This window comes from Haloarcula japonica DSM 6131 (genome assembly GCF_000336635.1).
GTDB classification, from domain to species: domain Archaea; phylum Halobacteriota; class Halobacteria; order Halobacteriales; family Haloarculaceae; genus Haloarcula; species Haloarcula japonica.
On sequence record NZ_AOLY01000042.1, the window covers coordinates 217,479 to 391,358 of the forward strand.

149 protein-coding genes and 2 pseudogenes (1 of these 151 cut by a window edge) are annotated in these 173,880 nt (G+C 60.4%); 81 read left to right on the forward strand and 70 right to left on the reverse strand.

From position 1 onward, the window contains the following. A protein-coding gene (locus C444_RS19050; protein ID WP_004594716.1) for an ABC transporter substrate-binding protein crosses the window boundary here: on the reverse strand, positions 1–431 show its start. Its footprint begins 619 nt before the window's first position; only the first 431 of its 1,050 coding nucleotides appear in the window; its start codon is at positions 429–431; the stop codon falls past the left edge of the window. A 495-nt stretch (positions 432–926) separates the two neighbouring features. Here C444_RS19050 and C444_RS19055 point away from each other — a divergent pair, with 495 nt between their 5' ends. The 3 genes from C444_RS19055 to C444_RS19065 all read left to right on the forward strand — a co-directional run bounded on the left by C444_RS19055 (position 927) and on the right by C444_RS19065 (position 5,712). Next, the gene (locus C444_RS19055; RefSeq protein ID WP_004594717.1) at positions 927–1,400 is read left to right on the forward strand and encodes an Lrp/AsnC family transcriptional regulator; all 474 of its coding nucleotides are present in this window, start codon (positions 927–929) and stop codon (positions 1,398–1,400) included. Between the two features lie 429 nt (positions 1,401–1,829). After that, complete coding sequence (locus C444_RS19060; protein ID WP_004594718.1) at positions 1,830–3,317, forward strand: proton-conducting transporter transmembrane domain-containing protein; 1,488 nt, start codon at positions 1,830–1,832, stop codon at positions 3,315–3,317. Continuing rightward, positions 3,307–5,712: a DUF2309 domain-containing protein gene (locus tag C444_RS19065; protein WP_004594719.1), complete on the forward strand. Its 2,406-nt coding sequence runs from the start codon at positions 3,307–3,309 to the stop codon at positions 5,710–5,712. Before C444_RS19060 ends, C444_RS19065 begins: the two co-directional genes overlap by 11 nt. Positions 5,713–6,001: 289 nt before the next feature. Here C444_RS19065 and C444_RS19070 read toward each other — a convergent pair whose 3' ends face one another. The 3 genes from C444_RS19070 to dgoD form a co-directional block, all read right to left on the reverse strand. Continuing rightward, positions 6,002–7,030, reverse strand: coding sequence for an LLM class flavin-dependent oxidoreductase (locus C444_RS19070; protein ID WP_004594720.1), 1,029 nt, complete (start codon positions 7,028–7,030; stop codon positions 6,002–6,004). A 422-nt stretch (positions 7,031–7,452) separates the two neighbouring features. After that, the gene (locus C444_RS19075) at positions 7,453–8,484 is read right to left on the reverse strand and encodes an NAD(P)-dependent alcohol dehydrogenase (protein ID WP_004594721.1); all 1,032 of its coding nucleotides are present in this window, start codon (positions 8,482–8,484) and stop codon (positions 7,453–7,455) included. 69 nt (positions 8,485–8,553) lie between these two features. Continuing rightward, positions 8,554–9,705, reverse strand: coding sequence for a galactonate dehydratase (dgoD, locus tag C444_RS19080; RefSeq protein WP_004594722.1), 1,152 nt, complete (start codon positions 9,703–9,705; stop codon positions 8,554–8,556). 120 nt (positions 9,706–9,825) lie between these two features. On the opposite strand from dgoD, the gene C444_RS19085 reads away from it, so the two are divergent. Beyond that, complete coding sequence (locus C444_RS19085; protein WP_049909627.1) at positions 9,826–10,599, forward strand: SDR family NAD(P)-dependent oxidoreductase; 774 nt, start codon at positions 9,826–9,828, stop codon at positions 10,597–10,599. A gap of 5 nt (positions 10,600–10,604) precedes the next feature. Here the strand turns inward: C444_RS19085 and C444_RS19090 are convergent, their stop codons facing one another. The 6 genes from C444_RS19090 to C444_RS19115 form a co-directional block, all read right to left on the reverse strand. Beyond that, positions 10,605–12,080: a rhamnulokinase gene (locus C444_RS19090; RefSeq protein ID WP_004594724.1), complete on the reverse strand. Its 1,476-nt coding sequence runs from the start codon at positions 12,078–12,080 to the stop codon at positions 10,605–10,607. A 26-nt stretch (positions 12,081–12,106) separates the two neighbouring features. Further along, a complete protein-coding gene (locus C444_RS19095) occupies positions 12,107–12,760 on the reverse strand; it encodes a class II aldolase/adducin family protein (RefSeq protein ID WP_004594725.1) in 654 nt (217 codons plus the stop codon). Positions 12,761–12,822: 62 nt separating this feature from the next. Beyond that, a complete protein-coding gene (locus C444_RS19100) occupies positions 12,823–13,983 on the reverse strand; it encodes an ABC transporter ATP-binding protein (protein WP_004594726.1) in 1,161 nt (386 codons plus the stop codon). An 85-nt stretch (positions 13,984–14,068) separates the two neighbouring features. After that, positions 14,069–14,947 (reverse strand): carbohydrate ABC transporter permease, encoded by an 879-nt coding sequence (locus C444_RS19105; RefSeq protein ID WP_004594727.1) that lies wholly within the window; start codon positions 14,945–14,947, stop codon positions 14,069–14,071. Further along, positions 14,947–15,879, reverse strand: a complete 933-nt coding sequence (locus C444_RS19110; RefSeq protein ID WP_004594728.1) for a carbohydrate ABC transporter permease — start codon at positions 15,877–15,879, stop codon at positions 14,947–14,949. Before C444_RS19110 ends, C444_RS19105 begins: the two co-directional genes overlap by 1 nt. Positions 15,880–15,916: 37 nt before the next feature. Further along, positions 15,917–17,350 (reverse strand): ABC transporter substrate-binding protein, encoded by a 1,434-nt coding sequence (locus C444_RS19115; protein ID WP_004594729.1) that lies wholly within the window; start codon positions 17,348–17,350, stop codon positions 15,917–15,919. Positions 17,351–17,693: 343 nt separating this feature from the next. Here C444_RS19115 and C444_RS19120 point away from each other — a divergent pair, with 343 nt between their 5' ends. From C444_RS19120 to C444_RS19130, 3 genes are all read left to right on the forward strand, one after another. Beyond that, positions 17,694–18,728 (forward strand): galactitol-1-phosphate 5-dehydrogenase, encoded by a 1,035-nt coding sequence (locus C444_RS19120; RefSeq protein ID WP_004594730.1) that lies wholly within the window; start codon positions 17,694–17,696, stop codon positions 18,726–18,728. Continuing rightward, positions 18,725–19,528 carry a class I fructose-bisphosphate aldolase gene (locus C444_RS19125; RefSeq protein ID WP_004594731.1) on the forward strand — a complete coding sequence of 268 codons (804 nt, stop codon included), beginning with the start codon at positions 18,725–18,727 and terminating at the stop codon, positions 19,526–19,528. The genes C444_RS19120 and C444_RS19125 overlap by 4 nt, the downstream gene beginning before the upstream one ends. Before the next feature lie 212 nt (positions 19,529–19,740). Beyond that, entirely contained in the window at positions 19,741–20,508 is a 768-nt protein-coding gene (locus C444_RS19130; protein WP_004594732.1) for an IclR family transcriptional regulator, read from the forward strand. A gap of 603 nt (positions 20,509–21,111) precedes the next feature. On the opposite strand, the gene C444_RS19135 is transcribed toward C444_RS19130, so the two are convergent. Further along, positions 21,112–22,116, reverse strand: a complete 1,005-nt coding sequence (locus C444_RS19135; protein ID WP_004594733.1) for a HEAT repeat domain-containing protein — start codon at positions 22,114–22,116, stop codon at positions 21,112–21,114. Positions 22,117–22,511: 395 nt separating this feature from the next. On the opposite strand from C444_RS19135, the gene C444_RS21915 reads away from it, so the two are divergent. Next, a complete protein-coding gene (locus C444_RS21915; RefSeq protein WP_152420834.1) occupies positions 22,512–22,721 on the forward strand; it encodes a hypothetical protein in 210 nt (69 codons plus the stop codon). Between the two features lie 595 nt (positions 22,722–23,316). Here C444_RS21915 and C444_RS19140 read toward each other — a convergent pair. After that, positions 23,317–24,246 carry an NAD-dependent epimerase/dehydratase family protein gene (locus tag C444_RS19140; RefSeq protein WP_049909628.1) on the reverse strand — a complete coding sequence of 310 codons (930 nt, stop codon included), beginning with the start codon at positions 24,244–24,246 and terminating at the stop codon, positions 23,317–23,319. Positions 24,247–24,596: 350 nt separating this feature from the next. Between C444_RS19140 and C444_RS19145 the strand changes: the two genes are divergently transcribed. The 5 genes from C444_RS19145 to C444_RS19165 all read left to right on the forward strand — a co-directional run bounded on the left by C444_RS19145 (position 24,597) and on the right by C444_RS19165 (position 30,610). Beyond that, a complete protein-coding gene (locus tag C444_RS19145; protein WP_004594735.1) occupies positions 24,597–25,916 on the forward strand; it encodes a glycosyltransferase family 2 protein in 1,320 nt (439 codons plus the stop codon). 217 nt (positions 25,917–26,133) lie between these two features. Next, the gene (locus tag C444_RS19150; RefSeq protein WP_004594736.1) at positions 26,134–27,414 is read left to right on the forward strand and encodes a nucleotide sugar dehydrogenase; all 1,281 of its coding nucleotides are present in this window, start codon (positions 26,134–26,136) and stop codon (positions 27,412–27,414) included. 152 nt (positions 27,415–27,566) lie between these two features. Continuing rightward, positions 27,567–28,682, forward strand: a complete 1,116-nt coding sequence (gene wecB, locus C444_RS19155) for a non-hydrolyzing UDP-N-acetylglucosamine 2-epimerase (protein ID WP_004594738.1) — start codon at positions 27,567–27,569, stop codon at positions 28,680–28,682. Between the two features lie 96 nt (positions 28,683–28,778). Then, on the forward strand, positions 28,779–29,753 hold the full coding sequence (locus C444_RS19160; protein WP_004594740.1) for a DUF1616 domain-containing protein: 975 nt from the start codon (positions 28,779–28,781) through the stop codon (positions 29,751–29,753). Positions 29,754–29,941: 188 nt separating this feature from the next. Next, entirely contained in the window at positions 29,942–30,610 is a 669-nt protein-coding gene (locus tag C444_RS19165; protein WP_004594746.1) for a class I SAM-dependent methyltransferase, read from the forward strand. Positions 30,611–30,665: 55 nt separating this feature from the next. Here C444_RS19165 and C444_RS19170 read toward each other — a convergent pair whose 3' ends face one another. Further along, complete coding sequence (locus C444_RS19170) at positions 30,666–30,959, reverse strand: hypothetical protein (RefSeq protein WP_239641341.1); 294 nt, start codon at positions 30,957–30,959, stop codon at positions 30,666–30,668. Between the two features lie 264 nt (positions 30,960–31,223). Between C444_RS19170 and C444_RS19175 the strand changes: the two genes are divergently transcribed. Together C444_RS19175 and C444_RS19180 are read left to right on the forward strand one after the other, a co-directional pair. After that, positions 31,224–32,189 (forward strand): glycosyltransferase family 2 protein, encoded by a 966-nt coding sequence (locus C444_RS19175; protein WP_004594748.1) that lies wholly within the window; start codon positions 31,224–31,226, stop codon positions 32,187–32,189. Positions 32,190–32,413: 224 nt separating this feature from the next. Beyond that, a complete protein-coding gene (locus C444_RS19180; protein ID WP_004594749.1) occupies positions 32,414–33,634 on the forward strand; it encodes a glycosyltransferase in 1,221 nt (406 codons plus the stop codon). Here C444_RS19180 and C444_RS19185 read toward each other — a convergent pair. Next, a complete protein-coding gene (locus tag C444_RS19185; protein ID WP_004594750.1) occupies positions 33,631–34,848 on the reverse strand; it encodes a glycosyltransferase family 4 protein in 1,218 nt (405 codons plus the stop codon). The genes C444_RS19180 and C444_RS19185 overlap by 4 nt on opposite strands. A 222-nt stretch (positions 34,849–35,070) precedes the next feature. Here C444_RS19185 and C444_RS19190 point away from each other — a divergent pair, with 222 nt between their 5' ends. The 3 genes from C444_RS19190 to C444_RS19200 all read left to right on the forward strand — a co-directional run bounded on the left by C444_RS19190 (position 35,071) and on the right by C444_RS19200 (position 41,417). After that, entirely contained in the window at positions 35,071–36,063 is a 993-nt protein-coding gene (locus C444_RS19190) for an alkaline phosphatase family protein (protein ID WP_049909629.1), read from the forward strand. Positions 36,064–36,479: 416 nt separating this feature from the next. Beyond that, positions 36,480–39,344 carry an Ig-like domain-containing protein gene (locus tag C444_RS19195; RefSeq protein ID WP_004594752.1) on the forward strand — a complete coding sequence of 955 codons (2,865 nt, stop codon included), beginning with the start codon at positions 36,480–36,482 and terminating at the stop codon, positions 39,342–39,344. A gap of 267 nt (positions 39,345–39,611) precedes the next feature. Next, complete coding sequence (locus C444_RS19200; RefSeq protein WP_004594753.1) at positions 39,612–41,417, forward strand: hypothetical protein; 1,806 nt, start codon at positions 39,612–39,614, stop codon at positions 41,415–41,417. A gap of 150 nt (positions 41,418–41,567) precedes the next feature. Here C444_RS19200 and C444_RS19205 read toward each other — a convergent pair whose 3' ends face one another. Then, positions 41,568–43,079 (reverse strand): hypothetical protein, encoded by a 1,512-nt coding sequence (locus tag C444_RS19205; protein WP_004594754.1) that lies wholly within the window; start codon positions 43,077–43,079, stop codon positions 41,568–41,570. Between the two features lie 390 nt (positions 43,080–43,469). Continuing rightward, positions 43,470–43,691 (reverse strand): hypothetical protein, encoded by a 222-nt coding sequence (locus C444_RS19210; protein ID WP_004594755.1) that lies wholly within the window; start codon positions 43,689–43,691, stop codon positions 43,470–43,472. 469 nt (positions 43,692–44,160) lie between these two features. Here C444_RS19210 and C444_RS19215 point away from each other — a divergent pair, with 469 nt between their 5' ends. Continuing rightward, the gene (locus tag C444_RS19215) at positions 44,161–45,411 is read left to right on the forward strand and encodes a glycosyltransferase family 4 protein (RefSeq protein WP_004594756.1); all 1,251 of its coding nucleotides are present in this window, start codon (positions 44,161–44,163) and stop codon (positions 45,409–45,411) included. Further along, positions 45,404–47,275: an alginate lyase family protein gene (locus C444_RS19220; RefSeq protein WP_049909631.1), complete on the forward strand. Its 1,872-nt coding sequence runs from the start codon at positions 45,404–45,406 to the stop codon at positions 47,273–47,275. The genes C444_RS19215 and C444_RS19220 overlap by 8 nt, the downstream gene beginning before the upstream one ends. A 98-nt stretch (positions 47,276–47,373) precedes the next feature. Here C444_RS19220 and C444_RS19225 read toward each other — a convergent pair whose 3' ends face one another. From C444_RS19225 to C444_RS19245, 5 genes are read right to left on the reverse strand one after another with little or no spacing between them, the layout of a single operon-like run. After that, the gene (locus C444_RS19225) at positions 47,374–47,805 is read right to left on the reverse strand and encodes a PTS fructose transporter subunit IIB (protein ID WP_004594758.1); all 432 of its coding nucleotides are present in this window, start codon (positions 47,803–47,805) and stop codon (positions 47,374–47,376) included. Further along, positions 47,802–49,487, reverse strand: a complete 1,686-nt coding sequence (gene ptsP, locus C444_RS19230) for a phosphoenolpyruvate--protein phosphotransferase (protein ID WP_004594759.1) — start codon at positions 49,485–49,487, stop codon at positions 47,802–47,804. The genes C444_RS19225 and ptsP overlap by 4 nt, the downstream gene beginning before the upstream one ends. After that, positions 49,480–49,767, reverse strand: a complete 288-nt coding sequence (locus C444_RS19235; protein ID WP_004594761.1) for an HPr family phosphocarrier protein — start codon at positions 49,765–49,767, stop codon at positions 49,480–49,482. Before C444_RS19235 ends, ptsP begins: the two co-directional genes overlap by 8 nt. Further along, positions 49,764–50,240 (reverse strand): PTS sugar transporter subunit IIA, encoded by a 477-nt coding sequence (locus C444_RS19240; protein WP_004594762.1) that lies wholly within the window; start codon positions 50,238–50,240, stop codon positions 49,764–49,766. Before C444_RS19240 ends, C444_RS19235 begins: the two co-directional genes overlap by 4 nt. A gap of 14 nt (positions 50,241–50,254) precedes the next feature. Further along, positions 50,255–51,406 carry a PTS fructose transporter subunit IIC gene (locus C444_RS19245; RefSeq protein ID WP_004594763.1) on the reverse strand — a complete coding sequence of 384 codons (1,152 nt, stop codon included), beginning with the start codon at positions 51,404–51,406 and terminating at the stop codon, positions 50,255–50,257. Positions 51,407–51,638: 232 nt separating this feature from the next. Between C444_RS19245 and C444_RS19250 the strand changes: the two genes are divergently transcribed. After that, complete coding sequence (locus tag C444_RS19250) at positions 51,639–53,597, forward strand: archaea-specific SMC-related protein (RefSeq protein WP_004594764.1); 1,959 nt, start codon at positions 51,639–51,641, stop codon at positions 53,595–53,597. Positions 53,598–53,638: 41 nt separating this feature from the next. Here the strand turns inward: C444_RS19250 and rdfA are convergent, their stop codons facing one another. Beyond that, a complete protein-coding gene (rdfA, locus tag C444_RS19255; RefSeq protein WP_004594765.1) occupies positions 53,639–54,235 on the reverse strand; it encodes a rod-determining factor RdfA in 597 nt (198 codons plus the stop codon). A gap of 480 nt (positions 54,236–54,715) precedes the next feature. Between rdfA and C444_RS19260 the strand changes: the two genes are divergently transcribed. From C444_RS19260 to C444_RS19285, 6 genes are all read left to right on the forward strand, one after another. Continuing rightward, positions 54,716–55,234, forward strand: a complete 519-nt coding sequence (locus C444_RS19260; protein ID WP_049909632.1) for a hypothetical protein — start codon at positions 54,716–54,718, stop codon at positions 55,232–55,234. Continuing rightward, complete coding sequence (locus tag C444_RS19265; protein ID WP_004594767.1) at positions 55,231–56,538, forward strand: hypothetical protein; 1,308 nt, start codon at positions 55,231–55,233, stop codon at positions 56,536–56,538. Before C444_RS19260 ends, C444_RS19265 begins: the two co-directional genes overlap by 4 nt. A 213-nt stretch (positions 56,539–56,751) precedes the next feature. Beyond that, positions 56,752–57,384, forward strand: coding sequence for a GTP cyclohydrolase I (gene folE / locus C444_RS19270; RefSeq protein WP_004594768.1), 633 nt, complete (start codon positions 56,752–56,754; stop codon positions 57,382–57,384). A 387-nt stretch (positions 57,385–57,771) separates the two neighbouring features. Next, positions 57,772–60,306: a GcvT family protein gene (locus C444_RS19275; RefSeq protein ID WP_004594769.1), complete on the forward strand. Its 2,535-nt coding sequence runs from the start codon at positions 57,772–57,774 to the stop codon at positions 60,304–60,306. A gap of 43 nt (positions 60,307–60,349) precedes the next feature. Then, positions 60,350–61,123 carry an electron transfer flavoprotein subunit beta/FixA family protein gene (locus tag C444_RS19280; protein WP_049909633.1) on the forward strand — a complete coding sequence of 258 codons (774 nt, stop codon included), beginning with the start codon at positions 60,350–60,352 and terminating at the stop codon, positions 61,121–61,123. 2 nt (positions 61,124–61,125) lie between these two features. Further along, entirely contained in the window at positions 61,126–62,094 is a 969-nt protein-coding gene (locus C444_RS19285) for an electron transfer flavoprotein subunit alpha/FixB family protein (RefSeq protein ID WP_004594771.1), read from the forward strand. A 114-nt stretch (positions 62,095–62,208) separates the two neighbouring features. Here the strand turns inward: C444_RS19285 and C444_RS22820 are convergent, their stop codons facing one another. Beyond that, on the reverse strand, positions 62,209–62,382 hold the full coding sequence (locus tag C444_RS22820; protein WP_239641342.1) for a cupin domain-containing protein: 174 nt from the start codon (positions 62,380–62,382) through the stop codon (positions 62,209–62,211). Between the two features lie 137 nt (positions 62,383–62,519). On the opposite strand from C444_RS22820, the gene C444_RS19295 reads away from it, so the two are divergent. Then, positions 62,520–63,113: a cyclodeaminase/cyclohydrolase family protein gene (locus C444_RS19295; protein WP_004594773.1), complete on the forward strand. Its 594-nt coding sequence runs from the start codon at positions 62,520–62,522 to the stop codon at positions 63,111–63,113. An 85-nt stretch (positions 63,114–63,198) separates the two neighbouring features. On the opposite strand, the gene C444_RS19300 is transcribed toward C444_RS19295, so the two are convergent. Next, positions 63,199–64,944 carry a formate--tetrahydrofolate ligase gene (locus C444_RS19300; protein WP_004594774.1) on the reverse strand — a complete coding sequence of 582 codons (1,746 nt, stop codon included), beginning with the start codon at positions 64,942–64,944 and terminating at the stop codon, positions 63,199–63,201. 281 nt (positions 64,945–65,225) lie between these two features. Here C444_RS19300 and folP point away from each other — a divergent pair, with 281 nt between their 5' ends. Together folP and C444_RS19310 are read left to right on the forward strand one after the other, a co-directional pair. After that, the gene (gene folP, locus C444_RS19305) at positions 65,226–67,616 is read left to right on the forward strand and encodes a dihydropteroate synthase (RefSeq protein ID WP_004594775.1); all 2,391 of its coding nucleotides are present in this window, start codon (positions 65,226–65,228) and stop codon (positions 67,614–67,616) included. Positions 67,617–67,641: 25 nt separating this feature from the next. Beyond that, positions 67,642–67,875, forward strand: a complete 234-nt coding sequence (locus C444_RS19310; protein ID WP_004594776.1) for a hypothetical protein — start codon at positions 67,642–67,644, stop codon at positions 67,873–67,875. A 116-nt stretch (positions 67,876–67,991) separates the two neighbouring features. Here the strand turns inward: C444_RS19310 and C444_RS19315 are convergent, their stop codons facing one another. Further along, complete coding sequence (locus tag C444_RS19315) at positions 67,992–68,423, reverse strand: hypothetical protein (RefSeq protein WP_004594777.1); 432 nt, start codon at positions 68,421–68,423, stop codon at positions 67,992–67,994. A gap of 106 nt (positions 68,424–68,529) precedes the next feature. On the opposite strand from C444_RS19315, the gene C444_RS19320 reads away from it, so the two are divergent. Next, positions 68,530–69,126, forward strand: a complete 597-nt coding sequence (locus C444_RS19320) for a hypothetical protein (protein WP_004594778.1) — start codon at positions 68,530–68,532, stop codon at positions 69,124–69,126. A gap of 78 nt (positions 69,127–69,204) precedes the next feature. On the opposite strand, the gene C444_RS19325 is transcribed toward C444_RS19320, so the two are convergent. Beyond that, positions 69,205–70,965, reverse strand: a complete 1,761-nt coding sequence (locus tag C444_RS19325) for a BCCT family transporter (RefSeq protein WP_004594779.1) — start codon at positions 70,963–70,965, stop codon at positions 69,205–69,207. A 412-nt stretch (positions 70,966–71,377) separates the two neighbouring features. Between C444_RS19325 and C444_RS22480 the strand changes: the two genes are divergently transcribed. Beyond that, positions 71,378–71,539, forward strand: a complete 162-nt coding sequence (locus C444_RS22480) for a hypothetical protein (protein WP_167320816.1) — start codon at positions 71,378–71,380, stop codon at positions 71,537–71,539. A gap of 6 nt (positions 71,540–71,545) precedes the next feature. Here C444_RS22480 and C444_RS19330 read toward each other — a convergent pair whose 3' ends face one another. Continuing rightward, positions 71,546–71,989: a universal stress protein gene (locus C444_RS19330; RefSeq protein ID WP_004594781.1), complete on the reverse strand. Its 444-nt coding sequence runs from the start codon at positions 71,987–71,989 to the stop codon at positions 71,546–71,548. Between the two features lie 219 nt (positions 71,990–72,208). Continuing rightward, positions 72,209–72,652 (reverse strand): GlcG/HbpS family heme-binding protein, encoded by a 444-nt coding sequence (locus tag C444_RS19335; RefSeq protein ID WP_004594782.1) that lies wholly within the window; start codon positions 72,650–72,652, stop codon positions 72,209–72,211. A 121-nt stretch (positions 72,653–72,773) separates the two neighbouring features. On the opposite strand from C444_RS19335, the pseudogene C444_RS22825 reads away from it, so the two are divergent. Continuing rightward, positions 72,774–72,963 (forward strand): annotated as a pseudogene (locus tag C444_RS22825) (IS6 family transposase); the annotation flags it as partial. 62 nt (positions 72,964–73,025) lie between these two features. Here the strand turns inward: C444_RS22825 and ilvA are convergent. The 5 genes from ilvA to C444_RS19360 form a co-directional block, all read right to left on the reverse strand. Then, a complete protein-coding gene (gene ilvA, locus C444_RS19340; protein WP_004594783.1) occupies positions 73,026–74,273 on the reverse strand; it encodes a threonine ammonia-lyase in 1,248 nt (415 codons plus the stop codon). A 56-nt stretch (positions 74,274–74,329) separates the two neighbouring features. Further along, positions 74,330–76,882 (reverse strand): GcvT family protein, encoded by a 2,553-nt coding sequence (locus C444_RS19345; protein ID WP_004594784.1) that lies wholly within the window; start codon positions 76,880–76,882, stop codon positions 74,330–74,332. A gap of 294 nt (positions 76,883–77,176) precedes the next feature. After that, entirely contained in the window at positions 77,177–77,557 is a 381-nt protein-coding gene (locus C444_RS19350; protein WP_004594785.1) for a hypothetical protein, read from the reverse strand. Then, a complete protein-coding gene (locus C444_RS19355) occupies positions 77,554–78,693 on the reverse strand; it encodes an SRPBCC family protein (protein WP_049909634.1) in 1,140 nt (379 codons plus the stop codon). The genes C444_RS19350 and C444_RS19355 overlap by 4 nt, the downstream gene beginning before the upstream one ends. A 147-nt stretch (positions 78,694–78,840) precedes the next feature. Further along, positions 78,841–81,414: a GcvT family protein gene (locus tag C444_RS19360; protein ID WP_004594787.1), complete on the reverse strand. Its 2,574-nt coding sequence runs from the start codon at positions 81,412–81,414 to the stop codon at positions 78,841–78,843. Between the two features lie 369 nt (positions 81,415–81,783). Here C444_RS19360 and C444_RS19365 point away from each other — a divergent pair, with 369 nt between their 5' ends. The 3 genes from C444_RS19365 to C444_RS19375 all read left to right on the forward strand — a co-directional run bounded on the left by C444_RS19365 (position 81,784) and on the right by C444_RS19375 (position 85,005). Further along, positions 81,784–82,740 carry a succinylglutamate desuccinylase/aspartoacylase family protein gene (locus tag C444_RS19365; protein ID WP_004594788.1) on the forward strand — a complete coding sequence of 319 codons (957 nt, stop codon included), beginning with the start codon at positions 81,784–81,786 and terminating at the stop codon, positions 82,738–82,740. Between the two features lie 138 nt (positions 82,741–82,878). Continuing rightward, positions 82,879–84,066, forward strand: coding sequence for a hypothetical protein (locus tag C444_RS19370; protein ID WP_004594789.1), 1,188 nt, complete (start codon positions 82,879–82,881; stop codon positions 84,064–84,066). 78 nt (positions 84,067–84,144) lie between these two features. After that, positions 84,145–85,005 (forward strand): methylenetetrahydrofolate reductase, encoded by an 861-nt coding sequence (locus C444_RS19375; RefSeq protein WP_004594790.1) that lies wholly within the window; start codon positions 84,145–84,147, stop codon positions 85,003–85,005. A gap of 292 nt (positions 85,006–85,297) precedes the next feature. Here the strand turns inward: C444_RS19375 and C444_RS19380 are convergent, their stop codons facing one another. Both C444_RS19380 and C444_RS19385 read right to left on the reverse strand, forming a co-directional pair. Continuing rightward, on the reverse strand, positions 85,298–86,674 hold the full coding sequence (locus tag C444_RS19380; RefSeq protein ID WP_004594791.1) for an aminomethyltransferase family protein: 1,377 nt from the start codon (positions 86,672–86,674) through the stop codon (positions 85,298–85,300). Positions 86,675–86,911: 237 nt separating this feature from the next. Continuing rightward, entirely contained in the window at positions 86,912–87,409 is a 498-nt protein-coding gene (locus tag C444_RS19385; RefSeq protein WP_004594792.1) for a dihydrofolate reductase, read from the reverse strand. Between the two features lie 249 nt (positions 87,410–87,658). Between C444_RS19385 and C444_RS19390 the strand changes: the two genes are divergently transcribed. Further along, positions 87,659–87,934 carry a hypothetical protein gene (locus C444_RS19390; RefSeq protein WP_004594793.1) on the forward strand — a complete coding sequence of 92 codons (276 nt, stop codon included), beginning with the start codon at positions 87,659–87,661 and terminating at the stop codon, positions 87,932–87,934. Between the two features lie 173 nt (positions 87,935–88,107). On the opposite strand, the gene C444_RS19395 is transcribed toward C444_RS19390, so the two are convergent. The 4 genes from C444_RS19395 to C444_RS19410 form a co-directional block, all read right to left on the reverse strand. Further along, a complete protein-coding gene (locus C444_RS19395; protein ID WP_004594794.1) occupies positions 88,108–88,761 on the reverse strand; it encodes a helix-turn-helix domain-containing protein in 654 nt (217 codons plus the stop codon). Positions 88,762–89,394: 633 nt separating this feature from the next. Then, positions 89,395–90,495 carry a carbon-nitrogen hydrolase family protein gene (locus tag C444_RS19400; RefSeq protein WP_004594797.1) on the reverse strand — a complete coding sequence of 367 codons (1,101 nt, stop codon included), beginning with the start codon at positions 90,493–90,495 and terminating at the stop codon, positions 89,395–89,397. Between the two features lie 99 nt (positions 90,496–90,594). Continuing rightward, positions 90,595–91,830 (reverse strand): MFS transporter, encoded by a 1,236-nt coding sequence (locus C444_RS19405; protein ID WP_004594799.1) that lies wholly within the window; start codon positions 91,828–91,830, stop codon positions 90,595–90,597. Positions 91,831–92,394: 564 nt separating this feature from the next. Beyond that, complete coding sequence (locus tag C444_RS19410) at positions 92,395–93,177, reverse strand: IclR family transcriptional regulator (RefSeq protein WP_004594800.1); 783 nt, start codon at positions 93,175–93,177, stop codon at positions 92,395–92,397. A 528-nt stretch (positions 93,178–93,705) separates the two neighbouring features. Between C444_RS19410 and C444_RS19415 the strand changes: the two genes are divergently transcribed. The 12 genes from C444_RS19415 (at position 93,706) to C444_RS19470 (ending at position 106,073) form a co-directional block, all read left to right on the forward strand. Continuing rightward, the gene (locus C444_RS19415) at positions 93,706–94,803 is read left to right on the forward strand and encodes a sn-glycerol-3-phosphate ABC transporter ATP-binding protein UgpC (RefSeq protein WP_049909654.1); all 1,098 of its coding nucleotides are present in this window, start codon (positions 93,706–93,708) and stop codon (positions 94,801–94,803) included. Position 94,804: 1 nt separating this feature from the next. Then, positions 94,805–95,605, forward strand: coding sequence for a creatininase family protein (locus C444_RS19420; protein ID WP_004594802.1), 801 nt, complete (start codon positions 94,805–94,807; stop codon positions 95,603–95,605). A gap of 55 nt (positions 95,606–95,660) precedes the next feature. Next, positions 95,661–97,019, forward strand: coding sequence for an ABC transporter substrate-binding protein (locus C444_RS19425; RefSeq protein WP_049909655.1), 1,359 nt, complete (start codon positions 95,661–95,663; stop codon positions 97,017–97,019). A 9-nt stretch (positions 97,020–97,028) separates the two neighbouring features. Then, entirely contained in the window at positions 97,029–97,967 is a 939-nt protein-coding gene (locus C444_RS19430) for a carbohydrate ABC transporter permease (protein WP_004594804.1), read from the forward strand. Beyond that, a complete protein-coding gene (locus tag C444_RS19435; protein WP_004594805.1) occupies positions 97,964–98,809 on the forward strand; it encodes a carbohydrate ABC transporter permease in 846 nt (281 codons plus the stop codon). The genes C444_RS19430 and C444_RS19435 overlap by 4 nt, the downstream gene beginning before the upstream one ends. A 40-nt stretch (positions 98,810–98,849) precedes the next feature. Next, positions 98,850–99,998, forward strand: a complete 1,149-nt coding sequence (locus tag C444_RS19440) for a hypothetical protein (RefSeq protein ID WP_004594806.1) — start codon at positions 98,850–98,852, stop codon at positions 99,996–99,998. 127 nt (positions 99,999–100,125) lie between these two features. After that, positions 100,126–101,295, forward strand: a complete 1,170-nt coding sequence (locus tag C444_RS19445) for a mandelate racemase/muconate lactonizing enzyme family protein (protein ID WP_049909635.1) — start codon at positions 100,126–100,128, stop codon at positions 101,293–101,295. Positions 101,296–101,344: 49 nt separating this feature from the next. After that, positions 101,345–102,187, forward strand: a complete 843-nt coding sequence (locus tag C444_RS19450; RefSeq protein WP_004594808.1) for an SDR family NAD(P)-dependent oxidoreductase — start codon at positions 101,345–101,347, stop codon at positions 102,185–102,187. Positions 102,188–102,197: 10 nt separating this feature from the next. After that, on the forward strand, positions 102,198–102,572 hold the full coding sequence (locus tag C444_RS19455) for a Rid family detoxifying hydrolase (protein WP_004594809.1): 375 nt from the start codon (positions 102,198–102,200) through the stop codon (positions 102,570–102,572). A 1-nt stretch (position 102,573) separates the two neighbouring features. Next, positions 102,574–103,212 carry an HAD family hydrolase gene (locus C444_RS19460; protein ID WP_004594810.1) on the forward strand — a complete coding sequence of 213 codons (639 nt, stop codon included), beginning with the start codon at positions 102,574–102,576 and terminating at the stop codon, positions 103,210–103,212. A gap of 319 nt (positions 103,213–103,531) precedes the next feature. Continuing rightward, complete coding sequence (locus C444_RS19465; RefSeq protein ID WP_080509731.1) at positions 103,532–104,464, forward strand: DMT family transporter; 933 nt, start codon at positions 103,532–103,534, stop codon at positions 104,462–104,464. Positions 104,465–104,768: 304 nt separating this feature from the next. Further along, positions 104,769–106,073 carry a dicarboxylate/amino acid:cation symporter gene (locus tag C444_RS19470; protein WP_004594812.1) on the forward strand — a complete coding sequence of 435 codons (1,305 nt, stop codon included), beginning with the start codon at positions 104,769–104,771 and terminating at the stop codon, positions 106,071–106,073. Between the two features lie 195 nt (positions 106,074–106,268). Here the strand turns inward: C444_RS19470 and epsC are convergent, their stop codons facing one another. After that, positions 106,269–107,132: a serine O-acetyltransferase EpsC gene (epsC, locus tag C444_RS19475; RefSeq protein ID WP_004594813.1), complete on the reverse strand. Its 864-nt coding sequence runs from the start codon at positions 107,130–107,132 to the stop codon at positions 106,269–106,271. A gap of 151 nt (positions 107,133–107,283) precedes the next feature. Here epsC and C444_RS19480 point away from each other — a divergent pair, with 151 nt between their 5' ends. Further along, the gene (locus C444_RS19480; RefSeq protein ID WP_004594814.1) at positions 107,284–107,484 is read left to right on the forward strand and encodes a hypothetical protein; all 201 of its coding nucleotides are present in this window, start codon (positions 107,284–107,286) and stop codon (positions 107,482–107,484) included. A 42-nt stretch (positions 107,485–107,526) separates the two neighbouring features. Here C444_RS19480 and C444_RS19485 read toward each other — a convergent pair whose 3' ends face one another. Beyond that, a complete protein-coding gene (locus tag C444_RS19485; RefSeq protein WP_004594815.1) occupies positions 107,527–108,420 on the reverse strand; it encodes a bifunctional methylenetetrahydrofolate dehydrogenase/methenyltetrahydrofolate cyclohydrolase in 894 nt (297 codons plus the stop codon). Positions 108,421–108,737: 317 nt separating this feature from the next. On the opposite strand from C444_RS19485, the gene C444_RS19490 reads away from it, so the two are divergent. Both C444_RS19490 and C444_RS19495 read left to right on the forward strand, forming a co-directional pair. Continuing rightward, positions 108,738–110,246, forward strand: coding sequence for an anthranilate synthase component I family protein (locus C444_RS19490; RefSeq protein WP_049909656.1), 1,509 nt, complete (start codon positions 108,738–108,740; stop codon positions 110,244–110,246). Next, positions 110,246–110,818: an anthranilate synthase component II gene (locus tag C444_RS19495; RefSeq protein ID WP_004594817.1), complete on the forward strand. Its 573-nt coding sequence runs from the start codon at positions 110,246–110,248 to the stop codon at positions 110,816–110,818. Before C444_RS19490 ends, C444_RS19495 begins: the two co-directional genes overlap by 1 nt. Before the next feature lie 20 nt (positions 110,819–110,838). On the opposite strand, the gene C444_RS19500 is transcribed toward C444_RS19495, so the two are convergent. Together C444_RS19500 and C444_RS19505 are read right to left on the reverse strand one after the other, a co-directional pair. Continuing rightward, a complete protein-coding gene (locus tag C444_RS19500) occupies positions 110,839–112,695 on the reverse strand; it encodes a BCCT family transporter (protein WP_004594818.1) in 1,857 nt (618 codons plus the stop codon). Positions 112,696–112,797: 102 nt separating this feature from the next. Next, the gene (locus C444_RS19505; RefSeq protein WP_004594819.1) at positions 112,798–114,045 is read right to left on the reverse strand and encodes an NAD-binding protein; all 1,248 of its coding nucleotides are present in this window, start codon (positions 114,043–114,045) and stop codon (positions 112,798–112,800) included. A gap of 172 nt (positions 114,046–114,217) precedes the next feature. Between C444_RS19505 and C444_RS19510 the strand changes: the two genes are divergently transcribed. Next, positions 114,218–114,628: an EamA family transporter gene (locus C444_RS19510; protein ID WP_004594820.1), complete on the forward strand. Its 411-nt coding sequence runs from the start codon at positions 114,218–114,220 to the stop codon at positions 114,626–114,628. Positions 114,629–114,718: 90 nt separating this feature from the next. Beyond that, positions 114,719–115,099: a Rid family detoxifying hydrolase gene (locus C444_RS19515; protein WP_004594821.1), complete on the forward strand. Its 381-nt coding sequence runs from the start codon at positions 114,719–114,721 to the stop codon at positions 115,097–115,099. A gap of 21 nt (positions 115,100–115,120) precedes the next feature. Here C444_RS19515 and C444_RS19520 read toward each other — a convergent pair whose 3' ends face one another. Then, positions 115,121–115,390, reverse strand: coding sequence for a hypothetical protein (locus C444_RS19520; protein WP_049909636.1), 270 nt, complete (start codon positions 115,388–115,390; stop codon positions 115,121–115,123). 178 nt (positions 115,391–115,568) lie between these two features. On the opposite strand from C444_RS19520, the gene C444_RS19525 reads away from it, so the two are divergent. Next, positions 115,569–117,092, forward strand: a complete 1,524-nt coding sequence (locus C444_RS19525) for an NADH-ubiquinone oxidoreductase-F iron-sulfur binding region domain-containing protein (protein WP_004594823.1) — start codon at positions 115,569–115,571, stop codon at positions 117,090–117,092. Next, positions 117,089–120,400 carry a formate dehydrogenase subunit alpha gene (gene fdhF / locus C444_RS19530; protein ID WP_004594824.1) on the forward strand — a complete coding sequence of 1,104 codons (3,312 nt, stop codon included), beginning with the start codon at positions 117,089–117,091 and terminating at the stop codon, positions 120,398–120,400. Before C444_RS19525 ends, fdhF begins: the two co-directional genes overlap by 4 nt. Before the next feature lie 239 nt (positions 120,401–120,639). Here fdhF and C444_RS19535 read toward each other — a convergent pair whose 3' ends face one another. Further along, positions 120,640–121,371 carry a creatininase family protein gene (locus C444_RS19535; RefSeq protein WP_004594825.1) on the reverse strand — a complete coding sequence of 244 codons (732 nt, stop codon included), beginning with the start codon at positions 121,369–121,371 and terminating at the stop codon, positions 120,640–120,642. Positions 121,372–121,480: 109 nt separating this feature from the next. Between C444_RS19535 and C444_RS19540 the strand changes: the two genes are divergently transcribed. Further along, on the forward strand, positions 121,481–122,608 hold the full coding sequence (locus tag C444_RS19540) for a CobW family GTP-binding protein (RefSeq protein WP_004594826.1): 1,128 nt from the start codon (positions 121,481–121,483) through the stop codon (positions 122,606–122,608). A gap of 16 nt (positions 122,609–122,624) precedes the next feature. On the opposite strand, the gene C444_RS22485 is transcribed toward C444_RS19540, so the two are convergent. The 3 genes from C444_RS22485 to C444_RS19550 all read right to left on the reverse strand — a co-directional run bounded on the left by C444_RS22485 (position 122,625) and on the right by C444_RS19550 (position 125,016). Then, positions 122,625–122,786 (reverse strand): hypothetical protein, encoded by a 162-nt coding sequence (locus C444_RS22485; RefSeq protein ID WP_004594827.1) that lies wholly within the window; start codon positions 122,784–122,786, stop codon positions 122,625–122,627. A gap of 61 nt (positions 122,787–122,847) precedes the next feature. Further along, entirely contained in the window at positions 122,848–124,005 is a 1,158-nt protein-coding gene (locus tag C444_RS19545; RefSeq protein WP_004594828.1) for a glutathione-independent formaldehyde dehydrogenase, read from the reverse strand. Positions 124,006–124,164: 159 nt separating this feature from the next. After that, on the reverse strand, positions 124,165–125,016 hold the full coding sequence (locus C444_RS19550) for a CPBP family glutamic-type intramembrane protease (protein ID WP_004594829.1): 852 nt from the start codon (positions 125,014–125,016) through the stop codon (positions 124,165–124,167). Between the two features lie 558 nt (positions 125,017–125,574). Between C444_RS19550 and C444_RS19555 the strand changes: the two genes are divergently transcribed. Together C444_RS19555 and C444_RS19560 are read left to right on the forward strand one after the other, a co-directional pair. Next, complete coding sequence (locus C444_RS19555) at positions 125,575–126,873, forward strand: S8 family serine peptidase (RefSeq protein ID WP_004594830.1); 1,299 nt, start codon at positions 125,575–125,577, stop codon at positions 126,871–126,873. Between the two features lie 64 nt (positions 126,874–126,937). Beyond that, positions 126,938–127,549: an ArsR/SmtB family transcription factor gene (locus C444_RS19560; RefSeq protein WP_004594831.1), complete on the forward strand. Its 612-nt coding sequence runs from the start codon at positions 126,938–126,940 to the stop codon at positions 127,547–127,549. Between the two features lie 194 nt (positions 127,550–127,743). On the opposite strand, the gene C444_RS19565 is transcribed toward C444_RS19560, so the two are convergent. After that, on the reverse strand, positions 127,744–129,105 hold the full coding sequence (locus C444_RS19565; protein ID WP_152420835.1) for a DUF7827 domain-containing protein: 1,362 nt from the start codon (positions 129,103–129,105) through the stop codon (positions 127,744–127,746). Positions 129,106–129,453: 348 nt separating this feature from the next. Here C444_RS19565 and C444_RS19570 point away from each other — a divergent pair, with 348 nt between their 5' ends. Beyond that, entirely contained in the window at positions 129,454–129,732 is a 279-nt protein-coding gene (locus C444_RS19570) for a PRC-barrel domain-containing protein (protein ID WP_004594833.1), read from the forward strand. Between the two features lie 887 nt (positions 129,733–130,619). On the opposite strand, the gene C444_RS19575 is transcribed toward C444_RS19570, so the two are convergent. After that, entirely contained in the window at positions 130,620–131,495 is an 876-nt protein-coding gene (locus C444_RS19575; RefSeq protein WP_004594834.1) for a hypothetical protein, read from the reverse strand. A gap of 128 nt (positions 131,496–131,623) precedes the next feature. On the opposite strand from C444_RS19575, the gene C444_RS19580 reads away from it, so the two are divergent. Continuing rightward, positions 131,624–132,091 (forward strand): metal-dependent transcriptional regulator, encoded by a 468-nt coding sequence (locus C444_RS19580; RefSeq protein WP_004594835.1) that lies wholly within the window; start codon positions 131,624–131,626, stop codon positions 132,089–132,091. Positions 132,092–132,212: 121 nt separating this feature from the next. On the opposite strand, the gene C444_RS19585 is transcribed toward C444_RS19580, so the two are convergent. Together C444_RS19585 and C444_RS19590 are read right to left on the reverse strand one after the other, a co-directional pair. Next, positions 132,213–132,821 (reverse strand): class I SAM-dependent methyltransferase, encoded by a 609-nt coding sequence (locus C444_RS19585; protein ID WP_004594836.1) that lies wholly within the window; start codon positions 132,819–132,821, stop codon positions 132,213–132,215. Next, positions 132,818–133,330, reverse strand: a complete 513-nt coding sequence (locus C444_RS19590) for a molybdopterin-dependent oxidoreductase (protein ID WP_004594837.1) — start codon at positions 133,328–133,330, stop codon at positions 132,818–132,820. Before C444_RS19590 ends, C444_RS19585 begins: the two co-directional genes overlap by 4 nt. Before the next feature lie 304 nt (positions 133,331–133,634). On the opposite strand from C444_RS19590, the gene C444_RS19595 reads away from it, so the two are divergent. The 3 genes from C444_RS19595 to C444_RS19605 all read left to right on the forward strand — a co-directional run bounded on the left by C444_RS19595 (position 133,635) and on the right by C444_RS19605 (position 135,943). Further along, positions 133,635–134,699 (forward strand): DUF2249 domain-containing protein, encoded by a 1,065-nt coding sequence (locus C444_RS19595; protein WP_004594838.1) that lies wholly within the window; start codon positions 133,635–133,637, stop codon positions 134,697–134,699. A 67-nt stretch (positions 134,700–134,766) separates the two neighbouring features. Continuing rightward, entirely contained in the window at positions 134,767–135,477 is a 711-nt protein-coding gene (ric, locus tag C444_RS19600) for an iron-sulfur cluster repair di-iron protein (protein WP_004594839.1), read from the forward strand. Between the two features lie 205 nt (positions 135,478–135,682). Then, positions 135,683–135,943: a hypothetical protein gene (locus C444_RS19605; protein ID WP_004594840.1), complete on the forward strand. Its 261-nt coding sequence runs from the start codon at positions 135,683–135,685 to the stop codon at positions 135,941–135,943. A gap of 67 nt (positions 135,944–136,010) precedes the next feature. Here the strand turns inward: C444_RS19605 and C444_RS19610 are convergent, their stop codons facing one another. Next, positions 136,011–136,601, reverse strand: coding sequence for a TetR/AcrR family transcriptional regulator (locus C444_RS19610; RefSeq protein ID WP_004594841.1), 591 nt, complete (start codon positions 136,599–136,601; stop codon positions 136,011–136,013). Between the two features lie 178 nt (positions 136,602–136,779). Here C444_RS19610 and C444_RS19615 point away from each other — a divergent pair, with 178 nt between their 5' ends. From C444_RS19615 to C444_RS19625, 3 genes are all read left to right on the forward strand, one after another. Then, a complete protein-coding gene (locus C444_RS19615) occupies positions 136,780–137,379 on the forward strand; it encodes a TetR/AcrR family transcriptional regulator (protein WP_004594842.1) in 600 nt (199 codons plus the stop codon). Continuing rightward, positions 137,379–138,848, forward strand: a complete 1,470-nt coding sequence (locus tag C444_RS19620; RefSeq protein WP_004594843.1) for an MATE family efflux transporter — start codon at positions 137,379–137,381, stop codon at positions 138,846–138,848. The genes C444_RS19615 and C444_RS19620 overlap by 1 nt, the downstream gene beginning before the upstream one ends. 76 nt (positions 138,849–138,924) lie before the next feature. Continuing rightward, the gene (locus C444_RS19625) at positions 138,925–139,608 is read left to right on the forward strand and encodes a class I SAM-dependent methyltransferase (RefSeq protein ID WP_004594844.1); all 684 of its coding nucleotides are present in this window, start codon (positions 138,925–138,927) and stop codon (positions 139,606–139,608) included. Here C444_RS19625 and C444_RS19630 read toward each other — a convergent pair. From C444_RS19630 to C444_RS19640, 3 genes are all read right to left on the reverse strand, one after another. Further along, on the reverse strand, positions 139,605–140,276 hold the full coding sequence (locus tag C444_RS19630; RefSeq protein WP_004594845.1) for an AIM24 family protein: 672 nt from the start codon (positions 140,274–140,276) through the stop codon (positions 139,605–139,607). The genes C444_RS19625 and C444_RS19630 overlap by 4 nt on opposite strands. Before the next feature lie 153 nt (positions 140,277–140,429). Next, positions 140,430–142,883: a polyphosphate kinase 1 gene (gene ppk1 / locus C444_RS19635; RefSeq protein ID WP_004594847.1), complete on the reverse strand. Its 2,454-nt coding sequence runs from the start codon at positions 142,881–142,883 to the stop codon at positions 140,430–140,432. A 4-nt stretch (positions 142,884–142,887) separates the two neighbouring features. Then, positions 142,888–143,598: a metallophosphoesterase family protein gene (locus C444_RS19640; protein WP_004594849.1), complete on the reverse strand. Its 711-nt coding sequence runs from the start codon at positions 143,596–143,598 to the stop codon at positions 142,888–142,890. A gap of 179 nt (positions 143,599–143,777) precedes the next feature. Between C444_RS19640 and C444_RS19645 the strand changes: the two genes are divergently transcribed. Then, complete coding sequence (locus tag C444_RS19645) at positions 143,778–144,416, forward strand: DUF3267 domain-containing protein (protein ID WP_049909637.1); 639 nt, start codon at positions 143,778–143,780, stop codon at positions 144,414–144,416. 110 nt (positions 144,417–144,526) lie between these two features. Here C444_RS19645 and C444_RS19650 read toward each other — a convergent pair whose 3' ends face one another. Both C444_RS19650 and C444_RS19655 read right to left on the reverse strand, forming a co-directional pair. Beyond that, positions 144,527–144,772, reverse strand: a complete 246-nt coding sequence (locus C444_RS19650; protein ID WP_004594851.1) for a hypothetical protein — start codon at positions 144,770–144,772, stop codon at positions 144,527–144,529. A 110-nt stretch (positions 144,773–144,882) separates the two neighbouring features. Beyond that, on the reverse strand, positions 144,883–145,728 hold the full coding sequence (locus tag C444_RS19655) for a DUF726 domain-containing protein (protein ID WP_004594852.1): 846 nt from the start codon (positions 145,726–145,728) through the stop codon (positions 144,883–144,885). 134 nt (positions 145,729–145,862) lie between these two features. Between C444_RS19655 and C444_RS19660 the strand changes: the two genes are divergently transcribed. Next, a complete protein-coding gene (locus C444_RS19660; RefSeq protein WP_004594853.1) occupies positions 145,863–146,465 on the forward strand; it encodes a class I SAM-dependent methyltransferase in 603 nt (200 codons plus the stop codon). Between the two features lie 249 nt (positions 146,466–146,714). Beyond that, positions 146,715–148,061 carry an FAD-dependent oxidoreductase gene (locus C444_RS19665; protein ID WP_049909638.1) on the forward strand — a complete coding sequence of 449 codons (1,347 nt, stop codon included), beginning with the start codon at positions 146,715–146,717 and terminating at the stop codon, positions 148,059–148,061. Between the two features lie 131 nt (positions 148,062–148,192). On the opposite strand, the gene C444_RS19670 is transcribed toward C444_RS19665, so the two are convergent. Continuing rightward, positions 148,193–149,899, reverse strand: a complete 1,707-nt coding sequence (locus tag C444_RS19670) for a cbb3-type cytochrome c oxidase subunit I (protein ID WP_004594855.1) — start codon at positions 149,897–149,899, stop codon at positions 148,193–148,195. A 315-nt stretch (positions 149,900–150,214) separates the two neighbouring features. Between C444_RS19670 and C444_RS19675 the strand changes: the two genes are divergently transcribed. Continuing rightward, on the forward strand, positions 150,215–150,586 hold the full coding sequence (locus C444_RS19675) for a cupin domain-containing protein (RefSeq protein WP_004594856.1): 372 nt from the start codon (positions 150,215–150,217) through the stop codon (positions 150,584–150,586). A gap of 44 nt (positions 150,587–150,630) precedes the next feature. On the opposite strand, the gene C444_RS19680 is transcribed toward C444_RS19675, so the two are convergent. The 5 genes from C444_RS19680 to C444_RS19700 form a co-directional block, all read right to left on the reverse strand. Beyond that, complete coding sequence (locus tag C444_RS19680; protein WP_004594857.1) at positions 150,631–150,936, reverse strand: hypothetical protein; 306 nt, start codon at positions 150,934–150,936, stop codon at positions 150,631–150,633. A gap of 58 nt (positions 150,937–150,994) precedes the next feature. Next, positions 150,995–151,918 carry an LLM class oxidoreductase gene (locus tag C444_RS19685; RefSeq protein ID WP_004594858.1) on the reverse strand — a complete coding sequence of 308 codons (924 nt, stop codon included), beginning with the start codon at positions 151,916–151,918 and terminating at the stop codon, positions 150,995–150,997. Between the two features lie 178 nt (positions 151,919–152,096). After that, positions 152,097–153,095 carry a DMT family transporter gene (locus C444_RS19690; protein ID WP_004594859.1) on the reverse strand — a complete coding sequence of 333 codons (999 nt, stop codon included), beginning with the start codon at positions 153,093–153,095 and terminating at the stop codon, positions 152,097–152,099. A 146-nt stretch (positions 153,096–153,241) separates the two neighbouring features. Beyond that, on the reverse strand, positions 153,242–154,033 hold the full coding sequence (locus C444_RS19695) for an aldo/keto reductase (protein ID WP_004594860.1): 792 nt from the start codon (positions 154,031–154,033) through the stop codon (positions 153,242–153,244). A 156-nt stretch (positions 154,034–154,189) separates the two neighbouring features. Next, positions 154,190–154,810, reverse strand: a complete 621-nt coding sequence (locus C444_RS19700; RefSeq protein WP_004594861.1) for a hypothetical protein — start codon at positions 154,808–154,810, stop codon at positions 154,190–154,192. Positions 154,811–154,910: 100 nt separating this feature from the next. Here C444_RS19700 and C444_RS19705 point away from each other — a divergent pair, with 100 nt between their 5' ends. The 8 genes from C444_RS19705 (at position 154,911) to C444_RS19740 (ending at position 162,986) form a co-directional block, all read left to right on the forward strand. Beyond that, the gene (locus C444_RS19705; protein WP_004594862.1) at positions 154,911–155,585 is read left to right on the forward strand and encodes a class I SAM-dependent methyltransferase; all 675 of its coding nucleotides are present in this window, start codon (positions 154,911–154,913) and stop codon (positions 155,583–155,585) included. Positions 155,586–155,668: 83 nt separating this feature from the next. Further along, on the forward strand, positions 155,669–156,493 hold the full coding sequence (locus tag C444_RS19710; protein ID WP_004594863.1) for a M48 family metallopeptidase: 825 nt from the start codon (positions 155,669–155,671) through the stop codon (positions 156,491–156,493). 70 nt (positions 156,494–156,563) lie between these two features. Continuing rightward, positions 156,564–157,427 (forward strand): SMP-30/gluconolactonase/LRE family protein, encoded by an 864-nt coding sequence (locus C444_RS19715; RefSeq protein ID WP_004594864.1) that lies wholly within the window; start codon positions 156,564–156,566, stop codon positions 157,425–157,427. Between the two features lie 117 nt (positions 157,428–157,544). After that, positions 157,545–158,549, forward strand: coding sequence for an alcohol dehydrogenase (locus tag C444_RS19720; RefSeq protein ID WP_004594865.1), 1,005 nt, complete (start codon positions 157,545–157,547; stop codon positions 158,547–158,549). A 124-nt stretch (positions 158,550–158,673) separates the two neighbouring features. Next, positions 158,674–160,008 (forward strand): metallophosphoesterase, encoded by a 1,335-nt coding sequence (locus tag C444_RS19725; RefSeq protein ID WP_004594866.1) that lies wholly within the window; start codon positions 158,674–158,676, stop codon positions 160,006–160,008. Between the two features lie 211 nt (positions 160,009–160,219). Then, positions 160,220–160,789, forward strand: a complete 570-nt coding sequence (locus C444_RS19730; protein WP_004594867.1) for a helix-turn-helix domain-containing protein — start codon at positions 160,220–160,222, stop codon at positions 160,787–160,789. Between the two features lie 8 nt (positions 160,790–160,797). Then, complete coding sequence (locus C444_RS19735) at positions 160,798–162,552, forward strand: Nramp family divalent metal transporter (protein WP_004594868.1); 1,755 nt, start codon at positions 160,798–160,800, stop codon at positions 162,550–162,552. Continuing rightward, positions 162,540–162,986, forward strand: a complete 447-nt coding sequence (locus C444_RS19740; RefSeq protein ID WP_004594869.1) for a hypothetical protein — start codon at positions 162,540–162,542, stop codon at positions 162,984–162,986. The genes C444_RS19735 and C444_RS19740 overlap by 13 nt, the downstream gene beginning before the upstream one ends. Positions 162,987–163,015: 29 nt before the next feature. Here the strand turns inward: C444_RS19740 and C444_RS19745 are convergent, their stop codons facing one another. Both C444_RS19745 and C444_RS19750 read right to left on the reverse strand, forming a co-directional pair. Continuing rightward, complete coding sequence (locus C444_RS19745) at positions 163,016–166,060, reverse strand: FAD-binding and (Fe-S)-binding domain-containing protein (RefSeq protein ID WP_004594870.1); 3,045 nt, start codon at positions 166,058–166,060, stop codon at positions 163,016–163,018. 42 nt (positions 166,061–166,102) lie between these two features. Beyond that, on the reverse strand, positions 166,103–167,881 hold the full coding sequence (locus tag C444_RS19750; protein ID WP_004594871.1) for an L-lactate permease: 1,779 nt from the start codon (positions 167,879–167,881) through the stop codon (positions 166,103–166,105). Between the two features lie 673 nt (positions 167,882–168,554). On the opposite strand from C444_RS19750, the gene C444_RS19755 reads away from it, so the two are divergent. After that, on the forward strand, positions 168,555–169,295 hold the full coding sequence (locus C444_RS19755) for a ThuA domain-containing protein (RefSeq protein WP_049909658.1): 741 nt from the start codon (positions 168,555–168,557) through the stop codon (positions 169,293–169,295). Positions 169,296–169,374: 79 nt separating this feature from the next. On the opposite strand, the gene C444_RS19760 is transcribed toward C444_RS19755, so the two are convergent. Both C444_RS19760 and C444_RS19765 read right to left on the reverse strand, forming a co-directional pair. Beyond that, on the reverse strand, positions 169,375–169,944 hold the full coding sequence (locus C444_RS19760) for a hypothetical protein (RefSeq protein WP_049909640.1): 570 nt from the start codon (positions 169,942–169,944) through the stop codon (positions 169,375–169,377). Between the two features lie 218 nt (positions 169,945–170,162). Further along, positions 170,163–170,741 (reverse strand): NAD(P)/FAD-dependent oxidoreductase, encoded by a 579-nt coding sequence (locus tag C444_RS19765; protein ID WP_004594874.1) that lies wholly within the window; start codon positions 170,739–170,741, stop codon positions 170,163–170,165. Positions 170,742–170,852: 111 nt separating this feature from the next. Between C444_RS19765 and C444_RS19770 the strand changes: the two genes are divergently transcribed. Continuing rightward, the gene (locus C444_RS19770) at positions 170,853–171,893 is read left to right on the forward strand and encodes a zinc-dependent alcohol dehydrogenase family protein (RefSeq protein WP_004594875.1); all 1,041 of its coding nucleotides are present in this window, start codon (positions 170,853–170,855) and stop codon (positions 171,891–171,893) included. A 459-nt stretch (positions 171,894–172,352) separates the two neighbouring features. Here the strand turns inward: C444_RS19770 and C444_RS19775 are convergent, their stop codons facing one another. Together C444_RS19775 and C444_RS21505 are read right to left on the reverse strand one after the other, a co-directional pair. Further along, positions 172,353–173,558, reverse strand: coding sequence for an ABC transporter substrate-binding protein (locus tag C444_RS19775; RefSeq protein WP_004594876.1), 1,206 nt, complete (start codon positions 173,556–173,558; stop codon positions 172,353–172,355). Positions 173,559–173,692: 134 nt separating this feature from the next. Next, positions 173,693–173,880 (reverse strand): annotated as a pseudogene (locus C444_RS21505) (hypothetical protein); the annotation flags it as partial.

Genomic DNA, 173,880 nt, shown 5'->3' on the forward strand with positions numbered 1-173,880 from the left:
TTCCCGAAGATTTCCCAGAGCGTATAGTATTCGTACGCATCGGCCCAGCCTGACGGCGGGTCCTGCTGCGTGCCGCTGAGCGTGTTCCCGAACCACGGGCCAACGTTCGAGCGTATCTCTTGGAGGCTACTGTCGTCCCATCTCTCGGCTGTGGCAACCTTCGCTGGGTCCGCTATATGAACGTCGCTGTCGAGTTCGTACAGTTTCTCCTTTGACGGTGGCCACGAAGAGTACAGCCCGTCCCAGTCGACTGAGACCCCCTCGAGTCGGTGGAGGAACTTCTGATACAACGATCGGTGGTATTCGGGCGCGTGCATCGCGTTGATCGCATCTCCTCGACCGAGTGCGACCAGCATGTCCACGTGGTGACCCAGTATCGTGAACACGTCCTGGGGTACTGATTCGAACTCGACAGTTCCCACGGGCGACATTGTAACAGCGTATCCGTCGCCAGCCGCTGTCGGTTCAGCCTTTGAGGCTGACTGGCTTCCTGTCCCCGTCTGAACCGGGTCTGGTTCTGAACCGGACTGGTCTACACAGCCCGCTAGCAAGCCGCCACCCACCACCACGCCGCTATACTTCACGTAGTCACGTCTTGTCGGGGCCTCGCAGTTCGTGTCATCTCTCGACATAAATATTAGGCCAGCCTAAAAATATATAACTGCTTCGGAATTTAGGCGCACCTGAAAACCAACTCTTGTACAGATTTCGGCCGGTTATCTCAATTGCTGGTCGCTTGCTCAGCTTTCATCGCAGACCTACTCATGGACAAAACGACCTCCGTGCCGTCCTCTCGAATCGGCTCTGAGTCAACGATTGATAGCCGTGTCAAGAGCGACCGCCCCATTCTCGCCATAGGAACAGCCACAACAGCGGTATCGGGGGAACGTACAACAGTAAAGTGTCCTTACTGTGGACACACTAGTATGGCTGACGAGGAAATCGACGACGTGGACAGGGCAATTCTGTACGCATTACAGGAGGATGCTCGAAACATGTCGTCCGGGGACATCGCAGAACGAACCGATACGTCCGACAGCACCGTCCGGAAGCGCATTAACCATCTCGAGTCCAGCGAAATCGTCAAAGGCTACAGCGCTGATGTCGACTATCAGCAGGCGGGCTATCCGCTCCGGATGCTGCTCTACTGCACTGCATCGATCCCCGAGCGAGGCGATTTAATCCCCGAAATCCTCGATATAGACGGTGTGGTATCGGTTCAGGAACTGGTCACCGGCGAGGAAAACCTCCTCGTGACGGCCGTCGGCGAATCGGATAGCGATATCACCCCTGTCGCGCAGGCACTTCTCGATATGGGCTTGACGGTGGCCGACGAAGTACTCGTCCGAAGCCACGAGACGACGCCCTTCGGTAAGTTTGATTCCGGAAACGAGAGTTAGCTGAGGACGGGACTGCTGTCGCAGGGCCGTCTCTCGGACGACTGCGTGCCCAGGGACTACACGGCCAGCCAAGTCGTCGAAGTGACTGCCTCAGTTTCCATATCGGTCTGATTTTCGAGTGGCTTCATCGAACGGGTTGGTAATATCACCCCTGCTCACCACGTGACTACTCTCTGATTAGACCACTGTGTGTACGCGTGATCAGGGACTCGCCGTCGATGGATTTTGCCGATAGGGGCCTCGAAGCCCCGCGAAAACACTTTGAAGGTAAGTTCCGACTGATCGTCGCTGAAAAACATAATGTTCTATAATCTACTATTTTAGGAACAAATTGGTAGTATAGAAGGATTTAATAACCAGTCCGTTCGCACTAGGGATGAAGACAACCAGAACCGATCAATCACAGTCTGTGATCGGTCACGAACAACGATGTCAGGACACAACTCATCAAGGACGGTCGGATCACTCCCGGACACGACGGCTGACTCGTCGCTCGTGCCCGTCGCACTCACATGGCTCGTGTGGTCGATGTTTGCCGCGAGCATTGCTGTGCTTGCTGTCCGGGTCCGAACCGGGTTCGTCTGGGAGATACCCGGCGCGGTCGCCATTGATGGGCTGACCGTTCTGATGTGGGTGGTCGTCACCTTCTTCAGCGGTATCGTTCACAGCTACTCGCGCCGCTATCTGGCGGGCAGTCGCCTCAAAACACCCTTTTTCGCCACCGTGTTCGGCTTCACCGTGATCGTGATGGGGCTGGTGGCGGCTAACCACCTCGCCCTGTTCGGGGCGTTGTGGCTCGCAATGGGACTGCTGATGGCGAAACTCATCGGTATCGTCAGTGGCTGGGATCAGGCACAGGCTGCTGCCACGGTCGCCCGCAAGTACTTCATCGCCAGTAGCACGCTTCTCGGCGTCGCGCTGACAGCACTGTGGTGGGCGACCGGTGCGACTACGGTCTCCGGACTTACGACTGCTTCCGACTCACTCGGTGGCCCGGTGTGGCTGGTCGCCGCAGGCGCACTCGTGCTCGCAGCGATGATTCAGTCCGCCCTGATTCCGTTCCACGGCTGGCTCCTCTCCTCGATGACCGCACCGACGCCTGCCTCAGCCCTGATGCACGCCGGGTTTGTCAACGCGGGCGGCATTCTGTTGACTCGTTTCGCGCCGGTCATCTCCGTCGACCCCGTGCTCATGCTCGCAATCGTCGGCGTCGGTGGTGCTAGCGCCATCGGCGGGAAACTCCTGAAATCGGTTCAGACTGACATCAAGGGCAAACTCGGCTGTTCGACGGTCGGACAGATGGGATTCATGATCATGCAGGCCGGCCTCGGCTTCTTCGGGGCTGCTATCACCCACCTCATCCTGCACGGTTTCTACAAGGCTTACCAGTTCCTCAGTGCTGGCGGACAGGTCGAACACACTACCCCGAGCGAAGGGACGCCACACACCATCGGAATGACGACGAGCATCGTTGGCGGCGTCATCACACTGCTGACCGGGCTCGCCGGCGGCGCGGTGTTTACAGTGCTGACAGGGAAGGGAACGCATGTCGACAGCGGGCTCCTGTTGACCTTCTTCGTGGTATTCACGACGCTCCATGCGGCCCGCAACGCCGTCCAGCACACTTCGCTTCCGCCGGCGGCCCGTTACGGGGCTGTCCCGGTAGTCTTCTTCCCGGCCATCGTCATCTACGCCGCAGTCTACACGGGCGTCTCGGGGCTCATGCCCGTCAGCCCAGCAACGACCGAACTGACGCTGCTCCACGGCATAATCGCCGTCTTCTTCGTCGGCATCTACATCGGCATCGAGACCGGGATCCACGAGCGTAGCCAGCGCCTCTACGTGGCGCTGCTTAACGCCGGCCAGCCGTCGGCCGACACTATGCTGACCACGACGGAGGACTACAATGAGTACTGAATCCGCCATCCACGACAGCATCGACACCGCAGCGACCACCGTCGGCTCCCTCTGGCCCATCCACTCGTTCGTGACGGCAAACCCCCTCGCTGGGTTCGAGAACCAGCCGTTCGGTGAGGCGGTCACACAGGCAGCCGATCTGCTGGGTGGCCGTGGCTACCCTAGCGCCGAGACGTTCCGTGCAGCGCTAGAGCGCGGCCAGATAGACCCGGAGATTCTCGACGCGGAACTCTCCGAGGCCGGCTACGAGGATGACCCAGAGATACTGCTCGACCACATGGCCAACACGGCCGATGCAACGGACAGTGATTCCGATACCGCCACCGACCGCGTCGATCAGGTCCTGACGAAATGGCTATCGGCGTTCCTCGACGAGGGGAGCGCCCACTGGTCGATGCCGAACCGCGAAGCAGGGTTCTACACCGCCTTCCGCGGCGTGGCCGAACACGACGGCGATATCCCCGACGAGGGGATCATTACCGATCTGCCGGAGACGCCCAGCGAGACCATCGAAACAGTGCTTGCGCCGCACCCGGAGAGCCAGTGGGTGCCCATCTTCGAGGAGCAACTGGCTGCCCTGCCGGGCTGGACGGGACTCATCAAGCAGCGCGCCGATGACGAGGGTGCGTGGCAGTCGGCGTACCCGATTTCGCTGGCGGGGTACCTCGCGGCGCGTCTGGCCCTGCTAGATGCCGTCGATGCTGCTATCGCTCCCTCGAACACCAGCATCGATCCGGACCCGACCGCCGAACTCGCCGGGGCGTTCCTGCGCGCCTGGGAGGCGAGCTACCGCGGTGACCTCGTCGAGACCGTCTCGGTGGAGAGCCAATCGCTCGCAGACAGCGACACGTCGGGCCGCCCGGACGCCCAGATGGTCTTCTGTATCGACACCCGCTCGGAGATCATCCGCCGCCATATCGAGGCCACGGGCGACTACGAAACCCACGGCTACGCTGGTTTCTTCGGGGTTCCGATGGAGTACCAGGGCTACGACACCGACGTGTCAGTCGACGCCTGCCCGCCGATTCTCGACCCCCAGCACCACGTCACCGACGTTCCGACCGACGACGACACCCGAGAGAGCCACGACCGCTTATCTGGTATCCGTGAAACCGCCGACGAAATTATCGAGACGCTGGAGGCCAACGCCGCCACGGCCTACGGCTTCGTCGAGACTGCCGGGAGCGGGTACGGCCTCGCCCTCGCGGCCCGTACGCTTGTCCCCGGACGCGTGCAGGAACTGTTGGATGTGGCCGACGACTCGGTGCCCGATGAACACGAGTTCTGTGAGCCGCTCGTTCACCATCAACACACCTACACCGGTGATTTGCCGGTGGGGCTGACTACCGATGAGAAAGTCGAGTACGCCGCCACCGCGTTCGACCTGATGGGCTGGGAGACGTTCAGTCGCCTCGTCGTCTTCACCGGGCACGCCAGCGAGACGACGAACAATCCCTACGATTCGAGTCTTGACTGTGGTGCCTGCGCCGGCAACCCCGGCGGCCCGAACGCCCGCGTGCTGGCGGCGATCTGCAATGACACCGAAGTCCGATCCGCGCTCCGCGACCGCGGCTTCGAAATCCCCGAAGACACCGTTTTCCTCGCCGGCGAACACAACACGACGACCGACGAAGTGGAACTGTACGACAGCGATGTGCCCGAGAGCCACACTGACGACCTCGAACAGTTGCGCGCCGATCTCGCCACCGCCCGCGAGAACGCGGCCGCTGAGCGTGCCGAGTCGATGAGGAGCGACGCATCGTCGGGGGTCAACGAGACGGAGCGCCGCGCCGCCGACTGGGCTGAGACCCGCCCCGAGTGGGGCCTAGCCGGCAACGCCGGTTTCGTCATCGGCCCCCGCGAACTGACGAGCGGTGTCGACCTCGACGGTCGCGCCTTCCTCCACTCGTATGACTGGTCGGCCGATCCCGACGGTGAGGCGCTGGAGGCGATACTCACCGGCCCAATGGTCGTCACCCAGTGGATCAACACACAGTACTACTTCTCGACGGTCGATAACGCCGTCTACGGGAGCGGCTCAAAAGTGACCCACAACCCCGTCGGCAACGTCGGCGTTTATCAGGGCAACGGCGGCGACCTGATGACCGGCCTCCCGCTACAGTCGCTGATGGCTGCCGACGACGACCCGTACCACCAGCCGCTCCGCCTCTCGACGGTCATCCACGCGCCCGTCGACTGCGTCAACGACGTCCTGGCTGACCACGCGGAACTAACGGATCTGCTCGACAACAACTGGCTCTCTCTGACAGTTGTCGACCCTACGCAGGACCACCGTGCCTTCGAGTACGAGCATGATTTGGAGTGGTCGCCTGCGTCTGAATTATCCGAAACCGACCTCGCGGACCCGACCGCTCCTGCGGTCTCTGACGACTAAGCCGGTCCGACCAGGCGGTATCCGGAGCCGCTCTCGGCCGGTAGCTCTTCCGAAGAACCGCTATTACTGCCGATTTGGATCCATATAATTGGAGGCAAAAAGAGAAGCCCCTCATTCGAAAGACATTATATTCGAGAATATATCTGGATTGGGCATATATACAGCTGCGTATGGCAGATAAAACACTAAAACCCAAGAAATCTCCTTCGAGTGGGATTTTTCTTGTACAACGTGGATATCGGCAACTGAAAAACAGCGATCCGTTCTCGTTCTTCTCCTGTAGAAGGGGCTAGCGCGGTGTGAGGCCAACACCGTCTGCGAGCAACTCATGGGAGCGGAGCGCGTCAGCGTGGTCGCCGACGACGTGCTGGATCATCACCTCGTCGACTCCGACGCGATCAGACAGCTGTTCGAGAAGGGCATCGAGTGTCTCCGGACTGCCGGAGATGGCTCGTGGCCACTCACCGGCATCCAGCGTGGCAGGCGTCGGTTCGGGCACCGCTCCGAGTTCGTCGATCGCTTCCTCGACAGATGGAGTCGTGCCAACGACCCCTCGCTCCATCCGCTTGAACGACGCTTCGGCCACGGCGCGGAGCCGCGCCGCTTCCGCGTCGGTCTCGGCACAGACCGCGTTCACCGCGACCATTCCCTGTGGCTCGTCGACGCTGCCGGCCAACTGCGAGGATTCGAAGTGGTTCCGGTACTCCTCAAACGAATGGGTGGCCAACTCCGGTCGAATGAACGCGGCGAAACAGTAGCGCAGGCCGAGTTCGCCGGCCAGCGCGGCGCTCGACGGACTTGATCCGAGGACCCACGGCACAGGTGTGTCCGCATCTGAACGAGGGATTTCGAGATCACTGTACGCGTGTCCGTCCGGGTAGCCGTCGTAGAGGTGCGAAACGACGGCTTCGATTTTTTCGGCGTGGTCTTCGTCGGGGTTCCGGACACGGCGGTCTGTCCCGAGTGCTCGGTCGACGGCTGGAGAGCCGTTGGCTCGTCCAAGCCCTGCGTCGATGCGTCCCGGAGCGAGCGCGTCGAGAGAGCCGAACAGTTCCGCGACTTTGAACGGGCTGTAGTGGTTGAGGAGGACCGCCCCCGATCCGAGCCGGATCGAGTCGGTTTCGGCGGCGAGGTTGCCGAGCAGTACCTCGGGTGTTGTTCCGGCGAGCTTGTCCCCCATCCCGTGGTGTTCCGCTACCCAGAACCGGGAATAGCCGAGGCGTTCGGCCTGCTGGGCTGCGTCGACGGTGTTCGCATACGCGTCAGTCGCAGTTCCATCATTCGGGACCGGAGAGAGATCAACGATTGAGAGGTCCATATCCGCTCACAACCGTTGCGGGGTATAATCGTTCGGCTACTAACAGTGTGTGGGTATCTCACTCGGGCATGCCACTTTGATGGACCGTCCTATCTAGGCATACTAAATATACAAAAACCAATATTTTTGAGAAAACCTACGTTAGACAGAATACTTCATTTCGCTTTAATTGTTATGTTGATACTGAGTGTCGCTCGGAGAGTGTCTACTTCAGGCCCTGCTGATCATCCAGAATCCCAAATTGATGGGATTCAAACGTCTTCAACCCACACTTTCATACAATACACCACCTCATCGATTACTTCAGAGGTGTGCCAGGGTCGTTCGTACAACGGGTTGATAGAATTACTACCAAGATCCAGTAATATTTATTTGGGTATCATACCGGGATCTTCACGATAATTTTCCCAATGCAGTGTCGGTTACGAATCAAGTGATATCATCCCCTTGACCGCAGTCGGCTCCATCGCTCGGCGGAACGCATCGTCAATGTCTTCGAGTTCGGATTCAAAGTCGACTATACCCTCGACGTCGACTTCACCGTCGGCCAACAGGTCGACAGCCGCGTCGTAGGTGTTCTTGTACCGGAACGAGCCGTGGACGTCGATTTCGTTGTCGATGAGCTCCAGCACGTCGAGGGGGACCTCCGCTTCGCTTGCCAAGCCGACGAGTACGACCGTCCCGCCCCGACGGACCACGTCGAGTGTCGACTGTATCGACGGCTCCGCGCCGGAGGCTTCGACGACCACGTCGGCACCGACGCCGTCCGTGTATTCGGCGACCGACGCGTTGAGGTCCCTCTCGGTGACGTTAACTGTCAGGTCTGCGCCCCGTTCGTCGGCGAAGTCCAGCTTTTCCTCTACAACGTCGGTCAGAATTACGTCAGTCGCACCGGCGGCCCGTGCGGCCTCCATCACCATCAGCCCGATCGGCCCCGCTCCGGTTATCAGCACCGTATCACCGGTTCCGACATCGCCGCGGCGACAGGCGTGGATGCCGACGGAAAGCGGTTCGCACAGCGCCCCTTCGGTGGTGGAGACGGACTCCGGGAGCGTGTAGGCGAAGTCGGCCGGCCACGAGACGTACTCCGCGAATGCGCCGTCGTGTGGCGGCGTCGCCATGAACCGGACCCCTTCACAGAGGTGGTAGTCGCCGCGCTTACAGTGGGCACACCGGCGGCAGGGAACACCGGGTTCGAGCGCGACGCGGTCACCCGGTTCGTGGTCGGTAACGTTCTCGCCGACTTCGACGACTTCACCGGCGCTCTCGTGGCCGAGGATCAGCGGGTCCTCGACGACGTAATCGCCGATACGACCGTGTTCGTAATAGTGGACGTCTGAGCCACAGATCCCGACGTCACGGACGGCGACGAGTACCTCGTCCGGCCCGGGAGACGGTCTGGGACGGTCCTGCAGTTCGAACTCAGTCGGCTCTAGGAGTACAGCCGTTCGCATACGTGTGGGCACGTGACATAACCATAAAAATACACAGGGTGGGTCGTCACGGGCTGGTACTACGCCAGGTCACCACTCCGCGACGCTCCCGTCCTCGTGGTGCCAGACGGGGTTGTACCAGTTGACCTGTGTCTGTGCCTGTTCGCGGATGTGGGCCTCGTCGATTTCGATACCGAGTCCGGGGCCTGTCGGTCGCTTGACGTACCCGTCCTCGAAGCGGAACGTCTCCGGATTCTCCAGGACTTTGAGCCGTTGGCTCGTCGTCGGAGCGTGCAGGTCGAGGTCCTGTTCGTGCATTACGACGTTCTGTGCGCAAAAGCCGACCTGCAGACTCGCGGCGAACGCGATGGGACCGAGCGGGCAGTGGGGAACGACGGCCACGTCGAACGCCTCCGCCATCGATGCGATCTTTCGCATCTCGCTGATGCCGCCGACGTGGGTCACGTCGGGCTGAATTATCGACACCCCGTCGTCGACGAGGAGTTGTTTGAAGTCGTAGCGCGAATAGAACCGTTCGCCAGTGGCTATCGGCACGGTCGTCCGCTCGGCGATGTCGGCAAATGACTCGTCCTGTTCGGGGAGCAGCGGCTGGTCGATGAACATCAGATCGAATTGTTCGAGACGCTGGACGAGGTCGGCGGCCATCGGTTTGGAAACGCGGCCGTGGAAGTCGACGCCGACGAAGGCATCGTCACCGACGGCGTCCCGGATTGCCGCCACGCGTTCGACCGCATGGTCGACGGCGTTGGGCGTCTCAATGGGTCGGAACTCTCTGGCGAAGTTGAATTTGAACGCTCTGTACCCCCGTTCACGGTCTTCTTTCGCGGCTGCGGCCACGTCTTCGGGATCGTCGCCACCGAGCCACTGGTACACCAGCAGCTTATCCCGGACGTGACCGCCGAGCAGCTCGTGCACCGGGGCGCCGTAGTGTCGCCCCTTGATGTCCCAGAGCGCGTGGTCGATGCCGGCCAGTGCGCTCATGAGTATCGGTCCGCCGCGGAAGTAGCCGCTCTGATAGAGCTTCCGCCAGTGGTACTCAGTCCGGAGCGGGTCGGCCCCGAGAAGGTATGCCTCGATGAGCTCGGTGACGGCGGCTCGAACTGTCTCCAATCGACCCTGCACGATGGGCTCGCCCCAGCCGACGATCCCCTCGTCGGTCTCTAGCTTCAGGAGCAACCACCGCGGCGGCACGGCGAACAGTTCGAAGTCGGTGATTTGCATGGCTATGCTATCTGCGAGGGAGTACTTGTAATGACTGGCTGCCGGGGCTGGGTCACCGGGGGCCGTGACAGAGAGAGGCGTACATTTATGCTGGAGGCTGTCGGAGACCCAAGCGTACGCATGAGTGTACTTGACAGTTTCTCCCTCGACGGAGAGACAGCTATCGTCACCGGTGCGGCGCAGGGCCTCGGCAAACAGATGGCGACCGGTCTCACGGAGATGGGTGCCGACGTCGCTATCGCGGACGTGAACGGGGAGAAGGCAGCACAGACGGCCTCGGAACTGGACGGCGAGACGGACGTCATCGCGACTGAGGTCGACGTGACGGACGAAGCCTCGGTCGAGGCGATGGTCGAGGACGTGACCGACCGCCTGGGGCCGATTGACGTCCTGGTCAACAACGCCGGCATCGTCGAGAACTCCCCCGCGGAGGAGACGAGCATCGAGTCTTGGCGGCGGGTCGTGTCGGTCAACCTCGACGGCGTCTTCCTCTGTGCCAAACACGTCGGCCAACAGATGCTCGACCGCGGTGAGGGACGCATCGTGAACATCTCGTCGATGTCGGGGTTCGACGTGAACGTCCCGCAGAAACAGGCCAGCTACAACACGACAAAAGCCGGCGTCAGGATGCTGACCCAGTCACTGGCCGTCGAATGGGGCGATCAGGGGGTCCGCGTCAACGCTATCGCGCCCGGCTACATGCGGACCGAACTCGTCGACGAGGTGCTCGAAGAGAGCCCGGAGATGGAGGAGACGTGGCTGGAGAACACGCCGATGGGTCGTCTCGGTCGGCCTGAGGAACTGAAAGAACTCGTCGTCTACCTCGCGTCGGACGCGTCGTCGTACATGACGGGGTCGACCGTCGTGATGGACGGCGGCTACACCTCGCGGTGAGGGAATCAGGCTTCGGACGACGAGGCGTCGGTCAGTGCGGCCAACCGATCTTTTGCGTCTGCCCACTCACCACCAGCCTGTGGCTCGTATGTAGTCGTCTCGAAGGCCGATTCGACCAACTGCCGCCCGGTTTCGATGTCAGAGACCGTTCCGGTGGCGACGGCCTGCGTGAGAACGTTGCCGACAGCTGTCGCCTCGACCGGGCCAGTCGACACTGGCCGGTTTGTGGCGTCCGCGAGTAACTGACAGAACAGTTCGTTTCGGACGCCCCCGCCGCCGAGAACGATACGCGACGGAGAGTCCTCGACGACTGCCGCGAGCGCGTCGAGTTCCAGTGCGGTCTTCGCCGCCAGGCTGTCGAGGAGACAGCGGACGATACCGCCCTGGCCCGTCGGGAGCGGTTGGTCCGTTCGGCGACAGTAGTCCCGAATCTGGTCGGGCATCGGCTCGTCGATGCCGAAACTGTCGGCATCGGTATCGACGAGTGCGGTCCGCGGTTGGGCTTTCTCGGCAGCCGACAGGAGCGTCTCGTAATCAACCGGCTGACCTGCATCGCGCCACGCTTCGCGGCACTCCTCCAGCAGAAAGAACCCGTTGATGTTCTTCAGGAGCCGGACGGACCCGTCCACGCCGAGTTCGTTCGAGACGGCCTGTTCGAAGGCGGCGTCCGTCCGTACCGGCTCGTCGCGCTCGACGCCGAGGACGAACCACGAGCCCGTGTTGAGGAACGCGGCGTCTTCGACCAGCGGGAGCCCGGCGACGGCCGACGCCGTGTCGTGGCTCGCCGGCGTCACTATCTCCGGCGTCGAAGACAGCCCTGAGACCACGCCGTCGTCGACAGCCCCGATGGACTGCCCGGGTTCGGACAGGTCCGGGAGGAGGCCCGTCGGAACCGACAGCTCGTCGAGCAGGTCGGTGGCCCAGGCTCGCCGTTCGGGGTCGACCATCTGCGTGGTCGACGCTATCGTTACCTCGCCCGCCGGGCGGCCGCCCAACTTCGCGGAGAGGAGCTGAGGCATCATGAGCAGCCCGTCGCTCGCGTCGAGGAGGTCGGGCTCGCGCTCGGCGATGGTGTGAAGCTGCCACAGCGTGTTCGGCGTGTTCCAGTTCGTGATGCCGGTCGCGTCGAACAGCCGCCGCTTCCCGACAGCCTCGAAGACTTGCTCGCGCGTGGCCGTCGAATCGGGGTCTCTGTAGGAGACCGGATCACGGAGCAGTTCGCCGTCGGCCAGGAGCCCGAAATCGAGCCCCCACGTGTCGATACCGACCGTATCGAGGCCGTCGGCGTAGTCGTCGGCGGCCAGGATTCCATCTCCGATGTGGTCGACCAGCGCGTCGACGTCCCAGACGTAGCGACCGTCCCGTTCGACCGGTCGGTTATCGAACCGATGGACTTCACGCACGTCGAACGACGACTGTGTCACCTCGCCGAGGAACACCGTCCCGCCGCTCGCGCCGATGTCGATAGCGACGTGGTTCATGGGTCAGGTAGGACAGACACGGGTGGTCACTGCCCGTAGCTGTCGAGCTTGTCGGCCAGCCGGTCTATCTCCTCGTCCGGGAGGATCTCCGGTTCGCCGATAGCCCTGGCCTGATGATGGATGCGCGCGCAGTACTCGACCATCAGCGCGACCGTGTAGGCGTCGTCCAGCGACTCGTCGGCCGTCAACACGCCGTGGTTGCGCAACAGCGTGGCGTTGAACGACTCGCCCAGCGCGTCGACGGCGGCTTCGCCGAGTTCCTCCGTCGCGTGTGTCCGGTATTCGGCGACGGGCACCTCCGTCCCGGTGAACGAGAGGAGGTAATGCGAAGCTGGGATCGACTCGCCGAGCGAGGCGAACGTCGTCGCATAGGGAGAGTGGGTGTGGACGACGCCGCCGACTCCCGGACGCTCGCGGTAGACGGCCAGGTGCATCGGCAGCTCCGTCGATGGCTCGGCGTCGCCCTCGACGACAGTCCCGTCCGTGTGCACGACCGGAACGTCCTCGGGTTCGATCTCCCCGTAGGGGATTCCCGACGGGCTGATCGCGATGTGGTTCTCGTCGAGTCGGGCACTGAGGTTCCCGCCGGTGCCCGTGGTCAGATCGTCTTCGAGCAGGCTCAGGCCGTACTCGCAGATAGCGTTACGCGTCTCGTAGTGTGAAATGTCTTGGTCTGTCATCTGTCGTGGATAGTGAATCGGTAGGTAGCTGTGGTAGTGGGAGGACAGCGAACGGCCTGTCGTCACTCGGCGGGCTTCATCTGCTCTTCGAGCGCCATTTCGGCATCTTCACCGAGTTGGCGCTGGTGGATCGTTTCGCCGCTGGCGGGATCGAACAGGTGGACGTCTTCGTCGGGGATCTCCACGTAGACGTGTTGCCCTTCGCTGATCGGGCGCTGCCCGTCCGTCTCCACGATGAACGTCTGGTCGTGGCTTTGAGACCGCGCCTGCAGATAGACGTAGGAGATGCTCCCCATCGGTTCCACGACGTCGACGACGGCCTCGAACTCGTGGCCCGAGTTCGCCCGGTCGTGGAGCGTCATGTCCTCCGGCCGGATACCGAGGACGAGGTCGTTTCGAGTGCCGACAGCGGACTGCATCTGCTCGGTCAGGTCGAAATCGAAGCCGTCCGCGCGGAGCGTCCCGCCCTCGACCGCGCCCTCGAAGAAGTTCATCGACGGCGAGCCGAGGAAGCCGGCGACGAACTGGTTGGCCGGGCGGTAGAAACACTCCAGTGGCGTGCCGACCTGCTGGAGTTCCCCGTAGTTGAGAACGACGAGCCGGTCGCCCATCGTCATCGCCTCCGTCTGATCGTGGGTGACGTACAGCGTCGTCACGTCCAGGTCGTTCTGGAGCCGGTTGATCTCCGTCCGCATCTCAGCCCGGAGCTTCGCGTCCAGGTTCGACAGCGGCTCGTCCATCAGGAAGACGTTCGGGTCCCGGACGATGGCCCGACCGAGCGCGACGCGCTGTTGCTGCCCGCCGGAGAGTTCACCGGGCTTGTCGTCCAACAGCATGTCGATGTCCATCATCTCGGCGGCGGACGTAACGGCTTCCTCGATCTCCCCGGAAGACATGTCGGTGGACATCTTCAGCCCGAAGGACATGTTCTCCTCGACGGTCATGTTGGGGTACAGCGCGTAGTTCTGGAACACCATTGCGATGTCCCGCGCGCGCGGACCGAGCTGGTTGACTACCTGCTCGCCGATGCGGATGTCGCCCTCGGTTTGCGTTTCCAGTCCCGCGACGATGCGCATGAGCGTCGACTTCCCGCTCCCGGACGGACCGACGAAGACGATGAACTCGCCGTCGCGGATGTCCAGGGAGACGTCGTCGACCGCAACTATCGATTCATCTCCGTCTCCGAACCGTTTCGTAACGTCGTCGATTGTGATACGAGCCATTAGCGTGCCTCCGTGTCGCGGCTACTTATTCCCGCCGCGGGGGTGTAGTCAGCGAGCGATACCTGTCGTGGCGATACCACAGCGTTCATTCCTTGATCACCACGCCGAAGCTGAGTCCAGCAGCGAGGTACTTGTTGACCGCGATGAGGAAGACGACGACCGGAATGATCATCGCCGTCGATGCGGCCGCGAGCATTCCCCACTCGATGGAGCGAGAGCCGATGAACGAGTAGACGAACAGCGTCACCGGCACGGCCTCGAAGCTCGTCAGCACGAGCCCGAACAGCAGCTCGATCCACGCGAAGATGAAGCTGATGATGGCGACCGAGAAGATGCCGGGCTTGGCCGCCGGCAGGACGACCTTTCTGAAGCCCTGGAACTGGGTCGCACCGTCGACGCGTGCGGCCTCCTCCAGCGTCTCGGGGATGCCGTCGAAGAACGCTTTCATTACCCAGACGACGAGCGAGAGGTTGATGCTCACGTACATCAGAACCATCCCGATTCGCGTGTCGAACAGGTTGAGCTCCCGGAAGATGATAAAGAACGGGAGCACGACGGCAATCGGCGGGAGCATCCGTGAGGAGAGTATCCACACGAGCACGTCCCGCTCCATGGGGATGTCGTACCGCGAGAGGACGTACGCCGCGGGGACGCCGATCAACAGCACGAGGACGACCGATGCTGACACCATGATGAGGCTGTTGGCAAAGGCCCCGACGAACCCGGAGTTCTGGAGCAACTGGATGTAGTTGTACACCGTCGGCAGGAAGATCCAGTCCGGCGGGAGCGAGTTCGCTGTTCCGGGCGGTTTCAGCGACATCGAGGCGAGCCAGTACAGCGGGAACAGCACGATGAACGACCACGTCAGCAGGATGGTGTGTCGAACGGCCGTGACGAGTTTCTCGCGCGTGTCCTTGTCGAGTCGCTGTGACGCAGTCGCGGAGTCGCCGTCTGTCGTCGCCATCAGTCCCACACCCCCTCGAAGCCGACCTTCGCAATGATGACGTTACACAGTGCAACGACGAGGACGAGGTAGACGATGGCGATCGCTGCGGCCACGGTGATCTGGTTGTTGATGAACATCTGTTCGTAGATATTGATGCTCACGAGCTGGGTCGCCGTCCCCGGCCCGCCGCCAGTGAGCCCGTACACCACGCCGAACGTCCGGAACAGGTCGATCAACCGGATGAGGGTCGCGACGAACACGACCGGCTTCATGTAGGGGATGATGACGTGGACGTATCGCCGCCACATCGGGGCTCCGTCGACGCGGGACGCCTCGATGAGCGTCTTCGGCACCGACGAGAGGCCGGCGTAGAAGATGATGAACATGAACGGCGTCCAGTTCCACGCATCCAGGAGAATGACCGTCAGCAGCGGCACCTCAGAGAGGAAATTCGGCGCTGCGAACGGCGTTCCGGTGTTTATGACGTATGGAATAATGCCGATCTCGCTGTTCAGCATGATCCGGCCGATGGTCGCGAGCGAGACGGGCGCGACGGCCATCGGAATGATGAACAGCACCCGATAGAACGACTTCGTCCGGTCGGAACCGACGCCGGCGACGAGCGCGGCTAGGACGAACCCAAGGACGGTTTCGAGGAGCAGCGCGCTGACGACGACAGTAATCGTAATGACGAACGAGTGGATCGCGCCGCCGCGGGTAAAGGCCGTCTCGAAGTTAGACAGCCCGACGAAATCGGCTGCGAATACATCGAGTGTCGGCTCCGCGATCAGGCTGAGATACAGGTCGTAGGCACCGGGGAAGAAGGTGATCATCACCATCACCGCCACCATCGGTGCCATGAACCAGTACGGGAGGTAGTCGTTCCACAGGTCCCGGAGCCTGGCGAAGGTCGATTTGGATGTCGTTTCCGTTTGCGTTGGTGTACTCATTGGTGGGGTAGTGTTGTGGCTTAGATAGGACTGGGGGTTAGTTGCTGTAGATGTCCTCGGCTATCGATGCCGCCTGCGTCATCGCTTCTTCGGCGGACTTCTGGCCGGCGATGGCGCGCTGCAGTTCCTCGGAGTACCGCTGGCCCCATTCGGGGTACTTCCGGTCGAACGGGTCCGGTGCTGCTTCCTGCAGGGATTCGAGCGTGACCTGTGCGAAGTTCTCGCCGACGCGGGAGCGGAACTCGTCGTTCTCCCAGACGGACTGCCGGACGGAGAACGCGGCGTCGCCCTCGACGTGCATCCAGGTGTTGGTCGGCTGCGAGGACGCCCACACCATGAACAGGAACGCCTGCTCGGAGTTCTGTGCGTTCTTCGACGTGGAGATCTGCCAGTTGAACGCGTTGGGCGAGAACTGGCCGTCGGCCGGACTGGGTACCTTCGCGATGCCGACCTTGTCCGCAACGGAGGAGTCAGAGCCGGTGAGACCGGGCCAGAACAGGTTCGCGTCGGAGACGATGTGTCCGGCGCGTCCTTCCTGCATCGTCGAGAGCACGTCCGACCAGGTCTGGGTCGAGGCCCCTTCGGGACCGTAGTCCTGCAGCAGGCTGACGTACCACTCAGCGGCGTTGATGACGCCGTCTGAATCGAGGCCGGAATCGTCCGGGAAGCTGTCCCAGAGCTCCATGCCGTTCTGGCGCAGGAACGTGTTCAGGATGTAGATGTTCATCCCGTAACCCTTGTCCCCACGGCCGACGGTGCCGACGACGTCGGACTCGTTCTCGTGGATGGTCTTCGCGTTCTGGCGGAACTCTTCGAGCGTCTCGGCGACCTCCAGCCCGTGTTTCTCGTACAGGTCCTTGCGGTAGAACTGCGTCTGGACTTCGACGGTAATCGGCATCCCGGTCCACGTGTCGCTGTAACCGCCACCGTGGGCCTGCCACCGCGAGGCCTCGAAGAGGTCGTCGGTGTTGTACCAGTCTTCGTCGAAGAGGCTGTCGTCCTCGAAGAACGGGTCGAGCGGCTGGATCCAGCCTTCCTCGCGGAACTGGTTGACGACCTGGTCCATGTAGAAGACGTCGAACTGTCCGGCACCGGTACTGACGTCCGTTTGGCGCTTGGTCCGGAACTGCTGTTCGGGCAGGACGTTCCAGACGACGTCGATTCCGGTCAGTTCCTCGAAGACTGGGACTGCCGGCTTGATGGCCGAAACCCAGGGGTGCTGGACGGCCCCGATATTGATCGAGGATCCCTCGAACTGTCGCCAGTCGATATCGGCGTTCTCGTATTCGCTGAGCGGAATCGCGAGCTCACCGTCGCTTCCGTCAGTGCTGGTTCCGCCATCGCTACCATCACTTGAGCCGTCACTTCCGCTTCCATCCGAGCCATCGCCACCTCTTGTACAGCCGGCGAGACCGCTGAGTAGTCCGACACCTGTCGCTTTCAGAAACGTCCGCCTGTTGGAATTGGTCATGCCAGTTTGCCTCGTCACTACCGAATTACCGATGCATAATAAAGGTAATCATCTGTAAGGTAGAATACTCATCTCACTGGGTGAGATACGACGGTAGACAGAACGGAGACGCTTCTAGCCACGAATTTACCCGTCGCCCGATTACGGGAAACCGTAGCAAGATTTTAATACGCGGTCCGAAAATATCGATGGTACGGATCGTGGCCGAGCCCGCTGTGCGTCCAGATCAGATGGACCAGTGACAACGGGTACGGCCCAAAGCACCCATGACCCGACCCACACCAACTCACGACCGAGGTACTGCTGTAGTGACGACTGTGACCCGACCGTCGGAGGACGACTGATGCGCGCCAGTACGTTGACCGATATCGGCGAAATCACCGTCGAGGAACGGGACCGACCGGACCCGGCTGCTGACGAAGTCCTCGTCCAGGTCGGTGCCTGCAGCGTCTGCATGACCGATTATCACATGTACCACGGCACCTTCGCCGCGGAAACGCCACTGGTACTGGGTCACGAAGGCGCGGGGACCGTCGCGGAAGTCGGCGAGGACGTCGACACGTTCGCGGTCGGCGACCGCGTCGCGATCAATCCCACCGTGCCCTGCAACGCCTGTTCGTATTGCAAGAAGGGGGAAACGCATCTCTGTGAGAACAACACGAGCATCGGCGGTGCCGGCGACACCATCCTCGATGGGGCCTTCGCCGAGTACGTTCGCGTCCCGGCCATCAACGTCGAAGACATCGGCGATATGTCCTTCGAGCGTGCCGCCCTCGCCGAACCGCTCGCCTGCTGTATCCACGGCGTCGAAGAAGCTAACATCAAACCCGGCGACAGCGTCGGGATCATCGGTGCCGGCCCGATCGGCCTGTTGCTCCTCCAGGCGTTCCGCAACGCGGGTGCTGCTCCCATCGTCGTCTCCGAACTCGACGACGAACGGCGCGAACTTGCGGCCGACCTGGGTGCGGACGCGGTCGTCGATCCCAACGAGGCGGACCCGGAGCAAGCGATCCCCGAAGCGGCCGGCGGACCTGTCGACGTCGGCGCCGAGGCCATCGGGCTCGTCCCGACAATCAAGCAGGCCAACGCTGTGACCGCGCCCGGCGGCTCGACGCTCATCTTCGGCGTCCCCGACCAGGAGGCGACGATGGAAGTCAGTCCGTTCGATGTTTTCTTCGACGAGGTCGACTACCGCGGTTCGTTCTCCCTGACGACTGAGGACTTCGAGCGAGCGATAACACTACTCAGGCACGAACGCATCGACGCAGAGACGCTCATCACCGAACGTATCGGGCTTGATGACCTCCCGACAGCGTTTGAACGGATGGGCAACGCTGAGGGGCTGAAGAAAGTAGTCGTTCCAGGGGACTCCGAGTGAGCGAGTACGACCTCCTCGATACCGCGTCCGGAAACGCGGTCGTCGTTGCGCTTGACCACGGTATCGGTATGGGCGCAATCAACGGGTTCGAAGACCCTCAGATCACACTTGACGCGGTGCTTGCAGGCAAACCAGACGGCGTGCTCGTCGGACCGTACTTCGCCGAGCAATTCGCCGACACGCTTGCCGCTTCGTCGACAGAGGTCCTCGTGACTGCGGATTTCGTGTCACCCTCGAGTCGGCCCGGCGAAGATACCGGCCCCTGGGTGCAACAGCACGCGTTTGACACCGACCGGCTGCTGGCGTGTGACCCCGTTGGCGTCAAGTCGGTACTCGCCTTCGGCCGGCAGGATAGCCAGTCGTTCGAGCGGAACGTCAACTACATCACGGAGATCACCGAGTCCCTGCGGGGCACCGGCGTCCCACACATGGTGGAGACCGTCATGTGGGGGAACGACGTTCCCGACCGCTTCGAAACAGACACCGAGTACGTCGCAAACGTCTGTCGGATCGGTTGGGAACTCGGTGCCGACATTCTCAAATCACCGTACACGGGAGACCGAGACTCGTTCGAGCCTATTGTCGAGAACGCGCCGGTCCCAGTGATGATTCTCGGCGGTCCGTCGCCGGGACCCGTCGGCACGATGCTTGCGGACGTTGCCGGTGCGATGGCGGCCGGGGCCCGCGGTCTCGTGATGGGACGTAGCGTCTGGCAAACCCAGGACCCAGCCGCCGTCGTGACCGCGCTCCGCCGAATCGTCCACGACTCTGTTGCACCTGAAGTGGCCTGGCCGCCCTGAAGCGGACGTTTTCTACACGTTGGTGAGTTAGCTACGAGCTGGACACATCCGTTCTGTAAAGCAGAACGAGTAAATTTCGGTATTTAGACGTCGTAGCAATCCTGTCCAAGCTAATAAATAATGTAGGATTCAATGTGATATTGGCTCACATGGTTGTGGCTGTTCTGCTCTAGTGAACAGACTTTTTACAGCACGGGTTGAAATGACATCCAATGACTGACGAACCACAGTATGCGGTCGAAGCGACCCAAACGTCCGTCGCTATCCTCGAAGCGCTTGTTGACGCGACGGGGCCCGTCGGCGTGACAGAGCTTGCTAATACCGTCGGGGTGTCCAAAAGCGTCGCCCACAATCATCTCTCGACGTTACGTGCGGCCGGATACGTGGTCAAGCGCGCAGAGAAGTATGAGGCATCGCTCCGCCCGTTGTCTCTCGGTGAGCGAACGCGTGACAACCTCAGTTTCTATCAGGCAGCGAAACAGCAATTGGACAATCTCGCGGCGGCGACAGGGGAGACAACGACGCTGTTCGTCCTCGAAGAAACGGCCGGCGTCCCGGTGTCGATCTCCGAACCTACGGACGGCTGGTCAGTCCCGTTCCATGCGGGCGAACGGTTGCCACTCCACGTCAATGCCATGGGAAAGGCATTGCTGGCGTCGCTTCCGAGTGACCGCGTCGACTCGATTCTCGATGAGACAGAGCTTATTGCGCCGACCGACGCAACCATCGTAGATCAGGACGAACTCACCGAGGAACTGCGCCGAATCCGCGACGACGGCATAGCGTTCTGCAGAGGAGAACAGTACGAAGGGATTATCGGTGTCGCCGCCCCGCTCTCTGACGTCAGTGGCAATCGGGTCGCTGCACTGGGGATCGCTGGCCCTGTTGAACGCCTAAACGGCCGATATCTCAGGGAGGACATCACCGGGCAAGTCCTCAGCACGACAAAATCCATTCAAGTGACTCTTACATCGAATTAATGGGTCCTGGAATAACAGACGTACCACTGTTATTCTATTCTGTCGGTGGCCGCCATCGAAGTGGACAACCGTCCTCACTGCCAGGCCGCTACCGGCGACGCCTGATCTTCATGCGTTGAAGAGATCCCTCGCGGTCACCCCGGCATCAGAGGTAATCTCGCGAGGATCGTGGTTACTTTATTCCTCCCCTGCACTGAGTGTGAGATTAAGCACCATCGTGTGAGTGATACTGCTGTCAATCACGTGTGTTCTCTATGGCAGAACATACAGCAGATGTGAATAGCAAGGTGCTATATGGGGACAGCCGAACCGGCTACAACAGCGGCTATTGATCTCTTACCTCGCCCATCATCAAATATAAAACTATGATGTTTTAAACTCTAAACATATACATCATATTCGTTTATAGAAATGCTAGATATACACCTGTTTCATTCGAGGCGGTGTGTCCCACCGGCAACGTCCGATTTCCCACAGAAGTAGATGGATCTGATGCGTACTGGTACGAGACGACGTAGCACCAGATATCTACTGCAGCCGTGGCCCTGCCAGAGACGGGGATATGTGGTTTCTGTGAGAACTGCAGGAAAACCGACTGGATCCTCATAATGGGGTGCCACAGCCTGGGCACAGCGGGGGATCGGATTCGGGGAGCGAAAGCCCGCAGTGTGGGCACCCGCCATCGGCTTCCGGCATCCGGATTTCCGAGACAATGTCGGCTGTCTGCGTGCGGATTGCATCTCTCTCGGCTATTCCTGTGAAGTCGTCAGCAGATTCCGTCCCGCGATATTGACAGAGAGCGAACTGGGCTCGCTCTGCAACAAACTTCTCGTCCGCAGCGAGTCTTTCGAGTTGTGCTTGCGGGAACGCTTCCATGCTATCAGTGCCGGCAAGCAAACCCAGCGCTTCGGCCGCCCGCCCACGGACGTATCTGCTTTCGTTTTCGAGACACGAGACGAGTGCTTCCCTGGCGTCTGTAAGCTGTTCGGGGCACGTAGAGCCGATAACGACGAGAGCTGTGCTCAGGTGATATCGGACCAGTTCGCTGTCGGCTCGAAGATGTTCGGCGAGCGAGTCGACCTGATAGCGGAGTCTGTCCGGACTACCCAGGGCGACGTGGGCCAGAGCCTTCGCCAATTTCTCTGTTACTTCTGGTTTGTCGAACTCCAGGCCAATGCGCAAGTCTGCCACGACCTCAGGCGAAACGACGGCATCGGGATGGTCGACGGCGACGTAGCCCAGCGCCTCCGCACACCGGGCGCGAACGTAGTAGAACTCCGACTCATCCGCCAGTCGCTCGGCAAGCGTCGGGGCAGCCGGAACCACGCTGTCCGGCACACTCTCGCTGACCGTGACGAACAATTTCGCTGTCGTGAGCCGTGTTGGTCGCTCGCTGTTCTGCAAAAACTCGGTGAGCGATGTCAGTACGCCGTCGAACAGTTCCGGCCGGTCGTCGGCAGCCGCTTTGAGTGAGCGTAAGCACGTCTGTTGATCAGCCGCTCCGGCCGTCGAAAGCCGCTCAAGTGCTGTCAGTGCGTCAGCTTCCTCTCCTTGTTCGAGCAATGTTACAATCTCTGAATCCGGAGGTGCACCGGGTTGGTCGTCCATCGGTCCGTTGTCGGCGTTTCTCAGAGGACCCACAAAACCCCTTGCCTCCCGGGTATTGCTCGACCCGACGACAACCACACACCGTTGAAGCCGCTATACCGCGATTGAGACACTATATGGTACTGTATCTGTGATGGATACATCTATCTGTGAGCTATCTCGTTAGAGAGTAACGATATTTGGATATAATGAGGTGGCGGATGTATAACCACTGGTAGTGATCAAACACATCAAGCGTATCTTGATACGTAGTCGTCAACGGTTTCGAGAATATCGGTAGCCGCCGCAACGTTCCGGTCTGCGGTAATGGATGGTCCCCGACCGAACTCCGGACGGTTTCGGTGTCGATAGCCCGCTCGACGACGCCGTGGCCACCGCCGAGGCAGTCGCCGAGAATGGATTCGAGCGCCCGTGTCACATCGCTTGGGCTTTCCCGCTGCCGAAATGACGACCGCGGTGTAGTTGCTAAGGTCGTACGGTTCTCACGGAATGTCAGCGCCTCACCGTCGCGGCTGACGGCTGACGAGTGGCGACTGCTGGCGGGCCGCGTCTACGGTGGCCTCGATGCAATCGAGTGCAACCCCGTGTGCATCGCTGGCAGCTAGTGCCCCGGTTGCGAATCATACGACTGCTTCCATCCGGACCGGTAAACGTCTGGCTCAGACGCGAGTTCCACTGTTTCACCCCCTGCTGCCATCGAACGGTCTACGCCGGGTAGTCACACGCGAGATTGTGGATACCAGTGTTCGATGGTCCCGATGAGTAGTTAGGATTCGTATATGAGTGCGGATGTGGAACGGATACTAGTCTCTAGTCGGAACCTGGGTCGATATTTTATAGATAGACACCCAGATGCGCGGACAGCCACACGGTAGTCAGAATCACTGCAACTCGAAATCGGTAGAACACAGCCTCCCGGAAGAGTTTCGCTCCGAAACGGGCCAGTATCCGGTCAATCGATTGGATCTCCCCGGCAAGCAGTGGGTGTGTACCGTCGGATCGAAGGGCTAGTCTCGATATGCGAGCGTGTTAGAGACCGTTTTACACGTGGCTAACTGGAGCTATTCCATCTCCGGTACCGCCTCTCTTCGAACAGCTGTCATAAGCAAACTCCTAACATTATCTTGTACTCGGGGAACCGCCGGGTATCAGGTTGCTCGCACCGTCCTTCCGATACGGGTTCGATCGTGGAAAAGTGATTCACGTCCGTACGGTGTCGAGCGTTGCTTCAAGGCCCTTCTGGAGGGACAACGTTGGTTCGTACCCGAGCAGTTCGCGTGCGTCACTGAGGTCCGCTTCGCTCTGTTGGATGTCGTTCGCACGACCGGGGACGTGCTTGACAGCGATGTCCATACCGACGACGTCCCGGACCGTTTCGGCGAGTTCGTTTATCGTGACGCTCCGTCCGGTTCCAACATTGAACGGCCGGCCGATGGTGTCCGTCGTAGCTGCGAGCAGATTCGCACGCACGATGTCGTCGACGTGGACGAAGTCCCTCGTCTGTGTCCCGTCGCCCTCGACCGTGAGCGGCTCGCCGGCCTGGGCCTGACGGACGAACGTGCCAATGACGCCGGCGTACTCTCCGTCGAGGCCGCGCGGACCGTAGACGTTGAAGTACCGTAGCGGCACCGTCGGTAGGCCGTATTGCTCGGTGTAAAACCGTGCGTACTGCTCCCCCAGGTATTTCTCGAAGCCGTAGGGGCTGTTTGGTTCAGTCGGCGCGTCTTCCCCGATGGGAACGTCGTCGGGGGTGCCGTACACGGCTGCGCTGGATGCGAACACCACCCGCGTGTCCTGCCGTCGAGCGCAGTCGAACACGTCGACGGTCGCCGTGCCATTCAGCTTGTGGCAGTCGACCGGTTGCTCGATTGACTCTGGGACGCTGACCATCGCTGCCTCGTGGAACACGACGTCGACGCCCTCCATCGCCGCATCGAGCGTCGCCCTGTCCCGAACGTCGCCCTCGATGGCGGTCACGTCGTCGGGGAGGTTCGCCCGTCGCCCTGTCGAGAAGTCGTCGAGAACTCGCACGTGGTTGTCCGCAGCCAGTGCCGCTGCCAGGTGGCTCCCGATGAACCCACCACCTCCGGTGACCAGTACCCGACGGTCGCTGACAGTTTCCGTAGACATGTCGTTCGGAGACGTGGTTTTCATGGGTTAAGTTATTCGTACGCATACGGCCGTCGTCCGGGACCGGGAAAAGTGTATCAGCGGCTGTTTACCAGTCTGAATCGCGTTTTGGCTACTTTGGGGATACGCCAGCCTGCTCCGAGCAGTAGTAATCTTTGTTACCTGCTCACTGCGGATGGCGTAGAATAGCGCTGCCCTCGGAAAGCTGGGAATAACAATATGTCAACTCGTACACAGCGGAGCACAACGGAGTCCACTACCCGACACAATGATGCCAACACGCGTACCGGAGCTCGTGGACGACCACACCGGGCGACCGCCGTCGAGAGCGGTCCGGGAGTGTGGCTGAAATGTCTGACAGAATCCAGCAATCGGCCACGAGCGACGGTATCCGCGAGGTTTCGAAGAACTTGCCCGCAGTGGGATTGGTCGCGACCGATTCAAACGCCGAGTGGATAGCAGCCGAAATCCTCCGGATACACTCGCGGGCACATCAGGCAATCGTCACGGCGGCTGTCGACGCCGACCCGCAGGCACTCGCTTTCGCCCGCTGGCTCGATGCAGAGGTAGTCGACCCGTCTGGTAGTCAGCCTAAAAGCGATACTCCCCGCGAGCGACTGCGACGGTACGCTAAGCAGGCGGGATATCCGGGCCTCGTGTACCACGGCGGGGGGGACGGGTCGGTCAATCTCCCGGCGAGCCGCGAGGCGCTGAACAGTACCGAGAAGTTCACTATCGACGCCCGCGTCGAACCGGTCACTGACCCGGAGCCGACCGTCATGGTCGGAATCCCGGCGTACAACGAAGCGGGAATGATCGGAAGCGTGGTTGAGTCGGCCAGAGAGTTCGCCGACACAGTCCTAGTAGTCGATGACGGGAGCACTGACGAAACCGTCGAGGCCGCGCAGGCAGCTGGTGCGACGGTGTACGAACACGAGCATAACGTTGGGTACGGCGGGGCGCTCAAGAGCATCTTTGAGCAGGCCGATCGGAGCGACACCGACTATCTGGTTGTCCTCGACGCCGACGGCCAACACGACCCGAGCGACATCCCGGAATTGATCAAACGACAGCGGGAATCGGACGCGGAGATCGTCATCGGGAACCGGTTCGATGAATCCGCCGAGACCGAGATGCCGCTGTACAGGCGATTCGGGCTGTTTACGGTCAATCTCATGACCAACCTCAGCCTCGGAATCTTCACGCCGACCAATCGGATACGTGATACACAGAGCGGCTTCCGGGCGTACAGCCAGGCGGCGATAAGCTCGCTGGCTTCGGACAGCTCAATCGGCGATCGGATGGATGCGAGCACGAACATCCTGTACCACGCCCACTCGAACGGTTATCAGATCGCGGAGGTGCCGACGACGATCGATTACGACGTGGAGGCGTCCAACAATCTCGGTCCGGTCGAACACGGACTTACGCTCGTCGGGAACATCATTCGGACAGTCGAGCGGGAACATCCGATTATGTTGCTCGGCGTCCCCGGCGTTTGCTTCGTTCTCGTCGGTTTCGTGTTCACGTACCTCACGATGTTCAACTATCTCCAAAGTGGGACCTTCCCGCTCGGGCACGCGCTGGCGAGTACTACCTTCACCATCACCGGCATCCTCGCCTCCTTCACTGGAATCATTCTCCATTCTCTGGAACTGTACCGCCAGTAGCTGTCGAGGCGACGGCGGGACAGCTATTATTCTGTGCCTCACTGTCCATCAGGCAGAGTTTACCCGGTCTCTGTGGTCCCTGACCGCACACAACTTCTGCATAACAAAGAGTACCGTATCTCATTCGTAGGCCAATGGGACACGAACCCAAACCGGACTGTCTGGAACGAGGGCAGCGCGGTGAATCACTCGGGGAACCACAGGAGGCCTCGGAAACGTGACTATCTGCGTCCACGGGCTCGGATACATCGGGCTCGCAACGGCGGCACATTTCGCGAACAACGGCACTGAAGTCATCGGTTTCGACGTCGACGAGGACGTGATTGAGCATCTCAGTGAGGGCGAACCGACAGTCAGCGAACCGGACTTCGAATCGTACGTGCAGGACGCACTGGAGGGGAACCTAGCACTGAGCCGCCAGCCGCGACCGGCCGACGTACACGTAATCTGTGTGCCAACGCCGTACAACGAAATGAACGGCGAAGCGGACCTCACCTACGTGAAAGACGCCGGGCGGAATGTGGCGGGCGTGCTTAGGCCAGGCGACACCGTGGTTCTTGAATCGACAGTCCCGCCGGAAACGACCACCGGCGTCCTGGCCCCGATTCTCTCCCGAGGAGGGCTCGATGTCGGAGACGACGTGGCGTTAGGATACACGCCGGAAACGGTGATGCCGGGGAACACGCTCAGCGAACTCCGGACGAACGACCGAATCGTCGGCGGCGTCGACGAGGCGTCTGTCAGTGCCATCGAGACCCTCTACGAACCGCTCACCAGCGGCGAGATCCACGTCGCCGCTGACCCGACGACCGCCGAGTTCGTGAAATTGGCACAGAACGCGAAGCGGAACGTCAGCATCGCGTACGCGAACACGCTCGCACTACTGGCCGAGAACTACGGCGTCGACGTACGGTCCGCCATCAGTCTCGCGAACAACCATCCACGGGTCGACATCCTGAACCCGGGACCCGGTGTCGGTGGACACTGTCTCCCCGTCGACCCGCACTTCCTGAGCGACGGGACAGGTGCGACAGAACTCCTCGACGTGGCGAGCCAGGTCAACGACCGGATGCCGGAACACGTCATCAGGATGCTTGAAGACGCCGTCGGCACACTACACGGCAAGACCGTGGCTGTCCTCGGAATCACGTACAAGGGGAACGTCAGCGATACCCGGAACAGCCCCGGCTTGGAGGTCGCAAACCTGCTTGGAGACGTCACAACGGAGGCGCGCACGGCCGTGGACGGCGGGTGGGGAGAGAGTTCGGTTACCATCCATGACCCGCGAGCGACGGATTCGAGGCTGCAACTCGTTTCGCTCGAAGCGGCAATTGACGGCGCTTATGCAGTGATATTTGGGGCGGCACACGAAGAGTTCGCCGACCTCGATCCGGAGGCTATCGGTTCGAAGATGTCGGGACGGACCGTGGTCGACCCGGTCGACGTTATCGACGCGGAGCGGTGGACGGACTATGGGTTCGATGTCCGGACAATCTGAGCCAGGCACGCCTCCGACAGGCAATACAATGGAGCGCGAAGCCGACGGCGTAGGAAGTTTATAACAATTCTGTTGGTCGCTCACGGAACCGGTATGGAACCGACTGGATGCGACCGGTATCGGCCGCTCGATCTGCGAAACCGGGGACTACAATGACTGCAAGCACCGTCGGCTTCGTTCTCGGAACGCGTCCGGAAATAATCAAGCTAGCACCGGTAATTCAGGAGTGTCACCGGCGCGGCATCGATACACACGTGATCCACACCGGGCAGCATTACTCAGACTCGCTGGACGCGGTCTTCTTCCGACAGCTCGGGCTGTCGCCGCCGGATACAAATCTCGAGGTCGGCTCCGATGACCACGGAGCCCAGACCGGAGCCATGCTCGCCGGTGTCGAGGAGGAACTCTACGACGTCGAACCGGCAGTCGTGTTCGTTCAGGGAGATACGAACTCGACGCTCGCGGGCGCACTCGCAGGGAGCAAGATGGACACCGACGTGGCCCATGTTGAAGCCGGGCTTCGAAGCTTCGACGAGGACATGCCCGAGGAAACCAACCGGGTCATCATCGACCACATCTCCGACCATCTCTTCCCACCGACAGAGGAGACAGCGGCGCTACTCCGGGACGAGAGCATTCCAGAGGACCGCATCACGGTTACCGGGAACACGGTCGTGGATGCAGTCCAGACGTACGACGAGAGAGCCGCGAGCGAAAGCCGGATTCTGAGCGAACTCGGCGTCACCGAGGGGAAGTTCGACCTCTTGACCGCCCACCGTGCAGAGACGGTCGACGACCGCGACGCGTTCGAGCGAATTCTCAGCGGCGTCTCTCGGGCGAGCGCTCTGGCAGACAGGGAGGTCATCTACCCGATACACCCCCGAGCGGAAGACCGCCTCGAAGAGTTCGGTATCGCGGTTCCGGACCGGGTCTGGCTCGTCGAACCGCTGGGGTTCTTTGATTTCCTCCGTTTGGAGAGTACGGCGGACGTAGTGTTCACCGATTCCGGCGGGGTTCAGGAGGAGACGAGCATCCTCGGGACGCCGTGTGTAACGCTCCGGTACGGTACTGAACGGCCCGAGACGGCGTTTGTCGGTGCGAACTGCGTCGCCGGTCGGGAGCCGAGCGCCATTGTCGCGGCGGCAACGCAGATGCGCGGCAAAGCCGGCGACTGGTCGACACCGTTCGGGGACGGAAACGCCGCCGTCCATGTCCTCGATGCGATTCCGGAACTCACTGTCGGTGAGGCGGTCACGGCGACGGAGTAAGCGAGGTCTCCGCTCAGGCTCTCGGGAGTGGTAGTACCGGCTGCCCGTGCCAGTAGTAACTGTCTTATTTTATTACTCCGCCCTCACCAGCCGATAATGGCAACTGACGCAGACGCAGGCATCGAAGCGGATGCACTCCCGGTCGACCTGTTGCTGGTCGCACTCCTCGGTCTCTGGCACCTCGCCGCTGTTCAAGGGTACGCCGGACAGTCGTCTATGCAGGCTGTTCTTGGGCTGGGAGCGGTGCTTGTCGCGCCGGGGTATGCTCTAGTTTCTCTCCTTTTCCCACGCCGTTCATCTGAGGCGGGGCTGTTTGAGGACCGAGAAGGGCGAATCTCACCGGGTGAGCGGTTCGTTCTCTCGGTCGGGGTCAGTGTCTGTCTGGTTCCGCTGGTAGGGCTTGGGTTGGTCCTGTTGTCGTTCGGCGCGACCACCAGTCTGTTTCAGCTTTCTATCGGGGTCACGACCGTGCTGCTCGCGTTTGTTGCAGCGGGCCGGCGGCTGGAGGTACCACCGGCGGAGCGTTTCAGTCCCCTGCGGTGGGTGATTAATGCACGATCCCGGGCGTCTCTGAGACCGTCCGGTGGCGTCCGAGCGTTGCATGTCCTGCTCGTACTTGGGCTTCTCGTCTCCGGGACCGGAATCGGGTACGCGGCCATGTCGGCGGACCGGGGCGAGCAGTTCACGGAGTTCGCGCTAGTATCTGAGTCCGACAGCGGAGAACTCGTTGCATCGGAGTACCCGTCACAGATTCCGCTCGGCAGTTCGGCGACGGTGCAGGTCACTATCGGCAACCACGAGGGGCGGGATCTAGACTACACTGTGGTCGTCATCGCCCAGCGGATCGAGAACGGCACCGTCCTAAGTACCGCACGGCTCGACCGGTTCAGTACCCGCGTCACGGCGGGCGAGACAATCGAGCGGCCACACGAGATGACGCCCTCGTTGGTCGGGGAGAACGTCCGAGTGTCGTATCTCCTCTACCGTGGTGAAGCTCCCGTTGGGGCGAATCCGCGGCCCGAGAACGCGTACCGGCGCACTCACATCTGGGTCAATGTCACCAGCGGCTGACACCACAGGAACACCCGATAAGGGCGACGTTATTCGGGTCGACACTACCGCTGTGGCCCGTGGTTTCTTCCCATCAGTGGGGACGATTCCGCGGCCCAACACGACAAAAAGCGGGCGCTGGCTGTTCGATGTGCGGTAGTTAGTAACGCACTCATACTTTTGTTAATTGTAGAATATGTAGAAAATTCATGGTATCAAAAAGTCGCTGGCACGAAGCACAACGAGCGGAGACGAAGTTCCACCAAGAAATATCGCGGGGAGAACTGGAGCTGCGGTGGATAGACGAGCAATTCGATTCCAGCCGGGACATCTTGGACGGACGGGTACTTGAGGTCGGATGTGGTACTGGTGGGCTCACGTATTCCGTCGCCGATTCCGTATCGGAGGTCCAGTTGGTTGTCGGCGTTGATCCGGTGTTGGGAAAGCTATCGAACCCGGCACTCAGCACCGAACCCGTAGTTCAGGCCGCTGGTGAATCGTTACCTTTCAAAGATCGTTCGTTCGATATAGTCGCAAGTCTCAACGTCATAGACCACGCTATCCACCCTTCGGCGATTTTAGACGAAATTTCGAGGGTATTGAAGACAGACGGAACGTTTCTATTCAAAATTAATACCTTTTCACTCCCAAAGTTCGTTCGAAAGAGAATGAAATACGTCGACCGACCACATCTACACCACTTTTCTCCCTCAGAAGTCCGAGACGAGCTCACGGACCACGGGTTTCATATCACACACGAGTCTGTCAACTCCCGCGAACTGTTCGGTAGGCATCTCGGCGACTGGGACCTGAAGTGGATCGTCGCCACAACCGCCTTGCGTCTGAACACTCACTACATGAAGTGTGTCATCGATTGATTCGGTGCCTCAACGGAACGAGGTCGAGGAATGCCCAGACCACTCGCTTTGACTACTATGTTACGCTGGAGACACGTTCGAACAGGACGTACAGAGTGACGAGCCAACCGACGAGTTTGACCAGTAACAGCCAGCGCCACCACTGCTCGTCGGCCACAGGAGGGAACAGTTCACTGGTTACGAGCAGAGCCAGAAACATCGCAACGAGGTGTATTTGAACACTGGTGATGCCGACGGCCCAGAGGGCGGCCGACGAGACGATGCCAAGCGCCACGAAGGAGACGAGAAACCACCGGAACCGACTCCGTGTAGGTACTGCTACCGACATGGATGAGACCCACTCGTTCATCGACATGGATTGCGTATCGAAAGCTAATATAACCTAAACAATAGTAATGGCCCTGAATACCTGCCGGCGTGGTCGATAATACACCGACTAACACAGACCAGTTCGCCTGACTGCGTGTTATCCATCCTGTAATTGGGGGAGCTCTGTCCGCTGCAGGGATACTGTCTTGAATCAGCGTTTTATGTCTGATCACGAGAGACACCCCGTATCCGGTAGCGATATTGTACTTAAATGGAATAGCACACAAAGTGGAACTTAGGATATATGCTGACGGGAGGGAATATCGACGACGAGGCTCCGCTCGTGAGTGTGGTCATACCCACGTACGGTCGGGACAAGGACTTACCGGACGCGATTGAGAGCGTCTTGGACCAGCAGTACGAGCGGCTCGAACTCATTGTCGTCGACGACGGGTCGCCGACATCCGTAGCGACCACGCTGCCGGAGCCGTTTTTGAACGACGAACGGATGACTATCATCCGCCATGAGGAAAACAGGGGTGCAAATGTCGCCCGGAACACGGGTATTCAGGCTGCAAGCGGCGAGTACGTCGCGTTCCTTGATGACGATGACCAGTGGGACGAGACGAAGGTCCGAAAGCAAGTCGAGACCTTTTCCCGGTCCTCGCCGGAGACAGGGGTCGTCTACACGTGGGTCAGACGGGAGCACCCGGCCGGAACGACAGTCTCAACACCGACTGCGTCGGGGGACGTAGTCACCGACCTGCTTACGGGATCGAACTTTGGACAGTTCTCCTCCGTGCTGGTTGACACCGAGGTAATCGCGGACGCCGGACTCCCCGACGAGCGGTTTCCGGCGTGGCAGGACCGCGAGTGGTTCTTCCGGCTCGCCCAGTCCTGCGAGTTCCAGCCGGTCGAGGAGACGCTTACGTACCGGCAAACCGGGCGGGAGGACAGCATCACCTCGAACTTCCAGCAGAAACGCGACGTGGCCTATCCGCTGTTCGTCGAGAAACACGGCGATCTCGCGGCGGAGTACGGCCGCTACTACAAGCGGACCTTCCTCGCGTCCATGCGACGTTCGCTCGCACGGTCGGCGATACGCGCCGGGGAGTACGGCGAAGCGCGTAAGTATTTTTTACTGGCGTTCTTTGCCAACCCACTGCACCGCCCTGTCTACCCCCACTTGCTACCCTCGCTCGGCGGAAAATGGGCCTACGAATCGATTGCATCACTGCGCCGGCAGGTCACCGAGACAGTACCCGTGTAGCAGCCGGCGTCGCAGTACCTGTTTACCGAACGCCTCGGTTTAGCGGGCTCGGAACATCACCGAGTGTGATCGACCTGTAGTCCAGCTTCCGTCGACGCGAAACGGATACTCGAACCGACCACTTGGGAGTGTGTTGGGGAGATCATGGATCGACTGGAGAATTCGCGTTGTCACGACACGAATCCAGTGACTAACAAAGACTATCCGACGGCACTGCGACGATAATGGACGCGCCGACGCTTTCGGACGATGATGAATTTGCTGCCCCGACGCGGGCGGAACGAAGTAATTCGGTAGCGACAGGTAGTGACCGACCGCTGCTGGCGTTCTTTATTCCGGACCTCTCGGTCGGTGGCGCGGAGCAAGTCGCAATTACAATCATGAACGGACTGGCGGAGCGCGGGTACGACATTGACCTACTTCTGTCACACGCGAGCGGTGAGCTCCGGTCCGAACTCTCTGAACGAGTCTCCATCGTCGAATTGCCGCCGTCCAAGACGCCGGCGGTGGGGGTAGCCGCACACCTTCCAGCTCTCGTTTCGTACCTGCACAGACAGAAGCCGGCGGCGCTGTTCCCACATCTCGAACACCCGAGTATCGTCTGTCTCATCATCAACAGGCTTCTGGACACCGAGACCAACGTAATCCCGACCCAACACTCGGCGTTCGGACACGAGGTCGAAGCGACATCGAAAGACCGAATTGTCGAACGAATCGTGCCGCACCTCTACCCCGCATCGGACCGGATAATCAGCGTTTCAGAGGGTGTCGCCGACAGCCTCATCGAACAAACGCCCGTCGACAGAGACGACGTGTCCGTACTGCACAACCCTGTAGACGTCGAGCGGATCCGCGAGCGTGCCAGTAAACCGGTCGACCATAGGTGGGTGGAAGACAGCGACCGGGACGTGGTCTTGTTCGTCGGGCGACATGCGGGACAGAAGAACCTAGACGGATGGGTCCGTGCATTCGAGCGAGTCGTCGATAACAACCCAAACGCACGCGCGATAATCGCAGGCAAGGGGCAGTGCCGGGATGACGTTATGGCGACAGTCGAGCGACGCGGGCTCTCCGATGTGGTATCTCTGCCTGGATATGTCGATAATCCATACCGGTACATGGCCAAGGCCGATACCTTTCTCCTCTCTTCACGGTACGAGGGGCTACCGACGGTCCTGATTGAATGTCTGTCTGTCGGCTGTCCGGTCGTGTCGACGGACTGTCCGAGTGGGCCTCGCGAAATCCTCTCAAACGGGGAATACGGGGCACTGGTTCCTGTTGGTGACGTGGATGGATTGGCCGACGCAGTCTGTGACACCCTCGCCGACCCACCCGATCCGGACCGACTGCGGTCCCGTGCCGACGATTTCTCGCTACAGCCCGTATTCGACGAGTACGAGCAGTTCCTTGACGAACATGTCTTTGCGGCCGCGACCGGTCGCTAGTTCAGTACTTCACCCGCCGGGAGTTCGCCATCGGCGATGATCGCTTCGTGGAGGGTCGACAGTCGTTGTCCGTGTGCTTCCCAGGTCCAGCCCTTCGAGACCAGCCGTGCCTTACCGTTTGCACCCAGTCGCTCTCGTTTTCCGCGGTCGTCGATCAGACTGTTCAGGGCAGTGGCGAGCGCATCAGGGTCCCTTGCCGGAATCAGGAGGCCCGTCTCACCGTCTTCGACCTGCTCTGGAATGCCGGACACGGCGGAGGCGACGACTGCGGTCTCACTGGCCATCGATTCGTAGATCGTGTTCGGTCGGCCCTCGGCGTGGCTGGGAAGCATGAAGATATCGGCGGCGGCGAACCACCGGCGGAGACCGAGCGGCGGGACCTCCCAGAGCACTCGGTAGTTGTCGTGATGGCTAGCTTTGAGAGCGCTGATGAGGTCCGTGCGGAGGTCGCCGTAATGGCCGACGAAAACGAAGGCCACGTCGTCACCACGGATGTCATCCAGAGCCTCGCATATCTCGGTAATGCCTTTCCTTTCGGTATACCCACCGCAGAACATGATGACAGTGGTATCCCGGTCGATTCCCAGTTCCTGTCGAATCGCCCGCTCGTTATCCGTCGGATACCGCGATGGGTCCGCCCCGTTCGGGAGTACGGTCGCTTTCGGTGTGTCGGTGATGTCATTGGCGATGCGGGCGAGTGACTCGCTGACGCAGAAAACCCCGTCAGCGTACTCGAGGGTTTCTCTGATTTTTCTCCGGCTTATCTGTGAGAGATCGTAGAAGTTGTTCAGAATCTTCCCGCGGCCCATCACCGTTAGCGGGAGATCGTTGCTTCGGCAGTACGATGCCAACCCGTATCCGTCGTAGTGGATGTGGCCGGCGTGACAGATGTCCGGCGTCTCGAAGTGTGCCGAGATGTACCCAGGAAGCATGTCCGCGAACGACCGGGACGAGAGTGTGTACTTGAACAGTTTTTGCGGTAGCAGGTAGAGGAATCTGGGATAGTGGACCTCGTGGGAGCCGTAGTCGTGCCGGCTCGGGATTTCGCCGAACTCCGAGTAGGGGCCAACAGGAGGCGCTCTCGGACGCGGGGTGACGACGTCGACCTCGGTTTCTGTTCTACTGAGTGCCCTGATGGAGCGAAAATTGAACAGCCCCATATACGGGTTGAACGGGTCCGGATGGTTCATCGCGCTTACGACCGCACGGTACATGGAGGATAGGTGGCAGGGTCGGTCATTAAGTATGCATCTAATACTGAATGGCCTACTTGCCGCCCGACACCGTCGAATCCAGCCAGTTGGAGTATATGTTCGCATACGCCACTGGGAGACGATAAGACGCGGTATGCTTCGTAGCTGGTAGTCGGTTGACGGATTCGGGGGGTTCCGGGTAGAAGATATATAACTATACGATTCTCTCCAGATGTCAATGCCGTGAAGACTAATATACGTGATTGGCTGCGAACTCTGGCGGGAGGCCAGGTTGATGGGGGTGAGGCGGGGCTCCGGTATTTTTTAGGCGGAGCTTACAACGGTATTTATTTCTCACTGACGACGCAACGCCCGCTCGGCACGAACGTCTACGACAGGGAGTGGGATTTGCTTATTGTACTGGACGCTTGCCGGGTAGACGCGCTGCGGGAAGTCGCGCCCGAGTTCGAGTTCATCGACACGGTAGATAGCGTCTGGTCCACGGGGAGTTCATCACACGAGTGGCTGTGTAAGACGTTTACCGAGGAACACGCCGATGAGATATCTGAGACGGTGTATCTCTCTACGAACCCGCACACTCAGCCGACCTTCGAAGACAGCAAACGACCGCCACGGAAGTACATCACACCGGTCACGTGGGCGGACTGGAACGTGGTTGATGGGAGCCAGTTCAAACTCCTGAAACAGTTCTCACGTCACCACCGGTACGAGGAGCACTTTGACACTATCCCGCCGAACGTCGTGACTGACCAGGCGATCTCGGCCGGACGGAGCCTCGACTTCGACCGGATGATACTGCACTACTATCAGCCACACCGACCGCATGTGGCGGCCGCATACAGAGAACAGCGGGACATCACCGATGCCGAGGACCACCCGTGGGAGGCTATCCAGCGCGGAGAGCTATCTACGGAGGACGCCTGGGAGAATTACCTTGATAACCTCCGACTAGTTCTCGGTTCGATACGCCGACTGCTCGACAACGTAGACGCGGAGCGGGTTGCCATCACAGCTGACCACGGCGAACTGTTCGGAGAGATGAAACAGTACGGTCACCCTGAGGGGATACCACACCCCCATCTCAAGAAGGTCCCGTGGGCGCTTACGTCTGCCACTGATAATGAGACGAGCACGCCGCGTTCGGACGTCACAGAGCAGGCGAAACCGTCGAAGGCGGACGTCGAGGACCGCCTGGAACATCTCGGTTACATATAATCTGGTGGTTCTGACTCCCATCGGAACGTCTGTGAGTGATCAGTTGCCGGTAGCAAATACGAACTGGTACGTATATTGTATTCAAGAACATGTATCAAACAATCAGATATCTACATAAAGTAACAAGTTATAATACCGTACTCGGATCGAAGTCGGTACGGCATGTTAAGACCGAATTACTTTGATAAGGAGAATGCTACTGGAGCGAGGAGTCAGGACGAAACAGAACACCGAGATCTGTGCAAGAGCGACTCTCTTGTTCCGATAACGGTAGTTAGGAATCAGTTTACTGCGTCTGAAGCAACAACTGCAAGCACAAGTCTGCGTGCTACCCTCGAAGAGAACGCAGCCACCACTAAGGGGCGAAAATATACGAATTCCAACACGTTCGACGGGAGTCGTCAGGGAGTAGTCCAATGACGAGACCAGCCTATGTTCCCGACAGCGCCGAAGACATAACCAACCACGGTATAGGGAGCGACCACAACCCCAGCGACCCGGACCTCGCGTCTGCGCGAGAGGTGCTGAACGCGATTCACAGTGCGATGGAGGCCGCCGGGCCGAACGGGTCTATTTTCGTTCCGGCAGGCACCTACTACTTCGGCAGTGAGGATGTCTACAGTCTGATAGAGATGGGCGGCAGCCAGCCGCGAGGTATCTCGGTGTACGGCGAGGGGCCCGACACGTCTACGCTCGCAGTGACCGAACACATGGACCCATCGGTCATCTCGAACCAGACGGCGTTTATCTACGACGGAGATGCGGACCACGGTGAAGTCGAGATCCGCGGGCTAACGCTTGACGTAAACGCCCCCAATCTGGGCGATCTCAATCGGCACAACGGCGGCGCGGACGGGTTTTCCCTCGCCGGTAATTCCCTTTCGTTCTCGCTATACAACGTCCGAATTACCGACACGTACACGCGGGGCATCAGGTGTCGGCAGTACCTCTCTTCTGCGAGGTACTGCACCCTTGAGCGGATCGGTATCGAGTACCACAAGGACAGCGGGTCGAACACCCACCCGTTCGACTCACTCCAGACGCCGAGGGGCAGCACCACCGTCATCGAAAACTGTAAAATAAAGAACTGTCCGGGAAGCGCAATAAACATCCGCTACAACGACGGAACGTATCGGATCAGAAACGTGTACGCTGCCGGCACGGGCAGCCAGTTCCTCAAACTGTCGGCCGGAGAGACGGTCGAACTGCGACGCATTAACCACACAGCGTACACGTCGGAACTGGCATCACTCCTCCCGGATGAACCGAACGACGGGTTCCTCGGTCGGCATTTCATCCAGAGCCTGGGCGACCGCGGGGACACCAACGTGACGCTGGATATGGAGCAGGTATCGACGAAGAACCACACGTCGTATGCGTTTCAGGTGCGTGATACAGTGGGAGGCCCATCAGATATCACTTGGATCGGCGACAGAATCGCCTTCGCCGGTTCGAATATGTACAACGACAACGAAGTCATCCGCGACCGACAGGGGGTCGCGTTCAGGAACATCGATGTGGGCGAGATGTCGGTCCACGACACCGATGCGAAGGTGTTCGAGACCGAAGACTCAGACGGGTCCATTGCTACGGTCTCGACGGGCAACGTCGGCGGCCTCGGAAACACGGGTGGCATCGACGTCGGCAACCATCTGTCGGGCGGAAGTCCGCTGAACGTGGACGTTCCGGCCGAAAGCGAGGTCGGGGCGAAGACGCAGAGCAGCACCGAGGAAGAGACGACCCAGACCACAACGGAGGAGTCACAGACCAGCCTCCCGGACTGGACGCCGCGGTGGAACGGCGACCCATCGAACTGGTCGGTCGTTTCGGGCGATTCCAATACCGGCAACGCGTACGTCGAGTTCAGCGCTAGCTCGGCCGACTCACACGCGATGTCTTGGGACGACGTCGGCGAGCACGCCGACACCGAGGTGCTCGGACTGGTTCGCGTCGGGTCGGCGAGCACTGGCAGTGACGGCTGGGGCCGCCTTATCGGGCGCGGCGGCGTCGACGCCAGCGGGAACATGGTCGGCTACTCGACGTGGTTCGTCCAATCTGACAGTGACATCAAGCTCCGCGTCGAGAAAGACTTCGGCGGATCACAGACCACACTGGCCGAAACCACAGCTGCGTCCAACCCGCTTGAGGAGTGGAGCTATCTTCGGCTTCGCATCGAGGGCACGTCCGTGAAAGCCAAGAACTGGAGCTATGGCTCCACAGAGCCCGACTCGTGGGACATTGAGGTCACCGACGGAGACGTCACCGACCCTGGATGGACCGGAATCGGGTCCTGGTCGGGCGACGCGCAACTGTTCGACTTCTTCAGCGTCGGGACGAACGGCGAACCGGCGCGGCTCGACGACGCCAGACCCGAGATAACGTGGCGACAACCGCTTGCCGAGGAGACCGTCGACGGGACGGTCACGCTGCAAATCAGTGCAATCGACGCCGAAGACGCCGCCGGCTCCCCAAGCGTCGAGTACCGCGTCGACGGTGACGCCTGGTCGACCGCGTCGTACAATTCGAACACGGGGTACTACGAGGACTCCTGGGACACCACCTCGCTGTCGGATGGCACCCACACGCTCGATGCCAGAGTGGCCGATTCGGCCGGAAACACGGATTCGAGCAGCATCACGGTCACTACTGACAACAGCGGGTCCGGTCCCGCCGTCGACACCCTTTCGCTTTCGGAAATCGAGACAGACACTACGGACGCAGCCTTCGCGATCGACTGGGGCGTCAGCGACCCTGATGGCGACCTCTCGACCGTCGACGTGGGCCTGTACGATGAAACTGATAACGCACAGGAAGACACCGCCACCGTCGACGTCTCCGGTGGTTCTGCGACTGGTACGACCGAACTGACGGCGAGCGGCGATGGCGGCTCCGGTAACGAGTACACCGTCGTGCTGACCGCGACCGACACTAGCGGGAACGGCACATCCGCGACCGCGACGGTGTCAGCAGCGACGGACGGCGCGAAACCGCAGATCGGTCGGTTCAGCGTTTCCGAGTCCCAGCAGGGCGACGACAGAGCCGATATCACTGTTGTGTGGGATGTGTACAGCAGCGACAGCGATCTCCAGTCGGTTACCATCGATGTCGCCGACTCGAACGCCACAGTAGAGAACGTTCAGTGGGATATCAGCGGGAACGCGGCTTCGGACATCGACATGTTCAGTATCGACCAGGCGAACACGAGCAACTACGATGTCGCGCTCACAGTCGTCGACAGTAACGGAGAATCCATCTCTGCCACCAAGTCTGTGAGCGTCTGAGAGTCCGAAAGCGCCGTTCTCTCTGCCAATTCCAACCGACGAATTCCTGCGATTCCTGCGGTCCACGTCTTTTGTATTGTATCCGTCTGAATAGCGTGGGGAATCAGCGGCGACAGTGTTCGCGGACTCACAGGGTGTTAGGAGCGTACTAACAATGATATCGACTAGTCTACGGATGTAGTACGAATGACGGGGGCGCTCTGGGAATGTACCGGACTGGGCTGTACGAACACCGTGCGATTGAGCAATGTCTGTAGGTAAGCATCCATGAGCGAAGGCTCAGCGCGTGCTTGGTTCGCTCATTCTCGGGCGTCGGGGACTATCGCGGCCGTCGGCGTCCTGCTGCTCGTGGTCTCGACAGCGATTGTGTTGACAACGCCACCGGCCGCCGAGTACGAGATATCGCTTTACGAATCGTATCCTGCCCCGTTCTGGGGCTGCGTCGTCGGGTCGCTGTTCGCCGGTGCGTTATTGATATTCGGGAGTATCGGACACCCGGACGAACGGTCCTGGGTCTTCGGCACCGTGCTGATGTTGGCGACCGACGCGCTGTTGCTGTTGATGCCGCTCATACGGGGCTACGTCATGTACGGAGACGCCGACCCGCTGACGCATCTGGGATACGTACAGGACATCGCCAACACCGGTACCACTGGGGCGAACATCTACCCGCTCGCGCACCTGCTTGTGTTTGCCACCGCCGACGCGACCGGGCTTGAAACAATGACGCTAGCGATGCTGATACCGGCGGTTTTCTCTGCTGTGTATTTCGGAGGCATGATTTACCTGCTGTTTCAGGTGGCTGATTCCCGGCGGGGGTTTCTATTGGGGCTGCCCTTCGTCTTGTTACCGATACTCGGTTACAGCCATCTGCTGTTTCGTCCGTTCGACTTCAGCATCCTCCTGATACCGGTCGTCCTGTATCTGTTCTTCAAGAGTCAACGATATCCGACCCCAGCTATCAGAGCGGCGCTCGTGCTCACGCTCCTGAGTCTCCTCCTGTATCACCCGCTGACCGCCGTGTTCGTCGCGGGGGTATTTATGCTGTACTACGCCGTGCAATACGTCCCACGAATACGGACGATATATCGGAGTCCGACGAGCAGTTTCGGGCTGTCGCTTGCGATAATCGTGAGCTGGTACTCCAACTTCCCTGGTGTCATACTGCGGTTCGACACGATCTATCGCGTGCTCTTCGGAACGAGCAGCAGCGACGCACCCGTTCAGGCGTACGCCCAGACCGCACAAGAGGGGACGCCGGCCCTGATTGACATCGTTCGGTTCATCACGTTCCGGTTCGGCACAGAGCTGGTGTTGTTCGTCCTTGGAGGAGGCCTGTTCGGGGTCGTGTTCCTGCTTACTGTCACAGAACGGTACGAACTGGACACGCGGACGACTGTGATGGGGGCGGTCTTAGGGGTGTTCGGGATTGTCGGACTGTTGTTCCTCCTTCTGGACCTCATCGTCACCCAGGAACGCCCCTGGCAGGTGGCCAAAATCGGTGGAGTGCTCTTGCTTGGTCCCTTGTTCCACATACTCCGGAGTCGCCACAGGCAGCGCAGTCAATCACTTGTCCGCAGCGTACGGTCGGTTGCCACCGTGACGGTACTGGTACTCGTCGTGCTGTCTACGCTCACGCTGTACCCGTCGCCCCTGTCGGGAATGACCAACGATCAGGTCACGGCGATGGAAGTCGAGGGCAGTCAGTGGCTGACCGAACACGAGACCGGGAACAAGGAACTGTACCACTTCGACATAGAATATCGTCGGTTCCATCACGCAGAACACGGCGTCAGCGCGGGGTTGCCGTTCTGGGAGCAGTTCCTCCCTGCGCACTTCAATTACACTACGAACCGGTACTTTGGCCAGAACTACGACAGCGGGAAGTACGTGATGATAAACAGGAAGGGGCGCATCTTCTATCAGGAGACGTTCCCGGATTATCCACAGCGGTGGAAGTACACCTCGCAGGACTTCCAGCGGTTCAACCGGGATAGAACCGTCGCCCGCTCCTACGATAACGGCGACCTCAGGATATACTCGGCGAACGGAACCAGAGCAGAGGGAGCATAACGGAGATGGCGAAAGCCACCGGCATAGATGGGAACTCTGCCGTGGTCGTGTAGTCAACACGTCTTCCTTCGATTGGACCTGTCGAACGGTCGATACGCAATCAACGAATAATGAAACCCGGACGCCGCTGCTTGCTGTTGAGTCCGACGGTCAGCCCTCACGCGGGTCGAGCGGGCCCACACCGACCTCGCCGATAGTGGGGACTGTCGGACGGAACAGCTCTTGGCTGCGGTCGCTCACGTTGATGGAGACGTCCCCTGCATCGCCGAGCCCATCCGTGTCGGAGTAACTGAACGTCTCTATGTCGCCCTGGGAGTCATCGAGCATGAATACCTTCGCGTTCGAACTGTGTACTGACAGACGAGAGATGTCGATGTTGGAGAACCGCCCCTCACCGTGGTCTCGAATGACTGCGTCGTCCCGGGCACGGTTGGTGTTGTATATCTCGATCATATCCCCGGTCCAGATCACGTTCATCGGCCCGTTGCCGATTTCGCTCTGTGCCTGGAAGGCGTAGTCGGCCATGTCTCTGGAGAGGACGTTCTCCATAATCACGGTGGTGTTGGTCGTCCCCCGGTTTCCGAGGTTGTTGATAAAAAACCGGCCGTGGAAGTCGGGCCCAATGTCCCGTTTGTCGACCTTCCGTTCGAGTGAAGGGGTGTTCGCCCTGTGGTAGATGTTCTTTAGTTCTACGACCTTCCCGGCGGACATCTTACACAGACCGGACCCCGTACCGCGGACGAAGCAGTTATGCATCCTAGTGACCCCATCGCCGAAACGGATGTTGACCGCGTTCCCTGCACAGTCGAGAAAACAGCTGTTCTCGATGATGAGTTCGTCGCCGGCTTGTGGCCGGACGGAGATGTGATGGGAGTTCGACCGCCCGTCAGTCTCGTTGTGTCGCCCGATGCCGTTGTCCTGAAACGTACAGTTTCTCACCGACCTGAGGACGGCGCGACCGCGAACGCCAGCCAGATGCCAGCCCCGTATCCACGCTCGCTCGAGGTGGAAGTCGCCGGCCATCGACATCTGCAGCCCCCAGGAGCCGCCACCGTTCTCGGCAAGCCCGGTGACGCTCTCGTAGTTGCCGTCCAGTTTGATGTCCTTGATCTCGACGGAGCCGTGTTCGTACCCGTCGTACCAGATGAACGCGCTCTGGTTCGGACGAGTGTCGGCAGAGGCGTGTCTGGTGATTGCTAGCGTTGATTTGTCGGCTCCAGCGCCGATGATTGAAACGCCCGGTGGTCCAGTCTTCCCGAACTCCACGTATGGACTGAAGCCCGAATCCTCGCTACCAAAGTAGTACTCGCCTTCCGGGACGTGTATCGCCCCACCCTTGCCGGCGGCATCGGCAGCCGCGAGGATAGCATCGAGGTTTTGCCTCGCCGCGGCCAAACTAGGGTCGTCCGGGTTCGGTTCCGCGCCGTAGTCGCTGATGCTCTCAGCGTCTCGCGGCACGTTGGATTCTTCGGTGGGCTCCGTGGGCGTTGGAGTCGGTCGGACCGACACCTCTGTCGAGTCTGTGGTCCCGTTTGGGGGGTCGCCACCACCAGTGTCGACACCCGGAAGCCACCCGTAGAGCACACCCAAGACAGCGGCCACGATACCGCCGACGAGAGCGATGAGTTTCCGACGGCTGAGCACCCCAGAGCCAGCGGTCATGACAGATAGATACAGGTCGTAGTGTTCCGTGAGTTGGATTGGATTGTGTGATACCGTAGACGGATGGAGGGAGTCATGTCTATCGTCTCAAACTGAGATGCTCAGGACATTAGTATAGGCTTCCTACAGTGAAACTCGCACAGTGTTCCTGAATCCCTCCGTCGTAGCCTTGCCAAGGTTGGAGAGTTGAGTTCGCTCCGGAGTTTTTACTCCGAGTTTCAGTTTGTGTCAAGCGATGGTATCTGACACTGGGAACAGCTGGAACCGGAAGGGTTCGTGTGTACCAGTCGATAGTGGGATAGAGATAGTGCTATCAGCAGTTCAGATTGAGACGGAGTCCACCCCAATGCAGACTCTCTCTCAACAGACTCGGGTGCCGGTCTGGACTCGCTACACGTACTCGCTGAAATCCGTCATGTGGGTGTTGGTCTCTTTACCGGAGATGCTCACACCCAGGCTGCCGACGCCGACTGCTGCAGTCACCGCTGTCAGCCCGAACTGGAAGAAACTCCGCCTGTTAAGGTGTACCTTACCGCGTTCATTTGCGCTCAGAGCGTCTGAAAGGCCCGATTTATTCTGGTCGTCGTCAACCGTGTTGTGCTTATCGAACATACACATGCGTTTGAAGTAGGTATATGCTAATTAGCCGTTCTTACACTGTGTCGACAAAGTAGGTGGCTTTTAGCTACTTATGTGAGTGTGGTAGTTACCAGATAACCGTGTATGCGTGCTGGTTTGCTATACGAGCGAATCAAATATGATAAAGTAATCATTCAGTAACGGAACGGAAAGAGGGGTTAGACCGGTCAAACGGAACCGAGTCTGATTAGATCTCGAGGGCAGTCTTGGCTCTATAAAGGGAGGCACGTTCCGGGACACACGGCCGTGATAAAATGGTCTCGGGGACAAGAGAACGCATAATTGACCCGTCCGTGAATCGACGCTGGAGTATCAGACGCATACTAATATCCCTGTCAGGAATACGACGAAATGATCCAATGAACAGCGACAGGCCAACTGACGCGTCATCGTCGTGTGAGAATCGTCCAGGAGGGACAGTCGCGGCACGTACGTGGCTCCGATGACGACTGACTGCGTCATCGTCTCCCAGCGATACCCGCCCGAAAAAGGGGGGAACGCGTCGAGAATCCACGACACGGCCGTCAACCTCGACGACGACATCGGCACGACAGTCCTAGCACCGTCCCCGTGTTATCCGCCGGGAAACTTCGATCGGACGTGGGAACGCAAGCGGACCGAACACGACGACGGAGTGGTCGTCCACCGCCTGTGGACGTGGCAACCCCAGACGGAGAACCCCTCTCTGCTCCGGCGACTGCCGTACTACCTCGTCTTCGCGCTTCACGCAGCGCTCTGGCTGGTGGTCAACGTCCGACAGTACGATGTCGTCATGACTTCGACACCGCCGATTACCACCGGGATCCCCGGTATCGTAGCCGTCGCTATTGGGAAACCGTGGGTCATCGACGTACGTGACCTGTGGATTGAGAACTCGATCGCCCTGGGATACATCACAGCGAACAGCCCGCTGGTGAGCGCCGGACGTGCGTTCCAGTCGGTCGCCTTACACACCGCCGACCGGATTACCGTAACGACAGAAACGCTCGGCGATGCCGTCGCCGACGCGTATGGTGCTGAACTCCGAGATCGGATTCGTGTCATTCCGAACGGGGTCGACACCGACCGGTTCACGCCGGAGGCCAGGGATGGCGACAAAAACGACCGAATCGTTTACACAGGGAACATTGGAAGCGCCCAGGCACTCGAACCGTGTATTCGGGCGATGCAACACGTATCGAGTGACGACGCTGAACTCCGACTGGTCGGCGATGGGGACGAGGTGTCCCGACTCGAATCGGTGACGGAGCGCCTCGATCTCGAAGACAGCGTGGAGTTCGTCGGACTGGTGGACCGTGAGCGGATCCCGGCGATTCTCAACGACGCGACCGTCGGCTTGGCACCGATAAAAGACAGCCCGGAGCTCGATTACGCGATGCCTACGAAGCTCTACGAGTACCTGGCGTGCTCATTGCCGGTCGTAGTCACCGGACGCGGGGAAATCGAACGGTTCGTCACGGAGACCGCTGTGGGGATACACACTGAGACCGACCCGGAACGCATCGCGGCGGCAATCGACACCCTCCTCGAAAACCCTGGGCAGCGGACGTCGATGGGTCAGGACGGATACCGCCTCGTAGCCGAGCAATACGACCGCGAGGCCATCGCAGGCCGCCTTGCCGATGAACTCCGGGCGCTGACCGCAAGCGAACGACAGGCACCACGCGCGGCCCCGAGTCCCGACGATGACTGAGATGACTCGAATGCTTCCGGCGATGGCCAGACTATATGGGCACACGCTCACACGGTTGGAGCCGGATCAGGTTCTCGGGATGGCCGAACGGACGGCCCGTAACACCGTGCTCGCTCGGCTTCCGGTCGACTTCGACGAGCGGTACGACGATGCGGTTCCCGAGCGGCTTTCTGTTGCGACGGCCCCACTCGAAGCGGACCTCGACGTGCTTCGGGGGGCACTCTTCGACTCGACCATCCGATCGTTCCAGTGGCGGAGCCGTCGGGCGGCCCACGGCGAGGTGACGTTTCTCAACCGGACGGTCCAGTTCGATTCGCCGGCCCACCCGGACTGGTACGACCACGGGGCTGACGGTTATCCGCTGCTCTGGTCGCTGAAACTGTACGCGTTTGAACCGCTCCGGTGGGCGATACTGGGATTCGAAGACCCGCAGGCGGCTCCGGAGGAGGTTGTCGCAGTGTTCGACCAGTGGATCCAGGACTGGACCGACAGCGTCGACATCGGCCGACCCGGCTACCTTCGCAGCGCGTGGACGCCCTGGGCAGTGTCGCTCCGGACGCAGACGCTGGCGCGGTACCTAGCGTGGCGAACTGGCGGTTCTCAAGAGGGTGTACCCGAGGGACTGAGCGAGGCGCTTGTCGGGGAGATATACCGAAATTCGCTCTTCCTTGCGAACCACGTGGAGGGTGACGTCGGCGGTAACCACCTCGTTGAGAATGGGCTCGCACTGCTCATGGCCGGATTGTTGTTCCCTGACACCGACGAACCCTGGTTTTCTACGGGGCGCTCGATACTCGGCCGCACCGGAGCCAAACAGTTTCTCCCCGACGGCGGCCACTACGAGCGGTCGCCGATGTACCACACGATTGTGACGACACGGTACGTGACGGCGTGCTCGCTACTGGCGGCCAGCGAGCGGACAGCCCCGACTTGGTTGACGGCGATGACGAAACAGGCCGTGGCGTACCTGCGATACCTCTCACCGCCGGACGAGCGGCTCCCGCTGTACAACGACGCAGTGTTCGGGCAGTCGCTCCCGCTGACGGACTGCCTGAGGTACGCTGGGGCCGTCGGGTTTAGGGCCGATGACCGCCCGGTCCCGTCACACAGTCCGATGGGCGGCGAGACGGGGTACTACTGGCTCGATACCGACCATGGGTGGTTACTGGTAGACGGTGGACCGGTGGGGCCCTCCCACCTGCCCGGTCACTCCCACAACGACATGCTGAGCGTCCTGCTCTGGGTCGGCGGACAGCGCGTGCTCACAGATACCGGCGTGTACGAGTACGCCGACAATGAGCGGCGACAGTACGCTAGAAGCGTTGCCGGCCACAACAGCGTTCAGGTCGGCGAAGCGGAGCCTATCGAAATCGGCGGCAAGTACCTGATGGGCGCGCGGACGGAACCGACAGTCGATTACGAGGGGTCGGACCCGACTCTGTTCAGAGGGAGCTACGAGACGGCCGCCTCCGCACCGGCGTCGTACCGGCACGATAGGACAGTTCTCGCCAGCGACGACTGGTGGCTGATCCGGGACGAACTCAGTGGACCCGACACGGAGACAGAGCCGAGCGTCTCCCGACTCCACTTCCATCCGGAAGTCGGCGTCACGGTCGAGGACTCGGGGACGGTGCGGGCGACTGACGGTGACGACACCTCAGCCCTGCTCAGCGTTCATCCGTTCGGCGTCAGTGACGTTCGGACGACGACGACCGAGTACTTCCCAGAGTTCGGCGTCGCAAAGGAGCGACAGACGCTAGAACTGGAGGCCGGCCCGGAGTCGGGAACGACGGCCTTTGGGTACCTCCTCGCCCCGTCGGCCGGGGGCCACAGAGCCCCCAGACGTTCGGATGAGGATAGGTAAGCCAGCCGGGACCGCTACGAGACAGTCGGCTCGGCGACAGGAGACGTATTCAGTCCGTTATCGGGAGTCATCACTTCCCGTGTGTGGGACCACGGACTTCAACTGAACAGACGCTTTAGCCGGGCAACGAGACTCTTTGAGCGGTCACCGCCACGGCGGCGCTGTTGCTCCGTCCCCCCCGTTGTTTCGGAACTGTCAGCGTCGGTATCGGTGGCAGGCGTGTCGCCGTCAGCAGCCGCAATCGCATCGGAAATCATCCCTTCGGCGTCGTTGACGGCGTCTTTGACCGTTCCGTCAATCAGCGGGACGTTACTGAATCGGTCCTGACTGACCGACGTATCAGAGGCGATGATGGCGGCGTCGGCGGCTTCGATGTCCGCGTCGGAGAGTTCGTTCTCCGCGCCCATTGCTCCCTGGACTTCCACCTTAATATCGTGACCCTGTTGTTCTGCCGTCTGTTCAAGGTTCTCGGCTGCCATTTGACTGTGTGCGATACCAGTCGGACAGGAGGTGACTGCGACGAGTTTCATGTGTCTAGTGAGGTATGGACTTCGCTTCGCGTTGCAGCGAGTCGGGCGCGGTCCCCGCGCTCGCTCGCGGCACTGTACTCGGTTTCGCTGACGGCCGTCTTGACTTCAGGAATTGTCACGGCGCTCATGCTGAGTTCGTCGAGACCGAGGCCGACAAGTAACTCCGTCAGATCGGGATCGCCGGCCATTTCACCACACATCCCGACCCAGGCGTCTTCGGCATGGGCTGCGGTAACTGTCCGATGGATCGCGCGCAGGACACCCGGATGTGTCGGGTCGTGCAGGTCATCGACGCGCTCGTTCTCTCGGTCGGCGGCCATCACGTACTGTGTGAGGTCGTTCGTCCCGATAGAGAGGAAATCCACCCGTGCGGCGAGTTCGTCGGCCATGAAGGCGGCGCTCGGCGTTTCTATCATAACACCGACTTCGAGATCAACGGCATCGGCGTCGCGGCCTTCAATATCGGCCGCCGCTGCGTCCAGTGCGTCGAGTGCGGCGTCGAGTTCCTCGACAGTAGCGACCAGCGGGAACATGATGGCGAGGGTTCCGTCTCCGTCCGCAGCAGCGCGCAGGAGCGCACGGAGTTGCGTGGCAAACAGGTCCGAATCGGGGTCGAGCGAGCGCCGAATTCCCCGTTCCCCGAGGAAGGGGTTTTCTTCTTCCGGCAGGTCGAGATAGGGAATACGCTTGTCGCCACCGATATCTAACGTCCGGACGACAACGCGCCCATCCGGGAACGTATCGAGTGCCTCACGGATGGCTTCGTACTGTTCGTCTTCCGACGGTGGGGTCTCCCGGTCGAGGAAGAGAAACTCGGTTCGGTAGAGGCCAACGCCGTCAGCCCCTCGCTGTGCTGCGGCCTCCAGTTCCGCCGGCTGGCCGACGTTCGCCGCCACTTCGACGTGTCGACCGTCGGTTGTCTCGACGGACTCATCGACGACAGCGGCTCCCGAGTCGCTTGCTGCGGCAGCTCGCTCGGTGTCGTCAGGACTGACTAACACCTCGCCGCTGTCGCCGTCGACCACGACCTCTGTTTCGCCCTCAACAGATTCGAGCGCATCGCCGACGCCGACGACGGCTGGCAGGGCCAATGAGCGGGCAAAAATGGCCGCATGGGACGTCCGTCCGCCGGTGACCGTTGCGAACCCGGCGACGCGCTCCGGATCGAGTTGCGCCGTGTCGCTGGGGGTCAACCGCTCGGCAAGGACGATGCTTCCATCGGGTAGGTCATCGAGATTGACCCGTTCCCCGTCCGTCAGCAGACGGAGGAGTCGGTCACGGACGTCGCGGAGGTCGTCCGCGCGCTCGGCCATTCGGCCGTCCATCTCCTCGAACTGTTCGATGTGTTCGCCGAACGCAGCATCGACGGCATTCGGTGCGGGAATCCCATCGGCGATCATTGTCTCGACTGCGTCCTCGATGGTCGGGTCTTCGAGGAACTGAATATGTGCGTCGAACACCGCGGCCTCGTCTTCGCCGACACGTTCGGCGGTCGCCTCGCGCTCGGACTCCAGTTCGGCGCGGGCGGTGTCGACGGCATCGGCGAACCGCTGGACCTCCGTCTCGGAATCGACTTCCACGCCGTCCGGGTCTGGGAGCGATATATCTCGGCCGTACCAGACAACCGTCCCAACGCCGGAGCGCGGCGTTGCACCGGTCCCGTGGAGCGTGCGTTCAGCCATCGTCAGTGTCCAGTTCGTCCTCCGGCGTTGTCAGTATTCGCTCCAGTTCGTCGAGCACCGCCTCCGCGTCCGGACCGTCGGCGACCAGTTTGATGTCGTCGCCCTGTCCGACACCGAGGCTGGTGACGGCGATCATACTCGCCGCCTGAACGAGGTCGCCGTCCGGACGCCCGGCCGAGACCTCAGACTCGTGGTCGTTAACGGCCTGGACGAACGCTGACGCCGGCCGTGCATGCAGGCCGGCCTCCGGAACAATCGACACAGTGCGTTCAGCCGTCATGCGATAGCCTCCCGGAGCACGTCCTGCACGGTCGCTTCGTCTTCCGCTTCGTGGAGCCGGTCCCGAACGTCGTCGTGCATCAGGGCTCGCGAGAGGGAGCTGAGGATATTGAGATGCTCCTCGCCACCGGCTTCCGGGACGAGAATCATGAAGATGAGTGTCGCGGGCTCGCCGTCCATGGAGCCGAAGTCGACGCCCTCCTCGGAGCGGACGAACGCCAGCGATGGGCGACTCACGGCGTCAGTCTTCGCGTGTGGAATCCCGATGCCCATGCCGACGCCCGTGGTGGTCTCCGATTCACGCTCCAGCAGTGCTTCGAGTGCGCGCTCACGGTCCTCGACCCTGCCACTGTCGACCAGCAGGTCGAGCAGGGACTCGATACACGCTTCCTTCTCCGCTGGTGGCTCGGACAGCGAGATGTGGCTGGCCGGAATCAGTTCTTCGATATCGTCCGCTGAGATTGCGTCTGTCATTGTAGTCACTGTGGTTAGTCATCCGTCGGTTGCGTACTGCTCGTCTCCGCCCCGGCGTCGACACGGTCTTCGAAGTCCGGTTTGATCACCGTCGCAACGACGGCCGTCACAAGCGAACCCAGCAGGATGCTGCCAAGGAACGCGAGCGGCCGGTTCGACAGCAGGACCACGAAGATACCGCCGTGGGGTGCGGGCATCGTGACGCCAAGGGCCATCGAGGTCGCACCGCCCACCGCGCTACCGGCCACGATAGCCGGGATGACGCGCAGCGGGTCCGCGGCCGCGTACGGAATCGCACCTTCAGTGATGAACGACAGGCCGAGAACGATACCGCTTTTCCCGTTCTCGTACATCTCCGCCGCGTACTTGTGTGGCGCAATGAAGTTCGAGAGCGCGAGGCCGATCGGTGGAATCATCCCGCCGATCATCACTGCGGCCATCGGCGCGTAGATTTCCTCGGTGATGAGCCCGGTCGCGAACACGTAGGCGACCTTGTTCACCGGGCCACCCATATCGAAGGCCATCATCCCGCCGAGGATGAGGCCGACGACGATAGCCTGGCCGCCCTGCATCGACTGCAGGAAGGAGGTCAGGCCCTCGTTGGCCAGTGCGACGGGGACGCCCAACACGAACAGCATGATGGGCGTCAGAACCGCCATCGTCGCAACAGGGATGAGCAACACTGGCATCATTGGCTGGATGAACTCCGGCACGTCGAGGCCCTTGAAAAAGCGTGCGACGTACCCGGCCAGCAGCCCAGCCACGATGGCGCCGAGGTAGCCGGCACCGGCCTCACCGCCCGAAATGCCGATTACTGTTGCCGCCTCGGCGACGACGTTCCCCTGCTGGAGGATATAGGCCAACAGGAAGCCTGGGGCGAGCCCCGGACGGTCAGCGATTGCGTACGCGATGTAGCCCCCGAGGATGGGGACCATGATGGTCAGTCCAGCGTTACCGACCTGTGCGAGGAACCAACCAGCTGACCCAGTGTTGTCGAACACCGTCTGGGTGTCCCCAACTGCGTACGCGACTGCGAGGAAGATACCCCCGATAGTCACGAAGGGGATCATGAACGATACGCCCGTCATCAGGTCCTCCTTAACGGAGGTTACGTGAGCGCGAAGCGCACTCTCGGCCCGGTTTTGATCTGTCATGGTCTCCGACATCGACAGCTACGCCTATTGTGAGATATAAAGGTACACGTTTGGGAGTGTTATTTACTGAAACTGTTTGCTATCTGGATTTGGGCGATTGTTTCTGCATGGAATTAGGTCCATGGAGTGAATTGAATAACAGACATATGCTTGTTAGTCGCGGGCAACTATTGGGGTGGAAATCCGAATGGCTGGTGCCACGCGCGCCACAGTGCTTATACCCGTCACTCGCACACACCGAAATATGGGTTCACGCTCGGTATCCGGGGAGGTGGCGACCGTTACTGTCGAGAAGATCGGTGGGATCGACGAAACGACAGTCGGGGTTCCACCAGGGGTGACTGTGCTTCAGGGCCGGAACGCCACTAATCGGACATCGTTTCTACAGGCAGTGATGGCCGCTCACGGGAGCGAGTGGGCGAGTGTCAAAGGTGACGCCGATCAGGGACATGTCGAGTTTTCTCTGGGCGAGGAGACGTACACCCGAACACTGGCCAGAACCGACGATGGGGTTGTCGGGTCGGGCCTCGGCCTTCTCACCGACCCAACAGTCGCGGACCTGTTTGCGTTCCTGCTTGAGGACAACGAGGCCAGGCGAGCCGTCGAACGGGGTGAGGACCTTCGGGAGATCATTATGCGGCCCGTCGATGTGGCATCTATCCACCGACAGATACGTGCGGCCGAACAGCGCAAGGAAGAGATCGACGAGGAACTCGATCGTATCGCGTCGCTCAAGCGTGATCTTCCCGATCTCGAACGGCAACAGGCAGATCTGCGCGACGAGATCGCTGAGACCAGGGACGAACTCCAGTACGTGGAGGAACGAATCGACGAGCGGGACGTGGATTTCCGGACGACCCAGGAAAACAGGGACGAACTCGAAACGGCCCTCGATGAACTCCAGGCGACTCGATCCGAACTGAAACGCGTGCGAAACGATATCCAGTCAGAACAGGAGAGTATCGCGGCACTGCGCGACGAGCGAGGTAGCCTCGCGGTCGAACGGGCCGGGCTTCCGGAATCGCCGGATGAACGACTCGAAACGCTCGAATCTGACATCGAACGGCTTCGAGAGCGTAAACGAGACCTCTCAGAGTACACCACCCGATTGCAGAACGTCGTCGGGTTCAACGAGGAACTGCTGTCCGGCGAGCACCGGGAGATAACCGATGCTATCGATGCAAAGCCAGAGAGCGTGGGTGACATTACGGATCAGCTCTATAAGGGGTCAAAGACGACCTGCTGGACCTGTGGCTCGCGAGTGAAGCCGGACCGTCTCGAATCGACGCTCCAGAGCATGCGTGACCACCTTCAGGAAACGGTCACAGAGATCGACGATATCGAAGACGAACTCGACGAACTGACCGACCAACGTGACGAAATTGCAGAGACACGCACGCGAGCGCAGGAGCTCACCGCAACGATTGAGGAGGTCGATGCCGAAATCGAGGAGCGACAGACGACGGTTTCCGATCTCCGAGAGCGACGCAACAACCTCTCCGCCCGCGTTGAGGAACTTGAAGAGCGGGTCACGTCGCTCCGGACGGAGGAGTTCGACGAAGTGCTCGAACTCCATACGAAAGCGAACGAACTGGAGCTGGAACTGGATCGACTCGAATCAGAACGAGACGAGGTGCGCGAAGAGATCGCCGACATCGAATCGGAAATCCGCCGGAACGACGAACTGGCTGCCCAACGGGAAGACGTGGTTGACGAGCTGATCGACCTTCGGTCGCGTATCGACCGACTCGAAGCTGAGGCGACCGACCAGTTCAACGAGAAGATGGATGACCTGCTCGACATTCTGGGCTATGGTAACATTGAACGGATCTGGCTCGAACGGACCGACACACCCGATGACCCGGTCCATAATAGCGCCGACAGCGTCACGGGATCGACGTTCACGCTCCACGTCGTCAGAAGTACCGACGGTGGAACTGTCTACGAGGACACGGTCGACCATCTGAGCGAGAGCGAACGAGAAGTGACCGGGCTCGTGTTCGCACTCGCCGGCTACCTCGTCCACGATGTGTATGAAGATGTTCCGTTCATGCTGCTTGACTCGCTCGAAGCCATCGACTCGGCGCGTATCGCCTCACTCGTCGAGTATTTCGCAGAGTACTCCTCCTATCTCCTCGTCGCGTTGCTCCCCGAGGACGCGCAGGCGCTTCCGGATAGTTACAACCGGATTACGGATATCTGATCCGGTGATTGCTACTTCTCAAGAGCGGGTCTAATGAGCGCTCACTCACAGTCACAGCTACCGCGGTCGAGAAGGTCGCTGATACTGTAGCGCGTCCCGCAGTCCTGACAGCGAATATCGATGCTCACGAACACCCGATACTCGCCCACGGTGAGCTTGTCTGCGGTGTTCAGTCGGTCGACCGTATCCCGGACGATTGTCTCGACGCGACTGCGGAGGCGGTCGATAGTCCCACGCTCTTGCTCGACCTGTTCAGCTTCTGATTCAGATTCGTAGCTCACGCCGCGAACCTCCGTGAGGTAGTATCGAATCGCCTGGTACGTGACAAACTGGTCTTCCAGCGTATCGACGTCGATACCGCCCCGCTCAAGCCGGTTCCGCGCTTCGATTCGCTTGCCTGCACTGACGTCGTCATCCGTCAGCAATCGATAGAAGTTCGCCGGTTCGCCGTCGATCACATCCATACCTGCATCGCGGATTGCAGCCACAAGCAGGGCCCGGTTGAACCGATCTGCGAGGTCACGGAGACTCTGTCGCTGCCCATTCTCTCCGAGCCAGGCGCGTTCCAGCTCCGCACCCATCGACGACAGTTCATACGTTTCGATCAACTGTGCGACTTTCGACTGCACTGACCCCATTATCGCCAGAACGCGTCGGTCCGGTTTAGCCGTTTTGTTGCGATATCAGGTCGCCTGTTCACCGTTCCATGGCGATATCTGTTTATCAGAGCGCTCACCGTTCAGATGGGGAAATTCGATTTCATATCTGCGATATATAGTGTAGCATCTGGCTCTATAAGTGCGTAAACATGGTATTTACGAGTGTATTAGCGTCTACTGGTATCGAAATCCACATCTGAGCCCAGCCATAGACGGTCTGGTGTGATTTGAATAACCACGAGAATTTTATACCTGACATTACAAGCGAGAAATCATACGATGGTCCCCTCCACTCGACGTAACCTCCTCCACAGTGTCTGCGGGCTGGCGACAGTGTTAGCCGGCTGCAGCGGGGTTTTCGAGGGTAGCGGCGAATCCACACGCACCGCTTCCAAAAACGACGGTTCGAGTACTGCCGGAGCCGGATCGGTATCCGACCCGGATGCAGTTGTCACACACGTGGATGGTAACCGTCAGCCAGTCTGGCTCGATGACGGAGACGGTCGGCCGACCGAAAGCCCACACTCCCGTCGATTGGAATCCGAGATTATCGATACGGCAGCCAAAGCCGACCGAGTCACCGTCGCCGAAGACGCGGATCGGTCGGAAGTAAGGAACTTCCTCGACGAGACTGACTTCGACACGGAAACCGTCTATATTCAAACTGTGATGATCGAGGAGTGCTTTCAACTAACGCTCTGTCAGATCCGGTGGACAGCTGATACCATCACGACAGACTACGGTCGGGTGGGCCGACCCTACGACGAACCCTGCACGGCGGGCAATAAGGTATACGCGGTTTGGTGTATCCGGATTCCCGACACAGTCAACGCCGACGACATCTCCAGGTCTTCCTCCTCCATTGGCGGCAACAGTTGCGAAAGGCAGCGAGTCGGCGCTGAAGGGGGCAGTGAGAGCGGGAGCGAGGCGGCACTGAGCAATGACCGCCTCACGCATACTGGTGGTGAGCAGGCATGACTGACGAGGCATCTGAGACAAGCCTGAAATCCACTCGGCTGACCCGGCGTGGTGTGCTCGCGCTAGCTGGGGTCAGCGCCATCGCTGGCTGTAACAGTATCGACAGTGTGGGTGGGGGAGGCGAGGCAACTATTGATACCTACAACCTTCCCGATGTCCATCGTGAGGAAGAGCGAGAAAACTCAATACCTCCTTCGGTCCCGGTCGACATCGCAGCGAGCCATTTCGACGCCGCGCGGGAGCGGGTTCGCTCGCTTCTGGCGACACTTCCCACGCCACTCGGTCCGGAGGAGATACCGAACGGTCACATCCGCAAGCACCTGACGGATGCCGCCAGCGACGCCTCGGACGGCCTCGATGATGCACGGACGGCCAGAACCGGCTTGATGGCGCTCCGGTCGTTGCGGCGGGCTCGTGAAAGCGCCCGCTACGCCGCTGCGGGGTGGGGTGTCGCCGACCGTGGCCTCACCGCCGCTCCGCTCCGGGACGAATACGACCGAACCGTGTCTGCCGCTCACAAAACTCGCCAGGAACACGAGTACATCGGGTCGAATCCAGTGCGCGCGGCGCTGGTCCACACCCGAATTGAAGTCGGATTGGAGCGGGCCACTGACATGGATCTGCCAAGGGAGGAGTCGGAGCTGTTGTCTGTCGCCGAATGGGGTGAAACGGCCGAGTTGACTCAGGCGTATCTCAGTGACGCTCGCCACATGCGGGCGCAGTTCACTGCTTCGCTTCCAGCCAATGTCGGCACGGTCAGACAAACACTGACCGCAGCAGCAAAGGCATTGCTGTCAGACATCCGCGACAGGCAGTCGGACCTACCGCCGGAAACGGACGCTGACGACCGCACTCCGGGGTGGATTGTTTTGGACGAGCTCAGATGGGAGGCTGAGAGTCGTATTAGCCGCATGGCGGATGCCGTCGGCCCCGCGAGCGCCGTTGTCGATGCGAACAGTCAATTGGCCCGGCTCCGAGCAATCGACCGCATTCAGAGTCGGCGGGAGGCGGACGAACTTGTTCGTCCATCCGACGGAGAAACGGTTAGAGACATCAGACAGACCGCTTACGATGCACTCACCGCAGCCCTGGAATCGAGTTCACAGCCGGAACTGGTTCGGACAGTTCTCGTCGATGCCGGCCACAAGATCATGGCTGCCGACCGCGGATTAACGCACCACCAGGGAGAGATTTCGGCGTCCACTCTCGATAGAAGCGTTGCGGACTACTGGCACGCGACAGCGCTCGCACGTTCGGCAACGGCAGCAGCACAACAGACTGTTCAGGCACTGGAATCGGACTAATACAGCGTTACAATAACGCGGTGTGGCTGGTCCGCCAGACAACAGAAACGCGTTTCCTGCCGCACAAGTGGACTCATTGAACGGTTCTGTAATACATTACGTTCACCTTTAGTGATACGTTGTGGTGCGAAATCACAATGTTACCACTGTTATTCCAGTACCGGAGTGGTGGGGACCAGAGGTTTTGTACGTCGAGCCCCCAGTTTGAGTGTAATGGACTCTCGGGAACAGGAGCCTGCACAACAGCACGAGACTGCGACCCAACCGACAGGCGGCTTCGACGAAGAGAAGGCGCGACGCGGCGCTCGCCTCCTGCTCGAAGCCGCCGGCCGTGACCCCGATTCAGCGGGGCTATCGGATACGTGGAGCCGGCGTGTCCCGGAAATGTTCGAGACGCTGACGGAAGGGTCTCGGTCCGAGTCCGGACCGGTAATGCGGACCTTCGACGCGGAGACCGACGGTCTCATCGTCAAAACCGGCATTCCGCTTCACAGCATGTGCGAACATCACCTGCTTCCCTTCCAGGGCGTTGCCCACGTGGCGTACAGGCCCGGGGAGGAGATGGTAGGGCTGTCAAAGCTCATCCGGTACGTCCGGTGGCAGTCACGCCAGTTGACGACACAGGAGACGCTCACGCGGGATATCGCAGTCGGCCTGGCCGATGAACTCGACGCGCACGGCGTCGTTGTCGAGGTGACTGCAACCCATATGTGCGAAGTCATGCGGGGCATCGAGACGGAGACTGAAACGACGACTAGGGAGCACGTCGGAACCATCAGCGAAGCGGACCGCACGCAGTTCAGGGAGTCGATTCGAAGACACGCCGCTGGGCCTAACGGCGGCTGAGTGTCAGCGACTGCATCCCGAGGGACGGAGTTCTGGAGCCGAGTGGTCCAGTCATCACTCGACTGTTCGTCGTCGGTAGATTACACAAAACTCATCATATTATATTTTTGAGGGTCTGAGTGTGCTGTTTGTTTTGGCCAGTTCCGTAACGCAAGTGTGGACCCGACGACGGATCTATCGAAGGGAACAGGGGTTTGTGTCCGCTGACACCCTGAACAACGAACGTTCCCCGTCGGTCAGCGTCCTACGGGGTATATAAACCACCGTAGAACTGTGGTCCCTGCTTCTTTCCGCAAACGGGCCACGCTCAAAACGGACGATGTTGAGAGCGATCACCACGAGAGGCGAGCGTACAGTTCGGTCCGCCAGCGCACGGGTGAGACCGCGATGAGTTCGAACACGCTGCCAGCGGAGGCGAAGACAGTAATCATCGGTGGCGGTATCGTCGGGAACAGTCTCGCGTATCACCTCGCCCGGATGGGGCGTGAGGACATTGCGATTGTGGACAAGGGACCGTTGCCCGACCCCGGTGGCTCAACCGGTCATGCCTCGAACTTCCTGATGCCGGTGGAACACTCGAAGGAGATGACCCACCTCACTCAGCGGAGTATCGAGCAATACAAAGACATGGACACGTTCAACAACAGCGGTGGTATAGAGGTCGCTCGGACCGACGACCGTGTCGAGGAATTGAAACGGCGTGTCCAGTCGGCGAAGGCGTGGGGCGAACCGGCGGAACTTCTGACCCCCGAAGAAGTCGAAGACCTCGTCCCATACGTCAACACTGACCTCATCAAAGCTGGGTTCTACAGCACCGGTGCCGGAACCTGCGACCCACTTCGAGCCGGCGAAGTGATGCGAGCGCGGGCGGACGAGTACACCAATGGCGGACTGCACGTCTCGCCCAACACCGAAGTGCTCGACCTCCACGTCGAGAACGGCTCGATACAGGCAGTCGAGACAGACCGCGGGACCGTCACGGCTGATGAGGTAGTCATCGCAGCCGGACTCTGGAGCCCGAAAATCGCCGAGATGGCCGGTGTCGATATTCCGCTGACACCAGCGGTCCATCAGATGGTCAGCGTCGGCCCGATCTCCTTTTTTGAGGACTACGAGGGCGAGATCTCGTTCCCGGTTGTCCGCGACATGGACACGCAGATGTACGAGCGCCAGCACGGGAACGACCTCGAAGTGGGGTCGTACCAGCACCGGCCGATACTCTGGGACGTCGAAGACATCCCGTCCATCGACGAAGCGCCGCTGTCTCCGACACAGCCGCCGCTGACCGACGACGCCTTCGAGCAGTCGATGGCCGATGCACTGGAGATCGTCCCGGAACTCCTGGACGACCCCGAAGCTGGCATCCGCCATGAAATCGACGGCCTGCTTTCGCAAACACCCGACGGTGGGCCACTTCTGGGGCCACTGCAGGACGTCGACGGCCTGTGGTCGTGTGCCGCGGTCTGGATAAAGGAGGCCCCGGCCATCGGCGAAGCGGTCGCCCAGTGGATGACGCGTGGCTGGTCGGACATCGACCTCCACGGGGCCGACGTGAATCGGTTCTACGAGTACGGGAACTCCCGCTCGTTCGTCAAAGACCGAGCCAGCGAGGGGTTCCAGAAGATATACGACATCGTTCACCCGGCCGAGCAGTACCAGTCGGCGAGGGAGCTTCGGACGAGCCCGTTCTACGAGAAACAGGCTGATCTCGACGCGGAGTTCTACGAGGCGGCCGGCTGGGAGCGGCCACAGTGGTACGAGTCAAACAGCGACCTGCTGGACCGGTACGAAGACGAACTCGCCGAGCTCCAGCGGCCCAACGAATGGGACTCGCGGTGGTGGTCACCGATTATCCTCGCGGAGCATCTCCACACCCGCGAGCACGTGTCGATGATCGGCGACATGGGCTTCAGCATCTTCGACTTCCGCGGGTCGGACGTCGTCGACTACCTCGAACGGATGGCCGTGGGCCGGGTCGACGTCGATGTCGGAAAAACGGTGTACACCCCGATACTCGCCGAGAACGGTGGCTTCGTCTCGGACCTGACTATCGCTCGCCTCGGCCCCGAACACTACCGGGTCATCACCGGCAGTGCGGCGGGCGGGTCCGACCGGGCCTGGTTCGGCGACCACATTCCGGACGATGCCGACGTAATGATGATCGACCGGTCCGAATCGCTGTGCACGCTGGGTGTCTGGGGACCGAACGCCCGAGATATGGTCGACAGTGTCACCGAGGAAGACATGTCCCACGACGCCTTCGAACCGTACACGGCACAGAAAATCACGGTCGGTGAGGTCGACGCCTGGGCGATGCGACTCTCCTACATCGGCGAGCAGGGCTGGGAGATTTACGCCCCGATGGGCCAGGGTCGCCGCCTCTGGGACGTGCTGTGGGAGGCCGGGCAGGACCACAACGTCCGGCCGGCCGGCATGGGCGTCTACGGGACGACTGGACGGCTCGAGAAGGGGTACCGACTGTTCGGGCACGAACTGGAACTGGACTACAACCCCGCGGAGGCCGGGCTGACGTTCCACGGCGTCAAGGACGCCGATTTCATCGGGAAAGAGGCCTACGCCGAGGCAATTGACGAGGAGAACACGGCCACGCTGTGTACGCTGTCCGTCGACGACCACGCTCCCGAGGGTGGCGAGCACCGCTTTATGCTCGGCAACGAACCGGTCCTCGACCAGAACGGAGACGTCTTGGTCGATGACGAAGGCCGCCGGTCCTACGTGACCAGCGCGGGGACCGGTCCGAGCGTCGGGAAGCACCTCCTCATGGCGTACCTCCCGCAGTCCCACGCCGAGGAAGGGCAGAGCCTCCAGGTCGAGTACATGGGACAGCAGTATCCGGTAACGGTCGAAGTCGCCGGGAGTCGGCCGCTGTTCGACCCGGAGAACGACCGCATCAGAAGCTAGCACAGCCAGCGAACCGACAACAACCAATATAGAGAGACACGACATGGACACCGTAGCTTGCATCAAGCGCGTGCCGGACACCGGCGCGAAACTCACGCTGACTGACGACGAACAGCACATAGACACGAGCCATCTGGGGTTCACGATATCGCCTCACGAGGAGTGCGCCATCGAGGAAGCGATCCAGGTGGCCGACGACCACGACGGCACGGCAACCGTGTTGTCGCTCGGACCGGCGGACGCCGAGGAACAACTTCGGACCGGGCTCGCGATGACAGCCGACGAGGCGACGTTGCTGGAAACCGACGGGAAAGAATGGCGGCCCCGCGAGACAGCGGCTGCCCTCGCAGATGCGCTAAGCGGCGACTCCGGCACTGATCCGGAGTTCGACCTCTGCCTGTTCGGCAACGAATCGGCCGACGTGGCAAACCATCAGGTCGGGGTTCGCGTCGCCGAACGGCTGGACCTGCCGTTCGTCGCGGGTGTGACGGGTCTGACAATCGACGACGGGACGGTCGTGGTCGAGCGCGACGTGACCGGCGGAACCGAGGTGTACGAACTCGACCTCCCGGCGGCCGTCGGCGTGAAAGAAGGGCTCAACCAACCCCGGTACGCCTCGATGCGCGCCAAAATGCAGGCGCGCAAGCAGTCAATTGAGCGGCAGGACCCAGTCGCTAGCGAGTTCGAGGGGAGAATCGAGAAAGTCCGGTTGGAAGCGCCGGAGAGCACGGAGGGCGCGGCCGAGGTACTCGGCGAGGGACCCGACGCCGTGCCGGCGGTCGTCGACCTGCTCCGTGACGACCTGGAGGTGATCTGACCGTGATACTGAGCTTCGTTGAACACGCTGGCGGAAGCCCCGAAGAACCCTCGCTGGAGGCACTTACGCTGGCTCGGGAACTGGCAACGGCAACCGATGCACCGCTCGAAGTCGTCGCGTTCGGCACAGAAGCGTCGGCGCTCGGTGACACCCTCAGAGCGTACGGCGTCGAGACGGTCCACCGCGTCGCCGATGATAGACTGGACACGTACGCACCCGAGGCCTGGGCGGAGAGTGTCGCCCAGTTGCTTGACGCCACGGACCCGGAGGCGGTCGTCGCCCCGGGAACCGACCGCGGACAGGAGGTGCTAGCCCACGTCGGTGCCAAGTGTGACCTGCCGATGGCGGCCAACTGCCTTGACGTCGAGCTAAGTGAGGTGTACGAACTGTCGCGCCAGCGGTGGGGCGGCAGCCTCGTCGAACACGCACGTCTGGACAGTGATACGAAACTGCTGACGGCAGCGCCACACGAGTTCTCACCGGAAACGGCGGTAGAAGCAGCCGATACCTCTGTCCAGCCGTTCGAACCGACGCTCGACGAAAGCGCGTTTCGGGTCAGCGTCGACCGCGTCGAGGAGTCCGACGAGAGCGGTGTCTCGCTCGGTGAGGCCCGCGTTGTGGTCGGCGGCGGGCGCGGCATCGGCGGCCCGGAGGACTACGACAAACTTGAGACGCTGGCCGATAGCCTCAGCGGAACCGTCGGCGCATCGCGGGCCGCTGTCAACGAGGGCTGGCGACCACACGATGACCAGATCGGACAGACTGGCACGAAGATCAGCCCGGACCTCTACGTGGCCTGTGGCATCAGCGGTGCAGTGCAGCACATGGTGGGCTGTAAGGGTGCGGACAACATCCTCGCAGTCAACACCGACCCGGAGGCGGCCATCATGCAGAAGGCTGACTACGCCGTCGTCGGTGACCTGCACGAGGTCGTACCGGAACTGAACAACGCACTGGCTGACGAGCGCTGAAAGGACCAGCCTTCAGTTTGCAAGGAGATAGGAGCTGGCCGACTCGGAACACTCCTCGACAACGTAGTCCCCGAAGTTGTCGACGGTTCCGACCGGCGGCGCACTGAACGCGAGTCAGACGTGTATCTCGTCTATGTGGTTACAGAGGTTCCGGACGCGGTCCGGATGGACACGGACGACACCGCCCTCGGGTATCTCTTGGACGGTCCCCTCGATGGATATCTGGCCACCGGTAGCGTTGCTGGCTGGATGATTTCGTACGGAGACACCATAACGCCGTTTTGTCACAGTCCGGTCATAGCCTCTGTGACGAGATAGCCCACGCGGAGGCCGAATATCTCCAGGGAAATCATTAGGCGAGTGGGCCGAGAGTGGTGTAGTATGGACAGTCAATCACCAGAGACGACCGGAATTGAGTCCGACAGATGACGTTCGCGGACCAGCCTATCGGCGAGTTTCTCGATGACGTCGCGTCGGGCCAGGTGACCCCGAGTGGCGGCGCGGTCGCGGCCGTCGGCGGCGCGATGGGTGCGGCACTCTGTGAGATGGTCTGTATCCATACTGTCGGTACAGCCGGGTCCGATTCGGAGTCCGGTGAGCTAGCGGCTCTGGCGGACGACCTGGCCGACTGTCGGGAACGGCTGCTTGCCCTCGCTGATGAGGACGCGGCAGCGGTCGACGCGGTCGGGGCCGCGTTCGAGTCCGGGGACGACGAGCGCATTCAGGCGGCCTCGAAACGCTCGACGGAAGTACCACTGGAGACGGCCGAGATCTGTCTCGATGTCGTCGAGCGCGCCCGTACGGTGACTGCGAAGGGGACGCCGGTCGCCGTGCCGGACGCAGCTGTCGGGGCGCTGCTCGCGGCAGCGGCGCTACAGGCGTCCGTCTCGACCGTCCGGGCCAATCTCGACATGATAGACGACGAATCATTCGTGGCAGCGATGAAACAGCGAGCAGACGAGGCAGAAGCGGCCGGCGAAGCGGCGCTCGACGAGGCGGTCGCAAACGCTGAGCAATGAGCGGAGTCCGCCCGTTGAACGTCGAGCGGTGTCGGTTAAAAGTCGAGACGGCGAACCGCGAAAGCTGAAACGAAGGACCGGCTCGTCAGAACAGGCCCGAAATGTTGCCGTCTTCGTCGATATCCATATCAGCCGCGGCTGGACGAGCCGGGAGGCCGGGCATCGTGAGTGCGTCAGCCGTGAGAGCGACCAGGAAGCCCGCGCCAGCGGACGGGTACACTTCACTGATTTCGAGTTCCCAGCCCTCCGGCGCACCCTTCTGGCTCGCGTCGTCGCTCAGCGAGTGGAAGGTCTTGGACATGACAACCGGGTAGTCATCGAAGTCGAGTTCGTTCATCTGCTCGATATCGTCAAGCGCGCCGCCGGTGTATTTCACGTCGTCAGCGCCGTAGATTTCGGTCGCGACTGTGTGGATCTTATCCTTGATGCTGTCCTCGTCGTCGTACAGCATCTGGAAGTCCTCTTCGTTGCTCTCCTCGGTTGCCTCGATGACGTTCTCCGCGAGGTCGACACCGCCCTCGCTGCCGTCGGAGAACACGTTCGACTCTGCGGCACGGACGCCGAGGTCGTCGCGGCAGTGGTCCAGCACGGCCTGAATCTCCTCGTCGGTGTCGTCAGGGAAGCGGTTGATCGAAACCACGACCGGGACGCCGAACTTCTGGAGGTTCCGGGCGTGCTTGTCGAGGTTCGAGAAGCCGGCTTCGACGGCCTCGACACCGGCCTCGTCGATCTCGTCGTAGTCGACCGGCCACTGGTCGAGTCCGTGGTACTTGAGTGCGCGAACCGATGCCACGAGAACGACGGCGTTTGGCGTCATGTCGCCCATGCGGCAGACGACGTCCATGAACTTCTCTGCGCCGAGATCGGAGCCGAAGCCGGCCTCGGTGACGAGATAGTCACCCATGCCGAAGGCGGTCTTGTCAGCGACCAGTGAGTTCGTCCCGTGAGCGATGTTCGCGAACGGGCCGCCGTGGACCAGGGCTGGCGTGCCCTCAATGGTCTGGACAACGTTCGGCTTGATGGCGTCCCGGAGCAACATCGTGGCCGGGCCAGTCGCCTCGATGTCGTCGACAGTGACCGGCTCGCCGTCCTCGTCGTAGGCGACGATAATGCGGCTGACTCGTTCCTTGAGGTCGCCGATATCGGTGGCCAGACAGAGGACAGCCATCAGCTCGGACGCGGCGGTGAGGATGAAGTTGTCCTCTCGTGGAGTCCCGCCTGTCTTGCCGCCGAGGCCCACGACGGTTTCCCGGAGCGCGCGGTCGTTCATGTCGATGGCGCGCGGCCACGCGACGTTGTTGATATCGATATCCAGGTCGTCGCCCTGCGATATCTTCGCGTCCAGCATCGCCGCGATGAGGTTGTGCGCGGACGTGAGTGCGTGCAGGTCACCAGTGAAGTGGAGGTTGATGTCCTCCATCGGCAGTACCTGTGACCGGCCGCCACCTGCCGCACCGCCTTTGACGCCGAACACCGGGCCAAGCGACGGCTCCCGGATGGCGATCATCGCTTCCTCGCCGACGTGGTTGAGCGTCTGGCCGAGGCCGACGGTGGTTACCGTTTTCCCTTCACCTTTTGGGGTCGGCGTCATCCCGGTTACCAGAACGAGGTTCTGTTCCTTGTTCTCGGCCTGGTCGCGGAGGCGCTCGATGGCGTGTTGTTTGACTTTCGCGGTGTATTCGCCGAAGTACTGGAGGTCGTCGAGCCCGAGCCCCCACGGCTCGACCAGTTCCCAGATCGGCTCCATGTCGGTCGACTGGGCGATATCGTAGTCCGTGGGAATCGGCTCTTGACTCTCTTCGGTCGGGGATTGCTCGTCCTGTGATGACATCTCTACTAGCCCTTCCCTTCACCGTCGTAATAATGTTAGTGAACCTGACACTACCGGAATAGGATGTGTTCGAGATGCCGTTACAACCCCCGGAGGCCACATCATGTATCTCGGCTTACGAGATTGGTTCTCAGGCCCGAGGGTAGGGGATAACTCGGTCACGGGCTCAGGGTTAGTATTAGGATATTTCACCCGAATTGGTCGGATTACCGTGAAACACGCTAGTAAGCCAGGTTCGCCCTGGCGATACATTAATCAGGCCACCGGCGACCAGTTATGGTATGCACTACCACGAGTCGGCGGACTACCTGCAGTCGCTACAGCGTCGTCGGCCCAAGTTGGGTACCGATACGACGGCGCGGATGCTCTCACATCTCGGTGACCCGGACGACAGTTTCGACAGCGTGCAGATCGCCGGATCGAACGGAAAGGGAAGCACCGCCCGAATGACCGAGAGCGTGCTCAGAGCCGCCGGGCTGGACGTCGGCCTGTTCACTTCGCCGGGGTTGAACGGCTTCCGGGAACAGATCACCGTCAACGGTGGTCGGGTACCCAAAGAGCGAGTGACAGAGTTCGTCGAACAGATCAGGCCCTGTATCGACCAACTGGCTGCCGAAGACGACAAGCCGACACATTTCGAGGTCCTCACCGCCCTGGCGCTCTATCACTTTGATGTCGAAGATGTCGACGTGGCGGTGCTGGAAGTCGGCATCGGCGGCCGCTACGACGCTACAAGCGCAGTCGACCCCGTCGCAAGCGCCGTCACCAGCATCAGTCTGGAACACACCGAGTTGCTCGGTGACACAGTCGAAGAGATTGCCCGCGACAAAGCGCAGGTCGCGCCGCGGGACGCCCCGCTCGTGACCGGAACGACCGGCGCTGCCCTCAATGCAATCGAAGAGATTACCGATACCGTCACTGTCGGCGGCGACGACGCCGATGTCACCGCCGTCGAAAACGGCATGCGATCTGCCGTCGAGAACCGGATTGCGCTCACGGGACCGGACTGGGCCCTCGAATCGAATCTTAAGCTGCTCGGCCAACATCAGGCCGAAAACGCCGGCGTCGCCGCAACACTGGCCCGACAGCTCACCGATGTGGACACTGAAACCGTATCCGAGGGGCTGCGGGCCGCGACGCTACCGGGCCGGTTCGAGATCCGGTCGACAGACCCGATGGTGGTCCTCGATGGCTCCCACAACCCAGGTGCGATGGAGACGCTGACAGCACTCATCGAACGGTACGAGTACGACGATCTCCACGTAGTCTTCGCCGCGATGCAGGACAAGGAGTACGAACGGATGATTGCGACGCTTCCAGCCGTCGAAACGGCGTTCGCTGCGCGGCCGGAGGTTGACCGAGCCGCGAGCACCGGAGCGCTCGCTACTGCGTTCGAAGACCAGGCAGCCCAGATACAGCAGGTCGAGTCCGTTCTCGAAGCCACCGAACAAGCGATAGCCACAGCGGGTGCGGACGACTTCGTGCTCGTAGCCGGGTCGCTCTATGCAGTCGCCGAAGCACGGGACCGCTGGAGCCGGTTGGTCGTTCCCAAAGACAACCTCCAGCGGGCGTCGACGGGGGAGACTGCTGGAGCCGGAAGTGAGCCAGAGATTCACCAGCAGATGCTTTCGGTCACATTGCGGCGCGACCAGGCAGGAGTCGTCACGCAGGAGTTCGAGGACTGTGGCGGCACCTGTACCTGTGGGACTGTCGGGATGCCAGAGAAGCTCATCGACACGACGTTATCGGGGACGCCACGACAGTTTCAACAGCTTGCTGACCGACTGGCTTCGGCTGGGCTGGGGCTCGGTCAGCTCGCTACACAAATCGAAGCGCAGCTGTCTGATAGATCGTTTCCACCGCCGTTCGACAGTGAATCGGCGGCCGTGATGGGGATTCTCAACGTCACGCCGGACAGCTTCTACGACGGCGGCGAGTACAACCGTCGCGACCTCGCGGTTAGTCACGCGGAACAGATGATCGAATCCGGGGCGGATATCGTCGACATCGGCGGTGAGAGCACGCGTCCCGGGGCTGACCCGGTGTCCGTCGAAACAGAGATCGACCGCGTGGTACCCGTTATCGAGGCCGTGTCCTCGCTCGATACAACCGTCTCCGTAGATACCCGAAAGGCCGCCGTCGCTGACGCGGCGCTGGACGCCGGTGCCGACATCGTCAACGACGTATCGGGACTGACGGACCCCGAGATGCGGTTCGTGGTTGCCGATCACGACGCGTCCGTCATCCTGATGCATAGTCTGTCCGCGCCAGTGGATCCGGGTCGAACTGTGACCTACGACGACGTCGTCGATGACGTCCTTCGAGACCTCATGGAACAGATACTGCTCGCCGAGCAGGCCGGTATCGACCGCGAGCAGATCATCGTCGACCCCGGCTGTGGATTCGGGAAGAACGCCGCCGAATCGTTCGAACTCGTCGACCGCCTCCACGAGTTCCACGCACTCGGCTGTCCGGTGCTGGTCGGGCATTCCCGCAAATCGATGTTTGCCGAGATAAGCGACGCAGGGGCGGACAGGCTGCCGCCGACGCTGGCAACGACAGCGCTTGCCGCTGAACGCGGGGCTGACGCCGTCAGGGTCCACGATGTCTCGGAGAACAACGCCGTGCTCAAGACCGTTTCAGCGACGGCGGATCGCCTTCGACAACAGTGATACCTGTGCAGCACGAACAGTCGGTATGGTACAGTTTCCGGTTCAGCTCGGCTCGGGTCTGCTCGAATCCGTCGGGCAGGTGGCTGCGGTCGCTGGAACCGTCGTTCTCCTGCTGATTCTCGTCGGTCTGGGAGCCTTCGCGTACAAGAGTCTCGTCGGAGACGGCATTCGCTGGCCCGATGAGCAAGAAGCAGCGGACAGTGAGGAGGACGAGGGCGTCGTACAGGGAAGCCGTGAGGACGACTGGAAGTATTACTGAAGGCGGAATCCCCCTGGTACGTTGGAACTGGACATCACCCCGCGATTGATTTCGTAGCCGTGTCGAAGTAACGCGCAGCCTGCCGAACGGCCGCAGTGTGCTCGGTGTAGCCATTGTCAATCGGTACCGGGGTCGTAGGAGTGTTCGAACTCCCAGTGGTACCGACAGTCCGTACAGGTCGCCCACTCCGGGATGTCGAACCGCTCAGGGTGGCGCTGCCCGTGTTCCATTCGGCTTCGGCAGACCGGGCACGTGAGATACAGGAGCTTCAGGTCGGCGAACTCGTCGTGGCTGTACTCGCCGACACACCGCGGACAGTCGATACTGTCCCGCGCGTTGTGCTGGAAGATCTCCGAGTGGCATCGCGGACATTCAACCGTCGCCGGTGGGCGTCTCGCCCACCCGATGTCACCGTCGTACGTCGTCGTTGCCGTGTCCATGCTCGACAGCCTGAACTTGTTCGGCCCGTCACTCCGCCGAAGTGGCGCGGCGACCCGCTTGCCGATCCAGACAAGCTTCGAGAGCAGAACTGCGAGCCATCCAGACACTGTGACATGGTATGGATTCTGATGGCTTAAATTTCCGGGCAGTGCTGACGCTGACCCGGTGCTGTGCGGTCGATAGGTTTTCACGGTGACCCACGGTATATGGCGTATGAGTGTTGACGCAGCTGTCGGTGTTGCGCCGACCATCCCCAGACTGTCGGCAACCGTCATGGGACAGTTGGCACCCGGCGTTGGAACAGAACTGTCCAGGCCGCTCCGCGGGCTCGGCTCGTTCGTTCTTGTGCTCGTGGCCGGGGCACTGGTACTCCGGCTGCGGCAAAGCTACATCGACGAGTCGATCAACGCGATTTTGGACAGCCCGGCAATGGCTGTCCTCTACGGCATCGCTGGGTACGTGATCGTCGGTATTGTCGGCCTCTACGGGGCAACGACGCTGGCCCGCCTCAGTATCGCTGGCGGTGTGTTCGTTCGCATCGCGATTCTCGTCAGTAGCGCGTTCGTCCTGGTACTCACAAGTTTCGGGTTTCTCGTCGTCGGCACGCTCATCACCGATATTCTAGCCAACCGACAGCCGGCGTTGGGCCTGCTCATCGGAGCGTCCCTCAGCGCTGTCTCATGGGTCCTGCTTTCACCAGCCGGCAGTATCTTGTCCAGCCTCGCCATCGCCGCGTTCGGAATCGGAGGCTCCGCGCGGCTCTGGATACACTCTGAACGGACGGTCGAAACAGAACTGGGGGGCCGGTAGCGTGAACGGTTTCACCCGCTGTTGGCGATAGCGTCTGATACCACCGGTCGCGTCGGAAGGCCCCAAAACGAGAACGATTCAGTCGGTACCTGTCGCCGTGTCGTCACCTGGGTCGGAGATATCTGTTACCATCTCGTCGCCAGCGGTCACGACGTCCACGTCTTCCCGTTCAGAGAGGTCCTGAATTGTCTCTGCGAACTCTTCGGATTCGAGTATCTGGTATTCGTTATCAAGCCCCAGATACACCGTGTAACACATCAGACACAGGATGAGCGCGAACGGGAGTCCCGTGGTGATTGCGGCCGTCTGGAGCGCAGTCAGTCCGCCGCCGATGAGGAGTATGGACGCGACAAGCCCCTCAGTAAGGGCCCAGAAGATCCGCTGCGTTCGCGGAACGTCGTGTTTCCCGCCCGAAGTCAGGTGGTCAATGACCAGTGACCCGGAGTCGGACGACGTGACGAAGAACGTGATGACCAGCAGGGTCGCGAGCAGTCCGCTCACCACGCCCAGCGGGAACTGCTCCAGCAGGGCGAACATCGCGACGGTCTGACCGACCTCGTTGTACGTCGCCAGCGCCTGCCCGTTCCCCATCAGTGAATTGAACATCGCGCTGCCGCCGAACACCGACAGCCAGAGCGTCGAGAACAGCGACGGAAGGAACAGGACGCCTAGGACGAACTCCCGGACGGACCGACCCTTCGAAATGCGTGCGATGAACATCCCGACGAACGGCGACCACGCGATCCACCAGCCCCAGTAGAACACGGTCCAGGCGGTGGGGGTCCCGTTCGCCGCTTCGTTGAGCGTCCCGGTGAAGAACCCGAGTGCAAGGATGTTCCCGAAGTACGCGCCGAGTCCCTCAACCCACGTCCCGAAGATGTACACCGTCGGGCCAACGATAACGAGGAACCCAAGCAGTGCGAACATCAGGTAGAGATTGAGCGTACTCAGGCGCTTGACACCGCCGTCAAGCCCCGCCGCAACCGAGAGCGTCGCGATGAGCGTGATCCCGGCGATGAGGGCGACCTGTGGCCAGGTCCCCGTCGGGACACTTACCGCACCGAGCATGTCACCGCCCACATAGGAGAGCCCTGTGTTGACTTGTGCAACACCGAGCCCCAGCGAAGTCGATAGCCCGAACAGCGTCGCGAACACCGTTACGAGGTCGATAATGTGGCCCGGCCAGCCGTAGATTCGCTCGCCCAGCAGTGGCCAGAATATCGACCGGAAGGTAAGTGGGAGCCCGCGATTGAACGAGAAGAACGCGAGGCCAAGTCCCACCAGTCCGTACACCGCCCACGGATGGAAGCCCCAGTGGAAGAACGTCTGTGCCATCGCGGCGGACGCTGCCGCACCGGTTCCGGCTTCAGCCCCGAAGAAACTCGGCGGGTTCTGGAAGTAGTACAGCGGTTCCGAGACGCTGAAGAACATGAGGCCGATGCCCATGCCGGCGCTGAACAGCATCGCCATCCAGGAAAAGTCGCTGAACTCCTTCTCGGCCTCGACGCCGCCGATTTTTATCTTGCCGTACTTGCCGAACGCGAAGTACAGCAACGTGATGATGAACACGTTCACCGCCAGCAGGTAGAACCAGCCGAAGGTGTCCCCGATAGTGTTGAACAACCACGTGTACGCTGAGGATGCCGTGTCACCCAGCAGTATCGTCACTGCGATGAACAGCGCAATGATCGCCAGCGCCACTGGGAATACAACCGGATGGATGTCGAATCCAGCCGCCTGAATGTTCGTATCACCGGGTTCGCGGTCGGACTCCGGGTGGAACAACTCGACCTGAAGCCCGTCCGACATATCGCCGGTTGGGTCGTCACTGTCTGCCATACGTTACCCCTCTCAAACGCGGTACTGGTCTGTGGTGTCTCATTGTCGTAGTCGCGGTCTTGCTCTGTCGTGGTCCGTTGCCACCGTCATGCCAGCGACATCCCGGCGTAGTGCGTCTGCAGCGTTCGCATCCTGTTTGCCTCACTGTACTCGCTTGCGGGCACGGCGTGCCCACAGGACTATTGTCGATGTAGTTTATGTGCTACACAGTCTCATACATATGCAGTAATGCAACTCTAATAAAACTTCACCTTAGACACCAATAGATCACGGATTGAAGCGCTGTACTGCTGTGACTCAGCAAACATTTCTCCTATCTAATACATTGAGGTTTGCTGGGTGTCGACGAATGGTCGGTTGTCTCACGGCTTGATGGGTGCGTATTTATTTCGGAATCCCACTTACCATCAGTATGGCACGACTTCTGGCAACAGGGGCGGCTGCAGTGGCAGCACTGCTGATGGGCGTCGGCCTGGTCGGGATGACAATCGGCGACTTCCGGCTCGCAGGATTCAGTTTCCTCAGCGCCAGCCTGGTGATCTACATCCGTGAGACGCGACTGATAGACGCGTAGTGAGTGTCAAATGTCGTTGACACTCATCCGCTGACTGATGACTGGAACGCTCGACGTCCGGACCACTTTATCCGTTGTCCCACCGATCAGGTTCCCGAGTTTCCCGCGGAACGCCGAGCCCAGGACAATCGCGTCCATGCCTTCGTTTTCGGCGAACTCGACGATCTCCTCGCTGGGCGCACCGGTTTTGAAATGCGTCTCGTAGTCGACGCCGTGTTCATCAGCGATAGTCCCGAGGTTCGCCAGCACCTCCTCCCCATACTCCCGATACTCCTCACGCATCTCCTCCTCGTCATCTCTGAGTGCGAGTGCGCGCGGAGTGCCCGGCAGGTCGATTACGTACAATGCATGGACTGTCGCGTCGAGCGCAGCGGCGAGTTCGATGCCGTGTTCTGCCCCTCTCCGAGCCTCGTCGCTGCCGTCATACGGAACGAGTATATTATCGTACATGCTACCTGACTCATGTGTAATTCCCACACACACCTGTTATAGGTTTCCCCGTTCAGGATATCGGAGCGGGTTTCACGGTTTTTCAAGCGTATCGAGATAGTCTCTACACTCGTAAGTCAGTGGACGTTGCTTGTTTTTTGTCGTCAGTATCATCACAGAGGCGTATTTGTCTCCTCCTCTATCTGCCGGTGTTCTTGCTGCTCTGACGGCGTAGCCGTCTCACTCAGCCATCTCTACCTCACCCTTCTCAAGGAGGTCCCGCCATTTCGCAACGGCGGCCTCGGCTACGTCACGGTCTTGGGATACGGCGCCACCGGAGACACCGACCGAACCAACGATTCCACCGTCTTTCTCCAGTGGATACCCACCGCCGAACACGACCATCCGTCCCTCGTCACGCGTGTCGAGGCCGTATAGAGAGTTCCCAGGCGCTGACGGTTCCGCGAGGTCGTGTGTCGCCGTGTCGAGTGCAGCCGACGTATATGCCTTGTTCCGCGAGATATTGACGGACGCCAACCAGGCACCATCCATCCGGTGCTGAGCGATCAGGTTCCCCTCGCTGTTGGCCACCGTGATGACCATCGGATTGTCGATTTCGTTAGCGCGTTCTTCAGCCGCCTCAATGAGTCGCTTTGCTGTCTCCAGACTGATGGCTGCTACCATGCGTTATTTGACACACAGGTGACGCCTATTAACTTGGTGCATAGTAGTATCATGATGGTCAGACAGTGATTGCAGCGTCGTTGCTACCGTCGTGTTTCTCAGTGATAATTTCAAATCGTGACAAGCTTCGTGTCACCAGCATGGATTCGCTTTCTGATACGGAAAACATGGTAACCGGACCGCCGTCGAAGTGTCCATAGAGGATAAAACGCCGAACCGTCACCTTCTCAAACTGTCTCAGTCACCCCAAAGTAGGAACAGCCGAAGATTGGCTTCAGTCGTTCAGCTTTGCGTGGAATCAGCGTATTTGAACACGACATTCAGAACGGCAACACGCCTATCTGAGCGCTGACTCCGGCCGAGGTAATCGCGTTCAGGTCTTCCGTGCAACGTTGTCAACAGGATAGCCCGCATCGCGTATCGCTGTGATGATACCCTGTGCGTGTTCGGCACCGCTCGTTTCGACGTTGAACACGAGATACGCCTCCCCGATCTCGAGATTCTCGACGGACCGTTCGTGCCGGACATCGTGAATATTGGCCCCTTGCCGGGCGATAACGCCCGATATTTCCTCCATCACACCCGGCTGGTCGTCGATCCGAACCCGGAGCTGGAGGAGCTGTTGGCGCTCCGTGAGCGCGTGGATGAGAACCTCACGCATCTGTGTCATGTCGAGGTTGCCGCCACAGAGCAGCGGCATCACCGTTTCACCCGACACGTCGAGACCGTCGCTCAGTATAGCGGCCACGGAGGCGGCCCCGGCACCTTCCACGACCTGCTTGGCCCGTTCCATCAGCAGCAGAATCGCCTGCGCGATATCGGTATCCGAAACCGTCACGACCTCGTCGACGTTCGCTTCGATGATGTCGAGTGTTGTCTCCGAGATACCGCCGGTAGCGATACCATCGGCGATGGTGTTGACTTCATCGAGTACGACCGGAATCCCCTTGTCGAGACTTTCGTGTACCGTCTCCGCGCCGGTTGCCTGAACGCCGACGACGCGCGTCTCCGGCGAGAGGTGCTTGATCGCCGTCGAGACGCCACTGATGAGCCCACCGCCGCCGATAGGGACGACGACCGTGTCGACGTCAGGGCAGTCGTGGTACATCTCCGTGCCGAGGGTCCCCTGGCCAGCGATTATGTCCAGGTCGTCGTAGGCGTGAACGAACTCGGCGTCGGTCTCCTCAACGACAGCTTTCGCGTGGGACATCGTCTCCTGAAAGTCATTGCCGACCAGTTCGACGCTCCCGCCATAGCTTCTGGTGGCATCGATTTTGGCCTGTGGCGCGTTCTCCGGCATGAAAATCGTCGATTCCGCCCCGCATTTCGTCGCAGCGAGGGCGACGCCCTGTGCGTGGTTCCCGGCGCTTGCTGCGACGAATGACTCCACGCCATCAGCGACGTCCTGCGAGATTTTGTTGAACGCGCCTCTGGTCTTGAACGACCCTGTCCACTGGAGGTGCTCCATCTTCAGGTGTACCTCGGCGTCGACGAACCCGCCAAGGGACGTACTCTGTTCGACTGGCGTCTTCTTGACGACTGTGTCGTCGTCCAGTCGTTCGCGGGCTCGTTCGATGTCTGCGTATGTAACGGGTAGCGTGTCCGATTCGGTTTGTGTCATATATTCGTATCGTCGCGGGCCTTATGTCAAAGTTGGTGGGTCAATGCGCTGTCCTGTCATCTGATGATTCGTTCTCGGCCGGGGTCGAACAGCGGTTCGTCACGCACCGTCGCGTCGTAGGTCTCGCCCTCACACTGTATCTGGACTGAGGTGCCGGCCTCGGCGTATTCGGTCGGGACATACGTGTATGCAATCGACTCGTCGATGCTGTAGCCGTAGTTTCCAGCCTGTACGTAGCCGATTGCGTCGCCGTCTTTCAGCACCGGCCGTCCGCTCAGCATAATGTCCGTCGAGTCGTCGAGCGTGAGCGGCGTGATCTTGCTGTCGATACCCTCGCTTCGTGCTGTCTCCAGCGCCTCCTTGCCGATGAACTCGGTGTCCATGTCGACGGCGAAGGGCAACCCGGCCTCGAAGGGGTTCGAGTCCGTGTCGATATCCGTTCCCCAGAGGCGGTAGCCTTTCTCTAACCGCATGGAGCTGAGTGCGCCACCGCCCATCGGCCGGACACCGAGGTCCTCGCCAGCGTCCTGCAGCGTCTCCCAGAGCCGCTGGCCGTACTCCGTCGGGGCCCACAGCTCCCACCCGAGTTCGCCGACGTACGAGACCCGCAACGCGATGACCGGCACGTCGCCGACGTACATCTGTTTGGCACGGAAGTACGGGAAGCCCTCGTTGGTCACGTCCGCATCTGTACACCGCTGGAGGAGGAGCCGCGCGTTCGGCCCCCAGAGGCCGATTGTGGACTTCGCACCCTCCTCGACGTGGACCGACACCGTCGCGGGAGCCTCGTCTTCGAGGTGGCCGCCGTGGATGCCGGGGGAGTTCCCGCCGCCGGTAGTCACCATGAACTCCTCGTCGTCGAGTTTGACCACAGTGATGTCTGCAAGGATGCCGCCACCGTCGTTCAGCAGCAGCGAGTACCGGACCTGGCCGACATCGAGGTCCATATCGTTGCTACAGACCCGCTGGAGGAACGCCTGGCTCCCCTCGCCCTCGACCATGATCGAACTGAACGTCGTCATGTCGAACATCGACACCTTCTCGCGGGTGTGCAGATGCTCCGCGGCCTCGATTTTTGAGCGGTTGATTCCCTGCCAGCCGTCCTGGTCGGGAATCCGCTCCTCGTACTTCCCGACTAAGTCGGCGTTCGACTCGTACCACTGTGGCGTCTCCCAGCCGCCGCTCTGGTAGAACTCCGCGCCGAGTTCCTTCTGCTGGTGATAGAACGGACTCGTTCGGAGTTTGCGGTGGTCATCGGGTTGCCACCGCGGCTCGACGATGCTGTACACCTGCTCGTAGCGCTTGGCCCCGCGGTCGACGAAGTAGTCCTTCTCGCCCGCATGCGGTTCGAACCGCCGGACGTGGATGCCGCCGGTATCAACCGGGCCGGACGGCAACCGCGGAACGCCGTTCTCCATCCACTCCGCGAGGATGCGGCCGTAGCCGCCAGAATGGGTCCACCAGATAGCTAGCCCGGTCCAGAGACCATCGACCTGCGCCGTCTCGCCGACGGCCGGCATCCCGTCGGGTGTGAAGACGAAGATACCGTTCTCGGTAGCCTCGTATTCAACGTCCTGCGTCGCCGGCAGCAGTTCGTCGAAGGCTTGCTTCGCGGACTTGTCCCGACCACGGTGGGTCGGCGTCTCCCAATGTTCTTTCGTGAACCCTCTGACTGACGCCTGGTGTTCCTCGGAGTTCTTCCCCATCGCTTCGGGGTCGACCGAGAGCGTCTCGTGGTTGTAGGACCCCATTCCGAGGGCATCACCGTGGGTCCGGAAGTACAGCGAGTGGTCCTGGTCGCGGCCGACGGGCTGGTGTGGCCCTTCGCTCATGTACTCCGCGATGGAACGGTCACCTGGAACCTCAAGGCCTGTCGTGTTGTCGCCGACGGAGGTTTCGGTGTCGGCGAGTTCGTCCATCGGTTCGGTGACCACGTACTGGTGCTCTACCGGGGCAATCGGGAGATCGAGCCCGGCCAGTTGGCCGGTCTGGTAGCCCCAGTTGTTCGTCGCGATGACCGCTCGCTCGCAATCGATCCGGCCCTGATCGGTCTCGACAGCGTTGATTTCGCCGCCCGAAACGTCCAGATCGGTGACTTCGGTGTTCCCGTAGAATGACGCAGAAGAGTGCTCCATGTACCACTGGAGCGCGCCGATGCCGTCGACGCGCCCGTCGGTCGGCGAGTAGTAGCCGCCGAGGATTTCGTCCTCGTCGACCAGCGGGAGGTGCTCGGTAACTTCTTCGGGTGAGAGCAACTGCGGTTCCGGCAGTCCGTAGGAAGTCGCCCACTCGACGCGCCGGCGGAGGAAATCCATGCGCTCCTCGCTGCGTGCCACTTCGATGCCTCCGACCTCATCGTAGACACCGGCGTCCGAGAGCAGTCGGCTGGTGTAGTGGGCGGCCTTCGTCTGTATCTTCGACGGCGACGTTTGGAACATGATGCCGGGCGCGTGGACAGACGAGCCGCCCGTTACCGGGAGTGGGCCCTGATCAATGACGGCGACGTCCTCCGCACCAAGCTCCGTCAGGTGGTACGCGACGCTACACCCGACGGCTCCGGCACCGATAATAACGGTATCCGCCCGAGATGGGGGAGTCTCTGTGCTCATGTATCTCATTCGGGACTGCTTCTGTCACAGGTATAAAAACATCGGTGGCCCGAATATCTGTTTAGCCGATTCCAGTAGTAAGGAGCCTCTATGATGCACACATACCAGAATTAGGATTCGAGGTACGACGATTCGAAGCGCAGATAACGCCGAACCTCAGCATTCTACGCAGCTTACAGTTTCTGGCAGACGACTGAAGCTACTGGCTACTGAGAGCAAATGTGACTGCTGCTGTAAGTGAGCGAACAAGTAGCTCTCGGAAGAAATCGGACCGATATGACGGTCAGCGGCCCGTCAGACCGGCCGGATGTGATCGGCGCGTGGTTCCCAAATTGATCCGCTCATACGTAGTTCGTACACTTCGCTCAGCGTGTCCCCGACGGTCCAGCCCTGTTTGCTCATCGCGGCGGCGAGAACCCCTAGCGGGACGCCGTTCTCGAAGTAGTCGTCTAACTCCCGGATGACAGCGTCGATACTGTCCGAGGCCGGGACCGAAGTGACTGCTGGATGCTCCGCGAACACCCATTCGAGATCCGTGTCGATCAGTTCCTGTTGGCGTCGATAGGACGCAATCACCTCGTTCGCCGTCGACGCTTCCACGCGGGCACCTGTCTCGGTGGCTCGAGCGACGAACGGCACGTCCGCTCGCTGGTCTGTCTGTGACGCCGACGTCAAGCTTCGTAGGCCTCCTGTGCGAGCCGATGCAGTTTGTGGACGGTGTGTTCGTTCGGACCCAGTTGTGCCTGGGCGAGCGCCCCGGACTGCAGCCCCTCGTACTGGCGTTCGACGAGTTCGAAGTCTTCCTCCTGTAGCTGTCGGCTCGTCTGGACGAACTCCTGTTCCGCGTCGGTCATCTCCGCGTCGCTGAAGTAGTAGTCAGCGATTAACTGGAACCGCCCCTCGTCGATCGGGTCGATAATGTACGTCCCGTACCCGTCGGCTGTGCCGTACATGTTCACCGTGAAGTTCGGCCAGAAGTAGTAGAACTTCGCCTCTTTCTCCTGGTGGATGCGCAGTTCGTCGTCGACATCCTCGTCGTGGGTGTAGTGGAGAATCCAGTGGTAGTCGTTGACTTCGAGGTTGGACTCATCGAGTTCGATGTCGGTTATCCAGTCCTGGTGGTTCGCATGACAGTGATCGCATTCGGAGTAGTTGCCCGCGAACGTCTTCCAGTTGCAGTCGACTTCCGACACATACCGCGCGGCGTGTTCGTACTCTTCCAGGGGCATGTCTTCCAGCTCCGTTTTCAGCGTCCCCGCCTGCTCGGCAAGTGGCATCGGGTCATCGGCGAAGTTGAGGAAGACAAACGGTCCGATCCGGTCAGTCTGGACCTCGTTGAGTCCGTTTTCGCTGGCATCCAGACCGCAGACATCGTCGTCATCGAGCTCCGGGTTGAGCCCCGCCTCCTTGAAGCTCTTGGGTGTACTTTCGAGGTCGCCGTCCAGGTCATACGACCACATGTGATACGGGCAGCGGATGCGACCCATGTTTCCGGGGTTGGTCATGGGCGTCTCCTCGACCATCTTCGAACCGCGGTGTGCGCAGACGTTGAAGAATGCGCGTATCTCGTCGTCGTGGTCGCGGACGATAATCACTTGCTTGTCGCCGATAGTTCGCGTAAAGTACGCTCCAGCCTCCGTAATCGCGTTCGCGTGTCCGGCGTACACCCAGTACTGGCCAAATATTTTCTCTTTTTCGAGTTCATGTACTCCTGGGTCTGTGAAATATTTCGCCGGAAGTGCGTTATTTTCGTCAGTTATGTCGGGGCTTACTGCCATAACATCATCGCTTTGCTGACTCCAACTTGTCATGCGTATATATCCCCAATTGCCAGACCCATCATCGTTGACTATGGATAGCACACATGTTTAAATAACACTGAAAGGACGCTGAAATACTTGCTCCAATCGAAAAAAGAACGGCCCGCAGTCAGGGAATCTGGCGTTCGCTGTCCAGTGTCAGGAAACCAACGGTTCCTCACGGACGGTCGCGTCGTACCGCTCCCCTTCGTAGAGGATTTCGACGCTGGTGCCCGGTTCAGCGTACTCCGGCGGGAGGTACGTGTAGGCGACACACGCACCTTCGGTGTAACCGTACTCGGCGCTGTGGAGATAGCCGATGGTCTCGTCGCCGTCGAGGACCGGCTTGTTGTCCAGCACGACAGCGTCCTCGTCGTCGAGGGTCAGACAGGCGACTTTGTGGTCGATGTTGTCGCCGTCGGCGGCCGCCGCGACTGCCTCCTTGCCGATGAAGTCGGTTTCGAGGTCGACAGCCCAGCCGAGGCCGGCCTCGTAGGGGTTGTGCTCCGTGTGGAGATCCTTCCCCCAGAGGCGGAACCCTTTCTCGATTCGCAGGGAGTTCAGCGCGCCGTTGCCGTACGGGCGGATGCCGTACTCCTCGCCGGCCTCCATGATGTGTTCCCAGAGGCGTTCGCCGTACTCCGACGGGGTGTAGAACTCCCAACCGAGTTCGCCCGCGTAGGAGACCCGAAGCGCGGTCACCGGGATGTTCTTGATGAAGAACTGCTGGCTCGTGAAGAACGGGAAGGCGTCGTCCGAGAGGTCGACATCGGTGACCTTCGAGAGGACCTTCCGGGCGTTTGGCCCGGTACAGACCATCGCCGCCAGGCTGGAGGTCACGTCGTTGACGACGACATCCTCGGGTGACTGCTCGCGCACCCACGCGACGTGGTTGTTCCCGACTTCGCGCCCGGTCGTCAACAGGAGGTAGCGGTCCTCGTCGGTCCGGGTCACGGTGATGTCCGCACGGACGCCGCCGCCCTCGTTGCACATCAGCGTGTACTTCACGTCGCCAACGTCGATGTCCATGTCGTTCGTACAGAGGTACTGGACGAACTCGCCGGCGTCGCTTCCGATCACCTCCATCTTGTTGAAGGAGGTCATGTCGTGGAGGCCGACGTTCTCGCGGACGTTCAGCGCCTCAGCACCCTCGATGGGCGACCAGTACTTTGCCTCCCAGCCCTCGCGGTCGGGGATCTGGTCACCGTACTCCGCCAGCAGGTCGGCGTTGGAGTCGAACCAGTGTGGTTCCTCCCAGCCGGCCTCGGCCCACAGTTCGGCGTCGTACTTCTTGTGGGTGTGGTACATCGGGGTTCGGCGGATGTCCCGCTGTGTGTCGGTCCAGACCCACTTGGGGTGCATGATGTTGTAGACGATGCGGTACTCCTCACCGCCGATATCACGGGCGAAGTCCCAACTGCCCTCGTGGTCGTCAAAGCGGTTCACGTCGCAATGGGCGAGGTCAATCGGGCCGTCGGGGAGCCGCGGCTCGCCGTGTTCCATCCACTCGGCGAGCGCCTTGCCAGCACCGCCGGCGTGCGTGACCCAGATGGCCGCCGCCGTCCAGAGCCCGTCGTACTCCTGAACGGGACCCATCACAGGGAGTCCGTTCGGCGACTCCGCGAACATCCCGTTGTACTTGTGTTCGAGTTCCTTGTCGGCCGTCGCGGGGAGCAGTTCGTCGCTGGCCTGTCGCGGGGCCTTGTCCGGCCGGTCCGGATGCGTCGCGTTGTCCATGTGGTAGTCGGTGAACTCATGGACAGACCCCTGCTCGCCATCCGGGTCGTTCCCGCCGAGGTCCTGCGGATCGGGCACGATGGGCTCGTGGTTGTACGAGCCGATGCCGTAGGAATCCCCGTGATTGCGATAGTACATCGCGTTGTCCTGGTCGCGGAGAATCGGCCGGTCCGGACCGACGAGGAGCCGCTTTGCTTTCTCCCCGGAAACGTTCTCGTAGTTCTCGAACAGCGGGTGGTCGGTGATATCGACCGCGCTTTCGGCCAGTTCGTCGAGCGATTCCGTCATAGTGTACTGGTGCTCCACCGGCGTTACCGGCAGGTGCACATCGAGTTTCTCGCCAAGCTGGCGGGCCCAGATGTTCGTCGCGACGACGACCTCGTTACACTCGATACTGCCGTTTTCCGTGACAACTGCCTGTACTTCGCCGGCCTTCGTTTCTACGTCCTCGGTACGCGTGTGCGGGACAAATTTCGCGCCTCTGTCCATCGCTTCCCGGGCCAGTGCGTCACACGCGACAACGCCCGAGACCTGCCCGTCTGTCGGCGAATAGTAGCCGCCTTTGATCTGGTCAGCGTCGACCAGCGGGAGATGCTCGGTGACTTCCTCGGGGGAGAGCAACTGCGGGTCCTCGATGCCCCAGGCCTTGGCATACTCGACGCGGCGCTGGAGGAAGTCCATGCGTTCCTCACTGCGTGCGACTTCGATGCCGCCCGTTTCGTTGTACGCCTGGTGACCGTCCGCGCCTTCGAGGTCCGAGTACAGCCGGCGGCTGTAGTCCGCGAATTGGCTGAGTACCTTCGGCTCAGCGGTCTGAAACATTATTCCGGGGGCGTGCGTCGACGATCCACCCGTGGTCGGCATCGGTCCCTGATCGACCACGACCACGTCTTCTCGGCCGAGCTCTGTCAGCTGGTAGGCGATGTTACAGCCGACGATCCCAGCACCGACGATGACGGTATCGGCCTGGGTCGGCAGGCTATCGGTAGGCTCCATAACTCTGGGTAGAACGTGCTATGGCGTGGCAATATAGTTACCGACTGGCCCACTCTCTTTGTAAACTACAACTGGGTTGTCATGTCGTGTTTCAAAATAACAGGAGTACCATTGTTAACAGATTTGGGTCCCCTGTAGTGATTGTCGCCTCCGTTCAGAGACGGCGAATAGCTTCCAGCAGTCTAATTGTATTGTCAAGTTATGTGTTACCAGCTCTCAATAGTGTTTTCCACACGGTGCTTTCACACCGTCGACGGTCGCTGTATCGACCACTGTTTCTGCTCTGAGGGGGAAACTCAGTACTGCGCTATATGCCTCAGGGATGCTTCCACTCCTAGCGTTTTTATCTGTTCGTCGCCGGGCATTAATATGGACTATACCGCTGTCACGCACACGACGACTGACCGACGGCTCGGGAGACTCCCGTCAGGACGAGACGTGTCCGTGACTGTCCACCGGTACGTCGGCGGCCCCGGGCCGACAGTGTATATTCAGGCGGCACAACACGGCATCGAACTCAACGGCCCAGCCGCACTACGGCGGCTACACGACCGTCTGACCGATGCAGCCATCGCCGGGACAGTACGCGTCGTCCCGGTAGTGAACCAGCTCGCGTTCGACCACCGGTCGTACATGACTCCCGGCGAGTACGACGTGATGAATCCGAACCTGAACCGCGTGTGGCCGGGCGATGAGCGTGGAAGCCTACAGGAACAGTTTGCCGCTCAGCTGTGGGAACTCGTGAAAGACGCGGACGCAGCGGTCGATCTTCATACCGGCACGGCAGACATGCTGGAACACGTTCGGTGTAGGGTGGGCGACACAGACGCCGAGCGCCTCGCCGAAGCGTTTGGGACGTCCTACAGGCTTACCGACGGACCCGAGAACACAGGCGACGACGGCTCTGGCGGGACGTTCCGCGCTGCGGCTGCAGAAGCTGGGATTCCGGTTATCACTGCAGAACTATCGAACAGTCGCCGGATAGCACAGGACGCGGTTGCGGCGGGTGTCGACGGGATACAGAACCTCCTGCGCGAGCGGGCAGTCCTCCCGGAGGAACCGGAGTCGAAGGCGTCACAGACAGTACTCCGAAACGATGGGGAGCCGGTCACCGCATCGGAATCAGGACTGTTCGAGTGTCGGTCAGATATCGCTGTGGGAGATACTGTCGACGCCGAGGAGCGACTGGGGACGGTCTACGAACCCTCCTCGTTCGAGCAACAACAGGTCGTCTCGGCGACAGAACGAGGAGTGATATTCTCGCTTGCCAGGGAGTCTGTCGTCGTGAAAGGAGAGCGTCTCGCAGGTATCGCAACACCGCGATAACCGAGACGTATTCGCGAAGCCGCCCGCGGGCACTGTTTCAGACGTGTGTTGCTAGCCGCAGTTTTGGGGAAGTTTATAAATGGGTTCGGTATTCCACACCTATCTCTACACCATAACGTGTCATAGTCACTCAATGACATGGGACTTCACACCGCTTTCACGGCGCTCGCGGAGGTCATTGACGCGTACGAATCCCGCGGTCGGTCTATCGAGACCGTCGAAGCATCGCCGGCCGACACCGGTGATGCAGTCCTTGATGTGACGGTGGCAATGCCGGTCTCGCTGCGTTCCGGCGGCGGCGCTGATGCGGGACTCACGCCGGAGACGGCGAGGCTAACCGGCAGTGGTGACCTCGAAGTCACGTTCTCACCGTCGGCCACTGAACTCCCGTCGACCGCTGGTGCCTCACTGTCGATAGATGATGCCTCGGCTACGGTTACTGACGACGGCTTGCTCCTGACGGTACAGTTGACAATCGACGCCACAGTTGCGCCAGATGAGGCAGCCAGCGTCGACTGTGGGCCTGACCAGGGTGACTCTAGCGACACAGCGACAGCTAATACAGTGAGTTCGGCTGGCACCGACGGTGGTCTCTCACTCACTGATGCTGATATTTCGGAGTCAGAATCTGTCAGTGAGGGAGGCGACGGTTCACAGGAAAGCCCACAGTCAGACGGCCCGGCTACTCAGTCTGGTCGCGAGACCGACTCTGGATCCGACCCGTTCGCCGCCGTCCGCGACGACTCCGTACCACCGTACGAGGACACCGACTACCTACAAGCACTGTACGACGAGTGCGACAACTTCAGAGAAATCGCCGAGCAGATACAGATGGACGTCTCCTCCGAGACAGTCCGACGGTACATGATAGAAGCGGATATCCACGTCCCGAACTCGTACGACACCTCCAGTGACGACGAGGAGGAACCGTCGGTCAACTCAGGTACCTCGGACGAAGAGACGAGCCAGTCTGAGGCTATGGATCAGGACGGGCAGGTCGATCCGGTCGAGCCTGTGTCGGCGGAATCAGCCGCGTCCGTCGACGAGTCGGTTGAGGAACTTCCAGACGAGCAACTGGTCACCGACGGGATTGGACTCCCGCCTGCTGTCCAATTGCAGGACGTCGCGGACGCAGTCGTCGAATCAGACACGGTGTACGAAGTCCAGCGATGCCTGAGTCTCGACCGCGCCCAGACACGGGACCTGCTGGAGGAACTCAATCTGTTAGATCTCGTCCTGTGCCGGCTCGCAGACGAACCGGATCACGCTGTCTCCTACGGGACTGTGGCCAGTCGAATCCAGCAGTGTGCGCCTCACAGCGCGTGATAGAAGCGATATCTTATAAATGGGTTCGATGCCCCACCCACAGAGAAAAGTACAGGTACGCCTTATCTCTGGCAACTCATGGCCCTCGGAACACGCACTGTCTCAGATAGTCAGGGAGTCCGCACGCTGCTGACGAGCGCCCGGTTCGAACTGATGCCGTTCGAGAGCTTCGACGAGGAGATCACCCATCTCCCCGACGATGCGACTATCGCGATCACGACCTCGCCACAACTCGGCATAGAGAAGACCGTCGAAAAGACGGAGGAAGCCGCCGAAGTGGGGTTCGATGTCGTGCCACACATCGCGGCCCGCTATGTGGAAGATCGGGAGCAACTCGAAGCGATAGCCGAGCGACTGGAACAGGCAGGCATTACGGACATCTTCGTCCCAGGTGGAGACCGCGAGGAACCGGCCGGTGAGTACGAGTCAGCACTCGATATGCTCGAAGCGCTTGCAGAGACAGAGTACTCCTTCGAGGAAGTCGGCATCACGGGTTACCCCGAGGGCCACGATTTCATCGACGACGAAACGTTGGCGGAGTCGATGGCACAGAAAGCACCGTACGCGACGTACATCGTCACGCAGTTGTGTTACGACCCGGATGCCGTGTTAGAGTGGGTCGAAGACATCCGTGCTCGTGGTATCGAGCTCCCGGTGGAAGTCGGTATCCCGGGCGTGATGAACTACCAGCGATTGATGCAGATCTCTCAGAAGGTCGGCGTCGGTGATTCGATTAAATTCCTCCGGAAGACGACGGGCATTCTCGGGTTCGTCAAGCAACTGGTTGGCTCCCGCGGGACCTACGAACCAGACGAACTCATCGATGGCCTCGCGCCCTACGTCGGGGACGACGAGTACAACATCCGCGGCGTCCACATCTACACCTTCAATCAGACGCCCGACACGGAGAAATGGCGGCACAATCGTCTCGACTCTTGAAACCGACCTGCTTACTGTCCAGACTCGGGACACCCAGCTACAAGTAGCCCGTTTTCGACCGTCCCACTGGCAGAGACTGCCAGCGAGCCATACTCTGGCCAGAGATCCCCAGCGCAGCCCAGCAAAAAAACGTGAATCGATATTTTCCGGGCAGTAGCACCTATACGACCGCGAACTATAGGAGAGAGCGGCGTAGGGCCCCAACGGTATCAGTGAAAACCGGGCACGGCAATCGGGCCGTAAAAGATCGGCGGACGACAAATTGGTGTGTGCTGGGACAGACGGAGTGGGATCAGTCGTCGCTTTCGGCCTCTTTCCGGGCGTTGAGCTTCGCCTGCTCACGGGCGCTCGGGTTGACAGACTCCTTGAACGGCACCTTTGCGGCGGTGGCGAACACCGGTTCGCCGGGTTCGTCGGCGTACTCATCGGGGAGATGGACCTGGAACTCTAAGTCCAGCTCCTCATCGTAGATATCGTCGTTGAGCGGCGTGTCGGTGACCTCCTGAATCTTCTCGGCCGGGACGAATCCCATCCCGATGTTCGTTTCGAGATCCGGATTCCACCACGGAGAGGTGAGGTAGCCGCATTCCTCGCCCGTGTCCGAGTCGGAGATGAGCCAGAAGTCGGGGGCGTAGTCACGGATCGGTTCGCCAGCGATCTTCAGGCCGATGAGTTTGTGTTCGAACGGATAGTTGCCGTTCTCGATCTGTTCTTTCTGTTCTTCGAGAACCTCTTTGCCGATGTAGTCCGCTTCCTTGTCATCAGGGACGTGATACCCGAGGTTGACCTGGAACGGCGAGGTCTCATGGTCGAGGTCCTGACCCCAGGACATGATGCCGGCGGCGATCCGGCGGTGGTGACCAGGTGCGATCTGGCGACCGTCGTGGTCTTTGACGGACTCCATGACGGGGTCCCAGACCCGTTCGGCGTTTTCCATCGCGTCTTTGACGTAGATTTCGAAGCCTTTCTCGCCCGAGAAGCCGGTCTGGCTAATCAACACTTCACAGCCGTCAATCTCGGCCTCCATCAGACCGTAGTAGGGCACGTCTTTGACCTCGTCGCCGACGACGTCGACCATCACGTCGAGCGCCCTCGGGCCCTGGATCTGCATCGGTGCCACGTCGATCTCGTCGATTTCGACGTCGAAGTCGTTGTCGACGTTGACGCCCTGTAGCCACTGCATCAGCGTCGAGTCCGAGATGGAGAACCAGAACTCGTCTTCCTCGGGGCGGAGCAACACTGGATCGTTCAGGACGCCACCGTCTTCATTGCACAGGATGACGTATTTCCCGTCCATGGCGTCCATTCCTGTCACGTCGCGGGTGACGACGTAGTTCGTCAGCGCCTCGGCGTCGGGCCCTTTGACCCGGATCTGTCGCTCTACGGCGACGTCCCAGAGGGTGACGGTGTTAGTCAGTGCGTCGTATTCCTTCATCACGCCGCCGTCCTCGGGCTCGATGAGGCCGCGCGGGTGATAGAGGCGGTTGTAAACGGTTGCCCGCCAGGCACCCTCCTCGTTGAAGGACTTGTGGAAGAACGGGGACTTTCGAACGCGCGTTGACACCAACATCTCGATGTTGGGGTCACCAGTCTGGCGGAGGTTACGGGGGACGGTCCGGTCTGACTGGTCGACACTGGGATAGTTAGGATGTTCCTCGTTACCGGTCATGCCTATGAAAGAAGATGTGAAATACTAATAAAAGATATTGTTACTTGCTTCTGGGGTTTATATGCGGGGGAGACTTCGCTGGCAGTGACGATACTCTGAACCGTTGTTTAACAGCTCCAGACCATGAATATTCAGCAGAATACGGTATCGTGTTACTCGACTGAGACTGGTGGCTGTAGTACAAAACGACCGGCACGGAGCACGACCGAGCGGCCGCTGTGCCTGCTCGGACAGATATCATTCCGAGTCACTGCTGGTTCGGGTGTATTTGACGATATCGAAGTCACTGTGTGTCGTTCGGTCCGTCTCAGTCCAGCACGACCAGTCGACTGTCGGGAACACGGTATCGCCATCGAAAGCCGCTGTTAGTTCGGTGAGGATTAGCTCGTCGGCCTGTGGGAGAAACTGCTTGTACACAGTAGCACCGCCGATGACGTACGCCGTAGATGCGTCACTATCGGCCGCTTCGGCCAACGCCGCCGTCGTCGAGGTGACAGCCGTGACGTTGTCGGGAAGTCGATGGGGCGTCGTGGTCAGAACAATGTTCAGTCGCTCCGGCAGCGGGCCACCAAGCTCACGCCGAATACTCTCGAAGGTCCGCCGCCCCATAATCACCGGATGACCGATAGTCGTCTGTTTGAAATGTGTCAGATCCTCGGGAAACTGCCACGGAATGTCGCCGCCGGCACCGATCACTCCGTTTGCCGCGACGGCGGCGATCAGCGAGAGTTTCATACGTATTTCCTTGTCGGGTCGCTGGTAATAACTCCTCCCAGTCAATAAGTCTGACCACCGCTCAAAACAACGTGCCAATCCCGCTGCCCGAGCTAAAGACGCGGTTTCAAGGATACCAAGCCCCATTCGGGTACTATAATCTTGCTTTTTAGCTCTGAATCAGTGATTGGTTGCTACACCAATGCTAGCCCGGACCTTGATAGCGTATCTCGCGCGCGACTTATGAGGGTCTGCCATATAAAATGCCGTATGGATACGATTACTCTGTCACCCGGTCCCGCCGCTGCTCAGGCATTCCGCTTAGGAATTATCGCGAGCGCGGTCTGTGGACTAGCCGGAATCGCGACGTTGTACTGGCTAGGCGTCCTGACGCCGGTCTTTGCTGGATACGTACTCGTTCTTCTGTTCCCCGTGTATCTCGTCTTCGCCGCAACAGCGTTGAGCGTGTGGTTGGGATACAACAAGGACGCGACAGCGTTACGACCGGTCTATCGGCAACAGGAGTCGAGCGGACGATCAGAGTGAATATCACTGTTAGGTAGATACAAAATCTATCTCGAAGTCTCTATTTTTGGCAGTTTTGTTGACACACTCTAGAATATAGTTTCAAATATCGGTTCGATGTCACGGGAGCCGCTTTAACTCGGTAAAGCGATTGTGAGCGACATCCGAGCGCTTCCAATGGTGTCTCTGTGAACTCACTCTTCCCTGTCAATTATTGTTGCCGCAATGAGGTTCCGCATTCCCCGCCGGAGCCGGCCGCTCATCGCTGTCGAGGACAGTCCGATTTCGGCGGCGACTTCGTTCAAGGAGATATCCCTAGGTTCTCCGAAATAGCCGTTTTCGTATGCGGTTGTCAGTGCGGTCCGCTGTTCATCGGTCAACCCGTACGACGACTCACCGCCGGTGTCCGTGTTTCCGTAGATTTCGATGATATCGAGCGAGATGTCGTTCTCGTTGGCATACTCCCAGATCGTATTGAGCGCTTCGCGGTCAGGGAGCAGGAGTCGGACGAGCCACCCGTTGCCCTTCGTCTCTGTATGGACGAGAAAACCGTTGACATCGGTAACGACAGAGCTGATGAGTTTCGTTTCGGGAGTGTGTTCGATGTAGTATATGCCGGTCTGGTCGGTCCAGTCGACGAGTTCGTAGCTCTGGACTGTCGGATCGACATCGAGCATCTCTTCGAGTCGGTCTCTGTCACGATACTTGATGAGGAATGGAAACACAGTGGAGCCCGGATCGGTATTCCCCTGCGTGATGACACGGATCGCTATGTCTTCGAGGTTTTGTAACGTTGGAACCAGAGCGAGGCGTTCGTGTTCGATGTGTATTTTCGTCGTTATTGACATTTTGTGGGAAGGAGATTACAATCGAAGCGTCAAAGACGAATACCGGTTCGACAACGGAGCGTCGTCACCATCTGTGAACTGCTGTATGTACGCGGGGTCTCCACGTCAATGTTTACATGCACAGGTGCACACACGAGGGCAAAAATAAAAAGCTGACTGCAGTCCCAAATAGCTCCTATCGTATTAGCGAGAGTGTATTTTCACTAATGAGAATGATTCGACGGATACAGTCTAAACAAGGAAGAAACGTAAAACAACTTAGAAATTTTATATCATTTAACCATTCAATTCGGCGAGCAGCACACGTATCTATCGGAATCTGCATTAACAACCATTTATAATTATCTGTAATAAATACCCGTAATTATCCCGCAATGAGCTTAGAAGGCTGTACCCAGTATATTATATTGATATGAGTGAACCACAAAACCGTTCCACCGCGGATAACAAGTTCTCAAACGACGATTTCTATCTACCAGCAGTTGCGCTGCCACCGAATTTCAGTCGTATCGAGGCGGTTGTTTCCGACCTCTTCGACTTCCACGGTGTCGTGCTGATTCCGGATAGTTACAATAAGTAATCCGAGCGTCCAGTGTTGTACAGTCTACTCGGGATCTATCGAAGTATTCGTGGTTAGTCTGTCAGTTTGTCAGCGACCGCTTCGACGGCCTCGACAGGAACGTCGTACTCGTCGGCGACCGCTTGTGCATGTGCTGCCGAGAGTGAACCGTTTCCAGCGACTGTGTTTTTGCTGGGCTCTCGAGGCTGTGATGGCCCCAACGTCTCATCGCTGATGGACAGGCTCACTGCGTCCCAACGGGTGTAGTGCCCCATTGCATCGAAGTATGCCTTTGTCGCCCGCCGTTCGTCATCCCGGAACTCTGCAGTCAGGAGCCCCTCTTCGCCGACTAGCGGACCGGCTTTGACGATCCCCGCCGGATTGATGAGCATGCTTCCGCCCGCAGCGACGTTGAACCCGAGTTCATCCTCGGAGAAGCCGTCTGGAACAGTGTCGCTCATGTACGCCGAACACGCAGCGACGAACGACTGGGTTTCGAAGGCGTACTCACGCATCGCGGGATAGATATCACAGGTATCCACAGCGTCACTTGTCTCCGCTCTAGTCTTGTCCCCCGGATGACCATGCTGTTCCCAGAAGCCGGGCCAGACAGCGGCGTGTATCTCCTCACCCATTGTAGTCAGCGCCGCCTTCGAGAGCGTCATGTGGTTCTCATAGCAGATGAGCCCGCCGAGTCGGCCGACATCTGTTTCGTAGGTGGCTATGCTCGATGGGTCGCCGCGACCCCAGATGGCACGCTCCTCGTGGGTCGGCATCAGTTTCCGGTGGCGACCCATCAGTTCCCCGGTACTGTCGAAATAAAACAGCGAATTGTAGAGCGTCTCGCTGCCCTGCCGGTCACTGATTTCATTCGTCCCCAATACGAGCGTGAGGTCGGCTTCTGCGACTGTCTCGCCGAGTATTTCGATAGCCTCGTCGTCAACATGGAGACTGTTCTTCTGGAGATCCACCATCAGGTCAGTCCATCTGGAGATAGAAACACTGCCCCGCCAGTATGGATATCCTGGGAAGTACGTCTCCGGGAAGACGACAATATCTGCGCCGTCCCGGCCCGCCTGCTCGATATACCGGCATGTCTTGTCCAGCGTTCCCTCCTTGTCGTGGTAGACAGGCTCTACCTGCGCGGCCGCGAGTGTGAACGATTCGGCTGGCATTCGTTTACAACTCATAGGCCAGCATCAAATCAGTTGAGCCGATATCTTGGGTCGCGGTCATAGAACCGTATCGTGAGAGACGGGGTTGAGCGCCCTATCCTACTGGCGTTCCGGTTCCGGAGCCTGCCAGGCGACGATTATACCGGCGATGGCAACCGCGCCTGCCAGTAGAAACGCCGGTTCAAATCCAGCTCTGTTCACTACGGCTCCACCGGCAATCGGTGCAACAAACGCCCCCGCGAGGCCGATACTAGTCTGGAATGCGACCGCCGTTGCAGCGACACGCGGGTCGACGAGTTCGCGGACGTACGTAAACGAGAGACCAAGCGTCAACTGGACCGCAAACCCGATCAACAGGAGGACAGCAATGAGGAGGGCCAGCGAGCGAAACCGCGTAAACCCGAGGAGAAGCGGAGCGGCGAGACCAAACGACCACAGCACGACTGGGCGCCGTCTACCGTCGAACACCCGGTCCGAGATAAGCCCGCCGCTGATTCGAGAGAGTACCCCCACAGCTGGGAAGACGGCCACAACAAGCCCGCTCACTGCCAGCGAGAAGTCCAGTCCCTGCGTGAGGTACGACGAACCCCAGCTGTTCACGAACAGGTATAGCGCGTAGCCGAGAAAGCCGAGGACACCGACGAGCCAGACGCTGGGGCTCCGGAGCACTGCCCCGAATTCCCGCAGGGACGGGGCATCGCCGAGACTCCCACCGTGCCCGCGGCTCGCCGGCCAGAAGACGACCAATCCCACGAGTGCGGGGCCAATAAATGCCAGAAAGACAGCCGGCCAGCCGAACCGGTGTGCGATGAGCGGCCCCGTCCCCTGTCCGAGTGCGAAGCCGACCGGTCCGCTCGCGGTGAAGATGCCGACTGCTGTTGCCCGGTGAGGGCCGTCGACAGCCCGGCTCACCATATCGATACCGGCGTTCCAGACGACGACATACGCGGCTCCCCCCAGTACGCGTGATGCAATGATTGCCTCGTACTGGCCACGCCGACCGGCTCGCCAGCCCCACACCCCGGCGATGAGTAATATGCCCACCGCAAGGGCCATCGCAGTTCTCGAATTAGTCCGGTCCAGCGCAGCACCGGCAGGGAGGCTGACGACGACAGCGGTCCCGAACATGACTCCGACCAAGAGGCCGGCGGCTGTTGGCCCGACCTGTAGTGACTCCTGAATGAGCGGTGTGACGCTTGCAGGGACTATTTCGTAGGCAGCCAGTCCCATCGAGATCAGACTCGCACCCGCCACGAGCCACCACGTCGAGTTGGCTGTTCGGACAGTCTCAGCAGTGGGATCCGAAATATCGGAATCAGTAGCCTGTGGTGTCATTCTGTGAAGGGAAGTCGTTTGGTCATGGCAGTGTGTACTGGTATCGGAACTGGAAGTGAAAAACGCAGTCAATTCGAGTAGCAAGCGCTTGGCGAGCGGGGCCGAAAAACACCGGAAGAACTGCTCTGTGAGGAGCGGTAACAATGAAGGCTCACTATGTACAGATGAAATAACAGGGCGTATTGAAACCATATGACCTGAATCGACCGATACAATACAGTAGTTACATAGCGTGGTTTGTTGTGAGTGGAAAATCCGCACGACGCCAGCATGCAAACAGGGCGAAAGATAGATACACATATCCTCAGGCATAGATGCATATAGTCTGCCCTATGACGGTATATACCTATTTTAGTTTGGTTTTCCACTTATATCGGTAGCTAGCTCGTTATCAACCCATATTTATATTACCTCGGCCGAGAAGCAATCAAAATTCGGTAGACAGGTATGAAGATGAAGAAATCAATAACAAAAGGGTGAAGTTCGAAGACAAAATATGCAGGGGACCGACGGTATTTTGTTGTTCTATCTGTGGTCCGTACCGTTACAAAATCGGATTCCGGGCTAACCGTCTATCGTACTGTATTCGTAGTACTGGCTTCGGACTTCGATTTCGTTTTTCGTATATCGGAGCATTTCCAGCAGGTTTGCCATATATCTGGAGGTGAATCTATCTCTGGGCCCAGTGATACCGAGAGACACCATAACCTCCTGTTCGTCGTTGAATATCGGGACAGCGACACCTCGGACACCCCGGAGATGCTCCTCGTCGTCGATCGCATAACCCTGGTCACGGATCCGCTCAAGGGCCGTCTCGAGATCGGATCGAGATGATAACGTGTTATCAGTCCCTTTCGGAAGACCATGGTCGGCAACGATTTCGTTTCGTTTCTCCACCGGAAGATGTGCCAGAATAACCTTGCCCAGCGATGTCCAGTGCATCTCTGTGTGATTCCCGATTGGGATTTCGTCGCCCGCAGCCTTTCCGCCCGAACTTCTGTAGAGGATGACCCGCTGGCCGTTCTCCTCGATACCGGCACCAGCAATCTCGCCGGTTTCTCTGCTGAGTTCTTCGACTTTATTCCGAAGCAGTCGACCGATATCCAGTCGCTGACGAACACTGCCCCCGAGCTCCAAAAAGCGGAACGACCGGCGATACTGCCCGGATTCCTTGACAACGAAGTCCCGCTGGACAAGGGTATTGAGATGAATGAAGACAGTACTTGTAGGGACGTCAAGGTGAGACGCAAGATCTGAAAGACCGACTGGTTCAAGTTTTCCAAGGGCGGCAAGGATATCCAGCGTCGTCTCAACCGCGTTGATCGTTTTGTTGTTTTGTGAGGGCATGGATGCGCTTTTTTCTGCAGAGTGAAATAGATTCCGCCGAGGGACAAAATTTTTCCAATCAGGTTGAAAACGGGCATTGTACTCTGTTCTGAGCTATTCTAACAAGGGTACGGATGTTATTTTCAGTAGTTTCGCTCCTCGCGTTGAGTGGCAACATTCATCATGATCTTGTGGGGTGTGGTCCCCAGCACCTGATTCAGCAGTTAGAGGTACTTTAACGTCGGTTTGTGTCATTCGAGTGTTTCGTACGAGCACGACGAGTGGCTTTCAATCTCATTGAAAGGAATTGGAACGCTCTGATAGCCCGTTTTCTACGAAGTAGTAGGTCTCTGCTCCGGATTCTGTATCATGGTATGGAATTGTACCTCTCGATTTGATCCTTTCCCCCGGTTCAGAACCGCTGGCTACGCAGTCATGCCGGACGTTACCCGACAATCGCCCCGCTGGTTTCGATGTGATTGGTCTGCCTGACTATGCCAGTACTACCAACATTTATTAATGATGGTTGCGATGCTTCTTCTACTCGGTATGAGCGAAGTTACACTATCAAACGTCAGCAAGGTATACGACGACAACGTCCTTGCAGTCGAAGACCTATCTCTGGCCGTTGAGGATGGGGAGTTTGTCGTCGTTGTCGGACCGTCCGGGTGTGGCAAGTCGACCACACTTCGGATGATCGCCGGGCTCGAAACCGTCACCGACGGTGAGATCGCCATCGGCGAGGACGTCGTCAACGACGTTCGTCCACAGGACCGGAACATTGCGATGGTGTTCCAGAGTTACGCCCTGTACCCACACATGACCGTGCGCGAGAACATGTCCTTCGGGCTAGAGCTGTCAGGCGAGTACGATGATCAGATCCAGCAACGCGTGACAGAGGCTGCCGAACTGCTGGAGATCTCAGATCTCATGGATGACTTACCGAAGCAGCTCTCGGGTGGCCAGCAACAGCGCGTCGCGCTAGGGCGGGCTATCGTTCGCGATCCGGAGGTGTTTCTGATGGACGAACCGTTGTCGAATCTCGACGCGAAGCTGCGGACCCAGATGCGTACGGAGATCCAGCGGATCCAAGAAGAGCTGGACGTGACGACGATTTACGTCACGCACGATCAGACGGAAGCGATGACGATGGCGGATCGGATCGTGATTCTCAATCAAGGTGAACTCCAGCAGGTTGCGCCACCGGAACGCTGCTACGATGAGCCCAACAACAAATTCGTCGCGGGATTCATCGGGTCACCGTCGATGAACTTCTTCGAGGTGAGTGTGACAAATAGCGGTGGGCGTACGACATTCCACTCACCAGATGTCGAGTTTACGCTCAACGCCGACATTCCGGATGGAGAGTACACGCTGGGCGTCCGTCCAGAGGATTTTGTCGCCGGAGACGCCGGATCATACATCGATACGGTCGTGGACGTCGTCGAGCCCATGGGTTCAGACAATTTCCTCTACCTGGAGACTGCAGGCGGGTCGAAAGAAGTCATAGCCAGGGTGGATAGCGAATACCGCCCGGAACGGGGCGACGAAATCGCGCTCGGATTTCATACAGAGGATATGCATCTATTCGGTCCCGATGGCGAACGAGTGGAACTGAACCAGCTACAGCGGACAGAATCAGCGTAACATGTTGTACGATACTATCGGTCGGAAAGAAAGCGAGTGGGCTGGAATGACGGCGAGTCAGATCCGAAATGTCGGCAAACAGCCGGGCTCTGTTCTCGTTATTCCCGTTGGGAGCGTCGAACAGCACGGGACCCACCTCCCGGTTGTCACTGACACACTCCTGGTCGAAGCAATGGTAGACACTGCTATCGAGCGTCTGGACGACGTGCCTATCCTCGTAACACCGCCGGTCTGGAACGGGTTCTCGCCACACCACCTGTCATTCGGTGGGACCCTGTCACTCGAGTTCGCACACTTGCAAGCGACACTCGAGGATATCGCACATGCTGGTATCCAGAACGGATTCGATGCGGTGCTGTTCGTCAACGGACATGGCGGGAACAGTTCACTCATCGACGCCGTCGTGAGTACTGTGGGCGTAGACACTGATGCGGAAGTACTCGGAACGACGTACTTCCATCTGGCATCAGATAAAATCGAGGAACTCCGAACGACCGAGGCAGGCGGGATGGCCCACGGCGGTGAGTTCGAAACATCCCTCATGCTTGCGCTGCGACCAGACCTCGTTGGCGATCCGGAGGTCCGCGACGGCGAACCAATGGACGAACACTACAGATGGGGTGGGCAGGACTTGCTCGACGGGGGTAACCTCGCGGTCTATCGGTCGTTCGACGAGTATTCCTCGTCCGGGGCCATCGGGACGCCGAAGCAGGCGAGCGCGGAGACAGGTGAACGAATTCGTTCGGTTATCGGTGACGAACTCGCGGCCCTTATGACTGCGATACACGAGCACAATGCGTGACCAATGAGCGACACAACACAAAGAATTATGTACATGGAAATAAGTGACATTAATGATGCAGCCCGATAACAACGACAGGTCTGTCGAGGACAGTATCGACCGCCGACGACTCCTCCAAGCACTCGGCGCAGGCGGCACCATCGCCATCGCAGGGTGTAGTGGTGACGGTGGGAGTGGCGGTGACGGCGGTGATGGTGACAGCGGGAGCGGCGGTGACGGCGGCGACGGCAGTACGCAGAGCGTGCAATTCCTCACGATGGGCGTCGGGGACAACATCAAGCAGTTCTTCGAGGAGAACAACGCGGCCTTCGAGGACGAGCATGACGTCGATGTCGAGTTCACCAGCGTTACGTGGGACAACGCACGGCAAACTGTGAACAACCGTGTCGACGGCGGCGAGGCACCCGATGTCAGTCGGTGGCCGGCGCGCTGGATCCCCCAGCTCGTGGGCAAGGACGCACTGGAACCGCTTGACGACATGATGGACGGGGAGTTCGGTGCGCAGTTCTACGACGGTGTGGCCGAGGGGACGATGTACAACGGCTCCCACTACGGCGTGCCGTGGGCCGCCTCAAACAAGTGCCTCTACTACAACAAAGACGTCTTCGAGACGGCGGGGCTCGACCCAGAAGACCCGTCGCTCGACTCGTGGCAGGACATGCTGGATGCCGCAACACAGATCCGCGACAGCGATGCGAGCGTCCCAGCACTGGGCCTTGCAGGGGCCGACGCAATTGAAACCGGGTCACAGTACTACCACTACCACTGGTCACACGGCGCGGACCTTGTCGACGATGAGGGAATGCCGGTAGTGAACTCCAGTGGGGCTGTCGACGCCCTCTCGTTGTACACCGATCTCCACCTCGAACACAACGTTACCCAATCGTCACCGCTCTCCTCGACTCGGCAGGACATCCGACAGCTGTTCGAGAACGGTGATCTCGGGATGGTTATCGGACACGTGTACACGGGACTCAACATCACCGCCGCAAAGGAGAACGGTGAGGTCGACTTCGACTACGGTATCGTGCAGGTGCCGCGTGGCCCAGAAGGCCGGTACAGCCTCTTCACTATCGACACGCTCGCCATCCTGAGTCAGAGCGAACACAAGGACATCGCCCGGGACCTGATTCGGTTCTACTTCGATGAGGAGCGGCGGTTCCAGTACTCGAAGCAGAAGGGGTTCCTCCCTGTCGTCGAAGCCGTCGGCGAGCGATCGTACTTCTCGGATTCGGAGAACTGGGGGCCGTTCGTCGAGGCGGGACAATACGCTCGTGCCCGGCCGAAGCTCAGTAACTTCAGCGAGTTCAACGACCGAATGGTCCAAGCCATTCAGGAAGCACTGGCGGACCAGAAATCACCGCAGAAAGCGCTCAACGATGCCCAGAGTGATCTCGAAGATGCCATGGAGTGACAGACAGGGATGAGTCTGGCAGAGGAATACACCGAAGCGTCCGATGATTCACGTCTCGAACGAGGGCTTGCGTACGTCCAGCGCAACAGCCGGGCGTACCTCCTCATAGCCCCCGCGGCAGTGTTCCTGCTAGCCGTCGTCGGGTACCCGATTATCGAGACGTTCCGGCTGTCACTGTACCAGTCACCCGCCGACTCAAACATCGAGACGTTCGTTGGACTACAGCACTACGTCGAAATATTCAACAGCGACATCTTCTACCGCCTGCTCTGGCAGACCGGCCGCTGGGTCGTCGTCGGCGTCGCGGGCAAGACACTGCTGGGACTGCTTATCGCCGTTCACCTCAAGGGAGACATCCGCGGTCGGAAGTTCTTCCGTACGGCGTTTCTCATCCCGTGGGGGATTCCTTACGCGATTTCCGCGGTGGTGTTCCGCTGGATAGAGCACCCGCAGTTCGGCTACCTCAACGCGATCTTGCTGAAACTTGGCGTCATCGAGCAGGGTATCGGTATCCTCGGAGACCCGAGTCTGGCGTGGCTCGGCGTCGTCGTGGCTGATATCTGGATCGGGACACCGTTCATGGCGATCATCTTCCTTGCGGGGTTGCAGTCAATACCGCAGGAGTTGTACGAGGCAGCCGCCATCGACGGTGCCGAGAAGTGGCACCAGTTCCGGTACATTACGCTCCCACAGCTGAAAAGCGTCGTTCTGATTGCCACGCTACTGTCGACGATATGGACGTTCGTTAGCTTCGACATTATCTGGACGATGACCGGCGGTGGACCGATCAGTTCGACGGCGACGCTCGTCATTCACATCTATCAGGTGGGCCTCCAGAACGGAAATCTCGGACGCGGTGCCGCCTACAGTGTCATCGGGTTCCTGTTCCTGTTCGTCTTCGCTATCATCTACCTGCGCATCTACACGCGTGGAGGTGACGAGCTATGACGATGGCAGGCCACGAGCGGAGCAGTCTCCGAAAGGTCCGCCTCTACGGCGTGTTGATCGGACTGCTAGGACTCATGATGTTGCCGTTCTACGCGATGTTCTCGAGTACGCTCAAGCCGGAATCGGAGATATTCGCTGCGCCAGCGACACTGGTCCCCAGCGACCCCAGCATTCAGGCGTATCTGCAAGTCTGGACGCAGACTGACGTGTTACTCTGGGTCGGGAATAGCTTCATCATCTCTGTAGGGACGGTCGTGCTGACGCTTCTGTTAGCGATACCGGCCGCCTACTCCTGTGCTCGGAACGACTTCGTGGGGAAGCGAACCTTCCTTCTCTCCGTACTAGTCGTCCAGATGTTCGCTCCGGTCGTGTTGATCGTCGGTCTCTTCGACGTTATCACCCAGCTGGGGCTGTTCAACACCTATCTGGCTGTGATCGTCCCGGCAGCGGCGTTTACACTGCCGTTCAATGTCTGGATGCTGTACGGGTATTTTAAGACGATACCCGTCGCGCTTGAGGAATCAGCGCGTATCGACGGCGCGAGCCAACTGCAGATCCTCACGAAGATCGTGCTCCCGCTCACGAAGCCGGCGCTGGTCGCCAGTATCACCTACACCTTCCTCTACGCGTGGAATCGACTGCTGTTCGTGCTCACCTTCCTCACTGACAGTGCGAAGTACAACATCCCACGCGGTGTCTTCTCGATGGTCGGTGCGCTGCAGACCGACTGGCGGATGATGCTCACCGTGTCTGTTATCGGTATTATCCCTCTCTTGATTCTGTTCGCCTTCTTGGAGGAGTATATCGTGGCTGGCATGACGGCTGGCGCAGTCAAGGAGTAACCGCCTCTACTTTTATTATCGCCGCGATAGTTGTCCGTGTATGGAATTCGCGATGTGGGCGTACCCGTGGGACCTGGTCGACGAGGGGCCAGCCGAAGTGGAGACACGATTGCGTGACATCGGCATCGACGAACTGAATCTCGCGACGAACTATCACACTGTACAGGCGTTCACGCCACACAATCCGGAGCGGCGGACGCTGTTTGCCCGCGCGAGTTCGTATTTCGAGCCCGGCCCGGAGTACGGGGATCTCGAACCGGTTCCGTACGAGCGGATGGACGGGGACTGGGTCGCGGACATCGCCGCTGGCCTATCGGAGCTGACACTCAATTCCTGGACGGTCGGCTGCCACAACTCCCGGCTCGGGATGGCCAACCCCGAGTACACACTGGAATCGGCACACGGTGACGACCTGATCTTCGGCCTATGTCCGTCCCAGCCCGCAGTCCAGACGTACCTCTCTGCGCTGGTCTCGGATCTGGCGTCCCGCGATGAGTTTGCCCGTATCGAACTGGAAACGTTCGATTATTTCTACGGGACGGGGTTCGGCTGGCACCACCAGAAGATCCACGCGCAGTTGGGCGTACTCGGAGAGTTCCTGCTCGGGGTGTGTTTCTGTCCACACTGTCAGAAGAATGCGACGGCCGAGGGTGTCGATACTGAACGGGCACGCGAAACAGTGACCAACACGCTGGACGATATCGTCGCCGGCGATGTGTCACACGAGCGCTCACCGGAGAAGTGGCTTGCGGACCACAGTACTGTCGCCGCATACGTCGATGTCCGCGAAAGAACGCTGGCGTCACTGTACGCCACGCTGGCTGACGCCGCGGGAACGACACCCCTTGGCTACTACGTCGGCGCACCGGAACCTGGCCGCGAGTGGATCGTCGGGGCCGACCTGCAAGCGCTCTCGAACCACGTCGATTACTACTGCCTACCGGCTTACGAGTCGTCAAGTGACGCAGTCATAGAGGCGTATAACGCCGTTGAGATAGTGATTGATGACGTGCCACTTCACGTTGGTCTATTACCGGGCCATCCGGCTATCGACGACGAGAGTACCGTGGTCGACATCGTCGAGACTCTCGACTCGAAGGGAGTGCCGCGGCTCTCGTTCTATAACTACGGACTGCTTCCGGAGCAGTCACTGGAGTGGGTTGAAACGGCCATCGAGACAGTGGTCTGATACTGTCGGCTGGTATCCCGTGAAGAACAGTGCTGCCACGGTGTAGCGATATCGTCACGACGTTACACCCAGCAGTACGAGCGAGGGAAGCGGTACTTTGATATCAGTTCCCGAACGACAGGGGTGCATGGAGATAACCGGCGTGTCAGCGGTAACTGTAGATGTACCGTTGGCCGACTTGGATGAACACCTCGGAATCGGGCCGTATGTGACCAACCATGGGAAGTTACATTCAATGGAACGCGTCCTCGTCCGTGTCGACACGGATGAGGGGATCAGCGGCTGGGGCGAAATGCGCGTCTTCCTGTCACCGACGGCCACCGAGTCGATTATCGAAGACGGCGTCGGACCGATGATTCAGGGTCAGTCACCGTTCGAGATCGAGCGACTCCGAAGACAAGTGTTCGTCGAGTACACGAACGTTGATATGTTCTTCGCCGCCGTCGAAACAGCCTGCTGGGACATCGTCGGGAGATCCCTCGATAAGCCGGTGTACGAACTTCTCGGCGGGTGGACAGCACCGACACAGGGAACACAACAACACCGGCAAAGCGTTGATGGCAATAGTACTGCACCCGCTGACGTCCCTGTTGCCTTCTGTCTCGGCATCCTCTCGCCGGAAGAGTCCCGTATCAAGGCGCGAGAGGCGCTCGAAGCTGGCTTCACGGTCCTCAAAACGAAGGCAGGGCGCGACTGGCGACAGGACGTCGAGCGAATCAAAGCGATGCACGATGAAGTCGACGGGCAACTAGAGTTCCGACTCGATCCGAATCAGGGCTGGACACTCGACCAGGCGGTTCGGGTCGGCGCGATGCTCGAAGACGAGGGTATCTACTTACAGTACATGGAACAGCCGATTCGCGTCGATTCACACACGTCGCTAGCCAGGCTCCGGCAGCGGCTCCGCCAGCCAATCGCACCGAACGAGGACACCTATATCTCCCACAATCTGCAGTCGCTCGTGGAAGCTGGTGCGATGGATGTCGGTGTTATCGACCTGACCCCAGCCGGCGGCATCAGTGGGATTCGACAGCAGGCCGCTATCCTCGAAGATGCTGGGGTTCCCTTTACGCACCACTGTGCGTTCGACCTCGGAATTCGGACTGCGGCGATCCTCCACGGATTCACCGGCATCCCAGGCTTTTCTTTGCCCCCGGATTCGACGTATTACGGCTGGGAAGCCGACATCATCGAGACACCGTTCGAAATCAGCGACGGTTGTCTTCCGGCTCCAGAAGGCCCTGGCCTCGGTATCACTGTGGATATGGCCGCCGTCGAGGAGTATCGAATTACATGAGCGGACAAGAGCAACTTTCAAGAGGACAGCTTACGTGGGTGACTCTGTCATGGTAGAGCTATCATTAGCGGACCGGCCAGCCATTGTGACTGGCGCATCACGTGGTATCGGGCGCGAAATCGCAGCCCGGTTCGCCGAAGCGGGTGGCGACGTCGTCATCTGCTCGCGTACCTACGAGGACGTGGAGGCGGTTGCGACGGAGCTAACCGGCACACACGAGGGCCGCGTTGTTCCGGTCGAGTGTGATGTCACAGACCGGGATGCGGTGCGGGACCTTGTCGACACAACCATTGAAGAATTCGGAGACATCCGGGTACTTGTAAACAACGCTGGTGGAGCAGACGAGTCCGCAAATCTGTTGCACCGGTGTGACGAGGAAACCTTCGAATCGATGGTCGACTTGAATCTGAAGAGCCAATTCCTCCTGAGCAAAGAGGTACTGCCGGCGATGATCGCCGCTGGCGGCGGATCGATAATCCATATGGGCTCGGTCAACGGCTTGTTCGGTATCGGTCTCTCCGGCTATTCCGAGGCGAAAAGCGGGCTCTTGGCGCTCTCCCGAAATATCGCCGCCCATTATGGTCAACACGGGATCCGCTCGAACGTGATTTCCGCGGCGACCATCGAAACAGCGAACAGGCGGGCAGAGATGGAAAACACGGAGGAACGGACCGGAGAGACGAGCGCACGGGAGCGCTGGCTCGACCAGTACCCGCTCGGTCGGTTCGGGACACCGAGAGAAGTCGCTGATACGAGCCTGTTCCTCGCCTCCGAAATGTCGAGTTTCGTTACCGGTGAGAACCTGGTGCTTGACGGCGGATTGACGACGAGCCTGCCGACATCGTTCATCAACGAAGTCTACGACGCGGACGACCAGCCGACAGCCGATTAACACACTACCCATGGAAGAACTAACAACTGACGACGCACCCGAAAGTATCGGCCCGTACTCGCAAGGAATCGCTAGCGGTGACCGTATTTACGTTTCCGGACAGGGACCGGTCGATCCGGACACCGGCGAGGTAATTCAGGGGACGCCCGGTGAACAGACTCGGCGCACACTCCAGAACGTAGCGGCCGTTTTGCAGGCCGGTGGCGCTTCACTCGACGATGTTGTGAAAGCGACGGTGTTCGTGAAGGATATGCGGTACTACGACGAGGTGAACGAGGTGTACGGTGAACTCATGTCACCACCCTATCCCGCTCGCAGCGCTGTGGAGGTCGTTAAACTGCCAGTGGATATCGACGTTGAGATAGAGGTTGTTGCAGAACAATAGTATGTCGCATCTGGTAGTGTTCGACCTCGACGGGACGCTCACTCGACAGCGCGGTGGGTTCGAGCTATTGCACACCCTCTATGGAACGACATCGGAAGCCGAAACGCTGATGCACCGGTTCGAGGCCGGAGAAATTACGTTTGCAGAGTGGTGTCGAGGAGCGGTCGATGTGTGGCGTGCGAACGATGTCACCAAGTCAGACATCGAGCGCGCAACCCGGGCTGTCAAACCGAAAGCAGGTGCTGTCGATCTCCTCAAACATCTCCAGGGAACGGATATCCGATTCGGTATCCTCAGTGCCGGCGTTGCAAACCTTGCGACGCAGTTCGAGCCGTACGAGCCAGCGTTTGTTCGGGGAAACTGGCTTCGATTCGAGGACGGCCGGATTTCGGGTATCGATGTCGGCGTCGGTCCAAACGAGAAAGGCGAAGTGCTGAGAAAGATTCGAACCAGCCAGAACCCTACGTCAATCGCCTATATCGGCGACTCACATACTGATACGGAAGCGTTCGTCGAGGCAGATACCGCAGTATTATTCGACCCAGACGAACGTGTTCCCGAAGCAGCAGTCGACGCAGCGGATACAGTTATCGAAAGTGCGTATATAATTGAAATACGCAAAAATATTCTCAGAATGTAGTTCTCCATCTACAGATTGGTGTATATATCTACTAACAAAATATTTCTGGCTATATTCCCAATAATATACAGTGTTGTCAAGCATATGCAGTCACAGATCGCATATATCACATCCAGAATCCGGTCTGACGAGGCCGTAGCTTTCGGCGTAAGAACTGGACTGCTATCGACGGTATTCACTGGCGTACTGGTCCCGACCCAGACAGATGCCGCCCCGGCCGTCGTCCTTGGGTCAAGTGGTCGCTGGCGCAGTGGCAACATCTAGCAATTTGCGACAGCTTCGACGGCTCTTTTACTGTCGGGTAGTGACCAACAACTGAATGAGTCGCTATCGAACGACCGGTTGTTTTCTCCTTCTGGCTGCTATCTGGGGTACTGCATTCATGGCAACAGATGTCGGCCTCGCCGACCTGCCGCCGGTACCGTTCGCTGCCGCACGCTTCGACATCGCCTCCGTTCTCCTGTTTGCTGCGTTGGCCGTCACAGGGTCACTAGAACGGCCACAGACTCACGACGACTACGTGTACGTCCTCGCTGGAGGGACGCTCATGATCGGGATACACCACGTATTCCTGTTCACTGGGCAACAGTACGTCACTGGGGCCGTCGCTGCCGTGCTGCTCGGTCTCGTTCCCGTCGTGACGCCCGCGCTGACGAAGCTCGCGTCGAGCGATGACACATTCACGGCGAATACTGCGGTCGGCGTGGTACTCGGGTTCGCCGGCGTTGTCGTCATTGCTGACCCTGACCCGGCGAACCTCCTCAGCAGTACTATCGGGATCGCGCTCGTGTTCGCGGCAGCGCTGGCCTTCGCCATCCCGGCTGTCATCACACACGACACCAGTCCATCGATGTCATTTCTGGCCACACAGGCGTGGTTGATGGCTATCGGGGCCGTTGTCCTCCATGTCACCGTACTCGTGCTTCCCGGTCAGTCGTTTGCAGACGCATCGTGGACGCTGTCCGCGTTTGCGGCGCTGTTGTATTTGGCTGTTGTCGCCGGTATCGGTGGCTTCCTGCTGTACTTCCGGTTACTTGACCAGTTGGGCCCTATTGAGATGAGTTTCATCGAGTACGTCATCCCGCTGTTCGCCGCGCTCGCCGGCTGGCTCGTACTCGACCAGCAAGTCACGCTCGCCACCGTCGGTGGATTCGCGTGTATCCTGCTGGGATTCATCGCAGCGAAGTGGCCGGTGTTGCGAGCGGAACTGCGTCGGGTCGTCGAGCCGAAAACCAGTCCACCGGCAGACTGATCAGGAACAGCGGTCACAGGCTGTCACCGATTTGACTATGTTACCGGATTCAAAGAAATCGACAGCGAAGCGAAAGGCGGTGAAAATGACCGCCAGGCCGGAGTGGCAACGGCGTCGAGCTTCTGGAGACAACTGAATTGCAACCGCTATTATGCTATCTTTTCAGAGTATTGCTGGCATCACTTGGCATTTGATGATAAACCCGTCTGCAAACGGAATCTTGTAAGGGAAGACCGCATCATAGCCGCGTGCACATACTGGCGGGGCTGACGGGTTTTTATAAGACTACCCGTTGCTGTGTAATATGATACAACCCATTCGCACGCTATGGAGCCGGTATCGGTCCATTCCACTCATCTGGCGTATCTTCGTCGCCTTCGTACTGGGCACAGGTGCCGGTATCGCGTTCGGGGAGCAAATGGCTGTGGTCAGACCAGTAGGCGACCTCTTCCTTCGACTGCTCAATATGCTGGTCATCCCGATTATCGTCTTCACACTGCTGACTGGGATTCGGCAGCTTTCGCCCGCAAAGCTTGGAAAGATCGGGGGTGCGACAGTCGGGCTCTATGCCCTGACGACGACCCTTGCAGGAATTATCGGACTCGCGGTTGCAAACGTGCTTCAGCCGGGCCGTGGGCTCGAATTCGGCGGCGGTGAAGCCCAATCGCAGGCACCACCGTCGTTGCTGGATGTCGTTCTCGGTATCGTGCCGAACAATCCCGTCGCGGCGCTCGCAGAGGGGAATCTGCTGGCGACGGTTTTCTTCGTCATCGTGTTCGGAATCGCGCTGACATACGTCCGCTCCCAGCAAGACGCGCTCGCGGATAGTGTCGATTCGGTGTTCGAGGCCTTCGAAGTGGGTGCTGAGGCGATGTTCGTCATCGTTCGAGGGGTCCTCGAATTCGGTGTGCTCGGCGTGTTCGCGCTGATGGCGTCCGGAATCGGTACGGAAGGCGTCGGCCTGTTCTCCTCGCTAGGTGAACTCGTGTTGGCAGTCACTATCGCAATCGTCATTCACATCGGCTTCACCTATCTCGTTTTCCTGATGGGCGTGGTTGCCGATGTCTCCCCGATTGCGTTCCTCAGCGGGGCGAGAGACGCGATGGTGACTGCGTTTGCAACTCGGTCGTCAAGCGGAACACTCCCTGTCACGATGCGTAATGCGGACGAAGACCTGCAGATCGCCGAACGCGTGTATTCGTTCACGCTCCCGGTCGGTGCAACGGCGAACATGGACGGGGCCGCCATCCGGCAGGCAGTCACCGTGATGTTCGCCGCGAACGTCGTCGGACAGCCACTGGTGCTTACTGAGCAGGTTTTCGTGTTGATCGTGGCCGTCCTCATCAGTATCGGAACCGCCGGGGTTCCGGGAGCGGGCATCGTCATGCTCACCGTGATTCTTACGCAGGTCGGCCTCCCGCTGGAGGTCGTTGGGTTCGTCGCCGGCGTGGACCCGATCCTCGGACGGATTGCGACGATGAACAACGTAACTGGCGACCTCGCAGTTTCGACCGTTGTTGGGAAGTGGAACGACGGACTCGACCTTGGGGAGGGTGTCTGGACACGTAATCTGAGCGGAGTCACCGAGTTCGTTCCCGGTAACGATTAGAGGATAACGATTGTAACGGACCCTAATGCTGGTACAGTTGTTATTCTAATCTGTAAGAACAGACCTACTTCTCGCGGCCGGACTGACAACGGCAGTATGGGTTATTCCCGGCCGGAGACGCCAGTCAGAACCGTTCGTCCGGGTGATTCGTAGTAGCCGTGCAGTCTCAGAGACCACGCAGCATCAGTTTCAACGTTATTTGGTTCGTTTCCGTTCCTGCGTCGGGTGGTCCGTGACGTAGACCTTCGTATCGTCCGGAACGTCGTCGGTGACCCAAGAGTTCGCCCCGATGCTGACGTGGTCGCCGACGGTGATAGCGCCCAGAACTTTCGTGCCCGCGCCGATGACGACGTGGTCGCCGATATCCGGGTGTCGTTTGTATCCCTTCTTTAGTCTGTGTTCGTCGCTCTCGTCGGCTTCGAAGTGGAGTGCGCCGAGCGTCACGTCCTGATAGAGGCGGACCCACTCCCCGACAGCGGTGGTTTCACCGATGACGACACCGGTTCCGTGGTCGATGAAAAAGTGATCGCCGATCTCAGCGCCGGGGTGAATGTCGATGCCGGTCTCAGTCTTGGCGTATTCAGTGAGTTCGCGAGCGTACTCGGAGGCCCCGGCCTCGTAGAGGGTGTGGGCGACCCGTTGTACGAGTATTGCCATGAACCCAGGATAGGACCGGATGATCTCCATGTACGTCTTCGCCGCCGGGTCGCCTTTGAACGCGGCCTCGACGTCTTTTTTGAGGCGCGTGCGAACGGTCGGAAGTTGGTCGATGACCGTTGCGACTGTCTCTGCCGGGTCCGACCCCGAGTACGGTCTGATGCCCGAATAGAAGAGCCCCCCGAGGGTGTCAAGCTGGTCCAGAACAGCGAGTTCGTCCCGAACCAATGCGGCAGCGTTCCAACAGGTCGGAAAGAACAGCCGCTTGAGGATGTCGACCTCCGGCCTTCGATGTTCTCGCCGCGGGAATTCCATCTGAGTCTGGGTGGGGAACGGCGCTTCATCGGCCTGGTACGCCGCGAACAGTTTCTCGTGTGTGTCGCCCGTGTAGCAGTAGTCCATATCTGATTGTCGGGCTGAAGCATCTTAGTATTGAAACAACAGTTGTCTTTTCGACCACATGTTGTGTTCTCGATAGCGGAGTAGCACTGAAAACGATCAGAATCCACCACTGAGAGGTAGCTATTTGATACTGGCTTGTCATCGAATCTGTATGAACGGCGAGTGCTACTTCTGTCACGGCATCGTTTCAGCACCGGAGGACGGCCACATCTGGCTTCGAGAGCACGATAGCCATGAAGTGTACATGCACGAACAGTGTGCCAGCGGACACAACGTCATCGAAGAGGGGCAGAACCCAGCCGGCGAACTCCTGATTACGTGCCCGGAATGTGGCGAAGTCGAAACCGTGTAGCAGCCCACGCGGGTAGCCCTGGGAACGGACCACATTCCCATCCTACGGAAGTGTTATATCGATACCGGACTGCAGGCTAGCCGCTTTCGCAGTGTTGTACATCAGCATCGCAATGGTGAGCGGACCGACACCTCCGGGGACTGGGGTGATGGCGTCCGCTTTCGTTTTCGCGCTCTCGAACTCCACGTCACCGACGAGTTCGTACCCCTTCTCCGTGTCAGCATCGACCCGGTTGATACCCACATCAACGACTGTCGTGCCCTCCGAGAGCATCGATCCGTCTATCATTTCCGGAACCCCGGCGGCGGCGATCACGATGTCGGCATTGCGAGTCTTTTCGGCGAGATCGGCAGTTCGGGAGTGGCACACGGTCGTCGTCGCGTTGCCGCCCGTCCCGTACTGGATGAGCAGGTTCGCCATCGGCTTGCCGACGATGTCCGAGCGGCCGACGACGACGGCGTCTTTCCCCTCCGTCTCAACACCCGTTTCTGCCAGTATTTTCTGTATTCCGTGGGGTGTGCAAGGCTTGTATCGTGCGTTCCCCGCGACGAGCCGCCCGACGTTTTCGGGATGGAACCCGTCGACGTCTTTCATCGGGTCGATGCGTTCCAGTACGTCGCGCTTGTTCACGTGGTCGGGGACCGGCATCTGGACGAGGATTCCGTGAACAGCCGGGTCCCCGTTCAGTTCATCGATAGTCGAGAATAGCGTTTCGGCCGGTTCGTCCGCGTTGATTTCGTGATGAAACCCCTCGATACCGATTTCCTCACAGGCCTGTTGTTTCATCGAGACGTACGTTTCGCTCGCGCCGTCGTCGCTCATCAGCACAGTCGCCAGCCCCGGTGTGACATCCTCGCTGATGAGTGTATCCGTACACGCCGCGACGCCGTCTGTGATCTGGTCGCCGATTTCGTTACCGTCGATTATTGTAGTCATTATTGCTGGGTTCGTTCTCAGCCCGGCAGTTCCCGAGAAGGTGTTCGGGAGTAGGAACCGCTACTGTTAGTCAGCAGTCGGAGCCGGGCAAGCGTTCGATACTCATCTCAAACCCCGCGGGTATAGTGGGTGATGCGGAATAGTCCAACCGTTGAAGTACCACCGGCTATTCGTCCAGCGAGCAACCACAAGCGGTCTACAATTCAACAGTATATCGGCCGGAGGGGCAAGGGACCGAAAGTTTTTGTCCTGACCCATGCTTGCTCTACACAACCATACCGAGAGGCATGGGCCTCTCGTCCGGGAGCAACTGCACTATGACTGATATCCGGTTCAGCACTGACAGAGAATCGTTCCTCGAAACTGCGGAGCGGGCCCCCGCCGGCGCTCGCGTGCCGGTCGAAGCGCGTGTCACGGTCCCTGACCCATTCGAAGCGTATCGCCGCGCCCGCGACGGGAACACGGACGGGTTCTATCTCGAAACGACCGGCGGACAGTCCGGCTGGGGGTACTTCGGCGTCGATCCGGTCGAGCAAATCGAGGTCGGTGCGGGGGCGACGCCCGCACAGGACGGCGGGAGTCCGAGTATCGAAACTATCGACGAGCTACTCGATCGCGAACACTTGGAACGGGGCGACTGTACGGTTCCGTATCCGTGTGGCGCGTTCGGCTGGCTGTCGTACGACGTGGCACGCGAGCTCGAAGACATCCCGGAGACGACTGTGCCGGACGGCCTCCCACGGCTGCAGTTGGGCGTATTCGATTGCGTCGTCGCGTGGGAGGAACCGCATGATGGGGAGGTCGAACTACACGTGACGGCCTGTCCCATCGTCGACGAGTCACCTGAAGCAGCATTCGAACGCGGCCGGGAGCTGGCCCGCGGACTGGCCGAAGACGCCGTCCACGGTGAGCGACACGTCGAGACTCAGCCGACTGCTGCGACGCAGGCTACGTTCGAGAGCGAATGCGGCGAAGCGGCGTTTGCTGACCGCGTCCGGCAGATAAAACAGTACGTCAGGGACGGCGATACATTTCAGACGAACGTCTCACACCGCCTGACGGCTCCGGCTGCCGTCCACCCAGTCGACACATTCGACGCCGTCCGCCGAGTGAACCCGGCCCCGTACTCAGCATTGCTTGAGTTCCCCGGTGTCGACCTCGTCAGCGCCAGCCCGGAACTGTTGCTTGACGTCGATGGCGATCAGTTGCTCACGGAGCCGATTGCTGGGACGCGCCCCCGAGGTGCGACGCCGGCCGAGGACGAGGAACTGGAGGCAGACCTCTGTAACGACGAGAAGGAGCGGGCAGAACACGCGATGCTGGTCGACCTCGAACGCAACGACCTCGGGAAGGTCAGCGAGTACGGATCCGTCGATGTCGCCGAGTACCGCCGCGTCGACCGATATTCGGAAGTGATGCACCTCGTGTCGCTCATTGAAGGGGAGTTGCGCGACGACGTGAGCATCGCCGATGCAGTCGCCGCGGTGTTCCCCGGCGGCACCATTACCGGTGCACCGAAACCACGAACGATGGAGATTATCGACGAAGTGGAACGGACGCGACGAGGGCCTTACACCGGAAGTATCGGAGTTTTCGGCTTCGACGACCGGGCGACGCTGAACATCACAATCAGGACGCTGGTCCATTACGATGGCGAGTACCGGCTCCGGGTCGGAAGCGGCATCGTCCACGACTCCGTTCCACAGGCGGAGTACCGAGAGACGCTAGACAAAGCTCGGGCGCTCGTCACTGCTGTCGACGAGGCGCTGGGCGAACAGGGGTCGTTCGCGGTCGAGTCCGGGACCGAACCGATGGAGGGGACGTAATGATACTCATCATCGACAACTACGACTCCTTCGCCTACAACCTGGTTCAGTACGTCGGCGAGTTCGAGGAGGTCACCGTCCGCCGGAACGACGCTATCGACGTGGACGGCATCCGCGACCTCGACCCGGACGGCATCGTCGTCTCTCCTGGCCCCGGAACGCCAGCAGAGGCCGGTGTGTCAATCGACGTTTTCGCTCAGACAGACTACCCTGCACTCGGTGTGTGTTTAGGTCACCAGGCACTCTGTGCAGCCCACGGAACCCCTGTCGGCCACGCTCCGAACGTTGTCCACGGGAAGCCCTCGGAAGTCCGCCACGACGGGGCGGAGTTGTACGACGGGATCGATGACCCGTTCGAGGTCGGGCGGTATCACTCGCTGGCCGTCGAGGCGACGGCGCTTCCGGACGAGTTAGAGGAGACGGCCCACACCAACGACGAGCAGGGCATCGTGATGGGCGTCCAGCACATCGAGAAGCCACACATCGGCGTCCAGTTCCACCCGGAGAGTATCCTCACCGACGCCGGGAAACAGATCGTCGAGAACTTCTGTACCGGGATCGCCGAGGCCTGAAACCGCACCATCGGCGCGACCTACTTCTTTTCCGGTGGATCCACGTCGTGATGGGTCTGAATGTCGGGCAGTTTCCTGATGGCACGTCTGACGAGAGATGTGTGGTCCTGTTCATCCCGATACCAGATTACGGTCAGTCCACCGACCGCCACGACCGAGATCACGGCGAACGGGCCGCCAGTCAGGACGGCCAGCGCCTGTAACGTCTCAGCGCCTCCGAGAAGCAACACCGAAACGGCGACCACACCCTGGAACACGCCCCAGAAGACGATATGTGTCGCCGACGGCGCGATTCCCCGTCGCGTCGCCAGTACTGAAACGACGAGCGTCGAGGTGTCCGCCGAAGTAGTCATGAACACGATGATAAGCGCGAGAAACAGGAATATGAGGAGCTGTCCAAGCGGCAGCGACGACAACAGCGGGAACCCGGCGACAGCCTCCGAACCCCCGCGCTGTGCGACAGCGCCGAGGATATCTGCCTGTCCCGTCCGCTGGACGAACAGCGACGTGCCACCGAGCAGCAGGAACCAGACCATCGTCGCAGCCGAGGTTGCGATGACGCTCGTGAACACGACGGTCCTGACCCGCCGACCGCGGGAGAGGGCGGCGACGAACAGCCCGGCGAAGGGAGCCCAGGAGAACCACCACGACCAGTTCCAGACGGTCCACTCCGCGACCCATTGCCCGCCGGTGTGGAGACTCAGCGGGACGAACTCCAGTACATAGGTCCCGAGTGCCTGCGTCCCACGCTGGAAGATGAACGAGCGCGGCCCGACGGCAATGACGAGGAGCGCGAACAGACCGAACAGGACGATATTGAGGCCGGCGATGCGACGGATACCGCGGTGAATCCCGGTCGCGCTGGAGACAACAAATATGAGCGTCAGTCCACCGACGAACAGGACCGGTCCGATTTCACCAGCCGCCACCCCCCACTGATAATTGATGCCAGCGAGGAACTGCTCGCTCACGAGCGCAACCGAAGTGGCGATACCGCCGACAGTGGCGAAGACAGCCAACGTATCGACTAGTTTTGCCCAGGCCGAATCCAGCCCATCAACGCCGAGAATCGGTGCCAGCACCGTCGAGACCCGGAGCGGCGCGCCCCGCGTGAACGCGAAGTACGCTATCGGGACGCCGATGACGGCGTACGCGCTCCAGGCCGAGACGCCCCAGTGAAAGAGGGTGTACACCAGCGCGCCGTTGATAGCGTCCGGCGAACCGGCGGCCGCCCCGATGTACGGCGGCGGCTGATCGTAGTGAAACAGCGCTTCAGTGGGCCCCCAGAACACCAGCCCGGCCGCAATGCCGGCGGTGAACACGAGCGTGAAGTAGGTCGGATAGGTATAACTGGGCTCCGTCTCCGGACCGCCGAGTTTGATGTCACCCCAGGGCCCCACCAGTAGAAACAGGCAGTAACAGACAGCGAGGAAGACGGCGGCGAGAAACAGCGGGCCGCCGCTACGCAGCACCGTGGCCGCCGCAGCATCGACAGTGCCCGTCGTCCGTGTCGGGAACGCCACCTGTAGCCCAAAGAACCCGGCGAACACGAGCACCGGGAACACGAGGACAGCCGGTTCGTGCTGGGTGAGAAATCCCCGAACGGCCTGCCGGACATCGGTCTGTCGGACACGCAGGAAGACGTCGGCCGCGGCTGGCGCGGTAGTATCTTCGGAGTACGGAAGCAGCGCGATGTAACACAGCCCCGAACTGAAAAACACGAGGGCGATAGTCAGCCATGCCGGCCCGGTCACGGCTTTGCCAACGAGCGTCGGAAAAAAGAATCCCGCAAGTACGAGCGCCCCAGATGCGGCAAACAGTGGAACCAGTACTCGGCCGACGATCTCCGCAATGCCACTGGCGTCCGAGGTGGCCATACCTCGATATTCAGTGTCGAATACATATATTACTATCCCAGAACGCCACTGAAACTGGCGACTGTAGCAGTCGAGACCTGCGTCGCTGGAGGGCTGCCCCTGTCACTCGGAATCAGCAGGGTCGGTCCCATCATCAGTCCCGATTCCGGTCAGCAACGAATCCGTCTGTCCACGACCCAACACCGACTGTCCCAGAAGCCGCCCGCCGATAGAGCGGGGGTTGATAACCTCGTCCGCCCCGACCGCGCGGAACTTTTCGACGTGCTTCTGGTCAGTCGCCGCCGCGACTATGCGGATGTCCGGATTGACGTTTTTCGTCGCGATGACGGCCAGCACGTCGCGCGCGTCGTCGTTACTCCCAACCACGACCCCGCTTGCAGTTCCTACGCGTGCGTCCCTGAGTACCTCCTCATCGGTAGGGTCGCCAGTGAGCAGGTTCACACCTTCGCCCTGTAGCGATGCGACCGTTCCCTCATCGGGCGTGACGACGACGACCTCCGTCTGGTCGCCCAGTTCTTCGAGTAGCGATGCCGTAACGTCTCCGTACCCCAGAACCACGACGTGGTCCTCAAGGAGTGTGAGTTCTGATGCAGTCATGACTCCGAACGCTGTCGCCATTCTGGATTCGATAGCCGGTCCGATGAGCGCGCCCACGGCGACAGTGAACGCGCCGGTCCCGAACAGGATGATAGAGAGCGAGAACCACCGTGCTTCCGCCGTCACAGGTGTGATGTCACCGTAGCCGACCGTGGCGATGGTGACGACGACGTAGTACACGGCATCGCCCCAGCTGTCAAGTTCGAGAAACTGGCCCCGCAGTCCGTACGCACCCACGGTCCCGTAGAGAACGACGCCGAAAATCGCCGACAGCGACGCAATCTGAATCGGCGAGAGGTCGAGCGACTGGTCGAAACGGTGTCGGTTTCTGACTAACAGCGGGTACGTGACCAGCGTCATCACCAGCAAGGGGATATCCGTGGGCTGAAGCGTGGCAAGCGGCAGCAGTGCTAATCCGAGAAGCACGACGGCTGCGACGCGCCAAGCGAGTCGTTTGCGCCGCTGGAGCCCGACTGTCACAATGCCGAGAATGAACGCGAACAACACGCCACCGAACCGGACGAAGGGTAGCGGAAGGTCAACCACTGCGGTCAGTGGACCGGTGACTGCAAGCGACGCCTGGCTGAGATTCGATAGCCCGGTCACGAACGCCAGAAGTGTGACCACGCCGGTCAGGACAACTGTCGGCTTCGCACCGGATAGCTCGTCCCACTCGACGAACGGAATCCTGTCGGCAGGATAGAACACGTCCTCAAGTGTCCGGTCCGACGAGCCTTCCGGGATGTTAGCCATTAACACACTGTTGTCAGAGTCGGTATAAAAAACACGCGGCGAGCGGACACCGCACTCAAGACAGCAGGTCGCGTACACCCTACGTGATGCGTTGATTGCACGAGACCAGATGTCGCTGTTCGCCAGGGGCATTCAAAAAGAGTTGGAGCCGACTCACGCGGAGGCCGGACGGATGAACGCCGCCGTCCTGTTCGGGCTAGGAACGATGATAGCCTGGGGGTTCTGGATCGCGTTCGGGAACGTCGCGTCGAGTACAATGGACCCGGAAACTGCGGCGTTTGTGTCGTATGCAGCCGCAACAGTTGTCACTGGTATGTACGTTGCTGTCTCGGATGCGTCGCTTGTCGTCACGAACAGAGGCCTATTGTTTGCGGGCGCGGCCGGTGTCGCGGCGGCCGTCGGCGTGGTTTCGACATTCGTCGGCGTAACCGTCGGGTCGACGTCGGTGGTCTCCACCATCGGCGGGATGTACTTTATCACCGCCGCAGTCATCGGCGTCATCGCGTTCGGGGAATCGATGACGCTGACGAAGGCCGCCGGCATCGGGCTGGCGCTGACAGCGATTATCGTCATCAACCAATGACCGGCCACAACTGGTAAGTTCCCGAGAACGTTGTGCGAATAGGACCCGACACGGCCGGGATTTATGCGATGCGGTCGGGTATGGCCGGGTATGAAGCGCGTAATCAGTACCGACGAAGCCCCGGCCGCGGTCGGGGCGTACAGTCAGGCAACGTCGAACGGCGACCTCCTCATCACCGCCGGACAGCTCCCGCTAACGACAGACGGCGAACTGCTCGACGACGAGCTGGTCGCCGACCAGACGCGGCAGTGTCTCCACAACGTCAAGGCGATTCTGGAGTCGGAAGGCCTCTCGCTGGACGATGTGCTCAAGACAACGGTTTACCTCGACGACATCGATGACTTCGACGCGTTCAACGAGGCCTACAGCGAGTTCTTCGAATCGGAGCCGCCGGCACGGAGCGCCGTCGGCGTGGGTGCGGTCCCGAAAGGTGCAGCGGTCGAAATCGAAGCTATCGCGACCACCGACTAGCGAGCGCGGCCGTTCCGTATCCTACCGCAATTCCATCTGCTCGGCTCGCTCCGCAGCGAGCGTCGTCAGTTCGTCGACGCTACTGTCCGAGCGGTCCGCGAGGACGCGGAGCAGCATCCCGAGCTGTATCGCCGCTGCTTCGCGGAGTTCGGCCGCCTCCTCGGTGTCGTTGCCGAAGTAGTACTCGTGGCGGCCATCCTCGTGGATGATTCCTGTGTACACCGAGCGCAGGTCGTCCTCAGTTATCGCGGCCGACGCCTCCGTCCTGACTTCCTCGAACCGTGGGTTCATGATTTCGATTGAGGTAACGGCCTGCCCCCTCATTGTTTCGACGGAACGCTCCGACCACTGCTGTCCGATTAATGCATGCGCAGCTGATATGTTGTGCGGGTCGGTGACTCTACTGCACCCGGTAGCCACTGGGAACAGTCGGCCGGGGTTTTTAATCGTTCAGCACGACACACAGAGTATGACACAGGAAACCACGGCCCTCGGTCATTCGACCGCCGTCCGCGTATCGACGGATGGCCGGTCACAGAGCGGGGACCGGGTCCACTCCGCGGCACGGGCAGCGGCGGACTCGGTTCCGGTCATCAGGACGGGGCCGACGGGCATCACAGCGGCCACACCGCTGGTGATGATCACGAGTAGCGGGCGGACAGTCTTCTACGGCGACCCGTCACCGGCGACCGTTCGTGATCTCGTCGAGGAACTAGAGGAAGGGACAGTACCGACAGCCGACGCCGACGCCGTCGTCGAACACGACCCGGAAGCGGCGTCGCTTCCCGTTCCAGAGAGCGGTCCACTCTCGGTCGGCCGCCGCGACGTACTGGGTCCCTGCGGCTGGGTGGCTCCGCTCGAACCGGCCGACTGGTCGTTCGTCTCCACCGCACAGACCCCCGACGCTGCAGCAGAAGCCGGGCTGCTGGGTCGGGGCCGCGGGGACGCCGCCACTGACGAACCGGTCGCCAATGCGTGGGAAACAGCCAGCAAAACCGATGGTGACCCAGTAGTCGTCTGCAACGCCAACGACGCCAGCGACCTCCCGACGGGCGACGACACGCTCCTCTCTGGCGCACCGATGGCAGTCCTCGACGGAATTGCGGCGGTCGCCGAGTACGTGGACGCCGGCGACGCTGTCGTCTATGTGAACGAGTCACGAACCGACTTATATGCGGACCTACGGGAGGCAATCGACGCAGCCGCCGACATCCTACCCATCGTTCCGCAGCTGGTGGCCGGTCCGGATGAGTTCCGCGCGAGCGAACCCACGGCAGCGCTCGAAGCCCTGGAGGGGGCCGACCGCACCGAACCGCGTCTCCAGCCCCCATCACCCGCCAAGCGCGGCCTCTACAGTCGCCCGACGGTCATCCACACGCCGCGAACGTTCGCGCACGTCCAGCGGGCGGTCGCCGAGCCCGAAAGCTTCGACGCCGACGCCGCTGACCCGGGAACACGAATCGTCACTGTCACCGGCGACGTCGACGACCCGGCGACGGTCGAACTCGGGTCCAGCGGGAGCCTCGCAACGGCCCACGGGGCAGTCGAGATGGACGGGGCGTTCAAGATGGCCTGTGTCGGCGGCGTCCTCGGCGGTATCACTCGAAACCTCGACGTCGCGCCGACCGCCCAATCCCTCCGCGCCGCTGGCCTCGGAACCGACGGCGTCGTCGAACTGTTCGACACCGACCGATGTGCCGTCGAGACGGTCGGCCAGCGTGCCCGGTTTGCCGCCAAGGAGAACAGCGGCCGCTGTGTCCCGGGACGCGAAGGCACGAAACAGCTCGCCGAACTCCTGCGCGACATCTACCAGGGCTCGTTCGAGAGCGAGAAGATACGCGAACTCGGCCGCGTGATGCGGCAGTCGAGTAACTGCCAGATCGGCGCACACGCCCCGCGGCCGGTGACCACCGCCATCGACGAGTTCGAACCCGAGTTCCGCGCCCACACCGACGGCCGCTGTCCCAGCGGTACCTGCACGGAGAAACTATGAGCACGGACAAATCGATTCCACGAATTCCCGACCTGCATGACCCACAGCCGGAGACGCCAGTCACCCGCGAGTTCGAGACCGGAACCGCTAACGACCCGGACGTGGGGACCGACACGGACGACCCAACGACGCTGACAGTCGACGGGGAGCCAGTCACTGTCGCCCCGGGGTCGACCGTCATCGACGCACTGCAGGACCTTGACGATGATATCGTCAGCGTCGACCCCGGTGCCGAGGGCGTCGAAGACGACGCCGACGTGCCGGCGCTGTGTTACTACGACCGCGAGGGCGACTGCAGCGACGAGATCGGCCCGCGTAGCGAGTGTCGGACCTGCATGGTCGAGACCGAGAAACACGGTCTCGTCCCGTCGTGTTCGTTCCCCGCTGAGGACGGGCTCACCGTCTCGACGGACACCCCTGACGCTGAGGAAGCCCGCAGCGTCAACCTCGATCTCGTCCTCTCGAACCACAACCTCAGGTGTACCACCTGCAACGGCAACGGCCGCTGTGAGCTGCAGGACGCCGCCATCAGCGAGGACGTCGACCACCCCCGCTACGGCGTCTTCGACGAGCGTGACAAGTACGAACCCATCGACGACACCTCCTCGTTCATCCAGATCGACCGCAACAAATGCATCCTCTGTAACCGCTGTGTCGACGCCTGCAACGACGTGCAGGTCGAGGGCGTCCTTCGCGTCGAGGGCCACGGTGAGGACACTCGCATCGGCTTCCAGTCCGACACCGAGACGATGCACGACTCGGAGTGTGTCTCCTGTGGCCACTGCGCGACGGTGTGTCCCACCGGCTCGCTGACAGAGAAGGGAATCGACGGCGCGGCGACGCTCCCGCTGCCGGGCTTTACCCAACGGAACTCCATCGGGACCGTCATCGAACACGAGGACGTCGAGACCATCGACGACACCACGGCCCCGAACCGCGGGTTCGAACCCGGCGACCCGAGAACGCCGAAGGGGAAGAAGGGCCTGGCCAAGTTCGCGTCAGCGGCCAAACGGCGGGCCGGTGACATCGCCAAGGACTACGGCAAGAAGGCGTTCCTCGCTGGCGAACACACCGCCGAGAGCATCGCGGCGAACACGATGCCCGAAGGCCGACTGTTCGACATCGCCAGCGTGGTCAGTGACTACCGGCTCTCGAAGATCGACAAGCAGGAGACGACCTGCGGGTTCTGTGCCGTCGGCTGTCGGTTCGAGATGTGGGGCAAGGACGGCGACTCGCTCGGCGTCGTCCCCGTCGACGACCCCGACGACGCGCCCGCGAACAACTTCTCGACCTGCGTGAAAGGTAAGTTCGGTCACGAGTTCGCAAACAGCAAACAGCGGGTCACCGAACCGCTCGTCCGCAACGACGACGGCGAACTCGAACCAACGAGCTGGGACGAGGCGCTCGACTACGTCGCCGAGCGCTTCACCGAGATTCAGGAGGAACACGGTATCGACTCGCTGGGCTGTCTGGCCTCCTCGAAGGGCAGCAACGAAGAGGCGTACCTCGTCCAGAAGTTCGCCCGCCAGGTGCTGGGAACGAAGAACATCGACAACTGCGCGCGGCTCTGTCACTCCTCAACGGTGGCGGCGCTCCAGCAAACGCTGGGCTACGGCGCGATGACAAACCGCATCAACGAGGACATCGGCGAGGCCGACGCCTACCTCATCAGCGGTTCCAACACGACGGAGTCCCATCCGGTGCTCGCCACGCGCATCAAACAGAACGTCCGCGAGGGGGCCGACCTCGTCGTGTTCGATCCACGGAAGGTCGGCATCGCCGAACACGCCGACCAGTACACCCGGACAAACCCCGGCTACGACGTGGCCTGGCTCAACGGCTTGATTCGGTACATCATCGAGCACGACCTCCACGACGAGGAGTTCATCGAGCGCAACACGAAGAACTTCGAGGAAGTCAAGGAGAAGGTCCAGGCGTTTACGCCCGAGAAAGTCGAGGAACTGGCTGGCGTATCACCGGACGAACTCGCCTCGGCCGCCGAGACGCTCGCTGCGGCCGACAGTGTCGTGTTCGGCTGGGCGATGGGGATGACCCAGCAAAGCCACGGCACGGAGAACCTCATCGCGATGGCCGACCTCGCGCTCGTCCTCGGACAGGTCGGCAAGCCAGGGGCAGGCCTCTCGCCGTTCCGGGGCCAGAACAACGTCCAAGGCGGCGGTGGCGACATGGGGACGCTTCCGGGGAGTCTCCCCGGCTATCAGGACCCGGCAGACGACGAGGTCGGCGAGAAATTCGCCGAGGTGTGGGGCGAGCGGCCGCCAGAGGAACCCGGGCTCAAAGTCCCGGAGATGCTGGCCGAGGCCCACGAGGGCAACCTCCGCGGGATGTACGTCGTCGGGGAGAACCCCGCGCTTTCCGAACCGGACATCCAGCACGCCGCTGAGGCCTTGGAAGACATGGAGTTCCTCGTCGTCCAGGACATCTTCATGACCGAAACGGCGGAGTACGCCGACGTGGTACTCCCGGCGGCGACATCGCCCGAGAAACACGGCACGTTCACCAACACCGAGCGCCGCATCCAGCGTGTCCGCCCAACGTCTGATCCGCCGGGCAAGGCCCGTCAGGACTGGGAGATAACGCAGGCACTGGCTCGCCGACTGGGCTACGAGTGGGACTACGACCACCCGCAGGAAGTCATGGATGAAATCAACTCGCTCGCGCCCATTTACGGCGGCGTTACCTACGACCGCCTCGAATCTGGCGAGGAACACGGCCTGCAGTGGCCCTGCTGGGACGAGGACCACGAGGGGACGCCGTACCTCTACGACTACGAGGAAGGGAACTTCAACTTCGAAGACGGAAAAGCCCGCTTCGTTCCTGCCGACGGTGGACATCCCGGCGATATTCCCGACGAGGAGTATCCGCTGACGCTCACCTCCGGGCGGGTGCTGTATCACTGGCACACGGGCCAGATCACCCGCCGCGTCGAGGGGCTGATGAGCCACGTCGGCGAGAGCTTCGTCGAAGTGCATCCCGAGACCGCTGAGAACCTCGGTATCGGCGACGGTGAGTACGTCCGGGTCGAATCCCGACGGGGCGACATCGTTGTCAAGGCGCAAGTGACCGAGCGCGTCGGCCCGGGGACGCTGTTCATCCCGATGCACTTCGCTGCCGGGGCGGTCAACAAACTCACCGGCGAGACGTTCGACCCGACCGCCGGCATCCCCGAGTACAAAGTGTCGAGCGTCCGCGTGGAAGTTCTGGGGCCGGAAACGGACGAACAGGTGCTCCGGACGCCAGACGCTGGTGGGAAACAGATCCGGAAACGAGGCGCTGGCGACGACTGAGTCGGCGCAGCCGCTTCAATCGATACGCGGGATCGCAAGCGGTGTCGCAACAGAACTAGACAGGAACATCATAGACAGGTGTATTTAGTAGTTATTTAGGCCTAATTCCTGCTTTTTACCGTCATTTAGATTATTTCAACTCGTATAGGTATTTTTACTAATGAAATAGGTATAAATAATCACAAGATATTCAGATCCCGTTGTTTCAATAAGAGAGGGTCTGATTCTTCCCTCACTCCTCACGAACGAGGCCCAGCCGGTCGATCAGCGATTTCATCGAGAAGGTCAACGAGCGACTCGGTCGCCAGTTCCAGCAGCGTCTCCCCGCGTTCGGCACTTCCCTCGCGTGGGTCGCCAACGACGCCGTTCTCGGTGAACTCGTCGGAATCGAATGCGAGATTGACACCGCTTTGCCACTCCCCCCAACCGTCACTGCCACCGTCTGCGGCCTCGTCCAGTCGGTCTTCGTGGACAGTCTCCGGGTTCGTGTGCTGGAGGAGAGAGGTCTCTAACGGCCCGCCGTGGCCCATGTCGGTGCTATGGTCGCCGACCGCGTTGAACCACGTGAACGGGACGGCGAAGGCCTCGTCGTGGCGGGTTATCGTACCCGACACTTCCCGCAGCGCGTCGATGTTGCCGCCGTGGCCGTTGACCAGCACCACGTGGTCCCAGCCGTGGCTTGCGAGACTCCGGACGATGTCCCTGACGTATGACCGAAACGTCGACTCCGAGGTCCACAGCGTCCCGGTGAACGCCCGATGCTCCTCGGCGACGCCGACGGGGACCGGCGGTGCCACGACGACGGGATCGTCGTACCGTTCGGCGCCGCGTTCGGCGACCGCCTCGGCGTCGAGCGTGTCCGTCCCGAGTGGTGCGTGTGGTCCGTGTTGCTCCGTGCTCCCGACGGGGAGAAGTGCCAGATCCGTCTCAGCGTCCGCCATGTCGGTCCATGTTTCCGTCTGCAGGTCCATGGTCGCATCTCTGGTCGGGACGAAATAAAGCCATTCTCTCAGCGGGTAGTCGGCGCTGTTTCCAGTCAGACCCGGATTTATTACCTGTTGACACTTGTGTTGTGATAGCATGTCCGATACTGGCTCGGATTCGGTTCCGATGACTGTCATCAGCGGACCCCTAGGTGCGGGGAAGACGACGCTGGTCAACAGGCTGTTGAGCGACCCTGGGGACAGACGAATCGCCGTCGTCGTCAACGACATGGGGGAGATAAACGTCGACGCCGAACTCATCTCGGACGAGGCAGATACGGGAGATGAGGGCGTCGTTGACCTCTCGAACGGCTGTATCTGTTGTCGGCTCCGGGACGACCTGGTCACAGAGGTGACCCGACTCGCGGAGGAGCGGTCCTTCGATTACCTCGTCGTCGAAGCCTCCGGGATCAGCGAACCGATTCCCATCGCACGAACGTTGACAGTCGGCCCGGACGGGGGCGACCCGCCGGACGGGCTGCATCTGGATACGACGGTCTCGGTGGTCGACGCCTACGGTTTTTGGAAAGCGTTCGACCCCGAGGAGTCAATTCCGGACGCTGCGCCCGACCCCGAGCGGCCGCTCACGGAGGTGCTGGTCGATCAGATCGAGTTCTGCGACGTCCTCCTCCTGAACAAGTGCGACATGGTCCCCGACGATGCGCTTGATTCCGTGGCGGCCGCGGTCAGAACGCTCCAGCCCCGAGCAACCGTCCACAGAACGACCTACAGCGAAATTGATCCCGGCGAAGTGCTCGGAACTGGCCGGTTCGATTTCGAGGCCGCTAGACGACAGCAGGGGTGGAAGCAAGCCTTAGCGGAGTCTGATACCGAAGGGGGTCACGGAGGCCACGATCACGACGGCGGGGTGTCGGCGGCTGCGGCCCACGGCGTGGAGTCGTTCATCTATCGGCGAGACACGCCGTTTCACCCCGGTCGATTCGACGACTGGCTCGACGACTGGGACGGCGATATCGTCCGCGCCAAGGGCTTTGCGTGGGTCGCCAGCAGGCCGCAAACGGTACTCGGCATGAGTCAGGCCGGTCCGTCGGTCCAGGCAGGCCCCATCGGCGAGTGGGGTGACGACGACCCGTCCACGCGACTCGTCTTTATCGGGCAGGAGATGGACGAGGACGCCATCGTGGCCGAACTCGACAGCTGTCTGATCACCGACGACGAGCGAAACCAGACGTTCGATAGCGATCCGTTTCCGCGTGAACGGTGACCGACGGCAGTCCCTATCAGGTCGCGCCGTAGCCGACTTCCTCGCGGAGTTCGTCCCACGACTCGTGGAATCCGTACGTCGACTCGGACTCGCCCCCCATCGCAGTCTGATAGACGTCGTCGTAGGACAACAGCTGCGTCCAGCCGTCGTGGAACCGATAGCTACAGTACTGACACATAGCTGGGCATACGCGGCAGTAGCCCGTATAGCTATCGCAAAAAAGGGCGATAGGTCCGGTGTTAGGGCTCCAGCAGCACCTTCGTGACGCCTTCTTCGCGGTTGTCGAAGGCCTCGTACATCTCGGGGGCGTCTTCCAGGCCGACGCGGTGGGAAACTACCCAACTGGGGTCGGCGCGCCCCTCGATTATCAGGTCGCGGAGCTCCCGGTTATAGGACTTGACGTTACACTGCCCAGTACCGAGCGCCTGCCCTTTCTCGAAGAGCAGCCCGAAGTCGATACCGAGACGGCCCTGTGCGGCCATATCGTCGGGCGCGCCCGGGTCCTCTGGGACGTAGAGCCCGGGGATCCCGAGTTCGCCGGTCGGTTTCACCGTCCGGATGAGGTTGTTGATGACGACGGCCGGGTTCTCCCGCGCCGGGTCGTACGCGTCGTCGCCTTGCTTGTCCGGGTCGATGGCCTGATAGCCGACTGCGTCGACGCCCTTGTCGACACCGCCGCCGTGTTGCTCTTTGATCTGTTCGACCGGATCGCCGTCCTCGAAGTTGATCGGCGTCGCGTCGCAGTGTTCTTCTGCCAGTTCCAGTCGGCTGGGTACGCGGTCGACGGAGTAGATCTCCGCTGCACCTTTGATCTTGGCGCTGTACGCGGCCATCAGCCCGACCGGACCGGCCCCGTAGATAGCCACCGAGTCGCCCGGTTCGAGGTTGGCGAGTTCTGTCCCGTGCCAGCCTGTCGGGAAGATGTCCGCGAGCAGGGAGAAGGCGTCCTCGTGCTCGTCACCGTCCGGGAGTTTGAGCGCGTTGAAGTCCGCATAGGGGATGCGGAGCTTCTCGGCCTGCCCGCCTTTGTACGGTCCCATGGCGACGTACCCGTAGGCACCGCCGGCGAAGCCGGGATTGACGTTCGTACAGAATCCCGTGTACCCGTTCTCGCAGTTCTCACAGAAGCCACAGGCGACGTTGAACGGTGCGACGACGCGGTCGCCCTCCTCCAGTGACGAGACGGCCTCGCCGACTTCAGTGACGATACCCATGTTCTCGTGGCCGAACACGATACCGGGTTCCGCCGCCGTCCGTCCCTCGTACATGTGGAGGTCGGACCCGCAGATACAGGTCGTCGTAATATCGATGAGTACGTCGTTCGGGTGCTCGATCTCCGGTTCGTCTACCTCTTCGACGGCCACGTCCTTCGGCCCCTTATACACTACAGCGTTCATTGACATTGGTTAGCACAACCATATATTCCATAGAATAGCTGTCACTTATAACTAGTTAATCATAATGTATTATTTGGGGTGAACGGTAGCGCAGTTCGGGTTGCTCCGTACCGGTCGGTAGTATGAACGTATGCAGCGGGCCCGGACCCCCACCGAACCCTACTCCCCGGTCGAGGCAGACATCTCCCGCCGAGATCTGGTAAGCGGCGAGCTGTCGTCCCCTGACAGACGAACAGTCAGGTAGACCAGCGCAACCATAACAGTGTTTTCGAGCACGCTAACCACCAGATGTAGCTCGGATGGGACAGTCACCTTGACAAGGAACGGCGGGTGATTCATCGACGCATGGAACAGCGCGACGAGCCAGAGGTTACCTGAGAGCGCGTACACGCTCCCGTAGGCAAGACCCATGACCGTCAGTCCGAGGAGCCTGACTGCAAGCCCGGAGCTAACGCCGTGCCCCGATGCGAGAAACCACCGCGGGAGGTGAAACAGGGCGAACAGGACCGCGGCAAGGCCGACACCGGACAGCACTGCGCGATGAGTCGTCCCACCAGCCAGTCTCGTGAATTTCTGCTGTAGGTACGTACGGAAGAGGAACTCTTCCGGGATCGCAGTGAACAGAAGCGAACTGAAAAGCGCCGCGAGATACAGCAGCGGGTGGGCAGCAGTTCTCGATAGCGAGGCTTCGAACCCTGAGATACCACCCGTCGCGAGGGCGACCGCAACAAGGTTGTACAACCCCCAGAAAACGATGACCACCCCAATCACAGGTGCCAATGTGCGAACAGGCGGGAGCAGAGAACGCGGTGAGACAGTCTCTATTCTGAGCGTACCAACCGTGAGTGCGACGATGAAGACACCCCAGATCATTCCCAAGACGGGCGGCGGCGATGCGCTGGGTGAGATGGTCACCAGTCCGGAGAGGATGACAATTACCAGGAGATACGTTACAACGGGAACCAACGGCCCGCCGCTGAATCTCGGCAGGCCAATATCAGGGCGCAACATCCAGTCGGAATCCGATTGCCGACCCAAAATTATCTTTCATCTCGCAGTCCGGTACAAACCTGTCGACGATGAGTGCCGAGTATGTGAGTTGGCTACAATCCACATTCCTCGACGTTTAAAACCAGTTTTTAGTCTCTGGTAGCTTTAGTATGCTCCCGACCAACAGGTCAAACGCCGGCGACCGCCTGAGACGGTTCCCGGCTGCCAGCGCCCTCCACGTGTGCCGCCGGTTTCCACGAATCGGAATCCATCCCAATCCGGTTGTCCACACGACAACGGGCACAACCCCCTCCCCGTTGTCGATTGCTCAATTAACAGTACGTTGGTACGACAGTTGGGAGCCATACTACAGACCGAAAGTAACGATGAAACGACGTGTACGCCGGTTAAACTGTTGCTATATGAATGTGCGTGTGTCGGTTTTCACAGGCGACAGGTTCTGCGAGATGTATCACCGACTAGCCGGGAATTTCGGCACGGCACTTGATACCCAGGCAGTGTTCGCTGAGAGACCGATGCTCCACATACCGACGGGAGTATCACGGCAGGTGGTCGGCAGTGCGTGATCGGACTGTACTGCTACTGGCCGTCGTCGCAATCGTATCGCTCACCGGTAGCATCGCACTGCTCGCAGTGACGGGACCAACGGACTCCCGCCCGGATAGAGCCGACGCATCAGTATCAGTGTCAGACGGAGCAGCCGGCCGGTTTGCACGTCTCCACGCGGCCGGGGTCACAGGTTCGAACGTCTCGGTCGGCATCGTCGATCCGACAGGATTCGACACGGAGTCCGAAATGATTGCCGGACAGGTCACCGAAACACGGAGCTTCGGCGGTGAGTCCGTAGACGATACCCGGGAAGCACACGGGACCGCGACGGCCGCCGTCGTGTCACGGACCGCACCGGACGCCGCCCTCTATCTTGCTAGGGTCGACAGCGTCGACAGTTATCGACAGGCGGTCGACTGGCTGGTCCGGGAGAACGTCGACGTGATCGTCGCACCTGTGTCGTTCTACGGCCAGCCGGGCGATGGAACCGGGCCAGTCGCCCGAAGCGCGACGCGAGCGACAGAGCGTGGGTCAGTGTTCATTGCTCCAGCCGGTAATATGGCGCAGTCCCACTGGTCAGGGCAGTACACGACCGCGGTCGTCCAGAATCGGACAGTCGCGTTTACAAACGAGAGTCAGAAGAACTACATCCGGGGTGGGACCGAAATCACCGTCTGGCTCTCGTGGGAGCGGAGCCACGGAGACGAGGAGTACACGGTCGAGCTGTATCGGACGAACGGCACCGACTCCCGTCTCGTCGCCCGCTCACAACCCTACCGCGGCGACGACGTGCCAAACGGGCGAATCGTTGCCGACGTCAGGCCCGGCGACTACTATCTCGTGATTCGTGGGCCGCCGTCGCCGACTGGCGCACGGTTACGGCTCGTCTCGCCGACACACGACCTCCAGCATACGTCGGCTCGAAACAGCATCGTCGCTCCGGGGACGGCCCAGGAAGTCATTACTGTCGGGGCATACAACAGCCGTGTCGAACAGCTCGAACCATTCAGTTCCCGCGGCCCGACAGTCGATGACCGGACCGGTGTCGACATCGTGGCTCCGGACAGGCAGTTCGCCGCTGCCGCACCTGATGGCTTCGTCGGCTCTTCGGCTGCAGTCCCGTATGTCGGCGGAACCGCGGCCCTGATGCTAGAGGCAAACGAGTCGCTATCGCCACGCGAAACAGAGCGCCTGCTGGAACAGACCACGAAAGACGTGGGCCGGCCGAGACTCGACAACGAGACCGGCCACGGAGCGGTCCGTCCAGTCCGTGCAGTCCGGAGTGCACAGAATCGTACCGACGGTTAAATCTCGTTTTAAGCCAGCCACAGGGCTTTGAGGGGGCCCGTATCATGTATCTGATAGTGACGCTATGTCGAGTCTCATCGAAACAATACAGGAGCGGACCGGGACAGCCGACGAGTCACCGCGAGTACTCGATGTTTCGGAGAACGAAACCGATGACGTGCTGGATGCGCTCGCTTCGGACACCAGCCGGTCGCTGTTCCGCACACTGTACGACGAGCCGGGAACGCCCTCCGAGATAGCGGACCGGTGTGACACGTCGGTCCAGAACGTCCACTACCACGTTTCGAACCTCAAAGACGCAGAGCTCATCGAACCGGTCGAAACAGTGTATTCCGCGAAGGGCAACGAAATGACCGTGTACGGTCCGGCGAGCGATCCAATTGTGCTGGTCGGCGACCACGACCTTGCACCGCGCATCCAGCAGTCGATGAGCAACGTTATTACAGGGATAGGACTCATCGGCTTTGCGAGTCTCTTCGTCCAGTGGGGCGCAGAGAGACTGGCGGACGCAACCGCCGGATCCGAGGTCCTGGCTCCCGCAAGTCCGCATGTAGGGCCAGTCAGTGGAACCAGCACGCTCGCATGGTTCGTGTTCGAAGTCGTCGAGCCGGGCGTGCTGTTTTTCTGTCTCTGCATTACCGTTCTCGGTATCGCTGCGCTACTAACTGACGAGTGACTGCGAGCGAGACGGCGCAGCAGAATGACAGTGCTACCGTGACCGATTTGCAGGTAAAAACCCACAGTTCACCGACATAGATCCCGACGCTGCAGTCGTAGGTAGATTGGTGGGAACGCCTCCGACCATGGAAGCCGCTTTATACACTTTCGAGATAGTTTCAAAAACTGTGTGTGTAGACGACGGTCCCGAGATCAGTTCATAACGGATCGAAGGCAGATACCAACGCCAACGACAGCGAGCGCCCCACCGACAGCGAGAGCGCCGGCACCGATACCGAAGTCATCAGGCTGAGACTGCTGTGCGGCCGGCGTTTCGCCGGTAACTGAATCGACGCCGTCAGAAGACGCGTCTGTAGATGTGGTGTTCCCATCTGTGATGCGCAGCGATCCGACCGTGTCGGGCTGCCCATCGGCTACCTCAGTCCCACGGTACAGCGACAGCTCGTAGGTGCCCGTGGCGAGTGGTGAATCGAGGGCGACCTCCGAACCGGATTCGACCGATACGGCATCGGCGTCCGCGGCGGTTTCGAGGGTGGGTTCGTCGTGGCCAGCCGCCGTGGTATCAAACAGGAGAACGACACTATCATCGCCGTTCCCGTCACGGACGGTCGCGTTGATCTCGTAGTTACTCTCCGGGCCTCCGATAGAAATGGTGGCCACGTCAGCGGTCGCGAGGACGACAGGGATTCGAGCAGTCCCTCCCTGCCGCCCTGTGACTACTGATTCCTCCAGCCCGAAGTCGGCCGACTCCTCGACCTCGAACTGCTCGCTTGTCGTCCCGTTGGCTTCGATGATGATCGTTCCGACAGTCGGTCTCCCGTCAGTCGACTGCCCATCGAACACGCGGTACGAGTACGCAGCGGCGGCGAGCGTGGACGAGAGGTCCGGCTCCGACTCGGTCACGGTCAGCGAGTCACCGTCATCCGCCACGCTGAGCGTCGCTCCGTCCGTACCGGCGGCCGCAGTATCGAAGAGAACCAGCACCTCGCCGTCATCGTCGTCGTCACTGACGGTCGCGTTTATCCGGTAGTTAGCCGCCTCGCTACCAATGGAGAGCGTTTTGATCCCCCCGTCAGTCATTGAGACCGGAATCTCGGCGGTGTCACCCTGGGAGACCTCGGCGACGTTTTCGCCGTCATCGGTCGATTCCGGAGTCTCTATCTCCGGTACCGGATCAGTACAGTTGCCGTCACACGGGGCGATAGTCTCAGTGCGTTCAAACAGCTTGTCGCCGTCGGCATGCGCGGACAGTTCGTAGGATGTGTTCGCTGGAGGGCGCGACAGATCGAACTGGGCGACGAACGTCCCATTGGGCTGTACTCTGACCTGCCTTTGGTAAAGGAACGGGGTCGATTGGTTTTCAGACAAGACTCTGACCGTCATTTCCGTCCCAGGTTCCAGTGTGGTCTCCCCGGTGACCACCTGTTGTTGGTCGGCGTGCAGCGGGAGGCTGTCCTCTGAGACCGTGGCTTGCTGCTCCGCAGCGACAAGCCCCGGACCCGTCGCCGCTGCAGCGATAAGCACCGTGACCAGCGCTACCGACCGAATGCTCACAGAATCACCTCCCTTGGTGCAGGCAACTGTCCGTACGTTTGAGGGCGATACTGCCAACAGTACCGTGTCGCAGGTGGAGGGCAATTCGCTGGCATACAGTTAGCGGTTACGCCGGGACTGAAAAAGCCCCAGCGATAGGTTAAAACTACGTTGAACTCGGTAATGCTACTCAGATCGGAGCGTCGGCGAGGGCGTTCTGAGGCAAACGGTGTTTCTATTGTGCCGTTTCGGCGGGAACGATGTTCATGCCATCAACATATTCAGTCGTTTTGCAATAAGAAACGATAGGACGCGGAGAGTTGGAAGAGATGCAGTAATTTTATGGTAATTTCGTGATTATTGACCAGTATGCGAACGGTCCTCGCAAACCAGCTCTCCAATGTCCGGGTCGTGAGTACCGATGGCCGCGAAGTCGGCACACTGCAAAACATTACGATCGATACAGCTACGGGAGAACTTCAGACTATTGTCATCAACAGCGACATTCAGGAGATATTCGGCGTTGAGCGGGATTCCGATGGCGACATTCGACTGCCGGCATCCCTCATCGAATCGATGCGGGATCACTTGACCATTCAGCCGCCTGCAGAGCAGAGTGTTACAGGCGGCGATACTGTGGACTCGTAACCCGTCGGCCGTTCAAACGATTCGGGTCGAAACGGATACAGTTGTTAGGTGAGCGTCTACAATTATCTTCTGATGATGAGTACGAACAGTTGTCCAGCTTCAAACTTGCCGTTAACTGTTCAAAACCCGCCGTTTCGTCGTTCAAAGCCGCACGTTGGAGAATCCGATCAGTGTACGTATATACCTCAAAACGTCTTCGGCGGCAGAGTTCAGTTCCGTCGGGACGCTAAGTCGTCGTTTTTTGAAAGTATGCAGACTAGAAGACGTTTGACTAAACGATGTCCCCGCCTCAGTCGGCGGAGCCCGAGTCATCGTCGAGGGGTTGTCCTCGACCAGTCACAGCTACTTCGGTAGTGGTCTGTCAACGCAAACACGAACAGGTTCGGACGAATACTCTTTTTTACAAGTAGCCGAAGGAGCTTATGGAAGTACTATCGCCTGCACAGAACTATCCCGGCGTTGTCCTCGGTATCCTCTGTGCTGGTATCGGAGCTGTGTTGCAGGGTGTCGAAAGTAGCGTTCTATGGGGCCTTATCGGGTACTTTGTGGGCAAATCGATACAGAGTACGCTCTGGACTATTACCGGCGAGCGGACCTCGTGATCCGAAGACAGTCGCGCGAAATGCCGCCTCAGCCGTAGTGGAAGTCCTGTTCGAGGGGGTCGGTGAGGTCGGGGTTGGCTCGTCGAACATCAGAACTCGATTCGACGGCCGATGTCTTGTGCGTGAGAGTGAGAGAAACTGGCGGAAGTTATGGCCACAGAGCGGTGGTTTCCACGGGGACAAACCGGGGAGTCTACAAGTCTCCGCACTGCGGAAACGGTTCCCAAAACGGTCGTGAGCGCGAAACCGTACCAGTCGTGCAGCTAATCAGAGCCGTAAGGCCGACTACCCGTTTCGTTTGAAGCTAGCGGCCACCATTGCGGTCAAGACGGCGAGGACAAGCAGTTTGGTGCCGACGAGGAGGCCGATTGGGGAAGCGAGCAGCGCCGGAGCGGACAGCCCGATAAGACCGGCAGTCTGGTAGATGCCGGTCACAAACACGACCGAGATAGCGACGGGGAGGTGTCGGCGGAACGCGTGTGCCTGTGGTTTCAAGGCCTCGCCAGCATCGGGTCGAGACCGTACTGTCGGCAAGACGACGAAGTTGTGCCAAATCGCACCGCCGAACCATAGCGAGAACGCGCCGACGTGAGCGAGTCGGACCCCCCAATCCACGAGTGTCGTCCCCGTTTCCAGCCAGGCGAATCCAGCAAGCGAAACGAGGCTAGCGAGAAGCAGCGTGGACCGAACCGACACCGTCCGGCGAGTCAGCGAGCCGTCAGCAATACCTCTGATACCGACCCAGAGAACCAAGCCAGAGATAATGCCGATACCGAGAGCCACACGGCCGGTTCCGAACTGGCCATCGCGGACACCGAGACCGAGATGGACAAGCCCGGAGAGAACGAATCCGACAACTGCGATTGTTTTGATCCGTTGCCACCGGTGCGTGACAGCCCTGTACGTGTCGTCCTCGGCGAACTCGGACCGGTCGAAGAGAGCGAGTCGCCAATAGAGCCCACCGACAAGGACACCGAGCGTGGCGAGAGTTGCCCACTTAAATACCCGAACCAACACTGGGGCAGCCAGATTTGCGACCCAGATACCAGCCAGCGACCCGCCCAATAACAGCCCCAAAACGATCCGCGGCTTGAGGACCTGTACCGGAACGGTACGGCCAAGCAACGAGATCGTGCTGTTTTCGCCTTCTCCCGTACCCATGAGCAAGCCATTTTTAGGCCCCCCTAATCATAACCCTGGGGCCGGAGATGTTCGGTCGATTTCGTACCCAAGACAGAGCGAAGGGGTTCGGGACTACACTTTCCGCAATAGCTGAGAGACCAAGACATATGTCCTCAGAATCGCAAACAGGACCCGCTTCGTCGCTCACACCGTCGGTTTCCGATATCGAGCGGAGTGCAGGCCGTTATCTCTTCGCCGTCTCTGTTCTCTCGGAATCTCCCACGGAGCGGGTTTCGACCGGAGAACTGCAGGAGTTCTTGAACGTGACCCCAGCCAGCGTCACGGAGATGGTGTCGAAACTCGACGAGCGGGGACTGGTGGACTACGAAAAATATCAGGGAGTAACGCTCACGGATCGAGGAGACGCTCTCGGCACGGAAGTCGGCTGGCGTTTCTGCGTCGTTTCCACCTTCTTCGAATCGGTGTTAGATACGACCCTCGACGACCAGACGGCGTTCGATATCGGCTTCCTCCTCCCGAAAAACGCTGTGTTTCGTCTCCGAAGGCGCGTGGACGGAGCGTGTCTGGGCCTCTGTCCAGAGGTAGACAGCGGTGGCGAACAGTGCGTTCCCTAACCAGGGAATGTTTGTAATGTCTACACTCGCTATCGAGTCCAGTCTAACTGTCCCGTCAGCGGACTGAATCGATACAGTCGGGTCGCTGATGATCCGGAATTGGTCGAGTACGGACGGACACTCACGCCCACTCGATTTCCGGATAGGTCTGGGAGTGGCCCGAACTGTTCCGGGCGAGGATTTCGGCGACGGCGCTCCGACGGTCGTCGTCACGGCGCTCGGTCCGCTCAGTGTAATAGAGAACCGTCAGGTCCAAACAAGCATGGAGTAGCTCGTTCGCGGCAAACCGATAGCGGTCGCTATCGGACCCACCGTCGATATCGGCGTCGGTTCTGAGATGATGCTGCACGAACAGAATTCCATCAGTAGCCAGCGACTCCGTAATATCCGGCAGTCGGTCGACAGCGCGGTAGAAGCTGCTAGTGATAAGATCGTATGTCTCCGGTGGGAACCCGTAGGTCCCGACGTCCCCCTGGATCCAGTTAATCCGGTCATCGACCCCACGGTCGCTGGCCTTCTCCCTCGCGATTCGCAGTCCCACTCTCGATTGATCTATCGCATCGACCTGGTAGCCCGCTGTTGCGAGAAAGACGGCGTTACGGCCCGTCCCAGTCGCGATGTCGAGTGCCCGTCCGTCCGGACAGGTATCGAGGTATCGACGGAGAACCGGAGAGGGATCCGGATCCGTCGGATACTCGCCAGTTCGGAACCGCTCGTCCCACGTCGTCATTTGTCCGCCTGGCCGAGGCGCCCGAGCGCAATTTCTTCGGCGGTGTCTTCGTCGGCAGGAGCACTGTGAGTGAGTTCGAGCGCTGTTACCCACTTGACGCTCTCCCAGCAATCCGACTCGGCGTCGGTGGGTACCAATCTGGCCGGTCCGCCGTGCTCGACAGGCAGCTCCTCGCCGTCTAGTCCCACCGCGAGCAGGGCATCAGCCGCGCGGTCTCTCAGGAACGAGCACGCGTAGTCACCGTCCATCGCGTGGACCAGCACGTACCCGTCTTCGACCGTCGGCTCAGCCTGCTTCAGTATGGAATCGACGCGGATTCCTCGCCAGGAAAGGCCCTCTGCGACCCATCCCTGGACGCACTCGAAGTCCTCGGAGACTGTCTCGGCGGGGTACTGCGAAAGCTCCGTTTGCTCGATGTGGAGCGGGTGTGAAACTGCCCCAGTGACCCGGAGCGACCACTCACTGGGGTCGATTTCATCTGGCACGTCGTGTGTTTGCAGGGCTGTCATCGTCTCAGTTATCCGCGTGTGGTGAGTCGATGATACTCGTTGTCGGAGCCTGCCAATCCAAGGACGATTCTGTCGTGTTGGTCGCAGTCATAGTGGCATGTCATCGTACAACAAGTCAGCGGAAGAACGTGACGGCGAACGTATTAGCGAGCGGATCCGAGCGGCCCGTTCTCAGTCTCGAACCGGGTACGACAGTGACGGGATACCTGACTGGTTGCCGTCCAATCGGTGGAGTGAACGGGACGCTGCCGAACCCCTTCGGGACAGGTGACATCAGTCTACTTGTGTACCATCCAGTATAGAGATGCCAGCAGAGATTCAGTTGCGAGACCAGTCGGAAGGAGAACGCCGTGAACAGCTCTTCGACGTACTGTCGGGAGCCGAGGTCGGTGATACCATCGAAGTCGTGGCCGACAGTGATATCGATCCCCAACTGGTGCGCTACCAGTTGGAACAGGACCGGTCGCTGGAGTGGGAATACGCAGATCCCGACCGGGAGCCGCGAGAGCTCCAAGTGACCGTCGGCGAGCCGCTCGGGGACGAGTCGCTACCCACAATCGACGTCCGTGACCTGAAGCCACAACGGCGACACGAAGCGCTTCTGGAGATCTTCGACGGTCTGGCGGCAGGTGAAGGGTTCGTCCTCGTCAACGACCACGACCCCAAGCCGCTGTACCACGAGCTCAAATCAATGCATGGGGACGTAATCGAGTGGGACTACGCGAGTCAGGGCGGCGGTGAATGGCGGGTCGAGATCGTCAAGACCGGCGACTCCGAGGCCTCCGATGAAGACATCGTTACGCGGTACGACGTCCGCGAAATCCCCAAACAGGAGCGCCATCCGACGATCCATCACCGATATGGAATGATACCCGAGGGCGGGACAATGGAGCTCATCGCCCCGCACGAGCCGCGGCCACTGCAACGGGAGTTCAGACAGCAGTACGGCGACGCGTTCACCTGGGAGGTCGTCGAATCGGAGCCCGGCCGCTGTCGCGTCCAGGTCACGAAGACCAAGAGTACGGACGAGTCCGGAGATTCGGATGCCGCTGCCGATGACGTGTCGGCAGCCCCGTCTGACGACGAGTCACTCAATGTCACCGAAGAACTCGATGTCAGAGATCTCCCGCCAGCACAGCGACACGAGCAGATCTTCGAGGCGTACGCTGAACTGGACGCCGGGAGCGGATTCGTCCTGGTGAACGACCACGACCCCAAGCCGCTATACCACCAGTTCGAGGCCGAGGCGGGCCCGGAGTTCCGTTGGACCTACCGCCAGCAGGACCCCGGCGAGTTCAGAGTTCTGATCGGAAAGGCCGAGACGACCGTCGACGAGTCAGTTGACGAAGAGACGGAGGTCCCGTTCTAACCATGCTCATTGACCTAAACTCCGGGCACAGAGCGCTCCCAGCAACGAACGCAAGTAACAGCTACCAATGACTGCACCAATCGATCCGGACCGACCGCTCGGCACACTCGTCAGAGAGAACCCGGCGTTCGCTCGCGTTTTCGAATCAGTCGGACTCGATTTCTGCTGTGGCGGTGACCAGACGCTCCGGACAGCCTGCACCGAAGCAGACCTTGATCTCGATACCGTCCGAGAGCAACTGCACGGAGCGCGCCGACAAAGCGAAGACCGCGGAGGCGAATGGGAATCGATGACTGCACTCATCGAACACGTCGTCGATAGCCATCATCAGTACCTCCGCGAGGAACTGCCCGCTCTGGAACAACTCGCTGAGAAAGTCCGGAGCGTCCACGTGGAAGCGCATCCGGAGCTGGCGGACATCGAGCGGGAAGTCCTCGAACTGGCCGAGGAGATGCATCAGCACACCACAGAGGAAGAACAGGACGTTTTCCCCGTCATCGAGAAGCTCGACAGAGGGGACGAACTCACAGGCGAGGAAAGAGCGCTTCTGGACGAGGCGCTCGCGGACCTCGAATCGGACCACGAAGCGACGGCCGAGTACCTCGAACGGATTGCGGAGCTGAGCGACGGGTACGCAGTCCCGGACGACGCCTGTCAGAGCTATCGGAGCCTGTTCGAACGACTGGAAACACTGGAACAGGACACACATATGCACGTCCACAAAGAGAACAACGTCCTGTTCCCGCAGGTGGAGTCACAGCTCGCGGGCCAAGCCTGACGGGTAAAAGGCCGATTGGCAGCCGTTACAGTAGCTCCTCCCCCTCTGAGGTTTGTCACCTAATCTGTTGGAGCTGTCGAACACGTTCGTGCAAATTATTTTCGGGTACCTGTTCGCAGTCGAGTTTGAATGTATTTAGGTAAGCCTAAAAACAGAGGACCGACACAGCCCAGAACACCCCTTCAGCCGTCACATAGGAGGTGCAATGGTCGTGATACGTGACCACATTCGGCATCTCCGTCACGTCATCGACGAACAGTCGCTCTCCATACGAGGTGGGATAACACTCGGAGCACTGCTCTCGCTTCCGATATTCGGAACTGGTGTCCGCATCCTGGGAAGTTCCCTCGGCCTCGGTCGACTCGTCGTTCCGTTGCTAGTCCTCGCGCACGTGCCGGCCGTTATCGCGCTGATTGCTCTCTGGTCAATAGGCTGTGACATCTGTGGACCCGAGGCTGCAAGCTAACGACAGCTGGTAGGACCACGCGATGCAGAGACAAGGCGGCTGAGCGGTAGCGGTCCAAGGTAACCGGTCACCGTAACATCGCGTCGGCGTACTCGCTCGCCGTCTGTCGGGCCGTTTCGAGTTCCTCAGTGTCGTCTAGCATCACGGCGCGGGTCCGAGCACCGTCGATGATCGTCAGCAGCGAATGGGTAACGTGATCCGCGTCGACGTCGCTGAACACTCCCTCGTCGATCCCGTGATTGACGACCGCCTTGAGCAGATAGCGAATGTACTCGTCGTTCTGGCGGAATCGGTCGCTGAACGCTTCCTTGTACGGTGCTTGACTCCGCATCTCTAGCAGGGCGACCGAGAGATCGGGGTTTTCCTGCGGTTTGACGAGCAGTTCATCGAGCAAGATTTCCAGTCGGGCTTCGGGGTCCGTCGTCTCGACATCGTGAATTGAATCGACGAACCGCTCCAGCAGATAATCGAGAAAGGCCGCAAGAAGGTCGTCTTTCGTGTCGTAGTAGTAGTGCACTGCAGCCGTCGATTTACCGTACTCGTCCGCGATCCGTTTTATCGTGAGATCAGCGTACCCGTGCTCGCGCAACGCCCGGTAGGTCGCCTGCATGATCTCCTCGGTCTGGTCCGAGAAGGTCCGGTCCGATGGTCCAGCCATTGTGTAAGGGTTTCACCCACGGTTGGATAACCGTTGTGACCCACATACCATTGTACACATAAATTATTGGTTAGTAAGTCATAATACGCCCGAATAAGGCTAATAATCGTCGATATCTCAGGCTGTGGACTCCAAAGCGTTTTTGACTAATCAGTTAGTAAGTTCTGTCACAGCCGCCATGGATGACGATACAGCTACCGAAATTCTCGAGGCGACGTACCGCGCCCTCTGCCAGCACGGGTACGCCGCGCTCACGGTCAAGGACATCGCTGCCGAGGCAGACCGGAGCAAAGCGTCTATTCACTACTACTACGACAGCAAAGAGAACCTCTTTACGGAGTTTCTGGACTACTTGTACGAACGATACACTGCAAAAATAACGGGAATCGACGGGAACACGCCGCGGGAAGAACTCGATTCGCTGTTGGATACAGTTCTCACTGATGGACGACGGACGCCTGGTCAGGAGTTCAGAACGGCAATACTCGAAATAAAGGCACAAGCTCCATACAACGACGCCTTCCGGACACAACTGGCCAGATTTGATGCCGCTCTCTTCGACCAGTTGCGGGAGATCATCGCGGCCGGCGTCGAAACTGGTGAGTTCGATGAAACAGTCGAGCCGACCGTTGCGGCGGAGTTCCTTGTGACGGCGATTACGGGTGCTCATACCCGGCACGTCGCCACAGACCGTTCGATAGACCGGTTCAACGAGACGGTCACGCGATACGCCGAGACACACCTCTTGGCTGATACACCGGTGGGGGCGACCCGCTAATGGGGATTCGAAGTCGCGTGAGTGCGCTGTTCAGAGGCCCCGAGGAGTTCGACCTCACGTCGGGTGGCATCGGGAAGCCGCTGTTTTTCCTCTCGATGCCGATTGTCATCACGAACCTCTTCCAGACCGCGTACAACCTCGCGGACACGTTCTGGCTCGGCCAGTACAGCACGGACGCGCTGGCGGCGATCAGCTTCGCGTTCCCGATGGTGTTTCTCCTCATCTCGCTCGGAATGGGGATATCCGTCGCCGGCAGCGTCCTCGTCGCGCAGTTTACCGGTGCAGGCGAGGAGCGTGAAGCAGAGTACGCCGCCTCACAGACGGTCACGTTCGCCGTCATCGTCTCGTTCGTTCTCGGCATCGGGGGCTATGTCGGCGTCGATACGTTTCTCAGCTTGATGGGCGCGTCCGAAGACGTCCTGCCCATGGCGACCAGCTACATGGAGGTCATCTCGCTCGGCCTACTGTTCATGTTCGGCTTCTTCGTCTTCGTCGCGCTCATGCGGGGCTACGGCGACACGATAACGCCGATGCTCGTCATGTTCGGCTCAGTAGTCCTCAACATCATCATCGACCCGTTCCTGATATTCGGCTGGACCGTCATCGAAAACGCACCGCTCGTCGGGACAGTCTCGTTCCCCGAGCTCGGGATCGAAGGGGCCGCCATCGCGACCGTCTTTTCGCGGGCGCTGGCGCTGATCGTCGGGCTGGCGATCATGTTCCGGGGGAACCGCGGCGTCCAGATTCACCTCCGCGATATGGCCCCGGACCTGTCGTATCTCCGCCGTCTCGTTCGCATCGGCCTGCCCGCCTCCATCGAAGGGACTGGCCGTGCGCTGTCGATGAACCTGCTGCTGGTCATCGTCGCGATGTTTCCGGACACGGTCGTCGCTGCCTACGGGATCGGGACGCGCGTGTTCTCGGTCGTCTTCCTGCCAGCTATTGCAGTCGCTCGCGGCGTTGAAACGATGACCGGTCAGAACATGGGGGCCAACAAACCGGACCGAGCAGCGAAAGCGGCCGGCCTCGCAGCGTCGGTTCTTTTCGGCGTGCTCACCCTGGCTGGAGTCCTCGTCTGGTTCACCGCCGCACCGATAGCCGACCTGTTCACGACGGACCCCGAGGTAGTCGAAATCACGACGCAGTTCCTCCGTTACGTCGCGCTTTCCTTCGGCTTCATCGGCATCATGCGGGCCTACACCGGGAGCTTCCGTGGTGCCGGGAAGACGCTCACCGCCGCGGCAATCTCGGTGTTGATGCTCGGGATCATCCGCTTCCCGATTGCGTGGTTCGCCGCTGTGCCGCTCGGCGAGACCGGAATCTGGCTGTCGTTCGCCGTCTCGAACGTCGCAGGGGCGCTCATCGCCTACGGTTGGTATCGACGCGGGACATGGCGAGACAGCAACCTCACCGAAGCCAAAGTCGATATTGACGAGACGGGCGTCGAGATGTCGGCGGATGGAGACTGACAGCAGTGGGTGGCGAGCGCGTGTGATACCCTTCGAGTGAACCCATATTTTCACGGAAGCCACCGTTACTACTGCTATGCCCACAGAACCGAACGCCAGTCAGAAGCCCTCGTCGCCGCTGTTTGCAGCTATCTACGATCCGGCCACGGCGCTCGTTGAGCGGACGCTCTTACGGCCACATCGTGAATACCTGGTAGCGAATCTGGATGGTACAGTTCTGGACCTCGGCGCTGGAACCGGCGCGATGTTTCCGTATTTCGAGAGCGTAGCGACCGCCTCGACCGAGTTTCACGCCATCGAGCCTGACCCGTATATGCGGCGGCAGGCAGCAGAGAAAGCGAAGGCGCAGGCCACCCCGGTCCGTATCGAGTCGTCACCGGCGGAAGCTCTCTCGTACGACGACGAATCCTTCGACATCGTCATCGCCTCGATGGTGTTCTGTACGATTCCGGACATCGAGTCCGCGGTGAAGGAGGTCGCCCGCGTACTCAAACCCGGCGGTGAACTGCGTTTCTTCGAGCACGTCATCGACGACGGATGGCGCGCTGGGCTACAGTCAGCGCTCGCACCACTCTGGAAACGACTTGCCGGTGGTTGTCATCTGACTCGACAGACGGGGACGCGACTCGTCGCGGACCGGTCGTTCGACGTCGTCGAAATCGAGCGACTCAACCTCGGCGTCACACCGATCCGCCCGTTCGTTCGGGGACGGCTTCGAAAGCGCTCGGTGTCTCCGCCGCGACAACGCAGCGGCCGTTAGCTCTGGCTCTGTGTGACAGACCCTTCCTCGTTGGGCTGGATGACGACGAACCCGTCGTCGCCGGTGAACTCCATCTGTATCGACTCACCGGAGGTCTGGCCGATCTCGAACGTCTTGTTCATCTCGATAGACGGCGAGAGGTTCGAACTCCATGCCACGGTAGCGTCCGGGTCGGTGAAGACCGGCGGCGTCATCACCAGCGGATCGCCGTGCGTTGTCAGCGCGACTTCCCCGGGACCGGTGAGGTACACGTTCGTCAGCCCACCGGCGGCCATGCCGGAGAGGCTGCCGACAGTGTTGATCTCGTAGTCAATAGTTGATTCGAACGCGAGCACGTCAGTGCCGTTGACCGATATCGACTCCTCGTTATCGAGGGCCAACACCTGTACCTTCTTGCCGTTCTCGGCCACGTAGAGATGACCGTTTCCTTCAGCTTCCATAACCGGTGTCCCTTCGCCGCTCACGGCCTCCTTGACGAAGCCCGTGATGCCGCCTTCCGCCGAGGACTTGCCAGTGAACGTAACCTCGCCGGTGTACGCGACCATCGACCCGGCTTTGACCATCACCGTTCCGTCGAGCGGGATGTCGAGCAGCCTGTTGTTCTCTTTCTGGAACCCATCGCCGCCGTCTTCGGGGGCGTTGGAGCGGACGAATTCCTGTAAATCCATAGCTACAGCGGGACATCGATAGGCTATGCTCATAGGCTTCGTGAAGGATGAAAACACATTTTGTGTGAAGGTATCGCATTCCGATGGGGCCGCGTAGCTACCGGACAGAGAAGATGCCGAAGATTGGTATAGCCGAATAGCTATTCCAAATAGCTACTCCGAATCGCTATACAGCCGTTCAAGGAGATCAGTAACGCCGGCTTTGGTTTTGAGGTAGCGCCGCTCCCCATCAGGTGTCCGGACGGCATAGTCGTATACGGCGCTATCTGGGATGTACCAGCGGTCGCCGTACGTCGAAAGTACCTCGGCGGTCTCTCCACCGTCTGTAACTTCAGAAAGGGTGTCAGCGGTATCTGTCGCCGCCTGTCGGATGCTATCGCCCGCGATACAGAGGTCGCCAGCTAGCGGATAGTCACCGGGAATTCCCGCGACGAGGTCGTCCGAACGACTGGCTTTCAACGCTTCACGCATCAGAACGTCCTGTGCGCTGATCACACGTTCGCCGTCGTCCGGGTACCGCTGGTGGTACTCACCGTCGCTGTCCATCTCCCAGAGCTTGCGGTTGTCCGAGAGGACGAGTTCGAGCGTGAAGCGGAGTTGGCGCTGGATTTCGGGGCTCGTGACGGGCGTGACGGCTTCGACTCGGTAATCGAGGTTGCGCGTCATCCAGTCGGCGCTGCCGATGTAGTACTCCGGTTCGCCCCAGTCATCCTCCGGGCCGGGGTCAGCCCGTGCGCCGTTCTCGAAGTAGAAGATACGGGAGTGTTCCAGAAAGCGGCCGACGAGCGAATACACCGAGATATTTTCGCTGATCCCCTCTAACCCGGGTCTGAGGCGGCAGATGTCGCGAACGATGAGATCGATGTCGACGCCGGCCATCGACGCGCGGTACAGTTCAGCGACGATGGCGGGGTCTTCGAGGCCGTTCATCTTTGCGACGATACGAGCGGGACGGCCGGCCTGTGCGTGCTGGGCCTCCCGGCGGATATACCGGGTGAACTCCCGGCGCATCGTCACCGGTGCGATGAGGAGTTCGCGGAACTCCTCGTCCAGCGACGGCCCGGTGAAGAAATTGAACACTTTGGTCAGGTCACGGCCGATATCGCGGTCAGCGGTCAACAGCCCGAGGTCGACGTATCCCTTCGCCGTCTCGGAATGGTAGTTCCCGGTCCCGATGTGAGAGTACAGTTCGACGCCGTCGTCTTCCTCCCGAACGACCAGCGCCGTCTTCGTGTGGGTCTTCAGTCCGACCGTCCCGTAAGCGACGTGAATACCGTTTTCCTCCAGTTTGCGCACCCATTCGAGGTTGTTCTGTTCGTCGAAGCGGGCCTTCAGTTCGACCATCACTGCGACCTGCTTCCCGTTTTCGGCGGCCGTTATCAGCGACTGGATTATCTGTGAGTCGCTTGCTGTCCGGTAGATGGCCGCTTTCACCGCCAGAACATCGGGGTCTTCGGCCGCTGCGGAGAGGAATCGCTGGACGGTGTCGGTAAAGTCGTGATACGGGTGATGGAGCAATATGTCGCCATCCTGAATACGGCGGAAGACGCTCGGGTCTGTCGTGTCCGGCGTCCCGAACGACTGCTGTCGGCGACCGTTGAGACGAGGATGATGCTGTGGCGTCCACTCGTCCAGCGAGAGGTCCGGCCGGTCAAGGTCTGTCAACTCCGCAAGGTCACGGTAATCCAGCGGCCCCCCAAGATCGTAGATTTCGCGTTCGTCGAGACCGAGCTGTGTCGCGAGCGTCGAGCGGATACGGGAATCGGCGTCGGCGGCAATTTCCATCCTGACGACCGATGCGAAGCGCCGCTGTTCGAGAACGTCTTCGACCATGTCGATGAGGTCTTCGGCGATCTCCTGGTTCCGGCGGACCTCCGCGTTGCGGGTCAGTCGGAACAGGGCTGTGTCGACGATTTCGACGTTCGGTAGCAGCAGGTCGAGGTTTGCACGGATGACCTCCTCAAGCAATACGTACCGCGTCTCGTCGCCGAGCTGGACCAGTCTTGGCCTGTTCGGCGGAATCTTGATGCGGGTGAACGTTGGGTCCTCGGCATTCGGATGCCGGGTGAGTACAGCAAGCGACAGCGACCGATTAGAGATAAACGGGAACGGATGCGCCGGGTCGAACGAAAGCGGCGTCAGCGTCGGTAACACGGATTCTTCGAAATAGGTTCGCAGTTCAGACTGTTCCACAGAGGAGGCGTCATCGTAGTCGAGAATCTTGATACCTTCCGCAGCAAGCGCGGGATGAATCGCATCGCGGTAGCAACGGGCCTGCGTCGCCAGCATCGGTTGCAGGGTTTCGTGGACCGCCGCCAACTGCTCCTCTGGCGTTCGACCATCCGGGGCCGCCTCGGTTACGTCGGCCTCTATCTGCTGTTTGAGGCCGCCGATGCGTTTCATCGTAAACTCGTCGAGGTTCCGGGTGATGATAGCGAGGAACCGGACCCGCTCCAGCAGCGGATTCCGTTCGTCCAGTGCCTCGTGGAGGACGCGCCGCTGGAAAGCGAGCGCACTCAGTTCGCGATTGAGATACAGCGATGGATCGGTCAGGTCGACATCCGCCGGCTCGTACGCGGGGATGGCGGGTTCGGAAGCGCGATCCATCGGCTCAGGTTGATGTCGGCGGGGCGCGCTCTGGGTCAACAATGCTATCGGACGACCGCTCTTCGTGGGTCGTCTCAGGGTCCACCGTGATGAACTCTGCCGTCGAGCACTGGTACGCCGTTAACTTCCCGCCGTAGACGCATCCGGTGTCGAGGCCGACCGCAGTAGGGGTCTCAAAGGGCTCGGAAAGCACCGTATGACCGAAAAAGATGCGTGGGTCATCACGGCGCGTTTCAAACCAGTACGGGCGGTCGTAGCTTCCGTTGGGGGTAAGCGAGCGCATATTCAGCAGTTCGGGCAGTTCGTGTTCCGCGATGGGCTTGCGGTGATCGACGCCGCCGTGGACGACCATCGAATCGTCCCACGATATCGCCGCCGGGAGCGACGCGATCCAGGAGAGATCGTCGTCAGTCAGCGACGGGATCGATTTGTGGCCGTCGATGAGTTTCTGTTCGTTGTTTCCCCGAACCGTGATGAAGTTCGGCGTTTGCCGGACGATGTCAACGACACCGGCGCTATCCGGGCCTTTGCGGACGAGGTCACCGACGAAGACCACGAGTTCGTCCGCGGCGGGGTCCAACCGGTTTAGGAGGCGTTCGAGCGTCGGGCGACAGCCGTGGACGTCGCCGACAACATAGATCTCCTCCCATTCATCGCTGTGAATTCGCTGGTGTGATGCGCCGAGATCCGGATGAAACGTCGGTGGTGAGACCATCTATGAGGAGCCGTTGATGATACGTCGGTGAATCTGGTATAGGCATTTTATATGACTGCTATATAGCAGTATGAGAGCGAACATATGCTCGCTTCCTACTGTTGCACCGACCAGCCCTCAGTTACATAGGGAGCGGGAATAGCACCCTGCTTTTTGAATAGGCCAGCAGAATCGCAGATATGCCAGCTAGCGATCACGACCCAGCCGATACGTTGCGCCCGGTGACGCCGCCGGGCTATCAGCCGCCCCGGTCGTTTCGATACTCACCAGTGGTACTGCTCGGGCTCGTGATGGTGCTGTTGCCCGTCGCCGCGGTAGTGTTCGGGTGGCTGCTCTGGTACGCACAAGGAACCGCACTCGATGCTGTCTTTTCAGTCGAGGAAACCGCCACGAGTATCACGTTCACGCTCACGTCCGGGCTTGTCGCGGTCACATTCGTCGTCGCCATTGTCGCAGTGACCGTTCTTCATGAGCTAGTACACGGAGTTGTCTATCACTGGTTCGGATACGACGTTTCGTACGGCGTGGCACCGCAACTCGGGGCGTTTTACGCGGCGGCGTTTCACCAGTTCCAGCATCGGACCCACAATATTATCGTTGGCATCGCGCCGCTCGTTGTACTCGACGCGTTGTTTCTTCCCATGTTGTTCGTCCCGATTCCGCTACTCGCGTTCGCAGCCTTCCTCGCCCTGTTGATCAATACTGCCGGCGCAGCTGGGGACCTCTACTTAGTCGCAACGCTACTCAGAACGCCCGCCGGGTCACTCATGTACGACAGCGATATCCGCCATTCGTACATGTTCTGTCCAGAAGCGTAGCCACCTCCGATCTGAAACAACGACAGTGTCACACCGGACTCGATGGGAGGCAGTCGCCGCTGTAGGCATTCGCCTGTGGATTGCAGTAATACGACTACGAGAGCCAGGAATCAGCTCTCAACGACATCTTTTGTGTTTTCGGCGTCCAACCCGAACAACAGACCGGCGAGAAACAGCAGTTCGTTACCCTGGTAGTACTGTTCAAGTACGAAGTTGACCAGACCGATATCCGGTGTGGTCGCCCCCAACAGCACCAGAACGAGCGCGAGCACGGCAGCGAGGCCGGCGACCCACCGGACGACGATACCCGAGAGCAGTCCCACTACGAAGACGACGACAGCGGTGAAGAGGGTCATTGCTCGCTCCAACGTGTCGCAGTCGTTGGTCTAACAACAGTGGGTCCCATAGGGGACACAACTCTGCCACCGTATATAATTCTACCAGCGACAGGGAAGACAGAGCCGGGTTACCCGATTTCGGCAACGACACGCGGCAGACATCCCTCTCCGGGTTCGAAGTACGAGTAGTGATCGGCAACGAGGTCAGTGACGTTCACGTCTTGGTAACCGTCGGGAAGCGGCCCAGCATCACGAGCTCCAGCGTGGCCGACGGCGTGTGTCCGGTCTGACGCTCGGTACACCCACGAGAGGACCTTATCGTTGTGGCTGTAGAAGTTCGATACCGGGGCGTCAACGGCCGCTATGGCGTTGCCGTATTGACCACCCTGTACCACGCTATCGTAGGGGATGGCACCGCCGAGCAGTGACACCGAGGCAAGCGCGTCTGTCACCCCTCGCTCGGCTAGTACCCGGAGAGTCTCACCGGTCACACGTGCACCAAGCGAGTGAGCGAGCAAATGGACGGGCCGTCCGTCGGTTTCGGCCCACTCGACCAGCCACTGGGCGAGGGGAGTGCTGTTCGCCACAGCGTTGTCCTTGGCCTGCTCCCATTCGACGTTGGAATCCCAACTGTATGCGACGACCGGTGTGGGCTGTGTTCCGTCGAGCGCTATCTGAGCCGTATAGGCATTGTCGCGTGCCCTCTCGGCGTCGGTACTGAATCCGTGGACGAACAGGAACACCTCCGACGCGTCGTCGAACGACCACGTGCCATCAGTCTCGAAGGCTGGCCCCTCGGTCGTGTTGAGGAACCCGCGAGTAGTGACGACCGGGTGTGAGTCCGGCGCAGTGTACCCGCCGGAGTCACCCTGCAACGACCAGTACACGTAGGCACCGCCGCCCCCAAGCAGACCGAGTCCACTTCCGAGAGCGATGAGCAGCCGCCGTCTGGTCACACCGTTTTGACTATCCATAGCTGGTAGCCTGTGGGTAAGTCGCAGGTGTGTCGGTAAGTCAGTTGAGATTGGTGCGTCCGGAAACGGGACGCAACGCAAGAGCTGTCTCACCGCCCACAGGCTTCATGTCTTGGCCGGCAGTCATCCGAGCCATGACGACCTGGGACGAGCGATACCGGACGGGCACGTACCCACAGCATCCGGACCCGCATCCGGTGTTGGAGCGATACCTGCCGACCTTCCAGCCGGGCCGGGCGCTCGATATCGCGACCGGGACCGGGCGAAACGCGCTCCCGGTCGCAGCGGCCGGGTACCGCGTCGACGCGGTCGACCAGTCGCGCGAGGGGCTGCGCATCGCCCGCGAAAACTCGCGGGAAGCAGACGTCGAAGACAATATCGAGTGGATACAGGCGGACCTCGATTCATTTGCCTACCCGGCGGCGACGTACGACCTCATTACGATTAGCTTCTATCGCCCTGTCGACCGCCTCCCCGATATCATCGAGGCGCTGGCCGACGGTGGCTGCCTGTTCGTCCAGCACCACCTCCGGACGACTGACGACGTGGACGGTGGCCCCTCCGGAGACCGGTACCGGTTCGCCTCGAACGAACTGCTCAGGGCCGGACTCGGGCTGACCGTGTTGCACTACGACGAACGCACAGCGACGACGGACGGGACGACCGCGGCGACCGCCCAGCTGGTGGCCAGAAAGTCACAGGGCGGCCGACAGTCGTATCCGGACATCTCAGAGTAGGAAGTAGATGGAGACGAGGTGCAACACAACGCTTCACAGGCTACTGGTTTCAGGCAGTGTAGCCTGAACAAGCTGCGCAGTAGGTTTGCGCAGATACCGCTCTAGGTCTACCAGATACGGTGGATATTCTCGGAGTCATGCAAGATACACAGCACGCAGTCAGCAACAGACTTCGATCAGTATTCTCATAGACGTGTGCTAACTCTTAACAATCCTATCCACGAATACCCGATAAGAGAGGGCACTATCGTGACCTTGGCATCCGTTCCAGAGTACGACCCGGGACAAATCACTCGTACTACCGGGTTTGCCGTCGTCGTCGGGGCGGGAATGGCCGGACTCATGACCGCCCGCGTGCTGGCAGATTTGTTCGAGCGAGTAACGCTTATCGAGAAAGATGCTCTCAGGGACGCCCCCGTGAGTCGGAGCGGTACCCCGCAGGCAAACCACATTCATAATCTTCACGAAGCCGGTCGACAAACCCTCGAAGATTTATTCCCCGGTTTCAGCGAGGCGTTGCTCGCTGCCGGGGGAAACCGAATCGAGATCAACAGTGACTCCCGCGTGTTCATTGAGGAGGGCGTGCTGGCCCACGGCCCGGCTCAATTACCGATGTATTGTGCCAGTCGTCCGCTCTTCGAATTGGTCACGCGGCGGCGGGTCGAAGACATCGAAAACGTCTCACTCAGAGATAACTGCCAGTTCGTTGATTACCTCACCGAGGGAACAGCGGATGTCACGGGAATATCGATCCGTCAGGACGGGCGTACAGAAGATATCCGCGCGGACTTGGTCGTCGACGCAACTGGACGGACTTCCCGAACACCGGACTGGCTGGCAGAACACGACTATCCGATGCCGACAGTCGACGAGGTTCACATTGACGTGGCATACAGCACTGCGTTCGTCAACCGACCTACGGATGTACAACAAACGTGTGTTGTGCTGCCGAACCCCCCGCGTAAACGCGGTGGTGGCATGTTCCCGGTCGAAAACGGCCGGTGGATGATGACACTCTTCGGGGTTCACGGGGAACACGCCCCGACGGAGCAGGCGGGATTCACCGACTTCGCGGCCAGCCTACCGATTTCTGATTTTGAGCGTGTTATCGACGAACACGGGCTGGCGAGCGAAACGATCGAGCAATACCCGTTTCCCTCGAACAGGCGGGTCAGGTACGAAGAGGCCGACCGCTTTCCCGACGGGCTGCTCGTGATCGGTGACGGAATCGCCAGTTTCAATCCGATCTATGGTCAGGGGATGTCGGTCGCCGCACTCGAGGCTATCCAGCTCCATCACACCCTTGCAGCGGGTAGCAGCGACGATGTAGCCCAGAGATTCTTCCAACGAGCCACAACTGTCGTTGACGATGCGTGGATGCTTGCGGTCGGCTCCGATTTCCAGTTCGGACAGACGACCGGGCCGAAACCCACCGGGACGGATCTAATCAACAGGTATCTCTCGCGGCTGCTCCGGACGGCCCGGACCGACGGGAGGGTCGCCGATGCCTTCAATCGGGTCATCATCATGGAGGAGCGGCCAACCTCGTTGTTTCGTCCAAGCATCTTGTGGAGAGTCCTCACGCCGGGTATCTGAATCACATGCTAACCCACCCTCTGTACTGAGCGCTTCAAATCGGGGATGACAACGGTCCTATACCACCCTGGATGAGACCGTGGAAGCATCAAGAAGGAGGCCGCAAATGAGAGCCAGAACCGACTCGAAGATCAGTCGCCGGTCGCTTCTTCGCCGCCGTCGGTCAGCGCCGGAAGTCGCTCACGCTCGAACCATGCGAACTCCCGCGGGAACTGCCCCGTCGCCGCCAAGTCCCAGGGGTCGCCGTCCGTGACCAGCGGCCCCTCTAGCCACGAGGTCACGAGATTCCAGACGAAGATGAGCTGACCGATGACCAGCAGGACGACGCCCAGTGTCGCCAGCTGGTGCAGGAGCGTAAACAGGTCCACCGGGCCAGCGGTCAGGGCGTACGTGGCGTACCGTCGTGGCATCCCGGCGTAGCCGAGCAGGACCATGGGGAAGAACGTGACGTTCGTGCCGATAAGCGTCAGCCAGAAGTGCCACTTCGCCAGCGACCGCTGATACCACCGACCGGTGTACAGCGGGAACCAGTAGTAGATGCCCGCGAAGACAGCGAAGGCGATCCCGCCCATGATGACGTAGTGGAAGTGGGCCACGACGTGGTAGGTGTCGTGCAGGATCAGGTCGACGGGAATGGCGGCTTCGAACACGCCGGTGACGCCGCCGATGATGAAGTTCCCGACGAACCCGACACAAAAGAGGAACGGCGCAGTCGTCCGCAACGCACCGTTCCACATCGTCGCCATCCAGTTGAACGTCTTCACCGCGCTCGGGATGGCAATGGCGATAGAGACCGCCATGAACGAGGCCCGTAGTCGGGGGTCCATCCCGGTCGCGAACATGTGATGGGCCCAGACGCCGAAGGAGAGGACGCCGAGCGCCAGCGTCGAGTAGACGACGAACTTGAAGCCGAACAGCTTCCGGCCACAGAACTTCGGCAGGATGTAGCTGACAAGACCCATCGGTGGGAGGACGAGGATATACACTTCGGGGTGGCCGAAGAACCAGAACAGGTGCTGCCACAGCAGCGGGCCGCCACCGTCTATCGTGAAGAACGTCGTCCCAAGGTTGCGGTCGAGCAGCAGCATGACCAGTGCACTACCCAGCAGCGGGAAGGCGAACAGGATCTGTGCGGACTGGACCAACACAGTCCAGGAGAAGATATCGAGGGTCGCCCAGGTCACGTCCTCGCCCCGTTCGGTGAAGATAGTCGCGATGAAGTTTATCGCCCCCATCGTCGCCGCGACGCCCGAGAGGTGGAGGCCGAGCAGCATCAGGTCCACGCCGGGGTTTTGCTGTTCGATTGACAGCGGCGTGTACATCGTCCAGGCGGTCTGTGCCGGTTCGATGTTTTCGAGGAACGGCCCGCCGAGGACGCCGCCCCAGATGAGCAGGGCGGCCGGCGGCAGCAGCCAGAACGCGATGGCGTTGATTCGCGGGAACGCCATGTCGTCGGCCCCGATGAGCAGCGGGATTAGGTAGTTCGAGAACGCTGCTAGGATGGGCGTCCCAAACAGGAACAGCATCGTGATGCCGTGGGTCGTCAGGAGGCCGTTGTAGGCACTTGTGCTGAGGAAGTCCTCAGCGGGATACATCAGTTCGAACCGCATCAGAACCACGGCGATACCACCCCAGGCAAACGCGACGACGGCGAACACGCCGTAGAGAATCCCGATGTCCTTGTGGTCGACTGTCGTCAGCCATCGGAGAATCCCGCTCGGTTTCTCCGCGTGGGTGCGTTCGTGAGTCCCATGGCCGCCACCAATCGCAATTGTGTACGACCGCCAGTCTTCGATCCGTGCGAGTAGCCCAGCGATACCGACGAGCAGTACCGCCATCAGTACTGTCGTCGCCAATGCGCCTACAGACACCATTTGGAGGGTGTTTATACGGACTACCCGTGGTTCTTATCGGGAAGATGTTCGGGGACAGTTTATATACACCCAGAGTGCGAAGCGGCGCAGTTACAGACGAAGCGGTTCGGGACCGAGGCTTTCCGTCGTGCGGTCTGAACTCCTTGCGATGCACCCACAGCAGCGAAACCGACAGCGAGCGAGTGTGCGCACTCGCCGGCGTTCGAATCAGGCCGCATCGACCAGACGCGACTTCGGTTCGGCGGTTCTTCGAGACTGGAGTGATGGGGGGGACACGCGATGACAGCGACCGATTTCGACGCCGTCCGGGAATACGACGACGACCAGTTCTCGGCTGTCGAAGTGTTCCGCAGCGACCGGATGAAAGTCGTCTGTGGCTATTTCGAACCCGGACAGTTTATTCCGGTGCACGCGCCCGCGAGCGACGTAGCGATACACGTCCAGTCCGGGACCGGTATCGTCCGTGATGGGGACACGGAGCGGGCGGTCGAGCCGGGCGACGTGGTGATCGTCGAGGCCGACACCGACCGCGGTGTCAAAGCGGACGCGGACAGTCGGCTAGAGACGTTACTGGTGACCGCACCGCCGCCGACCGACGCCGAACACGAACCGGTCCGGAAAGGGCTCAAGAAGGACAAGTTCGACCCCTAACGTCCGGCCGGGTTCGTCTCCCATCTCAGGCAACAGGACCGAAGTCACTCGACGACATACGAGCGGTGTGAGCCGCGGGTTCGCACGTCGACGAAATGGTGGCGTGTCGCATTGCCTACGTTACCGACGGCGGACTGGGGAGTCTCGTCTTCACTGTACACGCTCTCGGCCGGGCGCAGGTCGCGGTCAGCTAGCTTGTCGGTGACGGCAGCGGGGAGGGATGCGCCGTCCCGAACATCGACGATGAGTAACTGGTCCGTGAAGCTCTTTGCGAGAAACGCGTCGGTAATCGGCTCGTAATCGGTAAGCTCCCCAGCTAAAGTACGGAGGGCCGCCTGCCGGTCGGTCATCGGTATCCAGTAGGTCGGCCACACCGAAAGCTGTGCGTGCGAACATCTTCCCACTGACCTACAGTTCCTCGATGATTTCGCTGGCGAAGGTCGTCATCGCCGCTTCTGGCTCCGCGGCGCGGAGTCCGACGATGACGTGATCGAGACCGTGGTCATCGAGCCGCCTGAAGTACTCCCGGAACCATTCAACGCCGGCCCGATAGCCCAGATGGAGCGGTTCAGGTTCGGCGGTCGGATCAGCAGCGAACTCGACCTGAACGGCAATCGTGAACGGCTTCTCGGGGGCGTGACTCCGCCACGTGTCGAGATACGACTCAAGCGTCGATTCGGGAAGATGGTAGAATATCCAGCCGTCGCCGTTCTCGGCGATCCACTCCGTCGACTGTCTGGCGTTCCCGGTCGGAAAGAGCGGGAGCGTGTCCGTCGTCGGCTTCGGGAGCACATCGAGTTCGCCGTCGAGATGGCCCCAGGAGCCGTCGAGCGTCGGATATTCCTCGCGCCAGAGCGCGCGGAGTGCATCGACGCTTTCGCGGACGAGATGACCCCGGTTCTCGGGGTCCACACCGAACGCCGGATACTCCGGGTCGCGGTCACCGGAGGCGACGCCCAGCACGAGACGGCCGTCGGAGAGCCGGTCGACGGTTGCGGCTGACTTCGCCACGTGTATTGGATGGCGAAGCGGGAGAACGATGCTTGCGGTGCCGAGCGCCACCGTCTCGGTGTGGGCGGCGACGTGGGACAGCAGCGACCACGGGTCGAAGGCCCCGCCGGCATCTCCGAACCGCGGCCAGTACGTCGGGACGTCTCGCGCCCAGAGCGCGTCGAACCCGACGGCTTCGGCGTGGCTTGCGAGCCGGAGTTCCGCGTCGATATCCGGCGTCGATTCCTGCTCGCCCGTGAGCGGAAATCCGAGACCGAACGAGAGCCCATCCTGCCCGTACAGTCGCCGATAGCCGGCGTTCGCATGGTCCACAGCAGTCATCAGAGTCCTTTCACGCTGGAGGCGTATTTGCACACGGGTGGATGACCCACTACGGACCGTCCGAGATATCGACCGCCACGGTTCCCGCCCGCTCGGTTCGCGGGAGCTGCCAGTACATGATTGGCTGGGCCCGTTTCGTCAAGCCCAGGTTGTGATCGCTCTACTGCAACCGCTGACGTCAGTCGTCACACGGCGGCGTCTGCTGCGACGAGGATGTCTGCTCAAAGCGGTGGTAGAGCCGGCGCAGTTCCATGCGGATAGTCATACGCTCGATGAGGGCGAAACCCGCAACGACGACGAGGAAGCCGACGAGCGTCCACAGTGATACCGACGAGCCCAGCAGCACCCAGCCCATGAGCGCGGCGAAAATCGGCACGACGTACGCGACCAAGTTCGCACGGACCGGGCCGATGCGCTTGATGAGGCCGAAGTAGATGGCGTACGCGACTGCTGTCGATGGGATGCCCACAGCCACAATGCTCGCAATCGTTTCTGGACTGATGCCAATCACAGCTGTAGGTGGCTCCCCGACCAGCAGGCTCGCGACGTGGAGGAGCACCGCGCCGACAGCCATCGCCCACGCAGTCAGCGGAGTACTGTCCATCTGCGGGCCGACACGCTGGAGCAGCACGCTACCCAGAGCCACGGCCGCAGCCGCGCCGAGGACCAGGAGTTGCCCGACAGCGCTCGCATCGGTGAACGTCGATGGCGACGGCTGTACGATGATGATGACGCCGCTCAGCGCGATACCAATACCGACCGCACCGAGCCACGAGAGCCTATCGCCCAGCAGCCACCAGGCGAACACGGGGGCGAGTATCGGGTTCAGACCGTACATCACGGACGCCGCTGCGGGCGTTGTCGTGCCCTGACCGAGGAACAACAGCCCGTTGTTGAGCGCGATGAGGAACAGCGCCGCCATCCCGATACCGAAAAAGTCGTCACGAGTCCGCGGGAGCCACGTCGACCGGGGCCGGGTAAAGACGATGTAGCCAAGCAGCGTCACCGCTGCCAGGTCGAACCGGAGACCGGCAAACAGCACCGGCGGAAGCTCACGGAGCCCGGTTTTGATCGCAACGAACGAACCACCGAACAACATTGCGAGCAGGACAAACAGCGCGCTGTCTCGGTAGCGTGCCGGGAGTGAGGGTCGATCAGAAAACGTGGACCGCAACATAGGCCAAGTCAGTTGGACCACCCGTTAGAGCGAAGATATCTCATTACCTGTTCAACGGGTCGAAATGTGAAGAGGGCTGTGGGAGACGTGGTGTCACGGACCGACAGTCGTCTCGACAAATCCTACCGGGAAAGCCCGAAACCGGTTCAGTCCCAAGCGGCGGGCGACCAGTCCGGATCGACGCGTCGGTCGACTGTCTCGATACCGTCGATACGGTCGATTTCGGCGTCCGTCAGGGACAGGTCGAGGCTCGCCAGGTTATCGGTGATGTGGGCTTCACTCGTGGCTTTCGGGATCGCCGTCACGCCCTTCTCGCGGAGCCACGCGAGGCTGACCTGCGCTTCGCTGGCGTCGTGGTCGTCGGCGATGGCTTCGATGACATCGTGACCGAACACCTCACCGCGTGCCAGCGGGGAATACGCGACCAGTTCGTAGTCCTGTTCGGCCGCGTGTTCGCGCAGTTCCGACTGCTGGAGGAACGGATGCGTTTCGACCTGGTTTGCGAAGACCGGTGCATCGAGTACGTCCATCGCCGTCTCAACGTGGTGTGGTTCGAAGTTCGAGACGCCGACGTTGTCGATGAGGCCCCGGTCGACGAGTTCGTCGAACGCCGGAAGCGTCTCCTCGGGTTCGTACTCGCCCGCCGCCCAGTGGATGTACAGCAGGTCCACCGAATCGACGCCGAGTTTGTCCAGGCTCTCCTCGGTCGTCTCGATCACGTCGTCGTGCGAGAGGTTCGAGATCCATACCTTCGTCGCCAGGAAGATATCGTCACGGTCAACGTCAGCCGCGGCAATACCGTCACCGACGGCGCTTTCGTTGTCGTAGGCCTGTGCGGTGTCGATATGTCGGTAGCCGGCCTCAAGCGCCGTTCGGACGCTCTCGGCACACTGTTCCGCGTCCTCGTTCTGCCACGTTCCGAGACCGAGCATCGGCATACCGCTCGCTCGTGGACCGCCATCTGTTTCGGACTGCTGTTGAGTCATATTGTACCACCAGTGCTTGTGACTTTAACCCGTTTGGGAGGCGGCGGGTAGCGCCGACTATCGGATGGTCCACAGAGAAGCCAGCGATTACAGATAACACAGGGTGATTCAGAAGCCGTAGGACCCGAAGATCCAGAGTGCGACCATGGGCGACGCGGCGAGGAACGCGCCAAGGATGGCCGTCCCGAGAACTGTGTCCCAACCCAGGGCTCGCACCGGTCTCCCGTATCGCCACAGTTGGACCACAACGTAGACCCCGGCGATGACCACGCCGCCGAGCAGCAAAAACGGTGGAAACCCGAGGGCCGGAAGCGGCAGGAAACCGACTGCCGGAAACGGGTCCGAACCACTCGAAGCCGCGAAGTCGAGACCGATGCCGACAGCGCCGACGGCGGTAGCCGCGACGACATACGAGATGCCGGCGATGACGTGCCGGAGTGCTGCTGTCAGCGTGCACGGCTCTGCGTCGGTCGGCAGCACCGCCGGGGCGGCGTAGCTACCGATTCCGGTGTAGAGGAACGGGACGGTCAACACACCGACAGCGACGGCATACGGAAGGACCGACGAGATCGCGACGATGAGAACTGCCACGGTCAGGGCGTATGTGCGTCCGGTCGCTTCCCCGAGAACCAGGGGCGGCACGAACAGCACAACAGCGGTCACGACGGCAAACAGGGAGATCGGGACAGAGTAGGGGCGGAACCGTCGGACAAAGCGGGGCAACGACATGCCAGTGCCGTTTCGGACCCAAGCGCATAGGTTTTCGGCTCTCCGGAGAGAACCGGAGTCGGCATGCTTTTACTCTCCGTTGCGGTATCGTGACAATATAATGCCACTACCGCGGGTGAAACGCGCAATCACTGAGTCCTGTCCGGACCGCCTCTACCCGCTGATTGCCGGGCTTTACCAGACCGCGTTTCCACCCGACACGTCCGAGGGAGCCGCAGCGGCGACCATTCTAAACCGACAGAAAGCCGTCCCTGAGTCGCTCCCGGCAACAGAGCTCGACCACGTACAAGTCCTTCCCCGTCGGACGGCACTCCTCGAACAGCTGCCGACCAGCGGGACTGTTGTTGAATTCGGCACTGGAGACGGTTCGTTCGCTGAGTCAATCAACAGAATCACGCGGCCGGAAACGCTCTCTCTGGTCGATCAGTGGGACAGCGACCAAGAGCGACAAGCTGTCAAGCGACGCTTCAGCGGGCAGGGAGGCACTGTTCGTCTGCGGGACGCTGAGCCGATTACCGTGCTCCGTGGGACCGACACTGACTCGCTCGACTGGGTGTATATCAACAGTTCCCACGAGTACGAGGCTACGCTGGCCGAACTCAGAGAGAGCCAGCGGGCAGTCGCAGATGACGGCTACATCACGGGTGACGACTACAAGATCGTAAACGGCGTCATCCCCGCCGTCCACCAGTTCTGTTCGGAGACCGACTGGCGGCTGGCGTATCTCACGCTCGAAACCCATGGGCGACGGAGTTACGCGCTCCACAAGCCATAAGCACTAGATCAGCGGGGAAACTCAGTGACATGAGCGGCATTATCAGCCAGACGGTTTATACGGCCGGGCGGATTTGACACTGTATGACAGATTTCGGACTACAGCTGCGGATGCTTGTCGTCGGTGCGATTCTGTTCGCGTTCTACGTGTTCGCCGGAACGGCACTGTCGGTGCTGTTGGGCCTGCCGCTCGTCCCGGTGCTCCTCGTCGGAATCCTCGTCGTTCCGTCGATACAGTACAAACTCGGGAAGTGGCTGGCGCTCCGCGGCGCGGAGGATATGCCGGACGACCAGCGGTTCGGCTACGTCCACCAGATGGTCCGGCGCCTCTGCAGAGACATGAATATCGAGGAGCCGCGGCTGATGGTGATGGACATGGGCGTGCCCAATGCCTTCGCCGTCGGCCGGAAGGGTGCGGGTGTCGTCGTCGTGTCGAGCGAGCTGATGCAACTCTTGGATGATGACGAACTGGAGGGCGTCATCGCACACGAACTGGCCCACATCAAGAACCGGGACGTCATCACGATGGTCGTCGGGCAGTCCATCGGGATGCTTGTCGGCTACGTCGCGTACTTCGCAGTGCTGTTCGGCGGCGAGCGAAACATGGGCTCCTGGATCATGGCGATGGTCGCATCGTCGCTCGCGAACGCGCTTGTCATGGTGTTCGTGCTGGCTATCTCGCGGTATCGGGAGTACGTCGCCGACGCGGACGCTCGCCGAGCCATCGGGACAGGGGAACCGCTGGCCCGCGCGCTCGAAAAAATCTCCCGTGGTGCCGAGGGACGGGAATCGAACATCGAGGACAGCATGAACGCCCTCTGTATCTTCAACGCAGACAAGGGGCTGTTCGAGAAGCTGTTCTCGACCCATCCACCGACGGAGAAGCGCATCCAGCGGCTCCGGTCCTGAACATCGGCATCAAGAAGTTCGGGAGGCAGACAGTAATAACGCTCAAGGGATTGAGTTGAGAACACTGCCCATGGCTCGAACGGAGCGCATCGCTGACACACGCGCTCACACAGGCGAAGGACCGCTGTGGCATCCCGACGAAGAGCGCCTCTACTGGGTAGACATCCCCGCCGGCCGGCTATTTCAGTACGACCCCGCAACCGATGAGCACGCGGTCGCCTACGAGACAGACGGTGCTCCCATCGGCGGGTACACCATCGAGTCTGACGGTGCGCTGCTTCTGTTTACCCGGCGGCGGGTCGAACGACTCGTGCCCGGAGAGAGTGAGACACACCTCGTCGCCGAAATCGACGCCGAAACACGGTTCAATGACGTCATCGCTGACCCCGACGGACGGGTGTTCTGTGGAACTATGCCCGGCGAGGACCACCTCGGCGATCTGTACAGACTCGACACCGACGGCTCTGTCTCACTCGTCATCGAGAACGTGGATATCCCGAACGGCATGGGCTTTTCGAGCGGGCTGGAGACGTTCTATTTCACCGAGTCCGAGGCCAATCGGATATTCGCGTTCGACTACGACCGGGCGACCGGGACGCTCTCGAACAAGCGTCCGTTCATTGACCGCTCCACGGACGAGGGTATCCCCGACGGAATGACCGTCGACGCGGACGACCACGTCTGGTCGGCCCGCTGGAACGGCGGGAAAGTCGTTCGGTACGCCCCATCCGGCGAGGTCGTGACTGAATTCGACCTCCCGGCACGCAAAGTCTCGTCCGTGACCTTCGGTGGGCCGGAGTACTCCGACCTGTATCTGACGACAGCGCTCACCGATGGCGACAGAGCGACAGAGGGTGACGGGGCCGGCGCGCTCTTCCGGATTCCCGACGTCGGCGTCGGCGGCGTCCCGGAATTCCGGTCGGATATTGCGTGATCGACAGCCTATCACGGGACGTATCGGTTCTGTCAAGAAGCCACTGCCGCCCACACAGATGTCTGCTAACTGGCCGCTTATCCGCGTCGAGCCGAAAGTGTCGGTATGTCAGACACAATGCAAGCGGCGGTCGTGCCTGAGCCAGGGGCAGACTTCGAGGTCGTCGAACGGGACGTACCCGAGCCGGACGCCGGCGAAGTGCGGATCTCGGTCGACGCCTGTGGCATCTGTCACAGCGATGTGTACGCGAAAGAGGGGACCAATCCGGTCGTCTCCTATCCACGGATTCCCGGCCACGAGGTGGCTGGCCACGTGGACGCTGTCGGCGATGCTGTCGACACCTGGGACGTGGGCGACAGAGTCGGCGTCGGCTGGCACGGCGGCCACTGTTCGACGTGTGACCAGTGTCGACAGGGGAACTTCCTCCAATGTGAGAACGGTGAAATTACCGGATTGAGCTACGACGGCGGGTACGCCGAGTACATGACTGCCCCGTCGGAAGCGCTCGCGAAGATTCCGGAGTCACTCGACGCCGCGGCCGCAGCGCCGTTGCTCTGTGCTGGCGTGACGACGTTCAACGCGCTCCGCAACAGCGATGCGAACGTCGGGGATCTGGTCGCCGTGCAGGGCGTCGGCGGCCTCGGTCACCTCGGCATCCAGTACGCTCACGCGGCCGGCTTCGAGACAGCCGCCATCTCCCGAACGCCGGAGAAAGAGTCGCTGGCGAAGGAATTAGGTGCCGACCACTTCATCAACGCGGCAGATGTGGATGCCGGCCAGCGACTGCAGGAACTGGGTGGGGCCGACGTCGTGTTGGCGACAGCACCGTCGAGTGACGCTATCAGTTCCATCGTCAGCGGCATCGGTGTCGATGGCTCCGTCGTCGTCGTCGGCGTCCCCGGTGAGCCAGTTGAAGTGAGCGCACAGCAGCTCGTCCAGAGCCGGGGCGCTGTCGAGGGCTGGGCCTCCGGACACGCACGCGACTCACAGGACACGCTGGAGTTCAGTTCACTCCGCGATATCGCGCCAGAAATAGAAACCTATCCGATTGAGGACGTTAACGAGGCCTACGGCCGGATGATCGACAACGAAGCGCGATTCCGGGCCGTGCTTGAACTGTAATCGAACAGGGTTCGATACCGGTAGGATCAGGGCTATAACCCACAGTCACAGCAGATACCCCGTTCTCCCGTCGTGATTCTCCGGAGAGCAACGCCTTTGTCTGTGGGTCAAGAACCCGTATTCAATGGACGGCACCGCTGACGACCGTGTCTACTACGTCATCAGCGACCTTCACATCGGCGGCGACGAGCAGCTAGAGGAGGTGGAATTCCTCGACGAACTGCTTGGTTTTCTGGCCCGGTTAGAAACCACCGACGAGGACGCCGAGCTACTCATTAACGGTGACGCGTTCGGGCTGTGGGAGTTTACCGGAATGTCGGGACTGGAGAAGTTCGACGCCCTCGAAGAGACCTATCCGACGCTGTTCGAGCAGCTGCGAAAGACCGGTGAGAACATCGAAATAACCCTGATTCCGGGAAATCACGACCACGAACTCGCAGCCTACGACGAGTACGTGGAGCGGTTCGCGGCGTACAACGTCAATCTCGTCCAGTCGAAGTCGATTACCCGCTCGGTGGGGGACAAGGCCATCCACTTCGAACACGGCAATCAGCAGGACCCCAACAACCGCATCGAGGACTGGGGTGACACCAACGTGACGCCGCTTGGCTACTACTACAACACGCTCGTGACGAGCCGGGCCGGCCAGCTCTCGGATCGGGGCCGCTACAACTGGCTCAAGGACGTACAGGCGGTGACGCCGACGGAACGGGTCCCGGTGTGGATGCTCTCGAAGTACTTCTATCGAGAGATGAACCCGCTACTGCGGTACGCACTCGTCCCGTTCCTACTGCTGTTCAACATCAGCGCGATCCTGGCGATTCTGGCGGCGTTGAACCTACTCGGGGTCTGGTCGGCACCGGTCGAAACGACAACGTCGTTTCTGGGCCAGTTCGGTACCGTCGGGACCGCCATCTGGGTGCTGTTGGTCGTGAATGCGGCGCTGGCCGGGCTCCTGTTGCTCGTGGGCATCCCGTTGTATCTCCTGCGTCGGGACATCAAGAAGACAATCAACCGCTTTGGCGTCTTCGAGACAGACCTCACGGTCGATACCCGGACGACGTACACGGAAGCCGCCCAAGAAGTGTTCGAGGAAAAGGAAGACGTGGTTGTCTTTTGCTACGGTCACACGCACCGACCGAGTGTGCAGTCAGTCGACGGTGGCCTGGTCGTCAACACCGGGACCTGGCTCAAACGGCTCCACCGGCGGGACGGTGTCATCGGGCTGCTCCCCCCGGTGTTTTACCCTTCCTACCAGCTCTGTGCGGTCCGCATTACGGCCGAAGAGGGGCAGGTAGTCGTGGACTACGAGGAAGTCCAGAAACCGAGCCCCAGTCCGGAGGAGCTGACACTCACCGAGCGCTTGCTGACGGTCGGTCGGACACCCAACCCCGAACTCCCCGACCGTGCAGTCGTGGAAACCGAGCAGTCGGTGCCTCCGCCGGAACCGGCCGAGTAAGAGGTGGAACCGCCCAACGGGAACACGGCTGCTGTCGGAAGTGGCCCGGATTTGGGAGATCTGCAACAGCCATTGTCGGAGGGCGACTCAGAAGTGACTCCTGCCTTCGTGAACTATTGGGACTTCTCGAGCGTCAGACGGGGGAAATCGTTTGCTCCCGAAACGGAGATTATGCAGAAAAGTCTATTACATACGACTGTAATGGCTACGTATGAGCAATACCGCGGACGATGGTCGGGCTGACGGGTCGCCACCGTCCACGGCAGAGTTCACACCGGAGCGAGTGCTCTCGGTGTTTCAGGACCGAGCGGACCAGGCGAAGCCGTTGACCGCAACCGATGTGATGGACGCGCTCGGCTGTTCCCGGAAGACGGCACACAACAAGCTCGAGGTACTCGTCGATCGGGGTAAGCTGGAAACGCGGAAGGTCGGCGCACGGAGTCGGGTCTGGTGGATCCCGTTCTCCCAACTCGTCGGCTCGAACACACAACAGCAGCAACGAGAGCCGCCGGTCGAGCACAGTATCGCCGACGCGGACCTGCCGGGGACGGGGGACGTACTCGACGACCGGCGCGCAGCACTGCGGGCCGCATACGACTACCTCCGCGAAAACCCTGACACCGATGCTGGGAAACTCATTACCGAGGTGTTTCAGGAGCACCCGGCGGGCTACAAGACCGCTGACGAGTGGTGGGACGCTATCGGACCCGCGCTCGAAGACCTCCCACAGGTCGACCTGGCTGCCGACCACGAGCACGTCTGGCACTACGTCGGTGGGTGAGTTCACCGATGCCAGAGGAAAAGCCGACGGAACAGTCGGACGTAGCGGAAGACGCGGAGTCAGAGACATCGGATGTGTACGCCTCTCGCAAAGAGCAGCGGTATCCCATCTCATCGTACACCCCAGTCGCGTACGACAACCTCGAAGTGGCACCGGAGAGCGATGCCCATCCGGACACGGGGTCGGGCGGGCGGTTCAGAGAACTCTCGTTGCCGAAAGTGCCGAAGCTCCGCCACGTCGTCGGACCCAGCGCGATCATGCTGGGGGCGTCGCTCGGCAGCGGTGAGACGTTATTCTGGCCGCATCTGGTCGCCAACTACGGGTGGGGACTGTACTGGCTGTTCCTCGTGGCAGTCTGTCTCCACTTTGTCATCAACACAGAGATACAGCGGTGGACACTGGCGACCGGTGAGAGCGTGTTTCGGGCGTTCGAACGGGTCCATCCCGTCCTCCCGCTGGCTATGCTGGTCGGCGGGTTCATCAGTCTCGGCTGGCCGGGATGGGCTGCGAGCGCCGCACAGATCGGCGCACAGGGTCTTGGACTCGGAACGTACGACATCGCTGGCGTCAACATCGTCGGCTGGCGACTGTTCGGTATCGCGCTCATGGTGTTCATCTGGATCACCTACCAGGTGACGCCGCTGATGTACAACGTCGTCGAGAGCCTCCAGCTCGTTCTGGTGGCGCTGTCTATCGCGTTCACGCTGCTGCTGTTCGTTCTCATCGGGTCAGTTGACGTGCTGTTCAGCGTCCCGGGGAGTCTGACGGATGTCGGCGACTACTCGCCGGTCGGGACCATCGCCGTGCTGGTCGGGGCGCTGGCCTACGCTGGCGCGGGCGGCTACCTCAACCTCTCACAGAGCCTCTGGATACGCGAGAAAGGCTACGGGATGGGGCGGTACCAGGGCCGAATCAAGAACCCCTTCGCCGGCGACGACCCCGAGACAGTCCACGAGGACGGGTTCACGTTCACTCCAGACACACAGAACCTCAAGCGGTGGCGGGGGTGGTGGCGCGTGACACAGCTCGAACACCTGTTGACCTTCCTGCTGGGTCTCCTCCTCGTTACAACGATACTGGTCGTCATCGCGGTGTCACAGGCACCGGGTGCGACGAGCGACGCGGTCGATATGTGGCTCATTGAGATCGCGCCGTCGGTCGGCGGGTTCACGACGAGCGTCATCTACGTCACGCTGTTTCTCGCCCTGTTCACGACCGAATACGCGATCATCGAGTCGTTCGTCCGGAACAGCTCCGACATCATCTACGAGCTATACGGTCGGGAGGCGGGCTGGAGCCTGCCGCGGCTGTTCTGGGGATTGCTGACTGTCTTCTGTGGCTGGGGCATCTTCATACTCACCCTTCCGATATCAATATCCGATCCCTTCGGGCTCCTGGTCGTCGGAGCGGCGCTGTCCGGTCTGTTGATGTGGCCGTACATCGTCATCGTACAGCTCGTCAACACGGTCCGGCTGCCAGAGCACACGATGCCGGGCTGGGGTCGGATCGCTGCAATGTGGGTCGCCGCCGCGTTTTTCGGCTATTTCAGCGTCCTCCTGATTGGAACCGGGCTGGTGACACGGCTGGGATTGCAGGCGTTTGCCGTCCAGACAGCCGTACTCGGCAGTTCGCCGGGCGGGTACGCCCTCTGGGCGGTCTTCCTGCTTGTCCAGGTGTATACGATGTATCGGGTAGGACGTGCGAAGGTTGCGGCAGACGGAACGGTCGCTGACGCGGCCACTGCGAAAGGGTGGTTCTCGTGACCGACGAACTCCGCGTCCACTTGCATTACACGATGCGGGGCTCGTACCCGCTCCGGCTGGTCGACGTGTTGTTCTGTACGGAGCAGGCCTACTTCGTCGAGTACGACTATCTGACACCCGTCGACCTGTTGTTCGGATCGCCGGACCAGCGAGCCGCCGCATTCGCGTCGCGCGTCGTCGATGATGGCGTCCCTGCAGCCCTCGAAACCGCCGAAGCGATCGAGACACAGTCATACGACACACTCGACAGTGTCGATATCCACACGGGTGGGCGAATCGGTCGGCCGAAAATCACGGCGCAGCCTCGGGCAGGCTCCGCAACAACGGTTCGAGTACACGGCCAGTTCGACTCCGAACCGTTCGTACAGGCGCTTCGGTCAACGGTGGACGGGCACGATGTCACGATCAGGCAAAGAGACGGGATCGGGTTCTGACCGCAACCGGGCGACGTCGCCGGACCCGGTTACCGTATTGCTGTCGCAACCATCTCGATGGGATGTGGCGGCTCCGCGTCGCCGTCGCCGAAATCGTCGATCTGAGACCGGCAGGACGCGCCGGGCGCGACGACTTGCTCGGCAGGCGAATCGTCTATCTGCCCAAGGAGCAGGTCGGCAATGCCCTTGCTCATCGAGTAGTGTTCGGCCTCGTAACCGAAGGAGCCAGCCATGCCACAGCAGCCCGAATCCAGCGGGTCCACATCGTAGCCGGCCCGCCGGAGGACGCCGACGGCGTGGTGGTCCTTCTTGGTCGCCTTCTGGTGGCAGTGGCCGTGGTACGCCAGCGAGTCGCCCGACGCGTCGAAGGAGATCGACTCTCCCAGCCGGTACGTGTCGAGATACTCGCAGACGCCGTACGTATTCTCCGCGACGGCGTCGACGTCGTCACCGGAAAGCAGGTCACGGTAGTCGGACTGATACATCACCGCGTCAGAGGGTTCGATGGTGACCACGTCCCAGCCGTCGCGGACTCGCGGTGCGAGCGAATCCACGTTCGCCCGCGCGGTCTTCCGAGCGTGGTCCAGCATACTCTTGGAGAAGGCGGGACGACCGCTATCAGTTACGTCGTCGGGGACGACTACATGGATGCCCGCCGCTTCCAGCACTTCTACTGCTGCTTTCCCGACATCTGGGTGGCTGTAGTTCGTGTAGGGGTCAGCGAGCAAGAGCGCCGTCCGGTCAGCACTGCTCGCTGCGACCAGTGCCCCGCCGCGGTCAGCCCACCAGTCCCGGAATGTGGTCCGGTGGAAGTCGGGTAACGTCCGTTCGTCCGTGATGCCGACTGTTTTCTCCATGAGGAGTCCCGACCCCGGCAGATCCATCAGCCAGTTCGACACCGGGGCGAACGCGCTTCCGACCGAGAGCACTGTCTCGACGTTGGCGAACAGTCGGTCCCGCAACGAGATGCCCTCGCGCTGGTGGTGTTCATGGACCACCTCGGCCTTGAGCTTCGCCATGTCGACGCCGCTCGGGCAGTCCTTTTTACAGCCTTTACAGCCGATGCAGAGGTCGAGGACCTCCGTGACGAACTCCTCCTCGAATGGGTCCTCTGGGAGGTCACCGTCCATCGCCGACCGGAGCATGTTTGCCCGGCCGCGAGTGCTTGTGATCTCCTCCTCGGCGGCGCGGTAGGTCGGACACATGACGCCACCGGTGGTTTCCTGGTGGCCGGTACAGCCCGCACAGCCGTGACAGAGTTCGACCATCCCCTGGAACCCGTTTTCGTTGTCCCAGTCGAGTGTCGGTTCGAAGCCAGCGTCGAATTCGTAGTCCGGGTCGTACCGGAGGTTCTCGGCCGGGTCGTGCTCGCCACAGATGTTACCCGGATTCAGTCGCCAGTCCGGGTCGAACGCTGACTTCAGATCGCGGAACGTCTCCCAGAGGTCGTCCCCGTAGAGCTTGCGGTTCCACTGGGTCCGGGCGCGGCCGTCGCCGTGTTCACCCGACACGGACCCGTCGTACTGGACGACGAGGTCGGTGATAGCGTCGGAGATTTCTTCCATCGTCTCGATGCCGTCCTCGGATTTCAGGTTCAACAGCGGCCTGATGTGCAGGACGCCGGGGCCGGCGTGGGCGTAGTAGGAGGCGAAGGTGTCGTACTCGTCGAAGAGTTCCCTGATGTCGGCGACGTACTCCGGGAGGTTCTCGGCCGGGACCGCCGTGTCCTCGACGAACGGCCAGTGCTTGTCGTCGCCGGTCCGCGACAGCAGAATCGGCAGCCCGGCCTTGCGCATCTTCCAGAACTTCGCCTGCCGGTCCGCGTCGTAAGCCTCCAGCGCGTCGACGGCGTGGACCGGGGCATCAGTGACTGACGTCGCCCCCTCGATCGGGGACTCTTTGGCGTCGTAACCGGGGAGTCGGTCAGCGAGCAGGTCCGCGACTTTCTGAGCGCCTTCCTCGGCCGAGTCGGCGTAGAACTCGACGAGCAGCGTCGAGTCCGTCTCCTCGGGGAGCATGCCGACGACATCGGCGAACTCCGGCGTCTCCGCGGCGAGGTCAAGGAGCACGTCGTCCATCACCTCGACAGCCGAGGGGTCGTGGTCGAGGATCGGGGCCACGTCCCGCATCGCCGAGATGATGTCGTCGTAGGTCAGCATGGCAACGGCCGTGGCGTCGGGGACGGGTTCGAGCGAGACTGTCGCCTCCGTCACGACGGCCAGCGTCCCTTCACTCCCGGCGAGCAAGCGTGCGAGGTTGACTTCGCCCCGTTCCCGGGCGTTGTCCACCAGTTCGTCCAGATTGTATCCGGAGACGTTGCGTTTGAGCTCCGGATATCTGTCGTCAATCTCCGCGGCGTCTTCTGCAAGGATCTTTGCGACTTCGGCGTAGATCCGGGTTTCGAGGTCAGCGTCCGGGCCGGCCTCGGTCGCTCGCGCTTCGAGGTCGTCGACATCGACCCAGCCGAATGTCGTGCGGGTTCCGTCAGCGAGGACGACCTCACACTCCTCGATGTAGGCGTCCGTCTTGCCGTATTTCAGCGAGTGTGCGCCGGTCGTGTTGTTCCCGATTGCACCGCCGAGGACGCTCTTGTCGCCCCAGGCCGGGTCCGGCGCGAACTTCAGCCCGTGGGGTTCCAGGTGGTCGTTGAGTCGAGCGATGGTGATGCCGGCCTGTGCGCGGGCCCGCTCGGCCTCGGGGTCGACCGACAGCGCATCGTCCATGTGTCGCTTGAAATCGAGGACGACCGCCTCGTTGACGGCCTGCCCGGCGAGACTGGTCCCGCCACCCCGGGGAAGCACCGGAATATCCTGCCTGTCGCAGTACTCCATCACCGCGACCACGTCGTCGGTCGAGACCGGCGAGACGACGCCGATGGGGAGCTGTTCGTACGCGCTCGCGTCGGTTGCGAACAGCTCACGAGTGTACGTGTCGAAGCGTACATCACCGTCCACGCGGCGCTCCAGGGCCGCCACGAGGTCCGGTCTATGGACGCTTTCGCCCTGGTAATCGTAGTTCGCGTTCGGATCTGTCGCCGGGTCACGTTGCTCGGGGAGTCGGGAATCGTATGCCATGAATAGGGAGTAGGTGGAGGGTAGGTGGGTAGGTGAGTCGGGTTAGAACGCGCCCGGAGCCACGACGTAGGCCAAGATGAGCGTCAGTATGCCCGTGGCAACGCCGTAGTACAGCACCGGAATCAGTTCGAGGCGGATGACGCGCCCCTCCTCGCCGATGAGGCCGACCACCGTGAGGGCGGCGACCACGTTGTGAATGGCGATGAGGTTGCCGATTGCGCCGCCGACAGCCTGCGCGGCGACGATAATCTGGGTCGGCGCGCCGATCTGCTGTGCGGCCTGGAACTGGAACAGCCCGAACAGGATGTCACTGACCGTGTTCGAGCCGGCGATGAACGCGCCGAACGCGCCGATGAAGCCCGAGAAGAACGGGAACATCTGGCCGGTCCCGTTCGCCGTGATCTCCGACAGCAGTCCGAGCATCCCAGCGTCGGTCGGTGCGGCCTCCAGCACGACGGCACTGCCGGTCCGTTGCATGATCATGACCGTCGCGACCGCGAACCACAGCGCGACGACGGCCGGCGCGATGTTTCGGAGCGCCTCGCTCCACGAGGCTTTGATACCGTCGGTGTCCATGCCGTGGAGCGCGTACGTGATGACGGCGACGAGGACGAAGAGACTCCCGGGGAGGTAGAACATCTCGACGCCCTCCGAGAACGGCGTGCCGAGGATGTTATTCCAGATCAGAACTCCGTTCGTCGACAGGAACTCCTGAATCGGGCTGACGACGCGAGTCACGACGAGCAGCGCGGCGACGAGGATGTACGGCAGCCAGGCCATGCCCAGTGACATGTCCTGTGAGTGGGACTCGGCGAAGTCCGCCGTACCGCCGTCGGCCGCGACAGTTCCCTCTCGGCTGCCGCCCGCGGTTGTACCAACGCCCTCACCGGGTTCGATACTTCCAACCCAGTGGTCCGGCCACTGGGCCTGCGGGCCGAAGTCCCATTCGTCGTCGGGGAGGAAGTAGCCGGCCCGGAGCGTCGTCGTGACGACGAGCAGCCCGACCATCGCACCCAGTAGTCCCGGGAACGTCGGCCCGAGGAAGTACGCGGTCGCGACGTAGGGGATGGCAAAGGAAGCCCATGCGAACAGACACAGCGGCAGGACTTCGAGCGCCGGCTTGATCGACCGCTCCTCGCCGAAGAAACGGGTCATCATCGCCACGCCGATGAACGGGATGGCAATGCCGACGATAGCGTGGATAAGCGCCGCCCACACGCCAATCTGGGCGACGTACGCACCGACGCTCGCGAAGCCGCCCTGCTGAAGCACCTGCTGTGAAGCGCCCGTGCCCTCCGCGAACACCACGTCACGCAATCCGATTATCAGCGGCGTCCCGACCGCACCGAACGTGATTGCGAGGATGTTCCCCGTGAGCGCAACGACCACTGCAGCCAGTGGCGGGAAACCCAGACCAACCAGCAGCGGCCCGACAATTGCCGCCGGCGTCCCGAAGCCGGCCGCGCCCTCAATGAACGACCCCATGAGGAACACGAGCAGGATGACCTGGACACGCCGGTCGTCGCTGATCGAAGAGAACCCTGCGTTGATGACCTCGAACGCACCGGACTGTTTCAGCGTGTACAGCAGGAGTATCGCCCCGAAGACGATGACAAGGATTCTGGTCGCTGTCAGCGCACCACGTATCGATGCGGCGGCGATCAGCGTAGGGGTCATCTGCCAGCCGACGAAGGCGGCGATAGCCGCCACCGCCCACGCAATAGGCATTGTCCGTGTTGCCGGCTGGTACAGCCCGACCATCAACACCGCAATCGTCGCCAGCGGGAGCAGTGCCATGAGCACCAGTGTGTGCTCAGACATCGGATCTCACCCCCGGCTTCCGGTCGGGACGAACGGGAGCCATTTCCCCAGCAGCGTCCACCGGGCGAAGGTATCCCACTCTCATTTCGGAACCACCTCGGTAGGCAGCTCTATCGCTCGAAACCATCCGATACAGCGGTTTCTGGTAGGGTGCATCAGTCACGTCGTCTGTCAGGGAGTATTTATACCTATCTACTGTTTATATTATCAGCTACTCAGAATAACGGTGGAACGGGAGCGAGAAACCCTGATGGCACAAAAAACACGGTTTATCATGTATGTGTGTCCGGAAGGGGGTACAGTCGTGTGTAACCGGTATAGCAGTTCTTTACGCGGCGGTTTCACACGACTGTACTCCATCTGAAGCGGCTTACAGTCGTCTGTATTCCGCAGTGTCAGGGCGTTATTCACGGCCCTGTGGATACGGTTGGAGGTTGGGGCGTATCGGCGTTCACCCTTGCTGTTGCCATAGCCACTGTGGAGCCGTGCTGGCGCGCGGTGGACGCAAGCCAGACATTTGACGCCGAGTCACATCGAATGGTATCCGAGGCAGATGACGGGATTGTGGAGGAACCCGGCGAATACTCCACGGATAAGGAAACGTATCGCATTCTCTCGGCGTACGGATTGCCGCTTGGCGAACGCCGTTACGGCGGAGGTGGAAACCACGAGTATGACACGCGTCACAGTCTGGAACGAGAACATCCACGAGCAGGAACACGAAGCGGTGGCTGACCTGTATCCCGACGGGATTCACGGCGCTATCGCCTCCGCACTGGAGGAGCGCGGGTTCGACGCGGAAACCGCGACGCTCCAGGAGCCCGAACACGGCCTCACCGAGGACGTACTGGCAGAAACGGACGTTCTGACCTGGTGGGGCCATGCCGCGCACGATCAGGTTGCCGACGAGGTTGTTTCCCGAGTGAAAGAGCGGGTCCTCGACGGCATGGGGCTCATCGTTCTCCACTCCGGCCACTATTCGAAGATTTTCCGCAAATTGATGGGGACGACCTGCAGTCTGAAATGGCGCGAAGCCGCCGAAACCGAGCGGTTGTGGGTCGTCGAGCCAGGCCATCCCATCGCCGATGGTATCGACGAGTACATCGAACTTCCGGAGACCGAGATGTACGGGGAACGGTTCGACATTCCGGCACCGGATACGCTCGTGTTCAACTCCTGGTTCGAGGGCGGTGAGGTGTTCCGTTCAGGGTGTTGCTACCGCCGCGGGGCGGGCCGGATCTTCTACTTCCGTCCTGGCCACGAGACGTACCCGATTTATCACAACAACACGGTCCAGCAGGTCCTCGCCAATGCCTGCGAGTGGGCCGCATCTGGGGACGGTCCGGAGCCATCGTTTGGCAACGCCGACCCGATTGAAGCCATCGACGAAAGCGACGAGCGGTCGGTCCACTGATTTCGGCGTCAGGTTTAGCGGCCTCGTATTTAATCGAGCTGTGTTACATTCTATTACAATGGATACGCACCCTACGCAGTCACTGTGGGAACACGGGCTGTACCTTGTCTCGTCGTCGTTCACCGTTTCCCAGATGGTCGACATCGAGCTGTACCCCAGTTCCGAGTGTTGATTCGAGCTGATCGAACAGCGGATCGAGCGACGTTTCGACCGGCGACAACACCCGCCACCGATACGTACTGCCGGTGCGTTCCGATTCGAAGACGACACCGTCCCCGATGTAATCAGTGACGATAGCAGGTACTGCACAACACCGGTCAATGTGTGCGTGGTACGTATATACAGTTCTGGCGGCCGGTCGCCGGTCGAGAACCTGATATTCCCGCGTCCCGGAACAGCGGTGCTCGTCGAGATACTCGTTACAGCCTTCGTCGTCGAGAAACACCTCATCGAACGCGGAAATGGCGTCAACGGGACCGTCTACGTGGTCGATACGCCACATAGCGTTTTCGGTCACGGTACATCTGGCGTTCCGGAGTCGTAGCGTAGGGTACTCGTGAAACAGGTCCATTAGCGGGTCGGCACCCGCAGTGAACCTGATATTGAACTCGAACTCCTTCACAGAGGATACATGGTTCTGTGATGCCATAGTGAATCAGTCGATAATGCTGTCGGTCGGATTCAGACTCCAAACCGACTGTAGTGACGTGGTAGAGGCGGCAGTGCCACAAATTACGCACTTGCTTAGCAGCACCTGACCCGAGTTTACCTACCGTCGAATACAGTCTGTACTCGCCGGCCAGTGACCAGTAACACGGTTTTCAGTGGTTAGCAATGAGATAGACGCGTCTGGAGTCGGTTCGGATTCTACTCCTCGGGACCGAACAGCGCGTCCGCGTCGGCGGGCGTATCGAAGTCGTGGAAGTGCTCCCCTTTCTCTTTCGTGAGAATATTCAGGGCCGCTGCCGCGCCGTCACCGGCGGAGATGACGGCCTGCCACTCCTCGGCGCGGACCATGCCACCCGTGGCGTAGGCGTCGGCAACGCTCGTCTCCATCGTCACATCCACGTCGACCGTATCCTCGTCAGTCATGTCACAGCCCAGGGACTCAGCGAGGTCACGGTTGGCCCCCGTCGCGAGGACGAGGTAAGTCGCTTCGTACGTATCGTCCTCGGTAGCCACCTCGAATCCGGCATCGGTTTGCTGCACATCGGTCACCTCTGTACCCTGCTTTCTGTCGACGCCGAAGCTGTCGACCTGTGTCCGGGCAGTCTCCATGAACGCAGACCCGTCTTGGGAGCCCACCCCGAGATAATTGAACAGGTGCGCTTTGTGCATCCAGGTCCCGTCAGTGTCGAAGACTGTCGTTTCCAGCCCGTTTTTCTGTGCAAACAGTGCCGCGCTCAGGCCGGCGGGGCCGCCCCCGACGATGAGAACATCCGTCATGCATCTGTATTTATATTCCATCGCTGGTAATTGTTTCCATCCAATAAAACGTGCAGTCGGATATGGCAAAGGCATGAGAACGGTTTTCCACAACCGCCCCGAAGCGATCATATGCGCGCAGCCATCTATCGCGGCCCCGGTGAGATCACAGTCGAAGAGGTCCCGCGGCCGGAAATCGAATCGCCCACCGACGCGATTGTCCGTGTGACCCACACCGCCGTCTGTGGCTCCGACCTGTGGTTCTATCGCGGCCAGAGTGACCGAGAGGAAGGGTCCCGCGTCGGCCACGAACCGATGGGTATCGTCGAGGAAGTCGGCGACGACGTGCGCTCAGTCGAGCCCGGCGACCGGGTGTTTGCCCCGTTCGTCATCAGCTGTGGCCGGTGTGAGTTCTGCCGGAAAGGGCTGCATACGTCCTGTGTCAACGGCGATTCCTGGGGTGGCGACAACGGCGGCGGCCAGGGAGAGTACGTCCGAGCGACGGAAGCCGACGGGACGCTCGTCCGGGTCCCCGACCGTCACGCTGACGACGAGGACACGCTGGAAGCGATTCTCCCGCTGACGGACGTGATGGGGACCGGTCACCACGCGGCGGTGAGCGCCGGCGTCGGCGAGGGCGACACTTGTATCGTCGTCGGCGACGGGGCCGTCGGACTGTGTGGCGTGCTTGCGGCCCGTCGTCTCGGGGCGGAACGCATCATCGCGATGGGACATCACGAGGACCGTCTCGAACTCGCTGAGTCGTTCGGCGCGACAGAGACCGTCGCCGCCCGTGGTCAAGATGCCGTGGACGCCGCGGACGACCTGACCAACGGCGGTGCAAACCACGTTCTGGAATGTGTCGGTGCGGCCTCGGCGATGGAGACCGCTATCGACGTCTGTCGGCCGGGCGGGACCGTCGGCTACGTCGGTGTCCCGCATGGCGTCGACGACTCCGGTTTGGACGTGTTCTCGCTGTTCGGCGACAACATCGCGCTCAACGGTGGCGTCGCACCGGTTCGCGCCTACGCCGACGACCTGCTGAACGACGTGTTGCAGGGGACACTCGACCCGTCACCGATATTCACAAAAACCGTCGATCTCGACGGCGTCCCCGAGGGGTATCGAGCGATGGATGAGCGCGAAGCCATCAAAGTTCTCGTCAAGCTGTAGTCGGCCTGTACTGGCTGTCAGCCACGCAGACCGTGGAAGACCTCGCTACAGGTTATGCGATTAGTTCTAAAGCGATCTGTACGGACCAAGCTCTGGGGAGGTCAGTGCGCCGTCCTGTGGAGAGTCAACTATAATGCACAGGTGCTGCTATACTAGCTTTCCGCACGACCGACAGCGAGGGCGGTCAGCTGACGGGTCGTATGCTAGCGCAACGTCGTTGCAGTGACGGCAATATCGGTCGGAGCCAGTGGTGTAAGAGTGCGTGTTCCCTTCGTGTACTAACATATGTGAGTGAATGCCACGGTGGTATAAATTCTTTCTGGACAAACAGACCGATATACCCTTATATACCATATATACTGACAATGATCGCTATAGTATTAGACCGTTCATCCAGATATAGGCGAACTATCTCAATACAGCTACTCAGCCTGTTTGTAAGTGTGAGACGGATAGTGGTCAGATATCGCCGTTCACGATGTCCGCGACCCGCTGGCGGTCGAACAGCTGCTCCTCGGGCGGAATCTCAGGATACGGCCCCCCAGTGTACGTCGGCCACTCGCCGAACTGCTCGGGGTACAGTTGCTTTGCGGTCATCTCCAGTTGGAAGAGATGCAGTATCGGGCCCTGATACCTCGCCCCCTGGGGGTAGATCCGGTCGTTCTGTACGGCCACGATTTCCGACCCAACTGGGTCGGATTTGAACGCTTCCCGTCGCTCCGGAAGGCTCGTATTCGGATCGAACCCGCCGAGGTGCAAGATGACGTCCGGGTCCGCCGCAAGCAGCGTTTCGAAGTCGACCACGGAGTTCGTCTCGACCGAGCCCTCGAAGGCGTCCCGTGCGCCGAACGGGCGAGTGTGTGCGGTCAGGAATCCGGGGTTGTCAAGAGTGTACGCGTAGATCTTGTCAAGGTCAGCCGCGGCGAGCATCACTGCCGACGGCCGCTCCGACTCGGGCGGTAAGTTCGCGTCGATGGTCGATCGCATTTCGTCGTGGATCGCCGCCAGCGCCTCGTAGCGGGCCTGCTCCTGAAATGCCTCGGCCACGAGTTCGAACTGCTCCCAGAGGGTGTAGTACTCGTAGTCCCTCCATCCGGAGGGCGGTTCGGCGTGGCGGTCGCTCAGCGAGTTGCCGAACCACGGTGAGACGTTGGTGGCGATCTCTGCGAAGTCCTCCCGGTCCCAGTTGTCCTGTTTGGCGATCCAAGCCGGGTCCGCTAGGTGGATATCGTTGTCCAGTTCGTACAGTTTCTCCTTGCTCGGCTTCCACGAAGAGTAGAGGCCAGTCCAGTCCAACGATACACCCGGCAGCCGTTCGACGAACTGGTTCCATAGCCCACTGTAGTAATCTGGGGCGTGCATGGCTGTGACGGTCTCCCCACGCCCCAACGCGAACGCCATGTCGGCGTGGTGCGTGAGCCTCGTGAAGACAGTCTCCGGTGGCGAGTCGAACGTCACCGCCCCCATCGGTGACATCGACACGGAGTACGACTCATCCACAGTGGTTGTATCCGTCTCCATTACGGCCTCCGTCGGAGTGGGCCCGGCTCCCCGTTCGGCATCGCTTGTGCATCCCGCAAGCAGCCCGGCACTGAGAACCGTTCCCCCGTACTTGACGTACTCCCTCCGCGTCGGTGACTCGCTGTCAGTGGTGTCGTCAGCCATTATTTTAGGCTAGCCTAAAAATTATATAGGTGTTCCGGTTCACCGACCCGGAAAATCCAGTATCAAACGCTGAGTCCGGCGTCTGTGTCAGGAATCCGTGGAACAGAGCGCGATTTCGCGGTGGTCTGACGACCCTATTCGGCCACGACCTCCTCGGCACGGTCCGGTTCGGCAGTATCGTCACCAGCAGTGTGTTCGTCGCCGTCGTGGCGGGCACGGATTGGATTCACGCGCGGTCCGTGCGGCGTGGCCGAGACCTCCGCCTCGATTTCGAAAACGTCCGCGAGGAGTTGCTCCTGTCTCTTATACACATCTCTGAGCG

Excerpts from the sequence above, each read along its gene's own strand:
- C444_RS19055 (WP_004594717.1), top strand. The coding sequence starts at position 927 with ATGGCTGACGAGGAAATCGACGACGTGGACAGGGCAATTCTGTACGCA.
- C444_RS19060 (WP_004594718.1), top strand. The coding sequence starts at position 1,830 with ATGTCAGGACACAACTCATCAAGGACGGTCGGATCACTCCCGGACACG.
- C444_RS19065 (WP_004594719.1), top strand. The coding sequence starts at position 3,307 with ATGAGTACTGAATCCGCCATCCACGACAGCATCGACACCGCAGCGACC.
- C444_RS19070 (WP_004594720.1), bottom strand. The coding sequence starts at position 7,030 with ATGGACCTCTCAATCGTTGATCTCTCTCCGGTCCCGAATGATGGAACT.
- C444_RS19075 (WP_004594721.1), bottom strand. The coding sequence starts at position 8,484 with ATGCGAACGGCTGTACTCCTAGAGCCGACTGAGTTCGAACTGCAGGAC.
- dgoD (WP_004594722.1), bottom strand. The coding sequence starts at position 9,705 with ATGCAAATCACCGACTTCGAACTGTTCGCCGTGCCGCCGCGGTGGTTG.
- C444_RS19085 (WP_049909627.1), top strand. The coding sequence starts at position 9,826 with ATGAGTGTACTTGACAGTTTCTCCCTCGACGGAGAGACAGCTATCGTC.
- C444_RS19090 (WP_004594724.1), bottom strand. The coding sequence starts at position 12,080 with ATGAACCACGTCGCTATCGACATCGGCGCGAGCGGCGGGACGGTGTTC.
- C444_RS19095 (WP_004594725.1), bottom strand. The coding sequence starts at position 12,760 with ATGACAGACCAAGACATTTCACACTACGAGACGCGTAACGCTATCTGC.
- C444_RS19100 (WP_004594726.1), bottom strand. The coding sequence starts at position 13,983 with ATGGCTCGTATCACAATCGACGACGTTACGAAACGGTTCGGAGACGGA.
- C444_RS19105 (WP_004594727.1), bottom strand. The coding sequence starts at position 14,947 with ATGGCGACGACAGACGGCGACTCCGCGACTGCGTCACAGCGACTCGAC.
- C444_RS19110 (WP_004594728.1), bottom strand. The coding sequence starts at position 15,879 with ATGAGTACACCAACGCAAACGGAAACGACATCCAAATCGACCTTCGCC.
- C444_RS19115 (WP_004594729.1), bottom strand. The coding sequence starts at position 17,350 with ATGACCAATTCCAACAGGCGGACGTTTCTGAAAGCGACAGGTGTCGGA.
- C444_RS19120 (WP_004594730.1), top strand. The coding sequence starts at position 17,694 with ATGCGCGCCAGTACGTTGACCGATATCGGCGAAATCACCGTCGAGGAA.
- C444_RS19130 (WP_004594732.1), top strand. The coding sequence starts at position 19,741 with ATGACTGACGAACCACAGTATGCGGTCGAAGCGACCCAAACGTCCGTC.
- C444_RS19135 (WP_004594733.1), bottom strand. The coding sequence starts at position 22,116 with ATGGACGACCAACCCGGTGCACCTCCGGATTCAGAGATTGTAACATTG.
- C444_RS21915 (WP_152420834.1), top strand. The coding sequence starts at position 22,512 with ATGGATTCGAGCGCCCGTGTCACATCGCTTGGGCTTTCCCGCTGCCGA.
- C444_RS19140 (WP_049909628.1), bottom strand. The coding sequence starts at position 24,246 with ATGTCTACGGAAACTGTCAGCGACCGTCGGGTACTGGTCACCGGAGGT.
- C444_RS19145 (WP_004594735.1), top strand. The coding sequence starts at position 24,597 with ATGTCTGACAGAATCCAGCAATCGGCCACGAGCGACGGTATCCGCGAG.
- wecB (WP_004594738.1), top strand. The coding sequence starts at position 27,567 with ATGACTGCAAGCACCGTCGGCTTCGTTCTCGGAACGCGTCCGGAAATA.
- C444_RS19160 (WP_004594740.1), top strand. The coding sequence starts at position 28,779 with ATGGCAACTGACGCAGACGCAGGCATCGAAGCGGATGCACTCCCGGTC.
- C444_RS19165 (WP_004594746.1), top strand. The coding sequence starts at position 29,942 with ATGGTATCAAAAAGTCGCTGGCACGAAGCACAACGAGCGGAGACGAAG.
- C444_RS19170 (WP_239641341.1), bottom strand. The coding sequence starts at position 30,959 with ATGAACGAGTGGGTCTCATCCATGTCGGTAGCAGTACCTACACGGAGT.
- C444_RS19175 (WP_004594748.1), top strand. The coding sequence starts at position 31,224 with ATGCTGACGGGAGGGAATATCGACGACGAGGCTCCGCTCGTGAGTGTG.
- C444_RS19180 (WP_004594749.1), top strand. The coding sequence starts at position 32,414 with ATGGACGCGCCGACGCTTTCGGACGATGATGAATTTGCTGCCCCGACG.
- C444_RS19185 (WP_004594750.1), bottom strand. The coding sequence starts at position 34,848 with ATGTACCGTGCGGTCGTAAGCGCGATGAACCATCCGGACCCGTTCAAC.
- C444_RS19195 (WP_004594752.1), top strand. The coding sequence starts at position 36,480 with ATGACGAGACCAGCCTATGTTCCCGACAGCGCCGAAGACATAACCAAC.
- C444_RS19200 (WP_004594753.1), top strand. The coding sequence starts at position 39,612 with ATGAGCGAAGGCTCAGCGCGTGCTTGGTTCGCTCATTCTCGGGCGTCG.
- C444_RS19205 (WP_004594754.1), bottom strand. The coding sequence starts at position 43,079 with ATGACCGCTGGCTCTGGGGTGCTCAGCCGTCGGAAACTCATCGCTCTC.
- C444_RS19210 (WP_004594755.1), bottom strand. The coding sequence starts at position 43,691 with ATGTTCGATAAGCACAACACGGTTGACGACGACCAGAATAAATCGGGC.
- C444_RS19215 (WP_004594756.1), top strand. The coding sequence starts at position 44,161 with ATGACGACTGACTGCGTCATCGTCTCCCAGCGATACCCGCCCGAAAAA.
- C444_RS19220 (WP_049909631.1), top strand. The coding sequence starts at position 45,404 with ATGACTGAGATGACTCGAATGCTTCCGGCGATGGCCAGACTATATGGG.
- C444_RS19225 (WP_004594758.1), bottom strand. The coding sequence starts at position 47,805 with ATGAAACTCGTCGCAGTCACCTCCTGTCCGACTGGTATCGCACACAGT.
- ptsP (WP_004594759.1), bottom strand. The coding sequence starts at position 49,487 with ATGGCTGAACGCACGCTCCACGGGACCGGTGCAACGCCGCGCTCCGGC.
- C444_RS19235 (WP_004594761.1), bottom strand. The coding sequence starts at position 49,767 with ATGACGGCTGAACGCACTGTGTCGATTGTTCCGGAGGCCGGCCTGCAT.
- C444_RS19240 (WP_004594762.1), bottom strand. The coding sequence starts at position 50,240 with ATGACAGACGCAATCTCAGCGGACGATATCGAAGAACTGATTCCGGCC.
- C444_RS19245 (WP_004594763.1), bottom strand. The coding sequence starts at position 51,406 with ATGTCGGAGACCATGACAGATCAAAACCGGGCCGAGAGTGCGCTTCGC.
- C444_RS19250 (WP_004594764.1), top strand. The coding sequence starts at position 51,639 with ATGGGTTCACGCTCGGTATCCGGGGAGGTGGCGACCGTTACTGTCGAG.
- rdfA (WP_004594765.1), bottom strand. The coding sequence starts at position 54,235 with ATGGGGTCAGTGCAGTCGAAAGTCGCACAGTTGATCGAAACGTATGAA.
- C444_RS19265 (WP_004594767.1), top strand. The coding sequence starts at position 55,231 with ATGACTGACGAGGCATCTGAGACAAGCCTGAAATCCACTCGGCTGACC.
- folE (WP_004594768.1), top strand. The coding sequence starts at position 56,752 with ATGGACTCTCGGGAACAGGAGCCTGCACAACAGCACGAGACTGCGACC.
- C444_RS19275 (WP_004594769.1), top strand. The coding sequence starts at position 57,772 with ATGAGTTCGAACACGCTGCCAGCGGAGGCGAAGACAGTAATCATCGGT.
- C444_RS19280 (WP_049909633.1), top strand. The coding sequence starts at position 60,350 with ATGGACACCGTAGCTTGCATCAAGCGCGTGCCGGACACCGGCGCGAAA.
- C444_RS19295 (WP_004594773.1), top strand. The coding sequence starts at position 62,520 with ATGACGTTCGCGGACCAGCCTATCGGCGAGTTTCTCGATGACGTCGCG.
- C444_RS19300 (WP_004594774.1), bottom strand. The coding sequence starts at position 64,944 with ATGTCATCACAGGACGAGCAATCCCCGACCGAAGAGAGTCAAGAGCCG.
- folP (WP_004594775.1), top strand. The coding sequence starts at position 65,226 with ATGCACTACCACGAGTCGGCGGACTACCTGCAGTCGCTACAGCGTCGT.
- C444_RS19310 (WP_004594776.1), top strand. The coding sequence starts at position 67,642 with ATGGTACAGTTTCCGGTTCAGCTCGGCTCGGGTCTGCTCGAATCCGTC.
- C444_RS19320 (WP_004594778.1), top strand. The coding sequence starts at position 68,530 with ATGAGTGTTGACGCAGCTGTCGGTGTTGCGCCGACCATCCCCAGACTG.
- C444_RS19325 (WP_004594779.1), bottom strand. The coding sequence starts at position 70,965 with ATGGCAGACAGTGACGACCCAACCGGCGATATGTCGGACGGGCTTCAG.
- C444_RS22480 (WP_167320816.1), top strand. The coding sequence starts at position 71,378 with ATGGCACGACTTCTGGCAACAGGGGCGGCTGCAGTGGCAGCACTGCTG.
- C444_RS19330 (WP_004594781.1), bottom strand. The coding sequence starts at position 71,989 with ATGTACGATAATATACTCGTTCCGTATGACGGCAGCGACGAGGCTCGG.
- C444_RS19335 (WP_004594782.1), bottom strand. The coding sequence starts at position 72,652 with ATGGTAGCAGCCATCAGTCTGGAGACAGCAAAGCGACTCATTGAGGCG.
- ilvA (WP_004594783.1), bottom strand. The coding sequence starts at position 74,273 with ATGACACAAACCGAATCGGACACGCTACCCGTTACATACGCAGACATC.
- C444_RS19345 (WP_004594784.1), bottom strand. The coding sequence starts at position 76,882 with ATGAGCACAGAGACTCCCCCATCTCGGGCGGATACCGTTATTATCGGT.
- C444_RS19355 (WP_049909634.1), bottom strand. The coding sequence starts at position 78,693 with ATGACAAGTTGGAGTCAGCAAAGCGATGATGTTATGGCAGTAAGCCCC.
- C444_RS19360 (WP_004594787.1), bottom strand. The coding sequence starts at position 81,414 with ATGGAGCCTACCGATAGCCTGCCGACCCAGGCCGATACCGTCATCGTC.
- C444_RS19365 (WP_004594788.1), top strand. The coding sequence starts at position 81,784 with ATGGACTATACCGCTGTCACGCACACGACGACTGACCGACGGCTCGGG.
- C444_RS19370 (WP_004594789.1), top strand. The coding sequence starts at position 82,879 with ATGGGACTTCACACCGCTTTCACGGCGCTCGCGGAGGTCATTGACGCG.
- C444_RS19375 (WP_004594790.1), top strand. The coding sequence starts at position 84,145 with ATGGCCCTCGGAACACGCACTGTCTCAGATAGTCAGGGAGTCCGCACG.
- C444_RS19380 (WP_004594791.1), bottom strand. The coding sequence starts at position 86,674 with ATGACCGGTAACGAGGAACATCCTAACTATCCCAGTGTCGACCAGTCA.
- C444_RS19385 (WP_004594792.1), bottom strand. The coding sequence starts at position 87,409 with ATGAAACTCTCGCTGATCGCCGCCGTCGCGGCAAACGGAGTGATCGGT.
- C444_RS19390 (WP_004594793.1), top strand. The coding sequence starts at position 87,659 with ATGGATACGATTACTCTGTCACCCGGTCCCGCCGCTGCTCAGGCATTC.
- C444_RS19395 (WP_004594794.1), bottom strand. The coding sequence starts at position 88,761 with ATGTCAATAACGACGAAAATACACATCGAACACGAACGCCTCGCTCTG.
- C444_RS19400 (WP_004594797.1), bottom strand. The coding sequence starts at position 90,495 with ATGCCAGCCGAATCGTTCACACTCGCGGCCGCGCAGGTAGAGCCTGTC.
- C444_RS19405 (WP_004594799.1), bottom strand. The coding sequence starts at position 91,830 with ATGACACCACAGGCTACTGATTCCGATATTTCGGATCCCACTGCTGAG.
- C444_RS19410 (WP_004594800.1), bottom strand. The coding sequence starts at position 93,177 with ATGCCCTCACAAAACAACAAAACGATCAACGCGGTTGAGACGACGCTG.
- C444_RS19415 (WP_049909654.1), top strand. The coding sequence starts at position 93,706 with ATGAGCGAAGTTACACTATCAAACGTCAGCAAGGTATACGACGACAAC.
- C444_RS19420 (WP_004594802.1), top strand. The coding sequence starts at position 94,805 with ATGTTGTACGATACTATCGGTCGGAAAGAAAGCGAGTGGGCTGGAATG.
- C444_RS19425 (WP_049909655.1), top strand. The coding sequence starts at position 95,661 with ATGCAGCCCGATAACAACGACAGGTCTGTCGAGGACAGTATCGACCGC.
- C444_RS19430 (WP_004594804.1), top strand. The coding sequence starts at position 97,029 with ATGAGTCTGGCAGAGGAATACACCGAAGCGTCCGATGATTCACGTCTC.
- C444_RS19435 (WP_004594805.1), top strand. The coding sequence starts at position 97,964 with ATGACGATGGCAGGCCACGAGCGGAGCAGTCTCCGAAAGGTCCGCCTC.
- C444_RS19440 (WP_004594806.1), top strand. The coding sequence starts at position 98,850 with ATGGAATTCGCGATGTGGGCGTACCCGTGGGACCTGGTCGACGAGGGG.
- C444_RS19445 (WP_049909635.1), top strand. The coding sequence starts at position 100,126 with ATGGAGATAACCGGCGTGTCAGCGGTAACTGTAGATGTACCGTTGGCC.
- C444_RS19450 (WP_004594808.1), top strand. The coding sequence starts at position 101,345 with ATGGTAGAGCTATCATTAGCGGACCGGCCAGCCATTGTGACTGGCGCA.
- C444_RS19455 (WP_004594809.1), top strand. The coding sequence starts at position 102,198 with ATGGAAGAACTAACAACTGACGACGCACCCGAAAGTATCGGCCCGTAC.
- C444_RS19460 (WP_004594810.1), top strand. The coding sequence starts at position 102,574 with ATGTCGCATCTGGTAGTGTTCGACCTCGACGGGACGCTCACTCGACAG.
- C444_RS19465 (WP_080509731.1), top strand. The coding sequence starts at position 103,532 with ATGAGTCGCTATCGAACGACCGGTTGTTTTCTCCTTCTGGCTGCTATC.
- C444_RS19470 (WP_004594812.1), top strand. The coding sequence starts at position 104,769 with ATGATACAACCCATTCGCACGCTATGGAGCCGGTATCGGTCCATTCCA.
- epsC (WP_004594813.1), bottom strand. The coding sequence starts at position 107,132 with ATGGACTACTGCTACACGGGCGACACACACGAGAAACTGTTCGCGGCG.
- C444_RS19480 (WP_004594814.1), top strand. The coding sequence starts at position 107,284 with ATGAACGGCGAGTGCTACTTCTGTCACGGCATCGTTTCAGCACCGGAG.
- C444_RS19485 (WP_004594815.1), bottom strand. The coding sequence starts at position 108,420 with ATGACTACAATAATCGACGGTAACGAAATCGGCGACCAGATCACAGAC.
- C444_RS19490 (WP_049909656.1), top strand. The coding sequence starts at position 108,738 with ATGACTGATATCCGGTTCAGCACTGACAGAGAATCGTTCCTCGAAACT.
- C444_RS19495 (WP_004594817.1), top strand. The coding sequence starts at position 110,246 with ATGATACTCATCATCGACAACTACGACTCCTTCGCCTACAACCTGGTT.
- C444_RS19500 (WP_004594818.1), bottom strand. The coding sequence starts at position 112,695 with ATGGCCACCTCGGACGCCAGTGGCATTGCGGAGATCGTCGGCCGAGTA.
- C444_RS19505 (WP_004594819.1), bottom strand. The coding sequence starts at position 114,045 with ATGGCTAACATCCCGGAAGGCTCGTCGGACCGGACACTTGAGGACGTG.
- C444_RS19510 (WP_004594820.1), top strand. The coding sequence starts at position 114,218 with ATGAACGCCGCCGTCCTGTTCGGGCTAGGAACGATGATAGCCTGGGGG.
- C444_RS19515 (WP_004594821.1), top strand. The coding sequence starts at position 114,719 with ATGAAGCGCGTAATCAGTACCGACGAAGCCCCGGCCGCGGTCGGGGCG.
- C444_RS19520 (WP_049909636.1), bottom strand. The coding sequence starts at position 115,390 with ATGAACCCACGGTTCGAGGAAGTCAGGACGGAGGCGTCGGCCGCGATA.
- C444_RS19525 (WP_004594823.1), top strand. The coding sequence starts at position 115,569 with ATGACACAGGAAACCACGGCCCTCGGTCATTCGACCGCCGTCCGCGTA.
- fdhF (WP_004594824.1), top strand. The coding sequence starts at position 117,089 with ATGAGCACGGACAAATCGATTCCACGAATTCCCGACCTGCATGACCCA.
- C444_RS19535 (WP_004594825.1), bottom strand. The coding sequence starts at position 121,371 with ATGGACCTGCAGACGGAAACATGGACCGACATGGCGGACGCTGAGACG.
- C444_RS19540 (WP_004594826.1), top strand. The coding sequence starts at position 121,481 with ATGTCCGATACTGGCTCGGATTCGGTTCCGATGACTGTCATCAGCGGA.
- C444_RS22485 (WP_004594827.1), bottom strand. The coding sequence starts at position 122,786 with ATGTGTCAGTACTGTAGCTATCGGTTCCACGACGGCTGGACGCAGCTG.
- C444_RS19545 (WP_004594828.1), bottom strand. The coding sequence starts at position 124,005 with ATGAACGCTGTAGTGTATAAGGGGCCGAAGGACGTGGCCGTCGAAGAG.
- C444_RS19550 (WP_004594829.1), bottom strand. The coding sequence starts at position 125,016 with ATGTTGCGCCCTGATATTGGCCTGCCGAGATTCAGCGGCGGGCCGTTG.
- C444_RS19560 (WP_004594831.1), top strand. The coding sequence starts at position 126,938 with ATGTCGAGTCTCATCGAAACAATACAGGAGCGGACCGGGACAGCCGAC.
- C444_RS19570 (WP_004594833.1), top strand. The coding sequence starts at position 129,454 with ATGCGAACGGTCCTCGCAAACCAGCTCTCCAATGTCCGGGTCGTGAGT.
- C444_RS19575 (WP_004594834.1), bottom strand. The coding sequence starts at position 131,495 with ATGGGTACGGGAGAAGGCGAAAACAGCACGATCTCGTTGCTTGGCCGT.
- C444_RS19580 (WP_004594835.1), top strand. The coding sequence starts at position 131,624 with ATGTCCTCAGAATCGCAAACAGGACCCGCTTCGTCGCTCACACCGTCG.
- C444_RS19585 (WP_004594836.1), bottom strand. The coding sequence starts at position 132,821 with ATGACGACGTGGGACGAGCGGTTCCGAACTGGCGAGTATCCGACGGAT.
- C444_RS19590 (WP_004594837.1), bottom strand. The coding sequence starts at position 133,330 with ATGACAGCCCTGCAAACACACGACGTGCCAGATGAAATCGACCCCAGT.
- C444_RS19595 (WP_004594838.1), top strand. The coding sequence starts at position 133,635 with ATGCCAGCAGAGATTCAGTTGCGAGACCAGTCGGAAGGAGAACGCCGT.
- ric (WP_004594839.1), top strand. The coding sequence starts at position 134,767 with ATGACTGCACCAATCGATCCGGACCGACCGCTCGGCACACTCGTCAGA.
- C444_RS19605 (WP_004594840.1), top strand. The coding sequence starts at position 135,683 with ATGGTCGTGATACGTGACCACATTCGGCATCTCCGTCACGTCATCGAC.
- C444_RS19610 (WP_004594841.1), bottom strand. The coding sequence starts at position 136,601 with ATGGCTGGACCATCGGACCGGACCTTCTCGGACCAGACCGAGGAGATC.
- C444_RS19615 (WP_004594842.1), top strand. The coding sequence starts at position 136,780 with ATGGATGACGATACAGCTACCGAAATTCTCGAGGCGACGTACCGCGCC.
- C444_RS19620 (WP_004594843.1), top strand. The coding sequence starts at position 137,379 with ATGGGGATTCGAAGTCGCGTGAGTGCGCTGTTCAGAGGCCCCGAGGAG.
- C444_RS19625 (WP_004594844.1), top strand. The coding sequence starts at position 138,925 with ATGCCCACAGAACCGAACGCCAGTCAGAAGCCCTCGTCGCCGCTGTTT.
- C444_RS19630 (WP_004594845.1), bottom strand. The coding sequence starts at position 140,276 with ATGGATTTACAGGAATTCGTCCGCTCCAACGCCCCCGAAGACGGCGGC.
- ppk1 (WP_004594847.1), bottom strand. The coding sequence starts at position 142,883 with ATGGATCGCGCTTCCGAACCCGCCATCCCCGCGTACGAGCCGGCGGAT.
- C444_RS19640 (WP_004594849.1), bottom strand. The coding sequence starts at position 143,598 with ATGGTCTCACCACCGACGTTTCATCCGGATCTCGGCGCATCACACCAG.
- C444_RS19645 (WP_049909637.1), top strand. The coding sequence starts at position 143,778 with ATGCCAGCTAGCGATCACGACCCAGCCGATACGTTGCGCCCGGTGACG.
- C444_RS19650 (WP_004594851.1), bottom strand. The coding sequence starts at position 144,772 with ATGACCCTCTTCACCGCTGTCGTCGTCTTCGTAGTGGGACTGCTCTCG.
- C444_RS19655 (WP_004594852.1), bottom strand. The coding sequence starts at position 145,728 with ATGGATAGTCAAAACGGTGTGACCAGACGGCGGCTGCTCATCGCTCTC.
- C444_RS19660 (WP_004594853.1), top strand. The coding sequence starts at position 145,863 with ATGACGACCTGGGACGAGCGATACCGGACGGGCACGTACCCACAGCAT.
- C444_RS19670 (WP_004594855.1), bottom strand. The coding sequence starts at position 149,899 with ATGGCGGTACTGCTCGTCGGTATCGCTGGGCTACTCGCACGGATCGAA.
- C444_RS19675 (WP_004594856.1), top strand. The coding sequence starts at position 150,215 with ATGACAGCGACCGATTTCGACGCCGTCCGGGAATACGACGACGACCAG.
- C444_RS19680 (WP_004594857.1), bottom strand. The coding sequence starts at position 150,936 with ATGACCGACCGGCAGGCGGCCCTCCGTACTTTAGCTGGGGAGCTTACC.
- C444_RS19685 (WP_004594858.1), bottom strand. The coding sequence starts at position 151,918 with ATGACTGCTGTGGACCATGCGAACGCCGGCTATCGGCGACTGTACGGG.
- C444_RS19690 (WP_004594859.1), bottom strand. The coding sequence starts at position 153,095 with ATGTTGCGGTCCACGTTTTCTGATCGACCCTCACTCCCGGCACGCTAC.
- C444_RS19695 (WP_004594860.1), bottom strand. The coding sequence starts at position 154,033 with ATGCCGATGCTCGGTCTCGGAACGTGGCAGAACGAGGACGCGGAACAG.
- C444_RS19700 (WP_004594861.1), bottom strand. The coding sequence starts at position 154,810 with ATGTCGTTGCCCCGCTTTGTCCGACGGTTCCGCCCCTACTCTGTCCCG.
- C444_RS19705 (WP_004594862.1), top strand. The coding sequence starts at position 154,911 with ATGCCACTACCGCGGGTGAAACGCGCAATCACTGAGTCCTGTCCGGAC.
- C444_RS19710 (WP_004594863.1), top strand. The coding sequence starts at position 155,669 with ATGACAGATTTCGGACTACAGCTGCGGATGCTTGTCGTCGGTGCGATT.
- C444_RS19715 (WP_004594864.1), top strand. The coding sequence starts at position 156,564 with ATGGCTCGAACGGAGCGCATCGCTGACACACGCGCTCACACAGGCGAA.
- C444_RS19720 (WP_004594865.1), top strand. The coding sequence starts at position 157,545 with ATGCAAGCGGCGGTCGTGCCTGAGCCAGGGGCAGACTTCGAGGTCGTC.
- C444_RS19725 (WP_004594866.1), top strand. The coding sequence starts at position 158,674 with ATGGACGGCACCGCTGACGACCGTGTCTACTACGTCATCAGCGACCTT.
- C444_RS19730 (WP_004594867.1), top strand. The coding sequence starts at position 160,220 with ATGAGCAATACCGCGGACGATGGTCGGGCTGACGGGTCGCCACCGTCC.
- C444_RS19735 (WP_004594868.1), top strand. The coding sequence starts at position 160,798 with ATGCCAGAGGAAAAGCCGACGGAACAGTCGGACGTAGCGGAAGACGCG.
- C444_RS19745 (WP_004594870.1), bottom strand. The coding sequence starts at position 166,060 with ATGGCATACGATTCCCGACTCCCCGAGCAACGTGACCCGGCGACAGAT.
- C444_RS19750 (WP_004594871.1), bottom strand. The coding sequence starts at position 167,881 with ATGTCTGAGCACACACTGGTGCTCATGGCACTGCTCCCGCTGGCGACG.
- C444_RS19755 (WP_049909658.1), top strand. The coding sequence starts at position 168,555 with ATGACACGCGTCACAGTCTGGAACGAGAACATCCACGAGCAGGAACAC.
- C444_RS19760 (WP_049909640.1), bottom strand. The coding sequence starts at position 169,944 with ATGGCATCACAGAACCATGTATCCTCTGTGAAGGAGTTCGAGTTCAAT.
- C444_RS19765 (WP_004594874.1), bottom strand. The coding sequence starts at position 170,741 with ATGACGGATGTTCTCATCGTCGGGGGCGGCCCCGCCGGCCTGAGCGCG.
- C444_RS19770 (WP_004594875.1), top strand. The coding sequence starts at position 170,853 with ATGCGCGCAGCCATCTATCGCGGCCCCGGTGAGATCACAGTCGAAGAG.
- C444_RS19775 (WP_004594876.1), bottom strand. The coding sequence starts at position 173,558 with ATGGCTGACGACACCACTGACAGCGAGTCACCGACGCGGAGGGAGTAC.